We start from the raw sequence: 226,070 nt of genomic DNA, 5'->3' as shown, positions 1-226,070 counted from the left end.
GCTGATGAAGGCGGCGCCGGGGGAGAGCAGGAAGACGATGGCGGCGGCCACTTCCGATTCGCTGCCGATGCGCTTGAGCGGCACGTGTTCGCGCAGGGTGGGAATGACGGCCTTGAAGGCGCCTTCATAGGTGTCCATGCCGCTGGAGGCGATCCAGCCCGGCGCCACCGCGTTGACCCGCACGCCGGCATGGCCCCACTCGACGGCGGCGGTCTTGGTGAAGTTCTCCATTCCGGCGCGGGCGGCGCCGGAGTGGCCCATGCCGGGCATGCCGCCCCACATGTCGGCGAGCATGTTGACGATGCTGCCGCCGGTCTTGCTCATGGCCTGGTTGAACACTTCGCGGGCCACCAGGAAGCCGCCCACCAGGTTGGTGCGCACCACGGTCTCGAAGCCTTTCTGGTTGATCGATGCGAGCGGGGCGGGGTACTGGCCGCCGGCGTTGTTGACCAGGTGGTGGATGGCGCCGCGCTCGGCCAGCACCGCCGTCACCATGGCCTTCACCGCTTCCTCATCGCGGATGTCGCAGGCCTGCCAGCTGGCGCTGCCACCGTCTTCGGTGATCTCGCCGGCGGTCTTCTCGAGCTTCTCCGGCTTGCGCCCGACCAGCACCACATGGGCGCCCAGGGCGGCCAGCTCGTGGGCGGTGCAGCGACCGATGCCGCTGCCGCCGCCGGTGACCAGGATGGTCTGGCCGCTGAACAGGCCGGGCTTGAATACCGAATCGTATGCCATGGGTCGCGTCCTCAAAGGCTGTCGACCAGCGCCTGGGGCACTGGTACCGGGAATTCCAGGAGTTGCTGGGCGAAAGCCTTGCCCTGCGGGTCGATGCGCAGGCTGGCGACACCGCCGCCGCCTAGGGCGTTCTCCAGCAAGAAGTTCAGGCTGTGGGTGCCCGGCAGGTACCAGCGCGCCACGCGTCCCAGCTGCGGGTCGAGCACATGGCCCATCCAGTCGACCACGGCTTCCGGGGTCAGGGCTTCGGCGATCCAGGGCAGGTACTCGGGCTTGCGCGCCATGACGCCGATGTTGCTGTGGTTGCCCTTGTCGCCGGAACGCGCCACCGCGAGTTTCACCAGGGGCACGTTGACGTAGGCCTGGCCTTCGGCGGCGGGCACCGGGACTTCGTCGGCCAGGTCAGCGATGTCGAGGCTGTCCAGCTGCGGCAGCGCACAGGGGCTGCGCTGGCCGTCGATCTCCACCTCCAGCTGGCAGGCGGACTTGTCCGCCAGGAAGGAGAACAGGCGGATCACCGGATACACGGTGGGACGCCCGCCGACTATGCCGGTCAGGCCCGGCGCCATGCCGGTGGCGGCCTGGGCGATCTCGCGGGAGAACAGCACCAGGGCGTCCTTGCGGGCATGGCTGACGGCGATCTTGATCACCACTTCGCGGCTGTCCCCGCGCTGGCCGTGGGGACCGTAGGTGGCCTCGCTGCCGAGCAGCTCGATGTTCACCTCGCGGTAGGGACCCCAGCCACGGGCGGCGAAAATCTCTTCGGTCTTGGCGATGATGGCGCGGCTGACCCGCTGGGCCTTCTTAACCGCGTCGATGCCGGCCAGCAGGCAACTGGCGGTGCAGCGGAAGCCGTCGGGGTAGGTGGCGCTGACCTTGTATTGCGGCGTCGGCGGCAGGCCTCGGGCGCCCAGGACGCGCACGCGGTGCTGCCCGGCCTGTTCCAGGCGGACCCGGGTGAAGTCGCAGACCACATCCGGCAGCAGGTAGGCGCGCGGGTCGCCGATCTCGTAGAGCATCTGCTCGCCGACCGAGAAAGGCGTGACCAGGCCGCCGGAGCCTTCCGGCTTGGTCACGCAGAAACTGCCATCGGCCTCGACTTCGATGATGGGGAAGCCGATGTGCTCGTAGTCCGGCACCGACTCCCAGTCGGTGAAGTTACCGCCGGTGCATTGGGCGCCGCACTCGATCAGGTGGCCGGCGAGGGCGGCCTGGGCCAGCTTGTCGTAGTCGTGCCAGGCCCAGCCGAACTCATGCACCAGGGCGGCGCTGACCACCGCGCTGTCCACCACGCGGCCAGTGATGACGATGTCGGCGCCCTGTTCCAGCGCGGCCACTATGCCCGGCGCGCCGAGGTAGGCGTTGACCGATACGCACATGGGCGGCAGCGGGGCATCGCTGAACATCTCGCGGATGCCGGCCTTGGCCAGCTCGCCCAGCTTCGGCTGCAGGTTGTCGCCATGCAGCACGGCGATCTTCAAGGAGACACCGGCCTTCTCGCAGGCGGCGGCCAGGGCGCTGGCGCAGGCCGCCGGATTGACCCCGCCGGCATTGCTGATCACGCGGACCTTTTTCTCCGCGAGGGCCGGGAGCAGGGGCGCCAGCACTTCGACGAAGTCGGTGGCGTAGCCGGCGCTCGGATCCTTCAGGCGGGCGCCGGCCATGATCGACATGGTGATTTCGGCCAGGTAGTCGAAGACCAGGTAGTCCAGGGTGGCGCCGTGCACCAGTTGGGCGGCGGCGGTGGAGGTGTCGCCCCAGAATGCGGAGGCGCAGCCGATGCGTACGGTTCTTGTCATTGGAGTATTCCGCAGCACTGTTGAGTGATGGAATCAACACTACCAAGCAAGCGCTTGGTTTGAAAGTGCCCAAGCAGTTCTTTTTGCCCAAGCGCTTGCTTGGGCGCTCAGGTCGGCATAGATTTCGTTAATCAAGACAGAGACTTGCGGACCATTCTTATATAGGAGTGGCTAACCGCAGCGGGGATTGCGATGAGCCTTGACGACGAAAAAGCCCAAGCGGTGATGCGGGAACTGGTAGCCAGCGGCCAGATCACCGACCCCGACAGCGCCCGTGGCAAACTGCTGCAGACCGCCGCCCACCTGTTCCGCAGCAAGGGCTACGAGCGCACCACTGTGCGCGACCTTGCCAGCGCCGTGGGTATCCAGTCCGGCAGCATCTTCCATCACTTCAAGAGCAAGGATGAGATCCTCCGCTCGGTGATGGAGGAGACCGTCCTCTACAACACCGCATTGATGCGCGCCGCCCTGGCGGATGCCACCGACCTGCGCGAGCGGGTGCTGGCGCTGATCCGCTGCGAGCTGCAATCGATCATGGGCGGCACCGGCGAGGCCATGGGCGTGCTGGTGTACGAATGGCGTTCGCTGTCGGAGGAAAGCCAGGCCTACATCCTCCAACTGCGCGACAGCTACGAGCAGATCTGGCTGCAGGTGCTGGGTGAGGCGCAAGCCGAGGGCTACTTCAGTGCCGACCCGTTCATCCTGCGGCGCTTCCTCACCGGTGCGTTGAGCTGGACCACCACCTGGTTCCGTCCGGAAGGGCCGATGAGCCTGGATCAGCTGGCCGAACAGGCCTTGTCCCTCGTACTGAAGGACGACAAAAGCGCAGTGTGATCTCCGTCACACTGCGTTTTCGACAACTGTTGAATTGCAGCAATCTTCACGTAGTCTGCGACGTACGACCGGTAATCTGCAGGGAGCAGCGGTAAAAATGGAAGTTGGCAGGGGCCTTTCCCTGAAGGCATTGTGGTGTTCCTTGGTCCTGCTGGTTTCCACGCCGGTGCTGGCGACCCAGACCGTCCAGGTTGCCGGTGCGCATTTCCCACCCTATGTGATCAAGCCCGAGTCCGCCGGTGCCAGCGGCCTGCTGCTGGACATGCTGGCGGCGCTCAACGGGCTGCAGACCGATTACCGCTTCGTCGTGCGGCCCACCGCCATTCCACGGCGCTTCCGGGATTTCCAGGATGGGCGCATCGACCTGGCGGTGTTCGAGAATCCCGACTGGGGCTGGCAGGGCATCCCTGGCGCGCGGATCGACATGGGCCTGGAGGATGCGGAAGTCTTCGTCGCCAAGGCCCAGCCGGGGCGCGACCAGCATTATTTCGGCAATCTGACCGGCAAGCGCCTGGCGCTCTACAACGGCTATCACTACGGTTTCGCCGGCTTCAATCCCGATCCCGAGTTCCTCCAGCGCGAGTTCAACGCCAAGCTCACCTACTCCCACGACAGCAACCTGCGGATGTTGCTGCGTGAGCGGGCGGACATCGCCCTGGTCACCCGTTCCTATTTCAGCGCCTACCTGGAGCTGAACCCGGAGCAGGCCGGCCGCTTCCTGGTCAGCGACCGGCTGGACCAGCGCTACCACCATTACGCCATGCTGCGACCTGCGGCGCCCATCAGCGCCGCGCAGTTCACCCTGCTGCTGGACAAGCTGCGCGCCACCGGCGAATTGCAGCGGATCTTCGGGCGTTACGGGGTGGTGGTCAGGCCAGCCGCAGCGGGTAGCTCAACAACAGCAGATGGCAGAGGTTGACCGCCAGGTGCAGGGCGATGGCCAGGGATATCCGGCCGCTGTAGTGGAAAGCCAGGCCATAGCCCAGGCCGGCCAGCGTGGCCAGCACGGCGAACAGCGGACTGAAGGGCAGGTGCACGGCGCCGAACAGCAGGGCAGTGAGCGGTACGCCGTAGCGCGGGCCCAGCCTGGCGACCAGTAGCGGTTGCAGCAGCCCGCGAAACACCAGTTCTTCGGCCAGCACCACCGCCAGCAGATTGATCGCCAACCATGGCCAGAGGATCTCCGGCCATTTCGGCTGCCAGCCCACCAGGCCCGTTCCCAGCGCCAGCAGTGGTACCAGCAACAGGGTGGCGAGCACCGCCAGCCAGGCCCGCTGCGACGACCATGCCGCCGGTGGGCTCGGGCGTCCCAGCCACCAGGCCAGCAAGGTGGCGCCCACCAGCAATTTGTCCCAGGACAGGCGCAGGGCGTAGGGCGGCGCATCGACGCTCAGCGCCCGGGGCTCCCCCAGCGGCAGCGGGCTGAAGCCCGGCACCAGGTGCGCGGCCAGGGCCACGGAAGCGAGCAGGGTGACGGGCAGCCAGAGTCGCGCGGGCAGTTGGCGCTCGGCGAAGACCCAGCCGGCGTAGGCGACGCCTGCCAGCAGGGCGCTCACCTGCACGCCGCCAAGCCCCTGGCCAAGGGCGAGGACGATCAGCGGGAACAGCAGTTGCAGATGCAGCGGCATCACGCTGGGCTGCGTGGATGCCGCCGTGGGTTGTTCCGAGGATGACACGGGGTCAGCGGTCCTTGGCTTCCTTGGCATCCATTTCCGCATTGCGTTCGCGGACGCGCTTGAGTTGTTCTTCGGTCAGCGGCAGCTTCTTCGCCGTGTCGCGCAACAGCATCAGGCTGCCGACGATGGAACCGAGGGCAACAGCCAGTACCAGCCAGGCATACCAAGGCATGATCTTCTCCTGCGTAAGGGGCCATCACTCTATTCGATTGTGCGCGCCTTTCCACGTTCCCGAGAAATTCCAGTTTGTTCCATTCAGTTGGCGCGACACGCCGCGCGCTTGTCGCCGTCGGCGTGGATCAGGCGCTCGCGCAGCAGGTCGTAGCCCCAGTTGAAGGCCAGGGTGTAGGGCAGGAAGAACAGCAGCAGGCCGATATCCAGCAGGAAGGCCTCCAGCAGTCCGATCGACAGCCACCAGGCAGCCAGCGGCACCAGTACCAGCACCAGGCCCAGCTCGAACAGCGAAGCGTGGGTCACCCGCACCGCCAGGCCGCGCTCGAAGCCCAGGCGCCGCTGGGCGCGATCGAACAGGCTGTTGAACAGCATGTTCCAGAGCATCGCCACGGTGGAGAACATCAGCGTCAGCGCGCCCATGTGCGCCAGGGGCTTGTCCAGCACCAGGGACAACACCGGCGCGGTCAGAAGGACGGCCAGGCCTTCGAAGGCCATGGCGTGGAGGAGCCGCTCCTTGATGGACTTGTCCAGGGCGGTAGTGGTGGTCCGGTTCATGTTGGCCTCCTGGCTCCGAATGATTGGGATGGCCAGTATTCTCATCGGTCAGTAGGCTAAGGTTAAGTTGGCTACCATCGGGAAAACCGATATGAACTACTCACCCGAATCCCTTGAAGCCTTTGCCCAGGCCGTTGCACTGGGCTCTTTCAGCGCCGCCGCACGCAAGCTCGGCAAGAGCCAGTCGACCATCAGCGAAGCCATCGCCCGACTGGAAGCGGACCTCGGCCTGGAACTCTTCGACCGCGGCAGCCGCCAACCGAAGCTGACGGAAGCCGGGAGTCGCCTGCTGGAGCGGGTCGAGGACATCCTGGCCGCCTCCGACCGCCTGCAGCGCGCCGCGACCCAGCTCAGCGGCGGCCTGGAGCCCAGGGTCAGCCTGGCGCTGTCGGATACCTACCAGTCGGCGCAGTACGAGGCGCGCCTGGTCGAGTTGGAGCAGCGCTACCCGGACCTCGAATTCGAATGCCTGATCGCCGAGCACCGCGATGTGATCGAGCTGGTGGCCCAGGGGCGCGCCACCCTCGGCTTGCTGGCCGCCCAGCCAGGCTACCCGCCGGAACTGGGTGCGGCGCGGGTGGCCGAGCGTGCCGATTTCGGCCTGTTCGTGGCACTGGAGCACCCGCTGGCGCAGTTGCCCGATGTGCGCGAGAGCGACCTCGCCGGCTGGCGCCTGCTGCGCCTGAACACCCTGGGCGACGCCCTGGCGGTGGACGACGGCCTACCGCCCAGCGGAGGGCGCTGCTGGTCGGCGCCGAACTACCTGCTGTTGCTGGAGATGGCCACCCACGGTTTCGGCTGGGCCGAGCTGCCGCGCTGGCTGGTCAGCGGCTACGCCAACGGTCGCCTGCATGAATTGCAGGTGCCCGGCTGGCCGCGCAGCCAGGCGGTGGACGTGGTCTGGTCACGGCAACGGCGCCTGGGGCCGGCGGCGAACTGGTTGCTGGAACGCCTGCTGGAGCGCCCCCCGGCCCGCTGACGCCGGTTCTGGTAGCCTGGCCCGTTCAATTCAAGGAGGAAGTCATGCAAATCCCGGTAACTATCCAGGCTGGACTCTGGGGCTGGCTGGCGGCGAGCAGCCTGCTGATCGGCGCCGCCGTCGGCTTTCTGGTCAAGCTGCCGCAGAAGGTGGTGGCGTCGATCATGGCCTACGGCAGCGGGGTACTGGTGGCCGCGCTGTGCTTTGGCCAGATTCCCGAGGCCGAGCGCATCGGCGGGCTCTGGCCGACCCTGGCGGGGTTGCTGGCCGGTGGCGCGGTGTTCGTCCTGGCCAGCCAGTTCATCGACCGCCTGGAGCGGCATCAACGCAACAAGAGCGGCAACGCCGGCGGCGGCATGGTCGCCTTGCTGATCGCGGTGGGCGCCTTTCTCGACGGCATTCCCGAATCCCTGGGCCTGGGGCTTGGCCTGCTCGATGGCGGCCAGGTCAGCCTGCTGATGCTGGTGGCGATCTTCCTCGCCAACCTGCCCGAGGGCCTGGCCAGCGCCGCCGGGCTGCGCGAGGAAAAACGCAGTGGCTGGGTGGTGTTCGGGCTCTGGGGCGGCATTGCGCTGTTGTCCGGGCTGGCTGCCATGGCCGGGCCTGGCCTGTTCGCCGACCTGCCGCCCCACTGGCTGGCCTTCGCCCTGGGCTTCTCGGCGGGGGCGGTGCTCTGCATGCTGGTGGATACGCTGATCCCCGAAGCCTTCGAGAGCACCCATGCCTGGACCGGGCTGATCACCCTCGCAGGTTTTATGACGGCCTTCGCGCTGGACCATATTGTCTGAGCTTCGAAGAGTTGAGGCAGCGGCGCGTGTGGGCTTCCGCTACAATGCGCGCCGTTTCCGATTCGTATGAGATTGCCCCCATGTCCGCCTGTCAGACGCCGATCATTGTCGCCCTCGACTATCCCACCCGCGAAGCCGCCCTGCGGCTGGCCGACCAGCTCGACCCCAAGCTGTGCCGGGTCAAGGTAGGCAAGGAGCTGTTCACCAGCTGCGCGGCGGAAATCGTCTCGACCCTGCGTGACCGTGGCTTCGAGGTATTCCTCGACCTGAAATTCCACGACATCCCCAACACCACCGCCATGGCGGTCAGGGCTGCCGCCGAGATGGGCGTGTGGATGGTCAACGTGCACTGCTCCGGCGGCCTGCGCATGATGGCGGCCTGCCGCGAGACCCTGGACAAGTTCAATGGTCCCAAGCCATTGCTGATCGGCGTGACCGTGCTGACCAGCATGGAGCGCGAGGACCTGGCCGGCATCGGTCTGGACATCGAGCCCAAGGAGCAGGTGCTGCGCCTGGCCGGTCTGGCCGACAAGGCCGGCATGGACGGCCTGGTCTGCTCGGCCCAGGAAGCCGGCGACCTCAAGGCCGCCTACCCGGGCCTGCAGCTGGTGACTCCGGGCATCCGCCCGGCCGGCAGCGCCCAGGACGACCAGCGCCGCATCCTCACCCCGCGCCAGGCCCTGGATGCGGGTTCCGACTACCTGGTGATCGGCCGTCCGATCAGCCAGGCCGCCGATCCGGCCCAGGCGCTGGCCGCCGTCGTCGCCGAACTGGCGTGATGCCCCCCCTGGTGCGCTGCCGGCCTGGCAGCGCACCGTTCCGGCGGCTCAACGCACCTTGAGCACCAGCTTGCCGAAGTTCTCCCCGCTGAACAGCTTGCCCAGGGTTTCCGGGAAGCTTTCCAGTCCCGTCACCACGTCTTCCTTGCTCTTCAGTTCGCCGCTGGCCAGCCAGCCGGCGATGTCTCGAACCGCTTCGCCGAAGCGCGGCGCGTAGTCGAACACCACCATGCCTTCCATGCGCGCGCGGTTCACCAGCAGCGCCAGGTAGTTGGCCGGGCCCTTTACCGCTTCCTTGTTGTTGTACTGGCTGATGGCACCGCAGATGACGATGCGCGCCTTGCGGTTGATGCGGGTGAGCACGGCATCGAGGATCTCGCCGCCGACGTTGTCGAAGTAGACGTCCACACCCTTGGGGCACTCGCGCTTGAGGGCGGCGTGGAGGTTCTCGGCCTTGTAGTCGATGGCGCCGTCGAAGCCCAGCTCCTCAACCAGGTAACGGCACTTGTCGGCGCCACCGGCGATGCCCACCACGCGGCAACCCTTGAGCCGCGCGATCTGCCCGGCGACGCTGCCCACCGCGCCAGCGGCGCCGGAGATCACCACGGTCTCGCCGGCCTTGGGTTGGCCGACGTCGAGCAGGGCGAAATAGGCGGTCATGCCGGTCATGCCCAGGGCGGAGAGATAGAGGGGCAGGGGCGCCTGCTGCGGGTCCACCTTCTGGAAGTCGCGGGGCTCGCCCAGGTAGTAGTCCTGCACGCCGAGCACGCCGCAGACATGCGCGCCCACGGGGTAATCCGGGTGCTGCGACGCCACCACCTTGCCGATGCCCAGGGCGCGCATCACCTCGCCGATGGCCACCGGCGGGATGTAGGAGCGGGCGTCATTCATCCAGCCGCGCATGGCCGGGTCCAGGGACAGGTAGAGGTTCTCCACCAGCACCTGGCCGGGGCCGGGTTCGCCGGCCTGGGTCTCCACATAGGAAAAGGTGTCGCGGGTGGCCGGGCCGACCGGGCGCTGGGCAAGGAGGAACTGGCGGTTGAGCGGGGACATGGCAGGAACTCCAGGGGGGAAAGCCTTGGTGATAGTCCGCCGCTCCGGCGAGGGCAAGGTCGCTGTCCGGAGGGAATGTGATTCCATTAGTCAGGGTGATTTAGATTGCGACGTTTCATCATCTATCTGGATGGCCCGTTCACCAGGCTCCTGATGATGCTTACGTCGCACAGCATCGCCTGGCTAGACTCGGCGCAGTTTCCATTCCCGTCGAGGATGCACAGATGAGCATGAAGTTCTCCGGCCAGGTCGCCCTGGTGACCGGCGCCGCCAACGGTATCGGCCGCGCCACCGCCCAGGCGTTCGCCGCCGAAGGCCTGAAGGTAGTGGTTTCCGACGTGGACGCCGTTGGTGGCGAGGGCACCGTGGAGCTGATCCGCGCCGCCGGTGGCGAAGCGCACTTCATCCGTTGCGACGTGACCCGCGACGCCGATGTCCAGGCGCTGATGGCCGGCACCCTGGCCGCCTATGGCCGCCTCGACTACGCCTTCAACAACGCCGGTATCGAGATCGAGAAGGGCAAGCTGGCCGACGGCACCGAGGCGGAGTACGACGCCATCATGGGCGTCAACGTCAAGGGCGTGTGGCTGTGCATGAAGTACCAGATCCCCCTGCTGCTGGCCCAGGGCGGCGGCGCCATCGTCAACACCGCTTCCGTAGCCGGCCTCGGCGCGGCGCCGAAGATGAGCATCTACGCCGCTTCCAAGCATGCGGTGATCGGCCTGACCAAGTCGGCCGCGGTGGAGTACGCGCGCAAGAAGGTACGGGTGAACGCCGTCTGCCCGGCGGTGATCGACACCGACATGTACCGCCGTGCCCACGAGGCCGACCCGAAGAAGGCCGAGTTCGTCGCCAACATGCATCCGGTAGGGCGCATCGGCAAGGTCGAGGAGATCGCCGCGGCGGTGCTCTACCTCTGCTGCGACGCCGCTGGCTTCACCACCGGCCAGGCCCTGGCGGTGGATGGTGGCTCCACGGCGATCTGATTGCGGAACTCTCGTTCGCTGGTTGTTGGACGCTGTGCGTAGGATGGGTTGAGCTTGCGATACCCATCAGCCCTGTCCGCATGGGTATCGCTCCGCTCAACCCATCCTACGGGGAGAACCAAGGCGCCTTCGGGCGCCTTTTCTCATTTCTGCGGTGCGCTGTTCCAGTTCAGGATCAGCAGGGTGAGTACCCCGGCGATCAGGCCCCAGAAGGCCGAGCCGATGGACAGCAGGGTCATGCCCGAGGCGGTGACCATGAAGGTGATCAGCGCTGCCTCGCGCTCCTTGGGTTCCTGCATGGCGGCGGTGAGGCCGTTGCTGATGGAGCCGAACAGCGCCAGGGCGGCGATGGACAGCACCAGCTCCTTGGGCAGGGCGGCGAAGAGCGCCGCCAGGGTGGCGCCGAAGGTGCCGGCGATGCCATAGAAGATCCCGCACCAGACCGCGGCGGTGTAGCGCTTGCTCTTGTCTTCGTGGGCATGGGGGCCGGTGCAGATGGCCGCGCTGATGGCCGCCAGGTTGATGCCGTGGGAGCCGAAGGGCGCCAGCAGCAGGGAGGCGATGCCGGTGACCGAGATCAGCGGCGAGGCTGGCACCTGGTAGCCGTCGGCGCGCAGCACGGCGATGCCGGGGATGTTCTGCGAGGCCATGGCCACCACGAACAGCGGGATGCCGATGCTGATCACCGCGGTCACCGAGAACTCCGGCGTGGTCCACACGGGTTCGGCCAGGGCGAAGGAGAAACCGCTGAAGTCCAGCTGGCCCAGCACGGCCGCCATCACGCAACCCACCAGCAGCGCCACCAGCACGGCGTAGCGTGGCTGCAGGCGCTTGAACAGCAGGTAGCTGAAGAACATCGACAGCACCAGGGCGGTGCGGTGCTGGGCGGCAATGAAGATCTCGCTGCCGATCTTGAACAGGATGCCGGCCAGCAGGGCGGCGGCCAGGGAGGCCGGCAGGCGCCGCATCAGGCGTTCGAAACCGCCGGTCAGGCCCACCAGGGCGAGGAGGGCGGCGCAGACCACGAATGCACCTATGGCCTCGCCATAGCTCACCCCCGGCAGGCTGGTGATCAGCAGCGCGGCGCCGGGCGTGGACCAGGCCACGACTATGGGGGTGCGGTAGCGCAGCGACAGGCCGACGGTGGTCAGGGCCATGCCGATGGACAGGGCCCAGATCCACGAGGAAATCTGCGCATTGCTCAGCCCCGCGGCCTGGCCGGCCTGGAACATCAGCACCAGGGAGCTGGTGTAGCCGGTGAGCATGGCGATGAAACCCGCCACCACGGCGGAGGGCGAAGAGTCGGCCAGCGGGCGCAGGCGTGGCGGGTTGGCCGGGGTTTCCGAGCTTGGGGTCATCAGATCTTTCCGTGTACGTCGGCCAGGATGGGGTAGAGCGAGGCCACCAGCAGCAGGGCCATGCCGATGTTGAACAGGCGCAGTATGCGCGGTTCGGCCAGCCAGCGGCGCAGCAGGCTGCCGGCCACGGTCCAGAGGCCGACGCTGGGGCAGTTGACCAGGGCGAAGAGGGCGGCGATCAGCACCACGTTCACCACGAAGTTTTCCTGCGGGGTGTAGGTGGTGATGGCGCCGATGGCCATGACCCAGGCCTTGGGGTTGACCCACTGGAAGGCCGCCGCCTGGATGAAGGTGAAGGGTTTCGGGCGCTTCTGCGCCTTGTCCGCGTCCGGTGCGCCGGAGCCGGCGATCTTCCAGGCCAGGTAGAGCAGGTAGGCGGCGCCGAGGTAGCGCAGCGCCGTGTAGAGCACCGGCACTTGCTCGAACACCTGGCTGAGGCCAAGGCCCACGGCCATCACCAGCACCATGAAGCCGACGCTGATGCCGAGCATGTGCGGCACGCTACGGCGCACGCCGAAGTTCACCCCGGAGGCGAGCAGCATCATGTTGTTGGGGCCGGGCGTCACCGAGGTGACGAAGGCGAAGAGGATGAAGGCGAAGATCAGTTCCAGGCTCATGGCGGTCACCGTGTCGTAATGCCCGCAGACTAAGGCCAGGGGCCGGGCAGCGTCGCGATACAGCAACGTGCGGGTTGAGCGATACAGTCCATTGGCACACCCGGGTTCAGCGGCTACTGTGATGCTTTTGCTGCCTGGAGACATGCACATGGACGAGAACCCCTACGCCGCCCCGCAGGTGGACCTGGTGGAGGACGCGGGGCCGCGGCAGATGAACGGCTGGACTGCCGGGCACCTCAGGCTGCTGGCCTGGTTGAGCCTGGTCTGCGCGCTGGGCACGCTGATTTTGCTCGGGGTCGCGGTAGCCGCTGGCGCCACCGAGGACCAGCAACTGATACGGCTGACCGACTGGTTCGGCGTGGCCCTGACCCTGCTGGGCTGCTACCTGCTGATCCGGCTCAAGCTGTTCGCCGAGGCGCGCTTTGGCGCCGAGCACCTGGCGCGGCCGATATGGGCGCTGGTGCTGTTCAGCCTGCTTATCGAGGTGGTGGACTTCGTGCTGGGCGATGCCGCCACCGAGCCGGGCTGGCCGATGCTCTTCTACTTCGGGCTGATCGCCGTGCTTGGCGCTATCACCGCCTGGTACGGCGTGCGCCTGCTCAAGGTGCAGAACGCCTATCCGGTGTTCCGGGTCATGGGCTGGCTGGACCTGGTGGGCGGCATCATGATGGCCACCATCGTGCTGATGCTGATCGGTGTGCTGCCGCTGATCGCCGCCAACGTGGCGTTGATGCTGGTGTTCTTCCGTGGCGCGAAGGAGCTGCGGGACGCCGGCTAGTCGTCGGTATCGTTCTGGCGTGCGGTGCACAGCGCCTGGTTGACTGCCAGCCAGCCTTGCACCGCGTCCGCCCCGGCCTCGCCGAAGGCGCGCCGCAGCAGGCGTGCCTGTTCCCGGCGCAGGGCCTGTTCCAGCTTGGCCCCTTCGGCGGTGAAACCCAGCAGACGCTTACGCTTGTCGTCACTGGCGGCCACGCTTTCCACCAGCTTCATCTCGATCAGCTGCCGCAGCGGCGTGTTCAACGCCTGCTTGGTCACGCCGAGGTAACCCAGCAGCTGCTTGACGCTCAGTCCCGGGTACTTGGCGATGAAGAACAGGATGCGATGGTGGACCCGCGACAGGCCCCGCCGGGCGAGGATTTCGTCCGGCTTGCTGGTGAAGGCCTGGTAGCCGAAGAAGAAGGCTTCCATGGCGGCCTGCTGAATGGCGGAATTTTTCAGGTCAAGCATATTGACGTATCTGCCACGGTCGTCGTAGTTTCGGTCAACCAGTTTGACTTAATTTCCTCGCTTCCGCACCCGGTGACAATCCATGGCCTTCTCCGAACGCATCGCCCGCCTGAAAAGCTCCCTGATCCGCGAAATCCTTGCCGCCGCCCAGCGCCCGGAAGTGATGTCCTTCGCCGGAGGCCTGCCGGCCGAGCCGATGCTGCCGAAGGTGGAGTGGGACGAGATGCCGGCCAGCATGGGCCAGTACGGCATGAGCGAGGGCGAGCCGGCGCTGCGCGAAGCCATCGCCGCCGAGGCGCGCGCCTTGGGCGTGGCCTGCGAGGCGAGCCAGGTGCTGATCGTCAGCGGCTCCCAGCAGACCCTGGACCTGGCCTCCAAGCTGTTCATCGATCCGGGCACCGAAGTGCTGCTGGAAGCGCCCACCTACCTGGCGGCCCTGCAGGCCTTCCAGCTGTTCGGCGCTGATTGCATCGCCGTTCCCCAGGAAGCCGACGGCCCGGAAATCGCCGCCCTGCGCCAGCGCCTGGAGCAGCACAAGCCGTCCTTCGCCTACCTGATCCCGACTTTCCAGAATCCGTCCGGCACCCGCTACAGCGAAGCCAAGCGCGACGCGGTCGCCGCGCTGCTGGACGAATTCGGCGTGACCCTGATCGAAGACGAACCCTACCGTGAGCTGGTGTTCGACGAAGGCAGCGCCACTCCCATCGTCAGCCGCCTGAAGAAGGCCAGCTGGATCTACACCGGCACCGTCTCCAAGACCCTGCTGCCGGGCCTGCGGGTGGGCTTCCTGATCGCCACGCCGGACCTCTTCCCGCACCTGCTGCGGCTGAAGCAGTCCGCCGACCTGCACACCAACCGCATTGGCCAGTGGCAGGCGCTGCAATGGTTCGGTACCGAGCAGTACCGCCAGCACCTGGCCGAGCTGCGTGACTTCTACCGCTTGCGCCGCGACAACATGCAGGCCTCGCTGGAAGAGCACTTCGCTGATCTGGCCACCTGGGAAATCCCCCAGGGTGGGCTGTTCTTCTGGCTGACCCTGAAGCAGCCGCTGGACACCCGCACCCTGCTCAAGCCCGCGCTGGAGCAGAACGTCGCCTTCATGCCGGGCGAGCCGTTCTTCATCGACCCGGACAAGCACCCGGGCCACCTGCGCCTGAACTTCAGCCACGTGGCACCCGAGCGCCTGGGCGAGGGCCTCAAGCGCCTCGCCGGCGTGATCCGTCAGGCTCAGGCTGCCGAAGCCGCCTGATCACAAGAGGAGGAGCGCGATGTACAAGGTTTACGGCGATTACAAGTCCGGCAACTGCTACAAGGTCAAGCTGATCCTCAATCTGCTCGGCGTGCCCTATCAGTGGGTGCCGGTGGATATCCTCAAGGGCGAGACCGAGAGCGCCGAGTTCCTCGAGAAGAACCCCAATGGCAAGATTCCGGTGCTGGAACTGGACGATGGCACGACCCTCTGGGAGTCCAACGCCATCCTCAACTTCCTCGCCGAGGGCAGCGACCTGCTGCCCGCCGAGCCGCGCCTGCGCACCCAGGTGCTGCAGTGGCAGTTCTTCGAGCAATACAGCCATGAGCCCTATGTGGCGGTGGCGCGCTTCATCCAGCTCTACCAGGGCATGCCGGAAGACCGCCTGGAAGAGTACAAGGTCTGCCAGGTGCGCGGACTGAAGGCCCTCAAAGTGATGGAGAAGCAGCTGCAGCGCACGCCGTACCTGGTGGGTGACCGCTATTCCATCGCCGATATCGCCCTCTACGCCTACACCCATGTGGCCCATGAAGGTGGTTTCGACCTCTCCGGCTTCCCGGCGATTCTTGCCTGGCTGGAGCGCGTGGCCAGCCATCCGCGTCATGTGGGCATGTTTGACTGAGTTCGCTCGGGTCTGAGGAGCCCTGCCGCAAGGTGGGGCTTTTTCGTGGTTCCTGAGGGATTGCCGAGGTGGTTTGGTTTTTAGCTCATTTCCGCGTGGCCTGCGGGTTTCTGTTTCGCCCTCCCGGGCGAGTCCCTTTTCCAATCGTTGAAAAGGAACCAAGAAACTTGCCCCTGCATCCGGGTTTGGCTTCGCCAAACTTCCCTCATTCCATCGCTGCTCCAGGGGCCCGGCGCGAGGGGCCATCCATGGCCCCACACGCCTCTCGCGGCATCCATGCCGCTCGTCCCCTTCCACAGCGATTCCGCTCGGCCTCCTGAAGGGGCGCTCCGCGCGGCGTCACCTTCGCTGCCCTTTGTCAGACCCGGCGAGGCATCAGGCGCGAGTCACCCCTCTCCCTCCGGGAGAGGGGCTGGGGAGAGGGAAACATCTGCAAGCTGGGAGCCAATCTAGGCACTCACACAAAATTGCCAATCCAGTGCGTGCAGGTCTTCGTGAAGCCCCCCCTTTTCACAGGCATGAAAAAGCCGGCTTGCGCCGGCTTCTTCAAAGCGCTTGAACTCAGTTGTTGATCAGGCTGAGGAATTCGCTACGGGTGGCGGCGTTCTCGCGGAACTCGCCGAGCATCACCGAGGTGACCATGGAGGAGTTCTGCTTCTCCACGCCGCGCATCATCATGCACATGTGCTGGGCTTCGATGACCACGGCCACACCCAGGGCGCCAGTGACCTTCTGCACGGCCTCGGCGATCTCGCGGCTGAGGTTTTCCTGGATCTGCAGGCGGCGGGCGTACATGTCGACGATGCGCGCGACCTTGGACAGGCCCAGTACCTTGCCGTTGGGGATGTAGGCCACGTGGGCCTTGCCGATGAACGGCAGCAGGTGGTGTTCGCAGAGCGAGTACAGCTCGATGTTCTTCACCAACACCATTTCGCTGTTGTCGGAGCTGAACAGGGCGCCGTTGGTGACTTCTTCCAGCGTCTGCTGGTAGCCGCGGCAGAGGTACTGCATCGCCTTGGCGGCACGCTTCGGGGTGTCGAGCAGGCCTTCACGGGAGACATCTTCGCCGAGCTGGCCGAGGATCGCGGTGTAATGCTGTTCCAGGGACATGGAAATTCCTGTGGGGATTTACGCAAAGGCGAAGGGTAGGGCGCCAAGGGGGCGGCTGGCAAGGGCCGGCTGCACCGGGAGCCCGCCCGAGCGCCGGGTGTGTCACTCGTCGCGGCCTTCCATCATGGTCCGCCGCAGCATCACGTAGACGGCGCCGGTGCCGCCGTGCTTCGGCAGGCAGGAGGTGAAGCCCAGCACTTGCGGGTGCTGGCGCAGCCAGGTGTTGACGTGGCTCTTGATCAGCGGACGCTTGCCGTCCACGCGCGCGGCCTTGCCATGGGTAACGCGTACGCAGCGCACCTCGAAACGGTTGGCCTCGGCAATGAAGTCCCAGAGGGTCTCGCGGGCCTTCTCCACGGTCATGCCATGCAGGTCGAGGCTGCCGTCGAAACCGATCTGGCCCAGCTTGAGCTTGCGCATCTGGCCTTCCTGCACGCCGTCGCGGGCCCAGTGCAGTTCGTCCTCGGCGCCGACGTCGATGACGAACTGGTCGGACAGGCCATCCACCTTCACATTGGCCACACTCTGGGTGGCGTTCTGCCTGCGATTGGCCAGTTGCTTGTGGTCGGTGCGGACCTTGCCGGTGTCGGCGCGATCGTTCTGGATGCGCTTCACACCGCGCATTTCCATGGTGAACAGGGAGCTTTCGTCGTCTTTCTGGGCGTCGTCTTGCATACAGGCCTCCGCGAAGGGCGGCTAGTTTACCCAAATGCTCCGCTCGAGGCTCTCAGTCGCGCTTCTTCATCAGGTGCGGCGACATGTTGAGGTCGTTGCGCCGCCGCGAGCGCCGTCGGCTGAGACGCCAGCCGAGCACACCGACCCAGAGGAAAAGCAGGCCGAACAGCAGGAGCACGATGGCGGCGCCGGTACTGTCGTTCAGGGGGCCAAGGGCCGGGGGGCGGCCGAGCAGGGTGGCCGCGCCGGCCATCGCCAGCAGCACGCCGAAGCCGGCCAGCAGCGCGGCCAGGGCCGCGGCGAAGCGCCAGCGCCAACTGCCTTGGCGCCGAGGGCGCAGGCGGCGGGCATTGAAACCATCGGATAACTTCATCCGGACGTCCTCTTGCTTGATCGGGATATGACCGGCACCAGCTGGCGGTGGTTCCGGTCATGCCCCGCGCGGATGTCGCGGGATGTAACGAGCCCGCTAGATGAGCGCCTTGGCCTGGGGCACCACGCTGGCGAAGTTGTCGGCCAGCGCGATGACCTCGACACGGTGCATGTCCTGCGCACTGATGACGCCACCGTCGACGGTCGGCAGGTCGCGAGTCGCGCAGGCCGCGCTCACCAGCGTGCAGCGATAACCATAGTCCTTGGCGGCGCGGACCGTGGTGCTGATGCTGGAATGGGTCATGAAGCCGCAGACGATCAGGTCGAGGTGGCCGATGTTCTGCAGGTGGTCATGCAGGTCGGTGCCGGCGAAGGCGTTGGGCAGGCGTTTCTCGACCACTATCTCGCCCGGCAGGGGCGCTGCTTCGGGCAGGTGCTCGCCGCGCGCGCCACGGGGGTCGAAGATGCCGCCAGGCACACCCAGGTGCTTCACATGGACGATGGCGCTGCCCATGGCGCGAGCGGCGGCCAGCAGGCTGGCGATCTCGCCGAGGGCGTCGTCCAGGCCGGGCAGGGCGAGGACGCCGCTGCGGTATTCTTCCTGGGCGTCGATGATCACCAAGGTGGCATTGTTCAGGCTGGCGGGCGGGTAGCCACGGCCACTGAGCTGGAACATTGATTTCGGGGCGGACATGCGAATCTCCAGGTACGACATGGCCACTATTGTCCGCCCTGCGGCGGAATAAGTGAACCATGGACCAAGGTCCAGTTGCCCAGTGTAGACGTGCCCACCAACGGCCGCGCGGTCCGAGGGGGTGGTGGGAGGCTTCCGTTCGTCGGCCACTGCGGGCTGCCGCGGCCGGGCAGGGGTGCTAGAATCGGCGGCCCGCTTTCTGAGGTAGTTGCCGTGTCCGAGTCCCGCCTGCGCACCCTGCGTGATCACATCCGCTGGGCTGTCAGCCGTTTCCATGCTGAGAATCTGTTCTTTGGTCATGGCACCGACAACGCCTGGGATGAAGCGCGCCAATTGGTATTGGGCGCGCTGCACCTTCCCTACGAAATTGCCGATGGCTACCTGGATTGCCGCCTGGAGGACGACGAAAGCGCCCGCCTACGCGAGCTGCTGCTCCGGCGCATCGAGGAGCGCGTACCGGTGGCCTACCTGCTGGGCGAGGCCTGGTTCTGCGGCATGCCCTTCATCGTCGACGAGCGTGTGCTGGTGCCGCGTTCGCCCATCGGCGAGCTGATCCAGCAGCGATTCGCCCCCTGGCTACCCCATGAACCGGCGCGGGTGCTCGACCTCTGCACCGGTTCCGGTTGCATCGGCATCGCCTGTGCCCACACCTTCCCGGACGCCGAGGTGGTACTCGGCGACCTGTCCTTCGACGCACTGGAAGTGGCCAACCTGAACATCGAGCGCCACGGCCTGGAAGACCGCGTCTACACCGTGCAGGGCGATGGCTTCGACGGCCTGCCGGGCCAGCGCTTCGACCTGATCGTCTCCAACCCGCCTTATGTGGATGCCGAGGACTTCGCCGACATGCCGGCCGAGTTCCTCCACGAGCCCGAACTGGGCCTGGCGTGCGGCGACGATGGCCTGGACCTGGTACGACGGATGCTCGCCGAAGCGGCCGACCACCTGACCGAAAAGGGCTTGCTGATCGTCGAAGTGGGCAATAGCCAGGTGCACGTCGAGTCGCTCTATCCGGAAGTGGACTTCCTCTGGCTGGACTTCGAACATGGCGGCCACGGCGTATTCATGCTCAGCGCCAGGCAGTGCCGCGAACACCAGGAGCTGTTCCGTTCGCGAGTCAAAGCCTGACCCCAGGGGTCAGTGGGTGGTGATCCAGATCAGCAAGCCTGCCTGGAACACGGCGAAAGCCACCAGGCAGGTAATGGTGAAGCGCAGCCCGCCGTCCTCGCGCTTGTAGACGGCGATGCGCTCTTCCAGCTTGCGGATCTCCACCTCCTGGCGCTGCAGGTTCTGGTCGGCCTGCTCGAGCATCGCGGCGGCGTCCTGCAGGCTGACCGGCTGGACCTTCTCGCGGTGCCAGTCGCCGTGCAGTTCGCTGACCCGGCCGGCGCCATAGTTGGCCTTCAGCTGCAGGTTGTCCTGATACTCCACCGTGAACCCCTGGGCCTTCAGCACATGGTCGCGGCGCAGGCGCAGGTCGTTGTCCAGGGCGTCCCTGGTCGGCAGGGCGCCACCCTCGACGCGATAGTGCGCCCAGCGTTGCTTGGCCCAACCGATGCCCTGGGCCAGCAAAAAGCGTCCCAGCCCCCGGTTCAGCGGCTCCAGGCTGAGGCCGCCGTCAGGGCCGAAACGGACTTCCTTGCTGCGGTGGTCGACCCAGACCTCCAGCAGATTCTGTTCCTTGTGCACCCGCTGCCCGGGCAAGCCGACACTCAGGCGCAGCAGGCTCTGCTCCTTGCTGTGGCGTTCCACCCGACCCAACTCGACGAAACGCAGCGGCCGCGACCCGGTGTGGCGGTCGATGGGCAGCGGGGCGAGACGCAGCAACTCGAACGTCTCGGCCGCCAGGTCCGCCCAGGGATGAGGCTGGGGCTCGGCCTCGTCGGCGCTCTGCGGTTCAGCGGGTGCTGGGCTTTCGGTCATCGGGAAGTACCTGGTGGGAGCCGGCAAAGACGGATCTAGTACGTCCGTTCAGTTTCTGTGTGAAAAGCTACCTTAGTGCGGAGACATTTCGTACAGATTCTGAGGATTTATCGGCTGTGCTTCGCGTTTCTGGAGTCAGGCAGTTCCCGGATGAAGGCGATCAGGCGCTCGCCCAGCTCCCGCGCCAGGGGTAGCTGCGGGTTGCGGTAGGAGTCCAGCTGTTGCGCCATGTCCATGGGGACGATGCGCAGCATGTGGTTCATTCCATCGATGATGGTCAGCTGGGCGTCGGGGCGGACCGCCTTGAGCAGTTTGGCGTCGCCCACGCTGACCTGGATGTCATGGCTGCCTTGCAGGATCAGCGCGGGTATCCGCAGTCGGCCGAAGGCCTCTGCCGGGTCCTGGCGGAACAGGGAGATCAGGTAGGGCTGCACGCTGGGGCGGAACAGTACCTCCAGCTCCTTGGGCACCTGCGCCACCTGCTGGCCCGCCCGCAGGCTGCTCAGCAGGGCTTCGCTCTGGGCCAGCAGCGGAGGCGGCAGGCGATTCTGCAACTGGGCGCTCAGCAGCTGGTCGATGGGCCGTGCGCTGCCGGCGATGCTGACCAGCGCGTCGGCGCCGGCGGCGTCCGCGGCCAGGCCGGCGACCAGCGCACCTTCGCTGTGGCCGATGAGGATCAGTTGGGAGAAACGCGGGTCGTGCTTCAGGCGCTGGCCCCAGGCGGCGGCGTCGGCTGCATAGAGCTCGATGCTGAGCTGGCGCTCGTCCGCGCCGGCGGGGTAGCTGGCGGCGACGCCGCGCTTGTCGTAGCGCACGCTGGCGATGCCGTTGCGGGCGAGCAACTGGGCGAGCTTCTTCAGGCTGTCGTTGCGTCCGCCCTGGGGGTTGTTGCCGTCGCGGTCGGTGGGGCCGGAGCCGGCGATGATCAGCGCCACCGGCACGGCTTGCTCGGTCTTCGGCCGCAGCAGGGTGCCCTGCAGCACACCGTTGCCGGTGTCCAGCTCGATGGGCCGTTGCAACACGCTTTGCGGCGCGGCCTGGGCGAGGCCGGCGAGGAGGGGGAGAAGCAGGAGGAAGATTCGCAGCATGGGAAGTTCGATATCGATGACTTCGGGTTTGACGCGACCGGCGCGACAAGGTTCGAGGGGTGAACTGGCCGGACGCCGCGGGTATACTGCTCGACCTTCGATCGAGGCCCATTTCTGCGGAGCACTGTGCATGTCCGGCAACACCTACGGCAAGCTGTTCACCGTCACCACCGCTGGCGAAAGCCATGGTCCGGCGCTGGTCGCCATAGTCGACGGCTGCCCGCCGGGGCTGGAACTGTCGCTGGAGGACCTGCAGCGTGACCTGGACCGCCGCAAGCCGGGCACCAGCCGCCACACCACCCAGCGCCAGGAAGCCGACGAGGTGGAAATCCTCTCCGGCGTGTTCGAAGGCAAGACCACCGGTTGCGCCATCGGCCTGTTGATCCGCAACACCGACCAGAAGTCCAAGGACTACTCGGCGATCAAGGACCTGTTCCGCCCGGCCCACGCCGACTACACCTACCACCACAAGTACGGCATCCGCGATTACCGTGGCGGCGGCCGTTCCTCGGCGCGGGAAACCGCCATGCGCGTCGCCGCTGGCGCCATCGCCAAGAAGTTCCTGGCCACCCAGGGCATCACCGTGCGTGGCTACATGAGCCAGCTCGGCCCCATCGAGATCCCCTTCAAGACCTGGGATTCGGTGGAGCAGAACGCCTTCTTCAGCCCTGACCCGGACAAGGTGCCGGAGCTGGAGGCCTACATGGACCAGCTGCGTCGCGACCAGGATTCCGTGGGCGCCAAGATCACCGTGGTCGCCGAAGGCGTGCCGCCGGGCCTGGGCGAGCCGATCTTCGACCGCCTGGACGCCGAACTGGCCCATGCGCTGATGAGCATCAACGCGGTGAAGGGCGTGGAGATCGGCGCCGGCTTCGACAGCGTGGCCCAGCGTGGCACCGAGCATCGCGACGAGCTGACCCCGGAAGGCTTCCTGTCCAACAACGCCGGCGGCATTCTTGGCGGCATTTCCTCGGGCCAGCCGATCATCGCCAACCTGGCGCTCAAACCCACTTCCAGCATCACCACCCCGGGCCGCTCCATCGATGTCCAGGGCAATCCGGTGGACGTGATCACCAAGGGCCGCCACGACCCCTGCGTGGGTATCCGCGCCACGCCCATAGCCGAAGCCATGATGGCCATCGTGCTGATGGACCACCTGCTGCGCCATCGCGCGCAGAACGCCGACGTGCGGGTCGATACCCCGGTGCTCGGCCAGCTGTGACCGGAGGCGCGAACGCGCTGCCCTATTGGCGGCTGTCGAGCTTCTACCTCTTCTACTTCTCCCTGTTGGGCGCCACGGCGCCTTTCCTCGGCCTGTACTTCGCGCACCTGGGCTTCTCCAGTGCGCGCATCGGCGAGCTGCTGGCCATTCCCATGCTGATGCGCTGCGTGGCGCCCAACCTCTGGGGCTGGCTGGGGGACCGCAGCGGCCGGCGCCTGGATATCGTGCGCTTCGGCGCCTTCTGCACCCTGGTCACCTTCTCGCTGATCTTCGTCAGCCACAGCTATGCCTGGCTGGCGTTGATCATGGCCCTGCACGCGTTCTTCTGGCATGCGGTGCTGCCGCAGTTCGAGGTGATCACCCTGGCCCACCTCAAGGACCAGGCGGCGCGCTACAGCCAGGTGCGGCTCTGGGGTTCCATCGGTTTCATCCTCACGGTGATCGGCCTGGGCGTGCTGTTCGAGGCGTTCAGCCTGGACCTCTACCCCTGGGCGCTGGTGTTCATCATGGCGGGCATCGTCCTCAGCAGCTTCTGGGTGCCCAACGCCATACCCCAGGCGCGGCCGGACATTTCGGATCAAGGCGGCTTCCTCGCCCAGCTGCGTCAGCCGGGCGTGCTTGCCTTCTATTTGTGCGTGGGGTTGATGCAGTTGTCCCACGGGCCCTACTACAGCTTCCAGACCATCTACCTGGAGTCCCTCGGCTATTCGCGCAGCCTGATCGGCCAACTGTGGGCGCTGGGGGTGGTGGCCGAAGTGCTGCTGTTCCTGGTGATGGCGCGCATCCTGACGCGCTACTCGGTGCGCGTGGTGCTGCTGGCCAGCTTCCTGATCGCCGCGCTGCGCTGGCTGCTGCTGGGCAACTTCGCTGACCAGCTGCCGGTGCTGCTGTTCGCCCAGTTGCTGCACGCGGCGACCTTCGGCAGCTTTCACGCGGCCGCCATCCATTTCGTGCAACGTCGCTTCGGACCCCGCCAGCAGGGCCAGAGCCAGGCGCTCTACGCCGCCCTGGCCGGTACCGGCGGCGCCCTCGGTGCGCTCTACTCCGGTTACAGCTGGAGCACCCTGGGGCCGGTCTGGACCTACGGCATCGCCAGTCTCGCGGCACTCGCCGCAGCCATTATCATTGCCACCCGATTGCAAGAGGAGCGGGCATGAATCGCCAACAACTCGCCCAGGAAATCATCGAAGCAGGACGCTTCCTTTATGGTCGCGGCTGGTCCCCGGCCACCAGCAGCAACTACTCGACGCGCCTGTCGGCCGACCAGGCGCTGCTCACCGTTTCCGGCAAGCACAAGGGCCAGCTCGGCCCGGACGATGTGCTGGCCACCGACCTGGACGGCAACAGCCTGGAGCCGGGCAAGAAGCCCTCGGCGGAAACCCTGCTGCACACCCAGCTGTACCGCTGGAAGCCGGAAATCGGTGCGGTGCTGCACACCCACTCGGTGAACGCCACCGTGCTCTCGCGCCTGACCCTGGCCGATTCCCTGGTGTTCGCCGACTACGAACTGCAGAAGGCCTTCAGCGGTGTCAGCACCCATGAATCCCAGGTGCTGGTGCCGATCTTCGACAACGACCAGGACATCGCCCGCCTGGCCGCCAAGGTGCAACCCTGGCTGGACGAGCACCCCGACTGCGTGGGTTACCTGATCCGTGGCCACGGCCTCTATACTTGGGGGCCGCGCATGAGCGATGCCCTGCGCCAGGTCGAAGCCTTCGAGTTTCTCTTCGAGTGCGAGCTGAAGATGCTCTCGATCACCCAGCGTTGACGCTTCCTTCACACGAAGATGCCTGACTGAATTCCGGCGCCTCCGACCCGCCCCAGAGCCGGGAGGAGGCCTCGCAAGGAGTACCCCGATGAGCAGCCTGACCGTCTACCACGAATCCAGCCCCGACCTGCCGAACAAGGTCCTGACCCACCTGGATGACATCGCCTCCACCCTGGCGTCCGTCGGCGTGCGCTTCGAACGCTGGGAAGCCAGCGCCGCCATTGCACCCGGCGCCAGCCAGGACGAAGTGCTGGCCGCCTACCGCACGCAGATCGACCGGCTGAAGCAGGAGCAGGGCTACGTCACCGTGGACGTGGTCAGCCTCGATAGCGACCACCCGCAGAAGGCCGAATTGCGCGCCAAGTTCCTCGACGAGCATCGCCATGGCGAGGACGAGGTGCGCTTCTTCGTCGCCGGCCGTGGCCTCTTCACCCTGCATATCGACGACTACGTCTACGCCGTGCTGTGCGAGAAGAACGACCTGATTTCGGTGCCGGCCGGCACGCGCCACTGGTTCGACATGGGCGAGCGCCCGCACTTCGTCGCCATCCGCCTGTTCAACAACCCGGAAGGCTGGGTCGCCCAGTTCACCGGCGACGAGATCGCGAAAAGCTTCCCCCGGCTGGAAGACTGAGCCCGCACCACCGCGCGGGGCCCGGGCCCCGCGCATCCGTCTGATTCACCGGAGTTCCCCATGCCCATCAAGGCCATCCTCACCGATATCGAAGGCACCACCAGCGCGGTGAGCTTCGTCTTCGACGTGCTCTTCCCCTTCGCCACCCGCTACCTGCCGGAGTTCGTGCTGACCCGCGCCGACGAGCCTGCGGTGGCGCAGCAGATCGAGGCGGTGCGTGCTGAAAGCGGCGAGGCCGGCGCCAGCGTCGAGCGGGTGGTGGAGATTCTCCTCGGGTGGATCGCCGAAGACCGCAAGGCCACGCCGCTCAAGGCGTTGCAGGGCATGGTCTGGGAGCAGGGCTACAACGCCGGCCAGCTCAAGGGCCATGTCTACCCGGACGCGGTGGAAGCCCTGCGCCGCTGGAGCGAGCAGGGATACCACCTCTACGTCTATTCCTCGGGCTCCATCCAGGCGCAGAAGCTGATTTTCGGTTGCTCCGAGGCCGGTGACCTGACGCCGTTGTTCGCCGGCTACTTCGATACCACCTCCGGCCCCAAGCGCGAGGCGGACTCCTACCGGGGCATCGCCGCCGCCATCGGCCTGCTGGGCGACGAGATCCTGTTCCTCTCGGACGTGGTCCAGGAACTGGACGCCGCGCGCGACGCCGGCATGCAGACCATCGGCCTGGCCCGCGAGGGCGGCGAGTTGGGCGATCACCAGACCGTGGCCAGTTTCGCGGTTATCGATCTGACGCGGATCTGATTCGCGCAGCAATCGTCTGACGGAGCGCGAGGAAGGCTTCTGTCGGCCGATCTATCCTTGGGGTGACTGCAACCATCCGGGAGCGTCCCCATGGGTTCCTGCCTCTGCGTCGTCACGGCCCGTCCGGGTCTGTACAGGGCACCTTGCGGCCGGTCGTCCAGCGCGACTATCCGGCCATGACCCGCTTCATTGTCTTGATGTTGCTCGCGCTGTTGGCGTTGCCGGCGGTAGCCGACCAGAAGTCGGCCTGGCAGGCCCTGCGCGAGGGCAAGGCCTTTCTCCTGCTGCGCCATACCACGGCCCCCGGCACCGGCGACCCGGAAGGTTTTCGCCTGGGCGATTGCAGTACCCAGCGCAACCTCAGCGACAAGGGGCGCCAGGAAGCCAAGCGCTGGGGGCGGCTGCTGACGGGGCGCAAGGTGGAGAAACCGCGTCTCTACACCAGCAACTGGTGCCGGGCCCAGGACACCGCCCAGGAAATGGGCCTGGGGGCGGTGGAAACCCTCTCCGCGCTGGACTCCTTTTTCAGCGACCCCGAAAGCCAGGCCGCGCAGACGGTGGAGTTGCGCAAGGCCATCGACAAGGTGCCCAAGGACCGCCCGGTGGTCATGGTCAGCCACCAGGTCAATATCAAGGCCCTGACGGGAATCTCGCCGAAGAACGGCGAGGGGCTGATCATCGAACTCCCCCTGGCCGATCCGCCGAAGGTCCTTGCTCATATCGCGCCGCCCTGAACGAGCGGGCCTCCTTCAGATCAGCAGCAACTGGTCCTGCACGGGCTGCAGGTTCACCCCTTCGAGCTTCAGCAGCAGTGCCTTGCGCGGCAGTCCGCCGGCATAGCCGGTGAGGCTGCCGTCGCGGCCGATTACCCGGTGACAGGGAATGATGATGGAGATCGGGTTGGCGCCGTTGGCGGTGCCCACGGCGCGGACCGCTTTCGGCTTGCCGATGCTTTCCGCCAGCTCGCTGTAGCTGGTGGTGCGTCCGAAGGGGATTTGCAGCAGGGCCTGCCAGACCTGCTGCTGGAAAGGTGTGCCGTGAGGGGCGAGAAGCAGGTCGAAGCGCTTGAGCTTGCCGGCGAAGTAGCGGTCCAGTTGCCGGCAGGCTTCGTCGAACTGACGGGTTGCCGGCTGCCAGTCGGCGTTCGGGTAGCCGCGTCGCTCGGTGTCCATGTAGAGCATCTGCAGGCCGGCGGCGTCGCCGGCGAGCAACAGCGGGCCGGTGGGGCTGTCATGGAAGCGGAAGTACATGTCAGTTGTCCTCTGCGTAGCTCTGCCACAGGTAGACGGCGGCGTAGGCGCGCCAGGGCCGCCATTGTTCGGCGCGCTTGGCCAGTTCCCGCGCGCTGATGCCGTCCGGCCCCCAGAGCGGTGACTTGAGCAGGCCGAGATCGGCGGTGGGGAAGGCATCCGGCTGGCCGAAGGCGCGCAAGGCGATGTACTCGGCGGTCCAGCGGCCGATGCCGGGCAGGGCGCAGAGACGTTCGATGAGGGCTTCGACGCCGGCCGCCAGGTTCAGTTCCAGACTGCCGTCGGCCACCGCCTGGGCGAAACGGCGCAAGGTGTCGACACGCTTGCCGGGCATGCCGATACCGGGCAGCGGGTCCTCGGCTATGGCCTGCGGGGTAGGGAAGAGCCGCTGTGGGCCGCCCTCCGGGGCGTTCTCCAGAGGGTCGCCGAGTCGTTCCACCAGGCGCCCGGCGATGGTCACGGCCGCCTTCACCGTGACCTGCTGGCCGATGATGGTGCGCACGCCCTGCTCGAAGGGATCGAAGGCCACTGGCAGGCGCAGGCCCGGATAGCGCGCCAGGAGATCCTGCAGCAGCGGGTCGCGGCCCAGGTGCAGGGCGATGGCGGCGGGATCGCTGTCCAGGTCGAACATGCGGCGGATGCGCGGCGCCAGTTGCGCCTCCAGGTCGCGGACCGCGGGGCTCAGCTCCAGCTCCAGGGCGCCGGCCAGCGGGCGCAGGCGGAACCAGCCGTTGCGCTCGCCCAGGCGGAAGCTGCGGCAGTAGCTGTCGGCCGTCAGTTGCTCGACGCCGGGCAGGCGCCGCAGGGCGAAATGTTGTTGGAACTGCTGCCAGCTCCAGGGCTCGAAATACTCAAGGCGCATGGACTTACGTGGGCTCGCGGGAATCAGGTGAAGGGAAGCGATAGCGCTGATGGTGCGACGATATTCTCTCGGCGCGCCGCCGTCTCTGCAAAACTGACTTTCAAATTCTCCGGCCGCGGTTCGACCTGACATCGAAGCCATCGTAGAATGCGCGCCTTTTCATGGGGCGGCCTCCGATCAGGACAGGCACCGTCCGCCACTACAGCCAGCAAGGGAGACAACCCATGAGCGACTATCAGGAAACTCTCTACGACGGTTACGGCCAGCGTTTCCGCATGGACAAGCTGCTGCACGAAGTGCGCACCGAGCACCAGCACCTGGTGATTTTCGAGAACGCGCGCATGGGCCGCGTCATGGCCCTGGACGGCGTGATCCAGACCACCGAGGCGGATGAGTTCATCTACCACGAGATGCTCACCCACGTGCCGATCCTCGCCCACGGCGCGGTGAAGAGCGTGCTGATCATCGGCGGCGGTGACGGCGGCATGCTGCGCGAAGTGTGCAAGCACCGCGATATCGAGCGCATCACCATGGTCGAGATCGACGGCACCGTGGTGGATATGTGCAAGGAATTCCTGCCGAACCACTCCAAGGGCGCCTATGAAGATCCGCGCCTGAACCTGGTGGTCGACGACGGCATGCGCTTCGTCGCCACCACCCTTGATAAGTTCGACGTCATCATCTCCGACTCCACCGACCCCATCGGTCCGGGCGAGGTGCTGTTCTCCGAGAACTTCTACCAGGCCTGCCGCCGCTGCCTGAATGACGGCGGCGTGCTGGTGACCCAGAACGGCACCCCCTTCATGCAGCTGGGCGAGGTGCAGAACACCGCCAGCCGCATGAACGGCCTGTTCGCCGACTGGCACTTCTATCAGGCGGCGGTACCGACCTATATCGGCGGTTCCATGACCTTCGCCTGGGGCGCAACCGACCCCGAGATGCGCAAACTACCGCTGGAAACCCTGCGCCAGCGTTACGCCGGCAGCAGCATCGTGACCCGTTACTACAACCCGGAAGTCCATGTCGGCGCCTTCGCCCTGCCGCAGTACGTGCTGCATGCGGTGAACAAGCCGAGCAACGATTGAGGTTGCGGGTAGCGTTGAGAGAAGGGGCCTGATGGGCCCCTTTTTCATGATGGGTGTTGTCCGTGCGGGCCGGCATACCCTCTCCCCCGGCCCCTCTCCCTTAAGGGCGAGGGGGGGCTCGCGCCGGCAGGCGCGAAGCAGTCCTGATGCCTGTACCGATCTGAAAGCGAGCAGAGGGGATGACGCCGCGCAAAGCGCCCCTTCAGGAGGCCGAGTGGAATCCTTGTGGAGGGGGTTGAGCGGCATGGATGCCGCGAGAGGCGCGCGGGGCCATGGATGGCCCCTCGCGCCGTGCCCCCGGAGCAAGGATGGAAGGAGGGGAGTTTGGCGAAGCCAAACCCGGATGTCGGGGCAAGCCTTTTGCTTCCTTTGGGGTGGGCGGCACTCCGTCGACTGCCAAAGGGAGTCGCCTGGGAAGGCGAAACGAAAAGCTGCAGCCTGCTCGGAAATTAGCTGAGCTTCCGAATCCCATAAAAAAGCCCGGCTCTTGGCCGGGCTTTTTCAACGCAGGGGCGATCAGACTTCCGCCGGCCGAATATGGCCGAAGAGCTCCTGGGCGAATCGCACGCGTTCTTCCGGGGTCTCCTGGATGCCCTTGGCCTTCAGCTCCTCGAGGCGAGCCTCGACGGCGTGGGCGCGATGGGTCAGGCCGCAGTCGTTGGCGATCTGGATGTTCAGGCCGGGGCGGGCGTTGAGCTCGAGGATCAACGGGCCCTTGTCCTGGTCCAGCACCATGTCGACACCGATGTAGCCCAGGCCGCACAGCTCGTAGCAACCGGCCGCCAGCTTCATGAAGCCGTCCCAGTTGGGCAGCTGCACGCCGTCCACCGCGTTGGTGGTGTCCGGGTGCTTGGCGATCTTGTTGTTCAGCCAGGTGCCGCGCAGGGTGACGCCGGTGGCCAGGTCCACACCCACGCCGATGGCGCCCTGGTGCAGGTTGGCCTTGCCGTTGGACTGGCGGGTCGGCAGGCGCAGCATGGCCATCACCGGGTAGCCCATCAGCACGATGATGCGGATGTCCGGTACACCTTCGTAGCTGATGCTCTTGAAGATCTGGTCCGGGGTCACGCGGTACTCGATCAGCGCGCGGTCGCGATGCCCGCCGAGGGAGTAGAGGCCGGTGAGGATCGAGGAAATCTGGTGCTCGATTTCCTCGTGGCTGATGATCTTGCCGGATACCGTCTTGTAGCGGCCTTCGAAACGGTCGGCGATCACCAGGATGCCGTCGCCGCCGGCGCCTTGCGCCGGCTTGATCACGAAGTCGTTACGCTCGCCGATGATCTCGTTGAGCTTCTCGATTTCCTTCTCGGTGGAGATCACGCCGTACATTTCCGGTACGTGGATCCCCGCCTCGATGGCGCGCTGCTTGGTAATGATCTTGTCGTCGACGATCGGGTACAGGTGCCGTTTGTTGTACTTCAGCACGTAGTCCGCGTTGCGTCGGTTGATCCCCATGATGCCTTTGGCTTCCAGGGCTTTCCACGTCTTGATCAGGCCGAACATGGCTCAGTCCTTCAGGAAGGCTTTGAAGCGGAAGAGTTCGGTCAGGCGGTAGCCGCGGTAGCGACCCATCGCCAGCATGAAGCCCACCATGATCAACAGCACTGCCGGGAAGGTGAAGATGAAGTAGGTCAGCTCCGGCACGGTCATCAGCAGGTGCGCCAGGGTAGCCGCGACCAGGGTGCCGATGGCCACCTTGAAGGCATGGCCGCCGCCGCGCTCTTCCCAGGTGATGGACAGGCGTTCGATGGTCATGGTCAGGATCACCATTGGGAACAGGGCGACCGACAGGCCGCGTTCCAGGCCCAGCTTGTGGCTGAGCAGGCTGATCACGGCGATCAGCACCACCACGAACGTCAGCACCACCGATAGCCTTGGCAGCATCTGCAACTTCAGGTGTTCCAGGTAGGAACGTAGTGACAGGCCGAGCGCGGTGATGATGGTGAACAGCACGATGCCAAAGCCCAACTGGGTCTCGCGGAAGGCGAGGGCGATCAGCACCGGGGTGAAGGTACCCAGCGTCTGCAGGCCGCCGAGGTTGCGCAGGATCAGGATCACCAGCACGCCGATCGGGATCATGATCATGATCTGGTAGGTCTGCTGGGTCTGCAGCGGCAGGCCGTAGAGCGAGTACTCGAGGAAGTCGGCGTCGGTGTTCTCGTCAGTCAGCTTGGCCAGGCGGATGGCGTTCATCTCGCTGTTGTTCAGGCTGAAGGTCACCTGGGGTTTCTTGCCGCCGTCGACGGTGATCAGCGGGTCATCGCCCACCCACCAGACCAGACGGTCGGACGGCAGGCCCTGTTCACCGGATTCCGGGTTGAAGTACAGCCAGTTCTCGCCGTTGAAGCTGCGCAGCCAGAGCTCGGGGCTCTGCGGCTGGTCGGCCGCCAGGCGGATGGTGTGCACGCGCTCCATCGGCACATGGGCGATGGACAGCAGCAGCTCGATCACGCGGGCCTTGTTGGGGGTGCTCGGGTCACCGGCCAGCAGCAGCTTGACGTTGTCGTCGTTGAGGTTGTTGACCCGCTTGATGGTCTCGCTGATGAAGGTCTCGACGTCGGCCGAGTGCTGGCGGATGGGGGCCAGCAGGGCTTCGGCGGCGATCTTCTCGGGGCCTTCCACCGCGATGCTGTCGCGGAAGATCGGACCCTTGTCCTTGGCTTTCTCGCCGCTGTAGCGCTTGGTCAGCACCAGGCGGTAGTAGAGGGTCTGGTTGCCGCTGGCGCGACGGGCGGACCAGGTCACCCGGCGGTTGCCGTCGGCGCGGTTGATGCTCACCCCGTAGTTGTTGGAGATGAAGCTCTCATTGAGGCTGACGTAGTCCCGGTTCAGCGGCGGGACGAACATCTGCACCTTGACCGGGTCGCGCGGATTGGCGACGAACTCGACCTTGGCGTCGATGTTCCAGAGGTCGTCGGTCGCATCCTCGGTGATCGGAATGCCCTGGATGAAAATCTGGTAGGCCGTTATCAGAACGCCCAGGCTCACCAACAGGGTGATCAGGACTTTCAGATGCAGGGTAAGAGAGCGCATGTCGGTTACTCGTCAGAGTTTGCGTCGGTGGTGCAATCGGGTTTGCCGGCTGCGTATTTAAGGCTCGGGTCGATCTGTGCATCGAAGCGCTTGAGCGCCTCGGAACCGATCAGAAGCGGGTATTGGAAAGCACTACGGTCGGTGAGGTTCACTTCGATCTGCCGCAGGGCCTTGCCCATGCACACGTCCAGTTCGATGACCGGGCGGGCGGTATAGGTCTTGCCTTCGTCGGGATCGAAGTCTCCGGCGCGGCGCTTGATCTTGCTGATTCGTGCAAGGGGGCGCTCGATCGGGTGTTCGTGAGCGTCGTCGATGGCCAGGTAGAAACGTACCCAGGTCTCGCCGTCCTTCTTGAAGCGCTTGATGTCACGCGCGCTGAGGGAAGCCGTCTTGGCGCCCGTGTCGAGCTTGGCGGCGACGACCAGGTCAAGATCCTTCAGCTTGGCGTATTCATTGAGGCCGTAGACGGTCTTCTCGGTGGCGAAACCGAGGCCGGGGAGGGCGAGCAGGAAGGTAAACAGGGCGAAGGGCTTGAGTGTCATAAGTCCTTTGAGCGTAACGCGGTCATCGGTCCAGGAGCCCGGCCCACGGCCTTCATGGCTGCGGCGCCTGGTCTGGGAGTCTAGCAGGCAAGTCTTTGGCGCCCAGACTGGCGCTGGCGGCGCGCATTCTAACACGCGGATTTTCCGCTGGGACAGCCGCTTATGGCGGCAAGTAGCGGAGCATGATGGTGCTCCCGGTATTTTGGCTATTAGACAGATTGTCGACAATTCGTCGAATGAGGTTTGACACGACCTTCTTGTGGCGATAGTTTTGCCTCACCAAACAAGAATGTGTCGACAATCATGCTGGACGATACTGAAATCACTGCCGCTGAACCGCTGGACTCGGAAACCCTCGCCGAGAGTGTCTTCCGGCGTATCCAGGCGGCCATCGTGCGCGGCGAGATCGCCCCAGGCAGCAAGATCTCCGAGCCTGAGCTTGCGCGTACCTACGGCATCAGCCGCGGTCCGCTGCGCGAAGCGATCCACCGGCTGGAGGGCCAGCGGCTGCTGGTGCGAGTGCCCCATGTCGGTGCGCGGGTCGTCGCCCTCAGTCATGCCGAGCTGATCGAGCTCTACGAAATACGCGAATCCCTCGAAGGCATGGCGTGCCGCCTGGCCGCCGAGCGCATGACCCAGGGCGAGATCGACGAGCTGCGCCGGCTGCTGGATACCCATGAGCGCGACGAGGCCTTCCAGGCCGGCCGCGGCTACTACCAGCAGGAAGGCGACTTCGACTTCCACTACCGGATCATCCAGGGCAGCGGCAACCAGACCCTGACCAAGATGCTCTGCGGCGAGCTCTACCAGCTCGTGCGCATGTACCGCCTGCAGTTTTCCTCCGTGCCGAACCGGCCTCGCCAGGCCTTCAACGAGCACCACCGAATTCTCGATGCCATCGCCGATCGTGACGGCGAACTGGCCGAGTTGCTGATGCGCCGTCACATCGGTGCTTCCAAGCGCAATATCGAGCGCCACTACCAGGGAGCGCTCGCCAACCCGTCCAAGACACGAGGTGAGTCATGAGTCAGAAAACCGCCGGCCAGCGCTTCCGCGACGCCATCGCCGAAGAACATCCGCTGCAGGTGATCGGCGCCATCAACGCCAACCACGCGCTGCTGGCCAAGCGTGCCGGCTTCAAGGCCATCTACCTGTCCGGTGGCGGTGTCGCCGCCGGTTCGCTGGGCCTGCCGGACCTGGGCATCAACACCCTGGACGACGTGCTCACCGACGTGCGCCGCATCACCGACGTCTGCGACCTGCCGCTGCTGGTGGATATCGATACCGGCTTCGGCCCCAGCGCCTTCAACATCGAGCGCACGGTCAAGAACCTGATCAAGGCCGGCGCCGCCGCCGCCCATATCGAAGACCAGGTCGGCGCCAAGCGCTGCGGCCACCGTCCGGGCAAGGAAATCGTCTCCACCGAGGAAATGGTCGACCGCGTCCGCGCCGCCGCCGATGCCAAGACCGATCCGAACTTCTTCCTGATCGCCCGCACCGACGCCATCCAGGCCGAAGGCGTGGATGCCGCCATCGAGCGCTGCCAGCGTTACGTGGAGGCGGGCGCCGACGGCATCTTCGCCGAGGCCGCCTATGACCTGCCCACCTACAAGCGCTTCGTCGAGGCCCTGGACGTGCCGGTGCTGGCCAACATCACCGAGTTCGGCGCCACCCCGCTGTTCTCCCGCGATGAGCTGGCCTCGGTCGGCGTGGCCATCCAGCTGTATCCGCTGTCGGCCTTCCGCGCCGCCAACAAGGCAGCTGAAGCCGTCTATACCGCCATCCGCCGCGACGGCCATCAGAAAGAGGTCATCGACCTCATGCAGACTCGTGCGGAGCTGTACGACCGCATCGGCTACCACGCCTTCGAGCAGAAGCTCGACGCCCTGTTCGCCGCCAAGAAATGACCGGAAGCAGGCCGCTCGCCAAGCGGGCGGCCTGCGCATAAAAAAAGACGCAAGCAACCGGATATAGATGAGGAGATTCAAGCGATGAGCGCCAGCGAAACCACCACTGCCTTCAAACCGAAGAAATCCGTGGCCCTGAGCGGTACCGCCGCCGGCAATACCGCCCTGTGCACCGTCGGCCGTACCGGCAACGACCTGCACTATCGCGGCTATGACATTCTCGACTTCGCCACCTCCTGCGAGTTCGAGGAAATCGCCCACCTGCTGGTCCACGGCAAACTGCCGAACGTTGCCGAACTGGCTGGCTACAAGACCAAGCTGAAGGCCCTGCGCGGCCTGCCGGCTGGCGTCAAGGCCGCCCTCGAGCAACTGCCGCCGTCCGCCCACCCGATGGACGTGATGCGCACCGCGGTGTCTGTGCTGGGCTGCCTGTCGCCGGAGAAGGACGACCACAACCATCCGGGCGCCCGTGATATCGCCGACAAGCTGATGGCTTCCCTCGGCTCCGCGCTGCTCTACTGGTACCACTTCAGCCACAACGGCAAGCGCATCGACGTGGAAACCGACGACGACTCCATCGGCGGCCACTTCCTGCACCTGCTGCATGGCGAGAAGCCGCGCGAATCCTGGGTGCGCGCCATGCACACCTCGCTGATCCTCTACGCCGAGCATGAGTTCAACGCTTCCACCTTCACCTCGCGGGTGATCGCCGGCACCGGTTCTGACATGTTCTCCTGCATCGCCGGCGCCATCGGCGCGCTGCGCGGGCCCAAGCATGGCGGCGCCAACGAAGTGGCCTTCGAGATCCAGAAGCGCTACGACAACCCGGACGAGGCTGAGGCCGATATCCGCGCCCGTGTCGAGAAGAAGGAAGTGGTGATCGGCTTCGGCCACCCGGTCTACACCGTGTCCGACCCGCGCAACAAAGTGATCAAGGAAGTGGCTCGCGAGCTCTCGGCCGAGCAGAGCAACACCAAGATGTTCGACATCGCCGAGCGCCTCGAGTCGACCATGTGGGAAATCAAGAAGATGTTCCCCAACCTCGACTGGTTCAGCGCCGTCAGCTACCACATGATGGGCGTGCCCACCGCCATGTTCACCCCGCTGTTCGTGATCGCCCGTACCTCCGGCTGGTCCTCCCACGTCATCGAGCAGCGCATCGACGGCAAGATCATCCGCCCGAGCGCCAACTACGTCGGCCCGGAAGATCTGAAATTCGTGCCCCTCAAGGACCGTCCCTAATCATGAACAGCATGAACAGCCAATACCGCAAGAGCCTGCCCGGTACGGCGCTGGACTACTTCGATACCCGCGAGGCGGTGGATGCCATCGCCCCGGGCGCCTACGCCGGCCTGCCGTACACCTCCCGGGTGCTGGCCGAGCAACTGGTACGCCGCTGCGATCCGGCCGCGCTGACCGATTCGCTGAAGCAGCTGATCGAGCGCAAGCGTGACCTGGACTTCCCCTGGTACCCGGCCCGCGTGGTCTGCCACGACATCCTCGGCCAGACCGCGCTGGTGGACCTGGCCGGCCTGCGCGACGCCATTGCCGAGCAGGGCGGTGACCCGTCCAAGGTCAACCCGGTGGTGCCGACCCAGCTGATCGTCGACCACTCCCTGGCCGTGGAATTCGGTGGTTCCGACCCGGACGCCTTCGAGAAGAACCGCGCCGTGGAAGAGCGTCGTAACGAGGACCGCTTCCACTTCATCGAGTGGACCAAGACCGCGTTCAAGAACGTCGACGTGATCCCGGCCGGCAACGGCATCATGCACCAGATCAACCTGGAGAAAATGAGCCCGGTGATCCAGGCGCGCGGCGGCGTGGCTTTCCCCGACACCTGCGTCGGCACCGACAGCCACACCCCCCACGTTGACGCCCTGGGCGTGATCGCCGTCGGCGTCGGCGGCCTCGAAGCCGAGACCGTGATGCTCGGCCGCGCCTCGATGATGCGCCTGCCCGACATCGTCGGCGTGCGCCTGGCCGGCAAGCGCCAGCCCGGCATCACCGCCACCGACATCGTCCTGGCCCTGACCGAGTTCCTGCGCAAGGAGAAGGTGGTAGGCGCCTATGTCGAGTTCTTCGGCGAGGGTGCCGACAGCCTGTCCATCGGCGACCGCGCGACCATCTCCAACATGTGCCCGGAATACGGCGCCACGGCTGCGATGTTCTACATCGACCAGCAGACCATCGACTACCTCAAGCTCACCGGCCGCGAGCCCGAGCAGGTAGCGCTGGTGGAGAACTACGCCAAGACCACCGGCCTCTGGGCCGACGCCCTGGTCACCGCCGAGTACGAGCGTGTGCTGGAGTTCGACCTGTCCACCGTGGTGCGCAACATGGCTGGTCCGTCCAACCCGCACCGTCGCCTGCCGACCTCGGCCCTGGCAGAGCGCGGCATCGCCGACGAAGCCAAGCTGGAGTCCGGCAAGGCCGAAGAGGCGGATGGCCTGATGCCCGATGGCGCGGTGATCATCGCCGCCATCACCAGCTGCACCAACACCTCCAACCCGCGCAACGTGGTGGCTGCGGGCCTGCTGGCGAAGAAGGCCAACGACCTCGGCCTGGTGCGCAAGCCCTGGGTGAAGTCCTCCTTCGCGCCAGGCTCCAAGGTGGCCAAGCTGTACCTGGAAGAGTCCGGCCTGCTGCCGGAGCTGGAGAAGCTCGGCTTCGGCATCGTCGCCTACGCCTGCACCACCTGCAACGGCATGTCCGGCGCGCTCGATCCGGTGATCCAGCAGGAAATCATCGACCGTGACCTGTACGCCACGGCGGTACTAAGCGGTAACCGCAACTTCGACGGCCGCATCCACCCCTACGCCAAGCAGGCGTTCCTGGCCTCGCCGCCGCTGGTGGTGGCCTACGCCATCGCCGGTACCGTGCGCTTCGATATCGAGCAGGACGTGCTGGGCCATGACCAGGCCGGCAACCCGATCACCCTGAAGGACCTGTGGCCGAGCGACGAGGAGATCGACGCCATCGTCGCCGCCTCGGTGAAGCCGGAGCAGTTCAAGCAGGTCTACATCCCGATGTTCGACCTGGGTGCCGTGAAGGAAGCCGAGAGCCCGCTCTACGACTGGCGTCCGATGAGTACCTACATCCGCCGTCCGCCGTACTGGGAAGGCGCCTTGGCCGGCGAGCGTACCCTCAAGGGCATGCGCCCGCTGGCGGTGCTGCCGGACAACATCACCACCGACCACCTGTCGCCGTCCAACGCCATCCTGCTGGACTCGGCGGCGGGCGAGTACCTGGCGAAAATGGGCCTGCCGGAGGAGGACTTCAACTCCTATGCCACCCACCGTGGCGACCACCTCACCGCGCAGCGCGCCACCTTCGCCAACCCGCAGCTGGTGAACGAGATGGCCGTGGTCAACGGCGAAGTGAAGAAGGGTTCCCTGGCCCGCGTCGAGCCGGAAGGCAAGGTGATGCGCATGTGGGAAGCCATCGAGACCTACATGGACCGCAAGCAGCCGCTGATCATCATCGCCGGCGCCGACTACGGCCAGGGTTCGTCCCGTGACTGGGCGGCCAAGGGTGTGCGCCTGGCGGGTGTGGAGGCCATCGTCGCCGAAGGCTTCGAGCGCATTCACCGCACCAACCTGATCGGCATGGGCGTGCTGCCGCTGGAGTTCAAGCCGGGCGTGACCCGCAAGTCCTTCGGCATCGACGGTACCGAGACCTTCGACGTGATTGGCGAGCGCAAGCCGCGCGCCGAGCTGACCCTGGTGATCCGCCGCACCAACGGCGAATCCATCAAGGTGCCGGTGACCTGCCGCCTGGATACCGCCGAAGAGGTGTCGATCTACGAGGCCGGCGGCGTGCTGCAGCGCTTCGCCCAGGACTTCCTGGAAGCCTCGGCGGTCTGACGCATCGTCCGTGGGATGGTGTTGGGCGCGGCAGCATGGGTATCGCTGCGCTCAACCCGTCCTGCGCAGGCGTATCGCACGTAGGTTGGTGTAGAGCGCAGCGAAACCCAACGACTCATTCAGGACGTTCAATCCATGTCCCATGTACCCCAAGTGAAAATCCCCGCCACCTATATCCGTGGCGGCACCAGCAAGGGCGTGTTCTTCCGCCTGCAGGACCTGCCCGAGCGCTGCCAGGTGCCGGGGGAGGCGCGTGACAAGCTGTTCATGCGCGTGATCGGCAGCCCCGATCCCTATTCGGCGCACATCGACGGCATGGGCGGCGCCACGTCCAGCACCAGCAAGTGCGTGATCCTGTCGAAAAGCAGCCAGCCGGATCACGATGTGGATTACCTCTACGGCCAGGTCTCCATCGACAAGGCCTTCGTCGACTGGAGTGGCAACTGCGGCAACCTGTCCACCGCCGCCGGCGCTTTCGCCCTGCATGCGGGCCTGGTCGACCCGGCGCGCATTCCGGACAACGGCACCTGCGTGGTTCGTATCTGGCAGGCCAACATCCAGAAAACCATCATCGCCCACGTGCCGGTCACCAATGGCCAGGTCCAGGAGACCGGCGACTTCGAGCTGGACGGCGTGACCTTCCCGGCGGCGGAGATCGTGTTGGAGTTCCTCGATCCGTCCGATGACGGCGAGGAGGGCGGCTCGATGTTCCCTACCGGCAACCTGGTGGACGACCTGGAAGTGCCGGGTATCGGTACGTTCAAGGCCACCATGATCACCGCCGGCATCCCCACGGTGTTCGTCAACGCCGAGGACATCGGCTACACCGGCACCGAGCTGCGCGAGCAGATCAATACCGATCCCGAGGCGCTGGCCCGGTTCGAGAAGATCCGGGTGGCCGGCGCCTTGCGCATGGGCCTGATCAAGACCGCCGAGGAAGCCGCCAAGCGGCAGCACACGCCGAAGATCGCCTTCGTGGCCAAGCCGGTGGACTACAGCGCCTCCAGTGGCAAGACGGTGACGGCCGGTGAGATCGACCTGCTGGTGCGGGCACTGTCCATGGGCAAGCTGCACCACGCCATGATGGGCACCGCCGCCGTGGCCATCGGCACCGCCGCGGCCATTCCGGGCACCCTGGTGAACCTGGCCGCCGGTGGTGGCGAGCGTAGCGCCGTGCGTTTCGGTCATCCGTCGGGAACCCTGCGGGTTGGCGCCGAAGCGGCACAAGTGGATGGCGAGTGGACGGTCACCAAGGCCATCATGAGCCGTAGTGCGCGAGTGCTGATGGAAGGTTGGGTGCGCGTACCTGGCGACGCGTTCTAGGTTCTGTACGAAAAGTGCCTGCGCTCGGTGATGCTGCGTTGAAATCAGCCTCAGAATGCTCATTTACAACACGTAAACTGCGCTTCTTCGGCCGATTTCGCCTTGCCTGACCTTCGCTCGACGACTTTTCGTACGAGAACCAGGGCTGTCGTTCTGCGGCCATGAAAAAGCCCGCCGAGGCGGGCTTTTTCGTCGCTGTTGGTTTTACTTTAGCCGGCGTTCGACGCCTTTCTCCACGAGGATCTTGGCGGAGATTTCTTCCACCGAGAAGTGCGTGGAGTTGATGAAATTGATGTTCTCGCGGCGGAACAGGTTCTCCACCTCGCGCACTTCGAACTCGCATTGGGCGAAGCTGGCGTAGCGGCTGTTGGGCTTGCGCTCGTTGCGGATGGCGGTGAGGCGGTCGGGGTCGATGGTCAGGCCGAACAGCTTGTCCTTGTGCTTCTTGAGGGCGGCCGGCAGTTGCAGGCGCTCCATGTCTTCCTCGGTCAGCGGGTAGTTGGCGGCGCGGATGCCGTACTGCATGGCCATGTACAGGCAGGTGGGCGTCTTGCCGCAGCGGGACACGCCCACCAGGATCAGGTCGGCCTTGTCGTAGTAATGGGTGCGGGCGCCGTCGTCGTTGTCCAGGGCGAAGTTCACCGCCTCGATCCGCTCCATGTAGTTGGAGTGATGACCGATGGAATGGGACTTGCCGACAGAATAGGAAGAGTGCGAAGTAAGTTCCTGTTCCAACGGCGAAAGGAAGGTCGAGAAGATATCGATCATGAAGCCGTTGGAGGTGGCCAGGATGTCACGGATCTCCTGGTTCACGATGGTGTCGAAGATGATCGGGCGGGCGCCGTCCACCTCCGCAGCTTTATTGATTTGCTGTACCATGGCGCGCGCTTTTTCAACGCTGTCGATATATGGCCGCGTGATCTTGTTGAAGGTGATGGTTTCGAACTGCGCGAGCAGGCTCTGGCCAAGGGTTTCGGCAGTGATGCCGGTACCGTCGGAGATGAAGAAAGCGGTTCGTTTCATTTGCGCCAAAAGCCTTAAGTCAGGAACGATTCTTGGCTATGATAGGCCGCGTTTTCGCCAGGCCCGAGCCGGTCGGCATTGTGACGTATTTTTCTGGACCAAAGCCAGAACGCAGCGGACCCGTTCCGTTTGAGCTTTTCCAACAATCAGTGGAGAGATCACCTTGGTAGAGTACGTAGTTTCCCTCGATAAGCTCGGCGTTCACGATGTTGAGCATGTGGGGGGCAAGAACGCATCCCTGGGCGAGATGATCAGCAATCTGGCGGGCGCCGGTGTTTCCGTTCCCGGTGGTTTCGCCACTACTGCCCAGGCCTACCGTGACTTCCTCGAGCAGAGCGGTCTGAACGAGCGTATCCACGCCGCGCTGGACGCACTGGACGTCGACGACGTAGCCGCCCTGGCCAAGACCGGTGCGCAGATCCGCCAGTGGGTCATGGACGCCGAGTTCCCGGAGCGCCTGAACAGCGAGATCCGTACCGCGTTCGCCGCCATGGCCGGCGGTAACGACAACATGGCCGTTGCGGTACGTTCGTCCGCTACCGCCGAGGACCTGCCCGACGCTTCCTTCGCCGGCCAGCAGGAAACCTTCCTCAACATCCGGGGCGTGGACAACGTGATCCGCGCCGCCAAGGAGGTCTTCGCCTCCCTGTTCAACGACCGCGCCATCGCCTACCGCGTGCACCAGGGCTTCGACCACAAGCTGGTCGCCCTGTCCGCCGGCGTCCAGCGCATGGTCCGTTCGGAAACCGGCACTGCCGGCGTGATGTTCACCCTGGATACCGAATCCGGCTTCCGTGACGTGGTGTTCATCACCGCCGCCTACGGCCTCGGCGAGACCGTGGTGCAAGGCGCCGTGAACCCCGACGAGTTCTATGTGCACAAAGCCACCCTGGAAGCCGGCCGTCCCGCCATCCTGCGCCGCAACCTGGGCAGCAAGGCGATCAAGATGATCTACGGCGAGGAAGCCAAGGCCGGCAAGTCGGTGAAGACCGTCGACGTGGATCGTGCCGACCGCGCCCGCTTCGCCCTTTCCGACGCCGAAGTGACCGAACTGGCCAAGCAGGCCCTGATCATCGAGAAGCACTACGGCCGTCCGATGGACATCGAATGGGCCAAGGACGGTGACGACGGCAAGCTGTACATCGTTCAGGCCCGTCCGGAAACCGTGAAGAGCCGCGCCAGCGCCACCGTGATGGAGCGCTACCTGCTGAAGGAAAAGGGCAAGGTCCTGGTGGAAGGCCGTGCCATCGGCCAGCGCATCGGCGCCGGCCCGGTGAAGGTGATCCACGACGTTTCCGAGATGGACAAGGTCCAGCCGGGCGACGTACTGGTCTCCGACATGACCGACCCGGACTGGGAGCCCGTGATGAAGCGCGCCAGCGCCATCGTCACCAACCGCGGCGGCCGTACCTGCCACGCGGCGATCATCGCCCGTGAACTGGGCATCCCGGCGGTAGTGGGCTGCGGCAACGCCACCCAGGTCCTGCAGGATGGCCAGGGCGTGACCGTTTCCTGCGCCGAGGGCGACACCGGCTTCATCTTCGAAGGCCAGCTGGGCTTCGATATCCGCAAGAACTCGGTCGACGCCATGCCCGACCTGCCGTTCAAGATCATGATGAACGTCGGCAACCCTGACCGCGCCTTCGACTTCGCCCAGCTGCCCAACGAGGGTGTGGGGCTGGCGCGCTTGGAGTTCATCATCAACCGCATGATCGGGGTGCACCCGAAGGCGCTGCTGAACTTCGCCAGCCTGCCGCTGGAAATCAAGGAAAGCGTCGAGAAGCGCATCGCCGGCTACAGCGACCCGGTGGGCTTCTACGTCGAGAAGCTGGTTGAAGGCATCAGCACCCTGGCCGCGGCCTTCTGGCCGAAGAAGGTCATCGTGCGCCTGTCGGACTTCAAGTCCAACGAATACGCCAACCTGATCGGCGGCAAGCTCTACGAGCCGGAAGAAGAGAACCCCATGCTCGGCTTCCGTGGCGCCTCGCGCTACATCAGCGAGTCCTTCCGTGACTGCTTCGAGCTGGAGTGCCGCGCACTGAAGAAAGTGCGCAACGAGATGGGCCTGACCAACGTCGAGATCATGGTGCCCTTCGTCCGTACCCTGGGCGAAGCCAGCCAGGTGGTCGAGCTGCTGGCCAGCAACGGCCTGAAGCGCGGCGAGAACGGCCTGAAGGTCATCATGATGTGCGAACTGCCGTCCAACGCCCTGTTGGCCGACGAGTTCCTCGAGTTCTTCGACGGCTTCTCCATCGGCTCCAACGACCTGACCCAGCTGACCCTGGGCCTGGACCGCGACTCCGGTATCGTTGCGCACCTGTTCGACGAGCGTAACCCGGCGGTGAAGAAGCTGCTGGCCAATGCCATTGCCGCCTGCAACAAGGCCGGCAAGTACATCGGCATCTGCGGCCAGGGCCCGTCCGACCATCCGGACCTGGCCAAGTGGCTGATGGAGCAGGGCATCGAAAGCGTGTCCCTGAACCCCGACTCAGTGCTGGACACCTGGTTCTTCCTCGCGGAAGGTCAGGCCTGATCCTTCATCGGTAGTAGCGAAAAGGGCGGGCTCAACCCCGCCCTTTTTTGTGCAAGCAGCAATCATGCAAAGCAGTAGCGAACTCTTTCCCGTTGCGCTGATGAGCGCGGAACTCCGTGGCGACCTGACTGAAGACGTCTATCGCCTGAAACCCGCCAACAGCCCTGACCCCAGCGTCGAACTGGTGCTGACCCGTCTTGGCCGTTTCGGCCAGGAGGGCGGCCGTGGCGTTCCGGTCATCCTGTTGCACGGCAGCTTTTCCAATCGCCGGTTCTGGTATTCGCCCAGGGGGCTGGGCCTTGCGCCCTACCTGGCGCGTGCCGGTTTCGACCCGTGGATAGCCGAGATGCGCGGCCACGGGCTGTCGCCGCGCAACCAGCAGTACCGTCGCAATCGCGTTGCCGACTATGCGCGCTACGACCTGCCGGCCATCGCCGCCTTCGTGCGTGAGCAGAGCGGCCAGGTGCCGCACTGGATCGGCCATTCCCTGGGTGGCACCACCCTGGCCGCGGCCCTGGGCGGCCACTACCTGGGTGAGGAGGACGTGGCGTCGGCCGCGTTGTTCGGTAGTCAGGTCAGCCGCAACTACTGGCCGCTGAAGGTGCCGCCGGTGGAGTGGGGCGGGCGCATGCTGCTCAAGCGCTTCGAGGTGCTTTCCGGTTCCTGGCTCAAGCGTGGGCCGGAGGACGAGCCCATTGGCCTCGCCCTGGAAAGCCTGCGCTGGCACGGCCTGTTCGGGCGCTTCGGCGATGCCGAGCGGGACTGGTGGGCGGGCCTGGCCGAGGTGCGCATGCCGGTGATGGCGGTGGCCGCAGCGGGTGACCTGCAAGACCCGGCCTGGGCTTGCCGCAAGCTGCTGGAACAGGTTCCGGAAGAACACCGGCACTTCCTGCTGCTGGCGAAGGACGAAGGTTTCAGCGACGACTTCGGCCATATCGAAATGCTGGTGAGCAAGGCCGCCGAGCGCGAGGTCTGGCCGCTGGTGGCCCACTGGCTGGAGCACCAGCGGCTTCCGCTCACGACAGCTGCGCTCGAGGCGGTGGCGCTCTAGATCGGAGCTTGCCGGCGCCCGGCGGTTTCGGCGAGCCGGGGGCTGTGCTAAAGATGGCGGGTATCGCGGGGCGGCGGAGGCGAGATGTTCGTAGCGCTGGAACGACTGATCAATCTGCAGGACGGCTACCGTGGCACCTTTCAGGTTCAGGGCCGGCATTTATTGCTGATCGTCGTTGATCAGCAGCCGATCCTCATGGAAAATCGCTGCCCTCATCAAGGTGCGCCCCTGCACACCGGTACGCTGGAGGGCAGCGTGCTACGGTGTTCCAGACATGGCATCGCGTTCGACCTGGGCAATGGCCGCCCGCTCAACGCGCCCTGTCCACCCTTGCAGCGCTTGCCGCTGGCCTACGACGGCGACCGCATCGGTCTCGATCTGTAACTGCTATCAAGGAGATATCCATGCAATACGTTACCCCTGATCTGTGCGATGCCTATCCGGACCTGGTCCAGGTTGTCGAACCCATGTTCAGCAACTTCGGCGGTCGCGACTCCTTCGGCGGCGAGATCGTCACCATCAAATGCTTCGAGGACAACTCCCTGGTCAAGGAGCAGGTCGACCTGCCGGGCAAGGGCAAGATACTGGTCGTGGATGGCGGTGGTTCCCTGCGCCGTGCCCTGCTGGGCGACATGCTGGCCGAAAAGGCCGCGAAGAACGGTTGGGAAGGCATAGTCGTCTACGGCTGCATCCGTGACGTCGACGTGATCGCCCAGACCGACCTGGGTGTCCAGGCCCTGGCCAGCCATCCGATGAAGACCGACAAGCGCGGCATCGGCGACCTGAACGTGGCGGTCACCTTCGGAGGCGTAACCTTCCGCCCGGGCGAGTACCTGTATGCCGACAACAACGGCATCATCATTTCGCCCGAACCCCTGGAAATGCCGGCCTGATCCGAAGAGCCCGGCGAAAGTCGGGCTTTTTCTTCCAAGGAGAACGAATGTTCGAGGAACAGAACGCCCAGTGGGGCCTGGTGCATGCCTTCGTGCTGGACGGGCGCGGCGGTGCGCAACCCGTTGCCCGGGAGGCCCTGGCCGACCTGCAACTGACGCCTGAGCAGAGCCTCTGGCTGCATTGGGATCGCAGCCATCCGCTGGCGCGACGCTGGCTGCGGGAGCAGAGCGGGTTGTCGGAGTTCACCTGCGACCTGCTGCTGGAAGAAAGCACCCGCCCACGCATGCTGGCCTTGCCGGGCGATGAGCTGCTGCTGTTCCTGCGCGGCGTGAACCTCAACCCGGGCGCCGTCCCGGAGGACATGGTCTCGGTGCGCATCTTCGCCTCGGCGCAGCGCATTCTTTCCCTGCGCCTGCGCCCCCTGCACGCCACCGACGAGTTGATCGCCCAGTGGGAGCAGGGCAGCGGGCCGAAGACTTCCTCCGAAGTGCTGCTGTATATGGCCGAACACCTGACCGACAAGGTGGACTCGCTGGTGGCCGACCTGTCCGAGCGGGTCGACGAGCAGGAAGAGCAGCTGGATAACAATGTGCGCTTCCACCCGAACCACGACCTGATGCTGCAGATTCGTCGGCGCGCCGCCGGGCTCAAGCGCTTCCTGGCGCCTCAGCGCGATATCTACGGGCAGCTGGCGCGCAGTCGTGCCCCCTGGTTCGTCGGTGACGACAGCGACTACTGGAACGAACTGAACAACCGCCTCACCCGCTACCTCGAGGAGCTGGAGCTGATTCGCGAGCGCATCGGCCTGGTGCTGGAGAGCGAAAGTCGCCGCCAGGGCGAGCGCACCAGTCGCACCATGTACCTGCTGGGCATCACCACCGGTTTCTTCCTGCCCCTGAGCTTCATCACCGGCCTGCTGGGGATGAACGTCAACGGCATTCCCGGGGACGAAACGCCCTGGGGCTTCCTCCTCGCCTGCCTGGTGATCCTGGGGATCGCGAGCTTCCAGTTATGGCTATTCCGCCGATTGCGCTGGCTCTGATGTGACCCGCCCCGTTCCAGTCACGTCTAGCCGACATACCCACGTGAGGTGCGCATGCACGATCCGTTCGAAGAATCCCTGCGGGACCTGCTGAAAGCGTCCCCGAACTCTGACCATGACGACGACGCTACCCTGGGCCGCGTGCTCAAGACCGCCAATCGCCAGGTGGGTGCGGGGGATCTGTTCAGCCTCGTCGGCCACTGGCTCGAGGCGCTGATGATCGCCCTCAACAATGGTTCGCCCCACTTGGCGCCCGTTTCGCGCCGCAATGCTTCTGACCGTTCCGCAGATAAGGCTGATTGAACATGGAATTCGACCCCTGGACTCAAGGACTCGTCAACGCAATGACCTCGGTGTGGGCACCGGTGGCGGGCTTCATTCCGCGCCTGTTCGGCGCTCTGGTGGTGGTGCTGCTGGGTTTCGTCGTGGCCAAGCTGCTGGATACCTTGCTGTCCAAGCTGCTGGCCAAGGTGGGCCTGGATCGCCTGATGGCGGGTACCGGCCTGACCAAGATGCTTTCCCGCGCCGGTATCCAGGTGCCGGTCTCCACCCTGATAGGCAAGATCGTCTACTGGTTCGTGCTGCTGATCTTCCTGGTTTCGGCTGCCGAATCCCTGGGGCTTGACCGCGTCTCGGCGACCCTCGACGTGCTGGCGCTCTACCTGCCCAAGGTGCTGGGTGCCGCCCTGGTGCTGCTGGCGGGTGTCCTGCTGGCGCAACTGGTCAGCGGCCTGGTGCGCGGCGCCGCCGAAGGCGTGGGCCTGGACTATGCCCATGGCCTGGGCCGCATCGCCCAGGGCCTGGTCATCATCATCAGCATCTCCGTGGCCATCGGCCAGCTGGAGGTCAAGACCGAACTGCTGAACAACGTCATCGCCATCGTGCTGATTTCCATCGGCCTGGCGGCGGCGCTGGCGCTGGGCCTTGGCAGTCGCGAGATCGCCGGGCAGATCCTGGCCGGCATTTATGTGCGTGAGCTCTATCAGGTCGGGCAACAAGTGAAGGTTGGCGATGTCGAAGGGCAGATCGAGGAAATCGGCACGGTGAAGACCCTGCTGCTCACCGATGAGGGTGAGCTGGTATCGGTGTCGAACCGTACCTTGCTCGATCAACGGGTAACCAGCCGCTAACACGACGGCTTTTCCCTGCTAATGTATGCCGCCAGGCGGGGTACGCGGACATCGCGCCCCCGGCGGCTTTTGACCTGACTGTCGGCCCGACCCGTTTTGAACAAGCCCCAATCGCTTTCCTTGCGCTATGACCCACGCGAGCTCTCTGATGAGGAGCTGGTGGAGCGCGCGCATGTCGAGCTTTTCCATGTCACCCGCGCCTATGAAGAATTGATGCGGCGTTATCAGCGCACCTTGTTCAATGTTTGTGCCCGTTACTTGGGTAATGATCGTGACGCTGATGATGTCTGCCAGGAAGTGATGCTCAAGGTGCTCTATGGATTGAAAAGCTTCGAAGGCAAGTCGAAGTTCAAGACATGGCTATATAGCATCACTTACAACGAGTGCATTACCCAGTATCGGAAAGAGCGTCGTAAGCGGCGCTTAATGGATGCGCTGAGTCTGGATCCGCTCGAAGAAGCCTCGGATGAGAAGACCCCAAAGGTCGAGGAACGCGGGGGGCTGGAGCGATGGCTGGTACATGTGAATCCCATCGACCGGGAAATCCTTGTGCTACGTTTTGTCGCAGAGCTGGAGTTTCAGGAGATCGCAGACATCATGCACATGGGGCTGAGTGCAACAAAAATGCGCTACAAACGTGCACTGGATCGTCTGCGAGAAAAATTCTCCGGTCTAACCGAAACTTAGTCCGGGAAAAATTATCTCTTATGGGCTGGCACCTTCTGCTAGAATTGCCACCCAAGTTGTCCGGAGATTTTGCGACAACTTACTGACCACCAAGATGGGGATTTACGGATGAAACTGAAAAACACCTTAGGCGTAGCCGTTGGCTCTCTTGTTGCCGCCTTTTCGCTGAACGCGCTGGCTCAAGGCCAAGGCGCAGTTGAGGTGGAGGCTTTCGGTAAGCGTTACTTCACCGACAGTTCGCGCAATATGGAAGACGGCAACCTGTTCGGCGGCTCGGTAGGCTACTACCTGACCGACGACGTCTCCCTGGCTCTGTCGTACGGCGAATACCGCGACATGAACTCCGATGACCGCTTCCCGCCGGACGGCCACAAGGACGTCAATGGCGCTCTGGCCTCTCTGGATGCCATCTACCACTTCGGTACTCCGGGTGTAGGTCTGCGTCCTTACGTTTCGACCGGCTTTGCCCATCAGAGCATCAGCAACCTCCCGCCCCGCGGCGGCCGCGATCGCAGCACCTTCGCGAACATCGGTACCGGTCTGAAGTACTACTTCACCGAGAACTTCTTCGCCAAGGCTAGCCTGGACGGCATGTACAACATCGACGCCAACGAATCCGAGTGGATGGCTGGTGTTGGCGTTGGCGTCAACTTCGGCGGTTCCACCCGCCAGGCCGAGCCGGCTCCGGCTCCGGTTGCCGAAGTCTGCGCTGACAGCGACAACGACGGCGTGTGCGACAACGTCGACAAGTGCCCGGACACCCCGGCCAACGTCACCGTTGACGCCGATGGCTGCCCGGCCGTTGCCGAAGTGGTACGTGTTGAGCTGGACGTGAAGTTCGACTTCGACAAGTACAAGGTCAAGGAAGAAAGCTACGGCGATATCAAGAACGTTGCTGACTTCATGAACCAGTACCCGTCCACCAGCACCACCGTTGAAGGTCACACCGACTCCGTCGGCACCGACGCCTACAACCAGAAACTGTCCGAGCGTCGTGCCAACGCCGTTCGCGACGTACTGGTCAACCAGTACGGCGTAGGTGGCGAGCGTGTTGAAGCTGTCGGCTACGGCGAGTCCCGCCCGGTTGCTGACAACGCTACCGCTGAAGGCCGCGCTGTTAACCGTCGCGTAGAAGCTGAAGTGGAAGCCCAGTCCAAGTAATTGGTCTGAGCCTCACGAAAAACCCGGCCTCGGCCGGGTTTTTCTTTGCCTGGAGAAAAGCGCTGGGAAACATCCCGAGCGCCGTTGGCCGGTACTGGCACGGTCTGCTTCCTGTAGGAGCGAAGAGAGAGTCAGGCGCTCTGCGCCAGCGCAACCACGGCGGCGGCCGCGGCGACCTCGCCTATGACCAGGATCGCCGGGCTCTTCAGTTCGAAGGCCAGGGCATCCAGTTGCATCCGCCCGAGGCTGCTGCGGCATTCGCGCTGCTGGGGCAGGGAAGCGTTCTCGATCATGGCCACGGGCATGGCGTCGGACATGCCGCCAGCGAGCAGGCCGTCGCGAATGTCCGCCAGCTTGGCCACGCCCATGTAGACCACCAGGGTCGTGCCCGATTGCGCCAGGGCGCTCCAGTTGAGGCTGCTGTCGTCCTGGGTGTGGGCGGTCACCAGGGTCACGCCGCGGCTGATGCCGCGCAGGGTGAGGGATATGCCGCAGTTGGTGGCGCCGGCGAGGCCTGCGGTGATGCCATTGACCAGTTCGCTGTCGACGCCGCGCGCGGCGAGCCATTCGGCTTCCTCACCGCCGCGACCGAAGATGCACGGGTCGCCGCCTTTGAGGCGGACCACGCATTTACCCTGGCGGGCATGGCGCAGCATCAGCCGATGGATGAATTCCTGGGGTGTCGAGCGGCAGCCGCCACGCTTGCCCACACGGATGATCCGGGCGCCGGAGCAGTGTTCCAGCACAGCCGGATTGACCAGGTCGTCGATCATCACCACATCCGCCTGATTCAACGCCTTCACCGCTTTCAGGGTCAGCAGCTCGGGGTCGCCGGGGCCCGCACCTACCAGCCAGACTTTGCCATTCATTGGGATTCTCCGGGGCGCCTCGGGCGCCAGCAATACTTCAGGTCCAGGCCAGTACGTCGTTGGAAGCCAGTTCTATCTGCCAGTCGTGCAGCGGGCAGGCGCCGCGCATGCCGGCGACCTGGCCCGGATGGGGCACGTCGCCGGCACTGAACATCTCGATGCCCGCCACCTTGAGCCGGGTGCCGGTGCTGGAGCCCTGGTAGCGGGCGAAGCCGAGCATGGCCAGGTGATTGGCGCAGACCTTCGCCTGCTCCATCAGTGGCGCCACCAGCCCATAGGAGATCCCCCGATGGTTCGCGCATTCGCCGATGGCGTAGATGCGCGGGTCGTAGGTCTGCAGGGTGTCGTCCACCAGGATGCCGTGCTTGCAGGGCAGGCCCGCACGCTCGGCGAGTTCGGTGTTGGGCGTGATGCCGGCAGCCATCACCACCAGGTCGGCGGTGATGATTTCGCCGCCGGCCAGTTGCACGGCGCAGACGCGACCGGCGCCGTTGTCGATCAGCTCCTCGGTTGCGGTGCCCAGGCGGAAACGGATGCCGCGAGCCTGCAGGGCCCGCAGCAGCTTGTCGCCGGCGCTCTGGTCGAGCTGTTTCTCCAGCAGCCAGTCGGCCAGGTGCACCACGGTCACATCCATGCCGCGCTGCTTGAGGCCATTGGCCGCTTCCAGTCCGAGCAGGCCACCGCCGATCACCACGGCGTGGCTGTGGCTGCGGGTCGTTTCGATCATGGCGCGGGCACCGGCGATATCGCGGTAGCCGATCACCCCCTGCAGGCGGTTGCCCGGGATGGACAGCCGGCTCGGCGTGGAGCCGGTGGCGATCACCAGGCGGTCGTAGTCGGCACAGGTGCCGTCCTCGGCTATCACCTGGCGGCGCCGGCGATCGATCTTCACCACCTTGCGGCCCAGCAGCAGCTCCACGCCGTTCTCCGCGTACCAGGCCAGGTCGTTGAGGATGATCTCCTCGAAGGACTGCTCGCCGGCCAGCACCGGGGAGAGCAGGGTGCGATTATAGTTGGGGTGGGGTTCGGCGCCGAATACGGTGATCTGGTACTGCTCAGGGGCAAGCCGCAGCAGTTCTTCGAGGGTGCGCACTCCGGCCATGCCGTTTCCGATCATTACCAGCTTGGAAGTCTTCATGCCAGGACACTCCTGCATAAATGTCGAGCAAACAAAAAAGGCGTCCCGCTGTTGCCAGCAGGACGCCTTTGTCCAAGTCCCGTTCGATCGGGAAAGTGCCGTCTCGTCGTTGAGGCGGGCGCTTTTTGTAGATTGTCGAGCTAGCTGTTGCAGCCACCGTGCCAACCCTGGAAGCCTCGCATTCCGCGGCCTGCCGCCCTGACTTGCGGGTCGCCGCGCACTGGGCTGGGGCGTGTCGCCCTGATCTGGTGCGTCAGCCCATCGACAGGCCGATCAGCAGCGCCAGGTTCAGCACCAGGGACAGCAACGCGATGCCGCGCCAGACCTTCAGCGGCTCGCGCTCCAGCAGGGGGCGGGGCCTGGCGCTGAGGGCACGGCATTCGCCTTGCTCCAGGGCCAGCAGCCATTCCTCCATCGTCTCGTAGCGCGCGGCGGGGTCGGCGGCGACGGCGCGGGCCAGACATTCGTCCAGCCAGCCGGGCAGGTCGGGTCGGTAGCGGCTGGCCGGGGTGGGCGTGCCGAAGCGTGGATGCTGGAAAGGCTCGATTTCGCCAAAGGGATAGTGCGCGGTGAGCAGTTGGTAGAGGGTCACCCCGGCCGCGTAGAGGTCCTGGCGAGGGGAGGGTGCGGCGCCGCTGAAGGCTTCCGGTGCGATGTAGCTGGGGGTGCCGGGCAGGCTATGGGCTTCGTCCTGGGAGAGGCCGGGGCAATAGGCGAGGCCGAAATCCAGCAGGCGCAGCTCGCCGTCATCACCCCAGTGCAGGTTTTCCGGCTTGATGTCGCGGTGCAGGATGTTGCGTCGATGCAGTTGGCCGAGCGCCTTGAGCAGGCGTGGGGCGATGTCCAGCCACTGCGGCAACGTCAGGGGACCACTCATGCGCAGGTGTTCGGCCAGGGTCTGGCCGGTGTATTCGCGCTGCACGTAATAAAGATGCTGGCGCTGGGGCAGGGGGTGGGCTTCGGGGAAGTGCCGCCCGGCGACACGTCGCAGGAACCACTCTTCCAGCATCAGCGCCGGACCGGCGCCGGGTTCGTCTTGGCGGCTGGCGGGCAGGGTCTTCAGCAGCCAGCGCCGATCCTGGCCATCGCGCACCCGATAGACCATGGACTGGCGGGACTCGGCCACCAGTCGCCCCACCTGCCAGCCTTCGAAGGCCTGGCCTTCCTGCAGGCGCGGCGGCAGGGGCCACTGGTCCAGTTGCGCCAGGGTATCGGCCAGGCCCGCCTGGGGCAGGTTGTCGACGCGAATCAGCAGCGCGCTGGCGTTGTCCTGGCCGCCGGCCAGGTGCGCGGCGCTGACCAGCGCCTGGGCGGCGGCGGGGAGGTCCTGTTCGTCTTCCAGGATGCGCTGAATGCCCTGGTCGCCGAGCACGGCCCAGACGCCATCGCTGACCAGCACGAAGCCCTCGCGTTCCGCCAGTTCGCCGTCGAGGTAGTCCACCACCAGGTGTTGGTCGAGGCCCAGGGCGCGCTTGAGCACATGCTGCATGCCGGGCTGTTCCCAGACATGGTCTTCGCTGAGGCGCAGCAGTTGCTCGCCATCCCAGCGATAGGCGCGGCAGTCGCCGACATGGGCCAGGGTGAAGCGGCGCCCGCGCAGCACCATGGCGGTGAGGGTGGTGAGCAGCGGCTGGCCGCCGCCGTTGGCCTGCAGCCAGCGATTGTGGGCCACCAGCAGGCGATCCAGGGACTGGGCCACGGCCCAGGTTTCCGGCGTGGAGTAGTAGTCCAGCGCCAGGGCCTGAAGGGTGGCGCGGGCGGCCAGGCCGCCGTCGGCGCACTGGCTGACGCCGTCGGCGAGGGCGAAGAGGTAGCCCTTGCTGGCGGCCAGGGCGGGGGCCGGGGTCACGACGCGGATGGCGTCCTGGTTCTCCGCCCGGGGGCCGGTGGCGCTGGCTTCGCCGAAGGCGAGTTGCAGGGTCATGGACGGGTTTTCCTGGCGTGCGAAAGGAGCGCCGGGCGCTCCTTGTCGGTCGGAACCTGGCGCCGCACGGGGCGACGCCAGGACAGGGCTGGTCTCAGACACGGGCCGCAGTCACCGCTGCCGAACCCCAGGTGGTGCGCCAGCGCTGCTTGACGCCGTAGAGGCCGAACCAGGCCACCACGCCCAGGCTGGCGAACAGCCACAGGCCGAGCTGGTAGTCGCCGGTGCCTTGCTTGATGGCGCCCAGGCCCGCGGTCAGGCAGAAGCCGCCGATGCCACCGGCCATGCCGATGAGGCCGGTCATCACGCCGATTTCCTTGTGGAAGCGCTGGGGCACCAGCTGGAACACCGCGCCGTTGCCGGCGCCGAGGCTCAGCATGGCGACCACGAACAATGCCAGGGCGACGTTGGCGCTGGAGATGTGGAAGCCCACGGCGGCGATGCACACCGAGGCCAGGGTATACACCACCAGCAGGGTGCGGATGCCGCCGACGCGGTCGGCGAAGGCGCCGCCCAGGGGGCGCATCAGGCTGCCGGCGAAGACGCAGGCGGCGGTGTAGTAGCCGGCGGTCACCGGCGCCAGGCCGTACTGGTCGTGGAAGTAGCCGGGCAGGGTGCTGGCCAGGCCGAGGAAGCCGCCGAAGGTCACGCTGTAGAACAGCATGAACCACCAGCTGTCGCGGTCACCCAGGGCCTTGAGGTAGTCGCCGAGCGCCTTGGGGGCGGGGCGGTTGGGGGCGTTGCGGGCGGCCACGGCGAAGATCGCCAGGGTGAGCACCAGCGGGATCAGCGCCAGGCCGAAGACATTGTTCCAGCCGTAGAGCGCCGCCAGGCCGGGGGCGAAGAGCGCGGCCAGCACCGTGCCGGAGTTGCCGGCGCCGGCAATGCCCAGGGCCTTGCCCTGGTGCTGCGGCGGATACCACTGGGAGGCGAGCGGCAGGGCCACGGCGAAGGAGGCGCCGGCAAAGCCGAGGAACAGGCCAAGGAGCAGGGCTTGCTCATAGCTGTGGATGCCCGTCTGCCAGGCAACGAAGAGGGCGGCGATAACCACCACCTGGCCGATCAGGCCGGCGGTCTTGGGCGAGGTGCGGTCGGCCAGCATGCCCATCAGGAAGCGCAGGACAGCGCCGGCCAGGATCGGCGTGGCGACCATCATCGCGCGCTGCTGGGTCGTGAGTCCGAGATCGGCGGCGATCTGCACGCCCAGCGGGCCCAGTACGTACCAGACCATGAAGCTCAGGTCGAAGTAGAGGAAGGCGGAGAACAGGGTGGGCGTGTGGCCGGCTTTCCAGAAATTCGTTGTCATCGAACACCTCATCTGCAGTTAGGGGCCGGGAGGCACGCGCATCGTGATCGAAGCCACGGCGGTCGCACCTCCCGGTAAAACGTCGCGCTTGTGGCGCTTCGTCCTGCGGCAACGCCGCAGCGGGATTGAGTGAGCTGCAAGCGAACGTCCGGATCCCGGCCCGTCCACCGCCCCATCGCTGGGGCCGGAACGAAAAAGGCGCCGCACCACTGCCCGCATTGCTGCGGAGTGACGCGACGCCTTTGTCGTGTAGTAGGGCAACCGCCGTTGGCTACCTCTGCATGGTGCAGAGCAAGAGCCGGGCCAATCTGCGAAAGCTACGTGCTAGAGCGGTTTTGCCGGGTTGGATGAGCATCCTGGCTGATTCAAAACGGGGCGATCGAAACCCTGTTGCACCGAGTTGAAGCCGGATCGGCTCAGTCCAGCCAGTTGACCTGCGGGAAGGTGCTGCGGAAACCCTCGGGCATGGGCACTACGCGCCCATCGTGGTAGTTGAAGAAAACGAAGCCGGACTTGGCCATGGCCACCAGCTTGCCGTCGGCCGGGCGGGTGATGCGGAAGGTGATGTCGCCGCCGTACTTGTTGAAGTCCATGACCCCGACCTCGAACAGCAACTGGTCGCGGGCGTGGGCCTCGGCGCGGTAGGTGGTGGCGAGGTCGGTGACGATGATGCCGGTGCCGTCTTCGGCCGTCTCGCTGATGCCGAACTCGAACAGGAAGCGCGCCCGGGCTTCGGAAATCATCGAGATCATCGAGTCGTTGCCCAGGTGGTTGGCGCCGTTGATATCGGTGACGCGTACGGTCAGGTGGGTGGAGTAGCAGTACTGGTCTTCGGGGAAATTCAGGGTCAGGCGGGCCATCGATACCTCGGGCGTGGGAGCGGCAAGGCGCCGATTCTACTCTTGTGCGGTCCGATGGCCCGGCATTCTCGGGCTGAATCTCAGCGGTGCAGGCCGTTGAGCCAGTAGAAGGTGACGCGGCCGCCTTCGTTCTTCGCCCCATGGTTGTCCTGGATATAGGCGCCGGCCTTGAAGTAGAGCTGCTGTTTGCTCCAGTAGCCGCTGAGCTGGCGATAGAGGTTGCCGTTATCGCCCTTGCTGGTGACCGTGATGCCCAGTTTGCCGGTGGGGGTGATGCGCAGGTCGTAGCCGAAGCGCTCGCCGAGGGCGACGTTCTCGGCCAGCAGGATGTTCTCCACTTCGCTGTCGCCTGGGCGCTTGCGCAGCAGCGCCTCGATCCGGCCGTTGCCGCGCAGGTAGTGGTACTGGATCTTGAGCAGTGGGTCGTTCTGGCTGCCGGGCTCGTCCTTGCTGTGGATCTGCCCGATGACGATCTTGTTCTGGCTCGGTACCTGCTCCACCGACAGCACGGCGCTGAGGTAGTTGTCGGCACTGGCGTGGTACCAGTAGCTCAAGGTGCCGTCGGCCTGGGTCTCGCGCAGCTCGGTGCGGGGATAGCTGGCGTCCTCGGTGCGCGCGCCGTTCACCGGCACCCAGAAGCTGATGCTGCCATCCGAATTGCGCCGGAAATACTGGCTCGAATAGCCGTTATTGAGGCGGGCGGTAGTGATGAGGGTATTGGACGTGGTGGCTGGGACCGTCAGGTTCCAGGTGCTGAGATCTATCACTGGATGTCCTTGTGCTGAATATCTGGAAGCAGCAGTTCGTACATGCAGAGGGTGGAAAAGTTCCGGAGGGGATCGCCAGGGAGGGAAGTTTGGACTTTGGTGCCTGGTTCGTTGCAAACCGGCGAGGGGCGGAAATGTTTGATCAGTTGGTTAGAAAGTTGCCGTATCCGGGCAAGTAACTTTATACAAGACGTGTTTTAAACTGGGCATCCCTGCCCAGTTGTCTGTTACGCAGAGGCGAGTGCGGGGCTCACTCGGGAAGGAGTGAGGTTTTCTGCTCTGTTGCTTGCCCACTTCACCAGCAGCGTCATCGCGACGAAGCCAAGGCAGATGAACAGCGGGTAAGCGAACATGATTTCGCCAAGGGAGTATTTCCAGCTAAGCGGGCGGGCGATGCCCAGCATGGCCGCATAGAACCAGGAAACCCCGGAGACGACGCCCGAGAATACCGCGAGGGTACGGGCATTCACTTCCATCTTCACCAGCGTGCCAGCCTTGGTGATGGCGGGCAGTACAACGTGGTGCAGGAGGAAGCCGTTAACGGTCAACAGCGTAACGATCAGGATCTTGGCCTGAAGCTTGGGGTTGAGGAAATACACCGCGCCTTTGACAGAGTAGTCCAGCAGTACGATACCGATCCCTGTAACCCAGAGTGCCGCAAGTGCAAGCAGTACAGTGTTCTTCAGAGTTTCAAGATGGGTTTTGTCGCTGTGGGCAGCGTCGTCTTTCCCAGTGACCAGTGCCTTGATCATGGCGAAATCGCTGGTCAGGACCAGGCCAATTGCCACGCAGCACGCGATCAGGTGGGCATAAACAACACCCATGCGCATTAATTCCATGGTTGCTTCCTGTTTGAACAGGGAAGTAATTAGATGATACAGCTCCATGGTTTACCTCTTGTTTTACAAAGTAAGTTGGTGTGCTGATGCAGTAAGGGCACCGATTTATGTTGTTTTCTTACTATTTGGCCTCTATGGGCCTTTAGCGGTCAGGTTGTTTCGCATATCTGGTTTTATTCATGTCTTCATACGCATCCCTCCTTTTTTGAGACAAAGAATCCACCTGCACGTGAACTTGTGCATTTGGAATCACTCCGGACTCAAGGGGAAAAAGACATGCGCGCCATCAGCCGACCATGGCTCAAAAAGTGGCGCGATGGATTCTGGCTTTCATCAGAGTAGGAAATGTCTGATTTTGTTCAGAAATTGATCTGAAAGCCGACGAGCGGTGGTTAGCGCAGGGGCACTGCAAGCCCCTGAAAAGGTAAGGAAACCTTGCCAGGCGGGCGTTTCAGGAAAGTTCAGCTGAGAGTGCGCCCTCTGTGACCAGAGGGCGCGAACCGGCGTCAGGCCTTGCCGGTTTTGCGGGGCTTGGCCGCGGGCGGCGACTCGATCAGGCCGTCGGCACGGAACATCCCCTTGATACCGCGAACGGCCTGGCGGATGCGGTCCTGGTTCTCGATCAGGGCGAAGCGCACATGGTCGTCGCCGTAGTCGCCGAAGCCCAGGCCGGGGGAGACGCAGACCTTGGCCTCGGCCAGCAGCTTCTTGGAGAACTCCAGGGAGCCGAGGGCGGCGTAGGGCTCGGGAATCTTCGCCCACACATACATCGAGGCCTTGGGGTTCTCCACCATCCAGCCGATCTCGTGCAGGCCTTTCACCAGTACGTTGCGGCGCTGGCGATATTGCTCGGCGATATCCCGTACGCATTGCTGGTCGCCTTCCAGGGCGGCGATGGCAGCTACCTGGAGCGGGGTGAAGGTGCCGTAGTCGTGGTAGCTCTTGATCCGCGCCAGGGCGCTGACCAGCTCCGGGTTACCGACCATGAAGCCGATTCGCCAGCCGGCCATGTTGTAGCTCTTGGACAGGGTGAAGAACTCCACCGCGATGTCCTTGGCGCCGGGTACCTGCATGATGGAGGGCGCCTTCCAGCCGTCATAGACGATGTCGGCGTAGGCCAGGTCGTGCACCACCAGTACGTCGTACTGCTTGGCCAGGGCGACCACGCGCTCGAAGAAGTCCAGCTCCACGCATTGGGCCGTGGGGTTGGAGGGGAAGCCGATGATCATCATCTTCGGCTTCGGGATGCTTTCGCGAATCGCCCGCTCCAGCTCGGCGAAGAAGTCCACGCCGGGCACCAGGGGCACCGAGCGCACCTGGGCGCCGGCGATCACCGCGCCGTAGATGTGGATGGGGTAGCTGGGGTTGGGTACCAGCACCGTGTCGCCATGGTCCAGGGTGGCGAGCATCAGGTGAGCCAGGCCTTCCTTGGAGCCGATGGTGACGATGGCTTCGCTTTCAGGATCGATCTCCACGTCGTAGCGGTCCTTGTACCAGCGCGAGATGGCTCGGCGCAGGCGTGGAATACCGCGAGAGGTGGAGTATCCGTGGGTGTCTTCACGCTGGGCGACCTGCACGAGCTTTTCCACGATATGCGGCGGGGTGGCGCCGTCGGGGTTGCCCATGGAGAGGTCGATGATGTCTTCGCCACGACGGCGCGCGGCCATCTTGAGTTCGGCGGTGATGTTGAAGACGTAGGGGGGGAGACGATCGATGCGCGCGAAACGGCGCGGTGAACGCTGGTCAGCCATGCTTTCCTCGGATACGTAAGCGCCCGGAACCGTCCGAGCGACGTCGGCCACTGCGGTGGCCTGGCGGCGAAGATAAGGGCTGCGGGAGGGCTTGTCGAGCGAAGTTTCGCTGCCCGTTCTTGGTCCGGGTGTCGGCCGCAGCGACCGGCACCCGGGTGGGCTCAGCGACCGCCGCTGGCCTTCAGGCGGACCAGCAGGTCGGCCAGCTGCTGGATATCGGCATCGCTGGTGCGCCAGGAGGAGACGCTCAGGCGAAAGGCCGGCCGCCCCTGCCACAAGGTCGGGCCGAACCAGACTTCGCCCGACGCCTGGGCCGCGTTGCGGATGGCGACGGTTTCCTCGTCGCTGTCAGCGCGCACCAGCACCTGATTGAGCACCACGCGGTTGAGCACCTGGTAGCCGGCCTCGCGCAAGCGCTCGGCGAGGTACCCGGCCTGGTCCAGGTGGCGGTCGATCATCGCCGCGAGCCCGTCGCGGCCGAGGCTCGCCAGCGCCGCCCAAATGGGTACGCCCCGTGCGCGGCGGGAGAATTCCAGGGTCAGGTTCTTCTGCGCGTCCCGCGAGGCGCTGGCGTATGCCGCGTCACTGTTCATCGCCGTGGCCAGGGCGTCGGCGTCACGGCAGATTGCCATGGCGCCGTCGTACGGGGTGTTCAGCCACTTGTGGCCGTCGCAGGTCCAGCTGTCGGCCTGCTCGATTCCGGTGGCCAGGTGGGCTTGGGACGAGGCGCGGACCCAGAGGCCGAAGGCGCCATCGACATGGACCCAGGCATTGGCGGCGCGGGCGCGGGGGATCAGCTCGGCGAAGAGGTCGAATTCGCCGGTATTGACCTCGCCGGCCTGCAGGCAGAGCAGGGTCATGTCGTCCAGCGGCGGCAAGCGCGCGGGGTCGATGCGGCCGTGCGCGTCGGTGGGCGCCACCAGCAGGCGCCTGGTGCCGAAGCCGAGGATGCGCAGGGCCTTCTTCACCGTGATGTGCACGCTGGCGGACACCACCACGCGCACCTCCGGCGCGCCCATCAGGCCATCGCTGTCGAAGTCCCAGCCCTTGCGCGCCAGCAGGGCGCGGCGCGCGGCCGAGAGACAGGCCAGGGTGCAGGCGGTGGCGCTGGTGCCGAAACCCACGGCGCTCTGGGCCGGCAGACCGAGGCTTTCCAGCACCCAGCGGGCGGCGACCTTCTCGATGCGATCGGCGGCGGGGGAGTTGTCGAAGGACGAGGCGCACTGGTCCCAGGCCAGCGCCAGGCGTTCGGCCGCGGCGGCGGCGGGCAGGGTGGCGCCAATGACGAAGCCGAAGTAGCGCCCGCCATTGGAGGCGGTGGTGGCGGGGGAGCCGAGCTCATCCAGCTGGCGCAATACTTCGGCGGGATCGCGGCCCGTTTCCGGCAGAGGGCTGTCGAAGGCGGCCAGGGCGGCGATGGCTTCCGGCGCGGGGAATACCCGCCGTCCGGGGATGCCGTCGAAATAGGCGAGGGCGCGGCGATCGGCGTCCTCGAGGAGCTGGCGTTCGTTGTCCATGGAGGCCTCGCGGGCGGGTAGGAGGGCCTACCTTAGCCCGTCGCGGCCGGCGCCAGCAGATACACCTGACTGCGTACAGTTGTGAGCGTCAGTGACCGAGCATGTCGTGCATGGCGATGATCTGTTCGGCCACCTGCAGCAGCTTCTGCTGGCGGCTCATGGCCTGGCGGCGCATCAGGGTATAGGCCTCTTCTTCGTTGCAGTTCTTCATCTTCATCAGCAGGCCCTTGGCCAGCTCGATGCGCTTGCGCTCGGCCAGTTGCTGGTCCCGAGCGCTGATCTGGGCGCGCAGGGCCTGGTCGCTCTCGAAGCGCGCCATGGCGACGTCGAGGATAGGTTGCAGGCGGTCGGCCTGGATGCCTTCGACTATGTAGGCGCTGACACCGGCCTGGATGGCCTGGCGCATGACCTTGGGGTCGTGCTCGTCGGTGAACATGACGATGGGGCGGGGCTGGTCGCGACTGACCAGCACCACCTGCTCCATCACGTCGCGGCCGGGGGATTCGGTGTCGATCAGCACCACGTCCGGGCGAATGGCTTCGACCCGGGCCGGCAGGTCGATGGTCAGGCCGGATTCGTCGATGACCTCGAAGCCGGCTTCCACCAGGGCGGCCTTGAGGCGGCCGACTTTCCTGGCGGTGTCGTTGATCAGCAGGATGCGCAGCATGGCAGCGGTCTTCCCTAGCGGCTACAGGGCGATGGCGCGGGCATTGCCGGCCAGGGCGTGGATCGGGAAGCTGCGGGCGTAGCCGGCAGGGTCGCTACCGTCCCAGGTGCGACCGTCGATCAGGGTGGCGCTGCGCATCAGCGGCGGCACCTCGATGCCGAGGGCCTCGGCGGCCTGGCGATAGATATCCAGGCGCTGCACGCGCTGGGCGACGGCGAGGTAGTCGGGGTCGTCCCGCAAGAGGCCCCAGCGGCGGAACTGGGTCATGAACCAGATGCCATCGGAGAGGTAGGGCATGTTCACCTGGCCGTCGCCATGGAAGCGCAGCGGATGCCGGTCTTCCCAGGCATTGCCGAGGCCGTCCTGGTAGTGGCCGAGAAAACGCGGCTCCACCGCCGAGAGCGGCACGTCCACGTAGTCGCTGCCGCTGATCAACTGGGCGGTGCTGCGGCGATTCTCCAGGCTGCCATCGATGAAGCGGCTGGCCTCCAGTACGGCCATGGTCAGGGCACGGGCGGTGTTGGGGTAGCGCTCGACGAACTCGCGGGTGACGCCGAGGACCTTCTCCGGGTGGTCCGGCCAGATCATCTGGCTGGTGGCCAGGGTGAAGCCCTGGCCCTGCTCGACGGCCAGGGCGCCCCAGGGGCCGCCGGCGCAGAAACCGTCGATACGGGCGGCCTTGAGGTGGGCGACCATCTGCGAGGGCGGCACTACCACTGTGTCGACGTCGCGCAGCGGGTGGATGCCCTGGGCCGCCAGCCAGTAGTTCAGCCACATGGCGTGGGTGCCGGTGGGGAAGGTCTGGGCGAAGGTCAGGCGCGCACCGTCATGGCGCACGTGGCGGCCCAGTGCCTCGGAACTGGTCACGCCGACGCGCTTGAGCGGTTCGGAGAGGTTGATGGCCTGGCCGTTCTGGCAGAGACCCATGAGGATGGCCATCTCGGCGCTGGGGCCACCGATGCCTAGTTCGATGCCGTAGACCTGGCCGTAGAGCGCTTGCGCGGCGTCCAGTTCGCCGCAGAGCAGCTTGTCGCGCAGGCTGGCCCAGGAGGACTGGCGCTGGAGGTTGAGGGTCAGGCCGTAGGGCTGGGCGAAGCCCTGGGTGGCGGCGACGATCAGCGAGGCCGAGTCGGTCAGGGGCATGAAGCCCAGGTTGAGCATGCACTTCTCCGGTGCGTCGCTGCCGGCGACCCAGGCCAGGTTGTCCGCGCGCGTGGTGTTCTGCGAGTCCGTCATCTTGGTTGCCACCTATCAGCAAAATGGCGCCGATCCGGAGCAGCCGGGGCCGGCCGGAATCGACGCCATTGTCATCAGCCCGCCCCGCCGTTGGAGTGAGCCTCGTTGGGGGCTGATCAAGCAAGCGATATGCCAGCGGCGCATAAAAGGAGCCCCGCGATAGCGGGGCGAAGGATTCGAGGTCGGAGCAACCTCAGCGTTCGATGATCTGCTTCACGTGGCTTTGCGGGATTTGCTGGCTGCGACCTTCATGGTCCTCGAATTCGAGCATGCCGGTGTCGTCGTCCAGTTCGGGTTTTTCGTCCGTGGCGATGAGTTGGCCGTCGGTCGTGGCGATCAGGTATTCGCTCGAGCAGCCGGCCAGGCCGAGGGAGCAGATCAGGATCAATAACCAGGTTTTCATGGCGGCCTCCCCGTCGTGGAACCCGATACCTGGAACATAGCTGCTGGCGGGGAGGGTGCAAGTCGGCCGAGGGTATTTGTTCTGGCCGGCTTCGACGGGCATCCGGAAAAGAAAAAGCCCCGCACGAGGCGGGGCTTATTCCTTACCGGGATACCGATGGGGCCTTAGGCCTGAACCACCGGGATCTTGGCGTTTGCAGCGGCTTCCTTGTACTCGGCGATCTGGTCGAAGGACAGGTAGCGGTAGATATCGGCAGCCATGCTGTCGATGTTCTTCGCGTATTCCATGTACTCCTCGACGGTCGGCAGTTTGCCCATGATGGAGGCAACGGCCGCCAGTTCGGCGGAGGCCAGGTAGACGTTGGTGGCGTCGCCCAGGCGGTTCGGGAAGTTACGGGTGGAGGTGGAGACCACGGTGGCGCCGGTCTGTACGCGGGCCTGGTTGCCCATGCACAGGGAGCAGCCCGGCATTTCCATGCGCGCGCCAGCCTTGCCGTAGATGCCGTAGTAGCCTTCTTCGGTCAGCTGGTGCTGGTCCATCTTGGTCGGCGGAGCCAGCCACAGACGGGTCGGGATACCGCCCTTGACCTTGTCCAGCAACTTGCCGGCGGCGCGGAAGTGACCAATGTTGGTCATGCAGGAGCCGATGAACACTTCGTCGATCTTGTCGCCGGCCACGGTGGACAGCAGGCGGGCATCGTCCGGGTCGTTCGGCGCGCAGAGCACGGGCTCTTTCACGTCAGCCAGGTCGATCTCGATAACGGCGGCGTATTCGGCGTCGGCATCACCTTGCAGCAGCTCCGGCTTGGCCAGCCAGGCTTCCATCGCCTTGGCGCGGCGCTCCAGGGTACGGGCGTCGCCGTAGCCTTCACCGATCATCCAGCGCAGCAGGGTGATGTTGGACTGCAGGTATTCGGCGATGGCCGACTCCGGCAGCTTGATGGTGCAGCCAGCAGCGGAACGCTCGGCCGAGGCGTCGGACAGCTCGAAGGCTTGTTCGACGGTCAGGTCGTTCAGGCCTTCGATCTCGAGGATGCGGCCGGAGAAGATGTTCTTCTTGCCCTTCTTCTCGACGGTCAGCAGGCCAGCCTGGATGGCGTAGTAGGGGATGGCATGCACCAGGTCACGCAGGGTGATACCGGGCTGCATCTTGCCCTTGAAGCGCACCAGAACGGATTCCGGCATGTCCAGCGGCATGACGCCAGTGGCGGCGGCGAAGGCTACCAGGCCGGAACCGGCCGGGAAGGAAATGCCGATCGGGAAGCGGGTGTGGGAGTCGCCACCGGTGCCGACGGTGTCAGGCAGCAGCATGCGGTTCAGCCAGCTGTGGATGATGCCGTCGCCCGGACGCAGGGACACGCCACCGCGGGTCTTGATGAAGTCCGGCAGGGTGTGGTGGGTGTTGACGTCGATGGGCTTCGGATAGGCCGCGGTGTGGCAGAAGGACTGCATCACCAGGTCGGCGGAGAAGCCGAGGCAGGCAAGGTCTTTCAGCTCGTCGCGGGTCATCGGGCCAGTGGTGTCCTGGGAACCGACGGTGGTCATCTTCGGCTCGCAGTAGGTGCCCGGACGTACGCCCTGGCCTTCCGGCAGACCGCAGGCGCGGCCAACCATCTTCTGCGCCAGGGTGAAGCCCTTGCCGCTGTCGACCGGGGATTCCGGCTTCTTGAACAGGTCGGTGGCACCCAGGCCCAGTTCGGCGCGGGCTTTCTCGGTCAGACCACGGCCGATGATCAGCGGGATACGGCCGCCGGCGCGGACTTCGTCCAGCAGGACCGGGGTCTTCAGTTCGAAGGTGGTGACCACTTCGCCGCTGTCGTGGCGAACGACCTTGCCTTCATAGGGATACACGTCGATGACGTCGCCCATGGCCAGGTTGGTGCAGTCGAATTCGATCGGCAGGGCGCCGGCGTCTTCCATGGTGTTGTAGAAGATCGGGGCGATCTTGGTGCCGAAGCAGAAGCCGCCGCCGCGCTTGTTCGGGACGAAGGGGATGTCGTCGCCGAAGAACCACAGCACGGAGTTGGTGGCGGACTTGCGGGAGGAACCGGTACCAACCACGTCACCGACGTAGGCAACCGGGAAGCCCTTGGCCTTGACGGCTTCGATCTGCTTCAGCGGGCCTACGGAACCGGGTTGCTCCGGCTCGATGCCGTCACGGGCCATTTTCAGCATGGCCAGGGCGTGCAGCGGGATGTCGGGGCGCGACCAGGCGTCCGGAGCGGGGGACAGGTCGTCGGTGTTGGTTTCGCCGGGCACCTTGAACACGGTCAGGGTGATTTTCTCGGCGACGGCCGGCTTGGCCTGGAACCACTCGCCTTCGGCCCAGGACTTCAGCACGGCCTGGGCGGAAGCGTTGCCCTTCTTGGCGCGCTCGGAGACGTCGTGGAAGGAGTCGAACATCAGCAGGGTGTGCTTCAGTTGCTCAGCGGCGACGCTGGCCAGTGCGGCATCGTCCAGCAGCTCGACCAGGGTGGCGATGTTGTAGCCGCCCTGCATGGTGCCCAGCAGCTCGGTGGCGCGCTCTTTGGAGATCAGCGGGGAAGTGGCTTCGCCCTTGGCGACAGCGGAGAGGAAACCGGCCTTGACGTAGGCGGCTTCGTCGACGCCCGGCGGCACGCGGTTGGTGATCAGATCGAGGAGGAAAGCCTCTTCGCCGGCCGGCGGGTTCTTCAGCAGCTCTACCAGGCCTGCAGTTTGTTCGGCGTTCAGCGGCTGGGCTACGACACCCTGGGCGGCACGCTCTTCTACATGTTTGCGATAGGCTTCAAGCACAGTATTACCCTCATCAGTGGCCCTGGAGTCGTCCAGGGCGCTCATCCAGGAATCCGCCGAACGCATGCGCCGCACAGCTTTTTGGGCTGTCTGGCCAAGGTTTCGGCGGCCTCCATCGAGAAGCTGTTTTCAAAGTTTTACGCCGGAAGGAATACCTGATGAGGGCTGGCGGCGGACATCCCTGGCGGAATGCCCGGCGCCATTGTTTCCTGCCGGATCGACTGTGCTCGTGACGCTTTGAAAACAGCTTCCAACGGATATCGGCGCCTTAAATGGCGGGCTGATTCTAATGGAAAGGCTCGGCAAAGTTAAGATGAAATCCCTATTTCGCTGAGGGTGACCCTGATTAGACAAAGGGCTAAGATGGCTCGCCCGTTTCACCTGCCGAATCCGCTCTCCATGTCCAACCAGCGCATCAAGACGCCTTGCGTCGGCCTCTGTTCCACCGTCTATGGCGACCACGTGTGCCGGGGCTGCAAGCGTTTCCACCATGAAGTGGTGAACTGGAACCTCTACAACGAGGAAGAGAAGCGCGCGGTCTGGCGGCGCCTGGAGATCCTTCTGGTGCAGGTGATGGCGGCCAAGCTGGAAGTCTTCGACCCGGCCTGCCTGCGCCAGCAGCTCGAGCAGCGCCAGGTGCGCTTCGTCCCCGAACAGTCCCATTACTGCTGGGCCTACCAGTTGATCGCGCGGGGCTCGCGCATGATCAATCGCCTGGATGCCTACGGCGTCGTGCTGCTTCCGGAGTTCCGCGATTGGGCGCTGCCCGACCTGCGCGAAGCCATTGATCGGGAATTCTTCCTGCTCTCCGAGGCCCACTACGAGCGCTACATCGCGCCGCGCTTCCTCATCGAGGGTGTCGAAAGCCGCGTCTGAGCCCAAGAAAAAGCCGCCATCGAGGCGGCTTTTTCCATTGCGGGGCCATCAACGCTGCGCAACCAGCTCCTCCAGGTGGGCGATGATGGCCTCGGGTTTGAGCACCAGCACATCGCTTTCCAGGGCATCGAGCACCACTTCGGCGGTATTGCCGATCAGTGCGCCGGACAGGCCCGAGCGCGCCACCGTGCCGATTACCGTGACCCCGGCCTCCAGCTTGTGGGCGATGTGCGGAATCAGCACGTCGGCCGGGCCTTCCTCGATGTGCAGGCGTTCGTCGCTGATGTCGTACTCGGCCTGGAAGGCGCGGCACTCGTCGCGATAGCGCGCTTCGATGGTTTCCTTGAGCTGGAAGGTGGGGTCGGCCGCCGAGAGCATCGGCGACGGGTGGGCGCTGATCACGTGCAGGGTGCCGTGGGCCAGGCTGGCGATGTCGTAGCCATGGCTGACGATGGTGGCGTGCAGGGTGCGGTGCTCGCCGTCGCTGTTGCCGACGTCCACCGCCGCGAGGATGTTGCCGCCCGTCCAGGTCTTGTCGGTCTTGACCATCAGCACCGGGCCCGGGCAGTAGCGCAACAGCTTCCAGTCGTCGGGGGTGAGCAGGGCCTTCTTCAGTGGGTTGTCCGGCACATGCTGCTTGATGACCAGGCCACAGCCCTCGGACTGCTGGGCGGCGATGATGGTCTGGTGCTGGTTGTCCAGCCAGTTCTGCTGGGTGCTGACGCTATAACCCTCATCCTTGAGCGAGTCAGCCAGATCACTGAGGTAGTCGGCGTGGTTGCCCTTGCGGTCGCAGATCAGCAGGTGCAGGTGCGACTGGGTCACGCCGGCGATCAGTTTTGCCCTTTTCAGGGCAAGGCCCTCCGGCCGGTCCGGTTCCAATACCACCAGGATGCTGCGAATGGCTTGCATGGTCCTCATCTCCCTGTCGATGGCTTATAGCCAAAACAAATGTAGCTCCGATTCTGCTTTAGTGTTCTTGACATATATCAAGCGGTTCGGGCTGGCCGATGCGTCCTGCATTCGTATAATGCTCCGCCTTCGGGGGCCCGGCCAGCGCGGCACCCAGCATGACGAGAGCTATCCGTGAACCTGCCTGAGATCCATGACTTTCTTGGTTGCCGCACCCCTGACGCCTGGGTGGCGGCCGCATTGGCCGATCAGGAGACCCTGCTGATCGACCACAAGAACAACGAGTACAAGGCAGCCTCCACGGCCATGGCGCTGATGGCCAAGTACGCGACCCACCTGGACCTGATCAACTTCATGTCGCGCCTGGCGCGCGAGGAGCTGGTGCATCACGAGCAGGTGCTGCGGATCATGAAGCGCCGCAAGATCGACCTGAAGCCGGTGTCGGCGTCCCGCTACGCCTCGGGCCTGCGCAAGCTGGTGCGTAACCACGAGCCGCAGAAGCTGGCCGACACGCTGGTGGTGGGGGCCTTCATCGAGGCGCGCTCGTGCGAGCGTTTCGAGGCGCTGGTGCCGCACCTGGACGAGGATCTGGGCAAGTTCTACGGCGGCCTGCTCAAGAGCGAGGCGCGTCACTACCAGGGCTACCTGAAGCTGGCCTACCAATACGGTGACGCGCGGGAAGTGGATCACTGCATCGAGAAGGTGAGGGTGGCCGAGCGCGAGCTGATCGAGTCGCCGGACGAGGAGTTTCGCTTCCACAGCGGTGTGCCGGCCTGAATTGGAATGAATGAAAAAAGCGCCCCGCGGGGCGCTTTTTTCATGGGATGGATCAGCTCAGGCTGAACGGCGTCTGCACGAAACCCTGATCGTCCACCTGCAAGGCCCAGCCCTGGCGATCCCAGTCGCCGAGGACGATGCGTCGGGCTGGCTGGCCGTCCAGTTCCAGCTCATGGCTGGCGGGGCGGTGGGTGTGGCCGTGGATCAGGGTCCGGGCGCCGTAATTGCGCAGGATGCGCGGGATCTCGTCCGGGGTGACGTCGGTGATCTCCGCCGCTTTCTCGCGGGTCTGCATGCGGCTTTCCTTTCGCAGCTTGCGTGCCAGCTTGTGGCGGGTGGCCAGCGGCAGGTTGCGCAGGATGAACAGGCTCAGCGGGTTGCGCAGCCAGCGGCGCAGGCGCATGTAGGCCTCGTCCTGGGTGCATAGGCTGTCGCCGTGCATCAGCAGCACCGGCTCGCCGTTCATCCGCACCAGGCTAGGGTCCGCCAGCAAGGTGCAGCCGGCTTCGCGGCAGAACGCCTTGCCGAGCATGAAGTCGCGATTGCCGTGCATCAGGAAGATGCGCGTGCCGCTATCGGCCAGCTTGCGCAGGGCCTGGGCGATGGAGTGCTGGAAGGGGGTCATGGCGTCGTCGCCGATCCAGGCTTCGAAGAAGTCACCCAATATGTAGAGGGCTTCGGCCTGGGGCGCGCGGCTCTGCAGGAAATGAAGAAACGCCCGGGTAATGTCCGGGCGTTCTTCTTCGAGGTGCAGATCGGAGATCAGCAGGATCACTCGGCGATCTCGGCCTTCTCGATGATCACGTCGTCGACCGGGACGTCCTGGTGGCCGGCCTTCATGGTGGTGGCCACGCCCTTGATCTTGTTCACCACGTCCATGCCTTCGACCACTTCAGCGAACACGGCATAGCCCCAGCCCTGGACGGTGGGTGCGCTGTGGTTGAGGAAGCTGTTGTCGGAGACGTTGATGAAGAACTGCGCGGAGGCGGAGTGCGGCTCCATGGTGCGGGCCATGGCGACGGTGCCGACCTTGTTCGACAGGCCGTTGTTGGCCTCGTTCTTGATCGGTGCGCGGGTGGACTTCTGCTTCATGCCCGGCTCGAAGCCGCCGCCCTGGATCATGAAGTTGCCGATCACGCGGTGGAAGATGGTGCCGTCGTAATGGCCGGCCTTCACGTACTCCTTGAAGTTGGCCACGGTTTCCGGGGCTTTGTCTTCGAAGAGTTGCAGGGTGATGACGCCGTGGTTGGTATGCAGCTTGATCATTGGGTTATTCGCTCTATCGAGAAATCCAAGGCCTGTCAGGGGATTGACAGCTTCGGCTATGATAAGCGCTTTGATTTGACCGGCCTACCCTGAGCCGTGCACCAGAAGACCCAAGGATCCCATGAGCAAGCCAGAGACTCCCGCCGCAACCAACTTCCTGCGCCAGATCGTCCAGGCGGACCTGGACGCCGGCAAGCACACCAAGATCGTCACCCGCTTCCCGCCGGAGCCCAACGGCTACCTGCACATCGGCCATGCCAAGTCGATCTGCCTGAACTTCGGCCTGGCCAAGGAATTCGGTGGTGACTGCCACCTTCGCTTCGACGACACCAACCCGGCGAAGGAAGACCAGGAGTACATCGACGCCATCGAGAGCGACGTGAAATGGCTGGGCTTCCAGTGGGCGGGCGAGGTGCGCTACGCCTCCGGCTATTTCGACCAGTTGCACGATTGGGCCGTCGCGCTGATCAAGGCCGGCAAGGCCTTCGTCTGCGACCTGTCCCCCGACCAGGCCCGGGAATACCGTGGCAGCCTCACCGAGCCGGGCAAGAACAGCCCGTTCCGTGATCGCCCGGTGGAGGAGAACCTCGACCTGTTCGCCCGCATGAAGGCTGGCGAGTTCCCCGATGGCGCCCGTTCGCTGCGGGCGAAGATCGACATGACCTCGCCGAACATGAACCTGCGCGACCCGATCCTCTACCGCATCCGCCATGCGCACCATCACCAGACCGGTGACAAGTGGTGCATCTACCCGAGCTATGACTTCACCCATGGCCAGTCGGACGCGATCGAAGGCATCACCCACTCCATCTGCACCCTGGAGTTCGAGGATCATCGCCCGCTCTACGAGTGGTTCCTGGAGAACCTGCCGGTGCCGGCACAGCCGCGCCAGTACGAGTTTTCCCGTCTGAACCTGAACTACACCATCACCAGCAAGCGCAAGCTCAAGCAACTGGTCGACGAAGGCCATGTGCATGGCTGGGACGATCCGCGCATGTCCACCCTGTCGGGCTACCGTCGTCGCGGCTACACGCCGGAATCCATCCGCAACTTCTGCGAGATGATCGGCGTGAACCGTGCCAGTGGCGTGGTGGATATCGGCATGCTGGAGTTCAGCATCCGCGACCACCTGGACGCCACCGCGCCGCGCGCCATGTGCGTGCTGCGCCCGCTCAAGGTGGTGATCACCAACTACCCGCAAGGCCAGGTCGAAAACCTCGAACTGCCGCGCCATCCGAAGGAAGACATGGGCGTGCGCGTCCTGCCGTTCTCCCGTGAGCTGTACATCGACGCCACCGACTTCGAGGAAGTCCCGCCGGCCGGCTACAAGCGCCTGCTCCCGGGTGGCGAAGTGCGCCTGCGCGGCAGCTACGTGATTCGCGCCGACGAAGCCATCAAGGACGCCGACGGCAACATCGTCGAGCTGCGCTGCAGCTATGACCCGGACACCCTGGGCAAGAACCCCGAGGGCCGCAAGGTCAAGGGCGTGATCCACTGGGTGCCGGCCGAAGGCAGCGTGGAATGCGAAGTGCGCCTCTACGACCGCCTGTTCCGTTCGGTCAATCCGGAGAAGTCCCCCGAGGCCCTTGAAGGGCAGGGCGGCAGCTTCCTCGACAACATCAACCCGGATTCCCTGCAGGTGCTGAGCGGCTGCCGTGCCGAGCCGTCCCTGGCCCAGGCCCAGCCGGAAGATCGCTTCCAGTTCGAGCGCGAAGGTTACTTCGTCGCTGACCTGAAGGACTCCCAGCCTGGCAAGCCGGTGTTCAACCGTACCGTGACCCTGCGCGATTCCTGGGGCCAATGATGACGCTGTCGATCTACAACACTCTCAGCAAGGCCAAGGAGCCGCTGAAGCCGCTGGTCGGCAACCAGGTGCGCATGTATGTCTGCGGCATGACGGTCTATGACTTCTGCCACATCGGCCATGCCCGGGTGATGGTGGCGTTCGACGTAGTGGCGCGCTGGTTGCGCCACCGCGGCTACGACCTCACCTATGTGCGCAACATCACCGACATCGACGACAAGATCATCCGCCGCGCCAACGAGAACGGCGAGCCGTTCGAGGCGCTGGTGGAGCGCATGATCGCCGCGATGCACGAGGACGAGGCGCGTCTCTCCGTGCTGCGTCCGGACATCGAACCGCGTGCCACCGGCCATATCGCCGGCATGCACGAGATGATCCAGACCCTGATCGACAAGGGCTTCGCCTACGCCCCGGGTAATGGCGATGTCTATTACCGGGTGGGCAAGTTCGTCGGCTACGGCAAGCTGTCGCGCAAGAAGATCGAAGACCTGCGCATCGGTGCCCGTATCGAAGTGGACGAATCCAAGGAAGATCCCCTGGACTTCGTACTGTGGAAGGGCGCCAAGCCCGGCGAGCCGAGCTGGGAATCGCCCTGGGGCGCAGGCCGTCCGGGCTGGCATATCGAGTGCTCGGTGATGTCCACCTGCTGCCTGGGTGAAACCTTCGATATCCATGGCGGCGGCCCGGACCTGGTGTTCCCGCACCACGAGAACGAGATCGCCCAGAGCGAGGCGGCCACCGGCAAGCTCTACGCCAATGCCTGGATGCACGCCGGCGCGGTGCGCGTGGATGGCGAGAAGATGTCCAAGTCCCTGGGCAACTTCTTCACCATTCGCGAAGTGCTGGAGAAGTACCACCCGGAAGTGGTGCGCTACCTGCTGGTATCCAGCCACTATCGCAGCCCGATCAATTACTCCGAGGACAGCCTCAAGGAAGCCAAGGGCGCCCTGGAGCGCTTCTATCACGCGCTGCGCGGCCTGCCTGAAGCCGCTCCGGCGGGTGGCGAGGCGTTCGTCGAGCGTTTTGCCGCGGCCATGGACGACGACTTCAACAGTCCGGAAGCCTGCGCCGTGCTCTTCGAGATGGTTCGCGAAGTGAACCGCCTGCGTGACAGCGACCTCCCGGCTGCCGCTGCGCTGGCGGCACAGCTCAAGCAGCTGGCGGGACTGCTCGGCGTGCTGCAACTTGAGCCGGATGCATTCCTGCGTGCGGGTGCCGAAGGCAAGGTGAATGCGGCCGAGGTCGAGGGCTTGATCCAGGCGCGCCTGCAAGCGCGTGCGGACAAGAACTGGGCCGAATCCGATCGTATCCGCGACCAGCTGAGCGCCATGGGCGTGGTGCTGGAAGACGGCAAGGGTGGTACCACCTGGCGTCTGGCTGACTGAAACGTCGCCCAATGAAAAAGGCCGCTTCAAGCGGCCTTTTTCTTGTCTCCATTTTGCCTGGCGATCTTGCGAGCTAGAGCCATGCAAGGCAGAAACAGGCGAGGAAGCGGACTGGGCTCGCACGCGAGTTTACAGTTGTAAATGAGCATTCCGAGCCTGTTTCTAACGCCGCAGGGCCGACGCGCAGCAGATCGTGTATTCAAGCGTGCAGCGTTTCGGCGGCGTAGAGGGTGTTCTCGAGCAGACAAGCGCGGGTCATGGGGCCGACACCGCCCGGAACCGGGGTGATCCAGCTGGCGCGCTGGGCGGCCACGTCGTATTCCACGTCGCCTACCAGCTTGCCGTCTTGCTGGCGGTTGATGCCGACGTCGATGACGATGGCGCCGGGCTTGATCCACTCACCCTTGACCAGGCCAGGCTTGCCGGCGGCCACCACCACCAGGTCGGCGTTGGCCACGTGGCCAGCCAGGTCCTTGGTGAAGCGATGGGTCACGGTGACGGTGCAGCCGGCCAGCAACAGTTCCATGGCCATTGGGCGGCCGACGATATTGGATGCGCCCACGATCACCGCGTTCATGCCGTAGAGGTCGGCGCCGGTGCTTTCCAGCAGGGTCATGATGCCCTTGGGGGTGCAGGGGCGGAGCAGAGGGATGCGCTGGGCCAGGCGGCCGACGTTATAAGGGTGGAATCCGTCCACGTCCTTGTCGGGGTTGATGCGTTCCAGCAGCTTGGAAGCATCCAGATGCTCCGGCAGCGGCAGCTGGACCAGGATGCCGTCGATGGCCGGATCTTCATTGAGGCTATCGATCAGTGCCAGCAGTTCGGTCTGGCTGGTGCTGGCAGGCAAGTCATGGGCCTGGGACAGGAAACCGACTTCCTCGCAGTCCTTGCGCTTGTGCGCGACGTAGACCTGGGACGCGGGATCGCTGCCGACCAGGATCACGGCGAGGCCGGGGACGCGCAGTCCTTGCTGGCGACGCTCGGTGACACGTTGGGCTATCTGCTGGCGGAGGCGGGCGGCGATCGTTTTGCCGTCGATCAGTTGTGCGGTCATGACGCTAGATTAACCATCGGGAAGGGCTACAAAGGGCGCGTATTCTCGCATGGAGGGCCGAGCGGGCAAAGGCGGCTGGTCAGCATTTTCCCGTAACTCCTTTATCTTTCTGATTTTTTTCAACTTTCCTGTTGACGAGGGGTAGGTGTATCGATAACATGCGCCCCGCTTGTCGAGCACAGCCAGTCGCTGGGTAAGACGGCAAGGGGAATCTCTCGATTCAACCGAAGCCGAAGCTTTATAGTCTGCTTGCAGATTTAAGCGCCCGTAGCTCAGCTGGATAGAGCATCCGCCTTCTAAGCGGATGGTCGCAGGTTCGAGTCCTGCCGGGCGTGCCACTAGGCAGCTTTGGCACAAGCGGTGCGCAATATGGTGGGCGTAGCTCAGTTGGTAGAGCACAGGATTGTGGCTCCTGGTGTCGTGGGTTCGATTCCCATCGTCCACCCCATATTCGAGAAAGCGCCAGGCTCAGTGCCTGGCGTTTTCGTTTAAAGCGTTGCCCGCTGCGGACGTGGTGGAATTGGTAGACACACTGGATTTAGGTTCCAGCGCCGCAAGGCGTGAGAGTTCGAGTCTCTCCGTCCGCACCATCCTTTCTTGTCCATGAGTGGGTGGTTGCAGGTTCGAGTTGCGGGGCCGCCACTTGGCTCCTCTGATGTATAGCAAGACGTAATATGGTGGGCGTAGCTCAGTTGGTAGAGCACAGGATTGTGGCTCCTGGTGTCGTGGGTTCGATTCCCATCGTCCACCCCATATTCGAGAAAACGCCAGGCCTAGTGCCTGGCGTTTTCGTTTCAAGCGGTGCCTTCCACGGATGTGGTGGAAATGGCCGGCGCGCCGGAATCAGGTTTCGGCGCCGCAAGGTCTGGGGGATCGAGTTTCTCCGTCCGCAGCATCCTTTCTTTCTTTTACTTCTATCCCTTCGTTTTGCCGGCTGTTTCTGCTGGGTGACTTCTTTTAAACGACCCACTAGAATGCATGCCCTTGATTCTGGGGCCGGAACGGCCGGCTAACGTCTGTGCAACGAGGAATATCCATGCAAGTTTCTGTAGAAAGCACCTCCGCTCTTGAGCGCCGCATGACCATCGGTGTGCCGGCCGAGCGCGTCGAGAACGAAGTGACCAAGCGCCTGCAGCAGACTGCGCGCCGTGCCAAGGTTGCGGGCTTCCGTCCGGGCAAGGTCCCGATGAGCGTCATTCGTCAGCGTTACGAAGACTCCGCTCGTCAGGAAGTCCTGGGCGACCTGATCCAGTCTTCCTTCTATGAAGCCGTCGTCGAGCAGAAGCTGAACCCGGCTGGCAACCCTGCCGTCGAGCCGAAAGTGTTCGAGAAGGGCAAGGACCTGGAGTTCATCGCTACCTTCGAAGTGTTCCCCGAGTTCCAGGTTGCCGGTTTCGAAGGCATCGCCATCGAGCGTCTGCAAGCTGAAGTGGGCGACGCCGACGTCGACAACATGCTGGACATCCTGCGCAAGCAGAACACCCGCTTCGAAGCTGTTGAGCGTGCCGCCGAGAATGGCGATCAGCTGAACATCGATTTCGTTGGCAAAATCGACGGCGAAGCCTTCGCTGGCGGTACCGCCAAGGGCACCCTGCTGGTTCTGGGCTCCGGCCGCATGATCCCGGGCTTCGAAGAAGCTCTGGTTGGCGTCAAGGCTGGCGAAGAGCGCGTGATCAACCCGGCCTTCCCGGCTGACTACCAGAACCTGGACCTGGCCGGTAAGACCGCTGAGTTCAGCGTGACCGTGAACAGCGTATCCGCTCCCCAGCTGCCGGAGCTGAACGACGAGTTCTTCGCTCTGTTCGGCATCAAGGAAGGCGGTCTGGAAGGCTTCCGCGCCGAAGTTCGCAAGAACATGGAGCGCGAGCTGCGCCAGGCCACCAAATCCAAGGTGAAGAACCAGGTGATGGACGGTCTGCTGGCCGCCAACCCGGTCGAAGTACCGAAGGCCCTGATCGGCAACGAAGTGAACCGTCTGCGCGTACAGGCCGTTCAACAGTTCGGTGGCAACATCAACCCTGACCAACTGCCGGCTGAGCTGTTCGAAGAGCAGGCCAAGCGTCGCGTAGTCCTGGGGCTGATCGTCGCCGAAGTGGTCAAGCAGTTCGAGCTGAAGCCTGACGAAGCCCGCGTTCGCGAGCTGATCGAAGAGATGGCTTCCGCTTACCAGGAGCCGGAACAAGTCGTGGCCTGGTACTACAAGAACGACCAGCAACTGAACGAAGTCCGTTCTGTTGTGCTGGAAGAACAAGTTGTAGATACTGTCCTGCAGAAGGCCAACGTTACCGACAAGTCGGTATCCTACGAAGAGGCAGTCAAGCCGGCAGAAGCTCCGCAAGCCGACTGATATTTCCACCTCCTTCGAATACACCATAAGCCAGCCTCCGAGCTGGCTTATGCGTCTTTGAGACATGACTATCTAGTTAGGGAGTGATCGCAGGACATGTCCCGCAATTCTTTTATGCAGCAAATGCCTGATATCCAAGCCGCTGGCGGTCTGGTCCCGATGGTGATCGAGCAGTCCGCCCGTGGCGAACGTGCCTACGACATCTACTCGCGCCTGTTGAAGGAGCGCGTGATCTTCCTGGTGGGGCCGGTAGAGGACTACATGGCCAACCTGGTAGTGGCGCAGCTGCTGTTCCTCGAGGCCGAGAACCCCGACAAGGACATCCAGCTCTACATCAACTCCCCGGGTGGTTCGGTAACTGCCGGTATGTCGATCTACGACACCATGCAGTTCATCAAGCCCGACGTGTCGACCCTCTGCATCGGCCAAGCCTGCAGCATGGGTGCGCTGCTGCTGGCCGGCGGCGCCGCGGGCAAGCGTTTCTGCCTGCCGCACTCGCGCATGATGATTCACCAGCCGTTGGGCGGCTTCCAGGGCCAGGCGTCGGATATCGAAATCCATGCCCGGGAAATCCTCACCATCCGTGAGCGCCTGAACAAGATCCTGGCTGACCACTGTGGCCAGCCGATCGACGTGATTGCCCGCGACACCGACCGCGACAACTTCATGAGTGGCGACGAAGCGGTCAAGTACGGCCTCATCGATCAGGTGCTCAGCAAGCGCCAGCTCGTGGGCTAAGCCCATCCGCAGGACCGCGGCCGGAGAGTATCCGGCCGCTTCGCGGGGTTGAAAATGCCCGCATTTGCCTTCATCTTGTGTTTCAAGCCTATCCCGATTGGATCGATCGAATGACTGACACCCGCAACGGCGAGGACAACGGCAAGCTGCTTTATTGCTCCTTCTGCGGCAAAAGCCAGCACGAAGTGCGCAAACTGATTGCAGGTCCCTCCGTATTCATCTGCGACGAGTGCGTCGACCTGTGCAACGACATCATCCGTGAGGAGGTGCAGGAAGCCCAGGCCGAAAGCAGTGCGCACAAACTGCCCGCGCCCAAGGAAATCCGCACGATCCTGGACCAGTACGTGATTGGTCAGGAACGCGCCAAGAAGGTACTCGCGGTAGCGGTGTACAACCACTACAAGCGCCTGAACCAGCGTGACAAGAAAGATGACGTCGAGTTGGGCAAGAGCAACATCCTGCTCATCGGCCCCACCGGCTCGGGCAAGACCCTGCTGGCTGAAACCCTGGCACGTCTGCTCAATGTCCCCTTCACCATCGCTGACGCCACCACCCTCACCGAGGCGGGCTACGTCGGCGAAGATGTCGAGAACATCATCCAGAAGCTGCTGCAGAAGTGCGACTACGATGTCGAGAAGGCCCAGATGGGCATCGTCTACATCGACGAGATCGACAAGATCTCCCGCAAGTCCGACAACCCGTCCATCACCCGTGACGTATCGGGCGAGGGCGTGCAGCAGGCCCTGCTGAAACTGATCGAAGGTACCGTCGCTTCGGTTCCGCCCCAGGGCGGTCGCAAGCATCCGCAACAGGAATTCCTGCAGGTCGACACCCGCAACATCCTGTTCATTTGCGGTGGCGCCTTCGCCGGTCTGGAGAAGGTCATCCAGAACCGTTCCACCCGTGGTGGCATCGGCTTCAACGCCGAAGTGCGTAGCAAGGACCTCGGCAAGAAGGTGGGCGAAGCCCTCCGTGAAGTGGAGCCGGAAGACCTGGTGAAATTCGGTCTGATTCCGGAGTTCGTGGGTCGTCTGCCGGTCATCGCGACCCTCGACGAGCTGGATGAGCCTGCCCTGATGCAGATCCTCACCGAGCCGAAGAACGCGCTGACCAAGCAGTACGCCAAGCTGTTCGAGATGGAAGGCGTGGACCTCGAGTTCCGCCCGGATGCGCTGAAAGCGGTTGCCCATCGTGCGCTTGAGCGCAAGACCGGTGCCCGCGGCCTGCGTTCCATCCTCGAAGGTATCCTGCTCGACACCATGTATGAGATTCCCTCTCAAACAGATGTAAGCAAGGTAGTCATCGACGAAAGTGTCATCGAAGGATCGTCCAAGCCTCTGTTGATCTACGAGAACAACGAGCAGCCTGCCAAGGCGGCGCCTGACGCTTGATGAAACAAAGGGGCCTACGGGCCCCTTTGTATTTCCTGCCTCAACGCTTGTTTTTTCCCGGGCCTAACCCCATCTTAGGTCCAAGGGTTTTCCCATCTGTTTACGGCCTGAGGGCCGCCGTAGAGCTGATACCATGAATACGACTGCTGAATTACCTCTCCTGCCATTGCGCGATGTCGTGGTCTATCCGCACATGGTCATCCCGCTTTTCGTGGGGCGCGAGAAATCCATCGAGGCTCTCGAAGCTGCGATGACCGGGGACAAGCAGATTCTCCTGGTTGCCCAGAAGAACCCCGCCGATGACGATCCGGGCGAAGACGCCCTGTATCGCATGGGCACCGTAGCCACAGTGCTTCAGCTCCTCAAACTGCCGGACGGCACGGTGAAGGTGCTGGTCGAGGGCGAGCAACGCGGCTCCATCGAGCGTTTCATCGAAGTCGACGGTCATTGCCGCGCCGAAGTCAGCATGATCGACGAAGTCGATGCTGGCGAGCGTGAGTCCGAAGTCTTCATTCGCAGCCTGCTCAGCCAGTTCGAGCAGTACGTGCAACTGGGCAAGAAGGTGCCGTCCGAGGTGCTTTCTTCGCTGAACAGCATCGACGAGCCCGGCCGCCTGGTGGACACCATGGCTGCCCACATGGCGCTGAAGATCGAGCAGAAGCAGGAAATCCTGGAGCTGACTGACCTTCCTGAGCGCGTCGAGCACGTCCTCGCGCTGCTGGATGCCGAAATCGACCTGCTGCAGGTCGAGAAGCGCATTCGCGGCCGCGTGAAGAAACAGATGGAGCGCAGCCAGCGCGAGTACTACCTGAATGAGCAGATGAAGGCCATTCAGAAAGAGCTGGGCGACATCGACGAAGGCCATAACGAAGTCGAGGAGTTGAAGAAGCGCATCGACAACGCCGGCCTGACCAAGGAAGCACTGGCCAAGGCCAATGCCGAGCTGAACAAGCTGAAGCAGATGTCGCCGATGTCTGCCGAGGCCACCGTGGTGCGTTCCTACATCGATTGGCTGGTCAACGTACCGTGGAAGGCCGAGAGCAAGGTGCGCCTGGATCTGGCCAAGGCCGAGGACATCCTCGATGCCGATCACTACGGCCTGGACGAGGTCAAGGAGCGCATCCTCGAGTACCTCGCCGTGCAGAAGCGCGTGAAGAAGGTCAAGGGGCCGGTACTCTGCCTGGTCGGCCCGCCCGGCGTCGGCAAGACCTCGCTGGCCGAATCCATTGCCCGTGCCACCAACCGCAAGTTCGTGCGCATGGCCCTGGGCGGCGTGCGTGACGAGGCCGAGATCCGTGGCCACCGCCGTACCTACATCGGTTCCATGCCCGGTCGCCTGATCCAGAAGATGACCAAGGTTGGCGTGCGCAACCCGCTGTTCCTGCTCGACGAGATCGACAAGATGGGCAGCGACATGCGTGGCGACCCCGCGTCGGCGCTGCTGGAAGTGCTCGACCCCGAGCAGAACCACAACTTCAACGACCACTACCTGGAAGTCGACTACGACCTCTCGGACGTGATGTTCCTCTGCACCGCCAACTCCATGAACATTCCGGCACCCTTGCTGGACCGCATGGAGGTGATCCGCCTGCCGGGTTACACCGAGGACGAGAAGGTCAACATCGCCGTCAAATACCTCGCGCCCAAGCAAACCAAGGCCAACGGCCTGAAGAAAGGCGAGCTGGAGTTCGACGAGGCGGCCATTCGCGACATCATTCGTTACTACACCCGGGAAGCCGGCGTGCGTAGCCTGGAGCGTCAGCTCGCCAAGGTCTGCCGCAAGGCAGTGAAGGAGCATGCCCGCGAGAAGCGTTTCGCCGTGCAGGTGACGGCGGAGTCCCTGGAGCACTTCCTGGGCGTGCGCAAGTATCGCTACGGTCTGGCGGAGCAGCAGGACCAGATCGGTCAGGTGACTGGCCTGGCGTGGACCCAGGTGGGCGGCGAACTGCTGACCATCGAGGCTGCTGTGGTTCCCGGCAAGGGCCAGCTGACCAAGACCGGTTCGCTGGGTGACGTGATGGCCGAGTCCATCACCGCCGCGCTGACCGTGGTGCGCAGCCGTGCGAAAAGCCTGGGTATTCCGGCGGACTTCCACGAGAAGCGCGACATCCACATCCACATGCCAGAGGGCGCTACACCGAAGGATGGCCCGAGTGCCGGTATCGGCATGTGCACCGCCCTGGTTTCGGCGATGACGCAGATTCCGGTGCGTGCCGACGTCGCCATGACCGGTGAAATCACCCTGCGTGGCCAGGTCCTCGCGATCGGCGGCCTGAAAGAGAAATTGCTGGCCGCACATCGTGGTGGAATCAAGACCGTGATCATTCCGGAAGAGAATGTGCGCGATCTCAAAGAAATTCCCGAGAATATCAAGCAAGACTTGGCGATTAAACCCGTTAAATGGATTGACGAGGTCCTGCAAATTGCGCTGCAATACGCCCCGGAGCCCTTGCCCGATGCGGCTCCGGAGATGGTTGCAAAGGATGACAAACGCGAGACTGATTCCAAGGAGCGAATCAGCACGCATTAGCCGGGGGGCTTTCTTGACACATTTTTAGAGCCCTTGTTATAAAGCGGCTCTTATGTGTTAGCAGGCCATCCAGCACCCGCTTTGCTTACACCAAACAACTAAGAAACAACTCAACAGAAATAAGGGGACTTAAGAGTGAACAAGTCGGAACTGATTGATGCTATCGCCGCATCTGCTGACATCCCGAAAGCTGTAGCTGGCCGCGCGCTCGACGCAGTTATCGAATCCGTTACTGGCGCTCTGAAGGCTGGTGACTCCGTTGTCCTGGTTGGCTTCGGTACTTTCGCCGTTAAAGAGCGCGCTGCTCGCACCGGCCGCAACCCGCAGACTGGCAAGCCGATCAAGATCGCCGCTGCCAAGATCCCTGGCTTCAAGGCCGGCAAAGCTCTGAAAGACGCCGTCAACTAAGCGTCTTTCGGGCTCTGCCCGACCGGGTCGGATTCAACCCGGCCCGAGAGCGGAGAGGCGGAAGCGAAGGACTCCTTCCAACCGCCTGAGATGTCGAATCTCCGACTCCGCAAGCTACGAGAAGGCGCATCCTAGGATGCGCCTTTCTCATATTCGGATACTCTACCCGCGTTACTCGGCCGCGACTCAATGTGGCCGTTTCTGGGGGACCCATGCTGCAGAACATTCGGGACAATTCACAGGGGTGGATTGCCAAAACCATCATTGGCGTGATCATCATGCTGCTGGCGCTGACCGGCTTCGACGCCATTTTCAATGCCACCAGCAATCGCCAGAACGCGGCTGAGGTCAACGGTGACGAGATCACCCTGGACCAACTGAACGAAGCCGTGAACATGCAGCGTCGCCAGTTGCAGCAGCAGTTGGGCAAGGACTTCGATGCTTCCCTGCTGGACGAGAACCTGCTGCGTGACGCGGCGCTGAAAAGCCTGATCGAACGCAAGCTGCTGCTGCAGGGCGCCGAGAAAGCCGATTTCGCCTTCTCGCAGCCCGCCCTCGACCAGCTCATCCTGCAGACGCCGGAGTTCCAGGTGGACGGCAAGTTCAACGCCGACCGCTTCGACCAGGTCATCCGCCAGATGAACTACAGCCGCCTGCAATTCCGCCAGATGCTCGAGCAGGAAATGCTGATCGGCCAGCTGCGCGCTGGTCTTGCCGGCAGCGGTTTCGTCACCGATGCCGAGGTCCAGACCTTCGCCAACCTCGAGAAGCAGACCCGCGATTTCGCAACCCTGACCCTGAAGGCCGACCCGGCTGCGGTCAGCGTGTCCGACGACGAGATCAAGGCTTACTACGAAGCTCATATCGACCAGTTCATGAGCCCCGAGCAGGTCGTGATCGAGTACGTCGAACTAAAGAAGGCCGCCTTCTTCGATCAGGTCGAGGCCAAGGACGAAGATCTCCAGGCCCTGTACCAGAAAGAGATCGGCAACCTCGCCGAGCAGCGTCAGGCCGCCCACATCCTGGTGGAAGTGAGCGACAAGCTGAACGAGGACCAGGCCAAGGCCAAGATCGAGCAGATCAAGCAGCGCCTGGAAAAGGGTGAAGACTTTGCCGCACTGGCCAAGGAGTTCTCCGACGACTCCGGTTCGGCCAGCAACGGCGGCGATCTGGGCTACGCCGGTCAAGGCGTCTATGAGCCCGCCTTCGAAGAGGCGCTTTACGCGCTGAAGCAGGGCGAGGTTTCGGCTCCGGTGCGTACCCAGTACGGCTGGCACCTGATCAAGCTGCTGGGTGTGCAGGCACCTGAAGTGCCGAGCTTCGAGAGCCTCAAGCCGAAGCTGGTGCATGACATCAAGACCCAGCAGGTCGAGCAGCGCTTCGTCGAGGCGAGCAAGCAACTGGAAGACGCAGCCTTCGAGGCTTCCGACCTGGCCCAGCCGGCCCAGGAACTGGGCCTGGAAGTGCGGACCAGCGCGGCCTTCGGTCGTGAAGGTGGCGAAGGCCTTACCGCCAATCGCCAGGTCATCCAGGCCGCCTTCAGCCAGGAAGTGCTGGAAGATGGCGCCAACAGCTCGGCCATCGAGCTGGACCCGGACACCGTGGTCGTCCTGCGCGTCAAGGAGCACAAGAAGCCTGAGCAACTGGCACTGGAGAAGGTCACCGACAGCATTCGTGAGCATCTGGTCGCCCAGAAAGCCAGCGAAGCCGTCAAGGCCAAGGGCGAAGCCCTGATCGCCAGCCTGCGCGAAGGCAAGACCCCGATCGAGCAAGCCGCCGAAGGCCAGTCCTGGCAAGTGGTGGAAGCCGCCACCCGCAGCCAGGAAGGGATCGAGCCGCTGCTGCTGCAGTCGCTGTTCCGCATGCCCAAGCCGGCTGCCGCGGACAAGCCCGAGTTCACCGGTGTGAAACTGAACAACGGTGACTTCGTGGTGATCCGCCTGAACGGCGTCAACCAGCCCGAGGAGCAGCTCTCCGCAGAGGAAAAAGCGATGTACAGCCGCTTCCTCGCCTCGCGCAGCGGGCAGCAGGATTTCGCTGCCTTCCGCCGCCAGTTGGAAGAGCAGGCGAAGATCGAGCGTTTCTGATCGATCCCCGCCAGATGAGAAAAGGCCGCGCAAGCGGCCTTTTTTCTTTGTGTGGTGATACGTCCACGGCGCCCCATCCGCAGGATCGCAAGATCCACGTGCGCCAACGAGCACCCACAAAAAAGCCCGCACATGTGCGGGCTTTTTCGTCAGGGCGACTATCAGTCTTCGATATTGCCCATGGCGGTGGTATTGAAACCGCCGTCGACGTACATGATCTCGCCGCTGATGCCCGAGGCCAGGTCCGAGCACAGGAAGGCGCCGGCGTTGCCGACTTCTTCGATGGTCACGTTGCGGCGCAGGGGGGTCTGCTTCTCGTTGGCGGCGAGCATCTTGCGGAAGCTCTTGATGCCGGAAGCGGCCAGGGTGCGGATGGGGCCGGCGGAGATGGCGTTGACGCGGGTGCCTTCCGGGCCGAGGCTGCCGGCCAGGTAGCGGACGCCGGCTTCCAGGCTGGCCTTGGCCATGCCCATCACGTTGTAGTTCGGCATGGTGCGCTCGGCGCCCAGGTAGGACAGGGTCAGCAGGCTGCCGTTGCGGCCCTTCATCAGCTCACGGCCGCCCTTGGCCAGGGCTACGAAGCTGTAGGCGCTGATGTCGTGGGCGATGCGAAAGCCCTCACGGGTGGTGACTTCGGTGAAGTCGCCGTCCAGTTGGTCGCCCGGGGCGAAGCCGACGGAGTGGACGATGCAGTCCAGGCCATCCCACTTCTTGCCGAGGGCCTCGAAGACCGCGGTGATCTCTTCGTCATTGGCCACGTCGCAGGGGAAGCAGAGGTCGGCGTTGGAGCCCCAGCTCGCGGCGAACTCTTCCACACGGCCTTTCAGCTTTTCGTTCTGGTAGGTGAAGGCGAGCTCGGCGCCTTCGCGATGCATGGCTGCAGCGATGCCCGATGCGATGGACAGTTTGCTGGCTACGCCAACGATCAGTACGCGCTTACCGGCGAGAAAACCCATGTGCTTCATCCTCTTCTGGTTAATGGGCAGTTTCCGGAGCCAGGAATGCGGCTTCCAGCAACTGCTTCGTATAGCTGTGCTGCGGGGCGGCGAAAATGGCGTCGGCCGGACCCTGTTCGACCACCTGACCGTGCTTGATCACCATCAGCTGGTGGCTCAGAGCCCGGACCACAGCCAGGTCATGGCTGATGAACAGGTAGGTCAGGTCGTACTTGGTCTGTAGCCTGCGCAACAACTCCACCACTTGGCGCTGAACCGTCCGGTCGAGCGCCGAGGTGGGCTCGTCCAGCAGGATCAGTGCCGGTTTCAGCACCAATGCCCGGGCAATGGCAATCCGCTGCCGCTGCCCTCCGGAAAACTCGTGGGGGTAGCGGTTCCGGGTTTCCGGGTCCAGACCTACCTCCAGGAGCGCGTCGATGATGGCCTGCTCCTGCTCCGCCTCGGTGCCCATGCGGTGGATCCGCAGGCCCTCGCCGACAATGTCGCCCACGCACATGCGTGGGCTCAGACTGCCGAAGGGGTCCTGGAAGACCACCTGCATCTCGCGCCGAAACGGCCGCACTTCCTTCTGCGACAGGCCGTCCAGGGCTTGGCCCTGGAAGCGGATGTCGCCCCGGCTGCCGAGCAACCGGAGGATCGCCAGGCCCAGCGTGGACTTGCCGGAGCCGCTTTCGCCCACGATCCCCAGGGTCTGACCCCGGGGCAGGCTGAAATTGACGCCGTCCACGGCCTTGACGTGATCCACGGTGTGCCGCAGCAGCCCCTTCTTGATCGGGAACCACACGCGCAGGTCCTTGACCTCCAGCAGCGGGCCCCCTACGGGGTTGTCCGCCGGCCGGCCCGAAGGCTCTGCGCCGAGCAGTTCCCGGGTGTAGGGATGCTTGGGTGCATGGAACAGCTCATCACACGACGCTTGTTCGACGATACAACCGCGCTGCATGACACATACGCGATGCGCAATTCGCCGAACCAGGTTCAGATCATGGCTGATCAGCAGCAGGGCCATGCCCAGGCGCGCCTGCAGTTCCTTGAGCAGCTCGAGGATTTTCAGCTGGACGGTGACGTCCAGGGCCGTGGTGGGTTCGTCGGCGATCAGCAGTTCCGGCTCGTTGGCCAGGGCCATGGCGATCATCACCCGTTGGCGCTGGCCACCCGAGAGCTCGTGGGGGAAGGCCTTCAGGCGCTTGTGCGGTTCGGGGATGCCCACCAGCTCCAGCAGCTCCAGGGTACGCCGGGTGGCGGCCTTGCCGGTGAGCCCCTTGTGCAGGGCGAGCACCTCGTTGATCTGCTTCTCGATATTGTGCAGCGGGTTGAGCGAGGTCATCGGCTCCTGGAAGACCATGGCGATGCGGTTGCCGCGAATGCCGCGCAGCTTGGCCTCCGGAAGCTTCAAGAGGTCCTTGCCGGCGTAGTGGATGGTGCCGCTGGGATGACGCGCCAGGGGGTAGTGCAACAGGCGCAGGATGGAGTGCGCCGTCACCGATTTGCCGGAGCCGCTTTCGCCCACCAGTGCCAGAGTCTCGCCCTTGCGAATGTCGAAGCTGATGCCTTCGACCACGCGCTGGGTCTTGTCGCCGGTGACGAACTCGACGGCGAGGTCGCGGATTTCGATCAGGTTCTCGCTCATCTCACTTCCTCGGGTCGAAGGCATCGCGCGCGGCTTCGCCGATGAACACCAGCAGGGTCAGCATGGCCGCCAGTACCACGAAGGCGGAGATGCCGAGCCAGGGTGCCTGCAGGTTGGATTTGCCCTGGGCCACCAGCTCGCCCAGGGACGGTGCGCCCGGCGGCAGGCCGAAGCCGAGGAAGTCCAGCGCGGTCAGGGTGCCGATGGCGCCCGTGAGGATGAAGGGCATGTAGGTCATGGTGGAGACCATGGCATTGGGCAGGATGTGGCGGAACATGATGGCGCCGTTCTGCATGCCCAGCGCGCGAGCCGCGCGCACGTACTCCAGGTTGCGGCCACGGAGGAACTCGGCGCGCACCACGTCCACCAGGCTCATCCAGGAGAACAGCAGCATGATGCCCAGCAGCCACCAGAAGTTCGGCTGCACAAAGCTGGCGAGGATGATCAGCAGATAGAGCACCGGCAGGCCCGACCAGATCTCCAGGAAACGCTGGCCGACGAGGTCAACCCAGCCGCCGTAGAAGCCCTGCAGGGCACCTGCGATGACCCCGATGATGGAGCTCAGCAGGGTCAGGGTCAGGGCGAAGAGCACCGACACGCGGAAGCCGTAGATGACCCGCGCCATCACGTCGCGGCCCTGGTCGTCGGTACCCAGCCAGTTTTCCGCCGAGGGTGGCGCGGGTGCCGGCACCTTGAGGTCGTAGTTGATGGTGTCGTAGCTGAAGGGGATCGGCGCCCAGATCATCCGGCCCTTGCCGGACTCGATCAGCTCGCGGATGTAGGGCGTCTTGTAGTTCGCCTCCAGGGGGAACTCGCCACCGAAGGTGGTTTCCGGATAGCGCTTGAGCACCGGGAAGTACCACTGGCCGTCGAAGCTGACGGCCAGTGGCTTGTCGTTGGCGATCAGCTCCGCCCCCAGGCTGAGGATGAACAGCACCAGGAACAGCCAGAGCGACCACCAGCCGCGCTTGTTGGCCTTGAAGCGCTCGAAGCGGCGACGGTTGATAGGGGAGAGGTCCATGCTCAACCCTCCCGGCTTTCGAAGTCGATACGCGGGTCGACCAGGGTGTAGGTGAGATCGCCGATCAGTTTCACGACCAGTCCCAGCAAGGTGAAGATGAAGAGGGTGCCGAACACCACCGGATAGTCGCGGTTGAGGGCGGATTCGAAGCTCATCAGGCCCAGCCCGTCGAGGGAGAAGATCACCTCGATCAGCAAGGAGCCGGTGAAGAAGATGCCGATGAAGGCCGCCGGGAAGCCGGCGATGATCAGCAGCATGGCGTTGCGGAACACGTGGCCGTAGAGGACGCGGTTCTCCGACAGGCCCTTGGCGCGGGCAGTGGTCACGTATTGCTTGTTGATCTCGTCGAGGAAGCTGTTCTTGGTCAGCAGGGTGAGGGTGGCGAAGTTGCCGATCACCAGGGCGGTCACCGGCAGGGCCAGGTGCCAGAAGTAGTCGAGCAGCTTGCCGCCCAGGCTGAGCTCCTCGAAGTTGTTCGAGGTCAGGCCGCGTAGCGGGAACCAGTCGAAATAGCTGCCGCCGGCGAAGAGCACGATCAGCAGGATGGCGAAGAGGAAGGCCGGTACGGCGTAGCCGACGATGATCGCGGTGCTGCTCCAGACGTCGAAGGCGCTGCCGTGGCGCACGGCCTTGGCGATGCCCAGCGGGATGGACACCAGGTACATGATCAGGGTGCTCCAGAGCCCGAGGGAGATGGACACCGGTAGTTTCTCCAGGATCAGGTCGGTGACCTTGGCGTCACGGAAGAAGCTGTTGCCGAAGTCCAGCCTGAGGTAGTTGCTGATCATCAGCCAGAAGCGTTCCGGTGCCGGCTTGTCGAAGCCGTACATCTTCTCGATCTCGGCCACCAGCTCCGGGTCCAGGCCCTGGGCGCCGCGGTAGTTGGAACCTGCCGTGGCGACTTCGGCGCCACCTCCGGAGATGCGTCCGGTGGCCCCGCCGGCGGCGGCATCGAAGCCCTCCAGCTTGGCGATCATCTGCTCCACCGGGCCGCCCGGGGCGGTCTGGATGATGATGAAGTTGATCAGCAGGATGCCGAACAGGGTGGGGATGATCAGCAGCAGTCGACGCAGTATGTAGGCGAGCATTACTGGTTATCCGGCTCGGAAGAGGATTGCTCCGACTGGCTAGCAGTTTCCGCGCCAGGTTTCTGCCACCAGGTCATCAGGCTGTAGTCGTAGAGCGGCGTGTGCTCCGGGCGCTGGAGCTGGTTCCAGTAGGCCACGCGGTAGGTGTCGACGTAGTAGTTGGGCACCACGTAGTGGCCCCAGAGCAGCACGCGGTCCAGGGCACGGGCGTGTTCCACCAGGCTTTGCCGGGAATCGGCGCGGATCAGGCCTTCCACCAGCTTGTCGATGGCCGGGTCGCGCAGGCCGATGAAGTTGCGGCTGCCGGGGCTGTCGGCGCTGCGCGAGTGCCAGAACTCCATCTGCTCGTTGCCCGGCGAGTTGGATTGGCCCCAGGTGGCCGGGATCATGTCGAAGTCCCGCGAGCGCAGGCGGTTGATGTACTGGGAAACGTCCACGCGACGGATCTGCATGTCGATGCCCAGTTCCGCGAGGTTGCGCTTGAACGGCAGGATCACCCGCTCCAGGTTGGCCTGGGCGATCATGATCTCGAAGGCCAGCGGCTTGCCGTCGGGACCAACCATCTTGTCGTTCTCGATCTTGAAGCCGGCGTCCATCAGCAGCTGGTAGGCGCGGCGCTTCTGGTCGCGAATGATGCCGCTGCCGTCGCTGACCGGCGGCTTGAACACCTGGGTGAAGACTTCCGCCGGAACCTGGTCGCGCAACGGTTCCAGAATCTTCAGCTCGTCGGCGTCGGGCATCTCGTGGGAGGCCATTTCGGAGTTCTCGAAATAGCTGCTGGTGCGCTTGTAGGAGCCGAAGAAGAGTTGCTTGTTGGCCCACTCGAAGTCGAACAGCAGGCCGATGGCCTCGCGTACCCGGCGGTCCTGGAACACCGGTCGGCGGATGTTGAAGGCGAAGCCCTGCATGCCGGTCGGGTTATGGTTGGCGAGGGATTCCTTGACGATCTTGCCGCTGCGCAGCGCCGGGCCGTCGTAGCCGGTGGCCCAGTCCTTGGCCGAGTACTCCAGGTTGAAGTCGAACTGGCCGGCCTTGAAGGCTTCCAGGGCTACCGACATGTCGCGGTAGTAGTCCACGGTGATGCCGTCGAAGTTGTAGTAGCCACGGGTGACCGGCAGGTCCTTGGCCCACCAGTCCTTGACGCGCTCGTAGTGGATCGAGCGGCCGGCATCCACCTTGGTGATGCGGTAGGGGCCGCTGCCCACCGGCGCGTCCATGTTGGTCTTGGTGAAGTCGCGGCCTTCCCAGAAGTGTTTAGACAGGATCTGGATCTGGCCGAGGATCAGCGGCAGCTCGCGGTTGCCGGAATGCTTGAAGTCGAAGCGCACGCTCAGCTTGTCCTCGGCTTCCACCTTGGCGACGTCGGCGTAGTAATGGCGGTACATGGGGTCGCCATGTTCGAGCAGGGTGTTGAAGGTGAACACCACGTCCTCGGCCGTGACCGGCTGGCCGTCATGGAAGCGCGCCTTGGGGTTGAGCAGGAAGCGCACGTAACTGTTGTCCGGGGCCTTCTCGATCTTCTCGGCGAGCAGGCCGTACTCGGTGAAGGGCTCGTCGGGGGAGTGGAAGGTCAGGCTGTCGTAGATCAGGCCGAGCTGGTCGGCTGCGTTGCCCTTGGGAATGAACGGGTTGAGGCTATCGAAGCCGCCGACGCCGGAAAGGCGCAGGACGCCGCCCTTGGGGGCGTCCGGGTTGACCCAGGAGAAGTGGGTGAAGTCCGCCGGGTACTTGGCGGGCTCGTCGTAGAGGGTGATGGCGTGCTTGGGCTCGGCCAGTGCCAGACCGGCCAGGGATAGCAACAGTGCACCGCAGCCTTGCAGGCAGAGGGTGCGCAGCGTTTTGCTCATCGGGTGTTCTCCGTGGGCTTCAGCCACCAGGCACGCAGGCCCAGGGTATAGGGCGGCGTGGTGACGAAGGCGAACCGGTTGCGGTACGCCAGGCGGTGATAGTTGATGTACCAGTTGGGGATGCTGTAGTGCTCCCAGAGCAGGGTGCGGTCCAGGGCCCGCGCTGCGGCCAATTGTTCGTCGCGGCTCTGGGCGCCGAGCAGCTTGTCGATCATCTCGTCGACCACCGGGTTGGCCACGCCCGCGTAGTTCTTGCTGCCCTTCACGCCTACCTGGCTGGAATGGAAGTAGAGGTATTGCTCGAGGCCCGGGCTCAGGGTCTGGGGCAGGGTCATCAGGATCATGTCGTAGTCGAAGTGGTCCAGGCGCTGCTTGTACTGGGCGCGGTCCACCGTGCGCAGGCTGACGTCGATGCCGATATCGGCCAGGTTTTCGCGGTAGGGCTGGAGGATGCGTTCAAGGTTCGGGTTGACCAGCAGGATCTCGAAGCGCAGCGGTTCGCCGCGATCATTCACCAGGCGCTGGCCGGACAACTTCCAGCCGGCGTCGGCCAATAGACCCAGGGCGCGGCGAAGGGTTTCCCGGGGAATGCCGCGACCTTCGGTGGTGGGTACCTGGAAGGGTTGGGTGAAGAGGGCGTCCGGCAACGTCTTGCGGTGCGGCGAGAGCAGCAGCCATTCGTGCCCCTCGGGCTTGCCCACGGCGCTGAACTCGCTGTTCGGGTAATAGCTGGAGGCGCGCATGTAGGCGTTGTTGAAGAGGGTCCGGTTGGTCCATTCGAAGTCGAACATCAAGCCCATGGCTTCGCGCACCCGGCGATCCTCGAACACCGCGCGCCGGCCGTTCATGAACAGGGCCTGGGTCTGGGTCGGGATCTGGTGGGGGATTTCGGCGCGTATCACCTCGCCACGGGCGATGGCCGGGAAACGATAGCCATTGGCCCAGTTCTTTGCCTGGTGCTCGATGTAGAAGTCGAACTCGCCGGCCTTGAACGCCTCGAAGGCGACGTTGCTGTCGCGGTAGAACTCCACTTCCACTCGATCGAAGTTGTACTTGCCGCGATTGACCGGCAGCTTCTCGCCCCACCAGTCCTTGACCCGCTCGAACACCAGGCTGCGTCCGGGCTTGACCTGGGTGATGCGGTAGGGGCCGCTGCCCAGCGGCGCTTCGAAGGTGGTGGCCTTGAAGTCACGACCTTTCCAGTAGTGCTGGGGCAGCACCGGCATCTCGCCAAGGCGCAGGATCAGCAGCGGGTTGCCGGCGCGCTTGAGGACGAAGCGGATGCGGTGGCGGTTGAGGATGTCGACCCTTTTGACTTCCTGCAGGCTGGTGCGGTACTGCGGGTGGCCGTTCTTCACCAGGGTACGGTAGGAGAAGGCGACATCGAAGGCGGTGATCGGCTTGCCATCGTGGAAGCGCGCTTCCTCGCGCAGGTTGAATACCACCCAGCTGCGGTCTTCGCTGTATTCCACGCTCTTGGCGATCAGGCCATAGCTCGACGCGGGCTCGTCCCCCGAGGGATCGTACTGGCCGGTGCCCACCATCAGTGGTTCGTTCAGCTCGGTCACGCCGTACTGCAGGAAGTTCGGCGTGGACACCGGGCTGGTGCCCTTGAAGGTGTAGGGGTTGAGTGTGTCGAAGGTGCCGAAGGCCATGACCCGCAGGGTGCCGCCCTTGGGGGCGTTGGCGTTGACCCAGTCGAAATGCTCGAAGTTGGCGGGGTACTTCAGTGCGCCGAACTGTGCGTAACCGTGGCTTTCGATAAGGCTGGCGAAGCAGGGTTGGGCCAGCAGGCCGATAAGCAGGATGGCGAGACGACGCATCAGGCGGGGGTCCGATCCATGGCAATGGTGTCAGGCATCTGGGCGCTGGCCTCGCGGGCGGGAAGGTGCGGGCATCGGGCCGGCGATTTCGTGTCGGGTGTCACGCGCCGCGGGTGTCGGCGGTAACGGCTGGCAAGTACAGTAACAGCTTGTACAGGCAAGAAAAAAGGGCCAGCCTCCCGTGAGCTGGCGAGCCTTTGAACCGCTATCCGGAAAATCCTGCAGAGGTAACGAAAGTGGGTGAACGCAGCCATGGTTTGCAGTCATGGATCGACCGTCTCAGCGAGGCCGAATTACCTGCCCTGGCCGCAGTGGTGCAGGACCTGCAGCAGATGGCGCGCCAGGACGATTCCTCTGTGCAGCAACTGGCGGACGTGCTGCTGCGCGACGCCACCCTGACCTCCAAGGTGCTGAAGGTCGCCAACAGCGTTTACTACAACCCGTCCCAGGAACCGATCCGGACCATCTCCCGCGCCATCGTGCTGATCGGCTTCGAGAACGTGCGCCTGATAGGGCTGTCGGTCAGCCTGATCGACAGCCTGCTGGGCAACGCCCAGCGCGAGCAGTTGCCCGAACTCCTGGCTCGCTCCTTCCACGCCGCGGTGCAGGCGCGCAATGTTGCCGGCTACCTGCTGGCCCGCAGCCAGGAGGAAGTGTTCATCGCCGCGCTGTTGCACAACCTGGGCGAACTGGCCTTCTGGGGCTGCGGTGGCGACCAGGCCGACGAGTTGGCGAGCGTCCTGGCGCAACCCGGAGTGGACGCGGAGCGGGCGGTGCGCGATGTCCTGGGCACCAGTTTCCGCCAGCTGACCCTGGGCCTGGTGCGCAACTGGAACCTGGGCGAACTGGCGAGCCTGGCCCACGCGGGTCCGGCCCAGGGCGACCCGGCGGTGAAGGCGGTGAGCCTCGGCGTGCGCATCAGCGAGGCCGCCCTGAAGGGCTGGGACTCCGCCGACATGAACCTGCTGGTGGGCCAGTTGGCCAACCTGATCGGCCTCAGCACGGAAGAAGCGTTGCAGCAGGTGCTGGCCAGCGCCGACGAGGCGGTGAAGGTGGCGGCGACCTTCGGTGCCAGCAAGCTCTGCCACCTGATTCCGCAAACCGACCCGGAGCAGATCCGCCTGCAGCGTGAACAGCGCCAGGCACGCCTGCTGCAGCCGGACCCGAAGGTGACCCAGCAGGCATTGCAGGAACTGCGCATGCTGGAATCGCGCAAGGCCGACATCAATCTGGTGCTGGACGCCTTGCTGCGGGGGTTGCACCAGGGCGTGGGGCTGGAGCGGGTGATGGTCGCGGTGCTCAGCGACCAACGCAGTCGTTTCAGCGTGCGCCGGGCCGTGGGGGAGGGCACGGAGCGCTGGCTGAACGAGTTCACCCTGCCTGCCAGCCAGCCGGAACAGCCCAACCTCTTCAGCTATGTACTGCGCACCCGCGAAACCATGTGGATGGGTGTGCCCGCCAGCTACAGCCTGAACGACCTGGTTACGCGGCCGATGCGCGAGTGGCTGGGGCAGGGGATGTTCTTCATTGCGCCGTTACTGGTGGGCAAGCGGGAGATCGGGGTGATCTATGCCGATTGCCGGCTTTCAGGCAGGGCGCTCAGGCATGAGCAGTTCGTCGCCTTCCAGTATTTCGCTCAGGCCGCCAGTCGTTGCCTGGAGGCGATGGCACAGAAGTCCTAACGACGTGACTGCCCGCAGGTTGGGTAGAGCGTAGCGAAACCCAACAACTGCCCGTAAGGAGAGGGCTCAGGGCAGATGGACCGTCAGGGTCTGGCCCGGTTTCAGGCCGCGGCCGCTGCTGGGGTTCCAGCGCTGCAGGTGCTTCATCTCGACGTTGAAGCGCTTGGCGATGAGGTAGAGGGAGTCGCCGCTCTTGACCTTGTAGTAGGTCACCGCTTCGCGGCCCTTGCCCTTAGCCGTGGACTTGCTTTTGGCGGTAGTGCCGGCGCTGGCCACCTGGATGGCGCCACCTTGCAGTTTCAGTACCTGGCCGGCCTTGAGGTGGTTGCTCTTGAGGCCGTTCCAGCGCTTGATGTCCTGCACGCTGACCTTGTACTGGCGGGCGATGGTCGACAGGTTGTCGCCGCGCTTCACCTTGTGGTTGCGCGTGGTGGCCGGCGCCTTGGCGCTTGCCACATTCTGGAACAGCGGCTGCTCGGGCTTCATGCCCGGCTCCACCGGAATGCTGAGGCTCTGGCCCACGCGCAGGTGATTGCCGGACAGCCCGTTGATGTCCTTCAACGTCTTGACCGTCACGTGGTAGCGATTGGCTATGCCGTGCAGGCTGTCGCCGTTGCGCACCCGGTATTGCTGCCAGTCCACCAGCTCCTGCGGCTTCATCAGCGCCAGGCTTGCGGTCAGTTGTTCGGCCTTGTCGGTGGGCACCAGCAGGTGCTGCGGGCCGTCCATGGTGATGCGTTTCTTGAAGGCCGGATTGAGCTGGTACATCTCGTCGGCGTCCATGTCGGCCAGTTCGGCGACCTGGGACAGGTCGAGACGCTGCTGCTTGACCTCCACCACCTCGAAGTAGGGTTCGTTGGCGATGGGGCTGAGGTTCACCCCATAGGCTTCCGGCGCCATCACCAGCTGCGACAGGGCCAGCAGCTTGGGGACGTAGTTCTGGGTTTCCTGGGGCAGGGGCAGGTTCCAGTAGTCGGTGGGCAGGCCGAGCTTCTGGTTGCGCTCGATGGCGCGGCTCACGGTGCCTTCGCCGGCGTTGTAAGCGGCCAGGGCCAGCAGCCAGTCGCCGTTGAACATCTCGTGGAGGCGTTCCAGGTAGTTCAGGGCGGCGTTGGTGGAGGCGGTGATGTCGCGGCGGCCGTCGTACCAGTTGGTCTGGCGCAGGTTGTAGTGGCGACCGGTGGCGGGGATGAACTGCCAGATGCCCACGGCATGGCTGCGGGAATAGGCGAAGGGGTTGTAGGCGCTTTCCACCACCGGCAGCAGGGCAAGCTCCAGCGGCATGTTGCGTTCTTCCAGGCGCTCCACCACGTAGTGGATGTAGAGGCTGCCGCGCTCGCTGGCGCTTTCCAGGACGGAGGGCTTGCTGACGTACCAGAGGCGCTGGCGCTCGATGCGCGGGTTGACGCCGATCTCGTCCTGCAGCTTGAAGCCGTTGCGCATGCGCTCCCAGATATCCAGGGGTTCGCGTTCGGTTTCGGCTTCCTCCAGCCACTGGGTCTGCTTGTTCATGCCCAGGGCGCGGTCGGTATCCTGGCCCTGATCATTGTTCATCCGACCGGAGCCAGAGCAGCCGACGAGAGTGGCCGCACACACCACCACAAGCGCTCGCGCGACTCGTGCCAATGTATCCAGGTCGAAGGTTTTGATCGGCGAAGACAACATTGGCTGAGGGGTACTTCCAGCGAAAAAAGTTCGGGGATTCTAGAAATCGACCTATGGCTGGTCAAGTTTTCGCCAGGCAACCACAGCCTGACCGACTGGTTCAGAACTGGTCTTTCCAGGCCCGGAGGGCGGCGAAGACCCCAGCTGGCGTAGGGTTAACGCGACCAGCCCACTCGTCGGCCATTTGTTTAACGGATGTTTCGGTTACCCGCAGGAAGGGGTTGGTGGCCAGTTCCAGGGCGATGGTCGATGGCAGGCTGATGCCACCCTGGTCACGCAAGCGGGTGACGGCGTCGAAGCGCTCGGCGGTCGCCTGGTTGGCCGGTTCCACGGCCTTGGCGAAGCGCAGGTTGCTCAGCGTGTACTCGTGGGTGCAGTACACCTGCGTGGTCGGCGGCAGGGCGGCCAGGCGGCTCAGGGAGTGATGCATCTGTTCCGGGGTGCCCTCGAACAGGCGGCCGCAGCCGGCGGCGAACAGGGTGTCGCCACAGAACAGCAGCGGACGCTCGGCATCCCCGTGGTAGTAGGCGATATGGCCCAGGGTATGGCCGGGGACCTCGAATACCTGGAACTCCAGTCCCAGTACGCTCACCACGTCGCCGTCCACCAGGGCCTGGTCACGGGCGGGGATGTTTTCCCGTTCCGGACCAAGCACCCGGGCGCCGCAGGCCGCCTTCAGCTGGGCGACACCGCCGACATGGTCGCCATGGTGGTGGGTGACCAGGATGTCGGTCAGCGTCCAGTCGGGATGGGCCTCGAGCCAGGCCAGCACCGGCGCGGCGTCACCGGGGTCGACCACCGCGCAGCGGCGGGTTGCGGTGTCCTGCAACAGCCAGAGGTAGTTGTCGGAAAAGGCGGGAAGCGCGTCGATCTGGATCATGAAGGGAGTCGCCAAGCTGAGTGCAATGGAGCATCTTAGGGCTCTATCGCAGGAGATTGCCATGACCGAGAAAGCTTTCGCCCAAGCCGATGCCGACTGGCTGGAGCTGATCAGCAAGGCGCGTTCCTGGTTTTCCGGGCCGCTCGGCGGGTTGATGCTGTTCGAGGAGCAGCGTCTGCTCGAGGACGAACTGGCGCGCTACTTCGGCGGTTACCTGGTGCATTACGGCCCCCGCGCCGAAGTGCCGCCCGGGGCCAAGCAGATCCAGCGCAGCGTGCACCTCGGCGCACCGCTCCCCGGCGTGGAGATCGCCTGCGAAGAAGCCGCCTGGCCGCTCAGCGAGCACGCTGCCGACGTGGTGGTGCTGCAGCACGGCCTGGATTTCTGCCTCTCGCCCCACAGCCTGCTGCGCGAGGCCGCTCGCAGCGTGCGGCCCGGCGGGCACCTGATCATCGTCGGGGTCAATCCCTGGAGCGCCTGGGGCGTGCGGCACTACTTCGCCCGCGACGCCTTGCGCCAGGCCCGCTGCATCTCGCCGGCGCGGGTCAGCGACTGGCTCAACCTGCTGGGCTTCGCGCTGGAGAAACGCCGCTTCGGGTGCTATCGTCCGCCGCTCGCTTCGGCCGCCTGGCAATCCCGTCTGGCCCGCCTGGAGCGTTGGGGCGCCGCCGGGCAAGGGCTCGGCGCCGGCTTCTATCTATTGGTGGCGCGCAAGCTGGTGATCGGCCTGCGGCCACTGCGTCAGGCCCGGCGCGAGCCCATCGGCAAGCTGGTGCCCATGCCGGTGGCCAAGGTCAGCCGGTGCGATTCCAAACATGAGGTTTAAGTGAGCGATCTGGTCGAGATCTATACCGACGGCGCCTGCAAGGGCAATCCCGGCCCTGGCGGCTGGGGCGCATTGCTGGTCTACAAGGGCGCGGAGCGCGAACTCTGGGGTGGCGAACGCGACACCACCAACAACCGCATGGAGCTGATGGCCGCCATCATGGCGCTGGTGGCCCTCAAGCGCTCCTGCGAAGTGAAGATCATCACCGACTCCCAGTACGTGATGCAGGGCATCACCGAATGGATGCCCAACTGGAAGAAGCGTGGCTGGAAGACCGCCGCCAAGCAGCCGGTGAAGAATGCCGATCTCTGGCAGTTGCTCGATGAGCAGGTCAATCGCCACCAGGTACGCTGGCAATGGGTGCGCGGCCATACGGGCCACCCCGGCAACGAGCGCGCCGACCAGTTGGCCAATCGGGGTGTCAGCGAACTCAACGCCCGCTAAAATCCCGCCTTTGCTGCGGTCTTCTTCTTGATAGGTTCCGAACATGCGTTACGTAGTACTCGACACTGAAACCACCGGCATGCCGGTTACCGATTCCCACCGGGTCATCGAGATCGGCTGCGTCGAAATGATCGGCCGGCGCCTGACCGGGCGTCACTTCCACGTCTACCTGCAGCCCGACCGCGAGGTGGATGAAGGTGCCATCGCGGTACACGGCATCACCAACGAATTCCTGGTGGGCAAGCCGCGCTTCAAGGAAATCGCCGACGAATTCTACGAGTTCATCAAGGGCGCCGAGCTGATCATCCACAACGCGGCGTTCGACATCGGCTTCATCAACAACGAGTTCGCCCTGCAGGGCCAGACCGAGCGCAGCGACGTCACCGAATACTGCACGGTGCTCGACACCCTGATGATGGCCCGCGAGCGCCATCCGGGGCAGCGCAACAGCCTGGACGCCCTGTGCAAGCGCTACGACGTCGACAACTCCAACCGCGAACTGCACGGCGCTCTGCTCGACGCCGAGATCCTCGCCGACGTCTACCTGGCGATGACCGGTGGCCAGACCAACCTGTCCCTGGCCGGCGATGGCGCCGAAGGTAGCGGCGGCCGGGTCCAGGCCTCGCCCATCCGGCGCCTGCCGGCGGACCGCGCGCGCAGCCGGGTGATCCGCGCCAACGAAGGCGAGCTGGCGGCCCACGCCTCGCGCCTGGCGGCCATCGAGAAATCCGCAGGCGCCCCGGCCCTCTGGGTGCAGATGGAAACCCCGCCGGCTTCCTGATTGCGACCTATACGTACAGCCTGTGGCCGCGGGGGTACCACCCCCGCGTAGCAGCTTCTACCCTGAGGACATGGGCCGGCAGAGCCCGCCTCCCAGGGAGCCACAATGTACAAAGAGCTCAAGTTCCCCGTCCTCATCGTCCATCGTGACATCAAGGCCGATACCGTCGCCGGCGAGCGGGTCCGCAGCATCGCCCGCGAGCTGGAGCAGGACGGCTTCACCATCCTCCCCACCGCCAGCTCCGCCGAAGGCCGTATCGTCGCCTCCACCCACCATGGCCTCGCCTGCATCCTGGTGGCCGCCGAAGGCGCCGGGGAAAACCAGCGGCTGCTGCAGGACATGGTGGAGCTGATCCGCGTGGCGCGGGTGCGCGCGCCGCAGTTGCCGATCTTCGCCCTGGGGGAACAGGTCACCATCGAGAACGCGCCGGCCGAGGCCATGGCCGACCTCAACCAGTTGCGCGGCCTGCTCTATCTCTACGAAGACACCGTGCCTTTCCTCGCCCGCCAGGTGGCCCGAGCCGCCCGCGGCTACCTGGAAGCCCTGTTGCCGCCATTCTTCCGCGCCCTGGTCGAGCACACCGCGCAGTCCAACTACTCCTGGCACACCCCGGGCCACGGCGGTGGCGTGGCCTACCGCAAGAGTCCGGTGGGGCAGGCCTTCCACCAGTTCTTCGGGGAAAACACCCTGCGCTCGGACCTCTCGGTATCGGTGCCGGAACTGGGCTCGCTGCTGGACCACACCGGGCCCCTGGCCGAAGCCGAGGCGCGTGCGGCGCAGAACTTCGGCGCCGACCACACCTTCTTCGTGATCAATGGCACTTCCACCGCCAACAAGATCGTCTGGCACTCCATGGTCGGCCGCGATGACCTGGTGCTGGTGGACCGCAACTGCCACAAGTCCATCGTCCACTCGATCATCATGACCGGCGCCATCCCCCTGTACCTGACGCCGGAGCGCAACGAACTGGGCATCATCGGACCCATCCCCCTCGCCGAATTCAGCCGTGAGTCGATCCAGGCGAAGATCGACGCCAGCCCCCTGGCCAAGGGGCGAGCCGCCAAGGTCAAGCTGGCGGTGGTGACCAACTCCACCTACGACGGCCTCTGCTACAACGCCGAGCTGATCAAGCAGGCACTGGGCGACTCGGTGGAGGTGCTGCACTTCGACGAGGCCTGGTACGCCTACGCTGCCTTCCACGAGTTCTATGCCGGGCGCTACGGCATGTGCACCCACCGCGAGGCGCACTCGCCGCTGGTCTTCACCACCCATTCCACCCACAAGCTGCTGGCCGCCTTCAGCCAGGCCTCGATGATCCATGTGCAGGACGGCGGCGCGCGCCAGCTCGACCGGCACCGCTTCAACGAAGCCTTCATGATGCACATCTCCACCTCGCCGCAGTACGGCATCATCGCTTCCCTGGACGTGGCCTCGGCCATGATGGAGGGGCCCGCCGGGCGCTCGTTGATCCAGGAGACTTTCGACGAGGCGCTGCGTTTTCGCCGCGCCCTGGCCAACCTGCGGCAGAACCTGGCGGCGGACGACTGGTGGTTCGATATCTGGCAGTCGCACCTGGCGGAAGGCGCCGACACGGTCGCCACCGAGGATTGGCTGTTGCGTCCCGACGCCGACTGGCACGGATTCGGCGATGTGGCCGAGGACTACGTGCTGCTCGATCCGATCAAGGTCACCCTGGTGACGCCGGGCCTGACCGCCGATGGCAAGCTGGGGGAGCGGGGCATTCCCGCGGCGGTGGTCAGCAAGTTCCTCTGGGAGCGTGGGGTGGTGGTGGAGAAGACCGGCCTCTATTCCTTCCTGGTGCTGTTCTCCATGGGTATCACCAAGGGCAAGTGGAGCACCCTGCTCACCGAGTTGCTGGAGTTCAAGCGCGGCTATGACACCAACCTGCCCCTGGCCGAGGCGCTGCCCTCCATCGCCCGGGACCACGGCGCGCGGTACGCCGGCATGGGCCTGCGCGATCTCTGCGACGCCCTGCATGGCTGCTACCGCAACAGCGCCACGCCCAAGGCCCTGCGGCGCATGTACACACAGCTGCCGGAACTGGCGATGAAGCCCGCCGACGCTTACGACAAGCTGGTGCGCGGCGAGGTGGAACCGGTGTCCCTGGACCTGCTGCAAGGGCGGATCGCGGCGGTGATGCTGGTGCCCTATCCACCGGGCATACCGCTGATCATGCCGGGGGAGCGCTTCACCGCCGAGACTCGCGCGATCATCGATTACCTGGAATTCGCCCGCACCTTCGACCTGAGCTTCCCCGGCTTCGATATCGATGTGCATGGCCTCAACTGTCAGGAAAGTCCTACCGGGCGCTGCTATACAGTGGACTGCATCAGGGAATAAATCTGTCAGCGGGGGAGCCATGGCGACAGGAGATGGGGTGAAACCACGGGGTCGCATGGGGTTCTGGACCTGCACCGCGCTGGTGGTGGGCAACATGATCGGCTCGGGGGTGTTCCTGCTGCCGTCCAGCCTCGCGGCCTATGGCGGTCTCAGCCTCTACGGCTGGCTGATCTCCAGCACCGGGGCGGTGATCCTGGCCCTGACCTTCGCCCGCCTGGCGCGGCTCAACCCCTCGGCTGGTGGCCCTTACGCCTATACCCGCGACGGCTTCGGCGCCTTCGCCGGCTACCTCTGCGCCTGGACCTACTGGAAAGCCGCCTGGATCGGCAACGCGGCGATCTCGGTGACCCTGGTGGGCTACCTCCAGGTGTTCATCCCGGCCCTGCGCGACCCGGTGCTCATGGTGGGCACGTCGATCGCCGCGATCTGGTTGTGCACCCTGATCAACCTGCGCGGCATCGGTGCTTTCGGCCTGGTGCAGAACGTCCTCACCGTCCTCAAGCTGGTGCCGTTGCTGCTGGTGGGTGTGCTCGGCTGGTTTTCCTTCAATCCCGAGTACCTGCGGATTCCCGCGGTCAGCGAACTGCCCGGTGGCGGCGGCTACGCCCATGCCATCGCCACCACGGCGGCGCTGACCCTCTGGTCCTTCATCGGCCTGGAGTCGGCCACGGTGCCGGCCGACGACGTCGACAATCCCAAGCGCACCATCCCGCGCGCCACGGTGTTCGGCACTTTGGTTGCCGCCGGGGTGTACATCCTTTCCATCACCGCGGTGCAGGGCCTGCTGCCGCCCGAGGTGCTGATGCGCTCCACCGCACCCTTCGCCGATGCGGCGCGGATGCTGCTGGGCGACTGGGGCTACTACCTGGTGGCCGGTGGCGCGGTGGTGGCCTGCCTCGGCGCGCTCAATGGCTGGGTCCTGCTGCAGGGGCAGATCCCCATGGCCACCGCCCGCGATGGGCTGCTGCCGGAGTCGCTGGCCAAGACCAACAAGTACGGCGTGCCGGCCCAGGGGCTGCTGGTTTCCGGCGTGCTGGTCACCGCGCTGGTGTTGGTGGACGGGCAGGGCGACCTGGTGGACGTGTTCAACGTGATCATCCTGCTGGGCACCATGACCGGCGTGGTGCCCTACGCCTTCTGCACCGCCGCGCTGCTGCAGCAACTGGCGGTCAAGCCCGGCGATTTTTCCCAGGGCGAGCGCGGCCGCCTGGTGGCCATCGGCGTGCTGGGCTTCGTCTATTCCATCTGGGCCCTGTACGGCACGGGCGAACAGGCGATCTTCTGGGGCTTCCTCGTGCTGATGGCTGGCATCCCGCTGTACACCTGGCGCCAGTGGCGCAACCGGGTACAGGCGGACGCCGTCGCCCTCAGAGCACCCGTCTGAGGGCCCATCAGGCTGGGGCGCAGGGCGGTCCGCTCCCGGCAGATCAAGCATTTAGGCTGCACTTTCGATGTGAAGTGGCAATTGCATGGCGTGGTCTGCGTCACAGTGGGCGGCATCGACATTTACCTCGCGCTTGTTATAGTTGCCGGGATTCCTGAACGCCCCTTTTCTTATGGCGCACGCCGAGGACTGACCCGTGCCTGACTACAAAGCCTTCCGCGTAGAGTTGGCAGACAAGATCGCCCATGTGCAGATCAACCGTCCGGAAAAGATCAACGCGATGAACGCGGATTTCTGGCGGGAAATCATCGAGGTCTTCCGCGAAATCGAGGACAACGACGCCGTACGGGTAGTGGTGCTCTCCGGCGCCGGCAAGCATTTCTCCTCCGGTATCGACCTGATGATGCTGGCCTCGGTCGGCGCCAAGCTCGGCCCGGACGCAGGCCGCAACGCGCGCAGCCTGCGGCGCACCATTCTCGAACTCCAGGCGTCCTTCAACGCTGTCGACAATTGCAGCAAGCCGGTGATCGCGGCTATCCAGGGCTACTGCCTGGGTGGGGCCATCGACCTGGTGTCGGCCTGCGACATGCGCTACTCCACGGTCGACGCGCAGTTCTCCATCAAGGAAATCGACATCGGCATGGCTGCCGACGTTGGCACCCTGCAACGTCTGCCGCGCATCATCGGTGACGGCATGATGCGTGAGCTGGCCTACACCGGCCGCACCGTCGATGGCGAAGAGGCCCAGCGCCTCGGGCTGGTCAACCGCACCTACGCCGACCAGGACGCGCTGCTGGAGGGGGTCTTCGAGATCGCCCGGCAGATCGCCGCCAAGTCGCCCATCGCGGTGCAGGGCACCAAGGAAATGATCCGCTACATGCGCGACCACCGGGTCGACGATGGCCTCGAGTACATCGCCACCTGGAACGCGTCCATGCTGCAATCGGCAGACCTGCGGGTGGCCATGACGGCCCACATGAGCAAGCAGAAACCCGAGTTCGCCGACTGATGCGCCGCTGCACACTCGCGCGGGAGGCGCATTGAGGCATGGTCACTGGAGTCACTTCGCTAGGACTGGTGCGCGACGAGCTGTTCGCCACCATGGAGCAGGCTGAACAGAGCCTCGAACACTTCATTGCCGAACGCCAGAACGGCAGTCTGCTGCAGCAGGCCGTGGAGGCCATGCAGCAGGTGCGCGGCACCCTCAACCTGATCGAGTTGGCCGGCGCCGAGCTGCTGGCCCAGGAGCTGCTGGACCAGGCCACCGATATTCCTACCGGGGCCGGCGAGGAGCGCGACGTGCAACTGGCCGCGCTGAGCAACGCGCTGCACGTGTTGCGTCGCTACCTGGAAAACCTCGACCTGCATCGCCAGGAAATGCCCGAGCTGCTGCTGCCGGCGATCAACGACCTGCGCCAGGCCGGCGGCCAGCCGCCCTTGCCGGAGAGCTACTTCTTCAGCGTGCGCCTGGACCAGGCGCGCCAGGCTTCGTCCCCCCCGACGCTGGCCGAGGGCGTCGATACCGATGCCCTGGCCCGACGTTTCCGTCAGGCCTACCAACAGGGGCTCGTGGGCTTCCTGCGCGGGCAGAAGGTGCCGGGCGCCCTGCGCACCATGGAACGCGCCATCGGCGGCCTGGAGCGGCTCTTCGCCGAGCAGCCCCGTGGCCGTCTCTGCTGGATCGGTGCGGCCGCCATCGAGGCGCAGCACGATGGCCAGTTGCTGGTGCGCAAGTCGCGCAAGCAGCTGTTCTCGCGCCTGGACCGTGAACTCAAGCTGATGCTCGCCAACGCGGCCTACGAGGCGCCGCGTAGCCTGCAGAAGGAACTCCTCTACCTGGTGGCCCTGGCCGACAGCCAGGGGCAGCGCTGCCGCGAGCTGCGCGAAGCCTTCGGCATGACCGCGCTGCCCTTCACCGACCATCTGCTGGAGCAGGAATACCAGCGCCTGTCCGGCCCCGGCCAGGCGGTGATGCGCTCGCTGTCTTCGGCGATCTTCGAGGAGCTGAACAGCGTCAAGGACATGATCGACCTGATCGAGCGCGGCACCGCGCCGGCCGAGTCCTTCGGCAGCCTGCACGCGCTGCTGGGCAAGCTGGCCAAGACCCTGGTCATGGTCGGCCTGAACTCCCCGGGCAGCGCCCTGCAAGGTCAGTTGCCGATGGTCGCCGCCTGGCAGGCGGACGCGCCGGTCGACTCGGCCGAGTTGCTCAAGCTGGCCGACGCCGTGCTCTATGTCGAAAGCATGGTGGCCGGCCTCGACAGCGGCGAGCGACGCGGTGCGCGACTGGCGGTGGAGCCGGGTCGCGAGGCGGAATCCTTCGCCAACCACCAACTGGCCGAAGCGCGCATCGTGGTGCTGGACGAAGCCCAGGCGGGCCTCGCCCTGGCCAAGCGCGCGATCACCTCGTACCTGGAATCCAATGGCGATAAACCCCACCTGGCCAACGTGCCGGTGAGCCTGCAGGCGGTTCGCGGCGGGCTCTGGTTCCTCGGCCAGGAGCGCGCGGCTGCATTGGTCGGCGCCTGTGGCGAGTACATCCAGCAGCAGATGCTGGAGTCGTCGCTGATGCCGTCCGAGCAGATGCTGGAAACCCTGGCCGACGCCCTCACCAGCCTCGAGTACTACCTCGAGGGTGGCGCCGGCATGCGTCGCGGTTTCCAGGATGACGTCCTCGACCTGGCGGCCAGCAGCGTGCAGGCCCTCGGTCTGCCGGTGGCGGCCTGAGATGACTGGCCCGCGTTGGCAGTCGGCCCTGCTCGATAGCGCCCAGCCGGGCGGCTGGGCGGTGGCCCATTGTCGCCAGCAGTTCCTCGCCGACGGCAATGGCGTGCTCTTCCCCCGTGAGTGGCTCAAGCGCCAGGAATTGCCGGTACTGGCCGAACACGGCATCGGCCATTTCGATGGCGACCCCATCTACCTGCTGGAGCTGGCCCATCCCGCGGAAGTGGCCGGCTGCTTCTGGCAGGGCTTGCGCCAGGTGATGCTGCAAGGGGACGCCGATGTATTCCGCATGCTCGGTTTCGCCAGCCAGATCGGTACCTGGGCCGACCAGCACCGTTTCTGTGGCAGCTGCGGCCAGCGCATGGAGCAGGTGGTGGGCGAACGCGCGATGCGCTGCCCGAGTTGCGAAGTCCACCACTACCCGCGCCTGTCGCCGAGCATGATCGTGCTGGTCAGCCGGGGCGACGAGGTATTGCTGGCGCGTTCGCCGCGTTTCGTCAGCGGTGTCTACAGCACCCTGGCCGGTTTCGTCGAGCCGGGCGAGTCGGTGGAAACCTGCGTGGCCCGCGAAGTGCGGGAAGAGGTGGGCGTGGAGATCGGCAATATCCAGTACATCGCCAGCCAGAACTGGCCCTTCCCGCACTCGCTGATGCTGGGCTTCCACGCCGAGTACCGCAGTGGGGAGATAGTCCCGCAACCGGGCGAGATCGAAGACGCCCGCTGGTTCCGGGTCGATGGGTTGCCGCCGTTGCCGGCGCAGCGCTCCATCGCCCGTTACCTCATCGACCTCTACGTGGCGCGACGTCTCGGCCTAGCCGATCCAGTGCTGCCAGACTAGGCGCGCGGTCAGCGCCAGCACCACCAGGATGAACACCGGGCGGATGAACTTGGCGCCGCCGCTGATGGCCGTGCGTGCGCCGAGGAAGGCGCCCGCCATCAGCGCGATGCCCATGCTCAGGCCCAGCGCCCAGGCCACCTGTCCACCGATGATGAACACCGCGAGTGCCATGGCGTTGCTGACGAAGTTCATGCTGCGTGCCACGCCGCTGGCGCGTACCAGGTCCAGGGGATAGAGCAGCAGGCTGCTGACGGTCCAGAAGGCGCCCGTGCCCGGCCCGGCGACGCCGTCGTAGAAGCCCAGGCCCAGGCCCTGGGGCCACTGGCGGCCGCGTGGAATCGTGGCGTCCTGGCTGTGCTGGACATCCGGGGTCTTGCCGAACAGCAGGTAGAGACCGCAACCGAAGACCACCACCGGCAGCATCTGGTTGAGCCAGGCGGCCGGCAGCCAGTGGGCGATCACCGCGCCCAGTGCGGCGCCGATGGCGGTGGCGATCAAGGCGTTGCGCCACTTCGCGGGCTCGAACAGCTTGCGCCGGTAGAAGGTGAAACTGGCGGTGGCCGAGCCGAAGGTGGCGCACAGCTTGTTGGTGCCCAGCACCAGGTGCGGTGGCAGGCCGGCGGTGAGCAGGGCAGGGATGGTCAGGAGGCCGCCACCACCGGCGATGGCATCGATGAAACCGGCGAGAAAGGCAACAGCGGCGAGAATCGCCAGGGTGGCGGGATCGACCGCCAGCTCGAAGGGGATTGGCATGGAAAACGAGGTCCGTGTCTACAACTGCCGCGTGGCTTGTGGCTGCGGCGGGGGGAGTTGCGCATAATGCCGGCATTTTCACGCATAAGGAATGGGCTCCATGCAGTATGACGGCCTGGCCTGGGCAGCCGCCCTGCTGGCATTGCTGGTCGCGGTGGTGGCCGGACGCATCCTCTTCGACCGCAGCTGGTTCCTCGGTTGGCTGCGCGGCACCTGTGGCCTGGCGTTCCTCGCCCTGGCCGTGCTGGTGGCGATAGTGGCCAAGGACCTGTGGAGCTACGACGCGCTGCCGCAGGACAAGCCGCTGGTGACCCTGAGCTTCAAGGCCATCGGCCCGCAGAGCTATCAGGTGACCCTGCTGGAAGGTGGCCGCGAGCGCGAGGTGCTGCTCGATGGCGATCTCTGGCAACTGGACGCGCGGCTGTTCAGGTGGAAGGGACTCGGCGACCTGCTCGGGCTGGAACCCGGCTACCGCCTGGAGAAACTCTCGGGGCGCTTCCTGGCCATCGAGCAACAGGCCCTGGCCCAGCATCCGCGCGCCCAACTGGCGACCAGCCCCTATGGCGTCGACCTCTGGCGCTGGCTGCGCCTGGCCCAGCGGGACTTCTTCCTCTTCGCCCCCGAAGCGCAACGGGTGACCTACCTGCCGATGGCCGATGGTGTGGTCTATTCGGTGAGCCTGTCGCCTACCGGGCTGTTGGCGTCGCCCTTGAACCAGGCGGCCAAGGAAGCCCTCAAGAGCTGGCAGTGAGTCGCAACTGGCATTGACGGACCGTAGGATGGGTTGAGCTTGCGATACCCATCAGCTCTGACGGCATGGGTTTCGCTTCGCTCTACCCATCCTACGATTCTGCGATTCGGATGCCCACGTAGGATGGGTAGAGCCTGCGAAACCCATCAACTGTCCCGCGCGGATGCATGATGCGCCCATGAAAAAGGGAGCCCGAAGGCTCCCTTTTTCATGGGCGGGTTTTCCTCAGGAGAGGAAGCCGCCGTCGACGTTCAGCGCGACGCCGGTGGTGTAGCTGGAGGCCTCGCTGGCGAGGTAGAGCACGGTGCCGGCCATCTCGCTCGGGTCGGCCACGCGTTTCAGCGGGATGCGCTGCAGGGCGTGGTTGAGGATGGCGTCGTTCTTCACCAGGGCGGAGGCGAACTTGGTGTCGGTCAGGCCCGGCAGCAGGGCGTTGCAGCGGATGCCGTACTGCGCGCATTCCTTGGCGAAGACCTTGGTCATGCTGATCACGGCGGCCTTGGTCACCGAGTAGATGCCCTGGAACTCGCCCGGGGAAACGCCGTTGATGGAGGCGACGTTGATGATGCTGCCGCCACCGTTCTGCTTCATCAGCTTGCCGCCTTCGATGGACATGAAGTAGTAGCCACGGATGTTCACGTCGACGGTTTTCTGGAAGGCCGACAGGTCGGTATCCAGCACGTTGCAGAACTGCGGGTTGGTGGCGGCGTTGTTGACCAGGATGTCGAGGCGGCCGAATTTCTCGCGGATCTCGGCGAAGACGTTCTGGATCTGCTCCATCTCGCCGATGTGGCAGGCGATCGCGGTAGCCTTGCCGCCCTCTGCGGTGATGGCGTCGGCGACGGCCTGGCAGCCTTCGATCTTGCGGCTGGAGACGATCACGTGGGCGCCTTGCTGGGCCAGCAGCTTGGCGATGGCTTCACCAATACCGCGGCTGGCGCCGGAAACGAAGGCGATCTTGCCGTCGAGGTCGAACAGATGGGTCTTGGACATGGGGTTCCCCTTGTTGTGATCCGGTTACAGCCGAGATTGCTTGATGACCTGCAGGCTCATTTGCTCCAGCAGCTTGTTCATATGGATGAACTGGGCGAAGCGCTTGTCCTGGGTCTGGCCATGGAAGTAGCGGTAGTAGATCTGCTGCACGATGCCGGCCAGGCGGAACAGGCCGTAGGTGTAGTAGAAATCGAGGTTGGTGATCGGCGGCAGGCCGGCACGCTCGGCGTAGTAGTCGGCGAACTCCTGGCGGGTCAGCATGCCCGGCAGGTGGCTCGGCTGGCGGCGCATCAGTTGCACCGGCGCCGGGTCCTTGGCCTCGATCCAGTAGGCGAGGGTGTTGCCCAGGTCCATCAGCGGGTCGCCAATGGTGGTCAGCTCCCAGTCCAGCACCCCGATGATCTTCATCGGGTTGGTCGGGTCGAGGATCACGTTGTCGAAGCGGTAGTCGTTGTGGACGATGGCCGGCTTGTGGTGGTCGGCGGGCATCTTCTCGCGCAGCCAGGCCTTGACCGGTTCCCAGGTCGGCGCATCCGGGGTCATGGCCTTCTCGTAGCGGTCGCTCCAGCCGGCGATCTGGCGCTGCACATAACCTTCCGGCTTGCCCAGGTCGCCCAGGCCGCAGGCGTTGTAGTCGACGTTGTGCAGGTCCACCAGCTTGTCGATGAAGCTCAGGCACAGCTCACGGGTCTGGCCTTCGTCGAGCTGCATGTCGGCCGGTGGGTCGGCGCGCAGGATCACGCCCTTGACCCGCTCCATCACGTAGAACTCGGCACCGATCACCGACTCGTCGGTGCAGTGCACATAGGCCTTCGGGCAGTAGGGGAAGCCGGCGTTGAGCTGGTTGAGGATGCGGAATTCGCGGCCCATGTCATGGGCGGACTTGGCTTTGTGGCCGAACGGCGGCCGGCGCAGGACGAGTTCCTGATTGTCGTATTCGAGCAGGTAGGTCAGGTTGGACGCGCCGCCGGGGAACTGGCTGATGCGCGGGGTGCCCTGCAGGCCAGGGACGTTGGCCTTGAGGTAGGCGTCGATGACGGCGGCGTCGAGCTCTTCGCCTTCGCGGATACGGGTGGATTGATCAGTAAGCGTCATGCCTATCCCTTCTACTTATGATGATGGCCCGAGACTATTCGCTAATCTAATGCCGCCCGGGGGGCGTCACAAGCCAAACGAGCCGTTATAGACAAAGGTGTTGCAGCACAATCAGGCTGCCTGATTCGCCCTCATCACACGCCCTGGGCGAAAAAAAACCGGAGTCCTGGGACTCCGGTTTCGTGTTCATGGTTCGAGCAAGGAAGCTCAAAGCGTGCTCTGGATCGTGCGAGCTAGAGCGAGGCCAGGCAAGAACAGCCGGCGAAGCGCAGTTTACTGTCGTAAATGAGCATTCGTAGGCTGTTCTCAACGACGCATTGCCGACGCGCAGCCGGTCCAGTGCAGGCTTTTTAGACCGGGAACAGTTCGCCGAGCTTCATGGCCAGCATCATGTCGCCTTCGGCGCGCAGCTTGCCGGCCATGAAGGCCTGCATGCCGTCGGTTTCGCCGCTGGTGATGCCCACCAGGGTGGCGGTGTCCATGATCAGGGTGACGTTCGGGTTCGGGGCGTCGCCTTGCTGTACGTCGCAGGTACCGTCCTTGACCACCAGGTAGTGGTTGTCGCCGTCTTCGATGTTGAACTGGAACACCAGGTCCAGGCCAGCGGCGGCACCGGCGTTGAACTTGGAATGCATGGTTTTGACGATGTCAGCAACGTTGGTCATGGTGTTTTCCTTTTTTTCTAGGGTATTTTCCGGCGGCCTTGCGGCCGCAGTGGGCCGGGCTCAGCGATAAGTGATGAGCTCCGGCGCCTTCAACAGTTCCAGATGCACATGACTGTTGAAGGAAGCCAGGGACACCTCGCTACCGCGGAACTTCAGGCGGTTGAGCGATGTGTTGACGATCTGCCAGTTGAGCTCGAAGGCGCTCGCGGCGGGTATTCCGGTCACCAGGTGGAGCAGGGCGGTAATGGTGCCGCCGGAGGTGAACACGGCGATGTTCTGCTTGGACCCGGCCTGGGCGAGGAGGCGTTCCAGCCCGCCGCACACCTGCTCGACGAAGGCCTGCCAGCTTTGCAGCTCGGGCTTGTCGTGTTCGCCGGAAACCCAGCGCAGCACCAGCTTGGAGAACAGGCGCTGGAACTCGGCGCGGTTCTGCGCGCCGTTGCGCAGGATGTGCAGGGCTTCGGGTTCTTCCGGGAGCAGGTCGGGGAGCAGGCTGCGGATTACCGCGTCGGCGTCGAACTCATTGAAGGCCGGGTCGATCTGGATCGCGGGGGCGCCAAGGCCGGCGGCGTCGAGCTGCGCCAGGGCGGCCTGGGCGGTGTGCTGCTGGCGGCGCAGGTCGCCGCTGACGCAACGATCCAGGCGCAGGCCCAACTGGGCGAAGTGGCTGCCCAGTACTTCGGCCTGGCGGATACCGATGGGCGAGAGCACATCGTAATCATCGGCGCCGAACGAAGCCTGGCCATGTCGAATCAGGTAGATGCTGCCCACGTACTGGAGTCCCGCGAGGTTGAAAGTTCCGCGAGGGTATGAGGAAGCCTGGGGCCTGTCAACGAAAAAACATACGCTTGTTTGAATGCATATTTCCACTGTTTATGCAGAGGTTTCCCCTCGCTGGCGAGGTGGCGGTGGCGCCGTTATGCTTGCTCCTTTTGGCGCTGCGGAAAGACCGGCGCCAGTAGGGATGACAAGGGGGATACAAGTGGAGTTCTTTGCCGAGTACGCCGGTTTTCTGGCCAGGATCGTGACCCTGGTGGTGGCCATCCTGGTGGTGCTGGTGGCCATCGCCGCGCTGCGTGGCCGCAATCGCCGCACGGCCAGCGGTCACCTGGATGTACGCAAGCTCAACGATTTCTACAAGGACCTGCGCGAGCGCCTGGAGCACTCGGTGCTGGACAAGGCGCACGTGAAGGCAGCGCGCAAGGCCGAAGCCAAGGCGGCGAAAAAGGCGAAGAAGGCCAAGCAGCCCGCCGAGCAGCGGTCGCGGGTGTTCGTGCTGGACTTCGATGGCGACATCAAGGCATCGGCCACCGACCACCTGCGCCATGAAGTGACGGCGCTGCTGACCATGGCCACGGAGAAGGACGAGGTGGTGGTGCGCCTGGAGAGTGGCGGCGGCATGGTGCACAGCTACGGCCTGGCCTCGTCCCAGCTGGCGCGCATCCGCGACGCCGGGGTGCCGCTGACCGTCTGCGTGGACAAGGTGGCGGCCAGCGGCGGCTACATGATGGCCTGCATCGGCGAGAAGATCCTCGCCGCGCCGTTCTCCATCATCGGCTCGATCGGCGTGGTGGCGCAGCTGCCCAACGTCCATCGGTTGCTGAAGAAACACGACATCGACTTCGAGGTACTCACCGCTGGCGAGTACAAGCGCACCCTGACGGTATTCGGCGAGAACACCGAGAAGGGCCGGCAGAAGTTCCAGGAAGACCTGGAGACCACCCACGAACTGTTCAAGGGCTTCGTCGGTCGCTACCGGCCGAAACTGGACATGGCCGAGATCGCCACCGGCGAAGTCTGGCTGGGCATGGCGGCGCTGGAGAAGCAGCTGGTGGACGAGCTGCGCACCAGTGACGAGTACCTGGCCGAGCGGGCCAAGGACGCCGATCTGTTCCACCTGCACTACGCCGCCCGCAAGAGCCTGCAGGAGCGCGTCGGGCTGGCCACCGCTACGGCCGTCGATCGGGTGCTGCTGAACTGGTGGAGTCGCCTCAGCCAGCAGCGTTTCTGGCAATGAGTCCGGATGAACCGGGCCGGCTCAGGCCAGCTCGGGCAGCAATACCTCCTCCCAGAGCGAGCGCTGGTACTGCGGCTTGAAGAAGCCGAAGTGGCCGATGCTCTTCTCGCCGACGTCCTCCGGGGCGATGCGCCGGAAGGTCTTTTGCGCCTCGCGGTAGAAACCGTGCAGCGAGTCGGTGTTGCGCCCGGACATCATCTCGTCGTCGGTGAAGGAGATGGAGGTGATGGGCGTGCGCACCGCCGAATAGGCCTGGCGCACGGCGTCGCCCTCGGCGCCCACGGCGTATTCCGGGTTCAGGCACCAGCGACGCCACTGGCGGATCACCCCTCGGGGCAGGTCGCCCACCATCCCCAGGCGCTTGCCGGGGAAGTAGCCGGCCAGCGGCGTGATGAGCGGCGTCACCAGGTACCACAGCAACCAGGCCTTGTGCCGCAACGATTCGGTGTTCTCGCGCCAGTAGCCGCTACCGGTGGCGATGGTCAGCACTCGGGTGATGCGCTCGTTGCCCTCGACCAGGGGCAGGATCTGCCCGCCCAGGCTGTGGCCGATCCAGTACAGGGGCTTGTCGCCAGCGGCGTTGGCCACCAGGGAGAGCATGGTGCTGCAGTCGTGGCGGGCCCAGTCGAAGATGTCGATGTCCAGGTCGCGCAGGTGGCCGTTGCGGGACAGACCCATGCCGACGTAGTCGAAGGTGGCGACCAGGTAGCCGCGCTCGGCCAGCCAGGTGGCGAAGGGTGCGTAAAAGCGCTGCGGCACGCCCATGGCGGGTACTATCAGCACCGCGGCTCGTGCCTCGCCTTCGGGGCGGTACCAGGTGGCGCTGAGGGTGTGGCCGTTGCCGTTTTCGATCCGGGTCTCTGTCGAACTGGTCATTGCGTCGGTCCTGGAAAGGGCTATGGAAAAAACGCGAACCCGGGCAGTATACGAAAACCAGAAAAGTATTCTAGAAAAATATTCTAGTTTCATCAGAGGACATTCATGGCTCGTCCCTCCCGCAAAGACGACATCCTCCAGGCCGCCCTGGCCTGCTTCAGCGAGCATGGCGTGGATGCCACCACCATCGAGATGATCCGCGACCGTTCCGGCGCCAGCATCGGCAGCCTCTACCACCACTTCGGCAACAAGGAGCGGATCATCGCCGCCCTCTACCTGGAAGGCGTGAGCGGCTATGCGCGGCTGGTGGAGGAGGGTTTCGCCCGCGCCGACAACGCCGAGGCCTGCATCAAGACGCTGGTGGCCTGCTACATCGACTGGGTGGCGGCGCATCCCGAGTGGGCGCGCTTCATCCTGCACAGCCGGGGACGGGTGGAGGCCAGCGAGATGGGCGAGCAGCTGCGCGAAGCCAATCGCCTGCACCATGGGCGGATCGACGATTTCCTCCGTCCCCATCGCGAGGCGGGTGCCTTCCGCCAGATGCCACGGGATGTCTTCGTCTCCGTCGTCCTCGGCCCGGCCCAGGATTTCTCCCGCCACTGGCTGGCCGGACGCACCCGCAGCGACCTTGCCGATTGCCGCGAGCTGTTCATGGATGTGGCCTGGGAGGCGGTGCGGGCGCAGTAGCGATGGAGCGGTGCTCATTGGCCCGCAGGGGCGAATTCATTCGCCAAGGGCGGCGCAGCTGCCCCAATGGAATGAGTACGCCGAACCTGCGGTCCGGTTGGCGATTGAAATCGCCCCTACAGGTTTGGTTGACGCAGATAAAGAAAAAGCCCCGCAGATGCGGGGCTTTTCGTTGGCGCGTCGATCAGGCCGAACGACGGCGGAACAGCGGTTGGGGCTGGTCGCTGGACGCCTGGTAGACCTCGGAGAATTCTTCGAAGGCCTTGAGGGCATCAATCGGGTCCTTGTCCGCGCGCAGAGCGAAGGCGTCGAAGCCGCAACGCTTGAGGGCGAACAGCTGGTCGCGCAGCACGTCGCCGATGGCGCGCACTTCACCCTGGTAGCCATAGCGCTGGCGCAGCAGGTAGGCGGTGGAGGAGTGGCGTCCGTCGGTGAAGGCCGGGAAGTTCAGCGCGATGACCTGGAAGAACTGCAGGTCGTCGGCGATCTCCTCGATTTCCTCGTCGCTGTCCAGCCAGACGCCCAGGCCGCCATCGCGGGCTTTCAGGGCATGGGCGTGGTCGCGCCAGAGTGCCAGCGGCACGATGATGTCGTCGCAGTTGGGAACGCCATCCAGGGTCGCGTCCTTGGCCAGCAGGTGCCAGGTTTCGTCGATGACCTGGCCGTTCTTAATGATTCGCTGCATAGACGCGCTCCTTGAACGGGTCGATACCGATACGGCGGAAGGTGTCGAGGAATTGCTCGTCTTCGGTGCGCTGTTCCACGTAGACCTTGATGATCTTCTCGACCACGTCGGCCATGTCGTCCTGGGCGAAGGACGGGCCGAGGATCTGCGCCAGGCTGGCGTCACGGCCGGCGCTGCCGCCGAGGGACACCTGGTAGAACTCCTGGCCTTTCTTGTCCACGCCGAGGATGCCGATGTGGCCCACGTGGTGGTGGCCGCAGGCGTTCATGCAGCCGGAGATGTTCAGGTCGAGGTCGCCGATGTCGAACAGGTAGTCCAGGTCATCGAAGCGGCGCTGGATGGCTTCGGCCACCGGGATCGACTTGGCGTTGGCCAGGGAGCAGAAGTCGCCACCCGGGCAGCAGATGATGTCGGTCAGGAGGCCGACGTTCGGCGTGGCGAAGCCCTGTTCGCGCAGCTCGCCCCAGAGGGTGAAGAGCTGGGACTGTTCGACGTCGGCCAGGATGATGTTCTGGTTATGGCTGTTGCGTACTTCGCCGAAGCTGTAGCGGTCGGCCAGGTCGGCGATGGCGTCCAGCTGCTTGTCGGTGACGTCGCCAGGGGCCACGCCGGTGGGTTTCAGCGACAGGGTCACGGCGACGTAGCCGGGCTTCTTGTGGGCCACGACATTGCGGGTGCGCCAGCGGGCGAAACCGGGGTGCTCGGCATCCAGGGCTGCGAGGGCGTCGGCCTGGTCTTCCAGGGCGCGGTAGGCCGGGTCGACGAAGTGCTTGGCGACGCGCTCGACTTCCGCTTCGGTCAGGGTGGTGGGGCCGTCCTTGAGGTGGGCCCACTCGGCGTCGACGCGCTGGGCGAAGACTTCCGGGGTCAGCGCCTTGACCAGGATCTTGATGCGCGCCTTGTACTTGTTATCGCGACGGCCATAGCGGTTGTACACACGCAGGATGGCGTCGAGATAGCTGATCAGGTGCTGCCAGGGCAGGAACTCGTTGATGAAGCTGCCGACCACCGGGGTGCGGCCCAGGCCGCCGCCGACGGAGACGCGGAAGCCCAGCTCACCGGCTGCGTTCTTCACCGCTTCCAGGCCGATGTCATGCACTTCGATGGCGGCACGGTCGCTCACGGCGCCGTTGACGGCGATCTTGAACTTGCGCGGCAGGTGGGAGAATTCCGGGTGGAAGGTGGACCACTGACGGATGATCTCGCACCAGGGACGCGGGTCGACGAGCTCGTCCTGGGCAACGCCGGCGAACTGGTCGGTGGTGGTGTTGCGGATGCAGTTGCCGCTGGTCTGGATGGCGTGCATCTGCACGGTGGCCAGCTCGGCGAGGATTTCCGGTACGTCTTCCAGATCTGGCCAGTTGTACTGGACGTTCTGGCGGGTACTGATGTGGGCATAGCCCTTGTCGTAGTCGCGAGCGATCTGTGCCAGCTTGCGCACCTGGACGGAAGACAGCAGGCCGTAGGGCACGGCGACGCGCAGCATGGGCGCGAAGCGCTGGATGTACAGGCCGTTCTGCAGGCGCAGCGGGCGGAATTCCTCACCCGAAAGCTCGCCTTCCAGATAGCGGCGGGTCTGATCGCGGAACTGCTTGACGCGGTCCTCGACGATCCGTTGATCGTACTCGTCGTATACGTACATAAATGTCCTGTTCTCAGGCTGCTTACAGCTTCTCTGCGCGCACGGCCGCGCACTCCCCGCGGAGCCGGAGGAAGATACCAGTTCGGGGTTATGCGCAAAAGTGATGTTTGAGTATATGTAAAGAACCAAAAGTTCTTGAATTGGGGCGCTGCATAACCCTTCGGCTTGAGGCTCCGCGGGGGCTGGTCTTTACTCGAAGGGCAAGCCGCCTATAACCAGAACAACGGGGGACGCCATGACCGATCATTCTCAAGACAGCAACCACGACAGCAAGGTCGATGCCTGGGCCATTTTCTTCCTGATCCTGATCGTTGTATCCACCGCGGTCTTCTGGGTCAGCCACCAGTAATAGTTGCTGCCGGGGCGGCCGTTTCCGACGGTCGGCCCCGGAATCTCCGACACCTGGCCATATGCCGTTATACTGCGGCGCGGTTTTTTCCTGGGTGATGGAATGAAAGGTCCGAGTCTGTTCCTGCTGTTCTGCCTCTGTCTGCTGTCGAGCCAGTCGCTCCTGGCCGCTTCCGTGGTGTTCCTCAATCCCGGTCGCGCGGCGGAGCCGTTCTGGGCCAGCTACGGGCACTTCATGCAGGCCGCCGCCGACGACCTGGACATGGACCTCACCATCCTCTACGCCGAGCGCGACCTGCGGCGAATGATCGAACAGGCCCGCGATACCTTGCAGGGCAACGCTCGTCCCGACTACCTGGTGTTCGTCAACGAGCAGTACGCCGGCCCGGAAATCCTCCGCCTGGCCCAGGGCAGCGGGGTGAAGCTGTTCACCGTCAACAGCCATCTGACCGCGGACCAGCAGACCCTCACCGGCGCCACGCGGGAGAAGTACCCCGACTGGATCGGCAGCATGGTCACCAACGACGAGGAAGCCGGTTACCTGATGGCGCGCTCGCTGCTGGAGCAGCAGGAGCGCCGGTCCCACGGCGAGCCCTACGACGTGCTGGCGTTCTCCGGGGTCAAGCAGACGCCGGCATCCCAGTACCGCGAGCAGGGGCTCATGCGGGCCCTGGCCGAGTTCCCCGATGCCCGCCTGCGCCAGCTGGTGTACGCCGAGTGGACCCGAGAGCGCGCCTATGTCCAGGCCCAGCAGCTGCTGCAGCGCTACCCGGAGGTGCGGGTGGCCTGGTCTGCCAACGACGAAATGGCCTTCGGTGTGATGAAGGCCGGCGAAGAGCGGGGACTCAAGCCGGGGAGCGACCTGCTGGTCTCGGCCCTGAACAATTCCCCGGAAGTCCTGCGCAGCTACCTTGACGGGGACATCAGCGCCCTGGTCAGCGGCCATTTCACCCTGGGTGGCTGGGCCATGGTGCTGCTGCATGACTACGACGCCGGGGTGGATTTTGCCGAGCACGGCGGCAAGGACCGGGTAGTGCCGCTGTTCATCTCCCTGGACCGCGACAAGGCCAGGCGCCTGCTGCGGCATATCGAGCGGCGCGGCTACGACCTCGACTTCCGCGCCTACAGCCTGGTGGGCAAGCCGAAGGCGCGCGACTACCGCTTCTCCCTCGAGCCTCTGATCGATTGAGGCTCAGACCCCGGCGAGGTGCAGCACCAGTCGCACCAGGCCATAGAGCAGCAGCGCGAAGATCGCGGTGAAGAGCACGCCGAGGATGATGAAGTGGCTGGGTTTGCCACGGCTGAAGTCGCGGCTGCGGTTCTTCCCGCTCTGCACGCCGAAGGCGGCGGCCAGCACACTTTGCAGCATCTCGCGGAAACTCAGGGGTTGGTCTTTGTTGTCGTCCATGGGGCACCTCCTGGGCTGAGCTTAGCTCGTTGGCCAGCAAATGCCCCCGGGCGCTCAGGACGCGGGCTGGCGCGGACGGCGGGTAGCGATGGGTTCCAGGGCGCGGGCGCGCAACTGGCCGCAGCCGCCCTCGACGTCCTGGCCGGCGGAGTTGCGGACCTTGGTGAGCACGCCACGGCTGTGCAGGTAGCGGACCATCTGCACGATGCGCTCGCCATCCGGGCGCTGGTACTCGTCTTCGTCCAGGCTGTTGTAGGGGATCAGGTTGAGCACCGCGTACTTGCCCTTGAGCAGGCGCAGGATGCCGTCCATTTCGTCCGGGCTGTCGTTGATGCCCTTGAGCAGCGTCCACTGATACTGGATGGGGTAGCCGATGTCGCGGGCATAGCGCTCGCCCAGGTCCACCAGCTCATCCGGGGTGATGCGTGGCGCCTTGGGCAGCAGCCGCTCGCGCAGGTCGGCGCGGGTGGTGTGCAGCGACAGCGCCAGTGCCGGCTTGACCCGCTCCCGTGGCAGGCGCTCGAAGACGCGCAGGTCGCCGACGGTGGAGAACACCAGGTTCTTGTGGCCGATACCGCCGTCGGTGCCCAGCAGGTCGATGGCTTCGACCACGTTCTCCAGGTTGTGCGCCGGTTCGCCCATGCCCATGAACACCACCTTCTTCACCGGTCGGAAGCGGCGGGCGAGGGCGACCTGGGCGACGATCTCGGCGCTGCCCACCTGGCGCAGCAGGCCGCTCTTGCCGGTCATGCAGAACAGGCAGCCCACGGCGCAACCGACCTGGGTCGAGACGCAGAGCCCGTCGCGGGGCAGCAGCACGCTTTCCACCATCTGGCCATCACGCAGCTTCACCAGCAGGCGCGCGGAGCCGTCGTTCCCCGGGTGTTCCGCGCTCAGGCGCAGCAGGCCATCCAGCTCCGCGGACAGAGCCGGCAGGCCGTCACGGACGCTCAGCGGCAGGAAGTTCTCGGTGTGCTGGTGGCGGGTGCCGGTGTCCAGGGGCTTGCCTTGCAGCCAGGCGCGTACCACCCGGCCGGCGTGGGCGGGCTTGGCGCCGAGGTCGGCGAGACGCTGGTGAATGTCGGGGATTCGCATGGGGTGCGCATCCTACCACCGTCGCCGGGGTGACGGCAGGCCGGGTGGCCCGCCGGTTGCCGCACCTGCGCGGGGCCCGATCAGGGGGCCTCGACGCTGATGGCCATGGCCGAGGTCAGGCTGATCACCACTTGTTTGTTCAGGTAGGACGGCTTGAGCTCGATATCCGGACGCACGCGCACGACCTTGCTGCTGCCATCGGGGAACTGCAGGGTCGCGGTGTGCTGGGTGGTGTCGATGGCCTTGACCACGGCGGTGATCTCCTTGGTGCCGGCCACCAGCATGCCCGGCCGGCTGCCTTCGGGGGCGGTGGCCACCACGCCGGCGACGCCATCGGTCGATGTCGCGTTGGGCTCGCGCAGTCGCACCACGCGCTCGTGGGTCACCACGGCGTTGACCCGATCACCGACCTTGAGCTGGGAGAAGTTGCGCATCTCCGGCACCGCGTCGAAGGTCTGGCGGTTGCCTTGGTCATCCTGGAGCGTGAATGTCCGGCGCTGCTGATCGATCGCCGTGATAACCGCCGTGACCTGCACCGTCTGGATGTCGACGCCACCGGGTACGCCCGGGGTGAAACTGCTGGCCGAGCTGGCGGTGGCGGTCAGGCCTTCGTCATGGGTAGGGCTGCTGCAGCCGCCGACGGCGGTGAGGGCGATGAACAGTGCGGCGAGAGATTTGGCGTGGTGCATAAGGTGTCCACCTTGTCGAACTGGTTGCGGAGAGAGTGGATGCACGGCCGGAGCGTCCAGGCTCCGCCCACGCATCCTGCCTGGTCGGCTACTTCAGCGTAGGCGAGGCTGGGGCATTCGCCTCCGTGGTATTCTTGCGCGTTGTTCGATCCAGCGATCCGGGAGCGGTCCATGAAGTTCATCCATCAACGCGAGCACCTCAACGAGGGAGACCTGGTGGTCATCCAGTGCTCGCAGACCTGCAACATCCGGCTGATGAGCGATGCGAACTTCCGCAGCTTCAAGAGTGGCGGCCGGCACAGCTATCACGGCGGCGCCTTCGACCGCTTCCCGGCGAAGATCGTGGTGCCCAGCAGCGGCTTCTGGAACGTCACCCTCGACACGGTCACCCGTCGCGCCATCAGCGTGACCCGCAAGCCCAACTTCGAGTGGTCGATCAAGTTCGTGCGCCGCACCAAGAGCTGATCGCCCGCCCATGAAAAAGCCCCGCAATCGCGGGGCTTTTTTGTGGGCGCCTGGTGCGCTTCGTAGGGTGGATGGCGCTTTTTCCATCCACCGGCGGTGCCATGCTGGGGTTTGCATGGTAGACCGGTGAAGCGTGGTCCACCCAACGGGCTCGTCAGCTCTCGTAACCCAGGTTCGGCGACAGCCAGCGCTCGCTCACGGCCTGGTCCTGGCGTTTGCGTTTGCTGTAGCTCTCCACCTGGTCGCGCTCGATCTTGCCGACGGCGAAGTACTGCGCTTCAGGATGGGCGAAGTACCAGCCGCTGACCGCCGCCGCCGGGAACATGGCGTAGTGCTCGGTCAGGGTCACGCCGGAGGTGCTCTGCGGGTCGAGCAGCTGGAACAGGGTGCCTTTCTCGGTGTGGTCCGGGCAGGCCGGGTAGCCGGGAGCGGGGCGGATGCCCTTGTACTGCTCCTTGATCAGCGCTTCGTTGTCCAGTTGCTCGTCGGCGGCGTAGCCCCAGTACTCCTTGCGCACGCGCTCGTGCAGCCACTCGGCGCAGGCCTCGGCCAGGCGGTCGGCCAGGGCCTTGACCATGATGGCGTTGTAGTCGTCGCCCTTGGCTTCGTACTGCTTGGCCAGCTCCTCGGCGCCGATGCCGGCGGTGGTGATGAAGCCACCGACATAGTCGGTGATGCCGCTTTCCTTCGGCGCGACGTAGTCGGCCAGGCAGAAGTTCGGCTTGCTGTCGGGCTTGATGGTCTGCTGGCGCAGGTGGTGCAGGCGGGCGAGGGCCTTGCCGTGGCCGTCGTAGACCTCGATGTCGTCGTGGTCCACCTGGTTCGCCGGCCAGAAGCCGAACACCGCGCGCGCCTTGATCTGCTTGCCGTCGATCAGCTGCTTGAGCATGGCCTGGGCGTCGTTGAACAGCGAGGTGGCGGCTTCGCCCACCACTTCGTCGGTCAGGATGCGCGGGTATTTGCCGGCCAGGTCCCAGGAGATGAAGAAGGGCGTCCAGTCGATGTACTTCGCCAGTACCGCCAGGTCGATGTCTTCCAGCATCTGCACGCCGGTGAAGCTCGGCTTGGCCGCGCGGTAGGTGTTCCAGTCGAACTGCGGCTTGTTCGCCAGGGCGTCGGCGTAGGCCAGGCGCTCGGTGCGCGAGGCGCGGTTGGCGGTGCGTTCGCGCACTTCGACGTACTCGGCGCGGGTCTTCTCGACGAAGCCGGCCTTCAACTCCTTGGACAGCAGCTGGGTGGCCACGCCCACGGCGCGCGAGGCGTCGGTGACGTAGATCACGGCGTCGTTGCTGTACTGCGGGTCGATCTTCACCGCGGTGTGGGCCTTGGAGGTGGTGGCGCCGCCGATCATCAGCGGCAGGTTGAAGCCCTGGCGCTGCATTTCCTTGGCGACGTGGACCATCTCGTCCAGCGACGGGGTGATCAGGCCGGAGAGACCGATGATGTCGCACTTCTCGGCGATGGCGGTCTGCAGGATCTTCTCCGCCGGCACCATCACGCCCAGGTCGACGATGTCATAGCCGTTGCAACCCAGCACCACGCCGACGATGTTCTTGCCGATGTCGTGTACATCGCCCTTGACCGTGGCCATGAGGATCTTGCCCTTGGCTTCCGGTTTGTCGCCTTTTTCCGCTTCGATGAAGGGAATCAGGTGGGCGACCGCCTGTTTCATCACGCGGGCGGATTTCACCACCTGGGGCAGGAACATCTTGCCGGCGCCGAACAGGTCGCCGACCACGTTCATGCCGGACATCAGCGGGCCTTCGATCACTTCGATGGGGCGCGCGCACTGCTGGCGGCATTCCTCGGTGTCTTCGACGATGAAGGTGGTGATGCCCTTGACCAGGGCGTGCTCCAGGCGCTTGCCCACCGGGTAGCTGCGCCACTCCTCGTTCTCCGCTTCCTTCACCGCGCCGCCGCCCTTGAAGTGGTCGGCGATGGCCAGCAGGGCCTCGGTGGAGTCGGGGTGGCGGTTGAGCACCACGTCCTCGACCTTTTCCCGCAGCTCGGCGGGGATCTCGTCGTAGATCTCCAGCTGGCCGGCGTTGACGATGCCCATGGTCAGGCCGTTGCGGATAGCGTGGTAGAGGAAGACCGAGTGGATCGCCTCGCGCACCGGGTTGTTGCCACGGAAGGAGAAGGACACGTTGGACACACCGCCGGACGACAGCGCATGGGGCAGCTCGTCACGGATGTAGGCGCAGGCCTCGATGAAGTCCACCGCGTAGTTGTTGTGTTCCTCGATGCCGGTGGCCACGGCGAAGATGTTCGGGTCGAAGATGATGTCTTCCGGCGGGAAGCCCACCTCGTTGACCAGGATGTCGTAGCTGCGCTGGCAGATTTCCTTCTTGCGCGCGGCGGTGTCGGCCTGGCCCACTTCGTCGAAGGCCATCACCACCACGGCGGCGCCGTAGCGCTTGCACAGGCGGGCGTGGTGCTTGAACTGCTCGACGCCTTCCTTCATGGAGATCGAGTTGACGATGCCCTTGCCCTGGATGCACTTGAGGCCGGCTTCGATCACTTCCCACTTGGAAGAGTCGATCATGATCGGCACGCGGGAGATGTCCGGCTCGCCGGCGATGAGGTTGAGGAACTTCACCATGGCCGCCTGGGAGTCGAGCATGCCCTCGTCCATGTTGATGTCGATCACCTGGGCGCCGGCTTCCACCTGCTGCAGCGCGACTTCCAGGGCCTCGGTGTAGTTTTCTTCGCGGATCAGCCGGGCGAACTTGGCGGAGCCGGTGATGTTGGTGCGCTCGCCGACGTTCACGAACAGCGAGCTGCGGTCGATGGTGAAGGGCTCCAGGCCCGACAGGCGGCAGGCCTTGGGAATCTCCGGGATCACGCGCGGCGGGTACTTGGCCACGGCCTCGGCGATAGCCTGGATGTGCGCCGGGGTGGTGCCGCAGCAGCCGCCGATGATGTTGAGCAGGCCGCTGGCGGCGAACTCTTCCACCACTTCGGCCATCTGCGCCGGGGTTTCGTCGTATTCGCCGAAGGCGTTGGGCAGGCCGGCGTTGGGGTGCGCGGAAACATGGGTGCCGGCCTTGGTCGAAAGCTCGGCCAGGTAGGGACGCAGTTCCTTGGCGCCGAGGGCGCAGTTCAGGCCCACGGAAATCGGCTTGGCGTGGCTCACCGAGTTCCAGAAGGCCTCGGTGGTCTGGCCGGACAGGGTGCGGCCGGAGGCGTCGGTGATGGTGCCGGAAATCATGATCGGCAGCTCAAAGCCCAGCTCCTCGAACACGCCCTGCACGGCGAAGATGGCCGCCTTGGCGTTGAGGGTGTCGAAGATGGTCTCGATCAGGATCAGGTCCGAGCCACCCTCGATCAGGCCACGGGTGGCCTCGGTGTAGTTCTCCACCAGTTCGTCGAAGGTGACGTTGCGGTAGCCGGGGTCGTTGACGTCCGGGGAGATCGAGCAGGTGCGGCTGGTCGGGCCGAGGACGCCAGCGACGAAGCGCGGGCGATCCGGGGTTTCCAGGGACTTGGCGTCGGCGACGCTACGGGCCAGCCGGGCGCCTTCGACGTTGAGTTCGTACACCAGCGATTCCATGCCGTAATCGGCCTGGGACACCTGGGTGGCGTTGAAGGTGTTGGTTTCCAGGATGTCGGCGCCGGCATCCAGGTAGGCTTTCTCGATGGCGCCGATCACGTCGGGGCGGCTGAGGATCAGCAGGTCATTGTTGCCTTTGACGTCCTGCGGCCAGTCGGCGAAGCGCTCGCCACGGTAATCAGCCTCATCCAGCTTGTAGCTCTGGATCATGGTGCCCATGCCGCCGTCGAGGATCAGGATGCGCTCTTTGAGCGCCTGTTGCAGGGCTTGCTGGCGGGCGATGCGGTCGGACATGGGAACTACCTGAGGGCTACGTGAACAAAGGCGGGGATGATACCAAAACCTTAGTAATTTTTAGCTTGTCCGCCATTTCCATGAATTTCGCTCATGTTATTGCCGGGCGCGGGTCGCGGGGTACCGCTGCGAGCCACTAGAATCCACTCATTTGCACTTCAGGGATCGAGTCATGCCGCTGCGTACACTAGCCGCCTTGTTTGTCCTGCTCATGCTGTGGCTGCGTCCGGCGGCGGCAGAAGAGCTGTCGTACAGCCGGGATATCCAGCCGATCTTCACCCAGAAGTGCGTAGCCTGCCACGCCTGCTATGACTCACCCTGCCAGCTCAACCTGGGCAGTGCCGAGGGCGCCGCGCGGGGCGCGAGCAAGCTGCCGGTCTACGACGGCGGTCGCACCCGGGCCCAGGACACCACGCGGCTGTATTTCGACGCCCATGGCGCCGCGGCCTGGCAGCGCAAGGGGTTCCATTCGGTGCTGGATGCCAGCGGCGCCCAGGCCGCGCTGATGGCGCGGATGCTGGAGCTGGGACGGTCCAGCCCGCCACAGGCCAACGCCAAGCTGCCCGCGGACCTGGATATCGACATCAATCGACTGAACCAGTGCGCCTTGCCGACCGAGTTCGACGACTACGCCCGCAAGCACGCCCGGGCCGGCATGCCGTTCGCCGTTACCGGGCTCAGCGAGGCGGAGTACCAGACCCTGCAGCGTTGGCTGGCCGAAGGCGGGAAGGTCCAGGAGCAGGTCGTCCAGCCCAGCGCCGCCGAGGCGCGCCAGGTGGCCGAGTGGGAAACCCTGCTGAACGCGCCCGGTGCCCGCGAGACACTGGTGGGCCGCTGGCTGTTCGAGCACCTGTTCCTGGCGCACCTGTACTTCGATGGCGGTGAAACCGGCCACTTCTTCCAGCTGGTGCGTTCGCGCACGCCCAGCGGCCAGCCCATCGACCCCATCGCCAGCCGCCGGCCCAACGATGACCCGGGCAACACCTTCTATTACCGGCTCTGGCCGATCCAGGGCGTGATCGTGCACAAGACCCACATCACCTATCCGCTTGGCGCGGCGAAGCTGGCGCGGGTCAAGGAGCTGTTCTATTCCGGCGATTGGGCCGTGGACCAGGTGCCGGGCTACGGCGCACAGCGCCGCGCCAATCCCTTCGAGACCTTCCAGGCCATACCGGCGCAGGCGCGCTACCAGTTCATGCTGGATAACGCCGAGTATTTCGTGCGCACCTTCATTCGTGGGCCGGTCTGCCGTGGGCAGATCGCCACCGACGTGATCCGCGACAATTTCTGGGCGCTGTTTCAGGACCCGGCCCACGATCTGTTCATCGCCGATGCGCAGTACCGCGAGCAGGCGACGCCGCTGTTGGCGATGCCCGGCCAGTTCGACGAAATCGGCGACCTGCTCGGCCTCTGGCGCACCTACCGCGACAAGCGCAACGAGTACGAGGCGCTGCGCATGCAAGCCTACGCCGACGCACCGCCGCCGAGTTGGGCGCATATCTGGACCGGCAACGACAACGCGCTGCTGTCGATCTTCCGCCAGTTCGACAGTGCCTCGGTGCGCAAAGGGCTGATCGGCGAGGTGCCGCAGACGATCTGGTGGATGGACTACCCCCTGCTGGAACGCACCTACTACCAACTGGTGGTCAACTTCGACGTGTTCGGCAATGTCTCCCACCAGGCGCAGACGCGGCTCTATTTCGACCTGATCCGCAACGGTGCCGAGGTCAACTTCCTCCGCCTGATGCCGGCTGACTCCCGTGCCGCGCTGCTGGGCGACTGGTACCAGAACAGCGGCAAGATAAAGATGTGGCTGGATTACCAGAGCATCGACAAGGACACCCCGACCGCCCTGCGACTGCCGGAGCAGGACCCCAAGCGCGCCTTCGCCAACGAGCTGTTGACGCGCTATGCGGGGCTGAATGCGCGGCCCGACCCGATCAACCGCTGCAGCGATGGCCGCTGCTACCGCCCGAACGTGGCGCCCGAGTTGCAGAATGCCGAGCAGGTCCTCAGCCGCCTGGTGAGTCGGCCGGCAGCCGGGCTCCGGGTGATCGACCAGCTCCCCGAAGCCACGCTGCTGCGGGTGGAACTGCCCGACGGGCGCCGCGAGGTCTACAGCCTGCTGCGCAACCGCGCCCACAGCAACGTGGCCTTCATGCTCGGCGAAGAACTGCGCTACCAGGCGGGGCTGGACACCCTGACTCTGTATCCCGGCGTACTCAGCAGCTACCCGAACTTCATCTTCAACCTCAAGTCCACCGAGGTTGAGGACTTCGTCAGTGCCATGGAGCGGGCTAAGGATGCCGCGGCGTTCGAGCAGGTGGCGACGCGCTGGGGCATCCGTCGCACCCACCCGCAGTTCTGGTTCTATTTCCACGACCTGGCGGCGCAGATCCGCGAGACCGAACCGGTGGAGGCGGGTGAACTGGATATGAATCGTTATCAGAACCTCTGACCGGTTTCGGCTGTATTGTCGAGAATAATTCCTACCAATTTGGTAGGGCTTTAACCCCTGTTCTTCTTTGGCGTACACTGCGCCCATGTTTGCGAGGAGTTGCCATGAGCGCCATCACCATTACCCAAGCTGCCCAGGATTATCTGGCTGACCTGCTGGAGAAGCAGAACACCCCGGGCATCGGTATCCGTGTCTTCATCACCCAGCCGGGTACCCAGTACGCCGAAACCTGCATCGCCTACTGCAAGCCGGGCGAGGAAAAGCACGAGGACAACGCCGTGGCGCTGGCCTCTTTCACGGCCTGGATCGACGGGGTCAGCGAGCCCTTCCTCGAGGATGCCGTGGTGGACTACGCCACCGACCGCATGGGCGGCCAGCTGACCATCAAGGCGCCTAACGCCAAGGTGCCGATGGTCAATGACGAGAGCCCGCTCAACGAGCGCATCAACTACTACCTGCAGACCGAGATCAACCCCGGTCTGGCCAGCCATGGTGGCCAGGTGAGCCTGGTGGACGTGGTCGACGAAGGCATCGCCGTGCTGAAGTTCGGCGGTGGCTGCCAGGGCTGCGGCATGGTCGACATGACCCTGAAGGATGGTGTCGAGAAGACCCTGATGGAGCGTATCCCGGAACTGAAGGGCGTGCGCGACGTCACCGACCACAGCAACAAGGAAAACGCCTACTACTAAGGCGTGCGAGTCACGAAAAAGGCGACCCGAGGGTCGCCTTTTTCATGTCTGCCTGTGAACTGGCGGGGTGGCGGCGTCCCCGTAGGTTGGCGTAGAGCGAAGCGAAACCCGACGATTCCCGGGCGGGCCTCGCGTTGGGCTTCGCGTAGCTCAGCCATAACCTGCGGGTGTGCTCCTGGCCGGCCAGTAGGTCGCAGTGCGGCCCAACCGTTGAGAGGCTCAGTGCGGGCAGCCGGCGGGTTTCAGCGTCCGCTCGGTGGCGGCGGGGTACCGGGCCAGCTTGCTGGCTGGGCGGATGGGGCGCCGTACCAGCTCCCCGCCGCAGTTCGGGCAGGTGCCGTGCAGGCGCTGCTGCGCACAGTCGCGGCAGAAGGTGCACTCGAAGGAGCAGATCAGCGCCTCGGGGGACTCGGGCGGCAGGTCCTTGTTGCAGCATTCGCAGTTGGGGCGTAGGTCCAGCATGGCGTCATCCTCGTTCGAAGGTGGAGCGTCCGAATCGTTCCGCGTACTCCTGCGGGCTGACGGACAGGTGTTTGTGAAAGATGCGGCGCAGGGTTTCCGGGTGGCCGAGGCCGGTCAGGCGGGCCACCGTGGCGATAGAGGCCTGGGCATCCTGCAGCAGGGCGCGGGCGGCCTCCAGCCGGACCCGCTCGACGTATTTGCCGGGGCCCACGCCCAGTTCCCGGGTGAAGGCGCGCGATAGGCTGCGGGGCGCCATCTTCGCCTGGGCGGCCAGGGCTTCCAGGGACAGGTCGCCACCCAGGTTGGCCGGAATCCATTCCAGCAAGGCGGTTAGCTTCGGCGTGCGGCTGGGGTCCGGCGTGAGCAGGGCGCTGTACTGGGCCTGGCCGCCGGGGCGGCGCAGGAACAGCACCAGGTGCCGCGCCACCGCCAATGCCAGGGGGCGGCCGAGGTCGGTCTCCACCAGGGCCAGCGCCAGGTCTATGCCGGCGGTGACTCCGGCGGAGGTGAAGACATGGGCGTCACCGTTCCGTCCGGTTGGGTCGTAGGTGTGCAGGCGGTCGCCCTGTACCTCCACCGCGCAATGCTCGTTCAGGGCGGCCACATCCGCCCAGTGGGTCGTGGCCAGGCGGCCATCCAGCAGGCCCGCCGCAGCCAGGACCAGGGCGCCCGAGCAGATGGAGCCGAGGCGGCGAACCCGTGGCTCGGCCTGGCGCAGCCACTCCAACAGCGCAGCGTCTTTGCACAGGTTTTCTATCTGCATGCCGCCGGGAACCAGCAGGGTATCCAGGCTGGCCGGGTCGACATCGCGCCAGGCCTGCTCGGCCACCAGGGCGAAGCCGGCGGAGGTCTTTACCGGGCCGGCTTCGGGCCCCAGCACGTGCAGGACATAGGCGGGCGGCAGGCCCTGGCGCTGGCGCTCGACATTCGCGGAGGCGAACACCTGCAACGGGCCGGTGACGTCCAGGCTCATGACCTCGGCGAACGACAGGCAGGCGATGTGGCGAATGGCGTCCATGGTGTTCTCGGCGGCAGGGCTGGAGTCAGTCTGCCGCTAACGGGAGGTGGCAACAATGACAATAAGCCCACAGATATTGCCAGGTCGGTCTCGTCCTTGGTGGCGCGGGGCGTCAGCAGGGGGGGCTTCACCGAGGAAGCCGAAGGGGGAACTCGCCGATCAGGATGGGTTGCCAGTCGAGGGCCGGTACTTCTTGCTGCTTGCAGAGTTGTCGTGGGGTTACGGGATGGGCGGAGGATCGCGACGTCTTGCTTCGCTTGTGGGCCGGACGGCCGGGGAGGGGGATTGGGGTGCAGCGGGGAATTACGGAGAAAAAACTTGCCGGGGCGAGCAGGGGAGGCCTGCCCGCCGCGCATTGGGCACTGGGGCTGGAGGTGTTACTCCGGCATCGTCCAGGGCTCGAGGTCGTAACCCTTGCGGCTGAGCTCCTCGCGGGATTGCTTGAGGATGCTGGCCAGTTGCTCCGGGTCGGAATAGGTGCTGCTGGGGATCTTCGAGCGACCGAGCAGGCGGGTGCTGGTGCGGTCGATCACGCTGATGCTGAGTTCACCGGTGCCGTCTTGCAGGGCCCAGGCAACGCACTGGAAAGGTTTGAACGCACGACCGGCGATGATCAGTGCTTCGTTGAAACGCAGCGGAGTGTTCATGGGAGGGGGTCTCTCCATATTGTGCCCAATGAAGGTGACGATGCGGCCTCAGGCCTTTGTTGCATTGTCGTGAATGTGGATGGCCAGACCCGACCGATAAGTCACAGGACGTCGTGAAAAACTAAGTTTTTGTCGCTGAAATGAATAGGTAAGCGACTTTTGTACCGACATTTGTGCAGCGAAGCCGCGCGCCAGGGTATACAGGGCGGCGTCGGCATTGTCCCGAATCCCCATCCGGCTGGCGTCGCAATGTACCGACGTAGCCGCTGCCAGTATGATCAGCCACCGTTCAAGGTTGCCTACAGCGAGTGTTGCCGTGCCTGTCCTGAGCCGACTGTTCCGCCCTCTGATTGTTGCCGCTTGCGTTGCCGTGCTGGCTGGCTGCGCCGCCGAGCCGTTGTCGCCGAAGCTGCGTGCCGGTCCGGAGCGGGTCGAGCTCAGCGGTGTGCCCTTCTTTGCGCAGAACGCCTACCAGAGCGCACCGGCGTCCATGGCGGCATTGCTGACCCAGCAGGGCGAAGTGGTGACGCCGGGGATGATCGAGAAGGAACTGCAGCTGCCGCAGAAGGAAGACGCATTGCGTGAAGGGCTGGCGGCCAGCGCGCGCCAGCGCGGCCTGTTGGTCTACCCCTTGGGCGATGACCTGGACGAGCTGCTGGAGCAGGTGGCTGCGGGCAACCCGGTGTTGGTGCATCTGCGCGAGGGCATTGGCCTGATGCCATCGTGGCGCTACGCGCTGCTGATCGGCTACGACCGCACCAATCAGCAGGTGCTGCTGCGCAAGGGCCATCAGCGCCGCGCAGCGATGAGCTTCAGCGCGTTCGAGTCGGACTGGGAGGAGGCGGGTAGTTGGGCGGTGCTGGTGCAGGCACCGAACCAGTTGCCGGCGTCGGTCGAGCGGGCGCGCTGGCTGAGGGCGGCCGACGATCTCGATGCGGCCGGGCAAGCCAATGCGGCGAAGATGGCGCGGTTGCAGATGCGCTGACGCACTGCCCGAACAAACGAAAACGGCGCCCTGGGGCGCCGTTTTCGTTGGTGGGACGATTACACGCCCAGTTTGTCGCGCAGGCTGTAGTACCACGCGCCCATCGCGGTGAACGGCACCTGGAAGGTGCGGCCGCCCGGGAAGGGGTAGTGCGGCAGGCTGGCGAAGGCGTCGAAACGCTCGGCCTGGCCACGCAGGGTTTCCGCGATCACTTTGCCGGCAACGTGGGTGTAGGTCACGCCGTGGCCGCTGCAGCCCTGGGAGTAGTAGATGTTGTCGCCGATCCGGCCGACCTGGGGCAGGCGCGACAGGGTCAGCAGGAAGTTGCCGGTCCAGGCGAAGTCGATCTTCACGTTCTTCAGCTGCGGGAAGGTCTTCAGCAGCTTCGGGCGGATGATGGCTTCGATGTTCGCCGGGTCACGGGCGCCATAGACCACGCCGCCGCCATAGATCAGGCGGTTGTCGCCGGAGAGGCGGTAGTAGTCCAGCAGGTAGTTGCAGTCCTCGACACAGTAGTCCTGGGGCAGCAGCGAGCGGGCCACTTCCTCGGACAGCGGCTCGGTGGTGATCACCTGGGTGCCGCACGGCATGGACTTGCCGGCCAGTTCGGGGACCAGGCCGCCCAGGTAGGCGTTACCGGCTACCACCACGAACTTCGCCTTCACGCGGCCTTTCGGGGTGTGCACCACCGGGTTGGCGCCGCGATCGATACGGGTGGCGGGGCTTTGTTCATGGATCACGCCGCCGAGGGATTCGATGGCGGCGGCTTCGCCCAGGGCCAGGTTGAGCGGGTGGATGTGACCGCCGCTCATGTCCAGCATGCCGCCTATATAGTTGTCGGTGGCCGCCACGTTGCGGATGCCCTTGGCATCGAGCAGCTCAAGCTGGGTATGGCCGAAGCGCTCCCACAGCTTCTTCTGGGACTCCAGGTGCGCCATCTGCTTCTTCGTGAAGGCTGCGAAGACGCCGCCGTCCTTCAGGTCGCACTGAATGTTGTACTTCTTGATGCGGTCACGAATGATGCGGCCACCCTCGAACGCCATGTCGCCCATCAGCTTGGCGTTCTTGGCGTTGGTGGAGCGCTCGATCGAGTCGATGTCGCGGCTGTAGCTGTTGACGATCTGGCCGCCGTTGCGACCGGACGCGCCGAAGCCCACCTTGGCGGCTTCGAGCACGGTGACCTTGAAGCCGTTCTCCAGAAGGAAAAGGGCGGTGGAGAGGCCGGTGTAGCCTGCGCCGATAACGCAGACGTCGGTTTCGGTCTCGCCTTGCAGTTCAGGGCGCGCCGGTACCGGGTTGGCCGAGAAAGCATAATAAGACTGGGGGTAGGGAGTGTGCGTCATAATGGAATCTCTGTTTTTTATTTTTTACAGATGTGCTGATGCTACCTGAGTTGAAACAGGCCGGCTAGCCTCTGTGCAAAATATTCAACGAGGCGGTGAACAGTAAAAAATCCACTTTTTCAGAGAGTTAGCGAAAAAAGGTGTTGACAGAAAAAAGCTAGTCCGTAGAATGCGCACCCATCGAAGGCACATAGCTCAGTTGGTTAGAGCACCACCTTGACATGGTGGGGGTCGTTGGTTCGAATCCAATTGTGCCTACCAAATTCGATAAAAAGGGTCACTCAGGTGGCCCTTTTTTATTGGGCGCTTGTCGGGGCTCCGGCTTTCTGCAAGCATCCCGCTCTTCATTACCTCCAGTGACTCTGGTTCGGCTCTGGTTGGCCTGAGGGCTCCTGCCACCGTATGGCGGGCATACCACCGAATCGCGTACTGGCTCATCCCAACCCATGTGGCCTTTGGTAGAGGTCACCACTAGGAGAGGAGGCGCCATGCCCATCATCACTCTTCCTGACGGCAGTCAGCGTACTTTCGACAAACCCGTATCCGTGCTCGAGGTGGCTCAGTCCATCGGCGCGGGGCTGGCCAAGGCAACCCTGGCTGGCAAGGTCAATGGCAGGCTGGTAGATGCCTGTGACCTGATCGAAGACGATGCCTCGCTGCAGATAGTGACTCCCAAGGACGACGATGGCCTGGAGATTATTCGCCACTCCTGCGCTCACCTGGTCGGTCATGCCGTCAAGCAGCTGTATCCGACCGCCAAGATGGTGATCGGTCCGGTCATCGAAGAAGGCTTCTATTACGACATCGCCTTCGAGCGCCCCTTCACGCCTGAAGACATGGCGGCGATCGAGAAGCGCATGGCCGAGCTGATCGAGAAGGACTACGACGTCATCAAGAAGATGACTCCGCGTGCTGAAGTGATCGAGCTGTTCAAGGCCCGTGGCGAGGAATACAAGCTGCGCCTGGTCGACGACATGCCGGACGAGAAGGCCATGGGCCTGTACTTCCATGAGGAGTACGTGGACATGTGCCGCGGCCCGCACGTGCCGAACACGCGCTTCCTGAAAGCCTTCAAGCTGACCAAGATTTCCGGTGCCTACTGGCGCGGAGACTCGAAGAACGAGCAGCTGCAGCGTGTCTATGGCACCGCCTGGGCCGACAAGAAGCAGCTGGCCGCCTACATCCAGCGCATCGAAGAGGCCGAAAAACGCGACCACCGTCGTATCGGCAAGCAGCTCGACCTGTTCCACCTTCAGGAAGAAGCGCCTGGCATGGTGTTCTGGCATCCGGACGGCTGGACCGTCTACCAGGTGCTGGAGCAGTACATGCGCAAGGTGCAGCGCGACCACGGTTACGTGGAGGTGCGTACTCCGCAGGTGGTCGACCGTATCCTCTGGGAGCGCTCGGGCCACTGGTCAAACTACGCCGAGAACATGTTCACCACGTCGTCGGAGAGCCGTGATTACGCGGTCAAACCGATGAACTGCCCGTGCCACGTGCAGATCTTCAACCAGGGCCTGAAGTCCTACCGCGACCTGCCCCTGCGTCTGGCCGAGTTCGGCGCTTGCCACCGCAACGAGCCGTCCGGCGCGCTGCACGGCATCATGCGCGTGCGCGGCTTCACCCAGGACGACGCCCACATCTTCTGCACCGAGGATCAGGTGAAGAAGGAAGCGGCCGACTTCATCAAGCTGACCCTGCAGGTCTATGCCGACTTCGGTTTCAGCGATATCTCGATGAAACTCTCCACTCGTCCGGTCAAGCGTGTGGGATCCGACGAGCTGTGGGATCGCGCCGAGGGTGCCCTGGCCGATGCGCTCAACGAGTCGGGTCTGAGCTGGGAATACCAGCCGGGCGAGGGCGCTTTCTACGGTCCGAAGATCGAATTCACCCTGAAAGACTGCCTTGGTCGTAACTGGCAGTGCGGCACCCTGCAGTACGATCCGAACCTTCCGGAGCGTCTGGATGCCAGCTATATCGCCGAAGATAACAACCGCAAGCGCCCGGTGATGCTGCACCGCGCCATCCTCGGCTCCTTCGAGCGCTTCATCGGCATGCTGATCGAGCACTACGCTGGTGCGTTCCCGGCCTGGCTTGCTCCGACCCAGGCGGTGATCATGAATATCACCGACAAGCAGGCCGATTTCGCCCTCGAGGTGGAGAAAACACTGAACGAAAGCGGTTTCCGTGCCAAGTCCGACTTGAGAAACGAAAAAATCGGCTTTAAAATCCGCGAGCATACCTTGCTCAAGGTTCCCTATCTCTTGGTTATTGGAGATCGGGAGGTTGAGACACGATCCGTTGCAGTGCGTACCCGCGAGGGTGTCGATCTGGGTTCCATGCCCTTCGAAAGCTTCTCTGAACTGCTCGCACAAACGGTTTCCCGGCGTGGTCGCCAAGAATTGGAGTAATCACTATTAAGCGTGAAATGAGACAAGACAAGCGGACTCAACCGAAGGCCCCGATCAACGAGAATATCTCGGCTCGTGAGGTGCGGTTGATTGGTGCTGACGGCCAACAGATTGGCGTCGTCTCGATCGATGAAGCGCTGCGCGCTGCTGAAGAAGCAAAGCTGGATCTGGTAGAGATTTCTGCCGATGCGGTGCCGCCTGTCTGCCGGATCATGGATTACGGCAAGCACCTCTTCGAGAAGAAGAAGCAGGCCGCTGCAGCCAAGAAGAACCAGCACCAGCAGCAGATTAAAGAAATCAAGTTTCGTCCAGGGACGGAAGAAGGGGATTACCAGGTAAAACTACGCAACCTGGTACGTTTCCTAAATGAAGGGGACAAGGCCAAGGTATCCTTGCGATTCCGCGGCCGTGAGATGGCTCACCAGGAACTGGGCATGGAGCTGCTGAAGCGGGTCGAAGCCGACCTCGCCGAAATCGGCACCGTTGAACAGCATCCTAAGCTGGAAGGACGCCAGCTGATGATGGTCATCGCTCCCAAAAAGCGAAAATAACCCCCAGGGCACTGGCAGGCCTTGCGGTTATATGTATTGATTGAATGCGGAGTATCCGAACATGCCAAAGATGAAAACCAAGAGCGGTGCTGCGAAGCGTTTCAAGAAAACTGCTTCCGGCTTCAAGCACAAGCACGCTTTCAAGAGCCACATCCTGACCAAGATGACTACCAAGCGTAAGCGTCAGCTGCGCGGCTGCACCCTGGTGCACCCGTCTGACGTACGTAAAGTAGAGCGCATGCTGCGCGTTCGTTAATCGGTCAAGATTCTAGAGGAAATTACTCATGGCTCGTGTTAAGCGTGGCGTCATCGCTCGTAAGCGTCACAAGAAAATTCTGAAACTCGCCAAAGGTTACTACGGTGCACGTTCGCGCGTGTTCCGCGTTGCCAAGCAGGCGGTAATCAAGGCTGGCCAATACGCCTACCGTGACCGCCGTCAGCGCAAGCGTCAGTTCCGCGCTCTGTGGATCGCTCGTATCAACGCTGGTGCTCGTCAGAACGGTCTGTCCTACAGCCGCCTGATCGCTGGCCTGAAAAAAGCGGCCATCGAGATCGACCGTAAGGTTCTGGCCGATCTGGCAGTGAACGAAAAAGCGGCGTTTGCTGCGATTGTCGAGAAAGCTAAGGCCGTTCTGGCTTAAGTCCCCGACAATCACCGGGTTCGCCCGGTGCTGAACGTCATCGATAGGGGAAGGGCCTTGTGCTCTTCCCCTATTTCGTATCTGGAGTCTGTACATGGAAAATCTGGATGCGCTGGTCTCGCAAGCGCTTGAGGCCGTGCAACAAACCGAAGACGTGAACGCCCTGGAGCAGATTCGCGTTCACTACCTTGGCAAGAAGGGCGAGTTGACCCAGGTGATGAAGACCCTGGGCGATCTGCCGGCCGAGGAGCGTCCCAAGGTCGGCGCCCTGATCAACGCTGCCAAGGAGCGCGTTCAGGAAGCCCTGAACACCCGCAAAGAGTCGCTTGAGCAGGCTGCCCTGTCCGCCAAGCTCGCGGCCGAGCGTATCGACGTGACCCTGCCGGGTCGCGGCCAGGCCTCCGGTGGTCTGCATCCGGTTACCCGCACGCTCGAGCGTGTCGAGCAGTTCTTCACCCGCATCGGCTACGGCATCGCCGAAGGCCCCGAGGTCGAAGACGACTACCACAACTTCGAAGCACTCAACATCCCCGGCCACCACCCGGCCCGGGCGATGCACGATACCTTCTATTTCAACGCGAACATGCTGCTGCGTACCCACACCTCTCCGGTACAGGTGCGCACCATGGAGTCGCAGCAGCCGCCGATCCGCATCGTCTGCCCCGGCCGCGTCTACCGCTGTGACTCGGATATCACCCACTCGCCGATGTTCCACCAGGTCGAAGGCCTGCTGGTAGACGAAGGCATCAGCTTCGCCGACCTCAAGGGCACCATCGAAGAGTTCCTGCGGGTGTTCTTCGAGAAGGACCTCGGCGTGCGCTTCCGTCCCTCCTTCTTCCCCTTCACCGAGCCGTCCGCCGAAGTCGACATGCAGTGCGTGATGTGCTCCGGCAAGGGCTGCCGCGTGTGCAAGCAGACCGGCTGGCTGGAAGTGATGGGCTGCGGCATGGTTCACCCCAACGTGCTGCGCATGTCCGGCATCGATCCGGAGAAATACCAGGGCTTCGCCTTCGGGATGGGTGTCGAGCGTTTGGCCATGCTGCGCTATGGCGTCAACGACTTGCGCCTGTTCTTCGACAACGACCTGCGCTTCCTCGCGCAATTCCGCTAGGTCGTCACGTCAGAAACGAATCCCCCAGGAGAGCAGGATGAAATTCAGTGAACAATGGCTGCGGAGCTGGGTAAGCCCGCAGGTATCCCGTGACGAGCTGGTCGCTCGTCTGTCCATGGCCGGCCTCGAAGTCGACAGCGTCACCCCCGTGGCGGGCGCCTTCAGTGGCGTGGTCGTTGGCGAAGTGCTCAGCACCGAACAACACCCGGATGCCGACAAGCTGCGCGTCTGCCAGGTGAGCAGTGGCACCGAGACCTTCCAGGTAGTGTGTGGCGCGCCCAACGTGCGCCCTGGCCTGAAGATCCCCTTCGCCATGATCGGCGCCGAACTGCCGGGCGACTTCAAGATCAAGAAGGCCAAGCTGCGTGGCGTCGAGTCCAACGGCATGCTCTGCTCGGCCTCCGAATTGCAGATCAGCGACGACCACGACGGCCTGATGGAACTGGCCGCCGATGCGCCGGTTGGTCAAGACATCCGCGCCTACCTCGGCCTGGATGACGTGATCATCGAACTGGGCCTGACCCCCAACCGCGGCGACTGCCTGAGCCTGTCGGGCCTCGCCCGCGAAGTGGGCGCGCTCTACGCCGCACCGGTTACGCGCCTGCAGGTTGCCGCCGTTGCGCCGGCCCACGACGAAGTGCGCCCGGTTGAAGTGACCGCGCCGGCCGCCTGCCCGCGCTACCTCGGCCGTGTGATCCGCAACGTCGACCTGTCCCGCCCGACCCCGCTGTGGATGGTCGAGCGCCTGCGCCGCGCCGAAGTGCGCAGCATCGATGCCGCCGTCGACATCACCAACTACGTGATGCTTGAACTCGGTCAGCCGATGCACGCCTTCGACCTCGCCGAAATCAACGGCGGCATTCGCGTGCGTATGGCAGAGGAGGGCGAGAAGCTCGTTCTGCTGGACGGCCAGGAAGTCACCCTGCGCCCCGACACCCTGGTGATCGCCGACCACAACCGCGCCCTGGCCATCGCCGGCGTGATGGGTGGCGAGCACAGCGGCGTCAGCGGCAAGACCCGCGACCTGTTCCTGGAAAGCGCCTTCTTCGACACCATCGCGGTGGCCGGCAAGGCCCGTTCCTATGGCCTGCACACCGACTCGTCCCACCGCTTCGAGCGTGGCGTGGACTTCCAGCTCGCCCGCGAAGCCATGGAGCGCGCTACCGGCCTGCTGCTCGAGATCGTCGGCGGCGAAGCCGGCCCCATCATCGAAGCCGTCAATGAAGCCCACCTGCCCAAGGTCGCCCCGGTGACCCTGCGCGCCGAGCGCATCACCCAGATGCTCGGCATGGAAATGGACGTCGCCGAAGTCGAGCGCCTGCTAACCGCCCTGGACCTGAAGATCAGCGCCGACGGTGCTGGCCAGTGGCGCGTCGAGGTGCCGAGCCACCGCTTCGACATCAGCCTGGAAGTGGACCTGATCGAAGAGCTGGGCCGCCTCTATGGCTACAACCGCCTGCCGGTTCGCTACCCGCAAGCCCGCCTGGCGCCGACCGCGCGCTCCGAGGCTCGCGTTGAACTGCCGGCACTGCGTCGCCTGCTGGTGGCCCGTGGTTTCCACGAAGCCATCACCTACAGCTTCATCGATCCCAAGCTGTTCGAGCTGTTCAGTCCGGGCGTGAAGCCGCTGATGCTGGCCAACCCCATCTCCGCCGACATGGCCGCCATGCGTTCCTCGCTGTGGCCGGGCCTGGTCAGCGCTCTGCAACACAACCTCAACCGCCAGCAGTCCCGCGTGCGTCTGTTCGAAGGCGGCCTGCGCTTCGTTGGCCAGCTCGAAGGCCTGAAGCAGGAGCCGATGCTCGCCGGCGTGCTCTGCGGCTCCCGCCTGCCGGAAGCCTGGGCCCACGGCCGTGACGCCGTGGACTTCTACGACGCCAAGGCCGATGTAGAAGCCGTGCTCGGCGCCGCCGGCGACCTGGCTGCCTTCAGCTTCGTGCCGGGCGAACACCCCGCGCTGCATCCGGGACAGACCGCGCGCATTGAAAGGGAAGGGCGCCTGGTGGGCTTCCTCGGTGCCCTGCACCCGGAACTGGCCAAGACCCTGGACCTGGATCAGCCGGTGTACATGTTCGAGCTGGTACTGGCCGAAGTGATGCAAGGCAAGCTGCCGACGTTCAGCGAGCTGTCGCGCTTCCCCGAAGTGCGCCGCGACCTGGCCGTGCTGGTGGATCGCGAGGTTCCCGCCGAGTCGGTACTGGCCACCATCCGCGAAGCGGCTGGCGAATCGCTGACTGACCTCAGGCTATTTGACGTGTATCACGGTAAAGGCATTGATCCGCTTAGAAAAAGCCTGGCCGTCGGCTTGACCTGGCAGCATCCATCGCGCACTCTTACTGACGATGAGGTGAACAACACAATGCAAAACATCGTCACCTCGCTGGAAGACAGGTTCAATGCCACGTTAAGGAAGTAGCGTATGGGGGCTCTGACGAAAGCTGAGATGGCTGAACGTCTTTACGAAGAGCTTGGCCTGAATAAACGGGAAGCCAAGGAACTGGTGGAGCTGTTCTTCGAGGAGATCCGTCAGGCGCTGGAGCACAACGAACAGGTGAAGTTGTCCGGGTTCGGCAATTTCGACTTGCGCGACAAGCGCCAGCGGCCTGGCCGAAACCCGAAGACCGGAGAGGAAATCCCGATCACGGCTCGCCGTGTCGTCACTTTCCGTCCAGGGCAGAAACTCAAAGCCAGGGTCGAAGCTTATGCTGGAACCAAGTCATAACGACGAGCTACCGCCCATTCCAGGCAAGCGGTACTTCACTATTGGCGAAGTTAGTGAACTCTGCGCAGTCAAGCCCCACGTGCTGCGTTACTGGGAGCAGGAATTTCCCCAGCTCAACCCAGTAAAGCGGCGCGGGAACCGGCGCTACTACCAACGCCAGGATGTGCTGATGATTCGGCAGATCCGGGCACTGTTGTACGACCAAGGCTTCACCATCGGCGGGGCGCGCCAGCGCCTCTCCGGAGACGAAGCCAAGGAAGACACCACGCAGTACAAGCAGCTCATCCGCCAGATGATCGCTGAGCTCGAGGATGTCCTCCACGTTTTGCGAAAGTGAAGATATTTAAAAAAAACCTTCCACTTTTCAAAAGCTTAAAGTATAGTTCGCTCCGTTCCGGTAACACGGAGCGAGCAACAAACGTCGGGGCGTAGCGCAGCCTGGTAGCGCACTTGCATGGGGTGCAAGGGGTCGAGTGTTCGAATCACTCCGTCCCGACCAAATAACTCCACGATCTAGGCCAGTTCAGAAATGAACTGGCCTTTTTCGTTTTGGGCATGGGACACATTGGGGACTCATCACGTAGGGACGTGTCGCCGAAAAGAGCGTATGGCCAGTTGCCTCTATCCGCCTCGGAACCGTTACTATGGAGGCCTTGCCACGGCTTCATGCTAACAGCGGCCAAGGAGAGGCATGATGTGGGTCGATAACGAAACAGATACGGATTTCCTCAATTTTTCCGGGGTTGCCGACACCGTTGCAGAGATTGTTTATCAGGCCAATGGGCGTCCCATTTCCATTGGGGTTTCTGGTGCTTGGGGGGCTGGCAAGTCCTCGATGATCAAGCTCATTCAGGCGTCGCTGCGCAACCCTCCGGAGTCGGGGAAAAAGCCTGAAAAAGATTTTGTTTTTGTCGAGTTCAATGCCTGGCTGTACCAAGGGTATGACGATGCCCGTGCGGCGTTGATGGACGTCATCGCGTCCCGTCTACAGGAAGAGGCCGAGGCGCGTCAGACAGCTCTAGACAAGGTTTACGAGCTGGGGGAGCGCGTAAATTGGCTACGGGTGGCCAAGATTATGGGGGGGGCGGCAGTTTCTGTCGCCGCCGGTGTGCCGATGCCTGGCCTGCTCGGTGATGCGTGGGGCCTTGCCAAGCAATGGTGGTCTGGCGACGTTGATCAGGCGACGATTGACGCAACCCATGAAAAAGCTGGGAAGGCGGCGGATGAGGCCAATCAGCTCATCAAAGCTAAACCCAAGAAGCCTTCGCCGCCCAAGGAGATCCAAGCACTTCGAGAGAATTTCGAGGCGGTGTTGGATGAGCTGGGCGTCACGCTCGTTGTGCTGATTGACGATCTGGATCGCTGTCTGCCCGAAACGACCATCTCGACCCTTGAGGCCATCAGGCTGTTCCTGTTCCTGCGCAACACGGCCTTCGTCATCGCGGCAGACAACGAGATGATCAAGCATGCGGTGCGCCGACATTTCAGCGGCGTTCCGGATGACGTGCTGGTCACCAGCTACTTCGACAAGCTAATCCAGGTTCCAATTCGGGTACCACCTCTGGGGACGCAGGAAGTCCGGGCGTACATGATGATGCTGTTCACCGAGAACAGTGGATTGCCCAAGGAGGAGGTCGAATCCATTCGCGTCAAAGTTCGCGATCAGCTTCGGACAACATGGCAAGGTGGTAGGGTCGACCGGGCCTTCATGCAGTCCCTGTCCAAGAAATACCCTGCGGAGCTGATCGGTAAATTCGACACCGCAGAGCGTCTTGCTGCGGTGATGACCTCGGCGTCAGGTATTCACGGCAATCCCCGGCTCATCAAGCGTTTTCTGAACGCCCTGGCGATCCGGATGAGCATCTCACGTGCCCACGGCGTGGGTGTCGATGAAGCGGCGCTGGTCAAGTTGATGTTGTTTGAGCGCAGCGGCAATCCGAAGGCCTTTGAAGAACTGATGAAAGCGGTTGCGTCGGATAAGCACGGCAAGCCCGAAATGCTCGCCGGTTGGGAAGCTGATGTGAAACAGGGTAAGGATTTCACCTTGAATCAGCCTTGGGATCACCCGTTTGTGAAGGAGTGGCTAGCCTTGCCACCTGCACTGGCGGACAAGGATTTGCGAGGTGCCATCTACGTCAGCCGCGAGCATGCACCGATCATCACGGACGAAGATCGTCTTTCTTCGAACGCTGTCGAGCTGCTGACCGCGCTGCTCGATTCGCCCGATATGGCACCTCAACTCAAGGGGGCGCTTGGGCAGATTGCCCCCCTAGAACTCAGCGTCATCATGGATCGACTGCTCGACAAGGCGGGCAACGAGCAGGAATGGGGCGTACCGCCCGTTCTGGACGCGATGCTGGTTATTGCTGGCATCGATGGATTGCAGGGCCCACGCCTCGCTGCGTTTTTGAAAGAGCGCCCGCCCGCACAGATCCAAGCTGGGATCGTTCCGAAGCTCAAAGATGAGAGTTGGGCGAAGTCTGTATTCGATTACTGGCAAAGCCTTGATGTCAGTACTCCTGTTAAGGCCGCGATAAGGAAGTTGAATGGGAACGTCACAAAATAGCGACGGGCCAGGCAAGGGGGTGCCGATGGTGCCTCCGTGGACGCCTCCGTTGCCGCCGATGCCACCGGCACCACTACCTGTCCCACCTCAGCCTCCAGAGCCTCCAGAGCCACCGGCTCAGCTAGCCCCTGAGCCGCCAGATCCTGGAGAGGATCAGGTTGATCAGGATGGGCAGTCTGATGAATTCCCTGACGGTGATAACGAGCCCAAGACTGCACCGTCGTCGCCACCTCCATTAGCGCCGCCAGGCCGCTTTGGGGGTGCGCGCAAGGGATTAGGTGACTACGCCAGGAGCGGTGATCGCAGCGGCCTTCAACGCAGCCTAAAGCACTACGTCAAACATGGGTACGGGGGTGCCAAGACCACTACGGCTCGATTTGGTGGTACGGCGGCTGTTGCCGCGATGCTGGGCGGTACCCTTCAGTCGGTGGCGGAAGGAACCAGTCAGGCCAATGCGAATCCCGTTGACCCCGTCCTGCTGAACGGTCGATCTGCTTCGGAAGTCATGGACGCGCTAGTCGAGGCCGTACGGCCTGTCGATGGGACTCAAGATGCAGAGGCAGAGCGGGCATCGATTCGGGGTTCGCTGTCCGATGTCCTCGTGAAGTATCCCAACGCCGATCTGCTTAACCTGGCTCCTGAAGAGCGGGCCTACGCTATCGAGCGCTTCACCGCGATGGATGTGTTTCACCGGTACGAGCTTGATTTGGGGAAAACCGTCCAGGAGAAGGCATCATCGGCCCTGGTTGCAGTGCGTCGGCTGAAGGAGATCAAGGAGTACATCAAGGAATGTGTATCGGCCTCTTTTCGCACCATTGCTGCCAATGGCGCACGGTTGACGACAGGGCGCATTTCCCAAGTCGTGACCCAGGCACTACAGGAGACGTTTGAGGTCTTTGAGGGGTATGTCGAATGAAGTTCGTATGTGGCCCTGCTGGATTTCAGGTGCGATCTGTCGAGCAGGCAATGCCGGTGGTGATCTATGGCCAGGCGGAAAAGGGACAAGTCAGTGTTGGAGGGTACACCCGTCACCTGCTTGAGAAGGCCCACTTGGAAATCTCACCTCAGGCATGGGATTTTCTGAGCATTGCTCTTTCCGTCGTCGCGGCAGATTTTACCGATCTGCGCGCCAGAAGCGCGGATGGCTGGACGCGTACGCTCGAACTTCACATCGCGGTTCAGGATCCTGTGTTCTGGAATGCCCAGGCACGAGCACTGGAAGCTGCGTTGGGTTTTCTGACGACCGATGTGTGGACGTTCGTTTTTCATCCGGGCGGCTATAGGCCACCTCCACAGTTGCAAGCATTGCATCCCCGAGAAGAGTCGGTTGCCTTGCTATCTGGGGGAATGGATAGCTTGATTGGCGCAATTGACCTGGTCACCCAGGGGGTGAAGCCTTACGCCGTCAGCCAGGTGGTCCGGGGTGACGGCAAGAAACAGAGCGATTTCGCTCAGAGTCTTGGATTGTCCAGGATCGGCCTCAATCACGTTGCCAGATCTCCGGGGCCTCAGGAGCCCTCTCAGCGGGCGCGATCCATCGTTTTCCTAGCATTTGGATTGGCCGTTGCGACGTCTCTTGATCGGTACCATCAGGGTGGTCGGGTGCCTCTCTACATTTGCGAGAATGGCTTCATCGCAATCAACCCGCCGTTGACCGTGACTCGACTTGGTAGCTTGAGCACCCGAACCGCACATCCTGAATACCTTGGTCGCTTACAGCAGATCTTCGATGCTGCTGGTATCAATGTTCAGATTCAGAACCCATACGCGCTGAAGACCAAGGGCGAGATGATGGCGGGATGTCTGAACCAATATCTGCTCAAGCAGCATGCTGTGACATCAACCAGCTGTGGGCGTTTTCAACGGTTTGGGTACAAGCATTGCGGACGATGTGTTCCGTGCCAGGTCAGAAGAGCCTCGTTCATTCGATGGGGCGAGCTGCGAGACAGCACACCATACGTCTATGGAGACCTGAGTATCGACAACCCTCAGTATGGGCGCTTCGAAGACGTTCGTTCTGTGGGGATGGCGGTGGCGAGCGTTACGCAGGACGGCTTTGATCAGTGGTTAGGGCACAGCCTTTTCTCTCCTTTCATTACTGACAGGGCTGGATATAGGCGAATGCTCGGTCGAGGCCTCGATGAGCTGGCGAAGTTGCACGCGTTCTATGGGCTTGGCTGAATGAAACTGCACTGGCAGTGCGGGCAGCAGTCTCGTCTCGGTCATAGTGATGGGCTGACCCTCTCAGCCCTCAAGTTCATAGGCTGGTAGGATTGAAGAGCCCCACGTAGCCTAGATAAATCGCGAGTGTCTGATTATGGCCGACTCTGTTGAAAAACTCGGTGCGCGACAGGGCTGCTTGTTCATAGCCTGAAAAATGTCCGAATCGAGCGTTGCTACGTGAAATCTAGTGCAGCTCGATCACAGCAATGAGTCAGCTTTCAGCCTTAACTACGTACTTTCGGCGAAGGATATTGTCGAGGGAGTTTTCAACAGAATCTGCCGGCAGCAGCCTTTTGTGGATGTCCGCTACAAGAGCTGCTATAGCAATGACTCTGATGAGCTCTATCGAGGATGGGGGCTGATTCAGCCAGATTTATGCTAGCCTGCAAACGCTTCGGGTGAATCGCCCCGGCTTTCCTAGACACTCTCCAAGCTCTGGAAATAACGCTTTTCAAACTCCACTGGCGATAGCTGCATAGCGCTGCTGTGCCGGCGTTTGGGGTTATAAAACATCTCGATGTAATCGAACACATCACTCCGGGCTTCTTCGCGGGTGCCGTAGGTTTTTCGTCGGATGCGTTCCCGCTTCAGCAACTGGAAAAAGCTTTCCGCCACCGCGTTGTCGTGGCAGTTACCGCGTCGACTCATGCTGCTGATCAGGTTGTTGGCCTTGAGGAAGCTCTGCCAGTCCGAGCTGCTGAACTGGCTGCCCTGGTCGGAGTGGATCATCACTTCCTGCTTGGGCTTGCGCCGCCACACCGCCATCAACAGGGCATCGATAGCCAGGTCGCTGCACATCCGTGGCTTCATCGACCAGCCGATCACCTGGCGTGAAAACAGATCCAGCACCACCGCCAAATACAGCCAGCCTTCATAGGTGCGGATGTAGGTGATGTCGGTGACCCAGACCTTGTTCGGTTCACTAACGTTGAATTGCCGCTCCAGGCGATTGGGCGAAGCCACCGTTGGCCGGCCGCCGTAATAGCCGGGGCGCCGCCGATAGCCGGTCTGTGAGCGCAGCCCTTCTCCTCGCATCAGGCGAGCCACGCGGTGCCGGCCACAGGACTCCCCCAGCTCACGCAGGTCGTCGTGAATCTTGCGATAGCCGTAGACCCCACCGCTTTCCAGCCAGGCATGTTTGATCAACCCGAGTAGGCGCTGATCTTCCTTGGCGCGTACGGATTTCGGCTCGGTCAGCCAGGCGTAGTAACCGCTGGGATGCACTTTCAGGGTCTGGCAGAGACGTCGAACCGGGTACTCCACCGACAGCTTGCTGATGAAGGCGTACTTCAGCCGGACTCCTTGGCAAAGTACGCGGCGGCCTTTTTTAGGATGTCTCGCTCTTCGGTCACTCGCTTGAGTTCGGCGCGCAGACGACGCAGTTCGGCCTGCTGATCGTCGTCTTGCTGCCGCTGCGCCTGGGGCTTGCCGTAGCGCTTGATCCAGGCATACAGGCTATGCACCGACATGCCTAACCGCGCTGCCACCTCGGCTACGGGGAGGCCGCGCTCGGTCACTTGTTTGACCGCTTCGATTTTGAATTCTTCGGGGTAACGCTGGTTGCTCATGGCACCTCCTAATGGGCCTCATTATGAGGCTTGGAGGTGTCTACGAAACTAGGGGCGATTCATTTATCGCAACTGGCGCTGCGACAGGCGCGGATGGCGTGGCAGTTGCGGTTGCGGTTTTGTTTGGCGGACCGATCTCGCCGACCAGGCTCTTGGTGAGTGCGCGGACCTGCACATTGCTCAGTTCTGAGGAAATCTCTTCCCAGGCGGGGGATGTCGTGTTGTAGCTGCGCTCTCCGTACCCCTTGAGTGTTTGCGCATCTAGGTAGATGGCCCTCGCTTCTATTAATGGCTCATCGTCGCCAGCGGCCTCCGTGGCATAGCGGAAGTCGTCCACGATGATTATTAGGAGCAAGCCCGGATCGGTGGAGGCCAGAATGGGGCCGTCTTGCTCACTTACCCTGTATCCCAAGGCCGACGCTTCACGCTGGATCGCCGCCCGCCAGGAGGCTACGAATTCATCCCAGTGGGCATTCCCGAGTACCCGGCCGTCGGCCTTGAAGTTGACGATCAGTTGCGTCCGGGAATCAGCGGGGACCACAAGTGGCGCGGCAGGCGTTTCCTTGACTGGGTTGTCGGCGCAGCCCGCCATCAGCAGTGCAGCGAAAAGCAGGAGTGCATTGCGCATCGCGAGTTCCTTGTCGTTGTTGGCTCAGACCTTCCGAACGCTCCAGATCAGCAGCACCTTGGCGTGGAAGACCACGTCTTCGATCCCGGCCTTCTGGTTCTCGTACTTCGCGTTGTCCGAAATCAGCTTGTAGTAGTCGGCATCCTCCATCTGCACCCGCTTGATGTAAAGATGGTTACGCCAGCTGACCACATACAGGCCTTCTCCGCCGAATTCATTCACACCGCAATCGACAATGACCGGGTCCCGATCATTAATCGTGCCTTCCATGCCCTGTCCCCACTGGGTGACGACGGCAAGCTGGTCGGCACTGGTGTAGCGCAAGCCTTGTTCCCGCAGGAATGATTCGCTGACAGTGAGGCTGCGCACGGCCTCGCTGTAGTCGGCGGGCAGTTTGCCGTGGGGTTCCAGGGCCTTGAGGTCGAGATGGGGAATGCAGATATCGCCTTCTCGAACCTCGAGTTGAGCGGCAGCGGACTCGGCGGATTCACGGACCTTGTACAGGCTGGTTTCCAGGCTTTCGGCCACGGCCTCGGCGACGCGTAGTTTGGCGGCGGCGTTCAGGCTCTTGCCCGCGTGCTTCTTCAGCAGCTCCAGGATAATGGCTGTGGTGGCTTCCCGGGATTCGCCAGCAATGGAGGCCTGGCCATAGGTGCTGATTGCCGTGGTGGGGGTGGGGTGGCCTTCGCCTGTGGCGAGCCAGGCGGCGTCGCATTCCAGGGCTTTGGCGAGGGCAATCAGGCGTTCGCCACCCGTCTTGTTCGCGCCGCTGGTCCAATGGCTGACGGAGCCTTTGCTTACGCCCACCTTGAGGGAGAGCACCTTTGAGCTCAGCTTCAGCGCTTTCATGCGCAATCTGACACGATCAGAAAATTCCATGGTTCAGGATGCTAAACGGGGTATGGTTTAGATTCCTTGTCGGTTGTTGTTTAGATTTCTAAATAGACGGCTATCAGGAGTTCCAGCTCTCTGGAGTTCAACCATGCACGGACAGCTCACCCAATGGACCCGCGACATCGCCGCCGTCCTGGCGCAACCGCCGGGTCATCCTCAGCTACGGGCGCTCGCCGATTGGCTGCAACGCCTGGGCCTTGCCGATCACGTCCTGTTCTTCGTCCACGAAGGGCGTTCCCCTCCCTTGGCGATGTTCGACAGCCTGCCACCCGGTCTGCGGCCGCACCTGGTGGGCGAGTACCGGGCGGGGCTGTATGGGATGGACCCCTTCCATGTCGCCTGCCGCTCCGCTGTGGCGGATGGGCTGTACAGCCTTGGGCAGCTGGCGGAGGAGGGGTTCGGGGAAGGGGAGTTGTTCCGGCGTTGCCATCGTCAGTTGGGGTTGGGGAAAGCGCTCGGCTTTATCGTCAGTCTCGAGGGGCGGGGCAGGGCGGTGCTGCTCTTGTTGCACGGCGGGGAATCCGGCGCGGAGGAGTTGCGTTTGCTGGGTAGTGCGGCGCCAGTGGTGGAGCCGGTGCTGCGTTCGGCCTGGGCGGTGTATCGGCGCGAGGGGGGTGATGGGCTCGACCGGGTGGGGGCGGTGATCGCGCGCTTCGGCCGGGGTGTGCTGACGGAGCGCGAGTGCGAGGTGGCGCGGCTGCTGCTGGAGGGGCATACCAATGCCTCGGCGTCGCAGCGGCTGTGCATCAGCAAGGGGACGGTGAAGGTGCACCGGCGCAATCTCTACGAGAAGCTGGCCATCGGCAGCCAGTCGGAGTTGCTGGCGCTGTTCGTTGAGGCGTTGAGGCGCTCTTGAGGGCGGTGAGTGACGGAGACGGAGGACACCGGCTCACGCGGCAGTCGTACCCCTTTCAGCATATGGGGCATGGGCGGGGCGCTGGATAGCCTGGGCCGCTCCACAACGTCGCGCGAGGAAAACCACCATGAGCGAGGCCACGCTCTACATCGATGGGCGCTGGGGGACGCCGAAGCAGGGGCACCAGTTCAGCAGTATCGATCCGGCTACCGAGGTTTGCATCGCTCATCTCGCGGCGGCTGGCGAGGAGGATGTGGACCAGGCGGTGACGGCCGCGCGCCGGGCTTTCGATCGCGAGTGGCGGCATACGCGGGGTCAGGAGCGGGCGCTCTACCTCGAAGCCCTGGCCAATAACCTGGAGCAGCGCAATGACGACCTGGCGGCACTGGAGGTGTGCGACAACGGCAAGCCGCTGGCGCGGGCGGCCTGGGATGTGGCCGAGGCCATCGGTTGCTTCCGCTACTACGCCGAGCTGGCGCGGGAGCTGGATGGGCGGCAGGACCAGTTGCGGGATATGGAGGATGCGTCTTTCAGTTGTCGCGTCCGCCATGGGCCGGTGGGGGTGGTGGGGCAGGTCATCCCCTGGAGCTACCCCTTGCTGATGGCGGCCTGGACGGTGGCTCCCGCACTGGCGGCGGGGGCCACCTGTGTGCTGCTGTCGTCCGAGCTCACGCCGCTGAGCGCTCTCGAGCTGGGGCTGGCGGCCAGCCGGGTCGAGTTGCCGCCGGGGGTGCTGAATGTGTTGTCGGGGTATCGGGCCCAGGCCGGTCGCATCCTGGCCCGGCATTCCGGCGTGGACAGGCTGGCCTTCGACGGCGTGCTGCCCAACGAGGTGCGGAGCCTTTCGGCGGCCGCTGCCGATATCCGCAATATCAGCCTGGAGCTGGGCGGCAAGTCCACGCTGATCCTGTTCGACGATGTGGATATCGAGGTGGCGGTGGAGTGGATCGTCTCCGGCTGCCTCTGGAACCAGGGGCAGGTGGGCAGCGCGCTTTCCCGCGTACTGGTGCAGGAGCGCATCGCGCCGCGCCTGCTGGAGCGTCTGGTGCAGGCCGCCCAGGAGGTAAAGCTGGGGCCCGGGATGGTGGAAGGGGTGCAACTGGGGCCGCTGATCAACTCCTGGCATCACCGGCAGGTGATGATGGCCATCGAGCAAGGCCGGCAGGATGGGCGGCTGCTGATCGGCGGCAGGCGTCCCCGGTATTTGCCGACCGGCTATTTCATCGAGCCGGCGCTCTTCTACGAACCCGATATCAGGTCGCCGCTCTGGCGCGGGGAGATCCTTGGCCCGGTGCTCTGCCTGAAGTGCTTCCGTACCGAGGCGGAAGCCCTGGCACTGGCCAGCCATGGTCGCCCAGGGCTCGCCGCTGCGGTGATGTCCGCCGATACCGCGCGCGCCGATCGCGTCGCCAACGGCCTGCGCGCCGATATCGTCTGGCTCAACGGCTCGCCCGCCAGTGTTCCGCCGACTCCCTGGAGTGGCAGGCAGCCGAGCGGTATCGCCGGCGAGCTGGGTCGCTGGGGGCTGGAGAGCTACCTGGATTTCAAGCAGGTGACCCGCTACCACCGGGATGAACCCGAAGACGTTTGAATCAGGCACTCGAGGCGCTGGCCGGTTTCGATAACAACAATAAGCGAGGCAACGCAATGGAAGGCACCACGCTGCGCCGTGGCCTGAACGCCCGGCATATCCGCTTCATGGCCCTGGGCTCGGCCATTGGCACCGGGCTCTTCTACGGTTCGGCGGCGGCGATCCAGCGCGCCGGGCCGTCGGTGCTGCTGGCCTATGTGATCGGCGGGCTGGCGGTGTACCTGGTGATGCGCGCCCTGGGGGAGATGGCGGTGCGCACGCCGCTGGCCGGCTCTTTCGGCCACTACGCCAGCCAGCACCTGGGACGTTGGGCGGGCTTTCTCACCGGCTGGACCTACGCCTTCTCGATGATGATGGTGTGCCTGGCGGATGTAACCGCCTTCGGCGTCTACATGGGCCTGTGGTTCCCCGACACGCCGCGCTGGATCTGGGTGCTGGGCATCGTGCTGTGCATCGCTGCGCTCAACCTGTGCAGCGTGCGGGTGTTCGGCGAGCTGGAGTTCTGGCTGTCGCTGGTGAAGGTGCTGGCCATAGTCGCCATGATCGTCGCCGGGTTGGGGGTGTTGCTGCTGGGCATCCAACTGGGCGACGGCTCGGCGGCGGCATCGGGGTTTTCCAACCTCTGGGCGCATGGTGGCTTCTTCCCCAACGGCATCGAGGGCATGCTGGCGTCCTTCACTATCGTGATGTTCGCTTTCGGCGGCATCGAGGTGATCGGCCTCACGGCGGGGGAGGCCAAGGACCCGAGGCGGATGATCCCAAAGGCGATCAACTCGGTGCCGCTGCGCATCCTGCTGTTCTATGTGCTCACCCTGCTGGTGCTGATGGCCCTCTATCCCTGGCAGAAGATCGGCAGCCAGGGCAGCCCCTTCGTGCAGATCTTCAGCGGCCTGGGCATCGCCTCGGCGGCCAGCCTGCTCAACGTGGTGGTGATCTCGGCGGCGGTGTCGGCCATCAACAGCGACATCTTCTGCACCGGGCGGATGCTCTACGGCATGGCGCAGAATGGCCAGGCGCCGGCTGGGTTCGCGCGCCTGTCGCGCCACGGGGTTCCCTGGATGACGGTGCTGGTGATGTCCATCGCGTTGCTCGTGGGTGTGTTGCTCAACTACCTGCTGCCCAATGAGCTGTTCCTGGTGTTCGCCTCCCTGGTGACCTTCGCGGTGGTCTGGGTCTGGCTGATGATCCTGCTCTCCCAGGTGGCGATGCGCCGTGGGCTGGGGCCAGAGGAGGTCGTGGGCCTGGACTTCCCGGTGCCGTTCTGGCCTTGGGGGCAGTACTTCGCGATTGTCTTCATGCTGTTCATTCTCGGGGTGCTGGCGGTCTTCCCCGATACGCGGCTGGCCCTCTATGTCGGTGTCGGCTGGCTGGTGCTGCTGTCGCTGGCCTACTGGCGCTGGGTGCGGCCGAAGGAGGACGGCCAGGAGGCATTGGAGTTGTCCTGATGAGAAAGGAGCATCTTATGTACGAATTCCCGCTGTCCCCTGCCACGGTCGAAGCCTTCCAGCGCGACGGCGCGGTGTGCATCCGCCAGCTGTTCACCCTTGATGAGGTGGCGCTGCTGGAACGGGGTATCGAACGCAACCTGGCCGCGCCCAGCGAGCGGGCCAAGGTGGCCAGCAGCCCGGACGACCCCGGCTGGTTCTTCGAGGACTTCTGCAACTGGCGGCAGTTCGAGGAGTACCACCGCTTCATCGTCGACAGCCGGGTGGGTTCCGTGGCCGCGCAGTTGATGCAGTGCGAGCGGGCGCGCCTGTATCACGACCACCTGCTGGTAAAGGAGCCCAACACCCGCCAGCGCACGCCCTGGCACCAGGACCAGCCCTACTACAACGTCGAGGGCTGGCAGAACTGCAGCATGTGGATGCCGGTGGACCCGGTGGCGCGGGAGTCCACCCTGGAGTTCGTCGCCGGCTCGCACCTGGGGCCCTGGCTGATGCCCAGGACCTTTCTCGACAACCAGGCGCGCTGGTTCCCGGAAGGCAGCCTGGCGGACCTGCCGGATATCGAGGCGGACCGCTCGCGCTGGAACATCCTCGGCTGGGCCCTGGAGCCGGGGGATGCGGTGTTCTTCCATATGCTCACATTGCACGCCGCCGGCGGCGTGGGTGGGCAGCGCCGGCGGCGGGCCTTTTCCCTGCGCTTTTTGGGCGAGGACATGCGCCACGCCCCCCGGCCCTGGAACACCTCGCCCGAGTTCCCGGGGCTGGCGGAGCAACTACCGGCCGGCGCGCCCCTGACGCATCCGCTGTTCCCGGTGATCTGGCCCAGGAACTGAGGCGCGGCGGCGCATCTTGCTGATTCCAGCGGTGGGCGTATGGTGAAAGAGCTCACTTCCCATGGAGGTAAGGCTATGTTCCAGGTAATGCGCAATGGCGCGAACCGCGTCGACGTCGACTTCGCCGGCAAGCTCGACAGCAACGAGATGCGAACCGGCCTCGCCGAGCTGGCGAGCCAGTCCGAGGGCATCGCCCACGGTCGCATGCTCTACCGGGTGGGCAGCTTCGAAATGCCGACCCTGGGCGCGATGGCGGTGGAAGTCTCGCAACTGCCCCAGCTGTTCAAGGTGGTGCGGCGCTTCGATCGCATGGCGGTGGTGGCCGACAAGGGCTGGGTCCGTAAGGCCAGCGAGCTGGAAGGCGCGCTGATCCCGGGGCTCGAGATCAAGGCCTTCGGTTCGGCTCAATCGGCGGAGGCGGAGGCCTGGCTGCAGCGTTAACAGCAGGTTTCGTTTCCCTGGCCTACATGGCCAGAAAGGGCGGCCTTGTGGTCGCCCTTTAGTTTGTCGAGCCTTGCCAATTCCCGGACTTCATCCGGGCTACGACCCAGTTCCGTAGGGTGCGCCGTGCGCACCGAGAATTTCGGCGCGGTGCGCGCGGCGCATCCTACTGCGTGATTCGGTCCCACATCGCGATTGAAATCGTTCCTGTGCCCGTGTATTCCGTCCGTTCGCCACGTTGTACGAAGGGACTGATTCCGCTCATGCACACGCTTTCGAGTAGCGCGCCACTGTTCATCGGCTGGGATGTCGGCGGCTGGAACTGCGACAAGAACCCCGCCAGCCGCGATGCCCTGGTGGTCCTGGATGAGCAACGGCAAATCCTGGGCCGGCCCTTGGCGCGGCAATCTGCGGCGGCCGATCAACCAGGCGGTGGATTCGACGGATTTCGTCGCCCGCCTGCTGAGCGTGTGCGAAGTCGACCCCGAGTCTGTCGCGACAGCGCCCGTGGTGCTGGCCATCGACACTCCCCTGGCCTTCTCCAGCGCCTTCATCGAGCTGCTGGTGCAGGGGCGGGCGGTGACGTCCATCGAGGGTTCCGCCAGCAATCCCTACCTGTTCCGTCATACCGAGCGCTTCCTGTTCGAACGCGGCATCAGCCCGCTGTCGGCGGTGAAGGACATGATCGGCAGCCAGGCCACCAAGGGCATCCATGTGCTGGCCCGCTTCGCGCCGCACATCGAAGCCTGTGGTATCTGGTCCGACCTAGGCCGTCTGCGGGCCATCGAGGCCTACCCCTCTGCCTGCAAGAAGTCGTCGACCATGGCGACGCTGCAGCGGGAATACCCCGAGATCGGGGCGTTGGAACACGCCGACCAGCGAGATGCGCTGACCTGTGCGCTGCTCGCCTGGCTGTTCCACTATCGGCCGGGCGACCTGGCGCAGCCCGGGCCGGAGGCCCCGCTGCGCGAGGGCTGGATCTTCGTGCCGGCGGACGCCTTGCCCTGAGCGCCCCCGGTGACCGGGGCTAGTGGCAGAGGCGCTGCCGCAAGCGGTTGCGGGTGATGGCGTGGACCTGGTCCAGCGCGCAGTCCAACTCCGTTGCCGTATCGCGGCCCAGGCGGTTGCGCAGCTCGAAGAAGAGACCGGCGCGGGTGTAGTGACGCACGCAGATGATGAAGGGGAAGCCGTGCCGGGCCCGGTATTGCCGGTTCAGTTGCTCCAACTGTCTTTCGTCTTCCGGTGTCAGGTCGTGCAGACCTGCGCTGGCCTGTTCGTCGGCAGAGGCGGGGGTGAGCGCGCCACCCCGTAGTGCGGCCGCGGAGAGTTCCGGATGGCGGCCGAGGAAGGTTTTGCGCGCTTCGACGTTGCGGCTGCGGATGCTCACCATCATCGTTTCGTGCAGGTGCTCGATGGACTGGAAGGGGCGGGCGCACCAGGCTATTTCGGCCACCTCGGGCGAGTGCTCGAAGATGTCGCCGAGCAGTTTGACGAAGTCCGCCTTCTCCAACGCATTGAGCGCATCCAGGCGGTGTGCGGGGGTGTTCGGCTGGGTCATGGGGTGGTCTCGGGCCGTGGAAGGAGCCGCGAGTGTAGGGATCGTCTGCGAGACGACCGCAGTGGGCATGCGCTATCGGCCCCATAACGGTCGGGGTATTGCAGGGAGACTCAGAACGTTCTTGCCGTGCTGGCGATGGCCCTGAGGGCCTGGGCGCTCTCCATCAGCAACCCCCTCAGCCAGATGTGCGCGGCAGAGCGGTGCCGAGTGGGATGCCAGAGCAGGTAGAAGCGCATCAGTGGGAAGTCGAACGGCGCCGGCTGGATCGTCAGGGGCATGCGCCGCGCGTAGTAGGCCGCGAAATGCCGCGCCGTGGTGAGGATCAGATCGGACTCGCTCACCAGGTATGGGGCCAGGGCGAAATAGGGGCAGGACACCCGTTTGGCGCGCTGCATGCGCCGGGACGCCAGGCTGCTGTCGACAACGCCGCGCTGGGACCCGGAGTAAGGCAGCGGCACCAGGTGGGAGGCGTTGAGGTAGCGCTCCGCCGTCAGCTTGCCGGGCCGAGCGAGGGGGTTGTCCCTGGCCATCAGGCAGACCACTTCGTCTTCCAGCAGCACCGCCAGGTGCAGGTGCTCGGGTGGGGCGGGCCAGTTGCCTATGACGATATCCACTTCGCCCTCGGCCAGGGCCCGTTCGAAGTCGAAGCCCTCGCTCATCGGCAGGGTCACCAGCCTGGCCTTGGGCGATTGCACGCGGAAGCGCCGAACCATATCGGCGAAGAAGGGTGGGGCGAGGTAGTCCGGCACGGCGAGGGTGAAGGTGCGATCGCAACATTCGGCGTTGAACGGCTCGTCAGTGGTCAGCAGATGGTCGAGGGCATCGAGGGCGGCCTGGGCATCCTGGGCGAGCTGCAGGCCACGCTCGGTGGGCACCATGCTGTTCTTCTCGCGGATCACCAGGGGGTCGCCAAAGATATGCCGCAGGCGCTTGAGGGCTCCACTGATGGCCGGCTGTGACTGATTCAGGCGAATTGCGGTACGCGACACGCTGCGCTCGGCAACCAGCAGGCACAGCACGCGCAGCAGGTAGGTATCGAACGGGTCGTCACTTCTCATCGTTGGGTGTCTTCCCGGAGGCCAAACCTAACGATCCCGTCGCGCCAGGATAGCGTCAACGTGGTCCGGTCCGGCTTGGTTGTGCGACGCCGCCGCGTCGCATCGACGAAGTTGCCTGTCGGGGCCGGCAGCGGTCGGATTCGCAATTCGCTATGGGCTCTATAAGACGACGACGCTGTCTGGGCGGATGGCCCCTGACTTATGGTCGCGGCACACAACAACAAGCCGACCGTCCAGCGCTTACCTGAAGCGCCGTGAAAGGTCGAAGCCCGCCGGGGAACGCTAATGTCCGCCACCGAACAAGCCGCATCACCCGATTCCACTGCCGCACCGTCGCTCGAGGATAGGGTCTACCGCAAGGTCACCTGGCGACTGTTGCCCTTCCTCTGCATCCTCTGGGTCCTGGCCTGGCTGGACCGCGTCAACATCGGTTTCGCCAAGTTGCAGATGCTCGATGCGCTGCGGTTCAGCGAGGCGGTCTATGGCCTGGGGGCGGGCATCTTCTTCCTCGGCTACTTCCTCTTCGAGGTGCCCTCCAACGCCTTGCTGCAGAGGATCGGTGCCAAGAAGACCGTCATGCGCATCGCCATTGGCTGGGGCACCATCTGCATGCTCCAGGCGTTGGTCACCACGCCGACCCAGTTCTACATCCTGCGCTTCCTGCTCGGTGCCTTCGAAGCGGGTTTCTACCCCGGCGTCATCCTCTACCTCACCTACTGGTACCCGACCTCACGGCGCGCCAAGGCGTTCGGCACGTTCATGTCCGCCTCGGCCGTCGCCGGGATTCTGGGCGGGCCGCTGGCGGGCATGATCATGACGTCCCTGGACGGCGCCAGCGGCTTCCACGGCTGGCAGTGGCTGTTCGTGCTGGAGGGGTTCCCCTCGGTAGTGGCCGGCGTGGTCGCCTTCTTCTATATGACCGATCGCCCCGACCAGGCCAGGTGGCTGAGTGTGGCGGAGCAGCGAGTCATCCATCACGCCCTGGAACGGGATGCCCGCGAACTGGGCGAGCGCGGCAGCGACTGGCGGACACTGTTCCGTAACGCGAGGGTCTGGTTGCTGATCGCCATCTTCTTCTGCCTGCTCTGCGCCAACTCCGCGCTGACTTTCTGGATCCCCACCATCATCCGCGACTCCGGATTCGGCGCGCCCCTGGTCATCGGCTGGATTGCCGCACTGGGCTACCTGTTCGGGGCGGCGGGGATGATTCTCAACGGCGCCCATTCGGACCGCCGCCAGGAGGTGCGTTGGCACTTCGCGCTGCCGGCGGCTTGCGGGGCACTGGCGATGGCGGTGATGGCCATGCTGCTCGGGCAGCAGACCCTGGCGCCCGTCTTCACCCTGGTGGCCATGATCGTCGCACTCACCGGGACCATGAGTGCCATACCGGTGTTCTGGCAATTGCCCAACCTCTATCTCGCCGGAGGCGCCGCGGCCATCGGTGTTGCATTCATCAACTCGGTGGCCAACCTCGCGGGCTTCGGTGCGCCTTATGTGCTCGGCCTGGTCAAGGACGCCACCGGCAGCCTGGCACCGGGGCTTTACCTGGTGGCGGCCATCGAACTGATGGCGGCAGTGCTGGTGATTGTCGGTATCGCCCACGCCAAGCATCGCAAGGAGGGTTAGACATGGGAGATGCACTGAATCGGCAGCGTCGGCGCTTCTTGTTCGGCACTGCGGCCCTGGCTGGTGGCGCGTTGCTTGCCTCGCGGGCTTTTTCGGCAGCGCCTGCAGGCTTGCCTGATCAAGCTCGGGGGCCGATCGTGCTGCACGGTGTCAGCCCGAGGCTGACGATCCATCTACTGGACACTTTCCACGGCGCCCCTGCGGTGGGGCTGCGTGGCGACTTCTCCAGGCTGGAGAGCGGCCAGACGATTGCGCTGCAGTCCTTCAGCGTCAACGCCAACGGGCGTACCGACGAGCCGCTACTGATGGGTGGCAGCTACCGGGTAGGCGATTACGAGTTGCTGCTGCACATCGACGACTACTTCCGCATGAAAGGTGCGCGGCTGCCATCGCCGGCCTTTCTCTCCAAGGTGCCCATCCGCGTGCGTATCACCAGTGCGGACGAGCGCCTGCACCTGCCCGTTCAGTTCGGTCCCTGGAGTTACACCTACTATCGCGGCAGTTGATGGCCAGCCGCGCACTCTTCGACAGACCTGGAGCACGCTCATGGCCGGAATCACCACTCACGTGCTGGACCTCGCAAATGGCAGGCCGATGGCGGGCGTGCGGATCGAACTCTTCGATCTCGGCACCACGCCGCCGACATTGCTCGCCCAGGCGCTCAGCAATGCCGATGGCCGCACCGACGAGCCCATGCTGGCCGCGCAGGCGGCGCGGCCCGGCGATTTCGAGCTGCGCTTCGCCGTTGGAGAGCATTTCAAGGACTCAAACGCCTTGGCGGAGGTGGTTCCCGTGCGGTTCACGGTGTTCGACCCGACACAGCACTACCACGTGCCACTGCTGTGTTCGCCCTGGTGCTTTTCGACTTATCGCGGCAGCTGACCGATTCAGCACTCTATAAAGGAGGGACTGCATGTCCAGCATTGAGGCTTATCTGATTGATTCCATCCGTCTCGCCATGGATAACGTGCGCGAGCGCAAGACCTGGCCCTTTGGCGCCGTGCTCGTGAGAAATGGCGAAATCCTGGCTCGTTCGGTCAACGAAGTGGATGCCACCTGCGACCCCAGTGCCCACGCTGAAATGCAGGCGGTGCGCGCGGCTTGCAAGGCCCAGGGCTCGACCGACCTCAGCGGCAGTGTTGTCTATGCCAGCGGCTACCCGTGCTCCATGTGCCTGTCCGCGATGCACTTGGCGGGGGTAAGCAAGGTCTATTACGCGTACTCCAATGAAGATGGCGAACCCTACGACCTCTCTGCGGAGCGCGGGTATGTGGAGCTGGCGCGGCCACTCGAGCAGCGAGAGCTGAGCCTGACCTATGTCCGTGCCCGCGACGAGGGGCCTGACCTGTACGAAGCCTGGCGGCAGCTGCAGGGTGGCTAGCGAACAGCTGTAGCGGGAGCCCCTCTCTATATATAGGAAGGAGGGGGGAGGAGGCGTCCGACGGGTATTACAGGAATATTTCAAATAAGTGTTGACGGCAGATTCTGCGCGCCTATAATGCGCACCTCTTCCAGTGACGAAGCAGCGAAAGAGCTTGAAAATCAAGCACTTAGCAAGGCGGAAAAGCGGGAAGAGGTGATCGGCGAGCGGTGGTAGAGCTGGCCGCTTCGGTCTTCCGAAAGGCAGAAAGAAGAAGGTCACGGAGGCGTTGACAGCGAGTTTGAACGCTGTAGAATGCGCCTCCCGCTGACGAGAAGAGTGATCGGATCGAAAGCGCAAGCGGTTGAGTAGAAAGAGAAATTCTTCGAAAAACAGCTTGACAGCAAGAAAGGCTGCTGTAGAATGCGCGGCCTCGGTTGAGGCGAAAGACTTGATCGAAACGCTCTTTAACAACTGAATCAAGCAATTCGTGTGGGTGCTTGTGAAGTAAGACTGATAGTCGACTGATTATCAGCAACACAAGTAACTCTTCGTGAATTCAAAGAGTTTATTTGCGATTGCTGAGCCAAGTTTAGGGTTTTCTCAAAACCCAAGCAGTATTGAACTGAAGAGTTTGATCATGGCTCAGATTGAACGCTGGCGGCAGGCCTAACACATGCAAGTCGAGCGGCAGCGGGTCCTTCGGGATGCCGGCGAGCGGCGGACGGGTGAGTAATGCCTAGGAATCTGCCTGGTAGTGGGGGATAACGTTCGGAAACGGACGCTAATACCGCATACGTCCTACGGGAGAAAGTGGGGGATCTTCGGACCTCACGCTATCAGATGAGCCTAGGTCGGATTAGCTAGTTGGTGGGGTAAAGGCTCACCAAGGCGACGATCCGTAACTGGTCTGAGAGGATGATCAGTCACACTGGAACTGAGACACGGTCCAGACTCCTACGGGAGGCAGCAGTGGGGAATATTGGACAATGGGCGAAAGCCTGATCCAGCCATGCCGCGTGTGTGAAGAAGGTCTTCGGATTGTAAAGCACTTTAAGTTGGGAGGAAGGGCAGTAAGTTAATACCTTGCTGTTTTGACGTTACCAACAGAATAAGCACCGGCTAACTTCGTGCCAGCAGCCGCGGTAATACGAAGGGTGCAAGCGTTAATCGGAATTACTGGGCGTAAAGCGCGCGTAGGTGGTTCAGCAAGTTGGAGGTGAAATCCCCGGGCTCAACCTGGGAACTGCCTCCAAAACTACTGAGCTAGAGTACGGTAGAGGGTAGTGGAATTTCCTGTGTAGCGGTGAAATGCGTAGATATAGGAAGGAACACCAGTGGCGAAGGCGACTACCTGGACTGATACTGACACTGAGGTGCGAAAGCGTGGGGAGCAAACAGGATTAGATACCCTGGTAGTCCACGCCGTAAACGATGTCGACTAGCCGTTGGGATCCTTGAGATCTTAGTGGCGCAGCTAACGCGATAAGTCGACCGCCTGGGGAGTACGGCCGCAAGGTTAAAACTCAAATGAATTGACGGGGGCCCGCACAAGCGGTGGAGCATGTGGTTTAATTCGAAGCAACGCGAAGAACCTTACCTGGCCTTGACATGCTGAGAACTTTCCAGAGATGGATTGGTGCCTTCGGGAACTCAGACACAGGTGCTGCATGGCTGTCGTCAGCTCGTGTCGTGAGATGTTGGGTTAAGTCCCGTAACGAGCGCAACCCTTGTCCTTAGTTACCAGCACGTTATGGTGGGCACTCTAAGGAGACTGCCGGTGACAAACCGGAGGAAGGTGGGGATGACGTCAAGTCATCATGGCCCTTACGGCCAGGGCTACACACGTGCTACAATGGTCGGTACAAAGGGTTGCCAAGCCGCGAGGTGGAGCTAATCCCATAAAACCGATCGTAGTCCGGATCGCAGTCTGCAACTCGACTGCGTGAAGTCGGAATCGCTAGTAATCGTGAATCAGAATGTCACGGTGAATACGTTCCCGGGCCTTGTACACACCGCCCGTCACACCATGGGAGTGGGTTGCTCCAGAAGTAGCTAGTCTAACCGCAAGGGGGACGGTTACCACGGAGTGATTCATGACTGGGGTGAAGTCGTAACAAGGTAGCCGTAGGGGAACCTGCGGCTGGATCACCTCCTTAATCGAAGACTTCAGCTTCTTCATAAGTTCCCACACGAATTGCTTGATTCAATTGCGAAGGCGATTGGGTCTGTAGCTCAGTTGGTTAGAGCGCACCCCTGATAAGGGTGAGGTCGGCAGTTCGAATCTGCCCAGACCCACCAATTGTCGCGGGGTCGTATGACCGGTTGACATTGGGGCCATAGCTCAGCTGGGAGAGCGCCTGCTTTGCACGCAGGAGGTCAGGAGTTCGATCCTCCTTGGCTCCACCATCTCCAGGCTGATCAAGAGTCCAGAATTGAATATCTCGAGTGGGATATTGAATTCTGAACTTTGCTTCAGAATCGTTCTTTAAAAATTCGGGTATGTGATAGAAGTGACTTGTTGAGTGTTTCACTGCACTCAATGAATCAAGGTAAAATTTGCGAGTTCAAGCGCGAATTTTCGGCGAATGTCGTCTTCACCCCTATGATCACGAGCAGATTGCTTGGGGTTATATGGTCAAGTGAAGAAGCGCATACGGTGGATGCCTTGGCAGTCAGAGGCGATGAAAGACGTGGTAGCCTGCGATAAGCTTCGGGGAGTCGGCAAACAGACTTTGATCCGGAGATCTCTGAATGGGGGAACCCACCTAGGATAACCTAGGTATCTTGTACTGAATCCATAGGTGCAAGAGGCGAACCAGGGGAACTGAAACATCTAAGTACCCTGAGGAATAGAAATCAACCGAGATTCCCTTAGTAGTGGCGAGCGAACGGGGATTAGCCCTTAAGCTTCTTGGATTTTAGCGGAACGCTCTGGAAAGTGCGGCCATAGTGGGTGATAGCCCCGTACGCGAAAGGGTCCAGGAAGTGAAATCGAGTAGGACGGAGCACGAGAAACTTTGTCTGAATATGGGGGGACCATCCTCCAAGGCTAAATACTACTGACTGACCGATAGTGAACCAGTACCGTGAGGGAAAGGCGAAAAGAACCCCGGAGAGGGGAGTGAAATAGAACCTGAAACCGTATGCGTACAAGCAGTGGGAGCCTACTTTGTTAGGTGACTGCGTACCTTTTGTATAATGGGTCAGCGACTTATATTCAGTGGCGAGCTTAACCGAATAGGGGAGGCGTAGCGAAAGCGAGTCTTAATAGGGCGTTTAGTCGCTGGGTATAGACCCGAAACCGGGCGATCTATCCATGGGCAGGTTGAAGGTTAGGTAACACTGACTGGAGGACCGAACCGACTACCGTTGAAAAGTTAGCGGATGACCTGTGGATCGGAGTGAAAGGCTAATCAAGCTCGGAGATAGCTGGTTCTCCTCGAAAGCTATTTAGGTAGCGCCTCACGTATCACTCCAGGGGGTAGAGCACTGTTTCGGCTAGGGGGTCATCCCGACTTACCAAACCGATGCAAACTCCGAATACCTGGAAGTGTCAGCGTGGGAGACACACGGCGGGTGCTAACGTCCGTCGTGAAAAGGGAAACAACCCAGACCGTCAGCTAAGGTCCCAAAGTTATGGTTAAGTGGGAAACGATGTGGGAAGGCTTAGACAGCTAGGAGGTTGGCTTAGAAGCAGCCACCCTTTAAAGAAAGCGTAATAGCTCACTAGTCGAGTCGGCCTGCGCGGAAGATGTAACGGGGCTCAAACCATACACCGAAGCTACGGGTTCGTCGTAAGACGAGCGGTAGAGGAGCGTTCTGTAAGCCTGTGAAGGTGAGTTGAGAAGCTTGCTGGAGGTATCAGAAGTGCGAATGCTGACATGAGTAACGACAATGCGAGTGAAAAACTCGCACGCCGAAAGACCAAGGGTTCCTGCGCAACGTTAATCGACGCAGGGTGAGTCGGCTCCTAAGGCGAGGCAGAAATGCGTAGTCGATGGGAAACGGGTTAATATTCCCGTACTTCTAATTACTGCGATGGGGGGACGGAGAAGGCTAGGCCAGCTTGGCGTTGGTTGTCCAAGTTTAAGGTGGTAGGCCGAACACTTAGGCAAATCCGGGTGTTCAAGGCCGAGAGCTGATGACGAGTGTTCTTTTAGAACATGAAGTGGTTGATGCCATGCTTCCAGGAAAAGCCTCTAAGCTTCAGGTAATTAGGAACCGTACCCCAAACCGACACAGGTGGTTGGGTAGAGAATACCAAGGCGCTTGAGAGAACTCGGGTGAAGGAACTAGGCAAAATGGCACCGTAACTTCGGGAGAAGGTGCGCCGGTGAGGGTGAAGCATTTACTGCGTAAGCTCATGCCGGTCGAAGATACCAGGCCGCTGCGACTGTTTATTAAAAACACAGCACTCTGCAAACACGAAAGTGGACGTATAGGGTGTGACGCCTGCCCGGTGCCGGAAGGTTAATTGATGGGGTTAGCGCAAGCGAAGCTCTTGATCGAAGCCCCGGTAAACGGCGGCCGTAACTATAACGGTCCTAAGGTAGCGAAATTCCTTGTCGGGTAAGTTCCGACCTGCACGAATGGCGTAACGATGGCGGCGCTGTCTCCACCCGAGACTCAGTGAAATTGAAATCGCTGTGAAGATGCAGTGTATCCGCGGCTAGACGGAAAGACCCCGTGAACCTTTACTGTAGCTTTGCACTGGACTTTGAGCCTGCTTGTGTAGGATAGGTGGGAGGCTTTGAAGCGAGGACGCCAGTTCTCGTGGAGCCATCCTTGAAATACCACCCTGGCATGCTTGAGGTTCTAACTCTGGTCCGTCATCCGGATCGAGGACAGTGTATGGTGGGCAGTTTGACTGGGGCGGTCTCCTCCTAAAGAGTAACGGAGGAGTACGAAGGTGCGCTCAGACCGGTCGGAAATCGGTCGTAGAGTATAAAGGCAAAAGCGCGCTTGACTGCGAGACAGACACGTCGAGCAGGTACGAAAGTAGGTCTTAGTGATCCGGTGGTTCTGTATGGAAGGGCCATCGCTCAACGGATAAAAGGTACTCCGGGGATAACAGGCTGATACCGCCCAAGAGTTCATATCGACGGCGGTGTTTGGCACCTCGATGTCGGCTCATCACATCCTGGGGCTGAAGCCGGTCCCAAGGGTATGGCTGTTCGCCATTTAAAGTGGTACGCGAGCTGGGTTTAGAACGTCGTGAGACAGTTCGGTCCCTATCTGCCGTGGACGTTTGAGATTTGAGAGGGGCTGCTCCTAGTACGAGAGGACCGGAGTGGACGAACCTCTGGTGTTCCGGTTGTCACGCCAGTGGCATCGCCGGGTAGCTATGTTCGGAAGAGATAACCGCTGAAAGCATCTAAGCGGGAAACTCGCCTCAAGATGAGATCTCACTGGGATCTTGAATCCCCTAAAGGGCCGTCGAAGACTACGACGTTGATAGGTTGGGTGTGTAAGCGCTGTGAGGCGTTGAGCTAACCAATACTAATTGCCCGTGAGGCTTGACCATATAACACCCAAACAATCTGGTGATTGTGGGTGCGACTGGTTGAAGTCGATAGAAACCGAAAGTTCGCAAGAACCGCAAATACCTAGACTGTCACATACCTGATTCGGGATCGCGCCTTACCGCGAGATCCCAACCGAATTGCTTGACGACCATAGAGCGTTGGAACCACCTGATCCCATCCCGAACTCAGTAGTGAAACGACGCATCGCCGATGGTAGTGTGGAGCTTCTCCATGTGAGAGTAGGTCATCGTCAAGCTTCTATCCCAAACCCCCGATACGCCTCGCGTATCGGGGGTTTGTCTTTAAGTGAGAGCAGTGCGAAAGCACGTGCCCCAAGAGCTTCAGAGCTCACCCTGATTCGGAGTAGCGCCTCACGGCGAGACCCCAACCGAATTGCTTGACGACCATAGAGCGTTGGAACCACCTGATCCCATCCCGAACTCAGTAGTGAAACGACGCATCGCCGATGGTAGTGTGGAGCTTCTCCATGTGAGAGTAGGTCATCGTCAAGCTTCTATTCCAAACCCCCGATCCGCTCATGCGGGTCGGGGGTTTGTCTTTGCGCGCGAGAAAGTAGGCTGCGCTGCGCGCATCGAGGATACGGCGGCACGCACGGCGCGTCCTACAGAGATTGCAACCAACAAAAAGGCCACCCGGAGGTGGCCTTTTGCATTTCTGCGTCCTGGAAGCTGTCAGTCGCCGCGGTATTCGCAGCCACTGGTGCAGGTTTCGTGGATGCGGATGCGGGAAAGCTCCGGGAGCAGGGGCTTGAGCTGCTGCCAGATCCACTTGGCGAGTACTTCGCTGGTGGGGTTTTCCAGGCCGGGGATCTCGTTGAGGTAATTGTGATCGAGCTGCTCGTAGAGCGGCTTGAAGATCGCCTTGAGCTCGGAGAAGTCGCGAATCCAGCCGGTATGGGGATCGGGCTCACCCTCGATGTAGATGGCCACACGGAAGGAGTGACCGTGCAGGCGACCGCATTTGTGGCCGGCCGGCACGTGGGGGAGCTGGTGTGCAGCTTCGAAGATGAACTCTTTGAAAATTTCCACTTGAGTAACGCTCTTGAGATGACGGCCAGGTAACCGGCCAAAGCAGGAAAGCCCCGATTTTACCAGCTCTCCGGCTGCCTGGCGGAAAAGACGGATGCGGTCGGACGAAGCTCCCGCATCACTTGATGCCCAGACGCTTGGCCAGGCGCAGCAGGTTGGCACGATCCAGGCCCAGCTCGCGTGCCGATGCGGCCCAGTTGTCTTGCTGACGTTCCAGGCTGGCCATGATCAGTTGGCGCTGGTACTGGTCCACCGCGTCCCGCAGGTCTCCGACCACGGTGGCGACAGGCGCATCCAGTGGGCTGCAGGGGGTCATGGGCTGGTTGCCCGGCAGGGCGAGATCCTGGGCGGTGAGCGTGAGGATGCGTGGCCGCTCTGGGCATGCCGCTAGTGCCTTGAGGGCCGCGCGGCCGATCAGGTGTTCCAGCTCGCGCACGTTGCCAGGCCAGTCATAGCCGAGCAGGGCGGCCTGGGCATCCTGGCTGAGTCGCAGGCTGCGCAGGCCGAGTCGGGGGCGGTTCTCCTCGAGGAAGAAACCGGTCAGCAGCAGTACATCGCGGCCCCGTTCGCGCAGGGGAGGGACGCGCAACGGATAGACGCTCAGGCGATGGTAGAGGTCGGCGCGAAAACGCCCGGCACGTACTTCCTCCGCCAGGTCGCGGTTGGTGGCCGCGATGACCCTGACGTTGACCCGGTGCTCGCGATCCGACCCGACCCGTTGCAGCTGCCCGCTCTGCAGGACACGCAGCAGCTTGGCCTGGATGGCCAAAGGCAACTCGCCCACCTCGTCGAGGAACAGCGTGCCCTCATCGGCCAGCTCGAACTTGCCCTTGCGATCATTCACCGCGCCGGAGAAGGCGCCGCGCACATGGCCGAACAGCTCGCTCTCCACCAGTGTGTCGGGCAGGGCTGCGCAGTTGAGGCTGATCAGCGGGTGTCGGGAGCGTAGCGAGCCGCCATGGATCGATTGCGCCACCAACTCCTTGCCTACCCCGGTTTCCCCGCTGATCAGCACCGTCAGTTCGCTGCCGCCGACCAGTTTGATCTCCTCCACCAGCGCCTTGTGCGCCGCACTCTGGCCGATCAGCTCCTGGGGTCGGGCCTGGCCGGCCGCCTGACGGTAGACCTCTGCCAGTTGCTGTTCATCCTGGGCGCGGCGGGTCAGGCTGTCCATGCGGTCCACAGCCTTCACCGTAGCGGCCGCCAGGCTGGCGAAGCCATCCAGCACTTCCAGGTCCTGGCCGTCGAAGCGCGAAGGGTCCATGGCATCCAGCGTCAGCACGCCCCAGGGACGGTCATCCAGGTAGATCGGGCAACCCATACAGTCGTGGACCTCCAGATGGTCCTGGTGGCCTTCCACCAGGCCGTCATAGGGATCGGGCAATCCACAATCGGCGGCGAAGCGGGTGACGCCGCGATGCTCCATCAGGGCCTGTAGCCGCGGGTGCTCGGCGACCTTGAAGCGTCGGCCCAGGGTGTCCTGGCTGAGGCCGTCCACCGCCATGGGCACCAACTGGTCACCGTCCAGGCGCAGCAGCGCGGTGGCATCGCAGGGCAGCAGGCCGCGCAGGGCTTCCAGCAGGCGACGGTAGCGCTCGCGCTCGGGCAGTTCGCGGGAGAGATCGCTGACCAGGGGGATCAGCGTCTGCAGTAGAGGGTGGGATGTCATTATGACTCCGGTATGTCGTTATGACTCGCTTGCTAGTGTAGTCAAAAGAACGCGTAAGAATATAAAGCATTGATTTATAAAGAATAAATAGTTGGCATGAAAGCTGGATTAGTACAGGCAGAAAGAACCAACCCAGATATCGGAGTCATTATGCTTTCCAGCCAAGTTCGTGCCATCGTCAAATCCACCGTGCCCCTGCTGGAAACCGGTGGTGAAGCCCTGACCACCCACTTCTACAAGATGATGCTTTCCGAGTACCCGGAGGTGCGTCCGCTGTTCAACCAGGCCCACCAGGCCAGCGGCGACCAGGCCCGCGCCCTCGCCAACGGCGTGTTGATGTATGCCCGTCACATCGACCAGCTGGAAGTGCTGGGCCCGCTGGTGAACCGCATCGTTGCCAAGCACGTTGCCTTGCAGATCCTGCCGGAGCACTACCCGATCGTCGGCACCTGCCTGCTGCGCGCCATCCGTGAAGTGCTGGGCGAAGAGATCGCCACCGACGAAGTCATCAACGCCTGGGGCGAGGCCTACAACCTGCTGGCCGGCCTGCTGATGGGCGCCGAGGAAGAAGTCTACGCCGCCAGCGCCGAAGCCGAAGGCGGCTGGCGCGGTGGCCGCAGCTTCCGCGTCGAGCGCAAGGTTGCGGAAAGCGCGGAAATCACCTCCTTCTACTTCGTACCGGCGGACGGCGGCGCCGTGATGGACTTCACGCCCGGCCAGTTCATCGGCCTGCGCCTGGATATCGACGGCGAGGAAGCGCGCCGCAACTACTCGCTGTCCGCAGCCCCCAATGGCCGCGACTACCGCATCAGCGTCAAGCGCGAGGCGGGCGGCAAGGTGTCCAACTTCCTCCACGACCGTGTCCAGGAAGGGGACCTGCTGGAACTCTTCGCGCCGGCCGGCGACTTCATCCTGCGGCCGAGCAAGAAGCCCCTGGTGCTGATCACCGCCGGTGTCGGCATCACCCCGGCCCTGGCCATGCTGGAAGCGGCCCAGGACAGCGGCCGGCGGATCCACTTCATCCACTGTGCGCGCAACGGTTCGGTCCATGCCTTCCGCGACTGGGTCGAGGCGAAGGCCGCGGCCGTGCCCCAGCTCAACCACTTCTTCTGCTACAGCGAGCCCCATGGGGATGACGAGCCCCACGCCACCGGCTTCCTGAGCCGCGAACGGCTGGCCCAATGGCTGCCCGTCGAGCGTGACCTGGATGCCTACTTCCTGGGCCCGAAAGGCTTCATGGCCCAGGTCAAGAAGCACCTGCGCGAGCTCGGCGTACCGGAAGCCCAGAGCCACTACGAGTTCTTCGGACCGGCCGCCGCCCTGGAGGCCTGACCCAAACCGCCCGGCGCCAAGGGGCGCCGGGCAACCCATCGAGGAGTGCGCGATCATGACCAGTCTGTTCGGAAACCCCCAACGCCTGCTGCAGCTCTCTCACCTGTTTCTCTGGACCGGCCTGGTGCAGTTGCTGCTGGGCGTGGTCGGAGCCTACTACCTGGAAGCCCACCTGGGGCTGATGCTGCTGGTTGGCGCCCATGGCCTGTCGATCCTCGGGCCGACCCTGATCAAGCTGGGCTACGTGATGCGTCTGACCGCCCAGTACCAGATGCGCAAGGAACAACGGGAGCTGGCCTGTGCAATTGCTTGATGCTTCGCGGGAGCTGGCGATCCGGCCGATCTGGCGCCTGGGCTTCCGCCCCTTCTTTCTCTTCGGCACGGCCTTCGCTCTATTGGCCGTGCCGCTCTGGCTGATGGCCCTCCATGGCCGCCTCGGCCCCTGGCAGCCGGCGGGCGGCTGGCTCGCCTGGCACCGCCACGAGATGGTGTTCGGCTTCGGCGGCGCGATCATTGCCGGCTTTCTCCTCACCGCCGTCCAGAACTGGACCGGCACTCCCGGCCTGCGCGGTCGCGCCCTGGCCAGCCTGGCACTGCTCTGGCTGGCCGCACGGCTTGCCTGGGTACTGGGCGCGCCCCTGGCGCTGCTGATTCCCCTGGAGCTGGCCTTCCTGCCCTGGGTGGCCCTGGTACTGGGGCGCAGCCTGTGGCGCGTGCGCCAGCGCAACAACTACCCCGTGGTGCTGGTCCTGAGCCTGCTGGCGGCGGCCGATGCCCTGGTGCTCTGGGGGTTGGCCGTTGGCAACGATGCCCTGCAGCGCCAAGGTGTGCTGGCGGCGCTCTGGCTGGTGGCGGCATTGATGGGGCTGATCGGCGGAAGGGTGATTCCGTTCTTCACCCAGCGCGGCCTGGGCCGCACGCAACAGATCAAGGCCTGGCCCTGGCTGGACTGGACCTGCCTGGCGGGCAGCGTCCTGCTGGCCGCCAGCTTCGCGGCGGGCCCCGGCCTGCAACAATCGCCCTGGCTGGCGATCCTCTGCCTGCTGCCGGGCCTCGGCAACCTGCTGCGCCTGGCGCGCTGGTACGACGCCGGCATCTGGCGGGTGACGCTGCTCTGGCCGCTGCACCTGGCGTTCGCCTGGTTGGCCCTGGCGCCCCTGGGCCTGGCCGCCTGGCACCTGGGCTGGCTGGCCAATCCGAGCCTGGCCCAGCACGCGCTGGGTGTCGGCGCCATGGCCGGGCTGATCCTGGCGATGATCGCCCGCGTCAGCCTGGGGCACAGCGGTCGGCCGCTGGAGGCTCCGCGTGCCATGGGGCTGGCCTTTGCGCTGCTGAACCTGGGCGCTGTCGCACGGGTACTGCTGATGCCGTTGCTGGGAACCCTGGCGTTCTGGCTGGCGGCTTTCTGCTGGATGGCGGCCTTCGCGCTGTTCCTGCGCTACTACGCGGTGCTGCTGTGCACGCCGAGGTTGGACGGCAGGCCGGGCTGAGCCTCGACCGCCGCAAGGGAGCGACCGCCACAGGCGCGCAGCAGTTCGCGCAGGTGGCGGGCCAGGTAATCCTGGAAACCCGAATCGTGCCAGTACTCCAGGTGGCTCAGGGGCGTGTGCCGTCTGAACCAGGAGCCCACTGCCATGGGGCGGTCCTCGTGAACCACCGAGGCGTAGCCCTGCACGGGGCGCAGCGGGTAGCCGAGCAGGTCGGCCGGGGCGTAGACATTCAACCAGCGCGCCGCCTGGCTCATGCGCTCATCCAGGCAATGGCCGGGAAAGCGGATCGGCTGCACCGGGTCATAGGCGAAGGTGAAGAGCGGGATATTGCAGCCGAAGGTGACCAGCCCCACCAGGGTCTCCATGGCCAGGAAAGGATCGAGCGGACAGCTCGGTGTGGCGTTGAGCTTCTGCTGGTCCCAGACGTAGTTGGAGATGATGTGCCCACCCAGGGAGTGGGCCAGTACCACCAGCGGCGTGTCCGGCCCGACCTTGGCGCGCAAGGCGTTGAGGCCGTGGCGCACGCTCTGGTGCACCTGCTCGTAGGTGGTGTCGTAGGCCTGGCTCACCTTGCGGTAGCCGCTGGCGTCGCCGAGGAAGAGGGTGACCAGCCGACGCATCCAGCGCCAGCGCACCGGTTCCCGTTCGAGTCGCTCCAGGTAGGCCAGCTCACGCTTGTCCAGCACACTGGCCCAGTACAGTGACTGGAAGGCGATATTCTCCGCTTCGACGCCGAGGCGCCGCCGCAGCCCATGGATCAGGCCCTGGGCGAAGGCGTGCTGGCCCTCCGCATCCTGCGCGTCCTGCTGGTTGCCGATGCCATGAATGATGGCTACCGCGAGTTTCATCCCTGTACTCCATTTGGCGCATCGCGCCATCCATCAGAGGTGTCGCAGGCGTTCGCCGAGCTTGCCGCTGTCCACCAGTTCGAGGAATTCGTCGCCCAGGCGCTGGCTCTCGGCCATGGCCTTGCGCCAATAGCGTTCGCGCCCGGCATCGTCGCCGATGTAACGCTTGAAGTCCTTGCGGTCCGGCAGTTTGCCATGGGGCAGGGTGGCCAGGTATTCACGGGAAGGGGAGAGCAGCAGCACGTCCTGCAGGCGTTCGGCGTCACCCTTGCGCCAGGGCAGGCCCTTGTCGAACCAGCCGGGCACCACCTTGTCGGTGAAGTGCGGGTAAAGCACCACGCCGCCGGGGTGGTAGGGCAGGTCCAGGTGGTAGTCCAGCAGGCCGCCGTCGCGGTAGGTGCCGGGCCCGGCGCCGGGGATGTCACGCACGCCTTCCATCACCATGGGGATCGAGCCGGAGGCGAGCAGGGCGTGGCGCAGGTTGCCCTGGTCCAGCGCGTGGTAGTGCGAGGGGAAGTCGGACAGCGGCGCCAGCGGCGGGGCCTGGCGGGCGTCATGCAGGATGACCCGCTCGAAGTGCCGGGCCAGGCGCGGACGCCCCAGCAGGTTGCTGCCGATCACCGACGACAGGCCAAGGCCCAGGGCGCCGCGATGGTCCCCGGCGAGCAGGCCGTGGCTTTTGACCACCACCACGTTGAGGCGGTAGTGCGGGTTGCCCAGCACCTGCGCGTCCTGGCCCCGGAGCAGCTCATCGAGCATCAGGCCGCAAAGGCGGCTGACCTCCGCCATGCTCACGCCCTTGGGGAAGCGCTGGCTGGTGTAGAGCTCGCCCAGTCGGCGGATGCCCTCGGCGGCGTCCGGCAGGCAGGCACTGGCGAAGCGCCAGGAACCGATGGAAGCACCGATCAGTGCGCGCTCGCGCGGCGCCCGTGGCAGCCAGTCGCCGAACAGCGCCAGGTCCAGGCCCTGAATGCCCAGTGCCTTGGGGCCACCGGCGGCGCCAGGCAGGATGCCCACGTCGGCCGGTTGCAGGCCCTGCTCACGGATGCGCGTGAGGGCGCGGCGTCCGGCGCGCAGGGTCAGGGCGGGAAACTTGATCTGGATGGCGCTCATGCCGGTCTCCTGAAAGCGAGGCAGCGATTATAGTGGCGCTCCCGCATAGGCCAAGCCGCTTCAGCAGCTGAATGATGCGTCCCAAGCCTTTGGCCAAATTCAGCTTGAATTAAGTCGTCCCCGGTATCTTGGTTCCATCGAAAGCACACAAGCTCCCAAGGAGATGACCCATGAAGAAATTCGCAGCCCTGTTCGCCATCGCTACCCTCGCCGCCACCGCCGGTATCGCCCAGGCCCGTGACCTCGGTCCGGACGAAGCCCTGAAACTGCGTGACGCCGGCACCATCCAGTCGTTCGAGAAGCTCAATGCCGCGGCCCTGGCCAAGCACCCCGGCGGCACCATCAACGAAACCGAACTGGAAGAGGAATATGGCCGCTACATCTACCAGGTCGAACTGCGTGACGCCAAAGGCGTGCAATGGGACCTGGAGCTCGACGCCACCAGCGGCGAAATTCTGAAGAATCACCAGGACGACTGATGCGCTGGGTCCTTCGCTACAGCGGGATCATCGCCCTGATCCTGGCCATCTTCGCCCTTGAAGCGATGGCCAGGGACCTGGATCAGGACGAGGCCCTGAAGCTCCGTGAAGAGGGCGTCATCATGCCCCTCGAGCAACTGCTCCACCGTGCCCTGGGGCTCTACCCCGGGGCGCGGCTGCTGGAGGCCGAGCTGGAGGAGGAAGATGACGTCTACATTTACGAGGTGGAGCTGGTCACCGCCGATGGTACGGTGCGCGAGCTGGAACTGGATGCCCGCGACGGGCGCATTCTGAAGGACGAGGAAGACGACTGATGCGGTTGTTGCTGGTAGAGGACCATGTACCCCTGGCCGATGAGCTGAGCAGCAGCCTCGGCCGCCAAGGCTACGCCGTGGACTGGCTGGCCGATGGCCGAGACGCCCTGCACCAGGGGGCCAGCGAGCCCTACGACCTGATCATCCTGGACCTCGGCCTGCCGGGTAAGCCGGGCCTCGAAGTGCTGCAGCAGTGGCGTGCCGGCGGTCTCTCGACGCCGGTGCTGATCCTCACCGCGCGCGGTTCGTGGGCCGAGCGTATCGACGGCCTCAAGGCCGGCGCCGACGACTACCTGACCAAGCCCTTCCATCCCGAGGAACTGGCCCTGCGCATCCAGGCCTTGCTGCGTCGCGCCCACGGCCTGGCGAACCAGCCGCAACTGGAGGCGGCTGGTCTGCAGCTGGATGAAGGGCGCCAGTGCGTCAGCCGCAATGGCGAGGAAGTCCAGCTGACCGCGGCCGAGTTCCGCCTGCTGCGTTACTTCATGCTGCACCCCGGCCAGCTGCTCTCCAAGAGCCACCTGGCCGAGCACCTCTACGATGGCGAGTCCGAGCGGGACTCCAACGTTATCGAGGTCCACGTCAACCACCTGCGCCGCAAGCTCGGTCGCGACGTGATAGAGACCCGGCGCGGCCAGGGTTACCGTTTCACCGGTGAGGGCCGATGAGGTCCATTCAGCGCCGACTCAGCCTGGAGCTGGTCGGCGTGTTGCTGCTGGTGGGACTGGTCCTGGTGCAGACCAGCCTCTGGCTGTTCGACCTGGGATTGCGACGCTACCTGGTCGAAAGCCTGCGCAACGAGGCCGAGCTGCTGTTGAGCGCCCTGGTGCGTGGCCCCAACGGCCTGGAACTGGACGAAAAGCGCCTCAACCCCGCCCATCAGCAACCTTATTCGGGTCGCTATTTCGTCATCGATCTCGGCGATGAGTCCTGGCGCTCCCGCTCCCTATGGGACGCCAAACTGCCCATGCCGGAGCAGAAGGGATTGGCCGAGGGGCTTCTGCCCGGCCCCGACAATCAGGAATTGCTGACCTGGCGCGGCGACTACCGACGCTTCGGCCGCCAGGTGCGGATTGCCGTGGCGCAGGACTACACGCCGGTGCTGGAAAGCATTCGTCGCGTGCAATGGACCGGCCTGGCCCTGGGCGTGGCCGGCCTGTTGCTGCTCCTGGTCCTGCAGCGCTTCAGCGTGCGCCGGGCGCTGCGTCCGCTGGAGCAGGTGCGCCAGCAGATCGCCCAGTTGCAGCAGGGCCAGCGCAGCGAGCTGGACAGCCGCGTCCCCGAGGAACTGGAACCTCTGGTGGCGCAGATCAACCATCTGCTCAGTCACACCGAGGACACCTTGCGGCGTTCGCGCAATGCCCTGGGCAACCTGGGGCATGCGCTGAAGACTCCCCTGGCGGTACTGGTCAGCCTGGCCGACCGCGAGGAGCTGCGCGGCTATCCGGAGCTTCAAACGACCCTGCGCGAACAGCTGGCGCAGATCGAGCAACGCCTGGGCCGCGAGCTGGGCCGTGCGCGATTGGCCGGTGAGGCGCTGCCGGGGGCGCATTTCGACTGCGCCGAGGAGCTGCCGGGCCTGTTCTCGACCCTGGCGCTGATCCACGACCGCGGCCTGGACCTGGACTGGGACGCCCCCGAAGGACTGCGCCTGCCCTGGGATCGGGAAGACCTCCTGGAGCTGCTGGGCAACCTCCTGGACAACGCCTGCAAATGGGCGGAAACCCAGGTCAACCTGAGCATTCGCAGCGGCGAGGGCGGTTACAGCCTGACGGTGGACGACGATGGTCCGGGCATTGCCGAAGACCAGCGCGAGGCGGTCATCGGCCGTGGCGCGCGCCTCGACGAGCAGGTGGCCGGGCACGGCCTGGGCCTCGGCATCGTGCGTGACATCGTCGAATCCTGGAACGGCCGCCTGAGCCTGACGGAAAGCCCCCTGGGCGGCCTGCGGGTGCGCATCGAGCTACCGGCCGGGGGCGCTGCGTAGCCATCCCGGTACCCAGCGACGGGGATCGATGGGTATCGCAGGCTCAACCCATCCTGCAGGCTCATCCTGGTGCGGCCGTAGGATGGGTTGAGCGAAGCGATACCCATGCCGCCACGACTCGATGGGCTACGCGGACCTCACACCCGGAACTGCCCCAGCAGCTGATTGAGCTGCACGGCCAACTGGCCCAGGCGCTGGCTGGCGCCGGTGGTCTGTTCGGCCGCGCTGGCGCTGTCGTGGGCCAGGCCGGCGGCCTGGGTGACGTTCTGGTTGATGTCTTCCACCACATGGGACTGCTGCAGGGTCGCGCTGGCGATGGAGGCGTTCAGCCCGGTCAGGGTGCGCAGCACCTGGGCGATCTGCGCCAGGCTTTCGCCGGCCTGGCTGGCCTGCTCCACGGTGGCGCGGGAGGCACGGCTGCTTTCGTTGATCACCTGCACGGCCGCAGCGGAGTTCTCCTGCAGGCGCTCGATCATGTCGTGGATTTCCGCCGTGGACTTCTGCGTGCGCTGGGCCAGCAGGCGGACCTCGTCCGCCACCACGGCGAAACCGCGGCCCTGCTCGCCGGCGCGGGCGGCCTCGATGGCGGCGTTGAGTGCCAGCAGGTTGGTCTGTTCGGCGATGGAGCGGATCACTTCCAGCACGCCGCTGATCTGCGCGCTGTCCTGCGCCAGGGTCTGGATCACGTCCACCGCCTTGGCGATGGTGGCGGAGAGCTGGTCGATCTGCCGCAGGCTGCTGTCGATGTTGTCGTGGCCCTGGCGCGCCTGTTCCTCGGCGTGGCGCACTTCGCTGGCGGCGTGCTCGGCGTTCTTCGCCACGTCCTGTACGCCATAGGTGACTTCGTTGATGGCGGTGGCCACCTGTTCCATCTGCAGTGACTGCTGTTCGCTCTGGCGCAGTCCCTGGCTGGCGATGCCGTCCAGTCTGCCGGCCGCCTGGTCGAGGGCGCCGGCGGCGTCCAGGGACTGGCGGATCACGCCGCGCAACTTGCCGGTGAAGGCGTTGAAGTGTCCGCCCAGGGCGGTGATTTCGTCGCGGCCGTGGGTATCCAGGCTGCTGGTGAGGTCGCCTTCGCCGCTGGCGATATTGGCCATGGCACAGACCACTTCATCCAGCGGCCGGGTGATGCTGCGGGCGATGAGGATCACCAGCAGCGCCATCACCAGGGCGATGGCCAGGCCCACCGCCGAGGCCTGGATGGCCTGCTCGCGGAACTCGACCTGCATGTCGTCGATATAGATCCCCGAACCGATCACCCAGCCCCAGGGGGCGAACAGCTGCACGTAGGAAACCTTCGGCAGCGGGTCGCTGGCGCCCGGTTTCGGCCAGCGATACTCGACGAAGCCCGCGCCTTCGGCCTTGGCCACCCGCGCCATCTCGTTGAATAGCGCCTTGCCGTCCGGGTCCTTGTAGCCGGAGAGGTCCTGGCCCTCGAGCTTGGCGTTGGTGGGGTGCATGATCATGCGCGGGGTCAGATCGTTGATCCAGAAATAGTCGCCCTTGTCGTAGCGCAGCGCGCGGACTGCCTGCATCGCCTGCTTCTGCGCCTCTTCACGGGACAGGGTGCCGGCCGCTTCCTGGCCCTGGTAGAACTGCAGCAGGCCGGCGGCGGTCTCGACCACGTGGCGGGTTTTCTGCTCCTTGCCCTGGTAGAGGTCGTCGTAGATCTGCCACAGCATCAGTACGCCGAGGGTGACCAGCATGAAGACCGCGACGATCAGGATCAGCCAGAGACGGCGGCTGATCGGCAGGTTGCGCAAGCTGTGCATGGGGCGGGAACTCCTGGATTCTTGTTATGGGTGCGTCGCGCAGCAGAGCAGGCGGCGTGTCCTTGATCAATAAGCCTTTAGCCGCGATTTCCAAATGGCTCTCTGTTAGCATTTCGGCGCTCCGGGACAAAGCTGAAGGCTCGTTCGTCCCCGGAACCCGCTCGCTGGTACCCGGTCTGATCGCCATTCGGCACGTTTGCCGTGCCAGCAACCTGCACATTCGTACGTAAAGGCCGCCAGAGAGCGCGCCTCGGGGGAGATTTTCGATGGATTTGTGGACGGCCATGCAGGCCATCATTCTGGGGATTGTCGAAGGCCTGACGGAGTTCCTGCCGATCTCCAGCACCGGCCACCAGATCGTGGTCGCGGACCTGCTCGACTTCACCGGTGAACGGGCCATCGCCTTCAACATCATCATCCAGCTGGCGGCCATCCTCGCGGTGGTCTGGGAATACCGGCGCAAGATCCTCGACGTGGTCGTCGGCCTGCCCACCCAGCGCAACGCCCAGCGCTTCACGATCAACCTGCTGGTGGCGTTCTTCCCGGCGGTGATCCTCGGGGTGGCCTTCTCCGACCTGATCCACCATTACCTGTTCAACCCGATCACCGTGGCCAGCGCCCTGGTGGTGGGTGGCGTGGTGATCCTCTGGGCCGAACGCCGCGCGCACCTGGTGCAGGCCGACAGCGTCGATGAAATGACCTGGAAGCACGCCCTCAAGGTCGGTTGCTGCCAATGCCTGGCGCTGGTGCCGGGGACCTCGCGTTCCGGCGCCACCATCATCGGCGGCCTGGTCTTCGGCCTGTCGCGCAAGGCGGCCACCGAGTTCTCGTTCTTCCTCGCCATGCCCACCATGGTCGGCGCGGCGGTCTACTCGGGCTACAAGTACCGTGACCTGTTCCAGCCGAGCGACCTGCCGGTGTTCGCCCTGGGTTCGGTGGTGTCCTTCCTCTTCGCGATGATCGCCGTGCGCAGCCTGCTGAAGTTCATCGGCAGCCACAGCTACGCCGCGTTCGCCTGGTACCGCATCGGCTTCGGCCTGCTGATCCTGGCGACCTGGCAGCTCGGCGTGATCGACTGGTCCACCGCCCAGGGCTGATGTTCCCTGAGTTGCGAGAAGGCGCGCCTTCTGCGTTTCTGGGGGACACTCGTAGGTTGGGCTGAGCAACGCGAAGCCCAACGATGCCCGGTCACCAATGTCATGTTGGGCTTCGCTTCGCTCTGCGCCAACCTACGGGTTCTGGGCTAGCGCCCCGAATGGGGAAACTCGAGGATGAAGCGGGTCCAGCCGCCCGCCGACTCGCAGCGGATCTCGCCGCCGTGGGCGAGCACGATGGAGCGGCTGATGGCCAGGCCCAGGCCGGCGTGCTCGCGGCCTTCGCGGCGGGCGGGGTCGGCACGGAAGAAACGATCGAACAGCCTGGGCAGCAGCTCGGCGGGAATCTCCGCGCCGTTGTTGACGACCGTCAGGCGCACCCCATGGGTGCCGCTGTCGAGGCCGAGTTCGATGCGCCCGCCCTCGGGCGTGAAGCGCAGGGCGTTGTCCAGCAGGTTGAACAGGGCGCGGCGTAGCATGTCGCGGTCGGCGTTCAGGCGCGCGTCACCCGTGCGGCGCATGTCTACCCGGCGATCCTCGGCCAGGGGACTGAAGTAGTCGATCAGGCTGTCGAGCTCGCCGGCCAGTTCCAGGGGCTCGCGCCGGGTGGCCAGGAGCCCGTGTTCGGCCTTGGCCAGGAACAGCATGTCACCGACCATCTGCGCCAGGCGCTGGAGCTCTTCCAGGTTGGAGTGCAGGGTTTCCCGGTACTCGTCGAGGGCTCGGTCCTGACTGAGGATCACCTGGGTCTGGGTCAGCAGGTTGGACAGCGGCGTACGCAGTTCGTGGGCGATGTCGGTGGAGAAGGCCGAGAGCCGCTGGAAGGCGTCGTCCAGCCGCCCCAGCATGGCGTTGAAGGCCTGTACCAGCGGCACCAGCTCCTGGGGCACCTGGTCGTCCGCCAGGCGCGTGGTGAGGGAGCTGGCGGAAACCCCGGCGGCCACCTCGGCCATGCGTTGCAGCGGGTGCAGGCCACTGCGCGCCGCCCAGGCACCGAGCAGCGCGGTGGCCAGGGCGGAGAGCCCCACCGTGAGCCAGATCAGCCGCTGCATGCGTTCGAGGAAGTGCTGGTGGTGGGTGATGTCCAGGGCCAGGGAGAGGCGTGGCGAGCCGGGTTCTCCGGGGCGCAGGGGGGTGCTGTAGACCCGGTAGTCGGTGCCATCCTGCTGCCAGTCGTGGAGGCCGTCCCGGCCCGGTGCGCGCAGGCCCTCGGCGCTGTTGAACCAGTAGCGACCGTCGCGGCCTTCCAGGCGCAGGGCCAGGTCCGGATGCAGGCGCAACTGGGCCTGCAGGGCATCCAGCCGGGAGGGCAGGGCGCTTGGGTCGTCCACCTCGCTGATCAGCGCGCGGAAGGAGTCCATGCGGGTTTCCAGCAACTGCTGGTCGAGTTCGATGAAGTGCGCTTCGCTGGCGCGGTTGAACAGCACCCCGGCGATCAGCGAGACGCAGGCCGTGCAGGCGGCGAACAGCAGGCCCAGGCGAGCCGTGAGGGAGAGTCTGCCCATCAGCCTTCCCGGGCCTCCAGCACGTAGCCCATGCCGCGCACGGTATGGATCAGCTTGGTGGGGAAGTCGTCGTCCAGCTTGGCCCGCAGGCGGCGCACGGCGACTTCGATGATGTTGGTCTCACTGTCGAAGTGCATGTCCCAGACCTGCGCGGCGATCAGCGTCTTGGGCAGCACTTCGCCCTGGCGGCGCAGGAGGAACTCCAGCAGGGCGAACTCCTTGGCGGTGAGGTCGATGCGCCGGCCGCCACGCTCCACCTTGCGGCTCAGCAGGTCGAGGTGCAGGTCGGCGAGCTCCAGGCTGGTTTCCTGGGCCGTCGTGGCACCGCGCCGCAGCAGCGTGCGCACTCGGGCGAGGAGTTCGGCGAAGGCGAAGGGCTTGATCAGGTAGTCGTCGGCACCCAGTTCCAGGCCGTGGACGCGTTCTTCCACGGCATCCCGCGCGGTGAGGAACAGCACCGGGACCTGCAGACCGGCCTGGCGCAGGCTGCGCAGCACCTGCCAGCCGTCGAGGTCGGGCAGCATCACATCGAGGATGATCAGGTCGTAGCCACCGGCCAGCGCCAGGTCACGGCCCTCCACGCCGTTGGTGGCGAGGTCGGCGGCCAGGCCGGCTTCGCTCATGCCCTGGCGCAGGAACTGCCCGGTCTTGGGCTCGTCTTCGACTATCAGCAGTTTCATGTGGGCAGTAATTTCATGCTGGCAGTGGCTTCATGGTGGGCGCGTCGCTCGAACTGCTGCCTTATACCGCACCGGTGGGCCGCGCGGGTCAAGCTGACAAAGTTGTAATACGTTTGCGCCGTTGGTGCCGTGGATTTTTCAGGGGGCGCCCGACTGTATACAATTGCCGGATTTCCGCATCTTCAGGTCCACCCGCTCATGCAGCACCCCGCCGAACATTCACCGCTGGGCAAGTCCAGCGAGTACGTCAGCAGCTACAGCCCGGAACTGCTGTTTCCCATCTCCCGCGTCACCAAGTGGAACGAGCTGGGCCTGACCGCCGCGACCCTGCCGTACCAGGGCGTGGATTTCTGGAACTGCTATGAGCTGTCCTGGCTGACACCGTCCGGCAAGCCGGTGGTGGCCATCGGCGAGTTCGCCATTCCGGCCGAGTCGCCGAACATCATCGAGTCCAAGTCCTTCAAGCTGTACCTCAACTCGCTGAACCAGTCGGTCTTCGCCAACGCCGCCGAGCTGGAGCAGGTGCTGGCGCGGGACCTTGGCGCGGCGGCGGGTGCGCAGGTGCAGGTGCGGGTGCGCAGCCTGTCGGACGTGGCGGACGAAGGTGTCGCTAGCCTGCCGGGGGCCTGCATCGACGAGCTGGACGTGGTCATCGACCGTTACGAGCATCCGCAACCCGAGCTGCTGCGCGCCGAAGCCGGGCAACCGGTGGAAGATGCGCTGCACAGCCATTTGCTGAAGTCCAACTGCCCGGTCACCGGCCAGCCGGACTGGGGCTCGGTGGTGGTTGAATACCGTGGGGCGAAGCGCCTGGACCACGCCAGTTTCCTCGCCTACCTGGTGAGCTTCCGCCAGCATGCCGATTTCCATGAGCAGTGCGTGGAGCGCATCTTCCTCGACCTCAAGCGCCTGCTCGAGCCGGAATCGCTGACCGTATTCGCACGCTATGTGCGCCGTGGCGGGCTGGATATCAACCCGTACCGCAGCACCCACAAGGTGCAGACCGACAATCGCCGGCTGGTACGGCAGTAACGCAAACCCCGACTCGATGTCGGGGTTTTGTTTTCTGGCTGGGCTAGATGCCCATGTTCGCCAGGCTTTGCATGATATTGCGCAGGGTGCCGGCGAGGGTGGGGTGGCGTGTTTCGAAGCGCTCGATGGCCAGGTTGACGCCATCCACCAGGGTGGCGTCCGGCGCCATGGCGGCCTCGCGGGCAAGGCGCAGTTCGATTTCCTGCATCAACTCGATCAGCGATGCGCGTTCCTCCGCATCCAGCGGCGGATCCTCGGCCAACTGGTCGCGCAGTTGTTGCAGTTGCTGCTGCAGGCGTTCAGGCATGTCTTTCTCCCTCTGCGATTGTCTCAGGAGTGGACCCTGGCGGTGAGGCAAAGGTCCCTCATGTCCTAGAGATTAATCCAGGCGGCGGCTGCCTGCCTGATCGGGATCAAGGCGTTGACCAATCAGGGCTTCTCGCCCTTCTCGCGGCGGCTGGCGAGGTCCGCCAGGCAGGGGGCGAGTTCTCCCAGGTGATCGATCACCGAATGCGCGCCCAGGCGGTACAGCTCCAGGGTGGCATCGGCGCGCAGGCGGTCGCGCTGTGCGCTGGGCAGGGCCCGCCAGTCTGCCGGCGCGAGGCCGCATAGGGGGCCGCTGGCCGCCAGGCCAATGGTCCAGAGCCCGGCGTTGAGCCCGGCCTGCAGCAGGCGCGGATTTGCGCTGATCAGCACGCAGCCTTGCAGGTGCGCGACACCGAGTCCGGCCAGGGCTTGCCAGCAGCTGTCCGGCGCCGGCCAGGGGCGCGCACCGTTCGTTTCGCTGCCACCCAACCAGGCGGGCAGGGCCGAGGCCAGGCGCCAGCCGGCGGGAACGGGCAGTTCATCGAGCCAGGCGCAGGGCACCTTGCCGCCCGAGAACAGGCCGGCCAGCTCGTCGAAGTCGGCGACGGCCTCGGCGTGCTCGTCGGCGGCATCCAGCAACTGCTGTTGGAAGGCCTGGAACTGTTCGTCGCTGGCGCAGGCGTCCAGGGCATGGTCGAGGGCTGCGCGCGGGGGCAGGGTGGCGGCTTCGGCCAGGCGCGGCGCCGGGCAGTCCGGCAGCATGCGGCCAAGTGCGAGGGGCAGGGTGCGTGCGCCGAAATCCACCAGGCAGCCGGAAAGGCCGAAGAGGACGGCAGTGAAGGCGGGCGGTTGGTTGTGGGGCATCTGCGTCATCCTGACGAGGTCCGACGCAGACTAACGGCGGGGCATGACAGCCAGGTTACGAGCGCTTGCCGGCACCCATGGCCAGGCGCAGGTCGTCGGGCACCGGGACGGACTTGTCGGTGCCGTGGTCGATCCAGACCAGTTTGCAGTGGCCTTCCCCGTAGAGGGTGCGTGGGTCTTCCAGGGTGCTCAGGCGGTGTTCCACCACCAGGCTGCTGTTGCCGACGGCGCCGGCGTGGAGTTCGATGACCACGGTGGCCGGATGCACGACGGGCTTGAGGTAGGTATGCAGGGTCTGCAGCACAACCGGCCCCTGGGGCACGTTGTTCATGGCGATGCCGAGCCGCTCGAACCAGGCGACCCGCGCCTCTTCCAGGTACTGGATGTAGAGGGTGTTGTTGACGTGGCCGTAGCTGTCCATATCACCCCAGCGCACGGGGATGTGGGCAACATGTAGCAAGGTATTTTTCGTCATTCCGACTGTCCGCTATGCTCCCCGGAAGGGGCGATGGCCTTATACTCCGCGCCTTCGACGGCGGCGGGCCGCCACACTACGTTTCTCAAGGAGAGTCTGCAATGCAACTGATCGGTGCGCGATGGATCGATCGTCTGGGCCTCGTTCTGGCCTGCCTTACCCTGGCGGTAGTCCCCGTCGCTGCGAACGCCGCGGACGAGGACCCATGGGAGGGCTTCAACCGTGCGATCTTCCGCTTCAACGACACCCTCGATACCTGGGCCCTGAAGCCCATCGCCCAGGGCTACCAGGCGGTGACCCCGCAGATCGTCGAGGACGGCGTCCACAACGTGTTCAACAACGTAGGTGACGTGCGCAACCTGGCCAACGACCTGCTCCAGGCCAAGTTCCACGATGCCGGCGTCGACACCGGTCGCCTGATCTTCAACACCACCTTCGGCCTGCTCGGCTTCTTCGATGTGGCGACCCCCATGGGGCTGTCGCGCAACGACGAGGACTTCGGCCAGACCCTGGGTGCCTGGGGTGTGAGCAGCGGTCCCTATCTGGTGCTGCCGTTCTTCGGCCCGAGCACCGTGCGCGATGCCCCCGCGAAGTTCCCGGACAGCTTCGTCGGCCCGTACCGCTACATCGATCACGTGCCGACCCGCAACGTGACCTTCGCGGTGGATGTGATACAAACCCGCGCCAGCCTGCTCTCGGCCGAGAAGCTGATCACCGGTGACCGGTACATCTTCATCCGCAACGCCTTCCTGCAGAACCGCGAGTTCCGCGTGAGGGACGGTGAGGTCGAAGACGACTTCTAGGCCCTGGCGGCAGAAAAAAGGCGACCTCGAGGGTCGCCTTTTTCGTTACCAGACCTTGCCGCTAGCGCAGGTCGATGATGGCCAGTCCAAGGCTATGGACGCCCTCGGCGTTCCGGCCGATCCGAACCACCTCGGCCTCGGCTTCCAGGCCCGACAGGGCGCTGTGTTCGGAGGGAATCAGCACACGGACACGGTCGCCAACCGCCAGCGCGACCTCCACTTCGAGCTGCATGCCGCTGCTGGAGAGGTCCAGGCAAAGGGCGGGGTATTGCCGGCCGGCGTGCTCCAGGATGGCCCGGGTTTGCAACTGCATCCTGATGAAATCACGCTTCTCGCTGTAGTTGCGGTCGTCCAGGCTCACGCGCAAATCCTCTTGTGGTCGTGGAGTGGGAGCGAACCCCTTATAACTTCCGGCGATTTCTGGTGTAAAGACAACGCCCAACTCGCGGCGCGAGCTTGAATCGCCCTGCGGATGGGAGTACCGTCTGCGCCGTAACGCGAACCCCCGTACTCGTGCTCGGGCCTTAGGTCGGGTGCTACAACAACCCATCCCTGGCGCCGTTTGCCTGGATACTCCATGCACAATCCCAGTGCCAAGCTGCTGATAATTGATGACGACGAGGTAGTACGCGCAAGCCTCGCGGCCTATCTGGAAGACAGTGGATTCAGCGTTCGGCAGGCCAGCAACGGCCTGCAAGGGCTGCAGGTTTTCGAGCAGGACCGTCCGGATCTGGTGATCTGCGACCTGCGCATGCCTCAGGTCGATGGCCTGGAACTGATCCGCCGCATCTCCGAGCTGGAAGCAGAAACCCCGGTAATAGTGGTCTCCGGCGCCGGCGTCATGAACGACGCGGTCGAAGCCCTGCGCCTGGGCGCCGCGGATTACCTGATCAAACCGCTGGAAGACCTTGCCGTTCTCGAGCACTCGGTGCGCCGTGCCCTCGATCGCGCCGCCCTGCGTGTCGAGAACCGCCGCTACCGCGAGAAGCTCGAGGCCGCCAATCGCGAGCTGCAAGCCAGCCTGCACCTGCTGCAGGAGGACCAGAACGCCGGGCGCCAGGTGCAGATGAACATGCTGCCGGTGACGCCCTGGGAAGTGGACGGCTTGCGTTTCGCCCACCAGATCATCCCGTCGCTGTACCTCTCGGGTGACTTCGTCGACTACTTCCGTGTGGACGAGCGTCGAGTCGCCTTCTACCTGGCCGACGTTTCCGGCCATGGCGCGTCTTCGGCCTTCGTCACCGTGCTGCTCAAGTTCATGACCACGCGGCTGCTCTACGAGTCCCGGCGAAACGGCCTGCTCCCCGAGTTCAAGCCTTCCGAGGTGCTGGGGCACATCAACCGGGGCCTGATCAACTGCAAGCTGGGCAAGCACGTGACCATGCTGGGCGGGGTGATAGACGAGGAAAGCGGCAAGCTGACCTACAGCATCGGCGGGCATCTGCCCTTGCCGGTGCTCTATAGCGAGGGCAAAGCCTCCTACCTGACCGGCAAGGGCCTGCCGGTGGGGTTGTTCGAAGAGGCGAGCTATGATGACCGCATGATCGATCTGCCGTCGTCATTCAGCCTCACCTTGCTCTCCGACGGTATCCTGGACCTTTTGCCCGGCGATACCCTCAAAGATAAGGAAGCCGCGCTGCCGGAAATGGTGTGCGAGGCGGGTGGCAGTCTGGATGGCTTGCGACGAGTATTTGGACTGGCCAGCCTGGGCGAGATGCCGGATGATATCGCCTTGCTGGTGTTGAGCAGGAACCTTGCATGAGTACCGGTAAAATCCAGTTTGCCGAGCAGGATGGGACATTCGTCCTGAAGTTCGTCGGAGAAATTCGTCTGACCCTGTGTTCGGCCCTGGATGCGACCATTGAAAAGATCTTCTCGGCGCTTAATTTCTCGGCGATCGTGATAGACCTGACCGAAACCCAGAGCATCGACAGCACCACCCTCGGCCTGCTGGCCAAGCTGTCGATCCTCTCGCGGCAGAAAATCGGCCTGTTGCCCACCGTAGTGACCACCCATCCCGATATCACGCGACTGCTGCAGTCGATGGGATTCGACCAGGTGTTCAACATCGTCGGGACGCCGGTGCCTTGCCCTGAGTGCCTGGAAGACCTGCCGCCGCAGGACCAGACGGAGGACGTGGTCCGCACCAAGGTGCTGGAAGCCCACCGCATCCTCATGGGGCTCAACGAGTCCAACCGCGAAGCCTTCCACGACCTGGTCAGCGCCCTCGAGCGCAGCTGATCCGCCGTTTCTTCCCGCCAATAAAAAACGCGTGCAACCCGAAGGGCTGCACGCGTTGTCGTTTTCAGCGGCGAGAGGCGAGCAGGGCTTCCAGCTTCTCCTGGTCACGGGCGAACAGGCGGATGCCTTCGGCCAGCTTCTCGGTGGCCATGGGGTCTTCGTTCAGCTGCCAGCGGAAGGCTGTCTCGTCCAGCACCGTACGGGCTTCGGCTTCATTGCCGGGAGCCAGGTTGCGTTGCAGTGGCGCCTGGTCGTCCGCCAGCTTCTGCAGCAGCTCGGGGCTGATGGTCAGGCGGTCGCAGCCGGCGAGCGCCTCGATCTGGCCGAGGTTGCGGAAGCTCGCGCCCATCACCACGGTCCGGTAGCCATTGGCCTTGTAGTAGCGGTAGATGCGCGAGACGGATTGCACGCCCGGATCTTCGCTACCGGTGAAGTCACGGCCTTCTGCTTTCTTGTACCAGTCGTAGATGCGCCCGACGAAGGGGGAGATCAGGAACACTCCGGCATCGGCGCAGGCAGCTGCCTGGGCGAAGTTGAACAACAGCGTCAGGTTGGTCTGGATACCCATGCGCTCCAGCTTCTCGGCGGCGCGGATGCCTTCCCAGGTGGAGGCGATCTTGATCAGCACGCGTTCACGGCCGATGCCGGCCTCCTCGTAGAGCCCCATGAGGCGTTCGGCGCGGCGCAGGGTGCTGTCGGTATCGAAGGACAGGCGCGCATCCACCTCGGTGGAGATGCGGCCTGGGATCACCTTGAGGATCTCCTGGCCAACGGCCACCCCGAAACGGTCACAAGCCAGCCCCAGGTCGCCGCCCGCGCCGGCCACGGCGCTGTCCAGCAGCTCGGCGTAACGCGGCATCGCGGCTGCCTTGAGCAGCAGGGAAGGGTTGGTGGTGGCGTCGACCGGTTTCAGGCGGGCTATCGCGTCCAGGTCACCGGTGTCGGCGACGACGGTGGTGTACTGCTTGAGTTGGTCCAGCTTGGAGGTCATGGCGAAACCTTGTCGTTGCGGATGAACTGACCTTACCCGAGCAGCAGGAGCCGCTCAACGGGCGCGTAAGGGCTTTTTCGCAGGCCATCGACCTGCCCATCACAACAGACCCGGAAAAGGGGGCGCCGGGTTCCGCAGCGGAAAAAAATTCACACTTTTATTGCGGTTTTCTCGGGCTCGTACGTCTATTCCTATAAGAACCCGAATGATCGGGGAACAGGCCGCCAGGAGATGCGGCTGAAGGCTTGCCCGCCGCGAGCCGGTGATCAACAAGGAGACCCTGATGCGAGTACATGTCATGCCCCGGGCCAAACGGGTCATCCCGCAGCCCATTGGCCTGAAGGTCGAACAGGGCGTGCCGACGCTGGAGCATCGCCTGCTGCGGCAGATGCTGCAGCAAGCCGGCTTGAAGACCAGCATGCCGCGCCTGAAGGTGCTGGAGATACTCTGCCAGTCTTCCCTGGAAGGCTGCGACATCCCCAGCCGCACGCTCCACGAGCGCCTGGTGGAAGCGGGCGAGCCGCTGTCGCTGGTCAGCGTGCGCCAGGTACTGGGACGAATGGTTGACAGTGGTCTGGTGGTCGCCCTGGGCGGCAGCCGCTATTGCCTGGCGCCGTCCTGGGAAGCGTCCATTCGCGATCAGCGGCCGCGCAGCAACTCGGCGGCCTGATCCAGCAGTGCCAGTGGGTCGGCGGTCTTGTGCACGTCGACCGACAACAACTGGCGGAAGCGCCTTGCGCCCGGGAATCCCTGGGCCAGGCCGAGGACATGGCGGGTAATGTGATGCATCTGCCCGCCGTTCCGAATATGCCGCTCAATGTAGGGCCGCATGGCAGCCAGGGCCTCGGTGCGGCTGATCTGCGGGCCAGTGCCGGCAAACAGCGCGGCATCCACTTCGGCCAGCAGGTAGGGGTTGTGATAGGCCTCGCGGCCCAGCATCACGCCATCGAAGGTCTCGAGGTGCAGCCGGCACTCGTCTAGGGTCTTGATACCCCCGTTGAGGATGATTTCCAGCTCCGGGAAGTCGCGCTTGAGCTGCGCCGCCACCTCATAGCGCAGCGGCGGGACTTCGCGGTTCTCCTTGGGTGACAGGCCTTCGAGGATGGCGATGCGCGCATGCACAGTGAAGCTGCGGCAGCCGGCGTCACGGACCTGCCCGACGAAATCGCAGAGCTCCTCGTAGCTGTCCCGACCGTTGATGCCGATCCGATGCTTCACCGTCACCGGGATATCCACCGCATCCAGCATCGCCTTGACGCAATCGGCCACCAGCGCCGGATGGCCCATCAGGCAGGCGCCGATCATGTTGTTCTGCACCCGGTCGCTGGGGCAGCCGACGTTCAGGTTCACCTCGTCGTAGCCCGCGTCCTCGGCCATCCTCGCGCAGGCCGCCAGATCCGCCGGCACACTCCCGCCCAACTGCAGCGCCAACGGATATTCCGCCTCGTCGTGACGCAGGAAGCGCTCGTGGTCGCCATTCAACAGCGCCCCGGTGGTCACCATCTCCGTGTACAACAAGGCATGGCGCGAGAGCTGGCGCAGGAAGAAGCGGCAGTGGCGATCGGTCCAATCCATCATCGGCGCCACGGAGAAGCGGCGGGACAGGGCTGGGCGCGTGGTTGCTGGCGTTGAGGCGTGTAAGGCGGTCATTCGGAAACGTCTGATTTTTGCTACTTCGGGGCCGTTTTCGATTATTTCTGCAGGTCCGTTGCTACGCTGTAGCAACTGGTTTGGGCCATGTAGCAAATCGAAATGGGGACGATTACTTCTCGCCGACGCAAGGACGGCTCCATCGGGTATACCGCGCAGATCCGGATCATGCGCGATGGCGCGAAATTGTATCAGGAAAGCCAAACCTTCGACCGGAAGCAGACGGCCCGTGCCTGGTTGCGGCGACGAGAGACGGAGCTGGCTGAGCCTGGTGCTATCGAGCGGACCAAGCGCAAGGGCGTGACGATCAGGAAGATCATCGAGCAGTACCTGGACGAGTACGAGCGGGTCCGGCCACTGGGCAAGACCAAGCGTGCGACCCTAAAGGCCATCAGCGAGACCTGGCTTGGCGAGATTGCCGATAGCGACCTGAACAGCCAGCGGCTGGTCGAGTACGCGCAATGGCGTATGAGCGAGGAGGGCGGCAAGGTTCAGGCGCAGACGATCGGCAACGACCTGTCCCACCTTGGCGCCGTGCTCTCCATCGCCAGGCCGGCCTGGGGCTACGAGATCGACCCGTCCGCGATGCCTGATGCGCGGATAGTGCTCAAGAAACTGGGGCTGATCAGCAAGAGCAAGGAACGCGATCGCCGGCCGGTCATGGCCGAGCTCGACAAGCTCCTCGAACACTTCTTCGAGATGCAGCAGCGCCGGCCAAGCTTCATCAACATGCCCAAGGTCGTCGCGTTCGCCATCTTTTCCACCCGCCGGCAGGAAGAGATCACGCGGATTCGCTGGGATGACCTGGACGAGCAGCGCCAGGCGGTGCTGGTGCGGGACATGAAGAACCCGGGGCAGAAGATCGGCAACGACATCTGGTGTCATTTGCCGGATGAGGCCTGGGCCATTCTGCAGAGCATGCCCAGGAGCCGCCCGGAGATTTTCCCGTACAACGCCGAATCCATCTCGGCGTCCTTCACCAAGGCCTGCAAGTTTCTGGAAATCGCGGACCTGCGCTTTCATGACCTTCGCCATGAGGGGGTCAGTCGACTGTTCGAAATGGACTGGGATATTCCGAGGGTGGCTAGTGTGTCTGGGCATCGAGATTGGAACTCGATGCGGAGGTACACTCATCTTAGGGGAAGAGGAGATCGATACTCCAACTGGGTTTGGTTGGATAAAGCTACTAAATAAGGTGCTGCCTATGCATGAGATTCGTATGCATAGGCAGTTGTCGATCAGAATAGCTATTAGCCATTTATATCTAACCATGTTTGACCAAGCTTGAATGCATCTATCATGGCTTTGAACTCGGTCCTAGGGTCGAGTTGATATGCCTCTGTTTCGATCGCTATCGCTTCTTCGAATTCACCATGTTCTGCCAGCACACATGCAAGCGTGTCCAGGTTGTCGGCTGACCTGAAAATAGAGCAAGCTTTTCGAGAGAGTTCTAGCGCTTGGTTAGGTGTGATTATCTGCTGAGCTCTGCGTGAGCTAACAAATTTCCAGGCTAAAACATTCCCGGGGACGGGTGATTGGGGATAGTTCTCTAGTCCGAAATAGTATTCACTGATAGCTTCGTCAATTTTTCCTTGGCTATCCAGAGTTCCTCCTCTGCATAGTCCAAAGTAGCCAAGTACATTGGCTTTCGTCATATTTGAGAGGTACGTTCCATTGTCTATCTGCTCCTTCTGGGCTCCATACATTCTCGCGTATTCATCGTCCGTGAAGCGGTTGTATCCAAAGTTGGTGTCCCAGTTGATATATTTGCCGTTTGTGAAATTCCAGCGAATAAAATTGTGGCCGGGCACTTCAACAAAGCAAATCGGTAGTCCGATTGTTTCAGAGATTGATAGATAGACTAAGCTACTCAGGTCACAGTCGACATGTGAAAAATCTTGGTTGATATTTTTTTCGATGTGTGCTCGACGGTATCGATTTTCTCCGGCGAAGATTAATTGTTGGTTCTGAAGTGGCTTGAGTTCTAAGCCTTGCGCTAGCGATGGAACCAGAAACCATGGGATGGAACAGACGAAATTGTTGGTGGTGAGTGTATGCTCTATAGAGTAAAGTTTGTTTAATGCTATTTCCGGGTCTTCATTGTCTCCGGGTGGAAGGTTGTTTGATGCTTGCTCAATTATAAGGCTGAGCCTTTCAATTGTTGCGTCTGGTACGGTTTCGGCGCGTCGGTCTTCAAGAAGAACCTCGTGCCCCGATGTGTTTCCGCTCGATGCGAGGGGTGATGATATAAGTTGGTGGAGTTCGACTCTGAATGGACTCAATGCGCGCAAATTTGAATATGCCATATAGCCTCCTCTGCTAAGTGCTTCCACAACGCTGTGATAGTGATTTTCAGTCAAACAGATCAGATGGATTAGCTGAGAGTCAGCGCAACTACTTGTTATGGCGGATGATTGGTTGCATCAGGCAGATAAGTGGCGAGCATTTACGAGGTTTTGATACGCCCCATCAACTTATCCTGTTCCACCACCGCCTTGCGGTGCCGCGCATCCAGGTACGCGGCTAAATCCCTCACATGCACCCCACGGGCCGTTTTCTGGCTCCCCTCCATGCGCACGATCGGCAGATCAATCTCGCCCGACAACACCTTGCGCTGGAACTTCTCCGGCGTCAGGTGGCTGAAGTAGTCCTGGCAGAGCCGGTCCAGTGGAACGATGGCGGTGGCGCCGTACTGGGCCATGAGCAGAAACATCGTGTTCATCGTCGTTCTCCAATTCCTTGTTATGCCCTGAACATCCAACACTTCATCGTTCCGGGCCGCGCCATCATCGGGTTGCGCTGCGCCTGATAGCTGCGCACTGCACTATCCACTGCTCTGCTGGGCTCTATGAACTTGCGGGAGCGGCTGTTGCGCAGCACCTCGCGCAGGGTGGCCACGTCGGCCAGTTGCTGGCGGTGTTCGCTGGCGCGCTGGACGAACTCGTTGAGGTGGATGGCGATCAGCTCCGGGTTCTTGCTGTGGTTCGCCACCGGGCCGTCGTCCAGGCTCTCCAGGTACTCGAACACTTCCCAGAACTCCGCCACGGCCGGGTGGTCGGCGCTGATGGCGGCCTGGCGCTCCAGGGCCATGCTCACGATGCAGCGTTGTGTTTCGCTGACCTGGTGATCGCTGAGCTGCACGGCTAGCCGTAGGCCGTCCAGGCCGGCCAGGAGTTGTGCGTGGTTCTTGATGATCCGCTCCACGCGGATCTGCCCGCGCAGCGTGTTGCCGCAGTGGCTGCAGGCTTCCTGGTCCTTGCCGGTGGCGTAGGGCTGGTCGCAGGCCACGCAGTGGGTGTGCAGGCGGCGCAGTCGGGCCTCGTGCTCGGGGATTCGCTCCTTGATGCGCTCGAGCACGGCGGCTTCCTGCTTCACCGCGTGCAGGAGGAAGTGGCTCAGTTGGTCGCCGTCCAGGGCGTTGAGCGCATCGGCCGCCGCGCGGCTCTCGTCGGTGGGGTTGAAACGCACAAAATGCAGCTTGGCGATGCGGGTGAGGATGGCCTCGGAGGCGCTCACGGGGGCGTTCTGGCTGATGGCGATGGTGCCGCGGAAGGGCGGCTCGTAGGTTTCGTTGCCGCTGGTTTTCATGCCCCGGGTACGTAGTGTGCCGCCGCCGAAGAAGTCCTTGAGCTCGTCCCAGTCGAAGGATTTCAGGTGCAGGCGGTCTGGCTCGTTGCGGTCGCCCTCGATCAGCACGACCGGCATGCCGGCCACTTGGCCCATCAGGCGGGAACGGCCTGCGGTGGACGACTTGGACGGGTCGAAACCCTCTGCGCAGCAATACCGCCGCGGTTTGCTTTTGTCGCCAAGCGCGAACTGGCTAGCCAGTGGCTCGCCGGCCTGTTCCTGCGCAAGCTCGGCGCCCGCTTCGTCGAGCGCTTCGACCTGCTGCGCAGCGTCGCGGACAGTGAGGCCCTGGCCGAGGCGCTGCGGGATAGGCAGTCCCTGGCGTTCTTCCCGGAAGGGACTTTCGGCCGCGCGCCGGGGCTGCGCCCCTTCCACATGGGCGCCTTCGTGCTTGCTGCGAACGCCGGTGTTCCGCTGGTGCCGGTCGCCATACTTGGCACGCGCACGGTACTACGCGATGGGCAGTGGTTTCCGCTATGGCAGGCGATCCACGTCAGCCTGTGTGCACCCTTGCTGGCGCAAGGGCCGGGTTGGTCAGAGGCGATCAGACTGCGGGATGCAGCAAGGGCGGTATTGCTGGAGCACCTCGATGAGTCGGAGCGTGCTCTGAGCTCCGCATGAGCGGGCAGGTGATGACCGGCATAGTTGCGCTGCGCGCAGTTCGGTGACGGTGTCCAAGGTTTCGGAGATACGCTTTGCCGTGCGCTCGTCGTTGGTGGCGAAGGTCTCCCGCACTTGGCAGTTGTCGAGGATCGAGTGGTTCTGGGCGTAGGCCTTGTCGATCTGGTTGAGCGACTGCGAGATGAGGAAGGCGCGCAACCCGCAGCGTAGAGCGGAGCGGTGCTCCTAGTCTTACACCGTTACTGACTGCCCGAATCAAACCCTGCGCTGCCCACCGAATCGCTCGGGGGCAGCGCAGGCGCCGAGCTCACTGCTTGATGGCCTGAAGGTAGTCCTTCAGGGTTTTCTCGTCGGCAGTCTTGACGGTCATGCCCTCCGGGCCAGTGCCCACATCGATGAACTGCTTGGCTGGCTCACCATTCTCTTTGAAGGCCTTCAGTTCCGGGGAGCCTTCGCGAAACACCCAGAGGCGACCATCTTTCACTTCGGTGACGAAACCAGGCTTGTCGAATTGGCTGGCAAAGGCGGTGGCGGCGAACAGGCTGGTCAGCAGCAGTGCATCCAAGGTCAGTTTTTTCTTCGTACAGCTCCCGTGTGGGTTGCGGTGCGACTGAAACTAAGGCGACTGTCATGACAAGTTCATGATGATATTCGAATATGCGAGTAGCCGGATGTTTCAGGTCGGCGTCGGTGGGGCGGTGTCTCTAAATTAAGGATAACAGGCATTACTGGTACCTTTCACAAGCTGATTTCCCGTGCGGTTCGTCCAGCCGTCTTTACCTGATATGCGAGAAATCATATATTTGATAAACCATATCTACCCAAGAGCATGGCCATGACCGTCAAGACCCGCGTGCTGTTCGTTTGCACCGCCAACGCCGCCCGATCCCAGTTCGCTGAAGCGCTGCTTCGGCACATCGATTCCGAGCACTTCGATGCTTTCAGCGCGGGCACCGCCCCAGGGGAGGTCGATCCACGTAGCTTGGCCGAGCTAGAGCACCTGGGTATCCGCACCGAGGGCCTGCGCAGCAAGTCCGTCGACGAGTTTGCCGGTGAGCGCTTCGACTACGTGATCACACTCTGTGACAAGGCGGCGTTGGAGTGCCACGCGCTGCCCGGGGCCGGCGCGGTGCTGGCCTGGCACTTCGAAGACCCGGTCATCAGCACTAAGCCTGATGCCTTCCGCCATGCCGCCCAGGAAATTGCCGAGCGCATCAAGATCTTTGTTCTGGTGAAAACCAAACGTTGAGAGCCCTATGACCGACCATCTGACCCCGACCACCGTTTTCAAATGCCTGGCCGACGAAACCCGCGTTCGCCTGATGCTGCTCATTACCCGCGAGGAGGAGTTGTGCGTCTGCGAACTCACCTGCGCCCTGGATGAAAGCCAGCCGAAGATCTCCCGCCACCTGGCGCAGCTGCGCACCTGTGGCTTGTTGGCGGATCGCCGCCAGGGGCAATGGGTGTACTACCGCCTGCATCCCAACCTGCCGGGCTGGGTACACAGCGTGCTGACGACGGCGCTGGAGGCCAACAAGTATTGGCTGAGCCCCGATTCGAAGCGGCTCGATGGAATGGGCGACCGCCCCGAGCGCGCCGCTGCCTGCTGCTGAGCGCAGCCCCGAAGAGATCGAAGTCGCGTCCAGGCCTTCCTGACGCTGCCGTTGAAGCAACTGAGCAGCGAGCAGCTCAAGGCGGAACTGGCCTTGATCGGCACCCTCTGACAGCGGAGACATGACCATGCGCAACAGTCGCCTCGCCTTTCTGGATCGCTATCTGACGGTCTGGATTTTTCTCGCCATGGCCATTGGCGTAGGGCTTGGCAGCCTGTTCGACGGGCTGCCAGTCTGGCTGAACAGCCTGTCGGTAGGCTCGACCAATATCCCCATCGCCATCGGCTTGATCGTGATGATGTACCCGCCGTTGGCCAAAGTGCGCTACGAAGAGCTGCCGGAGGTGTTCAAGGACAAACGCATCCTCGCCCTGTCCCTGGTGCAGAACTGGGTCATCGGGCCGGTGTTGATGTTTGGGCTGGCGGTCGTGTTCCTGGCAGATATGCCCGAATACATGACCGGCCTGATCCTGATCGGCCTGGCCCGTTGCATCGCCATGGTGCTGGTATGGAACCAGATCGCCGGTGGCAACAACCAGTATGTCGCCGGGCTGGTGGCCTTCAACAGCATCTTCCAGATCCTGTTCTTCAGCCTGTATGCCTGGATCTTCCTGGGCCTGTTACCACCGCTGTTCGGGCTGGAGGGCAGCGTCATCCAGATCAGTTTCGTCGACATCGCCGAATCGGTACTGATCTACCTGGGCATCCCGTTCCTGGCCGGTTTCCTGACCCGCAAGCTGCTGATCGCTCGCAAAGGCGAGAACTGGTACCGCGAGCGCTTCATCCCCCGGATCAGCCCGCTGACCCTGGTGGCCTTGCTGCTGACCATCGTCGCGATGTTCAGCCTCAAAGGCGACATGGTGCTGCAACTGCCGCTGGACGTGCTGCGTATCGCCATCCCGCTGACCATCTACTTCGTGGTGATGTTCTTCATCAGCTTCTGGATGGGCAAGCTGCTGGAGGCCGACTATCCGCGCACTACCGCGCTAGCCTTCACTGCCGCCAGCAACAATTTCGAACTGGCCATTGCGGTGGCCATCGCGACCTTCGGCCTCGCGTCCCCGGTGGCCTTCGCCACCGTCATCGGGCCGCTGGTGGAAGTTCCCGTACTGATCTCGCTGGTGGGCGTGGCCTGGTGGCTGAAACGCCGCTGGTTCGATCAGCCGAAGGGCGCGCTTACTGAGGAGTAGAACCATGACCGACGACCACATTCCCAATCTCGATGCCGGCCTGGTTGACCTGCCCACGCTGGACAAGCTGGGCAGTCCGCTGACGGCCATCCACAAGCCGCGCATCCTGCTGCTCTACGGCTCGACCCGCGAGCGTTCGTTCAGCCGTCTGCTGACCCACGAAGCAGCCCGGCTGCTGGAGCATTTCGGCGCCGAGACACGGATCTTCGATCCTTCCGGGATGCCGCTACCGGATGACGTTCCTGAAAGTCACCCCAAGGTGCGGGAGCTGCGCGAACTGGTGCTCTGGTCGGAAGGCCAGGTGTGGTGCTCGCCCGAGCGCCACGGCTCGATGAGCGCGGTGTTCAAGGCGCAGATCGACTGGATTCCGCTGGCCATGGGCGCGGTACGCCCGACCCAGGGCAAGACCCTGGCAGTGATGCAGGTTTGCGGTGGTTCGCAGTCGTTCAACGTGGTTAATCAGCTGCGGGTGCTGGGCCGCTGGATGCGCATGTTCACCATCCCCAACCAGTCCTCGGTGCCCAAGGCCTACCTGGAGTTCGATGAAGCCGGGCGGATGAAGCCGTCCTCCTTCTACGACCGCGTGGTGGACGTCATGGAGGAACTGGTGAAGTTCACGCTGCTGTTGCGCGAGCGTTCGGACTACCTGGTCGACCGCTACTCCGAACGCAAGGAATCGGCGGAAGAACTCTCCAAACGCGTCAATCAACGTTCCATCTGATTCAGACAGTCATACGAGAACACGAGCATGAGCATCAAAGTCGGTATCAACGGTTTCGGTCGTATCGGTCGCCTGGCGCTGCGCGCCGCCTGGGATTGGCCTGAGCTGGAATTCGTCCGCATCAACGACCCGGCGGGTGACGCCGCCACCCACGCCCACCTGCTGAACTTCGATTCGGTGCACGGTCGCTGGCAACACGAAGCGGGCAGTGATGGCGATTGCGTGGTGATCGGCGGCAAGCGCATCCAGGTGACGGCCAACAAGGCCATCGCCGATACCGATTGGAGCGGTTGCGACCTGGTGATCGAGGCCAGCGGCAAGATGAAGACGGTCGCCGTGCTCCAGGCCTACCTGGATCAGGGCGTGAAGCGCGTGGTGGTCTGTGCGCCAGTCAAGGAAAAGGGCGCGCTGAATGTCGTCATGGGCGTCAACCAGCACCTGTTCGACCCGGCGCAGCACCGCATCGTCACCGCCGCGTCCTGCACCACCAACTGCCTGGCCCCGGTGGTCAAGGTGATCCACGAAAGCCTTGGCATTCGCCATGGTTCGATCACCACCATCCACGACCTGACCAACACCCAGAGCATCCTCGATACGCCGCACAAGGACCTGCGTCGTGCCCGCGCCTCGGGCATGAGCCTGATCCCCACCACCACCGGTTCGGCCACCGCCATTGCCGAGATCTTCCCCGAGCTGCGCGGCAAGCTGAACGGCCACTCCGTGCGCGTGCCACTGGCCAACGCCTCGCTCACCGACTGCGTGTTCGAGGTGGAGCGCGCCACCACCGCCGAAGAGGTGAATGCCCTGCTCAAGGCCGCAGCCGAAGGCCCGCTGAAGAACATCCTGGGTTACGAAGAACGCCCGCTGGTGTCCATCGACTACCGCACCGACCCGCGCTCCTCGATCATCGATGCGCTATCGACCCTCGTGGTCAACGGCACCCAGGTGAAGGTCTACGCCTGGTACGACAACGAATGGGGCTACGCCAATCGTGCGGCGGAGCTGGCTCGAATGGTCGGCGCGGCGGAGTAACTGGCGATCATGAAGGCGTTGTCAGCCCTGCCCACGGAAGTGCGCCAGTATCTGCTGGTCACCGGTAACTACTGGGCATTCACCCTCACCGACGGCGCGCTGCGCATGCTGGTGGTGCTGCACTTCCACACCCTGGGCTACACGCCGCTGCAGATTGCCGCGCTGTTCCTCTTCTACGAAATCTTCGGCGTGGTCACCAATCTGGTGGGCGGCTACCTCGGCGCTCGCCTGGGGTTGAACCGCACCATGAACATCGGCCTCGGCCTGCAAGTGCTGGCCTTGCTGATGCTCACCGTGCCGACCGCCTGGCTGACGGTGCCCTGGGTGATGGGCACCCAGGCACTCTCCGGCATCGCCAAAGACCTGAACAAGATGAGCGCCAAGAGCTCCATCAAACTTCTGGTGCCAGACAGCCAGCAGGGCACGCTGTACCAGTGGGTGGCCCTCCTCACAGGCTCGAAGAATGCGCTCAAGGGCGTGGGCTTCTTCCTCGGTGGTGCGCTGCTGGCCTTGCTTGGTTTCACGGGCGCCGTGCTGGCGATGGCGGCGGTGCTGGCGCTGATCTGGCTGGGCAGCCTGGTGCTGCTGAAGAAGGACCTGGGCAAGGCCAAGGCCAAGCCGAAGTTCCGTGACATGCTCTCCAAGAGCCGGGCGATCAACATCCTTTCGGCCGCGCGGTTGTTCCTCTTTGGCGCCCGTGATGTCTGGTTTGTGGTGGCCCTGCCGGTGTACCTGAGTACGGTATTCGGCTGGGACTTCTGGCTGGTCGGCGGTTTCCTCGCCGCCTGGATCATCGGCTACGGCATCGTGCAGTCCTTCGCCCCGTACCTCACCGGCAAGAAGAACGGGCATGTACCGGACGGCCGCGCCGCTTTCACCTGGGCCCTGGCCCTGGCCGGATTGCCCGCGCTGATCGCCCTGGGGCTCACCGCCGGTTGGTCGGCACAAGCGGTATTGCTCGGTGGGTTGATGCTGTTCGGCGTGCTGTTCGCGGTGAACTCCTCGCTGCACAGCTACCTGATCGTCAGCTATGCCAAGGAAGACGGGGTGTCCCTGGACGTGGGCTTCTACTACATGTCCAACGCTCTGGGCCGCCTGCTCGGCACGCTGCTCTCGGGCTGGGTGTTCCAGCAGTACGGACTGGAGGCCTGCCTGTGGGTTTCCAGCGGATTCGTGCTGCTGGCGGCGCTGATTTCCATCGCGCTGCCTCGGCACCAGACGCCAACAGTGTAAGGCTGGCGTCTCGGTAGGTTAGTTGTAGTCGCTGCCTGGTTTTCTCGATCGACAGAAGGGCCACCACAGCTGGGCACACCAAGGGTCGCCGGGATCATTGGGAATGCCGTAGCGCTTCGGATAGCGGTCGCGGGTGAAGTTGGCCGTACCAAACAACGTGTCCCAGATGTACAGCAGTTGGCCGAAATTGTGGTGCGGTGGATTGCCGTGTTCGTCCAGCTCAGCGTGGTGGGCACGGTGGGTGCTGGGAAGCTGGACGAAGCGCTCCAGCAGCCATGCCAAGGGCGAAAGCCAGCGTATCCGATATAGGTCTTTGTCCCAGGCGAAGGCGCTGTGCACCAGCACGTTGGCAGAGCCGAAGATCAGATGGCTGATCAGCACCGCCTCACCCAGGCCCAGGTAGACCATCACGCCGGCGTACCAGATGTCCGGCATGAACATGAACCATCGCCAGTTCTCCCGGTAGGCCACGCTGATGCTCATCGCGGTCGCCGTGTGGTGGGTGCGGTGCATGTGCCACATGAAAGGCAGCGTGTGGCCCAGGCGGTGATACCAGTAGTGGAGAAAGTCCGCCGGAATGACCACCAGCAGGACGGCCTGCCAAAGTGGTAGCGGGGATAGGCTACCCGCCCAGCCAGGCGCCCATTGGGTGAGGGCTATCGCGGCAAGGGCGATGATCGCCGGTTTGATCAGCAAGGCGAACTGAGCAAGGCTGATGGCATCGACCGCGAGTTCATCAGGTTGCCGCCGATTCAGCAGGCGTCCAGCGAGAAGCTCCATGCTTCCCAGCACAATCAACAGGGTGCTGACGACCCAGGTATCGAGATGCGACATGACACTTTCCTCAAATGCGAGGAGCGCAGTGTCAGTAATCCGGGAAGCGGTTTACTTGAAGGATTTTGTGGTCGTTGGCCTGCGACGGTCGAAGACCAAAAGTGCGCAGGCAAATGCGAGACAGGTGGGCGGAGTCAGCGAAACCGGCAGAATGGGCCACTTCGGTTGCACCATGGGCACCACTCAACGCCTCCAGGGCGCGGCGCAGCTTCTGCCACAACAGCAATTTTCGCAGCGGGATACCGATGCTGTCCTGCAGCCAATGCGAGCAGTGGGCTTGGGTGCTCGGATAGCGCAGGCGAAAGGACTGCCAGAGCTGTTCTGCCGAAGTTTCGATGTCGGCGTCCTTCACCAGAGCCAACAGGTGCTCCAGGCGCGGATTCGGGGCTGCTGATGGTTGGTGGTTCTGAGTCAGCAAGCGATCCAGCCAAGTATCGAACGCCTGCTGTGTTGCTACTTCGACAAGAAGGGCCCGACCTGCACGAGCCACTTCGAAGCGATGCGCCGCGCCTGGACTCAGGCGGGCCCAATGCAGAAGCCGCGCATAGGCAGGGTGGCTCGGTTCAACCGTGATGCTGACGTGCGGCTGCGGGCGGACGAATCGCCGCCGAATCTCAGGGGCCAGCAGCCAGGCATCTGCTGCAAGAGCGGACTGACCATCGATTTCCAGCTCAAGCGGTTCACCGTCGGCGAGCAGCAGGGTCATCCCCGGACGTTGGTTGTAGCCGTTCGGCAGTGACCCGGCCCTGACAATGAAGCAGGCTCTGCCGATCAGAAGCTGGTTTACTGCCATGGATGCTCGTTGCGAATTCAGTTAGTGATCAACATCAGGAAAGCGGGTGGATTCGTTCAGGATCCCCCTCCAACTCACCCCGACATAGGCTAGAGACTCTTCCAGAGGTAACTAGCAGAGGATGGACAGAGTGATTTGAATTGCAGCGTGCTTGCAATGTCGGCCGGCGCCAACTGACGTTGCGTAAGCACGTAGCCGATCCGTTCAAAGAACGGTGCCTGATCCGTGGTCAGAAGATGTAAACGCTCGATCCCGGCTCGGTGTGCGAGCTTTTCCACTTCGCTGACCACCTGGCTACCGAGCCCGCGCTTTCGCTGCTGAGGAACAATCAGAACAGAGCGCAGAAGGGCATCCGGCCCATATATTTCCAGGCCTGCATAGCCGATGTGCTGCCCATCGAACTGGAAGGCAAAGAAGACCCGACCAGGAAGGGCGACGTCATCGTCCGGTAGGTGCGCTTCTTGAAGTGCCTGCACGAGAGTCGGCAGATCTGTCGGTGAGACAATTGCGAACTGGAGTGAGTTGGTTGTCACGTTCTTCAACCTTCGTGAACTGGGCAGATGATCGCTCATCTCTCAAGCTCCGTAGCTAATCAAACTGAATCGCCCTGGCTTTCCTGGACACTCTCCAAGCAACACCAGGGGGTGGATAATCTCTGGCGCTAACCGAGGCGTTTGCGGATCTCGTTGAAGGCTCGCTGAATCACTTTCTTCTGCTCGGGGTCGATCTCCAGTTCACGACATAGGGGCTGCCACCCGGAAAGGGCATCGAGGGTTTGCTCGATGTAGAGATTCGGGTTCAGGTAGCGAAAGGGAGCGCAAACCTGCTTCAGCTTCTCGCGAGTGGCCAAACCCGCACCGTTGAAAGAGGTTGTGTGCTCATCCGCGTATCCCCGTACAGGGGCATAGGTCAGGTCGTAGGCCGGGGCCAGTACCCATCGCCCCTGATCGTGCAGGAATGCGAAGTTCTTAGCGTGATCGTCATGGTTGTGGGTCAGAGCGTTGAACACCATGAGCCTCGCCATGCGCTCGACCTCTGCCGCATGGTTGGTGATAGCGTTGGTCGCTTTCAGTAGATCTGAATAATCCAGCGATGGAGCACTGTAATCGGCATAGAGAATGCCGCTAGCGGTCATCATGTGGACTTTGTCATTGCCATTCCGATCGAAGCGTTTGGCTGAAAAGAAACGCTCGGTTCCAGTTGAATGCGTGACTGTGAGCAGATTGCTCGCGGCCATCTTCACCCCGGCACGTTCTGCCAATACCGAGTAGGCGTACTCGATGGCTCCCGTGTCACGATGTTCGGTTGGTGCCCGGAATTTCACTAGCCAATGCTGGTAGCCGGCCGGAAGCTGCTTGAAGGATGTACTGCACTGCCTTCCATCTGGGGATAGGGCGACAACAACCTTGGGCCGGGCACCGGCAGGGGAGCCGCCAGCCAAGCGCAGAGCATCAAGGGTGGACGAGGTTTCTCCTTCGTAGACAGCCTGCGACTCCTGATAAAGCTGGGCCAGGTCAATACCATCAACGTCGGCGGTGTGCTCGAAGACTGGGCGAAACTCCAATGCCCCCATGCCTCTGTCGGCCATGTAAGCCAGCCGATCGAGCGGAGAAATCTCTCTACGGTCCTTCCCATGCTTGGCAAGGAAGTAACGATCCATGAGCAGCATGCCCCAGCCGTCCGGCAGGGAGTCGGCAAGCGCTCCTGGTAGGCCAGCGAAAAGGACTGGATCTGCTGCTTTCTGTGGTTGGGTGGTGAATTCCATGTTCAGGGGGGACAGGTTGAAGCCTTGCGTCACCCAATGCGGGTGATAGGCAAAGTAGATGCCCTGTCGACTGGCGACTAGCTCCCCGACAGGTTTGCCCGCGAGCAATACCTCGACGGTTTTGAAGGGTCTCATTGGCGTCCTCGGGTGCGTCCTGCCTGTTTGATTTCTTCAAGCGAAATGGGGCGCTCATGCTTGAACAGCTCGGCGAGTTGGCGCGTGGCACCAAGTGCAGTGGCGATGAGCACTAGTGCATCGAGGGTGATCTGTCCACTGGACTCGAACCGCTTGATAGTCGACTCGGAAACACCCGCCATCTGCGCCAAGGACTTGCGGGAGAGGTTTTGTGCGAGACGCGCCTCCCGGGCGTTGGCACCGATCTTCTGGGTCAGTTCGCCGGGGGCGAGCAGGGAGTGGGTCAGGGCCAAGATTTTCTCTAAAATAACGGTTCAATTATGAACCATTATACACGTAAATCATTGATAATGGTTCAAATGTGATCCGTTGAATGTGTAGCTATGGTTGGCGCTAGGGCCAGAGTAATGTGAGCAGTCTTCGATAGGGGCTGATCTCGTGCCAAGTGGTCGAGTTGTCCTCCACGTTGGGGGACAGACCAGGCTTCATGGATGCTCGCCTTCAAACAGCCCCAGGCTTCGAGATGGCGCATGGATGCCGACGTCGTTTGGTGTGCGATGGTGGAGCACTCGGGAACCGAACCCGCGTCCGCCTTATGAGCTAGATAAGTCGCTTGACTTCTAGCCTGCCAGGCGCAGACTTTGTCAAGTATTGCAACAATCCCCTCGGGCTTGGCTGGATTTGGTTTCCGGCGCTTGCGTGCCGCAGTTGTCGTTCGACTGGCGAGGCATGCTGAAGCTGGCGCTGGATATTCAGGAAACCGACAAGCAGTACAGGATTTCCTTCGACGTTCCCGGTGTCGAGGAAAAGGACATCCAGATAACGCCCGACAACGACGTGCTGATGGTGCGAGGTGAACAGCGTCAGGAGCATGAGAAGAGGGAAGGCGGCTTCCCTCGTGTCGAACGCTCCTACGGCAGTTTCCGGCGTGCACTGAACCTGCCTGACGATGCCAACCAGGACTCGATCAAGGCCTCATTTAAGAATGAGGTGCTCACGATCACCATGGACAAGCGCAAAGCGAGTGCACCGAAGCACGGCCGTTCGATTCCGATTGAAAGCTGACTCGGAAATCCCGTTGCGGTCGCCACGAAATCCAACCAGGAGATGAGGTGCCGCGGCATGCTGCACCTCGTCATCTGAATGTCTCTAGGAGCGTCCGCATGGCCAGGAAACAATGCCAAATCTGCGGCCAACCCGCCACGACTCGGGTGGAAGCTAATCTCAATGGTCGCCGCACCACCATGCTGTTGTGTGACGACCACTACCGCCAATTGGTGCGCCAGCAAAAACGCGCCATTTCCCCGCTGGAAGCCCTTTTCGGCTCGCGCAGCGGCTTGTTCGAAGACTTTCTCGGCAGTGATTTCTTCCGCATCGGCGAAGACTCGGCACCAGTTGCGGCTGATGCCGATGAAGTGGTCGATGCGTCGTTTGGCGAACCAGCCGCCACAGGGGCTGGCACCCCGCGCCGTCGCGGCAGCGGGCTGGCCAGCCGCATCAGCGAACACTCCGAGGCACTGTTGCAGGAAGCTGCGAAGCATGCTGCGGAGTTCGGTCGCTCCGAAGTCGATACGGAACACCTGCTGCTGGCGCTGGCCGACAGCGATGTGGTTAAGACCATCCTGAGCCAGTTTAAGATCAAGGTCGATGATCTAAAGCGCCAGATTGAAGCCGAAGCCAAGCGCGGCGACACGCCGTTTGAAGGCGAGATCGGCGTGTCGCCACGCGTGAAGGATGCGCTTAGTCGCGCCTTCGTCGTATCCAATGAACTAGGACACTCATACGTCGGGCCCGAGCACTTCCTGATCGGTCTGGCCGAAGAGGGCGAAGGGCTGGCCGCCAACTTGTTGCGTCGCTATGGCCTTACGCCACAGGTCCTGCGCCAGCAAGTAAACAAGGTGGTCGGCAAAGGCGCGGAGGATGGTCGCGCCGAGACGCCGACCAATACGCCGGAGCTCGACAAGTACTCGCGCGATCTCACCAAAATGGCGCGTGAGGGCAAGCTGGATCCGGTCATCGGACGCGCGCAGGAAATCGAAACCACCATAGAGGTTCTGGCGCGGCGCAAGAAGAACAACCCCGTATTGATCGGCGAGCCTGGCGTGGGCAAGACCGCCATCGTCGAGGGGTTGGCACAGCGCATGGTGGCCGGCGAGGTGCCCGAGACGCTGCGCGACAAGCGCCTGGTCGAGCTGAACATCAATTCCATGGTGGCCGGGGCGAAGTACCGTGGCGAGTTCGAGGACCGCGTGCAGAAGGTGCTGAAGGAGATCTCCGAGCACCAGGGCGAGATGATTCTATTCATCGACGAGGTGCACACCATTGTTGGTGCCGGCCAGGGCGGTGGCGAAGGCGGGTTGGACGTGGCCAACGTCTTCAAGCCGATGATGGCGCGCGGAGAGCTTAACCTGATCGGCGCGACGACGCTCAACGAGTACCAGAAGTATATCGAGAAGGACGCCGCGCTGGAGCGGCGCTTCCAGCCGGTCATGGTGCCCGAGCCAACCTTGGCGCAGACCATCATGATCCTGCGCGGCCTGCGCGATACCTTCGAAGCGCACCACAAGGTCAGCATCACCGAGGACGCGATCATCGCGGCCGCCGAGCTGTCCGACCGCTATGTCACCGCGCGCTTCCTGCCGGACAAGGCCATCGATCTGCTCGATCAGGCTGCCGCACGCGTGAAGCTATCGGCGACGGCCCGCCCCGTTGCGGTGCAGGAGTTGGAGTCCGAACTGCACCAGTTGCGCCGGGAGCAGGACTACGCGGCTTCCCGCAAGCAATACGACAATGCAGCGGAGATCGGCAAGCGCATTGAAGCAAAGCAGGCCGAACTCAAGAAGCTGGTCGAGGACTGGGAGCGCGAGCGCGGCTCGGGCAGCGCCGAAGTCAAGGCGGAACACGTGGCGCAGATCGTCTCGCGCCTGACCGGCATCCCCGTCAATGAGCTGACGGTGGAAGAGCGCGAGAAGCTGCTGCACCTGGAGCAGCGGCTGCACGAGCGCCTGGTGGGGCAGGACGAGGCGGTGCGGGCTGTGGCGGATGCGGTGCGGTTGTCGCGCGCGGGTCTGCGCGAAGGCAGCAAGCCCGTGGCCACGTTCCTGTTCCTGGGCCCCACCGGCGTCGGCAAGACCGAGCTCGCCAAGGCGCTGGCCGAATCCATCTACGGCGACGAGGGCGCCCTGTTGCGCATCGACATGTCGGAGTACGGCGAGCGCCATACCGTGGCACGGCTGGTGGGCGCCCCCCCGGGCTACGTCGGCTACGATGAAGGCGGCCAGCTCACGGAGAAGGTCCGCCGCAAGCCCTACAGCGTGCTGCTGCTCGACGAGATCGAGAAGGCCCACCCCGACGTCTACAACATCCTGCTGCAGGTGTTCGACGACGGGCGGCTCACCGACGGCAAGGGGCGCGTGGTGGACTTCACCAACACCATTATCATCGCCACCTCCAATCTGGGATCCGACATTATTCAGCGCCGGTTGAAGACGCGCGGAGCGGCCGGCGAGGAGTACGAGAAGACCAAGACAGAGGTGATGGACGTGCTGCGCGGACACTTCCGCCCCGAGTTCCTCAACCGCATCGACGAGATCATCGTCTTCCATGCGCTGGGCAAGGAGGAGATTCGCCACATTGTCGGCCTGCAACTCGATCGCGTGGCCCGCAATGCCGCGAGCCAGGGCGTGATGCTGACGTTCGATGGGGCGTTGGTCGATCACTTCGCCGAAGAAGGCTACAAGCCCGAATTCGGTGCCCGCGAGCTCAAACGGCTGATCCGCAGCGAGCTGGAAACGGCACTGGCGCGCGAGATGCTCGGCGGCGGCATCGGCAAGGGTGATCATGCCTGTGCACGTTGGGACGACAAGGCGGAGCGGGTCGAGTTCGACCGAAAGCAACCCGCGCCGGCCAGCGACGAAGCGTCCGCCGAATCTGCGCAACCGCCGGGTTCGTCCAAGGAGACGAACAAGGGGACGCGCAAGAGGAAGTCCGAAAGTAGCAAAGCCTGAAGCGCGGGGCTGCCCCGATCCTGAACATTCGAGACGGGCAGCCCGTGCTTTCTCTTTGAGGCGGCCGGGCACCTCCTCATGCACGGGCGTGACCTGTGGCTTGATTCGGCTGATGGACCATCGCCTTCTGTTGCTGCTGATGCTGCAGAACTCCTGGCAAGCGCTCCACCAGCGCCGCAGACGACCTTGCGCGGGCTACATGGCGTACGAGGCGCAGCGACCGTGATTTTTCGTTGGAATGGCCTGTTTCTGCAGGAGTGGCGCATGAATAACAGCACTCAGACCGGGACGACACTCGAACGACTCCGTCGTGAATGGGCGGTTATGACGTTTTACGAACGCTTCGAGCAGACCGTCGCCCTCATCCTTTCAGTGGTGATCGCGGTGATTATTGTGGTGTCGTTGGTGCAGCTGATTCAAATTGTCTTCAGCCTGCTGATCATCGATGCATTCAATCCGCTCGACCACAAGATCTTCCAGAGTGTGTTCGGCATGATCATGACGCTGCTGATCGCGATGGAGTTCAAGCATTCCATCGTGCGCGTGGTCTTGCGCCGTGACAGCATCATTCAGGTCAAGACGGTCATCCTGATCGGGTTGATCGCGCTGTCCCGCAAGTTCGTGATCCTCGATCCCGATGTCAGCCCGGCCAAAGTCGCGGCGCTGGCTGGCGCCACCCTGGCCCTGGGGCTGACCTATTGGCTGTTGCGTGAGCGCGATGACCGAATTGCCTAGCAAGTTGGTCAACCGGGGCTTACCGGCCGTGCCGATTTCACGCTATGCGCCCAGCACCGTCGTCAACGCCTTTGCAACCGGTTCGAAGCGCCATTCAGCCATTGCGCTGATCGCCACCGGCAAACCCCGACTGACCAGGAACTCAATCGCCCGGGCGGCTTGCCGGGCTGGGCGCGAAGCGGAAAACTCGTCGAGGAATCCGGTGGGGCCAGGGCAAAGATTCAACGTGAAAAAGAGTGGGAATATCAAATTCCATATTCGTTTAAGCCGGGACTTGAAAACCTCGAAACCGCTTACATATTTCCCGTCGTCAGGGGCCGGATATTGGAGCTCCGAGCCTCCTGTTCGAGATCATGTCAGTCAACCGGAGGAGGATTGTCATGTACGAGTCCCTTCTTAATCTGTCGAGCGATCCCATTGCCGAGTTCGAGAGGCTGCAGCGCGAACTGCAGCAAGTCCTGGGGCCGGGTCTCGGGCGTCCGGGCAGCATTCGCGCCTTGGCCAGCGGCGCTTTCCCTGCCATCAACGTAGGAAGCACGCCGTCCAGCATGGAGATCTACGCCTTCGTTCCCGGCGTCGACCCGAACGACCTCGATCTGCAGATTCACCGAGGGTTGCTATCGATATCCGGCGAGCGCCGGCCGGTACGCAGCGCGGAAGAGGGTAATTGCTCCGTATACGCCAACGAGCGTTATTCCGGACGCTTCAAGCGTACCGTGAGCCTCAATGATGAGGTCGATACCGACAAGGTAGAGGCTCACTGTTGCGACGGCGTTCTGCGCATCTCTCTGCCCCGGCGAGAGGCTGCTCAACCCAGGCGCATATCCATTCAGTAACAGCATCGGTTTGAAGGAGGAATCACCATGAACGACAAGCAAGCGGTCGTGCGCGGCGAGACTGAAACCCAAACACTGCTGCCGCGTGTCGATGTATTCGAAGACGACAACGGAATCCAATTGATTGCCGACCTTCCGGGGGTGCCCAAGGAGCGTCTCGTGGTCAATGTGGAAGGTGACACGCTTGTGCTGGAAGGGGAGATCATGCCGGAGATGTCCGAACAGCTGGAGGCCGTCTACGCTGAGGTCCAGCTGTCGCGATTCCGGCGAGCCTTCACCTTGAGCTCCGAGCTGGATACGACCCGGATCGACGCTGAGCTACGGGACGGCGTGTTGAACTTGCGCGTTCCCAAGCATGCGCATGCCCAGCCGCGCAAGATCGTCGTGAAAAGTGAGTAGGACCTTGAGTGTGTGGAGGTCGACCCCATGGACAAACTAGCTGAACTCAAGCATGGCCTGGAGGAAACCTGGCATTCGCTAGGCGAGGGCTGGCGTCAGCTTCGCAATCGTACCAGCGAGGCCCTGACGCGCTTCACGCCCGACAACCGGAGCAGGAACTCGTCGGAGGATGCTGCCTCGTCACCGGCACTTGCCTCGAACTGGGGATTGCTGGCCGGCGATCTTTACGAGGATGGCGACCAGGTCGTCGTTCGCCTCGAGGTGCCGGGAATGGTGAAGGAGGATCTGAATCTGGAAGTGCGGGGAGATGTCCTGATCATTTGCGGTGAAAAGCGCATCGAGCAGGAGCAGGGCAATGGGCGTTATCGCGTCCGACAGTGCACCTTCGGCAGTTTCCGACGCACCTTCCAGCTCCCCGCTCCAGTGATTGCCGAGAAGGCCAGGGCCAAGTGCAGCAATGGTGTGCCGCGTATCGAACTGCCCAAGGAAGCGCGCGCGTGGCCGGCGCATCGAGGTTCGCCAGGGCTGACACTGCGACGCCTGGCGATCATCCTGCCGGTTACAGGCAAGGGAAATTGCCTCGTCACCGCGGTAGCCCGCCCGCGACAAACTCGCGGGCGGGCTGTTCTTCAACCGAGGAAGTAGAAGGCGCCAGAACTCACCACTCCGGATTACAGCAATGTGATGAGGCGGTAGCCCGCGTCAGCGGGGTGACTTCACTGAGGCGAGGATTGCCCTCGTTCAACGTATGCTTCAATGCGGCGTAACCTGTCGTCGGGTGAAGTGTCGATTCACTTTAGTCGTCACCTCTCCGCTCGCATGTCACCTCTTCCTTGTACTCGTCTCGCTTGGCCTCAATCTTGACCTGGCACGGACCATCCCGGAACTCGCGTTTCCACTCGCCGTGCTTCCAGGTCCTTCCCCTGCCATCCGGACATTTGATTTCCTTCTTGTACTGGTTGCCATCGGAGACTTCCTTGACCCGGCAGGGACCATCCCGGTACTCATCTTCCCAATCTTCATCGCCATCCCAACGATGATCCGCAATGACGCTCCCGGACCCGCCGATTGCCGCGATCAGCATCAACGGCCCAATGAGTGAACCTGCCTTCATGCCATAACCTCGGCTGACATTGTCTTTGAATATGCACCAAGCCGTTTCATTTCAGCGGGGCTGGCCAGGTACAAACTCAGACACGGAAGTCGCACTTTTGCTCTCTCTCCTCCTGAAAATATTTGAGGGTTGCAAGTCGGGATCCTGCTTCGCCATAAAATTGACTTGGTCGTTTCTTTGGCGGCAAAGGCGCTATAAGCAATTGAGTTATTACCTAATGTTTCGGCATGGCATTTTGCCAGATGGGCGGTCTGCTGCGCGCCAGAAAACCTGCTTTTACTGAAAGATGCGACATCATTCGCTCAACAAGAAGCGATCTTGCAGTACTGAGATTCGGCGCAGGGGAGAGGACATTCGACAAACCGTGGCTAGGGCGGTGTGAGAGGGCATGCGTTGAGAATGGGGTGATGGAACAACCAGATGCGAACCAGCAAGCGGAACAACAAGGGGATTTTTTCGGAACAACAGATCAAAAGCGACACTAATCGGCGAACGTTTCTACGGCTTTCGGCTGCTGTCCTGGCGGCACCGTGGCTCCCTGCGAGCCGGCCCGGCCATGCCGTCGAATGGGTCACCACGCCGCAGCCGATTTTTCCACCCAGTCCGGTGACCCGGCCATGGATGGAAGAGCTTCCACCGATCATCGTTCCGGTGGCACATGCCGAAGCATTTGATCCCGCGCCGACAAGTGAACCCAATATCGGGGCGGGTGAGGCGGGACGTGATGCGCACCAGCGCTATGAAGAATTGACCGGTGTGCTGGGAACTCCCGAGCTATACGAGCTGCGCGTGGTGCAGAATTCGGAATGGATCACCCACCCTGATTTGCCTAAGCAAAAAGTCTGGGCATACCGTGGAAGCAATCCTGATGCGACCGTTCCGGCGACCATTTTTGCTACATACGGGCATCCGGTGCTCTGCCGTATCTATAACGACCTGCCGCAGAATCACGTCGGCTTCGGCACGCCGGAGATTTCCACGCACCTGCACAATGCGCACACGCCCTCGGAGAGCGATGGCTTCCCTGGGGATTATTACAGCGGAAAAAAGGCGGGGCCGACGCTGAGCAAGTCAGGCCCTGAGCAGGGACGAGGGCAGTTCAAGGATCACTTCTACCCCAATATCTACGCTGGGTACGATGAGTTGCAAAATGGCATCGGCGACTATCGGGAGGCCCTGGGGACGCTCTTCTATCACGACCACACTCTGGACTACACCGCCCCCAACGTCTATCGCGGGCTGATCGGCTTCTACCTGCTGTTCGACCATATCGATTCAGGCGACGAGCGCGATCCCCGGCCCAGCGCGCTGCGCCTGCCCAGCCATCCGTACGACTACCCGCTGGCCTTCGGCGACCGCCGCTTCACGCCAATGCCTGACGGGCAGCTGTTCTACGACCAACTCCACGCCGAAGGCGTACTGGGCGACAAGGTCGTGATCAATGGCAAGATCGAGCCGGTTCTACGGGTGGCGGCGCGTAAGTACCGATTGCGCCTGCTGAACAGCGGGCCCAGTCGGTTCTACGATCTCTACTTGGTGAATTCGCGCAATGTCGTGCAGCGGTTCACCTACATCGCCAACGACGGCAACCTGCTTCCCGAAGCGCTGTTCAACTTCACCCATGTCAGGCTGGGGGTCGCCGAGCGGGCCGACATCATCGTCGACTTCTCCCAATACCCGATCGGCACTGAACTGTTCCTGACTAACCGCTTGCGCCAGGACAGCACGCGTAAGCCGCGGGACTCCAAAGCGCCCGGTACTCGCGTGATGAAGTTCATTGTTGACCGCCATCCGCCTGAGCAGGACCTGAGCCAAGTGCCCCGGTTCTTGCGCCCGTTGCCCGATCTTCCATCAGCCGAAGAGTTGAAGAAACTGCCCGTGCGGCGCTGGGAGTTCGATCGGCGCAACGGGCTGTGGCAGGTCAATCGGCAACTAGTGGACGTCAATCGGCCAAGGGCGCGGGTGCGCCAGGGCAGCGCGGAGATCTGGGAGTTCGCCAGTACGGGGGGCGGCTGGTCGCACCCGATTCACTCGCACTTCGAGGAAGGGATCATGCTCAAGAAGCTGGTCGATGGCGTCGAAGTGCCGATTCCGCTGCATGAGCGTGGACGCAAGGATTCTTTCGTGCTCGACCAGACCATGACCATGGTCGTGCTCTTTCGCTTCCGGGATTTCAAGGGCAAGTACGCGATGCACTGCCATAACGTGATCCATGAGGACCACGCCATGATGGTGCGCTGGGACCTTGAAGACGACCAAGACGACGAAGAACCGAATGCCTAGGAGTGCCAACTCATGAACACGAGAAGAAATCTGCTGGTAGGTGCCGGCCTCCTGGGTGTGGTTGGAGTCGGGGGCGCGCTCGGGCTGGGCGCCTCCGTTGGCGGTCGGTCGGATCGCCCCAACCGTACCGCCAGCCAACTGCCCAACGTGATACTCACCAACCAGTACGGCAGGTCGGTGCGCTTCTACGATGACCTGATCCGCGGCAAGGTCGTTGCGATCAACATGATGTACACCTCGTGCGCCGGCACCTGCCCAACCGCCACTGCCAACCTGCTGAGGGTGCAGCGGCTGCTGGGGGCGCGCCTGGGGCGACAGGTTCATCTGTACTCCATCACCCTGGCGCCCGAACTGGACACCCCCCACGTTCTTCGGGAGTACGCCAAGCGCCAAGGCGTGGGGCCAGGCTGGTGGTTCCTGACGGGCGCAGCGGCGGACATCGAGCAGGTGCGTGTCAGTCTTGGATTCTATGATCCCGAGCCGGACGTGGATCGGGACAAGAACTCGCACTCCGGCATGTTGCGCATCGGCAATGACCGGGTCGAGCGCTGGACCATGGCGCCAGTGCTGGGTACAGCCGAGCAGATCCTGGACACGATCGATCACGTGGATGATGTGTGAAACAGGTGGCGACGAGCGTTGCCGCGCATCATGGCCAGGGCCGATACCCAGCGCACTCTGCCAGCGCGCTGCTTGAGCCAATTCAAGAACGGCCTTGAGCTCTTTCGATCCACCCAACATGGCCGAGCCGGCAAAGGACGTCGGCACAGGCCGTGCAATGCGCGGCGTATCGGCAACTCCTGGGGTTAGTTCTCCGGCTTCCGGCGCGCTCTGGATTTGCGCGTCTGGTCCCGGGGCACGTGCAGGTAGGACATGACGCTCTCGGTGAGTTCGGCCGCCAGCTTCACGGCTTCCTTGTTGCGTGTCATCACGGCGGCAACCAGGCTTTCGATCACGGCCAGCACGGCGGCGTTCGAGCTGATCAGAACGGGGTGTTCGGCAGGCGCGAACAGCACATGCTCGGCGAGCTGCACCAGCGGGGAGGCCGGAGAGTCGGTGATGGCCAGCACGCCGGCTCCACGTTCGTTGGCGAAGCGCGCGAGCTGGATGGTGTCGAGGGAGTAACGTGGAAGGGAGATCGCCAGCAACACATCGTGCTGGGTGATGGCCGCCAGTCTGTAGGCGGCATTCTCGTTGCCACCCTCCATGCTGATGGCTGTTGCATCGGGGCAGTAGGGCATCAGGTTGGCCGCTGCAATGCCGGCCATGTAAGCGCTGTTGCCGAAACCCAGGATAAAGATGCGGCGCGCCTTGCCGAGTCGCTCGACGAAGGCGTCGAACGCCGCCGGGCTGTTGCTGCTGACGGCCGCCCGCAGGTTGCCCTCCGCGGCCTGCATCTGCTCATGCAGGCCAAACGCGCCGTCTGGGCGCTGGGCCATTTCCTGGCGGAGCTTGTCCACCGGCGATACCAGGTCTTGCAGCGTGCCGACCAGGGCCGTCTTGAGTGCGCTGTAGCCACTGAGCTTCAAGGCGCGCGCCAGTCGGTTGACCGCCGCCGATGATGTGGCGGTTTCCTGCGCAAGCTCTTCGATGGTGAGGGTTGCGGCCTTGAGCGGATGACGCAGGATGAAGTCGGCGACCTTTCGCAGTGAGGGCGGCAGATCGGGGGAGGCTGACGCCAGCTTGCGCATGACGGGTGAGGTATAGACAGACAGGTCTCGCGGCGCTCGGGTCATGACTCTGAGGGGGTCCTTGTGGCCAGGAGCGTCAGTTTATGTGATCGCCGCATGGGGATGGAAATCGCTCTGTGGCGATCAGGAGTGCCCGCCGCGTGAGCCGCAAGTCATGCGGCGGGAAGGTACCCGGGCGAGGCGGGTACCCCGACCTGCAACTACTGACCGTAGATGTCGTAGCTGAAGTACTTGCTCTGGATTTCCTGATACTTGCCGTTGGCGCGCAAGGTTGCGATGGCATCGCTGAACTTCTCGGCGGTGGCCGTATCGCCCTTGCGCACGGCGATTCCCGCACCATTACCGAAGTACTTGGGATCGTTGAAATCCGGACCGACCAGTGCGAACCCCTTGCCGCTGTCGGTCTTGAGGAAGCTCTCGCTGATGTTCACGACATCCGCCAGGGTTGCGTCGATGCGGCCCGAGACCAGATCGAGGAAGGCCTCGTTCTGCGAGCCGTAGCGCACTACCTCGATCCCGGCCGCAGCAAACTTGTCGCTGGCGTAGCGGTCGTAAGTCGATGCGCGCTGCACCCCGACGCGCTTGCCCTTCAGGTCCTTGAGCGGGTCACTGACGCTGGATCCCTCCTTCATCACCAGCTTGCCCGGCGTGTGGTAGTACTTCTTGGTGAAATCGACCGATTTCAGGCGGTCTGGGGTGATCGACATCGACGACAGCACGGCATCCACCTTTCGAACCTTCAGAGAAGGGATCAGGCCATCGAAGGACTGTTCGATCCAGTCGCATTTCACCTGCATCTCCGCACACAAGGCATTGCCAATGTCGTAATCGAAACCGCTCAGGCGCCCGTCCTCGGTCTTGTAGGCGAAGGGGGGGTACGCGGCTTCGATCCCTATCCGCAGGGAGTCCTGTGCCTGGGAGAGCGTGGCCCAGGCAGAGAGCGCCAAAGCGCCCAGTAGAGCGATCTTGTTCAATTTATTACTCCAGTTCATGCGGTGGTGGCCTGGACCGAGTCCCTTGCATGCCGGCCAGGACGTGATGGCGCGCGTCCGGTGTTTTCCGTTACCCGGTGGCAGGTTCGAGATGAAACCACGCGCATCAATCAAGCTACATAGCGACACTATATGTGTCAATTCGCACGAAAGATGATCGTTCTATTTGCACTCCTGCTCAGACCTGAATTCATATCGATCTGCACTTAGCTGAATGTGATCGCGCGATCTCAAGAGGGCTCGAGGGAGCGATGTTGGTCGGTGAAATGATGCACATAAATTCATTATGATATTTACATGACACGTTTTTCGTCATAGAGTTTTCAACGGGACCTGCTCCCTGGCTATCCATCAGAACAAGAGCAAGAAGAGATGAGAACACAGACCCAAGCCGCCACCGTGATCGCTGTGCTCCTGCTTTCCGGGCAGTGCGCATCAGCCCTTGCCGAGGGCCTGACTGCAACTCGGGAAGAGGCCGCCCTCACCCTTGCCCGCCTGATCGGTCCCGAGCAGGTTCGCTAGCCCCAAAACCCGGCAATCACCTCCGCCTGCAGCGACAGGGCGGGGCAGGTGTTATGTGCTTTCTGGAAAGTGAGTGGAGATCATGGCCATGCAACTGACGCCTCTCGAACTGTTTGCCCTGGACAAGCTTCTGGATGGTCAAGAGTCGATCGTGCTCGCGCTCCAGTGTGCCCAGGCCAAGGTCCTGGAGCGGGTTGAAACACGGGACGGATTCTATTCGGTGATCGAGTTGGAGCAGCCACCGAGCGACCTGGGTCGATTGGCAGAGCGGGAGTGGCGCTTCCGCATCAGGAACAAGAGTGTCGGGGGGTACTTCGTCTGTTGGCCGGATGGCGAGTCCAGCCTGTGTCTGGAGGCCGTCCTTGGCCGGGAAATGCCCGTGGCGATGCTTGTGCCTGAGCTTCTGGTCTAGCGAGCCCCGCAGGCGGCTCAGGGCGCGAGTCCCCACGCCAGTATCACCCGCACTTCATTCACCCATCAGTACCTTGCGAGCGGTCCTCCGGGCTCCGCAAGGCACGAGCGATACCTGCGCACCTGTCGCTCAATCACTGCCGTTTCCGCGTATTCCCAACAACGCTGCGCCCAGCAGCACGGAGAACCGAAGATGAGACTGAGCCTGCTTTGCCGCTATGCATGCCTGCTTGCCGTCCTGCTTCCCGGACTGGCTCAGGCCGCCGGTGCACTGCTCCTGGTAGGGGGTGGACTGAAAGACGACAACGCCGCGATCTACCAGCGCTTGGTTCAACTGGCGGGCGGCAGCGGCCAAGCCAGGATCGGCGTGATCACCGCCGCCTCCATTCCCGAAAGCCAGGATCCGGATGCAGGCACCGCGAGCGCGGCCAACTCCCGGGCCAACGGCGAGTACTACGCCAATCTTCTGCGTAGCTACGGCGCCGCGGACGCCCAATGGATCCCCATCGATCTGGACCATATCGCCAACAACAGCAACCCGCAGGTGATCGCGCAGATCAATGGCATGACCGGCTTCTTCTTCGGCGGTGGAGATCAGTCACGACTGGTTCAGACGTTGCAGAACGTCAGCCGGGGCGATACTCCGGCGTTGGCCGCGATCCGCAACCGGCATGCCGCCGGTGCCGTGCTGTCGGGAACCAGCGCCGGGACGGCGATCATGGTTGCCGGGCCGATGGTGAGCGGCGGCGAAAGCTACGAAGCGCTGCGTTACGGACCGTACACCACGCCATCGGGCGATGACCTGTCTTACGACCCGAGCGGCGGCTTTGGCTTCTTCACCCATGGGCTGCTGGATACGCATTTCAGCGAACGTGGGCGCCAGGGACGCATTGTGCGTCTGGCGGACTACACCGGTGTTCCCTTCGCGTTTGGCGTCGATGAAAACACCGGGCTGCTGGTAAAGGACAACCCCAGCCTGGGCCAGGTCGAAATGGAGGTGATTGGCACGGGCGGCGTGTTCGTGTTCGACCTGCGCAATGCCGAACTCGGCGGCGGCAGCAACTGGGCGCTCTACGATGTGCTGGCGAGCTATCTGACTAACGGCGACCTCTACCGACCGCAGAGCGGGCAGTTCGTCATCGCCAACAGCAAGACCAGCCTGCGCAATCGCGAGCAGTACAGCAGCGCGATGAGTACCACGGGAGATATCTTCAGCAGTCCCAACAACAGTGGGGCCAATGGTCGAAAGAAACCACGCGAGTTTGTTCTCGTCAGCACGGACCTGTTCAACAGTCGCTCCACCAGTACCCTCGGTCGCACTTATGAGCTCAATCCGCGCTATCGGGTGGACCTGATCAAAAGCACCCAGTTCGATAGCCACGGTTACAAGGGGACGGTAGGCGGGCAAACCCTGATCAGCTACCTGCGTCTGCTGATGGATGTGCGCCCGAACTGAGCGGAAGTCGAATCGGAAGGCGTTGGGATGGGCGCGGCCCAGGTTTCGCGGGCGTCCTGCGATGCAGCACGGCCCTGATGGGTCCCCCGGAATCCGAGCCACATGGCGAAAATAGTTGTACAAGAATCATTTTTGCACAACTATTTTGGAGGTCGCCATTTCAGGCAGGGGAGTCGCACGGTGGCACTTGGCTGGTTGCTCAAACGCGGGATTGGCAAGGTCGGTTCCCTGGCCCTGGCGCTCTCGCTGGGCACGACGGCGGCGCTGGCGGACTGGCGCGATGACCTGCCTGGCGCACGCGCCGTTGGTGCCGGCCAATTCAAATGGTTCGGCTTTTCGATCTACCAGGCGAGGCTCTGGAGTCCAAGCGCACGGCCGACCCTGGATAACCCCTTCGCCCTGGAACTGACCTACCGGCGGGAGATCAAGCGTGCCGACCTGGTGGAGGTCAGCCTGCAGGAAATGCGCAGGCTGGGTGGTGAAGGCCTTGACCAGGATCGCTTGGCACGCTGGGGCCAGGAAATGCACGAAGCCTTTGTCGATGTGACCCCCGGCCAGAGCATCACGGGCCTGTACTTGCCTGGCCGGGGGTGTCGTTTCTATGTGGATGGGCGCTTGAGCCGGGAGGTGGTCGATCCGGACTTCGCCCGGGCCTTCTTTGCCATCTGGCTGGACCCGCGCACGCGCAATCCCGAACTACGACGCCAGCTGCTGGGTCTCGAGGTCGCCGCCGAATGAGTCGCTCGCCCGCTGCATGGCAGAGTCACTGCCGCCTGAGCATGGCGCTGGGCAGCGTGACCTCGCTGGCTTGCCAACAGGCAGGAGGGCAGGGCGGATGAGAGCAACACTCAGCCTGCATTCGATGGATCTGGGATACCGCTCCCTGGTGGTCGGCGCGAGTGGGGCGCTGGGTAGCGCCTTCTGCGAGCTGCTGCGCGAGGACCCGCGCTGCGCCGCCGTGCGTGAGCTGGGGCGTGGAAGCTCGCCCGCGCTTGACCTGGAGAACCCTTCGAGTATCGCCCAGGCTGCGGCCACGCTTGCAGCGGAAGGGCCCTATCAACTGATCCTGCATTCAGCGGGCCTGCTGCACCGTCCGGGCTTGCAGCCGGAAAAGTCCCTGGCCGCCCTCGACGCGCAGGCCCTGCAGGCCGTGTTCCAGGTCAATGCGCTGGGACCTGCGCTGGTGCTGCGGCATTTCCTGCCATTGCTGCACGCCCGGGGAAAGATGGCCATGCTTTCGGCGAAGGTGGGAAGCATCGGCGACAACCGCCTGGGCGGCTGGTACGCCTACCGCGCATCAAAGGCGGCATTGAACATGCTGGTGAAGACCGCCGCCATCGAGTTGGCTCGCAGCCGGCCACAGTCCTGCCTGTTCAGCCTCCATCCGGGTACCGTCGCTTCCGGCCTGTCCGCGCCGTTTCGAGGCGCGGCGCTGGCACGCCCCGCGCATCAGGCGGCAGCGGATCTGCTGAGCCTTGTCGACCGTCTTGGGCCCGCCGAGAGCGGCGGATTCTTTGCCTACGACGGCGAGCGTCTGCCCTGGTAAGGATGGAGCACGCATGAACCCGGAAGCGCTGGAGGGCACCGCCGACCGCCTGTTGCAGCCTGATCCCGCAACAGGCCGTGCGCCCGCGCCAGCTCGCCGGATCGGTCTCGTGCTGGGTGACCAGCTGTCGTTCGACCTGAGCCTGTTCGACGCCCTGGACCCCGGCCAGGACGCGGTACTGATGGCCGAGGTGGAAGCCGAGGCGCGTTACGTGGCTCACCATCCGCAGAAGATCGCGCTGATCTTCAGCGCCATGCGGCACTTCGCCGACGCGCTGCGCCAGCGTGGCTGGCGGGTGATCTACGTACGCCTGGACGACGCCGGCAACAGCGGCAGCCTGCCCGGCGAGCTGCAGCGCTGGATGGCGATTCTGGCGGCCAGGGAGGCACACATCACCGAGTGCGGTGAGTGGCGTCTGGAACAGGCGCTCAAGGATTGCGGCCTGTCGCTGACCTGGCACCCCGACCGCCGCTTCCTGTGCTCGCGGGAGGCGTTCGCGCGTTGGGCGGGGGACCGCGCTCATTTGCGGATGGAGCATTTCTACCGCGGGATGCGCAAGCGTACCGGACTCCTGCTGGAAGCGGACGGCAGCCCGCTGGGAGGCACCTGGAACCTTGATGCGGAGAATCGCAAGACACTGCCGCGCGGCCTGCGTGGCCCATTCCCGCCGCGCTTCGACATCGATGCCACCACCCGTGAGGTGCTGGCGCTGGTCCGTAGCAGATTCAGCGACCACTATGGCCGCCTGGACGCCTTCGACTATCCGGTGACCCATGTTGCTGCGCAGCAGCTGTGGCAACACTTCCTCGACTTCTCCCTGGCCGCCTTCGGCGATTACCAGGACGCCATGGCCAGTGGCGAGCCTTTTCTTTTCCATGCCAGGATCAGCGCGGCGCTGAACATCGGCTTGCTCGATGTGCGCCAACTGTGTGCGGATGTGGCGGCAGCGTATCGCCGCAAGCGGGTGCCGCTGAATGCCGCGGAGGGGTTCATCCGCCAACTGATCGGCTGGCGCGAGTATGTGCGCGGCATCTACTGGCTGCGTATGCCGGAATATGCCGAACTCAATGCATTCGGCAACCAACGCCCATTGCCGGAGTTCTACTGGACGGGCGCCACGGATATGCGCTGCATGGCCCAGACGATCGGCCAGACCCTCGAGCTGGGCTACGCCCATCACATACAGCGGCTCATGGTGACCGGCAACTTCGCGCTGCTCGCCGGTATCGCCCCGAAGGCCATCTGCGAGTGGTACCTGGCGGTCTACCTGGACGCCTTCGACTGGGTGGAGCTGCCGAACACCCTGGGTATGGTCATGCACGCCGACGGAGGCTACCTGGGCTCCAAACCCTATTGCGCCAGCGGTCGCTACATCCAGCGCATGTCCGACTACTGCGCGCAATGCCGCTACAGGGTGGGGGAAGCGACGGGGCTGCAGGCCTGCCCGTTCAATGCGCTGTACTGGCACTTCCTCATGCGCCACCGCGAGCGCTTGGGGGGTAATCCGCGCCTGGCCCTGGTCTACCGCAACCTGCTGAACATGGATGAGGCACGCCGCCAGGCTCTCTGGTTGCGTGGAGAGGAGCTGTTGGCGCGGCTGGACGCGGGAGAGGCCCTGTGAGGAAAACCGACTTGCCGAGCAAGCTGTGCCCGGCCTGCGGGCGGCCATTCCTCTGGCGGCGACGCTGGAAGCGCTGCTGGGATGAAGTTCGCTACTGTTCGGAGCGCTGCCGTCGCTCAACGCGTCCCCGCCAGGCGAAAGGCCAGGGGCATCCACAGCGCCCATAGCGGCGCCAGAACCAGGGCCGTGCCCGCGACGCCCATCGGCAGTGAAATCTCAGCCAATGGCGCGCCTGCGCAGTAGGCCAGTGGTCCGCCAATCCCCCCGAGCAGCATTGCTCGCCAGGCTGGTCGCGCTGCCCAGGCGAGGCTGTGGCGCAGGCCGCAGGCAAATACCAGCCAGAGCAGTACTAGCCAGATCGGAATGGGGGCGTGGTCGAAGTCGAACACACCCGATGCGCCAAGCGCGCTGTCCATGGCACAGCCAGCCACCGCCACCCGCAGCAATGCACCGGCCTCCGCCCGGGGGAGGGGGCAGAGCGCCACGTGCACGAGCAGCCCGGTGGCGACCGCGAGCAGCATCCAGGTTGACTGGGCGCCGAGCACGCAACCCCACCAGCCCAGTTGCAGCCACAGCGCGTTGCCTAGCAGCCAGGCCCGCCCCATGACCCGGCCTACAGCCGCTCCGCCAGGGGGGCGCCTCGATGGGCCGGGCCAGCCCAGAGCAAGTGCGCAACGCCAATGGCGCGCTCTTCGAAGCCGCCTTCGCAGTAGCAGAGGTAGAACTCCCAGAGGCGCTGGAAGGCCTCGTCATAGCCGAGCTCCAGCAGCGCCTGGCGCGATTGCCGCAGGTTGTCGTGCCAGAGTCTCAGGGTCCGTGCGTAGTGCGCGCCGAAGTCTTCCATATGCAACAGGTTGAGCTGGGTCACGGCGCTGGCCGTCTGCAGCATGCTGGTCAGCGAGGGCAGGGCGCCGCCGGGGAAAATGTAGTGCTGGATGAAATCCACCGAGCGGCGAGCCTGTTCGTAGCGCTGGTCGCGTATGGTGATGGCTTGCAGCAGCATCAGCCCGTCGTCCTTGAGCAGCTCGGCACAACGACGGAAGTAGTGCGGTAGGTAGCGGTGGCCGACGGCTTCGATCATCTCGATGGACACCAGCTTGTCGTAGCGCCCTTCGAGATCGCGGTAGTCCTTGCGCAACACGCGGATGCGCTGTTGAAGACCCTGGGTCTCGACGCGCTGCATCGTGTGCGCGTACTGCTCCTCCGACAGGGTGGTGGTAGTCACCCGACAGCCATGGTGGGTGGCCGCATACAGTGCCAGGCTGCCCCAGCCGCTGCCGATCTCCAGCAAGTGGTCGCCCGGACGCAGGTCGAGCTTGCGGCAGATGCGTGCGAGCTTGTTCAACTGAGCTTCTTCCAGGCTCTGCTCATGGCTTTCGAACAGGGCTGCGGAGTACATCATGGTCGGATCGAGCAGGCGTTCGAACAACGAGTTGCCCAGATCGTAGTGCGCCATGATGTTGCGACGCGAACCTCTGCGGCTGTTTCGATTGAGCCAGTGCATCAGGCGCAGCATCGGGCGGCCCAGTCGCGCCAGCCCGCCTTCCATGGCGTCCAGCACAGCCAGGTTGGCGACGAACAGGCGGGTTACTGCCGCCAGATCGGGGCTGCGCCAGTAACCCAGGATGTAAGCCTCGCCGGCGCCTATCGAGCCGTTGCTGGCAACCAGGCCCCAGACCGCCTCATCCAGCACCTCGACCTGGGCTTGCAGCGAACTGGCCGGATCGCCGAAACCCAGTTGCCCACCGCGAAACCGAATACGCAGGTGGCCATGTCGCAGGCGACGCAACTGGGCGAGCACGAGCTGCCTGAAAAGGCCGCCTGCGAACGGGCCCAGGTTGCCGGCTTTGCTAGCGCTTAGAATCGGATCGGACATTCGTAGAATCCTCGGTAGCGGGTTGGCCGACGCTCAGGTGGCGCTCACTGGACTGATGAGCGTGCAAGGGAATGCCTTTGAGCAGCAGCAGCAGGGCCTGCCAGTAGATGGCGGTCAGGGTACGCAGCGACATCCACGGGAACGCCAGCACGTGGCGGCGCAGACCCGCGGCGTCGAGTGTCTGGCGCTGCAAGCTGAGGCGGGCCTCGAACAGCTTTTCGCCATCGCGCCAGTTCTCCATGTGCACGCGAATGCCCGGCCCCGTGACGCGGAAACGCATGCGGTAATCCATGTCTCGCGGCAGGAAGGGCGAGACGTGGAAGGACTTGGCCACCCCAATCGCCTGGGTCTCTCCAGGTTGAACGGGCAGCACGTAATGATGGCGTTCGCGCCAGGGCGTATTGCGTACCTCGCAGACGATCACCGCCAGGCGGCCGATGTCGTCGTGGCAGAAGTAGAAGCTCACCGGATTGAATGACAGGCCCCAGCTACGTGGCTGCGTCAGCAGATGGATGGGGCCCCGCGGGGCATCGCCCAGGGCGTCGCGCAGCACTGACCGCACGGCCTCGGACAGGGGAATGCCCGTGCGAGTCCAGGCGGGTAGGTAGTCGCTCTCGCGCCAGCAGAGCGGCGCCAGGCGCTGCGGGCGCAGGAGGCGAGAGATGCCCAATACCCGTTCTTGCTCTGCCAGGTCCAGGTAGAGCATGCCGATGGGATATCGGAAACTGTGCGGGCGGGGCGCAAGGCGCCGATGACTGACCCAACCACGGTAGAGGCCGCTGTTCACAGTTCTTCACCGAAATGAGCGGCGACCTTCAGCGCGCTGACCACGCCATCCTCGTGGAAGCCATTGCCCCAGTACGCGCCGCAGAAATAGCTGTGCTGGTGGCCTTGCAGGCTCTGCTGCCAGGCTTGAGCGGCGATCGCCGCCCGGGTGTACTGCGGGTGCGCATACTCGAAACGAGCCAGCACCCGTGACGGGTCGACCGCAGCGCCCTGGTTGAGGCTCACGCAGTAGGTCACCGGCGCGTCCAGGCCTTGCAGGATGTTCATGTTGTAGGTCAGCGTCGCCGGCGAATCAGCTGGACCACCAAGTCGATAGTTCCAGCTGGCCCAGGCTTTGCGCCGCCGAGGCAGCAGACGTTCGTCGGTGTGCAGGAGCACCTCGTTGCTGGCGTAGGTCAGGGCACCCAGGACCTTGCGCTCAGGCTGGCTTGGGGTCTCCAGGAGCGACAGGGCCTGATCGCTGTGGCAGGCGAACACCACCTTGTCGAAGCGCTCCCAGCCCGTTGCACTGAGCAACCGCACGCCCTCGGCGTCCCGGCACACTCGCTGCACCGCGCAACCCACCCGCAGTCCCGCGCGAAAACCGGCACACAGCGGCTCGATATAGCTGCGCGATCCGCCTTCGATCACCCTCCATTGCGGACGGTCGCCGATGGAAAGCAAACCGTGGTTGTGGAAGAAGCGCACAAAGAACTGCAGCGGGAATTCCAGCATCTGCGTCCGTGACATCGACCAGATGGCCGAGCCCATGGGAATGATGTAGTGCTCGATGAACCGCTGCCCGTAGCCACCCATTCGCAGGTACTCGCCAAGCGGCGTCTCGGGGGCGATGCGGCTTTCGTGCAGGCAGCCGGGAGCCCGCTGGTTGAAGCGCAGGATGTCGTACAGCATCCCCCAGAAACCCGGCGAAAGCAGATTGCGGCGTTGCACGAAGAGGCTGGGCAGGTCGCGGCCGTTGTACTCAAGGCCACCGGCAGGGTCATGCACCGAGAAGCTCATCTCGGTAGGCCGCGAGGCCACTCCCAATTGCTCCAGCAGGCGGATGAAGTTGGGGTACGTCCAGTCGTTGAACACGATGAACCCGGTGTCCACCGCGTAGCTGCGGCCCTGGCATTGGACATCCACCGTGTGGGTGTGGCCGCCGACCCAGTCGCTGGCCTCGAACACGCTCACGTGATTGCGGCGCGCCAGCAAGTACGCGCAGGTAAGTCCGGATATGCCGCTGCCAATGATCGCGATGCGCACGTTTCAGTCCATTCGTTGTGGGCGTGCCAGACGTCGCCCCAGGGCCAGGCGCCAGCGCGCCGGAAGGCCGCCGAGCAGGCGGATGGCAAGAATGAAGGGGAGGGGAAAGGAGATCTCCAGGGGCCGTTTGCGCAGGAGATCGGCAATGCGCCTGGCGGCACGCTGCGCTGGCCAGCACATGGGCATGGGGAAGTCGTTGCGTCGGGTCAGCGGAGTGTCGACGAAACCGGGGCTGATCAGGGTCACGTCGATGCCTTCTGCGGCAAGGTCAATGCGCAGGGACTCGACCAGATAGCGCAGCGCCGCCTTGGAGGCGCCATAGGCACCGGCGCGCGGAAGCGCCAACCAGGTTACCGCGCTGCAGACGACCGCGAGATGCGGACGCTCGCCGCAACGAAGCAGCGGCAACGCCGCCTGTATGCAGTGGCCGGTGCCCAACAGGTTGGTGCGAACCACGCGCTCGAGCAGGTCTGCATCGAAGCGCCCGGGCTCAAGATACTCGCAGGTGCCGGCATTCAGGATCACCAGGTCGAGGCCGCCCCAGGCGTCCTCGATGCGCCGGCCGATCTCCATCACCTGCTGCCGCTCGTTGATATCGCCAGTGACGAGCAGGACCTGGTTGGGAAAGCGCGTCGCCAGCCCCTGCAGGGGCTCGACCTGGCGGGCACTCAGGGCCAGTCGGTGGCCTTCCTCCAGCAGGATTTCCGCCAGTGCCGCGCCGATGCCGCTGCTGCCGCCCGTCAGCCAGACGCGGCTCATGCGAGCCTCCGTTTGAGCCAGGCGATCAGCCTCCCCAGCAGTGGCAAATGCTCATAGAGCAGTGCCCCGGCGTCGAAGTAGTCGTGGTGCAGGTAAACCCGCTCCCGCCATTGCAGGTAGCTGCAGCCTTCCAGTCGGATGATTTCGCCTCCGCCCAGGCGTGGATGGCGAAAGCGCAGGGTCCAGCGAAGGTAGCCTCGACCGGGGCCGACCTCATCGAATCCGTGGAACTCGTAATGCAGCTCCTCGACGTCGGCGTACATCTGCCCGAAGTAGCGTCGAAGCGCGGGAAGGCCATTCAGGCTGTGCAACGGATCGCGGAACTGCACATCCGGGGTGTACAGCTCGTCGAGAGCGCCCAGGCTACTGGCGTTCAACGTGGAGAACGATTGCGCGAAGCATTGCAAGAAGTCAGGCATCCTGGCGCCCCGAATACTTGTACAACATTTGTTTTTGTACAGCTTTTCCGGGAGCCTAACGCGAAAATTGTACAAGTCAACGGGGTTTGTAGAAGTCTTGTGTTGCAATTCCCCTCTGTAAGCCTGTTGATGAGGTACGGTGCATGGAATGACAGCACCTTTCGCATTACCTACTAGTGTGCGCGTGGCTCGGTGCGTCATTACGATGGCGGGACTTCAAACGCGCTCCTAATCGATGCCTTGGTTCATTAGGCAATCTCTTCTGCTCGGGACTGATCGGATAGCACTCCTCGATTCTCTGTCGGACTTACCCGGTCGAAAAACCTAGCCAGTTGCTCGGCTGGTTCGCCTTTGCGTCGTATCGGGTAGGTGGTTAGCATCGCGGGGCAGCCGGCCAGCGGTCGGGCAACGACCTCCGGGTTGTTGAGTTCGGTGATACGCGCCAGGCTGGAGAAGCCCAGACCATACCCGGCAGCCACCAGCGCCATCATCAGGTCCAGGGTAGGGACTCGGTCAGCGATGGTCAGCCGTGCATCCACTGTTCCTAGCACACGCTGCAGTTGTCTCCAGAAGCCTTCGCAGACTTGCGGATCGCAGAGCACCAGGGGATAGCGGATCACCTCGTCGAGCGGCACGTGCCGGTAGGTCAGCAGGGGATGGCGGGCAGGTATTGTCACTACCAATGGGTCGAACCAGATCGGTTTGGCCACCAGATCCTCGCCGACCTCCGCCGACTGACCAAGCCCGATATCGTCCTTGCCGTGCAGGACGATGTGCGTGTGGGGGTTGTCGGTGTTCCAATGATCGACCGCCACCCAGTCGAGGCGGGTGCCCAAGTCAGCCTCCATCCGACTCATCAGATGGCGAGTGTCGGTCCGCAGGTCATCGAGCTGCTCGGCATCCTCGGGCGAGACGATGAAACGGAACTGGTGTCGGTCTTCCCGGCCGCGCGCCTCGAAGGCTTCCACGTCGGCCTGGTCGGTCAGTGGACCATAGGCCTTGCCGGGATTGCCCTCGCGACTCACGCCGTCGCGCTCGATGTAGCGCAGATGGCTGAGGGTCGAGCGCTTGCCGGCCCGGCGCAGGTTCACCAGGCGCGTTTTGATGGTGACCCGACGAGCATTGTGCGACTGCTGATGCGTACTGAAGCGCGTGGCAACATGGCCGCGACCGAGGCCGGAGCCGGGCTGCTAGACTGCCTTCCCGACCTTCCCACTACCAGCCTTGTTGGCCTGTCGCAGCACCTGGTTGATGAAGGCCTGTCCGCGTTGCTTCGGTTTCCCAGGTTTGGGGCGAAAGCGTTGACGGCTTTCTGCAAAACCGGAAAGCCGCATCGGCGGATTTCCGTAAATCCGTAAAAGCGTACATCCGCTTCCCCACACATCCGTACATCCGTAAATACGGATCGGCGGATTTGGGCAAAGACTTAAGTCCATAACGGTCTGAATCAGCCACCCCACAGGGCGACTGCTTCGGGCGGGCCGCCTGGTGCCGGAACCGGTGCCCACAGCTCACACTACTTGTTCCAGAACACATGCACCTGCCCGAAGCCTGTCTCCAGGCTGAACAGGTCGCCGCCGATCTCCATGGGTGGTAGTCGGCATCCAGTGGTGATCTGGATCTACTCGGCGAGGCGAAATGCCGAGGCCATTCTTTCCTGTTCTTTCGCGCTGATGCCCAACTTTTTGGCCGCAGGTCGCCAGAGCAGTCGGACCTTCGCGCGAAAGTCTTCGATGATTTCCAGGGCTTCCTGCTGCTTGAGCCGGAAGTAGCCGGCAACAGAAAAAGCCAAGTCCAGGTCGAGAGCGTTGTCGGACTCCGAGACGTTCAGCTTTAGCCCGTCGGAGTAGGGCACCGGATTCATATCGTAGGCGGCGGAGAGCTGCCATCCCTTGCCCGGGACGAGGATAAAACCATGGTTGCGCAAGTGGTCATCCGTGTTGCTGACCAGCATGTTGAAAACGATGCGCTTCCATAGCTCCTGAAGATCAGCCCCTGGCGTGGCTCCGTGCCGTATCAGCACTTCGGCGATTTCCAGGTAGCTGGCGCCGGTTGAGTGGTCATCGCCATCCACGTGTTCCGTCATGGTCATGGCGGAGGCGAAGTGCAACCGCTCGCCTGTGGTGGTGCGGTCGAAGCGCTTGACCATGAAGCAGTGATGGTTGCTGGCATATTTCCCTGCGGTGGCTTCCGCCACGCGCAAGCCGCAGGCGTTGGCCAGGATATTGACCACCATTTCCCAGGCGCCGACATCGTGTTCGTCGTTGTTGCTGGGGAACTTGGCGATCCACAAGCTGTTGTCCGAATCTACCACGCTGGCTTTGGGCCGGGCGCCACCCAGTGAGCCGCCCGGGGCTATCAGCATCTTCAACCAGTCTCTGCCGTCGCTCATGTCCTCGCCCTGTTCGAAGCGCCTGGAGGCCTCCTCAAGCTCGCGCATACTGGTCATGGGCGGTGCCGCCATGTCGTGGTGGTCATCCAGGAAAGGTCCATCCACATCCGTCTTGAAGCGTATGGCTCCTGCTCGGAAGCTATCGTGGACACCCAGCAGATAGTCGGACTCGAATAGCTTCGAGCCCTCTGCTGCAGCTCCAGCTCGTGCATCCCGTTCATGTCTACGCCGCATCAGCAAACGCCCCCAGCGGTCAGGCGAGGCGTCGGCGAAGATACCGAAGGTGACGGCGCCCTGGGCGGAGAACTGGCGCCCTGCGAATGGCTGGAGCCGTGGATCAAGCAGCGCTTGTTGCGCCAGGCCAGCCAATGCCGCGTCGGCGAATTCGAACTCGAACCGCTCAGTACCGCGTGTGCGCTGGCAATGCAGGGTACCCAGACTCTGCGGGCCATCGAGTCCCGCCCAATCCGCGAAGACCAGGATCTGGCTAGCCATTGAGTTCCTCCATCAGCTGAGCTGCCAGGTCGGCGCCGGTAACGACTTTTTTCCGGGCTGATTTGGCATGGGAGGGGGCTTGCTCAACGGTCTTGGAACGTTTCGTGGCAGGACGCTGGGGCTCACTGGCTGTCGACTTGATCAGCTCTCCCGCAGCCGGTTTTGAGGCGCTTCGTTGAGAAGTGGGCTGGCGTGGCGGGGCCAGCTTGTTCTTGCTGGCAGTCGTCCTCGACGGTGACAGGGCTGCATCCTGCAGGTGGCGGCCAAGCTCGTCATGCGAAGCTACCTGAGCAATGTCTTTTTCCAGCCCCAGGACCTGCAGCACGGCCATGTAGGCACCAAGGGTCACACCGGCGCTGCCTTGCTCAAGAGACCTGAGGGTCGGCAGAGACATGCCGGCCCGCTCGGCCATTTGCTTGGCAGTGATCTTGCGACGCTTGCGCGCAAGTATCAGACGCTCGCCAAGCTCTGCGAGCAGTCGATCAGATCCGGGCAGCAGTGGGGCGGTGCGCTTTGCCATTGGGAAATTATTCTTTCAGAAAAAGTCTGATGATGAAGGAATAATAGCACCTGCCCTCTCATTTTTCTCTCGGACAGGGTTCTAGGGTAAAATTATTACTTAACTTTTGCCAAAAAGATGAAGCAATATTTTCAATCTTTTGAAGGGTGAGAGGTCCCGGTGAATCGCCCCTAGTTTCGTAGACACCTCCAAGCCTCATAATGAGGCCCATTAGGAGGTGCCATGAGCAACCAGCGTTACCCCGAAGAATTCAAAATCGAAGCGGTCAAACAAGTGACCGAGCGCGGCCTCCCCGTAGCCGAGGTGGCAGCGCGGTTAGGCATGTCGGTGCATAGCCTGTATGCCTGGATCAAGCGCTACGGCAAGCCCCAGGCGCAGCGGCAGCAAGACGACGATCAGCAGGCCGAACTGCGTCGTCTGCGCGCCGAACTCAAGCGAGTGACCGAAGAGCGAGACATCCTAAAAAAGGCCGCCGCGTACTTTGCCAAGGAGTCCGGCTGAAGTACGCCTTCATCAGCAAGCTGTCGGTGGAGTACCCGGTTCGACGTCTCTGCCAGACCCTGAAAGTGCATCCCAGCGGTTACTACGCCTGGCTGACCGAGCCGAAATCCGTACGCGCCAAGGAAGATCAGCGCCTACTCGGGTTGATCAAACATGCCTGGCTGGAAAGCGGTGGGGTCTACGGCTATCGCAAGATTCACGACGACCTGCGTGAGCTGGGGGAGTCCTGTGGCCGGCACCGCGTGGCTCGCCTGATGCGAGGAGAAGGGCTGCGCTCACAGACCGGCTATCGGCGGCGCCCCGGCTATTACGGCGGCCGGCCAACGGTGGCTTCGCCCAATCGCCTGGAGCGGCAATT

General features: G+C 63.7%; 215 protein-coding genes, 8 tRNA genes, 4 rRNA genes and 4 pseudogenes (2 of these 231 cut by a window edge). 128 read left to right on the top strand and 103 right to left on the bottom strand.

All coding sequences use genetic code 11. The features are described from left to right. Positions 1-735, bottom strand: partial view of an SDR family oxidoreductase gene (locus PCA10_RS18705; RefSeq protein WP_016493631.1) — the 5' portion only. It extends 141 nt beyond the left edge of the window; the window shows 735 of its 876 coding nt (coding positions 1-735); the start codon lies at positions 733-735; its stop codon lies off the left edge, out of view. Between the two features lie 11 nt (positions 736-746). Next, a complete protein-coding gene (locus PCA10_RS18700) occupies positions 747-2,534 on the bottom strand; it encodes an acyclic terpene utilization AtuA family protein (protein ID WP_016493630.1) in 1,788 nt (595 codons plus the stop codon). Positions 2,535-2,726: 192 nt separating this feature from the next. On the opposite strand from PCA10_RS18700, the gene PCA10_RS18695 reads away from it, so the two are divergent. Next, positions 2,727-3,368: a TetR/AcrR family transcriptional regulator gene (locus tag PCA10_RS18695; RefSeq protein WP_016493629.1), complete on the top strand. Its 642-nt coding sequence runs from the start codon at positions 2,727-2,729 to the stop codon at positions 3,366-3,368. A gap of 97 nt (positions 3,369-3,465) precedes the next feature. Beyond that, positions 3,466-4,287 carry a substrate-binding periplasmic protein gene (locus tag PCA10_RS18690; RefSeq protein ID WP_016493628.1) on the top strand — a complete coding sequence of 274 codons (822 nt, stop codon included), beginning with the start codon at positions 3,466-3,468 and terminating at the stop codon, positions 4,285-4,287. On the opposite strand, the gene PCA10_RS18685 is transcribed toward PCA10_RS18690, so the two are convergent. From PCA10_RS18685 to PCA10_RS18680, 3 genes are all read right to left on the bottom strand, one after another. Further along, complete coding sequence (locus PCA10_RS18685) at positions 4,238-4,996, bottom strand: CPBP family intramembrane glutamic endopeptidase (protein WP_016493627.1); 759 nt, start codon at positions 4,994-4,996, stop codon at positions 4,238-4,240. The two genes, PCA10_RS18690 and PCA10_RS18685, sit on opposite strands and share 50 nt — an antisense overlap. A 52-nt stretch (positions 4,997-5,048) precedes the next feature. Then, positions 5,049-5,216, bottom strand: a complete 168-nt coding sequence (locus PCA10_RS29385; RefSeq protein WP_016493626.1) for a DUF2897 family protein — start codon at positions 5,214-5,216, stop codon at positions 5,049-5,051. Between the two features lie 83 nt (positions 5,217-5,299). After that, positions 5,300-5,773 (bottom strand): multidrug/biocide efflux PACE transporter, encoded by a 474-nt coding sequence (locus PCA10_RS18680; protein WP_016493625.1) that lies wholly within the window; start codon positions 5,771-5,773, stop codon positions 5,300-5,302. Between the two features lie 91 nt (positions 5,774-5,864). Here PCA10_RS18680 and PCA10_RS18675 point away from each other — a divergent pair, with 91 nt between their 5' ends. The 3 genes from PCA10_RS18675 (at position 5,865) to pyrF (ending at position 8,319) form a co-directional block, all read left to right on the top strand. Further along, positions 5,865-6,752 (top strand): LysR family transcriptional regulator, encoded by an 888-nt coding sequence (locus tag PCA10_RS18675; protein ID WP_016493624.1) that lies wholly within the window; start codon positions 5,865-5,867, stop codon positions 6,750-6,752. Positions 6,753-6,796: 44 nt separating this feature from the next. Then, positions 6,797-7,540, top strand: coding sequence for a ZIP family metal transporter (locus tag PCA10_RS18670; RefSeq protein WP_016493623.1), 744 nt, complete (start codon positions 6,797-6,799; stop codon positions 7,538-7,540). A gap of 80 nt (positions 7,541-7,620) precedes the next feature. Further along, complete coding sequence (pyrF, locus tag PCA10_RS18665; protein WP_016493622.1) at positions 7,621-8,319, top strand: orotidine-5'-phosphate decarboxylase; 699 nt, start codon at positions 7,621-7,623, stop codon at positions 8,317-8,319. A 48-nt stretch (positions 8,320-8,367) separates the two neighbouring features. Here pyrF and PCA10_RS18660 read toward each other — a convergent pair whose 3' ends face one another. Continuing rightward, positions 8,368-9,372 carry an NADP-dependent oxidoreductase gene (locus tag PCA10_RS18660; RefSeq protein WP_016493621.1) on the bottom strand — a complete coding sequence of 335 codons (1,005 nt, stop codon included), beginning with the start codon at positions 9,370-9,372 and terminating at the stop codon, positions 8,368-8,370. A gap of 224 nt (positions 9,373-9,596) precedes the next feature. On the opposite strand from PCA10_RS18660, the gene PCA10_RS18655 reads away from it, so the two are divergent. Then, entirely contained in the window at positions 9,597-10,358 is a 762-nt protein-coding gene (locus PCA10_RS18655; RefSeq protein WP_016493620.1) for an SDR family oxidoreductase, read from the top strand. 143 nt (positions 10,359-10,501) lie between these two features. On the opposite strand, the gene PCA10_RS18650 is transcribed toward PCA10_RS18655, so the two are convergent. Further along, complete coding sequence (locus PCA10_RS18650; protein ID WP_016493619.1) at positions 10,502-11,716, bottom strand: benzoate/H(+) symporter BenE family transporter; 1,215 nt, start codon at positions 11,714-11,716, stop codon at positions 10,502-10,504. Then, positions 11,716-12,333: a LysE family translocator gene (locus PCA10_RS18645; RefSeq protein ID WP_041770349.1), complete on the bottom strand. Its 618-nt coding sequence runs from the start codon at positions 12,331-12,333 to the stop codon at positions 11,716-11,718. Before PCA10_RS18645 ends, PCA10_RS18650 begins: the two co-directional genes overlap by 1 nt. 148 nt (positions 12,334-12,481) lie before the next feature. Here PCA10_RS18645 and PCA10_RS18640 point away from each other — a divergent pair, with 148 nt between their 5' ends. After that, a complete protein-coding gene (locus tag PCA10_RS18640) occupies positions 12,482-13,111 on the top strand; it encodes a hypothetical protein (RefSeq protein WP_016493617.1) in 630 nt (209 codons plus the stop codon). On the opposite strand, the gene PCA10_RS18635 is transcribed toward PCA10_RS18640, so the two are convergent. Then, positions 13,108-13,560, bottom strand: a complete 453-nt coding sequence (locus PCA10_RS18635; protein ID WP_041770348.1) for a MarR family winged helix-turn-helix transcriptional regulator — start codon at positions 13,558-13,560, stop codon at positions 13,108-13,110. The genes PCA10_RS18640 and PCA10_RS18635 overlap by 4 nt on opposite strands. An 82-nt stretch (positions 13,561-13,642) precedes the next feature. Between PCA10_RS18635 and PCA10_RS18630 the strand changes: the two genes are divergently transcribed. Together PCA10_RS18630 and PCA10_RS18625 are read left to right on the top strand one after the other, a co-directional pair. Continuing rightward, positions 13,643-14,809, top strand: a complete 1,167-nt coding sequence (locus PCA10_RS18630) for an aminotransferase-like domain-containing protein (RefSeq protein WP_016493615.1) — start codon at positions 13,643-13,645, stop codon at positions 14,807-14,809. 19 nt (positions 14,810-14,828) lie between these two features. Beyond that, on the top strand, positions 14,829-15,431 hold the full coding sequence (locus PCA10_RS18625; RefSeq protein ID WP_016493614.1) for a glutathione S-transferase family protein: 603 nt from the start codon (positions 14,829-14,831) through the stop codon (positions 15,429-15,431). A 561-nt stretch (positions 15,432-15,992) separates the two neighbouring features. Here PCA10_RS18625 and folE read toward each other — a convergent pair. The 4 genes from folE to PCA10_RS18605 all read right to left on the bottom strand — a co-directional run bounded on the left by folE (position 15,993) and on the right by PCA10_RS18605 (position 18,282). Continuing rightward, positions 15,993-16,541: a GTP cyclohydrolase I FolE gene (gene folE, locus PCA10_RS18620; protein ID WP_016493613.1), complete on the bottom strand. Its 549-nt coding sequence runs from the start codon at positions 16,539-16,541 to the stop codon at positions 15,993-15,995. A gap of 102 nt (positions 16,542-16,643) precedes the next feature. Then, a complete protein-coding gene (locus PCA10_RS18615; RefSeq protein ID WP_016493612.1) occupies positions 16,644-17,216 on the bottom strand; it encodes a Smr/MutS family protein in 573 nt (190 codons plus the stop codon). Between the two features lie 52 nt (positions 17,217-17,268). Further along, positions 17,269-17,589, bottom strand: coding sequence for a hypothetical protein (locus PCA10_RS18610; RefSeq protein ID WP_016493611.1), 321 nt, complete (start codon positions 17,587-17,589; stop codon positions 17,269-17,271). A gap of 96 nt (positions 17,590-17,685) precedes the next feature. Beyond that, a complete protein-coding gene (locus PCA10_RS18605) occupies positions 17,686-18,282 on the bottom strand; it encodes a cysteine hydrolase family protein (protein ID WP_041770347.1) in 597 nt (198 codons plus the stop codon). Between the two features lie 213 nt (positions 18,283-18,495). Here PCA10_RS18605 and prmB point away from each other — a divergent pair, with 213 nt between their 5' ends. Next, the gene (gene prmB, locus PCA10_RS18600) at positions 18,496-19,410 is read left to right on the top strand and encodes a 50S ribosomal protein L3 N(5)-glutamine methyltransferase (protein WP_016493609.1); all 915 of its coding nucleotides are present in this window, start codon (positions 18,496-18,498) and stop codon (positions 19,408-19,410) included. A gap of 9 nt (positions 19,411-19,419) precedes the next feature. Here the strand turns inward: prmB and PCA10_RS18595 are convergent, their stop codons facing one another. Beyond that, complete coding sequence (locus PCA10_RS18595; RefSeq protein WP_016493608.1) at positions 19,420-20,205, bottom strand: hypothetical protein; 786 nt, start codon at positions 20,203-20,205, stop codon at positions 19,420-19,422. 107 nt (positions 20,206-20,312) lie between these two features. After that, entirely contained in the window at positions 20,313-21,293 is a 981-nt protein-coding gene (locus PCA10_RS18590) for an alpha/beta hydrolase (RefSeq protein ID WP_016493607.1), read from the bottom strand. 130 nt (positions 21,294-21,423) lie between these two features. Between PCA10_RS18590 and aroC the strand changes: the two genes are divergently transcribed. The 6 genes from aroC (at position 21,424) to PCA10_RS18560 (ending at position 26,395) form a co-directional block, all read left to right on the top strand. Further along, on the top strand, positions 21,424-22,515 hold the full coding sequence (gene aroC, locus PCA10_RS18585; protein WP_016493606.1) for a chorismate synthase: 1,092 nt from the start codon (positions 21,424-21,426) through the stop codon (positions 22,513-22,515). Beyond that, a complete protein-coding gene (locus PCA10_RS18580) occupies positions 22,512-23,672 on the top strand; it encodes an MFS transporter (protein ID WP_016493605.1) in 1,161 nt (386 codons plus the stop codon). Before aroC ends, PCA10_RS18580 begins: the two co-directional genes overlap by 4 nt. Continuing rightward, on the top strand, positions 23,669-24,283 hold the full coding sequence (locus tag PCA10_RS18575; RefSeq protein ID WP_016493604.1) for a methylthioribulose 1-phosphate dehydratase: 615 nt from the start codon (positions 23,669-23,671) through the stop codon (positions 24,281-24,283). The genes PCA10_RS18580 and PCA10_RS18575 overlap by 4 nt, the downstream gene beginning before the upstream one ends. Positions 24,284-24,371: 88 nt before the next feature. Continuing rightward, a complete protein-coding gene (locus PCA10_RS18570; RefSeq protein WP_016493603.1) occupies positions 24,372-24,917 on the top strand; it encodes a 1,2-dihydroxy-3-keto-5-methylthiopentene dioxygenase in 546 nt (181 codons plus the stop codon). A gap of 60 nt (positions 24,918-24,977) precedes the next feature. Next, entirely contained in the window at positions 24,978-25,661 is a 684-nt protein-coding gene (gene mtnC / locus PCA10_RS18565; protein ID WP_016493602.1) for an acireductone synthase, read from the top strand. 176 nt (positions 25,662-25,837) lie between these two features. Beyond that, on the top strand, positions 25,838-26,395 hold the full coding sequence (locus PCA10_RS18560; RefSeq protein WP_016493601.1) for a histidine phosphatase family protein: 558 nt from the start codon (positions 25,838-25,840) through the stop codon (positions 26,393-26,395). 15 nt (positions 26,396-26,410) lie between these two features. Here PCA10_RS18560 and PCA10_RS18555 read toward each other — a convergent pair whose 3' ends face one another. Both PCA10_RS18555 and PCA10_RS18550 read right to left on the bottom strand, forming a co-directional pair. Continuing rightward, positions 26,411-26,911: a methylated-DNA--[protein]-cysteine S-methyltransferase gene (locus PCA10_RS18555; RefSeq protein ID WP_016493600.1), complete on the bottom strand. Its 501-nt coding sequence runs from the start codon at positions 26,909-26,911 to the stop codon at positions 26,411-26,413. A gap of 1 nt (position 26,912) precedes the next feature. Then, positions 26,913-27,773: a DNA-3-methyladenine glycosylase family protein gene (locus PCA10_RS18550; RefSeq protein WP_016493599.1), complete on the bottom strand. Its 861-nt coding sequence runs from the start codon at positions 27,771-27,773 to the stop codon at positions 26,913-26,915. Between the two features lie 224 nt (positions 27,774-27,997). On the opposite strand from PCA10_RS18550, the gene speE reads away from it, so the two are divergent. Beyond that, positions 27,998-28,858, top strand: a complete 861-nt coding sequence (gene speE, locus PCA10_RS18545; protein ID WP_016493598.1) for a polyamine aminopropyltransferase — start codon at positions 27,998-28,000, stop codon at positions 28,856-28,858. Between the two features lie 516 nt (positions 28,859-29,374). Here the strand turns inward: speE and PCA10_RS18540 are convergent. Genes PCA10_RS18540 through rloA form a run of 3 tightly spaced genes read right to left on the bottom strand, consistent with a single transcriptional unit; the run spans position 29,375 to position 32,433 of the window. Then, entirely contained in the window at positions 29,375-30,361 is a 987-nt protein-coding gene (locus tag PCA10_RS18540; protein ID WP_016493597.1) for an alpha-L-glutamate ligase-like protein, read from the bottom strand. A gap of 3 nt (positions 30,362-30,364) precedes the next feature. Next, a complete protein-coding gene (gene rloB, locus PCA10_RS18535; RefSeq protein WP_016493596.1) occupies positions 30,365-31,891 on the bottom strand; it encodes an osmotic stress tolerance membrane protein RloB in 1,527 nt (508 codons plus the stop codon). 5 nt (positions 31,892-31,896) lie between these two features. Then, positions 31,897-32,433, bottom strand: coding sequence for a retropepsin-like aspartic peptidase RloA (rloA, locus tag PCA10_RS18530; RefSeq protein WP_016493595.1), 537 nt, complete (start codon positions 32,431-32,433; stop codon positions 31,897-31,899). Positions 32,434-32,736: 303 nt separating this feature from the next. Here rloA and PCA10_RS18525 point away from each other — a divergent pair, with 303 nt between their 5' ends. The 5 genes from PCA10_RS18525 (at position 32,737) to prpF (ending at position 39,526) form a co-directional block, all read left to right on the top strand. After that, positions 32,737-33,459, top strand: a complete 723-nt coding sequence (locus PCA10_RS18525; RefSeq protein ID WP_016493594.1) for a GntR family transcriptional regulator — start codon at positions 32,737-32,739, stop codon at positions 33,457-33,459. Beyond that, positions 33,456-34,340, top strand: a complete 885-nt coding sequence (gene prpB, locus PCA10_RS18520; RefSeq protein ID WP_016493593.1) for a methylisocitrate lyase — start codon at positions 33,456-33,458, stop codon at positions 34,338-34,340. Before PCA10_RS18525 ends, prpB begins: the two co-directional genes overlap by 4 nt. 84 nt (positions 34,341-34,424) lie before the next feature. Continuing rightward, positions 34,425-35,582 carry a bifunctional 2-methylcitrate synthase/citrate synthase gene (gene prpC / locus PCA10_RS18515; RefSeq protein ID WP_016493592.1) on the top strand — a complete coding sequence of 386 codons (1,158 nt, stop codon included), beginning with the start codon at positions 34,425-34,427 and terminating at the stop codon, positions 35,580-35,582. An 11-nt stretch (positions 35,583-35,593) separates the two neighbouring features. Continuing rightward, positions 35,594-38,203, top strand: a complete 2,610-nt coding sequence (acnD, locus tag PCA10_RS18510) for a Fe/S-dependent 2-methylisocitrate dehydratase AcnD (protein WP_041770847.1) — start codon at positions 35,594-35,596, stop codon at positions 38,201-38,203. A gap of 135 nt (positions 38,204-38,338) precedes the next feature. Continuing rightward, positions 38,339-39,526, top strand: a complete 1,188-nt coding sequence (gene prpF, locus PCA10_RS18505) for a 2-methylaconitate cis-trans isomerase PrpF (protein WP_016493590.1) — start codon at positions 38,339-38,341, stop codon at positions 39,524-39,526. Positions 39,527-39,730: 204 nt separating this feature from the next. Here prpF and ppsR read toward each other — a convergent pair whose 3' ends face one another. Beyond that, positions 39,731-40,549, bottom strand: coding sequence for a posphoenolpyruvate synthetase regulatory kinase/phosphorylase PpsR (gene ppsR, locus PCA10_RS18500; RefSeq protein WP_016493589.1), 819 nt, complete (start codon positions 40,547-40,549; stop codon positions 39,731-39,733). Positions 40,550-40,568: 19 nt separating this feature from the next. Beyond that, on the bottom strand, positions 40,569-40,766 hold the full coding sequence (locus PCA10_RS31310) for a hypothetical protein (RefSeq protein ID WP_394296605.1): 198 nt from the start codon (positions 40,764-40,766) through the stop codon (positions 40,569-40,571). Between PCA10_RS31310 and ppsA the strand changes: the two genes are divergently transcribed. From ppsA to PCA10_RS18455, 9 genes are all read left to right on the top strand, one after another. Continuing rightward, on the top strand, positions 40,713-43,082 hold the full coding sequence (gene ppsA / locus PCA10_RS18495) for a phosphoenolpyruvate synthase (RefSeq protein WP_016493588.1): 2,370 nt from the start codon (positions 40,713-40,715) through the stop codon (positions 43,080-43,082). The two genes, PCA10_RS31310 and ppsA, sit on opposite strands and share 54 nt — an antisense overlap. A gap of 64 nt (positions 43,083-43,146) precedes the next feature. Further along, complete coding sequence (locus PCA10_RS18490; RefSeq protein ID WP_016493587.1) at positions 43,147-44,133, top strand: alpha/beta fold hydrolase; 987 nt, start codon at positions 43,147-43,149, stop codon at positions 44,131-44,133. 84 nt (positions 44,134-44,217) lie between these two features. After that, positions 44,218-44,517: a Rieske (2Fe-2S) protein gene (locus tag PCA10_RS18485; RefSeq protein ID WP_016493586.1), complete on the top strand. Its 300-nt coding sequence runs from the start codon at positions 44,218-44,220 to the stop codon at positions 44,515-44,517. A 20-nt stretch (positions 44,518-44,537) separates the two neighbouring features. Beyond that, positions 44,538-45,026 carry a ribonuclease E activity regulator RraA gene (rraA, locus tag PCA10_RS18480; protein ID WP_016493585.1) on the top strand — a complete coding sequence of 163 codons (489 nt, stop codon included), beginning with the start codon at positions 44,538-44,540 and terminating at the stop codon, positions 45,024-45,026. A gap of 47 nt (positions 45,027-45,073) precedes the next feature. Continuing rightward, positions 45,074-46,069, top strand: coding sequence for a zinc transporter ZntB (locus tag PCA10_RS18475; protein WP_016493584.1), 996 nt, complete (start codon positions 45,074-45,076; stop codon positions 46,067-46,069). 48 nt (positions 46,070-46,117) lie between these two features. Next, a complete protein-coding gene (locus tag PCA10_RS18470; protein WP_197539856.1) occupies positions 46,118-46,372 on the top strand; it encodes a CrfX protein in 255 nt (84 codons plus the stop codon). A 2-nt stretch (positions 46,373-46,374) separates the two neighbouring features. After that, positions 46,375-47,199 (top strand): mechanosensitive ion channel family protein, encoded by an 825-nt coding sequence (locus tag PCA10_RS18465; RefSeq protein ID WP_041770346.1) that lies wholly within the window; start codon positions 46,375-46,377, stop codon positions 47,197-47,199. Between the two features lie 96 nt (positions 47,200-47,295). Continuing rightward, entirely contained in the window at positions 47,296-47,886 is a 591-nt protein-coding gene (gene sigX, locus PCA10_RS18460) for an RNA polymerase sigma factor SigX (RefSeq protein WP_081663978.1), read from the top strand. A 108-nt stretch (positions 47,887-47,994) separates the two neighbouring features. Continuing rightward, positions 47,995-49,047 carry an OmpA family protein gene (locus tag PCA10_RS18455; RefSeq protein ID WP_041770344.1) on the top strand — a complete coding sequence of 351 codons (1,053 nt, stop codon included), beginning with the start codon at positions 47,995-47,997 and terminating at the stop codon, positions 49,045-49,047. A 131-nt stretch (positions 49,048-49,178) separates the two neighbouring features. Here the strand turns inward: PCA10_RS18455 and cobA are convergent, their stop codons facing one another. The 13 genes and pseudogenes from cobA to acnB all read right to left on the bottom strand — a co-directional run bounded on the left by cobA (position 49,179) and on the right by acnB (position 65,098). Then, a complete protein-coding gene (gene cobA, locus PCA10_RS18450) occupies positions 49,179-49,916 on the bottom strand; it encodes a uroporphyrinogen-III C-methyltransferase (RefSeq protein ID WP_016493579.1) in 738 nt (245 codons plus the stop codon). Positions 49,917-50,052: 136 nt separating this feature from the next. After that, positions 50,053-51,054 (bottom strand): annotated as a pseudogene (locus PCA10_RS18445) (NAD(P)/FAD-dependent oxidoreductase); the annotation flags it as partial. Positions 51,055-51,307: 253 nt separating this feature from the next. Next, positions 51,308-52,978 carry a bifunctional protein-serine/threonine kinase/phosphatase gene (locus tag PCA10_RS18440; RefSeq protein WP_016493577.1) on the bottom strand — a complete coding sequence of 557 codons (1,671 nt, stop codon included), beginning with the start codon at positions 52,976-52,978 and terminating at the stop codon, positions 51,308-51,310. A 94-nt stretch (positions 52,979-53,072) separates the two neighbouring features. Then, positions 53,073-54,284, bottom strand: coding sequence for a NarK family nitrate/nitrite MFS transporter (locus PCA10_RS18435; protein WP_016493576.1), 1,212 nt, complete (start codon positions 54,282-54,284; stop codon positions 53,073-53,075). 416 nt (positions 54,285-54,700) lie between these two features. After that, positions 54,701-55,144, bottom strand: a complete 444-nt coding sequence (locus PCA10_RS18430) for a thioesterase family protein (protein WP_016493575.1) — start codon at positions 55,142-55,144, stop codon at positions 54,701-54,703. Positions 55,145-55,224: 80 nt separating this feature from the next. Next, positions 55,225-55,911, bottom strand: a complete 687-nt coding sequence (locus tag PCA10_RS18425) for a polysaccharide lyase family 7 protein (RefSeq protein ID WP_016493574.1) — start codon at positions 55,909-55,911, stop codon at positions 55,225-55,227. 227 nt (positions 55,912-56,138) lie between these two features. Then, positions 56,139-56,798, bottom strand: a complete 660-nt coding sequence (locus PCA10_RS18420; protein ID WP_016493573.1) for a hypothetical protein — start codon at positions 56,796-56,798, stop codon at positions 56,139-56,141. A gap of 458 nt (positions 56,799-57,256) precedes the next feature. Next, on the bottom strand, positions 57,257-58,501 hold the full coding sequence (gene alaC, locus PCA10_RS18415) for an alanine transaminase (protein ID WP_016493572.1): 1,245 nt from the start codon (positions 58,499-58,501) through the stop codon (positions 57,257-57,259). 161 nt (positions 58,502-58,662) lie between these two features. Then, positions 58,663-60,018, bottom strand: a complete 1,356-nt coding sequence (locus PCA10_RS18410; RefSeq protein ID WP_016493571.1) for a pyridoxal phosphate-dependent decarboxylase family protein — start codon at positions 60,016-60,018, stop codon at positions 58,663-58,665. An 88-nt stretch (positions 60,019-60,106) separates the two neighbouring features. After that, positions 60,107-60,685 carry an ANTAR domain-containing response regulator gene (locus tag PCA10_RS18405; RefSeq protein ID WP_016493570.1) on the bottom strand — a complete coding sequence of 193 codons (579 nt, stop codon included), beginning with the start codon at positions 60,683-60,685 and terminating at the stop codon, positions 60,107-60,109. A gap of 21 nt (positions 60,686-60,706) precedes the next feature. Beyond that, on the bottom strand, positions 60,707-61,921 hold the full coding sequence (locus PCA10_RS18400; RefSeq protein WP_016493569.1) for an ABC transporter substrate-binding protein: 1,215 nt from the start codon (positions 61,919-61,921) through the stop codon (positions 60,707-60,709). 193 nt (positions 61,922-62,114) lie between these two features. Next, a complete protein-coding gene (locus PCA10_RS18395) occupies positions 62,115-62,324 on the bottom strand; it encodes a YgdI/YgdR family lipoprotein (RefSeq protein WP_016493567.1) in 210 nt (69 codons plus the stop codon). A 164-nt stretch (positions 62,325-62,488) separates the two neighbouring features. Continuing rightward, entirely contained in the window at positions 62,489-65,098 is a 2,610-nt protein-coding gene (gene acnB / locus PCA10_RS18390; RefSeq protein WP_016493566.1) for a bifunctional aconitate hydratase 2/2-methylisocitrate dehydratase, read from the bottom strand. A 399-nt stretch (positions 65,099-65,497) separates the two neighbouring features. Here acnB and PCA10_RS18385 point away from each other — a divergent pair, with 399 nt between their 5' ends. Continuing rightward, on the top strand, positions 65,498-65,974 hold the full coding sequence (locus tag PCA10_RS18385; RefSeq protein ID WP_041770343.1) for a DUF1289 domain-containing protein: 477 nt from the start codon (positions 65,498-65,500) through the stop codon (positions 65,972-65,974). Between the two features lie 48 nt (positions 65,975-66,022). Here the strand turns inward: PCA10_RS18385 and PCA10_RS18380 are convergent, their stop codons facing one another. Next, entirely contained in the window at positions 66,023-66,886 is an 864-nt protein-coding gene (locus PCA10_RS18380; RefSeq protein ID WP_016493564.1) for a universal stress protein, read from the bottom strand. A gap of 174 nt (positions 66,887-67,060) precedes the next feature. On the opposite strand from PCA10_RS18380, the gene PCA10_RS18370 reads away from it, so the two are divergent. After that, positions 67,061-67,663 (top strand): MiaE family protein, encoded by a 603-nt coding sequence (locus PCA10_RS18370; RefSeq protein ID WP_016493563.1) that lies wholly within the window; start codon positions 67,061-67,063, stop codon positions 67,661-67,663. A gap of 52 nt (positions 67,664-67,715) precedes the next feature. Here the strand turns inward: PCA10_RS18370 and lpxH are convergent, their stop codons facing one another. Both lpxH and PCA10_RS18360 read right to left on the bottom strand, forming a co-directional pair. Next, positions 67,716-68,438, bottom strand: a complete 723-nt coding sequence (gene lpxH, locus PCA10_RS18365; protein WP_016493562.1) for a UDP-2,3-diacylglucosamine diphosphatase — start codon at positions 68,436-68,438, stop codon at positions 67,716-67,718. Then, positions 68,435-68,929 carry a peptidylprolyl isomerase gene (locus PCA10_RS18360; protein WP_016493561.1) on the bottom strand — a complete coding sequence of 165 codons (495 nt, stop codon included), beginning with the start codon at positions 68,927-68,929 and terminating at the stop codon, positions 68,435-68,437. Before PCA10_RS18360 ends, lpxH begins: the two co-directional genes overlap by 4 nt. A gap of 121 nt (positions 68,930-69,050) precedes the next feature. Between PCA10_RS18360 and PCA10_RS18355 the strand changes: the two genes are divergently transcribed. Then, positions 69,051-70,733 (top strand): glutamine--tRNA ligase/YqeY domain fusion protein, encoded by a 1,683-nt coding sequence (locus PCA10_RS18355; protein WP_016493560.1) that lies wholly within the window; start codon positions 69,051-69,053, stop codon positions 70,731-70,733. Further along, positions 70,733-72,118: a cysteine--tRNA ligase gene (gene cysS, locus PCA10_RS18350; RefSeq protein WP_041770341.1), complete on the top strand. Its 1,386-nt coding sequence runs from the start codon at positions 70,733-70,735 to the stop codon at positions 72,116-72,118. The genes PCA10_RS18355 and cysS overlap by 1 nt, the downstream gene beginning before the upstream one ends. Positions 72,119-72,317: 199 nt before the next feature. On the opposite strand, the gene folD is transcribed toward cysS, so the two are convergent. Then, a complete protein-coding gene (gene folD, locus PCA10_RS18345; protein WP_016493558.1) occupies positions 72,318-73,172 on the bottom strand; it encodes a bifunctional methylenetetrahydrofolate dehydrogenase/methenyltetrahydrofolate cyclohydrolase FolD in 855 nt (284 codons plus the stop codon). Positions 73,173-73,433: 261 nt separating this feature from the next. On the opposite strand from folD, the gene PCA10_RS18340 reads away from it, so the two are divergent. From PCA10_RS18340 to PCA10_RS18295, 10 genes are all read left to right on the top strand, one after another. Then, positions 73,434-73,510 (top strand) — tRNA-Arg (locus tag PCA10_RS18340). 34 nt (positions 73,511-73,544) lie between these two features. After that, positions 73,545-73,620 (top strand) — tRNA-His (locus PCA10_RS18335). Between the two features lie 57 nt (positions 73,621-73,677). Beyond that, positions 73,678-73,762, top strand: a tRNA-Leu gene (locus PCA10_RS18330). 87 nt (positions 73,763-73,849) lie between these two features. After that, a tRNA-His gene (locus tag PCA10_RS18325) sits at positions 73,850-73,925 on the top strand. Positions 73,926-74,208: 283 nt separating this feature from the next. Next, positions 74,209-75,519, top strand: a complete 1,311-nt coding sequence (gene tig, locus PCA10_RS18320) for a trigger factor (protein WP_016493557.1) — start codon at positions 74,209-74,211, stop codon at positions 75,517-75,519. 96 nt (positions 75,520-75,615) lie between these two features. Further along, positions 75,616-76,257 carry an ATP-dependent Clp endopeptidase proteolytic subunit ClpP gene (gene clpP, locus PCA10_RS18315; protein WP_041770340.1) on the top strand — a complete coding sequence of 214 codons (642 nt, stop codon included), beginning with the start codon at positions 75,616-75,618 and terminating at the stop codon, positions 76,255-76,257. Positions 76,258-76,367: 110 nt separating this feature from the next. Further along, on the top strand, positions 76,368-77,648 hold the full coding sequence (gene clpX / locus PCA10_RS18310) for an ATP-dependent Clp protease ATP-binding subunit ClpX (RefSeq protein WP_016493555.1): 1,281 nt from the start codon (positions 76,368-76,370) through the stop codon (positions 77,646-77,648). A 133-nt stretch (positions 77,649-77,781) separates the two neighbouring features. Continuing rightward, on the top strand, positions 77,782-80,178 hold the full coding sequence (lon, locus tag PCA10_RS18305; RefSeq protein ID WP_041770339.1) for an endopeptidase La: 2,397 nt from the start codon (positions 77,782-77,784) through the stop codon (positions 80,176-80,178). 135 nt (positions 80,179-80,313) lie between these two features. Then, positions 80,314-80,586 (top strand): nucleoid-associated protein HU-beta, encoded by a 273-nt coding sequence (hupB, locus tag PCA10_RS18300; RefSeq protein ID WP_003087931.1) that lies wholly within the window; start codon positions 80,314-80,316, stop codon positions 80,584-80,586. Positions 80,587-80,798: 212 nt separating this feature from the next. Further along, a complete protein-coding gene (locus PCA10_RS18295; protein WP_016493553.1) occupies positions 80,799-82,673 on the top strand; it encodes a SurA N-terminal domain-containing protein in 1,875 nt (624 codons plus the stop codon). 161 nt (positions 82,674-82,834) lie between these two features. Here PCA10_RS18295 and fabI read toward each other — a convergent pair whose 3' ends face one another. The 6 genes from fabI to PCA10_RS18265 are packed head-to-tail and all read right to left on the bottom strand — an operon-like array spanning position 82,835 to position 91,035. Next, on the bottom strand, positions 82,835-83,629 hold the full coding sequence (fabI, locus tag PCA10_RS18290) for an enoyl-ACP reductase FabI (RefSeq protein WP_041770338.1): 795 nt from the start codon (positions 83,627-83,629) through the stop codon (positions 82,835-82,837). A 19-nt stretch (positions 83,630-83,648) separates the two neighbouring features. Continuing rightward, entirely contained in the window at positions 83,649-85,256 is a 1,608-nt protein-coding gene (locus PCA10_RS18285; protein ID WP_016493551.1) for an ABC transporter ATP-binding protein, read from the bottom strand. 1 nt (position 85,257) lies between these two features. Continuing rightward, on the bottom strand, positions 85,258-86,277 hold the full coding sequence (locus PCA10_RS18280) for an ABC transporter permease (RefSeq protein ID WP_016493550.1): 1,020 nt from the start codon (positions 86,275-86,277) through the stop codon (positions 85,258-85,260). A 2-nt stretch (positions 86,278-86,279) separates the two neighbouring features. Continuing rightward, on the bottom strand, positions 86,280-87,365 hold the full coding sequence (locus PCA10_RS18275; protein ID WP_016493549.1) for a microcin C ABC transporter permease YejB: 1,086 nt from the start codon (positions 87,363-87,365) through the stop codon (positions 86,280-86,282). Next, a complete protein-coding gene (locus PCA10_RS18270; protein ID WP_016493548.1) occupies positions 87,365-89,212 on the bottom strand; it encodes an extracellular solute-binding protein in 1,848 nt (615 codons plus the stop codon). The genes PCA10_RS18275 and PCA10_RS18270 overlap by 1 nt, the downstream gene beginning before the upstream one ends. Next, the gene (locus PCA10_RS18265) at positions 89,209-91,035 is read right to left on the bottom strand and encodes an extracellular solute-binding protein (RefSeq protein WP_016493547.1); all 1,827 of its coding nucleotides are present in this window, start codon (positions 91,033-91,035) and stop codon (positions 89,209-89,211) included. The genes PCA10_RS18270 and PCA10_RS18265 overlap by 4 nt, the downstream gene beginning before the upstream one ends. 236 nt (positions 91,036-91,271) lie before the next feature. Between PCA10_RS18265 and PCA10_RS18260 the strand changes: the two genes are divergently transcribed. Beyond that, positions 91,272-92,717, top strand: coding sequence for an HDOD domain-containing protein (locus PCA10_RS18260; protein WP_016493546.1), 1,446 nt, complete (start codon positions 91,272-91,274; stop codon positions 92,715-92,717). Between the two features lie 66 nt (positions 92,718-92,783). Here PCA10_RS18260 and PCA10_RS18255 read toward each other — a convergent pair whose 3' ends face one another. Next, complete coding sequence (locus PCA10_RS18255) at positions 92,784-94,382, bottom strand: LysM peptidoglycan-binding domain-containing protein (RefSeq protein WP_041770337.1); 1,599 nt, start codon at positions 94,380-94,382, stop codon at positions 92,784-92,786. A gap of 100 nt (positions 94,383-94,482) precedes the next feature. Further along, positions 94,483-95,262, bottom strand: coding sequence for a hydroxyacylglutathione hydrolase (gene gloB / locus PCA10_RS18250; RefSeq protein ID WP_016493544.1), 780 nt, complete (start codon positions 95,260-95,262; stop codon positions 94,483-94,485). Between the two features lie 61 nt (positions 95,263-95,323). Here gloB and PCA10_RS18245 point away from each other — a divergent pair, with 61 nt between their 5' ends. From PCA10_RS18245 to nudC, 8 genes are all read left to right on the top strand, one after another. Beyond that, positions 95,324-96,088, top strand: coding sequence for a methyltransferase domain-containing protein (locus tag PCA10_RS18245; RefSeq protein WP_016493543.1), 765 nt, complete (start codon positions 95,324-95,326; stop codon positions 96,086-96,088). After that, on the top strand, positions 96,089-96,532 hold the full coding sequence (rnhA, locus tag PCA10_RS18240) for a ribonuclease HI (RefSeq protein WP_016493542.1): 444 nt from the start codon (positions 96,089-96,091) through the stop codon (positions 96,530-96,532). Positions 96,533-96,575: 43 nt separating this feature from the next. Next, positions 96,576-97,313, top strand: coding sequence for a DNA polymerase III subunit epsilon (gene dnaQ / locus PCA10_RS18235; protein WP_016493541.1), 738 nt, complete (start codon positions 96,576-96,578; stop codon positions 97,311-97,313). Between the two features lie 105 nt (positions 97,314-97,418). After that, positions 97,419-99,674: an Orn/Lys/Arg family decarboxylase gene (locus PCA10_RS18230; RefSeq protein WP_016493540.1), complete on the top strand. Its 2,256-nt coding sequence runs from the start codon at positions 97,419-97,421 to the stop codon at positions 99,672-99,674. A 55-nt stretch (positions 99,675-99,729) separates the two neighbouring features. Beyond that, on the top strand, positions 99,730-101,058 hold the full coding sequence (locus tag PCA10_RS18225; protein ID WP_394296604.1) for an amino acid permease: 1,329 nt from the start codon (positions 99,730-99,732) through the stop codon (positions 101,056-101,058). 196 nt (positions 101,059-101,254) lie between these two features. Then, positions 101,255-102,067, top strand: a complete 813-nt coding sequence (locus tag PCA10_RS18220; protein WP_016493538.1) for a crotonase/enoyl-CoA hydratase family protein — start codon at positions 101,255-101,257, stop codon at positions 102,065-102,067. Between the two features lie 38 nt (positions 102,068-102,105). Continuing rightward, a complete protein-coding gene (locus PCA10_RS18215; RefSeq protein WP_016493537.1) occupies positions 102,106-103,785 on the top strand; it encodes a hypothetical protein in 1,680 nt (559 codons plus the stop codon). A gap of 1 nt (position 103,786) precedes the next feature. Next, a complete protein-coding gene (gene nudC / locus PCA10_RS18210; protein WP_016493536.1) occupies positions 103,787-104,620 on the top strand; it encodes an NAD(+) diphosphatase in 834 nt (277 codons plus the stop codon). Here the strand turns inward: nudC and PCA10_RS18205 are convergent. Beyond that, positions 104,594-105,373: a TSUP family transporter gene (locus PCA10_RS18205; RefSeq protein ID WP_016493535.1), complete on the bottom strand. Its 780-nt coding sequence runs from the start codon at positions 105,371-105,373 to the stop codon at positions 104,594-104,596. The two genes, nudC and PCA10_RS18205, sit on opposite strands and share 27 nt — an antisense overlap. 100 nt (positions 105,374-105,473) lie before the next feature. Here PCA10_RS18205 and PCA10_RS18200 point away from each other — a divergent pair, with 100 nt between their 5' ends. Then, on the top strand, positions 105,474-106,124 hold the full coding sequence (locus tag PCA10_RS18200; RefSeq protein WP_016493534.1) for a hypothetical protein: 651 nt from the start codon (positions 105,474-105,476) through the stop codon (positions 106,122-106,124). Positions 106,125-106,349: 225 nt separating this feature from the next. Here PCA10_RS18200 and PCA10_RS18195 read toward each other — a convergent pair whose 3' ends face one another. The 4 genes from PCA10_RS18195 to PCA10_RS18180 all read right to left on the bottom strand — a co-directional run bounded on the left by PCA10_RS18195 (position 106,350) and on the right by PCA10_RS18180 (position 109,648). Continuing rightward, positions 106,350-107,117, bottom strand: a complete 768-nt coding sequence (locus PCA10_RS18195; protein ID WP_016493533.1) for an SDR family oxidoreductase — start codon at positions 107,115-107,117, stop codon at positions 106,350-106,352. 24 nt (positions 107,118-107,141) lie between these two features. Continuing rightward, entirely contained in the window at positions 107,142-108,212 is a 1,071-nt protein-coding gene (locus tag PCA10_RS18190) for a phosphotransferase family protein (RefSeq protein ID WP_016493532.1), read from the bottom strand. A gap of 350 nt (positions 108,213-108,562) precedes the next feature. After that, positions 108,563-108,877: an SCP2 sterol-binding domain-containing protein gene (locus PCA10_RS18185; protein ID WP_016493531.1), complete on the bottom strand. Its 315-nt coding sequence runs from the start codon at positions 108,875-108,877 to the stop codon at positions 108,563-108,565. A 60-nt stretch (positions 108,878-108,937) separates the two neighbouring features. Continuing rightward, entirely contained in the window at positions 108,938-109,648 is a 711-nt protein-coding gene (locus tag PCA10_RS18180; RefSeq protein ID WP_016493530.1) for a histidine phosphatase family protein, read from the bottom strand. 211 nt (positions 109,649-109,859) lie between these two features. On the opposite strand from PCA10_RS18180, the gene sohB reads away from it, so the two are divergent. Further along, positions 109,860-110,894: a protease SohB gene (gene sohB / locus PCA10_RS18175; protein WP_016493529.1), complete on the top strand. Its 1,035-nt coding sequence runs from the start codon at positions 109,860-109,862 to the stop codon at positions 110,892-110,894. A 21-nt stretch (positions 110,895-110,915) separates the two neighbouring features. On the opposite strand, the gene PCA10_RS18170 is transcribed toward sohB, so the two are convergent. Beyond that, the gene (locus PCA10_RS18170; protein WP_016493528.1) at positions 110,916-111,770 is read right to left on the bottom strand and encodes an alpha/beta hydrolase family protein; all 855 of its coding nucleotides are present in this window, start codon (positions 111,768-111,770) and stop codon (positions 110,916-110,918) included. A gap of 105 nt (positions 111,771-111,875) precedes the next feature. Between PCA10_RS18170 and PCA10_RS18165 the strand changes: the two genes are divergently transcribed. Then, a complete protein-coding gene (locus tag PCA10_RS18165) occupies positions 111,876-112,457 on the top strand; it encodes a TetR/AcrR family transcriptional regulator (RefSeq protein ID WP_016493527.1) in 582 nt (193 codons plus the stop codon). A 184-nt stretch (positions 112,458-112,641) separates the two neighbouring features. On the opposite strand, the gene PCA10_RS18160 is transcribed toward PCA10_RS18165, so the two are convergent. Then, positions 112,642-113,142 (bottom strand): DUF934 domain-containing protein, encoded by a 501-nt coding sequence (locus PCA10_RS18160; RefSeq protein WP_016493526.1) that lies wholly within the window; start codon positions 113,140-113,142, stop codon positions 112,642-112,644. Then, a complete protein-coding gene (locus PCA10_RS18155; protein ID WP_016493525.1) occupies positions 113,126-114,784 on the bottom strand; it encodes a nitrite/sulfite reductase in 1,659 nt (552 codons plus the stop codon). Before PCA10_RS18155 ends, PCA10_RS18160 begins: the two co-directional genes overlap by 17 nt. A gap of 451 nt (positions 114,785-115,235) precedes the next feature. Here PCA10_RS18155 and PCA10_RS18150 point away from each other — a divergent pair, with 451 nt between their 5' ends. Next, positions 115,236-116,321, top strand: coding sequence for an ABC transporter substrate-binding protein (locus tag PCA10_RS18150; protein ID WP_016493524.1), 1,086 nt, complete (start codon positions 115,236-115,238; stop codon positions 116,319-116,321). 3 nt (positions 116,322-116,324) lie between these two features. Here the strand turns inward: PCA10_RS18150 and PCA10_RS18145 are convergent, their stop codons facing one another. From PCA10_RS18145 to PCA10_RS18135, 3 genes are all read right to left on the bottom strand, one after another. After that, positions 116,325-116,540: a DUF2970 domain-containing protein gene (locus PCA10_RS18145; RefSeq protein WP_016493523.1), complete on the bottom strand. Its 216-nt coding sequence runs from the start codon at positions 116,538-116,540 to the stop codon at positions 116,325-116,327. Between the two features lie 54 nt (positions 116,541-116,594). Continuing rightward, positions 116,595-117,635: an RNA methyltransferase gene (locus tag PCA10_RS18140; RefSeq protein ID WP_016493522.1), complete on the bottom strand. Its 1,041-nt coding sequence runs from the start codon at positions 117,633-117,635 to the stop codon at positions 116,595-116,597. 80 nt (positions 117,636-117,715) lie between these two features. Beyond that, positions 117,716-118,324 carry a hypothetical protein gene (locus tag PCA10_RS18135; protein ID WP_016493521.1) on the bottom strand — a complete coding sequence of 203 codons (609 nt, stop codon included), beginning with the start codon at positions 118,322-118,324 and terminating at the stop codon, positions 117,716-117,718. A gap of 171 nt (positions 118,325-118,495) precedes the next feature. Here PCA10_RS18135 and PCA10_RS18130 point away from each other — a divergent pair, with 171 nt between their 5' ends. After that, positions 118,496-118,789: a DUF1883 domain-containing protein gene (locus PCA10_RS18130; RefSeq protein ID WP_016493520.1), complete on the top strand. Its 294-nt coding sequence runs from the start codon at positions 118,496-118,498 to the stop codon at positions 118,787-118,789. 154 nt (positions 118,790-118,943) lie between these two features. Here PCA10_RS18130 and metH read toward each other — a convergent pair whose 3' ends face one another. Further along, on the bottom strand, positions 118,944-122,636 hold the full coding sequence (gene metH, locus PCA10_RS18125) for a methionine synthase (protein ID WP_016493519.1): 3,693 nt from the start codon (positions 122,634-122,636) through the stop codon (positions 118,944-118,946). A gap of 172 nt (positions 122,637-122,808) precedes the next feature. Between metH and PCA10_RS18120 the strand changes: the two genes are divergently transcribed. Next, a complete protein-coding gene (locus PCA10_RS18120) occupies positions 122,809-125,094 on the top strand; it encodes a fatty acid cis/trans isomerase (protein ID WP_016493518.1) in 2,286 nt (761 codons plus the stop codon). 104 nt (positions 125,095-125,198) lie between these two features. Beyond that, positions 125,199-125,783: a Fe-S biogenesis protein NfuA gene (gene nfuA / locus PCA10_RS18115; RefSeq protein WP_016493517.1), complete on the top strand. Its 585-nt coding sequence runs from the start codon at positions 125,199-125,201 to the stop codon at positions 125,781-125,783. Between the two features lie 219 nt (positions 125,784-126,002). Here the strand turns inward: nfuA and PCA10_RS18110 are convergent, their stop codons facing one another. The 3 genes from PCA10_RS18110 to PCA10_RS18100 form a co-directional block, all read right to left on the bottom strand. Further along, positions 126,003-126,245: a DUF1272 domain-containing protein gene (locus tag PCA10_RS18110; protein ID WP_016493516.1), complete on the bottom strand. Its 243-nt coding sequence runs from the start codon at positions 126,243-126,245 to the stop codon at positions 126,003-126,005. Between the two features lie 4 nt (positions 126,246-126,249). Next, positions 126,250-127,263, bottom strand: a complete 1,014-nt coding sequence (locus tag PCA10_RS18105; RefSeq protein WP_016493515.1) for a GlxA family transcriptional regulator — start codon at positions 127,261-127,263, stop codon at positions 126,250-126,252. A 377-nt stretch (positions 127,264-127,640) separates the two neighbouring features. Further along, positions 127,641-127,910 carry a hypothetical protein gene (locus PCA10_RS18100; RefSeq protein WP_016493514.1) on the bottom strand — a complete coding sequence of 90 codons (270 nt, stop codon included), beginning with the start codon at positions 127,908-127,910 and terminating at the stop codon, positions 127,641-127,643. Positions 127,911-128,226: 316 nt separating this feature from the next. Between PCA10_RS18100 and PCA10_RS18095 the strand changes: the two genes are divergently transcribed. Further along, positions 128,227-128,895: a PA2778 family cysteine peptidase gene (locus PCA10_RS18095; protein ID WP_016493513.1), complete on the top strand. Its 669-nt coding sequence runs from the start codon at positions 128,227-128,229 to the stop codon at positions 128,893-128,895. Positions 128,896-128,954: 59 nt separating this feature from the next. Here the strand turns inward: PCA10_RS18095 and PCA10_RS18090 are convergent, their stop codons facing one another. Further along, complete coding sequence (locus PCA10_RS18090; RefSeq protein ID WP_016493512.1) at positions 128,955-130,238, bottom strand: NAD(P)/FAD-dependent oxidoreductase; 1,284 nt, start codon at positions 130,236-130,238, stop codon at positions 128,955-128,957. A 184-nt stretch (positions 130,239-130,422) separates the two neighbouring features. Here PCA10_RS18090 and PCA10_RS18085 point away from each other — a divergent pair. From PCA10_RS18085 to qatC, 13 genes are all read left to right on the top strand, one after another. Further along, positions 130,423-130,499 (top strand) — tRNA-Val (locus tag PCA10_RS18085). A 227-nt stretch (positions 130,500-130,726) separates the two neighbouring features. Next, positions 130,727-132,649 carry a threonine--tRNA ligase gene (gene thrS / locus PCA10_RS18080; protein WP_016493511.1) on the top strand — a complete coding sequence of 641 codons (1,923 nt, stop codon included), beginning with the start codon at positions 130,727-130,729 and terminating at the stop codon, positions 132,647-132,649. Further along, entirely contained in the window at positions 132,649-133,200 is a 552-nt protein-coding gene (gene infC, locus PCA10_RS18075) for a translation initiation factor IF-3 (RefSeq protein ID WP_197539885.1), read from the top strand. The genes thrS and infC overlap by 1 nt, the downstream gene beginning before the upstream one ends. Positions 133,201-133,261: 61 nt before the next feature. Beyond that, complete coding sequence (gene rpmI, locus PCA10_RS18070) at positions 133,262-133,456, top strand: 50S ribosomal protein L35 (RefSeq protein WP_016493509.1); 195 nt, start codon at positions 133,262-133,264, stop codon at positions 133,454-133,456. Between the two features lie 28 nt (positions 133,457-133,484). After that, complete coding sequence (rplT, locus tag PCA10_RS18065; RefSeq protein WP_016493508.1) at positions 133,485-133,841, top strand: 50S ribosomal protein L20; 357 nt, start codon at positions 133,485-133,487, stop codon at positions 133,839-133,841. 94 nt (positions 133,842-133,935) lie between these two features. Then, positions 133,936-134,952, top strand: coding sequence for a phenylalanine--tRNA ligase subunit alpha (gene pheS, locus PCA10_RS18060; RefSeq protein WP_016493507.1), 1,017 nt, complete (start codon positions 133,936-133,938; stop codon positions 134,950-134,952). Between the two features lie 37 nt (positions 134,953-134,989). After that, positions 134,990-137,368, top strand: a complete 2,379-nt coding sequence (gene pheT, locus PCA10_RS18055; RefSeq protein WP_016493506.1) for a phenylalanine--tRNA ligase subunit beta — start codon at positions 134,990-134,992, stop codon at positions 137,366-137,368. 3 nt (positions 137,369-137,371) lie between these two features. Further along, the gene (ihfA, locus tag PCA10_RS18050; RefSeq protein WP_003282572.1) at positions 137,372-137,674 is read left to right on the top strand and encodes an integration host factor subunit alpha; all 303 of its coding nucleotides are present in this window, start codon (positions 137,372-137,374) and stop codon (positions 137,672-137,674) included. Further along, positions 137,655-138,011, top strand: a complete 357-nt coding sequence (locus PCA10_RS18045) for a MerR family transcriptional regulator (protein WP_016493505.1) — start codon at positions 137,655-137,657, stop codon at positions 138,009-138,011. Before ihfA ends, PCA10_RS18045 begins: the two co-directional genes overlap by 20 nt. Positions 138,012-138,096: 85 nt before the next feature. Beyond that, positions 138,097-138,173 (top strand) — tRNA-Pro (locus PCA10_RS18040). A gap of 195 nt (positions 138,174-138,368) precedes the next feature. Then, positions 138,369-140,240, top strand: a complete 1,872-nt coding sequence (locus PCA10_RS18035) for a KAP family P-loop NTPase fold protein (RefSeq protein WP_016493504.1) — start codon at positions 138,369-138,371, stop codon at positions 140,238-140,240. Further along, positions 140,221-141,156 (top strand): Qat anti-phage system associated protein QatB, encoded by a 936-nt coding sequence (gene qatB / locus PCA10_RS31265; RefSeq protein ID WP_016493503.1) that lies wholly within the window; start codon positions 140,221-140,223, stop codon positions 141,154-141,156. The genes PCA10_RS18035 and qatB overlap by 20 nt, the downstream gene beginning before the upstream one ends. Next, the gene (gene qatC / locus PCA10_RS18025) at positions 141,153-142,421 is read left to right on the top strand and encodes a Qat anti-phage system QueC-like protein QatC (RefSeq protein ID WP_016493502.1); all 1,269 of its coding nucleotides are present in this window, start codon (positions 141,153-141,155) and stop codon (positions 142,419-142,421) included. The genes qatB and qatC overlap by 4 nt, the downstream gene beginning before the upstream one ends. Positions 142,422-142,880: 459 nt before the next feature. On the opposite strand, the gene PCA10_RS18020 is transcribed toward qatC, so the two are convergent. The 3 genes from PCA10_RS18020 to PCA10_RS18005 form a co-directional block, all read right to left on the bottom strand. Continuing rightward, positions 142,881-144,031, bottom strand: a protein-coding gene (locus PCA10_RS18020; protein WP_144276949.1) for an IS3 family transposase whose coding sequence is annotated in 2 segments (ribosomal slippage) — positions 142,881-143,794 and positions 143,794-144,031 — 1,152 coding nt in all. Because the reading frame shifts where the segments join, the coding sequence is not laid out codon by codon here. A gap of 40 nt (positions 144,032-144,071) precedes the next feature. Then, complete coding sequence (locus PCA10_RS18010) at positions 144,072-144,659, bottom strand: hypothetical protein (RefSeq protein ID WP_016493501.1); 588 nt, start codon at positions 144,657-144,659, stop codon at positions 144,072-144,074. A 24-nt stretch (positions 144,660-144,683) separates the two neighbouring features. Next, positions 144,684-145,508, bottom strand: a complete 825-nt coding sequence (locus tag PCA10_RS18005) for a S24 family peptidase (RefSeq protein ID WP_231866596.1) — start codon at positions 145,506-145,508, stop codon at positions 144,684-144,686. Positions 145,509-145,641: 133 nt separating this feature from the next. On the opposite strand from PCA10_RS18005, the gene PCA10_RS18000 reads away from it, so the two are divergent. The 6 genes from PCA10_RS18000 (at position 145,642) to PCA10_RS17975 (ending at position 151,727) form a co-directional block, all read left to right on the top strand. Continuing rightward, the gene (locus PCA10_RS18000) at positions 145,642-146,409 is read left to right on the top strand and encodes a helix-turn-helix transcriptional regulator (RefSeq protein ID WP_016493499.1); all 768 of its coding nucleotides are present in this window, start codon (positions 145,642-145,644) and stop codon (positions 146,407-146,409) included. 127 nt (positions 146,410-146,536) lie between these two features. After that, on the top strand, positions 146,537-148,000 hold the full coding sequence (locus tag PCA10_RS17995) for an aldehyde dehydrogenase family protein (RefSeq protein WP_016493498.1): 1,464 nt from the start codon (positions 146,537-146,539) through the stop codon (positions 147,998-148,000). A 56-nt stretch (positions 148,001-148,056) separates the two neighbouring features. Then, complete coding sequence (locus PCA10_RS17990) at positions 148,057-149,445, top strand: amino acid permease (protein ID WP_041770335.1); 1,389 nt, start codon at positions 148,057-148,059, stop codon at positions 149,443-149,445. Between the two features lie 17 nt (positions 149,446-149,462). Continuing rightward, complete coding sequence (locus PCA10_RS17985) at positions 149,463-150,278, top strand: phytanoyl-CoA dioxygenase family protein (protein WP_016493496.1); 816 nt, start codon at positions 149,463-149,465, stop codon at positions 150,276-150,278. 75 nt (positions 150,279-150,353) lie between these two features. After that, positions 150,354-150,719: a SpoIIAA family protein gene (locus PCA10_RS17980; RefSeq protein ID WP_016493495.1), complete on the top strand. Its 366-nt coding sequence runs from the start codon at positions 150,354-150,356 to the stop codon at positions 150,717-150,719. A 366-nt stretch (positions 150,720-151,085) separates the two neighbouring features. After that, complete coding sequence (locus PCA10_RS17975; RefSeq protein ID WP_016493494.1) at positions 151,086-151,727, top strand: hypothetical protein; 642 nt, start codon at positions 151,086-151,088, stop codon at positions 151,725-151,727. Between the two features lie 19 nt (positions 151,728-151,746). Here PCA10_RS17975 and uraD read toward each other — a convergent pair whose 3' ends face one another. Both uraD and PCA10_RS17965 read right to left on the bottom strand, forming a co-directional pair. Further along, entirely contained in the window at positions 151,747-152,277 is a 531-nt protein-coding gene (uraD, locus tag PCA10_RS17970) for a 2-oxo-4-hydroxy-4-carboxy-5-ureidoimidazoline decarboxylase (RefSeq protein WP_016493493.1), read from the bottom strand. A 110-nt stretch (positions 152,278-152,387) separates the two neighbouring features. Beyond that, positions 152,388-153,335 carry a LysR family transcriptional regulator gene (locus tag PCA10_RS17965; RefSeq protein ID WP_016493492.1) on the bottom strand — a complete coding sequence of 316 codons (948 nt, stop codon included), beginning with the start codon at positions 153,333-153,335 and terminating at the stop codon, positions 152,388-152,390. Between the two features lie 285 nt (positions 153,336-153,620). On the opposite strand from PCA10_RS17965, the gene PCA10_RS17960 reads away from it, so the two are divergent. The 10 genes from PCA10_RS17960 to rrf (PCA10_RS17915) all read left to right on the top strand — a co-directional run bounded on the left by PCA10_RS17960 (position 153,621) and on the right by rrf (PCA10_RS17915) (position 162,361). Further along, positions 153,621-154,961: an MFS transporter gene (locus PCA10_RS17960; RefSeq protein WP_016493491.1), complete on the top strand. Its 1,341-nt coding sequence runs from the start codon at positions 153,621-153,623 to the stop codon at positions 154,959-154,961. Positions 154,962-155,098: 137 nt separating this feature from the next. Further along, positions 155,099-155,467, top strand: a complete 369-nt coding sequence (locus PCA10_RS17955) for a hydroxyisourate hydrolase (RefSeq protein ID WP_197539854.1) — start codon at positions 155,099-155,101, stop codon at positions 155,465-155,467. 40 nt (positions 155,468-155,507) lie between these two features. Next, positions 155,508-155,843: a hydroxyisourate hydrolase gene (gene uraH, locus PCA10_RS17950; RefSeq protein WP_016493489.1), complete on the top strand. Its 336-nt coding sequence runs from the start codon at positions 155,508-155,510 to the stop codon at positions 155,841-155,843. 31 nt (positions 155,844-155,874) lie between these two features. Continuing rightward, entirely contained in the window at positions 155,875-156,342 is a 468-nt protein-coding gene (locus tag PCA10_RS17945) for a nucleoside deaminase (protein WP_016493488.1), read from the top strand. Between the two features lie 601 nt (positions 156,343-156,943). After that, positions 156,944-158,480, top strand: a 16S ribosomal RNA gene (locus PCA10_RS17940). Between the two features lie 65 nt (positions 158,481-158,545). Continuing rightward, positions 158,546-158,622 (top strand) — tRNA-Ile (locus PCA10_RS17935). Positions 158,623-158,654: 32 nt separating this feature from the next. After that, positions 158,655-158,730 (top strand) — tRNA-Ala (locus PCA10_RS17930). A gap of 227 nt (positions 158,731-158,957) precedes the next feature. After that, positions 158,958-161,848, top strand: a 23S ribosomal RNA gene (locus tag PCA10_RS17925). 141 nt (positions 161,849-161,989) lie between these two features. Next, positions 161,990-162,105 (top strand): 5S ribosomal RNA (rrf, locus tag PCA10_RS17920). 140 nt (positions 162,106-162,245) lie between these two features. After that, positions 162,246-162,361, top strand: a 5S ribosomal RNA gene (gene rrf, locus PCA10_RS17915). Together the 16S, 23S and 5S rRNA genes with 2 tRNA genes alongside form the textbook arrangement of a ribosomal RNA operon. Before the next feature lie 180 nt (positions 162,362-162,541). On the opposite strand, the gene queD is transcribed toward rrf (PCA10_RS17915), so the two are convergent. Further along, positions 162,542-162,898, bottom strand: coding sequence for a 6-carboxytetrahydropterin synthase QueD (queD, locus tag PCA10_RS17910; RefSeq protein ID WP_016493487.1), 357 nt, complete (start codon positions 162,896-162,898; stop codon positions 162,542-162,544). Between the two features lie 118 nt (positions 162,899-163,016). Continuing rightward, a complete protein-coding gene (gene norR / locus PCA10_RS17905; protein WP_016493486.1) occupies positions 163,017-164,567 on the bottom strand; it encodes a nitric oxide reductase transcriptional regulator NorR in 1,551 nt (516 codons plus the stop codon). A gap of 150 nt (positions 164,568-164,717) precedes the next feature. On the opposite strand from norR, the gene hmpA reads away from it, so the two are divergent. Genes hmpA through PCA10_RS17890 form a run of 3 tightly spaced genes read left to right on the top strand, consistent with a single transcriptional unit; the run spans position 164,718 to position 167,389 of the window. Continuing rightward, entirely contained in the window at positions 164,718-165,899 is a 1,182-nt protein-coding gene (gene hmpA, locus PCA10_RS17900; RefSeq protein ID WP_016493485.1) for an NO-inducible flavohemoprotein, read from the top strand. 55 nt (positions 165,900-165,954) lie between these two features. After that, the gene (locus PCA10_RS17895) at positions 165,955-166,212 is read left to right on the top strand and encodes a hypothetical protein (RefSeq protein ID WP_016493484.1); all 258 of its coding nucleotides are present in this window, start codon (positions 165,955-165,957) and stop codon (positions 166,210-166,212) included. Then, complete coding sequence (locus PCA10_RS17890; protein WP_016493483.1) at positions 166,199-167,389, top strand: NnrS family protein; 1,191 nt, start codon at positions 166,199-166,201, stop codon at positions 167,387-167,389. Before PCA10_RS17895 ends, PCA10_RS17890 begins: the two co-directional genes overlap by 14 nt. Here the strand turns inward: PCA10_RS17890 and PCA10_RS17885 are convergent. Together PCA10_RS17885 and PCA10_RS17880 are read right to left on the bottom strand one after the other, a co-directional pair. Beyond that, complete coding sequence (locus PCA10_RS17885) at positions 167,341-168,237, bottom strand: hypothetical protein (RefSeq protein ID WP_016493482.1); 897 nt, start codon at positions 168,235-168,237, stop codon at positions 167,341-167,343. The genes PCA10_RS17890 and PCA10_RS17885 overlap by 49 nt on opposite strands. Before the next feature lie 33 nt (positions 168,238-168,270). Further along, positions 168,271-169,350: a patatin-like phospholipase domain-containing protein gene (locus PCA10_RS17880; RefSeq protein ID WP_016493481.1), complete on the bottom strand. Its 1,080-nt coding sequence runs from the start codon at positions 169,348-169,350 to the stop codon at positions 168,271-168,273. Between the two features lie 170 nt (positions 169,351-169,520). Here PCA10_RS17880 and PCA10_RS17875 point away from each other — a divergent pair, with 170 nt between their 5' ends. The 4 genes from PCA10_RS17875 to PCA10_RS17860 are packed head-to-tail and all read left to right on the top strand — an operon-like array spanning position 169,521 to position 172,130. Next, positions 169,521-169,829, top strand: coding sequence for a PepSY domain-containing protein (locus PCA10_RS17875; RefSeq protein ID WP_016493480.1), 309 nt, complete (start codon positions 169,521-169,523; stop codon positions 169,827-169,829). Then, entirely contained in the window at positions 169,829-170,143 is a 315-nt protein-coding gene (locus tag PCA10_RS17870; RefSeq protein ID WP_016493479.1) for a PepSY domain-containing protein, read from the top strand. The genes PCA10_RS17875 and PCA10_RS17870 overlap by 1 nt, the downstream gene beginning before the upstream one ends. Further along, positions 170,143-170,811 carry a response regulator transcription factor gene (locus PCA10_RS17865; RefSeq protein ID WP_016493478.1) on the top strand — a complete coding sequence of 223 codons (669 nt, stop codon included), beginning with the start codon at positions 170,143-170,145 and terminating at the stop codon, positions 170,809-170,811. Before PCA10_RS17870 ends, PCA10_RS17865 begins: the two co-directional genes overlap by 1 nt. Then, positions 170,808-172,130, top strand: a complete 1,323-nt coding sequence (locus PCA10_RS17860) for a sensor histidine kinase (RefSeq protein ID WP_016493477.1) — start codon at positions 170,808-170,810, stop codon at positions 172,128-172,130. The genes PCA10_RS17865 and PCA10_RS17860 overlap by 4 nt, the downstream gene beginning before the upstream one ends. Positions 172,131-172,267: 137 nt before the next feature. Here the strand turns inward: PCA10_RS17860 and PCA10_RS17855 are convergent, their stop codons facing one another. After that, on the bottom strand, positions 172,268-173,902 hold the full coding sequence (locus tag PCA10_RS17855) for a methyl-accepting chemotaxis protein (protein ID WP_016493476.1): 1,635 nt from the start codon (positions 173,900-173,902) through the stop codon (positions 172,268-172,270). 266 nt (positions 173,903-174,168) lie between these two features. Here PCA10_RS17855 and PCA10_RS17850 point away from each other — a divergent pair, with 266 nt between their 5' ends. Then, entirely contained in the window at positions 174,169-174,999 is an 831-nt protein-coding gene (locus PCA10_RS17850; protein ID WP_016493475.1) for an undecaprenyl-diphosphate phosphatase, read from the top strand. A 146-nt stretch (positions 175,000-175,145) separates the two neighbouring features. On the opposite strand, the gene PCA10_RS17845 is transcribed toward PCA10_RS17850, so the two are convergent. Further along, positions 175,146-176,501: a heavy metal sensor histidine kinase gene (locus PCA10_RS17845; RefSeq protein ID WP_016493474.1), complete on the bottom strand. Its 1,356-nt coding sequence runs from the start codon at positions 176,499-176,501 to the stop codon at positions 175,146-175,148. Then, positions 176,501-177,181 carry a heavy metal response regulator transcription factor gene (locus PCA10_RS17840; protein WP_016493473.1) on the bottom strand — a complete coding sequence of 227 codons (681 nt, stop codon included), beginning with the start codon at positions 177,179-177,181 and terminating at the stop codon, positions 176,501-176,503. The genes PCA10_RS17845 and PCA10_RS17840 overlap by 1 nt, the downstream gene beginning before the upstream one ends. Positions 177,182-177,379: 198 nt before the next feature. Here PCA10_RS17840 and queF point away from each other — a divergent pair, with 198 nt between their 5' ends. Continuing rightward, the gene (gene queF / locus PCA10_RS17835) at positions 177,380-178,213 is read left to right on the top strand and encodes an NADPH-dependent 7-cyano-7-deazaguanine reductase QueF (RefSeq protein WP_016493472.1); all 834 of its coding nucleotides are present in this window, start codon (positions 177,380-177,382) and stop codon (positions 178,211-178,213) included. A gap of 43 nt (positions 178,214-178,256) precedes the next feature. On the opposite strand, the gene PCA10_RS17830 is transcribed toward queF, so the two are convergent. From PCA10_RS17830 to PCA10_RS17820, 3 genes are all read right to left on the bottom strand, one after another. Further along, on the bottom strand, positions 178,257-178,520 hold the full coding sequence (locus tag PCA10_RS17830; RefSeq protein WP_016493471.1) for a DUF4404 family protein: 264 nt from the start codon (positions 178,518-178,520) through the stop codon (positions 178,257-178,259). Between the two features lie 122 nt (positions 178,521-178,642). Further along, positions 178,643-179,383 (bottom strand): hypothetical protein, encoded by a 741-nt coding sequence (locus PCA10_RS17825; RefSeq protein WP_016493470.1) that lies wholly within the window; start codon positions 179,381-179,383, stop codon positions 178,643-178,645. A gap of 55 nt (positions 179,384-179,438) precedes the next feature. Further along, on the bottom strand, positions 179,439-179,858 hold the full coding sequence (locus PCA10_RS17820) for an acyl-CoA thioesterase (protein WP_041770333.1): 420 nt from the start codon (positions 179,856-179,858) through the stop codon (positions 179,439-179,441). A gap of 101 nt (positions 179,859-179,959) precedes the next feature. On the opposite strand from PCA10_RS17820, the gene PCA10_RS17815 reads away from it, so the two are divergent. After that, complete coding sequence (locus tag PCA10_RS17815) at positions 179,960-180,661, top strand: MlaA family lipoprotein (RefSeq protein WP_016493468.1); 702 nt, start codon at positions 179,960-179,962, stop codon at positions 180,659-180,661. 61 nt (positions 180,662-180,722) lie between these two features. Here the strand turns inward: PCA10_RS17815 and PCA10_RS17810 are convergent, their stop codons facing one another. Then, positions 180,723-181,022 carry a PilZ domain-containing protein gene (locus tag PCA10_RS17810; protein WP_041770332.1) on the bottom strand — a complete coding sequence of 100 codons (300 nt, stop codon included), beginning with the start codon at positions 181,020-181,022 and terminating at the stop codon, positions 180,723-180,725. A 216-nt stretch (positions 181,023-181,238) separates the two neighbouring features. Here PCA10_RS17810 and rssB point away from each other — a divergent pair, with 216 nt between their 5' ends. Together rssB and rssC are read left to right on the top strand one after the other, a co-directional pair. Then, entirely contained in the window at positions 181,239-182,423 is a 1,185-nt protein-coding gene (gene rssB / locus PCA10_RS17805) for a two-component system response regulator RssB (RefSeq protein WP_016493466.1), read from the top strand. After that, on the top strand, positions 182,420-182,902 hold the full coding sequence (gene rssC / locus PCA10_RS17800) for an anti-sigma factor antagonist RssC (RefSeq protein WP_016493465.1): 483 nt from the start codon (positions 182,420-182,422) through the stop codon (positions 182,900-182,902). Before rssB ends, rssC begins: the two co-directional genes overlap by 4 nt. A gap of 64 nt (positions 182,903-182,966) precedes the next feature. On the opposite strand, the gene tal is transcribed toward rssC, so the two are convergent. Beyond that, positions 182,967-183,893, bottom strand: a complete 927-nt coding sequence (tal, locus tag PCA10_RS17795; protein WP_016493464.1) for a transaldolase — start codon at positions 183,891-183,893, stop codon at positions 182,967-182,969. A gap of 283 nt (positions 183,894-184,176) precedes the next feature. Between tal and PCA10_RS17790 the strand changes: the two genes are divergently transcribed. Then, entirely contained in the window at positions 184,177-184,563 is a 387-nt protein-coding gene (locus PCA10_RS17790; protein WP_016493463.1) for a hypothetical protein, read from the top strand. On the opposite strand, the gene dusA is transcribed toward PCA10_RS17790, so the two are convergent. After that, on the bottom strand, positions 184,533-185,468 hold the full coding sequence (gene dusA / locus PCA10_RS17785) for a tRNA dihydrouridine(20/20a) synthase DusA (RefSeq protein WP_016493462.1): 936 nt from the start codon (positions 185,466-185,468) through the stop codon (positions 184,533-184,535). The two genes, PCA10_RS17790 and dusA, sit on opposite strands and share 31 nt — an antisense overlap. 177 nt (positions 185,469-185,645) lie before the next feature. On the opposite strand from dusA, the gene PCA10_RS17780 reads away from it, so the two are divergent. Further along, a complete protein-coding gene (locus PCA10_RS17780) occupies positions 185,646-186,737 on the top strand; it encodes a site-specific integrase (protein WP_016493461.1) in 1,092 nt (363 codons plus the stop codon). 56 nt (positions 186,738-186,793) lie between these two features. On the opposite strand, the gene PCA10_RS30415 is transcribed toward PCA10_RS17780, so the two are convergent. The 3 genes and pseudogenes from PCA10_RS30415 to PCA10_RS17770 form a co-directional block, all read right to left on the bottom strand. After that, positions 186,794-187,849 carry a hypothetical protein gene (locus tag PCA10_RS30415; RefSeq protein WP_016493460.1) on the bottom strand — a complete coding sequence of 352 codons (1,056 nt, stop codon included), beginning with the start codon at positions 187,847-187,849 and terminating at the stop codon, positions 186,794-186,796. Between the two features lie 140 nt (positions 187,850-187,989). Continuing rightward, entirely contained in the window at positions 187,990-188,265 is a 276-nt protein-coding gene (locus PCA10_RS17775) for a pyocin activator PrtN family protein (RefSeq protein WP_016493459.1), read from the bottom strand. A 20-nt stretch (positions 188,266-188,285) separates the two neighbouring features. Continuing rightward, positions 188,286-189,314: pseudogene (locus PCA10_RS17770) on the bottom strand (bifunctional DNA primase/helicase); the annotation flags it as partial. Between PCA10_RS17770 and PCA10_RS29715 the strand changes: the two are divergent. Beyond that, complete coding sequence (locus tag PCA10_RS29715) at positions 189,198-189,791, top strand: lysophospholipid acyltransferase family protein (RefSeq protein ID WP_016493457.1); 594 nt, start codon at positions 189,198-189,200, stop codon at positions 189,789-189,791. The pseudogene PCA10_RS17770 and the gene PCA10_RS29715 sit on opposite strands and share 117 nt — an antisense overlap. Positions 189,792-189,796: 5 nt before the next feature. On the opposite strand, the pseudogene PCA10_RS17765 reads toward PCA10_RS29715, so the two are convergent. Both PCA10_RS17765 and PCA10_RS17760 read right to left on the bottom strand, forming a co-directional pair. After that, positions 189,797-189,992 (bottom strand): annotated as a pseudogene (locus PCA10_RS17765) (TraM recognition domain-containing protein); the annotation flags it as partial. Positions 189,993-190,098: 106 nt separating this feature from the next. After that, the gene (locus PCA10_RS17760; RefSeq protein ID WP_016493455.1) at positions 190,099-190,356 is read right to left on the bottom strand and encodes a hypothetical protein; all 258 of its coding nucleotides are present in this window, start codon (positions 190,354-190,356) and stop codon (positions 190,099-190,101) included. 270 nt (positions 190,357-190,626) lie between these two features. Here PCA10_RS17760 and PCA10_RS17755 point away from each other — a divergent pair, with 270 nt between their 5' ends. From PCA10_RS17755 to arsJ, 6 genes are all read left to right on the top strand, one after another. Beyond that, positions 190,627-191,040: an arsenate reductase ArsC gene (locus tag PCA10_RS17755; protein ID WP_016493454.1), complete on the top strand. Its 414-nt coding sequence runs from the start codon at positions 190,627-190,629 to the stop codon at positions 191,038-191,040. Between the two features lie 7 nt (positions 191,041-191,047). Beyond that, positions 191,048-191,404, top strand: coding sequence for a metalloregulator ArsR/SmtB family transcription factor (locus PCA10_RS17750; RefSeq protein WP_016493453.1), 357 nt, complete (start codon positions 191,048-191,050; stop codon positions 191,402-191,404). A 127-nt stretch (positions 191,405-191,531) separates the two neighbouring features. Then, complete coding sequence (gene arsB / locus PCA10_RS17745; RefSeq protein WP_016493452.1) at positions 191,532-192,593, top strand: ACR3 family arsenite efflux transporter; 1,062 nt, start codon at positions 191,532-191,534, stop codon at positions 192,591-192,593. A 4-nt stretch (positions 192,594-192,597) separates the two neighbouring features. Then, positions 192,598-193,314, top strand: coding sequence for an arsenical resistance protein ArsH (arsH, locus tag PCA10_RS17740; protein ID WP_016493451.1), 717 nt, complete (start codon positions 192,598-192,600; stop codon positions 193,312-193,314). A 27-nt stretch (positions 193,315-193,341) separates the two neighbouring features. Further along, positions 193,342-194,346 (top strand): ArsJ-associated glyceraldehyde-3-phosphate dehydrogenase, encoded by a 1,005-nt coding sequence (locus PCA10_RS17735; protein WP_016493450.1) that lies wholly within the window; start codon positions 193,342-193,344, stop codon positions 194,344-194,346. 9 nt (positions 194,347-194,355) lie between these two features. After that, positions 194,356-195,579 (top strand): organoarsenical effux MFS transporter ArsJ, encoded by a 1,224-nt coding sequence (arsJ, locus tag PCA10_RS17730; protein ID WP_016493449.1) that lies wholly within the window; start codon positions 194,356-194,358, stop codon positions 195,577-195,579. 18 nt (positions 195,580-195,597) lie between these two features. Here the strand turns inward: arsJ and PCA10_RS17725 are convergent, their stop codons facing one another. The 5 genes from PCA10_RS17725 to PCA10_RS17705 form a co-directional block, all read right to left on the bottom strand. Then, a complete protein-coding gene (locus tag PCA10_RS17725; RefSeq protein ID WP_016493448.1) occupies positions 195,598-196,413 on the bottom strand; it encodes a sterol desaturase family protein in 816 nt (271 codons plus the stop codon). 31 nt (positions 196,414-196,444) lie between these two features. Further along, complete coding sequence (locus PCA10_RS17720; protein ID WP_016493447.1) at positions 196,445-197,206, bottom strand: helix-turn-helix transcriptional regulator; 762 nt, start codon at positions 197,204-197,206, stop codon at positions 196,445-196,447. 89 nt (positions 197,207-197,295) lie between these two features. After that, positions 197,296-197,778 carry an arsenic resistance N-acetyltransferase ArsN2 gene (arsN2, locus tag PCA10_RS17715; protein ID WP_016493446.1) on the bottom strand — a complete coding sequence of 161 codons (483 nt, stop codon included), beginning with the start codon at positions 197,776-197,778 and terminating at the stop codon, positions 197,296-197,298. 89 nt (positions 197,779-197,867) lie between these two features. Beyond that, positions 197,868-199,106 carry a type II toxin-antitoxin system HipA family toxin gene (locus tag PCA10_RS17710; RefSeq protein ID WP_016493445.1) on the bottom strand — a complete coding sequence of 413 codons (1,239 nt, stop codon included), beginning with the start codon at positions 199,104-199,106 and terminating at the stop codon, positions 197,868-197,870. Then, positions 199,103-199,399, bottom strand: a complete 297-nt coding sequence (locus PCA10_RS17705; protein ID WP_016493444.1) for a helix-turn-helix domain-containing protein — start codon at positions 199,397-199,399, stop codon at positions 199,103-199,105. The genes PCA10_RS17710 and PCA10_RS17705 overlap by 4 nt, the downstream gene beginning before the upstream one ends. Before the next feature lie 384 nt (positions 199,400-199,783). On the opposite strand from PCA10_RS17705, the pseudogene PCA10_RS17700 reads away from it, so the two are divergent. From PCA10_RS17700 to PCA10_RS29705, 6 genes and pseudogenes are all read left to right on the top strand, one after another. Next, a pseudogene (locus PCA10_RS17700) lies at positions 199,784-200,171 on the top strand (Hsp20/alpha crystallin family protein); the annotation flags it as partial. Positions 200,172-200,269: 98 nt separating this feature from the next. Continuing rightward, positions 200,270-203,113: a heat shock survival AAA family ATPase ClpK gene (gene clpK / locus PCA10_RS17695; protein ID WP_016493442.1), complete on the top strand. Its 2,844-nt coding sequence runs from the start codon at positions 200,270-200,272 to the stop codon at positions 203,111-203,113. A 264-nt stretch (positions 203,114-203,377) separates the two neighbouring features. After that, positions 203,378-203,848 (top strand): phosphate-starvation-inducible PsiE family protein, encoded by a 471-nt coding sequence (locus PCA10_RS17690; protein WP_016493441.1) that lies wholly within the window; start codon positions 203,378-203,380, stop codon positions 203,846-203,848. Positions 203,849-204,228: 380 nt separating this feature from the next. Beyond that, positions 204,229-204,684, top strand: coding sequence for an Hsp20/alpha crystallin family protein (locus PCA10_RS17685; protein ID WP_016493440.1), 456 nt, complete (start codon positions 204,229-204,231; stop codon positions 204,682-204,684). 27 nt (positions 204,685-204,711) lie between these two features. After that, a complete protein-coding gene (locus PCA10_RS17680; protein ID WP_016493439.1) occupies positions 204,712-205,083 on the top strand; it encodes an Hsp20/alpha crystallin family protein in 372 nt (123 codons plus the stop codon). A gap of 27 nt (positions 205,084-205,110) precedes the next feature. Continuing rightward, a complete protein-coding gene (locus tag PCA10_RS29705; protein WP_231866595.1) occupies positions 205,111-205,728 on the top strand; it encodes an Hsp20/alpha crystallin family protein in 618 nt (205 codons plus the stop codon). 151 nt (positions 205,729-205,879) lie between these two features. On the opposite strand, the gene PCA10_RS17670 is transcribed toward PCA10_RS29705, so the two are convergent. Then, the gene (locus PCA10_RS17670; RefSeq protein WP_016493437.1) at positions 205,880-206,197 is read right to left on the bottom strand and encodes a hypothetical protein; all 318 of its coding nucleotides are present in this window, start codon (positions 206,195-206,197) and stop codon (positions 205,880-205,882) included. A 420-nt stretch (positions 206,198-206,617) separates the two neighbouring features. Here PCA10_RS17670 and PCA10_RS17665 point away from each other — a divergent pair, with 420 nt between their 5' ends. Then, complete coding sequence (locus PCA10_RS17665; RefSeq protein ID WP_016493436.1) at positions 206,618-208,480, top strand: multicopper oxidase family protein; 1,863 nt, start codon at positions 206,618-206,620, stop codon at positions 208,478-208,480. A gap of 12 nt (positions 208,481-208,492) precedes the next feature. Beyond that, a complete protein-coding gene (locus tag PCA10_RS17660; protein ID WP_016493435.1) occupies positions 208,493-209,101 on the top strand; it encodes an SCO family protein in 609 nt (202 codons plus the stop codon). Between the two features lie 185 nt (positions 209,102-209,286). Here PCA10_RS17660 and PCA10_RS17655 read toward each other — a convergent pair whose 3' ends face one another. Further along, positions 209,287-210,216: a MurR/RpiR family transcriptional regulator gene (locus tag PCA10_RS17655; RefSeq protein WP_016493434.1), complete on the bottom strand. Its 930-nt coding sequence runs from the start codon at positions 210,214-210,216 to the stop codon at positions 209,287-209,289. A 155-nt stretch (positions 210,217-210,371) separates the two neighbouring features. After that, positions 210,372-211,145 (bottom strand): ABC transporter substrate-binding protein, encoded by a 774-nt coding sequence (locus PCA10_RS17650; RefSeq protein ID WP_016493433.1) that lies wholly within the window; start codon positions 211,143-211,145, stop codon positions 210,372-210,374. A gap of 390 nt (positions 211,146-211,535) precedes the next feature. On the opposite strand from PCA10_RS17650, the gene PCA10_RS30650 reads away from it, so the two are divergent. From PCA10_RS30650 to PCA10_RS29700, 7 genes are all read left to right on the top strand, one after another. Then, on the top strand, positions 211,536-211,685 hold the full coding sequence (locus PCA10_RS30650) for a hypothetical protein (protein ID WP_016493432.1): 150 nt from the start codon (positions 211,536-211,538) through the stop codon (positions 211,683-211,685). A 73-nt stretch (positions 211,686-211,758) separates the two neighbouring features. Continuing rightward, a complete protein-coding gene (locus PCA10_RS17645) occupies positions 211,759-212,097 on the top strand; it encodes a hypothetical protein (RefSeq protein ID WP_016493431.1) in 339 nt (112 codons plus the stop codon). Between the two features lie 192 nt (positions 212,098-212,289). Continuing rightward, on the top strand, positions 212,290-213,552 hold the full coding sequence (locus PCA10_RS17640) for a cyanophycinase (protein WP_016493430.1): 1,263 nt from the start codon (positions 212,290-212,292) through the stop codon (positions 213,550-213,552). Between the two features lie 180 nt (positions 213,553-213,732). Beyond that, positions 213,733-214,290, top strand: coding sequence for a chalcone isomerase family protein (locus tag PCA10_RS17635; protein WP_016493429.1), 558 nt, complete (start codon positions 213,733-213,735; stop codon positions 214,288-214,290). 97 nt (positions 214,291-214,387) lie between these two features. Next, positions 214,388-215,098, top strand: coding sequence for an SDR family oxidoreductase (locus tag PCA10_RS17630; RefSeq protein WP_016493428.1), 711 nt, complete (start codon positions 214,388-214,390; stop codon positions 215,096-215,098). 13 nt (positions 215,099-215,111) lie between these two features. Then, complete coding sequence (locus tag PCA10_RS17625) at positions 215,112-216,719, top strand: cryptochrome/photolyase family protein (RefSeq protein ID WP_016493427.1); 1,608 nt, start codon at positions 215,112-215,114, stop codon at positions 216,717-216,719. Continuing rightward, positions 216,716-216,886, top strand: coding sequence for a DUF2256 domain-containing protein (locus PCA10_RS29700; protein ID WP_081663968.1), 171 nt, complete (start codon positions 216,716-216,718; stop codon positions 216,884-216,886). Before PCA10_RS17625 ends, PCA10_RS29700 begins: the two co-directional genes overlap by 4 nt. Here the strand turns inward: PCA10_RS29700 and PCA10_RS17620 are convergent. From PCA10_RS17620 to PCA10_RS17575, 9 genes are all read right to left on the bottom strand, one after another. Then, complete coding sequence (locus PCA10_RS17620; protein ID WP_016493426.1) at positions 216,836-217,324, bottom strand: DUF2878 domain-containing protein; 489 nt, start codon at positions 217,322-217,324, stop codon at positions 216,836-216,838. The two genes, PCA10_RS29700 and PCA10_RS17620, sit on opposite strands and share 51 nt — an antisense overlap. A gap of 8 nt (positions 217,325-217,332) precedes the next feature. Beyond that, positions 217,333-218,595 (bottom strand): SAM-dependent methyltransferase, encoded by a 1,263-nt coding sequence (locus PCA10_RS17615; protein WP_016493425.1) that lies wholly within the window; start codon positions 218,593-218,595, stop codon positions 217,333-217,335. Further along, positions 218,570-219,382, bottom strand: coding sequence for a DUF1365 domain-containing protein (locus PCA10_RS17610; RefSeq protein ID WP_016493424.1), 813 nt, complete (start codon positions 219,380-219,382; stop codon positions 218,570-218,572). The genes PCA10_RS17615 and PCA10_RS17610 overlap by 26 nt, the downstream gene beginning before the upstream one ends. After that, positions 219,379-220,626, bottom strand: a complete 1,248-nt coding sequence (locus PCA10_RS17605) for an NAD(P)/FAD-dependent oxidoreductase (RefSeq protein ID WP_016493423.1) — start codon at positions 220,624-220,626, stop codon at positions 219,379-219,381. Before PCA10_RS17605 ends, PCA10_RS17610 begins: the two co-directional genes overlap by 4 nt. A 3-nt stretch (positions 220,627-220,629) precedes the next feature. Beyond that, positions 220,630-221,385: an SDR family NAD(P)-dependent oxidoreductase gene (locus tag PCA10_RS17600; protein WP_016493422.1), complete on the bottom strand. Its 756-nt coding sequence runs from the start codon at positions 221,383-221,385 to the stop codon at positions 220,630-220,632. Further along, positions 221,382-221,804, bottom strand: a complete 423-nt coding sequence (locus PCA10_RS17595) for a nuclear transport factor 2 family protein (protein ID WP_041770330.1) — start codon at positions 221,802-221,804, stop codon at positions 221,382-221,384. Before PCA10_RS17595 ends, PCA10_RS17600 begins: the two co-directional genes overlap by 4 nt. A gap of 248 nt (positions 221,805-222,052) precedes the next feature. Next, complete coding sequence (locus PCA10_RS31180; protein ID WP_016493420.1) at positions 222,053-222,895, bottom strand: LysR family substrate-binding domain-containing protein; 843 nt, start codon at positions 222,893-222,895, stop codon at positions 222,053-222,055. Between the two features lie 530 nt (positions 222,896-223,425). Next, positions 223,426-224,691 (bottom strand): type II toxin-antitoxin system HipA family toxin, encoded by a 1,266-nt coding sequence (locus tag PCA10_RS17580; RefSeq protein WP_016493418.1) that lies wholly within the window; start codon positions 224,689-224,691, stop codon positions 223,426-223,428. Next, positions 224,684-225,211 carry a helix-turn-helix domain-containing protein gene (locus PCA10_RS17575; RefSeq protein ID WP_016493417.1) on the bottom strand — a complete coding sequence of 176 codons (528 nt, stop codon included), beginning with the start codon at positions 225,209-225,211 and terminating at the stop codon, positions 224,684-224,686. Before PCA10_RS17575 ends, PCA10_RS17580 begins: the two co-directional genes overlap by 8 nt. A gap of 222 nt (positions 225,212-225,433) precedes the next feature. On the opposite strand from PCA10_RS17575, the gene PCA10_RS17565 reads away from it, so the two are divergent. Then, a protein-coding gene (locus PCA10_RS17565; RefSeq protein ID WP_144276949.1) for an IS3 family transposase occupies positions 225,434-226,070 on the top strand; the annotation gives its coding sequence in 2 pieces (ribosomal slippage) (positions 225,434-225,671 and positions 225,671-226,070; 1,152 coding nt in all) (it continues 514 nt past the right edge of the window).

Source organism: Pseudomonas resinovorans NBRC 106553 (genome assembly GCF_000412695.1).
In the GTDB taxonomy this organism is placed as follows: domain Bacteria; phylum Pseudomonadota; class Gammaproteobacteria; order Pseudomonadales; family Pseudomonadaceae; genus Metapseudomonas; species Metapseudomonas resinovorans_A.
This window is presented reverse-complemented; position numbering and strand designations above follow the sequence as displayed.

Coding starts and splice junctions, on each gene's coding strand:
- lon (WP_041770339.1), top strand. CDS start 77,782: ATGAATACGACTGCTGAATTACCTCTCCTGCCATTGCGCGATGTCGTG.
- PCA10_RS18280 (WP_016493550.1), bottom strand. CDS start 86,277: ATGGACCTCTCCCCTATCAACCGTCGCCGCTTCGAGCGCTTCAAGGCC.
- PCA10_RS18245 (WP_016493543.1), top strand. CDS start 95,324: ATGACCGAGAAAGCTTTCGCCCAAGCCGATGCCGACTGGCTGGAGCTG.
- fabI (WP_041770338.1), bottom strand. CDS start 83,629: ATGGGTTTTCTCGCCGGTAAGCGCGTACTGATCGTTGGCGTAGCCAGC.
- rloB (WP_016493596.1), bottom strand. CDS start 31,891: ATGCGCTCTCTTACCCTGCATCTGAAAGTCCTGATCACCCTGTTGGTG.
- PCA10_RS18455 (WP_041770344.1), top strand. CDS start 47,995: ATGAAACTGAAAAACACCTTAGGCGTAGCCGTTGGCTCTCTTGTTGCC.
- PCA10_RS17640 (WP_016493430.1), top strand. CDS start 212,290: ATGAGACTGAGCCTGCTTTGCCGCTATGCATGCCTGCTTGCCGTCCTG.
- prpC (WP_016493592.1), top strand. CDS start 34,425: ATGAGCGCCAGCGAAACCACCACTGCCTTCAAACCGAAGAAATCCGTG.
- PCA10_RS18405 (WP_016493570.1), bottom strand. CDS start 60,685: ATGCTGCGCATCCTGCTGATCAACGACACCGCCAGGAAAGTCGGCCGC.
- PCA10_RS17825 (WP_016493470.1), bottom strand. CDS start 179,383: ATGCCCCACAACCAACCGCCCGCCTTCACTGCCGTCCTCTTCGGCCTT.
- arsN2 (WP_016493446.1), bottom strand. CDS start 197,778: ATGAGCGATCATCTGCCCAGTTCACGAAGGTTGAAGAACGTGACAACC.
- PCA10_RS18630 (WP_016493615.1), top strand. CDS start 13,643: ATGGCCTTCTCCGAACGCATCGCCCGCCTGAAAAGCTCCCTGATCCGC.
- PCA10_RS18215 (WP_016493537.1), top strand. CDS start 102,106: ATGGTCACTGGAGTCACTTCGCTAGGACTGGTGCGCGACGAGCTGTTC.
- PCA10_RS18475 (WP_016493584.1), top strand. CDS start 45,074: ATGTTCGAGGAACAGAACGCCCAGTGGGGCCTGGTGCATGCCTTCGTG.
- acnD (WP_041770847.1), top strand. CDS start 35,594: ATGAACAGCCAATACCGCAAGAGCCTGCCCGGTACGGCGCTGGACTAC.
- nfuA (WP_016493517.1), top strand. CDS start 125,199: ATGAGCGCCATCACCATTACCCAAGCTGCCCAGGATTATCTGGCTGAC.
- PCA10_RS17685 (WP_016493440.1), top strand. CDS start 204,229: ATGTACGAGTCCCTTCTTAATCTGTCGAGCGATCCCATTGCCGAGTTC.
- PCA10_RS18185 (WP_016493531.1), bottom strand. CDS start 108,877: ATGACCAACGTTGCTGACATCGTCAAAACCATGCATTCCAAGTTCAAC.
- PCA10_RS18695 (WP_016493629.1), top strand. CDS start 2,727: ATGAGCCTTGACGACGAAAAAGCCCAAGCGGTGATGCGGGAACTGGTA.
- PCA10_RS17960 (WP_016493491.1), top strand. CDS start 153,621: ATGTCCGCCACCGAACAAGCCGCATCACCCGATTCCACTGCCGCACCG.
- PCA10_RS18435 (WP_016493576.1), bottom strand. CDS start 54,284: ATGACAACGAATTTCTGGAAAGCCGGCCACACGCCCACCCTGTTCTCC.
- PCA10_RS18430 (WP_016493575.1), bottom strand. CDS start 55,144: ATGGCCCGCCTGACCCTGAATTTCCCCGAAGACCAGTACTGCTACTCC.
- PCA10_RS18690 (WP_016493628.1), top strand. CDS start 3,466: ATGGAAGTTGGCAGGGGCCTTTCCCTGAAGGCATTGTGGTGTTCCTTG.
- PCA10_RS18595 (WP_016493608.1), bottom strand. CDS start 20,205: ATGACCGAAAGCCCAGCACCCGCTGAACCGCAGAGCGCCGACGAGGCC.
- PCA10_RS18395 (WP_016493567.1), bottom strand. CDS start 62,324: ATGAAAACCTGGTTATTGATCCTGATCTGCTCCCTCGGCCTGGCCGGC.
- PCA10_RS18635 (WP_041770348.1), bottom strand. CDS start 13,560: ATGCTTGACCTGAAAAATTCCGCCATTCAGCAGGCCGCCATGGAAGCC.
- PCA10_RS18265 (WP_016493547.1), bottom strand. CDS start 91,035: ATGCGTCGTCTCGCCATCCTGCTTATCGGCCTGCTGGCCCAACCCTGC.
- PCA10_RS17880 (WP_016493481.1), bottom strand. CDS start 169,350: ATGAGCGCCATCCAGATCAAGTTTCCCGCCCTGACCCTGCGCGCCGGA.
- PCA10_RS17600 (WP_016493422.1), bottom strand. CDS start 221,385: ATGAGCCGCGTCTGGCTGACGGGCGGCAGCAGCGGCATCGGCGCGGCA.
- PCA10_RS18485 (WP_016493586.1), top strand. CDS start 44,218: ATGTTCGTAGCGCTGGAACGACTGATCAATCTGCAGGACGGCTACCGT.
- PCA10_RS30650 (WP_016493432.1), top strand. CDS start 211,536: ATGAGAACACAGACCCAAGCCGCCACCGTGATCGCTGTGCTCCTGCTT.
- PCA10_RS18165 (WP_016493527.1), top strand. CDS start 111,876: ATGGCTCGTCCCTCCCGCAAAGACGACATCCTCCAGGCCGCCCTGGCC.
- uraD (WP_016493493.1), bottom strand. CDS start 152,277: ATGACCCAGCCGAACACCCCCGCACACCGCCTGGATGCGCTCAATGCG.
- PCA10_RS17820 (WP_041770333.1), bottom strand. CDS start 179,858: ATGACGAAAAATACCTTGCTACATGTTGCCCACATCCCCGTGCGCTGG.
- PCA10_RS18610 (WP_016493611.1), bottom strand. CDS start 17,589: ATGAAGTTATCCGATGGTTTCAATGCCCGCCGCCTGCGCCCTCGGCGC.
- PCA10_RS18130 (WP_016493520.1), top strand. CDS start 118,496: ATGAAGTTCATCCATCAACGCGAGCACCTCAACGAGGGAGACCTGGTG.
- rssB (WP_016493466.1), top strand. CDS start 181,239: ATGCACAATCCCAGTGCCAAGCTGCTGATAATTGATGACGACGAGGTA.
- PCA10_RS17670 (WP_016493437.1), bottom strand. CDS start 206,197: ATGAAGGCAGGTTCACTCATTGGGCCGTTGATGCTGATCGCGGCAATC.
- clpX (WP_016493555.1), top strand. CDS start 76,368: ATGACTGACACCCGCAACGGCGAGGACAACGGCAAGCTGCTTTATTGC.
- cysS (WP_041770341.1), top strand. CDS start 70,733: ATGACGCTGTCGATCTACAACACTCTCAGCAAGGCCAAGGAGCCGCTG.
- PCA10_RS17965 (WP_016493492.1), bottom strand. CDS start 153,335: ATGAGAAGTGACGACCCGTTCGATACCTACCTGCTGCGCGTGCTGTGC.
- PCA10_RS17845 (WP_016493474.1), bottom strand. CDS start 176,501: ATGGGCAGACTCTCCCTCACGGCTCGCCTGGGCCTGCTGTTCGCCGCC.
- PCA10_RS18285 (WP_016493551.1), bottom strand. CDS start 85,256: ATGAGCGAGAACCTGATCGAAATCCGCGACCTCGCCGTCGAGTTCGTC.
- PCA10_RS18685 (WP_016493627.1), bottom strand. CDS start 4,996: ATGCCGCTGCATCTGCAACTGCTGTTCCCGCTGATCGTCCTCGCCCTT.
- PCA10_RS18540 (WP_016493597.1), bottom strand. CDS start 30,361: ATGTTCGGCCTGATCAAGACGTGGAAAGCCCTGGAAGCCAAAGGCATC.
- PCA10_RS17990 (WP_041770335.1), top strand. CDS start 148,057: ATGGAAGGCACCACGCTGCGCCGTGGCCTGAACGCCCGGCATATCCGC.
- queF (WP_016493472.1), top strand. CDS start 177,380: ATGCAGCACCCCGCCGAACATTCACCGCTGGGCAAGTCCAGCGAGTAC.
- qatB (WP_016493503.1), top strand. CDS start 140,221: ATGGGAACGTCACAAAATAGCGACGGGCCAGGCAAGGGGGTGCCGATG.
- gloB (WP_016493544.1), bottom strand. CDS start 95,262: ATGATCCAGATCGACGCGCTTCCCGCCTTTTCCGACAACTACCTCTGG.
- PCA10_RS17790 (WP_016493463.1), top strand. CDS start 184,177: ATGCGAGTACATGTCATGCCCCGGGCCAAACGGGTCATCCCGCAGCCC.
- PCA10_RS17985 (WP_016493496.1), top strand. CDS start 149,463: ATGTACGAATTCCCGCTGTCCCCTGCCACGGTCGAAGCCTTCCAGCGC.
- PCA10_RS17625 (WP_016493427.1), top strand. CDS start 215,112: ATGAACCCGGAAGCGCTGGAGGGCACCGCCGACCGCCTGTTGCAGCCT.
- PCA10_RS18170 (WP_016493528.1), bottom strand. CDS start 111,770: ATGACCAGTTCGACAGAGACCCGGATCGAAAACGGCAACGGCCACACC.
- alaC (WP_016493572.1), bottom strand. CDS start 58,501: ATGGCTGACCAGCGTTCACCGCGCCGTTTCGCGCGCATCGATCGTCTC.
- rssC (WP_016493465.1), top strand. CDS start 182,420: ATGAGTACCGGTAAAATCCAGTTTGCCGAGCAGGATGGGACATTCGTC.
- PCA10_RS18615 (WP_016493612.1), bottom strand. CDS start 17,216: ATGCAAGACGACGCCCAGAAAGACGACGAAAGCTCCCTGTTCACCATG.
- PCA10_RS17580 (WP_016493418.1), bottom strand. CDS start 224,691: ATGGCTAGCCAGATCCTGGTCTTCGCGGATTGGGCGGGACTCGATGGC.
- PCA10_RS17665 (WP_016493436.1), top strand. CDS start 206,618: ATGCGAACCAGCAAGCGGAACAACAAGGGGATTTTTTCGGAACAACAG.
- PCA10_RS18110 (WP_016493516.1), bottom strand. CDS start 126,245: ATGCTGGACCTACGCCCCAACTGCGAATGCTGCAACAAGGACCTGCCG.
- PCA10_RS18560 (WP_016493601.1), top strand. CDS start 25,838: ATGACCCGCTTCATTGTCTTGATGTTGCTCGCGCTGTTGGCGTTGCCG.
- PCA10_RS18675 (WP_016493624.1), top strand. CDS start 5,865: ATGAACTACTCACCCGAATCCCTTGAAGCCTTTGCCCAGGCCGTTGCA.
- thrS (WP_016493511.1), top strand. CDS start 130,727: ATGCCCATCATCACTCTTCCTGACGGCAGTCAGCGTACTTTCGACAAA.
- PCA10_RS17995 (WP_016493498.1), top strand. CDS start 146,537: ATGAGCGAGGCCACGCTCTACATCGATGGGCGCTGGGGGACGCCGAAG.
- folE (WP_016493613.1), bottom strand. CDS start 16,541: ATGTCCCTGGAACAGCATTACACCGCGATCCTCGGCCAGCTCGGCGAA.
- rraA (WP_016493585.1), top strand. CDS start 44,538: ATGCAATACGTTACCCCTGATCTGTGCGATGCCTATCCGGACCTGGTC.
- PCA10_RS18550 (WP_016493599.1), bottom strand. CDS start 27,773: ATGCGCCTTGAGTATTTCGAGCCCTGGAGCTGGCAGCAGTTCCAACAA.
- PCA10_RS17780 (WP_016493461.1), top strand. CDS start 185,646: ATGGGGACGATTACTTCTCGCCGACGCAAGGACGGCTCCATCGGGTAT.
- PCA10_RS17720 (WP_016493447.1), bottom strand. CDS start 197,206: ATGGCAGTAAACCAGCTTCTGATCGGCAGAGCCTGCTTCATTGTCAGG.
- PCA10_RS29385 (WP_016493626.1), bottom strand. CDS start 5,216: ATGCCTTGGTATGCCTGGCTGGTACTGGCTGTTGCCCTCGGTTCCATC.
- PCA10_RS18205 (WP_016493535.1), bottom strand. CDS start 105,373: ATGCCAATCCCCTTCGAGCTGGCGGTCGATCCCGCCACCCTGGCGATT.
- PCA10_RS18145 (WP_016493523.1), bottom strand. CDS start 116,540: ATGGACGACAACAAAGACCAACCCCTGAGTTTCCGCGAGATGCTGCAA.
- pheT (WP_016493506.1), top strand. CDS start 134,990: ATGAAATTCAGTGAACAATGGCTGCGGAGCTGGGTAAGCCCGCAGGTA.
- dusA (WP_016493462.1), bottom strand. CDS start 185,468: ATGGATTGGACCGATCGCCACTGCCGCTTCTTCCTGCGCCAGCTCTCG.
- PCA10_RS17680 (WP_016493439.1), top strand. CDS start 204,712: ATGAACGACAAGCAAGCGGTCGTGCGCGGCGAGACTGAAACCCAAACA.
- nudC (WP_016493536.1), top strand. CDS start 103,787: ATGACTGGCCCGCGTTGGCAGTCGGCCCTGCTCGATAGCGCCCAGCCG.
- PCA10_RS18625 (WP_016493614.1), top strand. CDS start 14,829: ATGTACAAGGTTTACGGCGATTACAAGTCCGGCAACTGCTACAAGGTC.
- rpmI (WP_016493509.1), top strand. CDS start 133,262: ATGCCAAAGATGAAAACCAAGAGCGGTGCTGCGAAGCGTTTCAAGAAA.
- PCA10_RS18010 (WP_016493501.1), bottom strand. CDS start 144,659: ATGCGCAATGCACTCCTGCTTTTCGCTGCACTGCTGATGGCGGGCTGC.
- PCA10_RS17885 (WP_016493482.1), bottom strand. CDS start 168,237: ATGAAACTCGCGGTAGCCATCATTCATGGCATCGGCAACCAGCAGGAC.
- PCA10_RS17595 (WP_041770330.1), bottom strand. CDS start 221,804: ATGCCTGACTTCTTGCAATGCTTCGCGCAATCGTTCTCCACGTTGAAC.
- PCA10_RS17630 (WP_016493428.1), top strand. CDS start 214,388: ATGAGAGCAACACTCAGCCTGCATTCGATGGATCTGGGATACCGCTCC.
- PCA10_RS17655 (WP_016493434.1), bottom strand. CDS start 210,216: ATGACCCGAGCGCCGCGAGACCTGTCTGTCTATACCTCACCCGTCATG.
- prpB (WP_016493593.1), top strand. CDS start 33,456: ATGAGTCAGAAAACCGCCGGCCAGCGCTTCCGCGACGCCATCGCCGAA.
- PCA10_RS18035 (WP_016493504.1), top strand. CDS start 138,369: ATGTGGGTCGATAACGAAACAGATACGGATTTCCTCAATTTTTCCGGG.
- clpP (WP_041770340.1), top strand. CDS start 75,616: ATGTCCCGCAATTCTTTTATGCAGCAAATGCCTGATATCCAAGCCGCT.
- PCA10_RS18120 (WP_016493518.1), top strand. CDS start 122,809: ATGCCGCTGCGTACACTAGCCGCCTTGTTTGTCCTGCTCATGCTGTGG.
- PCA10_RS18645 (WP_041770349.1), bottom strand. CDS start 12,333: ATGAGCCTGGAACTGATCTTCGCCTTCATCCTCTTCGCCTTCGTCACC.
- PCA10_RS18605 (WP_041770347.1), bottom strand. CDS start 18,282: ATGTCCGCCCCGAAATCAATGTTCCAGCTCAGTGGCCGTGGCTACCCG.
- PCA10_RS30415 (WP_016493460.1), bottom strand. CDS start 187,849: ATGGCATATTCAAATTTGCGCGCATTGAGTCCATTCAGAGTCGAACTC.
- PCA10_RS17875 (WP_016493480.1), top strand. CDS start 169,521: ATGAAGAAATTCGCAGCCCTGTTCGCCATCGCTACCCTCGCCGCCACC.
- PCA10_RS18045 (WP_016493505.1), top strand. CDS start 137,655: ATGCTGGAACCAAGTCATAACGACGAGCTACCGCCCATTCCAGGCAAG.
- PCA10_RS18385 (WP_041770343.1), top strand. CDS start 65,498: ATGTCCAACCAGCGCATCAAGACGCCTTGCGTCGGCCTCTGTTCCACC.
- clpK (WP_016493442.1), top strand. CDS start 200,270: ATGGCCAGGAAACAATGCCAAATCTGCGGCCAACCCGCCACGACTCGG.
- dnaQ (WP_016493541.1), top strand. CDS start 96,576: ATGCGTTACGTAGTACTCGACACTGAAACCACCGGCATGCCGGTTACC.
- rplT (WP_016493508.1), top strand. CDS start 133,485: ATGGCTCGTGTTAAGCGTGGCGTCATCGCTCGTAAGCGTCACAAGAAA.
- PCA10_RS18135 (WP_016493521.1), bottom strand. CDS start 118,324: ATGCACCACGCCAAATCTCTCGCCGCACTGTTCATCGCCCTCACCGCC.
- PCA10_RS17895 (WP_016493484.1), top strand. CDS start 165,955: ATGACCAGTCTGTTCGGAAACCCCCAACGCCTGCTGCAGCTCTCTCAC.
- PCA10_RS18090 (WP_016493512.1), bottom strand. CDS start 130,238: ATGACGCACACTCCCTACCCCCAGTCTTATTATGCTTTCTCGGCCAAC.
- PCA10_RS18155 (WP_016493525.1), bottom strand. CDS start 114,784: ATGTACGTATACGACGAGTACGATCAACGGATCGTCGAGGACCGCGTC.
- rloA (WP_016493595.1), bottom strand. CDS start 32,433: ATGACACTCAAGCCCTTCGCCCTGTTTACCTTCCTGCTCGCCCTCCCC.
- PCA10_RS18000 (WP_016493499.1), top strand. CDS start 145,642: ATGCACGGACAGCTCACCCAATGGACCCGCGACATCGCCGCCGTCCTG.
- PCA10_RS18700 (WP_016493630.1), bottom strand. CDS start 2,534: ATGACAAGAACCGTACGCATCGGCTGCGCCTCCGCATTCTGGGGCGAC.
- PCA10_RS18100 (WP_016493514.1), bottom strand. CDS start 127,910: ATGAACACTCCGCTGCGTTTCAACGAAGCACTGATCATCGCCGGTCGT.
- PCA10_RS18660 (WP_016493621.1), bottom strand. CDS start 9,372: ATGTCCCCGCTCAACCGCCAGTTCCTCCTTGCCCAGCGCCCGGTCGGC.
- PCA10_RS18400 (WP_016493569.1), bottom strand. CDS start 61,921: ATGACGGACTCGCAGAACACCACGCGCGCGGACAACCTGGCCTGGGTC.
- PCA10_RS31310 (WP_394296605.1), bottom strand. CDS start 40,766: ATGCTCAACATCGTGAACGCCGAGCTTATCGAGGGAAACTACGTACTC.
- PCA10_RS18555 (WP_016493600.1), bottom strand. CDS start 26,911: ATGTACTTCCGCTTCCATGACAGCCCCACCGGCCCGCTGTTGCTCGCC.
- PCA10_RS18160 (WP_016493526.1), bottom strand. CDS start 113,142: ATGCAGCGAATCATTAAGAACGGCCAGGTCATCGACGAAACCTGGCAC.
- PCA10_RS17750 (WP_016493453.1), top strand. CDS start 191,048: ATGACCGACCATCTGACCCCGACCACCGTTTTCAAATGCCTGGCCGAC.
- PCA10_RS17735 (WP_016493450.1), top strand. CDS start 193,342: ATGAGCATCAAAGTCGGTATCAACGGTTTCGGTCGTATCGGTCGCCTG.
- uraH (WP_016493489.1), top strand. CDS start 155,508: ATGGCCGGAATCACCACTCACGTGCTGGACCTCGCAAATGGCAGGCCG.
- PCA10_RS17815 (WP_016493468.1), top strand. CDS start 179,960: ATGCAACTGATCGGTGCGCGATGGATCGATCGTCTGGGCCTCGTTCTG.
- PCA10_RS18420 (WP_016493573.1), bottom strand. CDS start 56,798: ATGGAGCTGTATCATCTAATTACTTCCCTGTTCAAACAGGAAGCAACC.
- PCA10_RS18490 (WP_016493587.1), top strand. CDS start 43,147: ATGCAAAGCAGTAGCGAACTCTTTCCCGTTGCGCTGATGAGCGCGGAA.
- PCA10_RS17615 (WP_016493425.1), bottom strand. CDS start 218,595: ATGTCCGATCCGATTCTAAGCGCTAGCAAAGCCGGCAACCTGGGCCCG.
- PCA10_RS18410 (WP_016493571.1), bottom strand. CDS start 60,018: ATGGACAACGAACGCCAGCTCCTCGAGGACGCCGATCGCCGCGCCCTC.
- PCA10_RS18570 (WP_016493603.1), top strand. CDS start 24,372: ATGAGCAGCCTGACCGTCTACCACGAATCCAGCCCCGACCTGCCGAAC.
- PCA10_RS17870 (WP_016493479.1), top strand. CDS start 169,829: ATGCGCTGGGTCCTTCGCTACAGCGGGATCATCGCCCTGATCCTGGCC.
- PCA10_RS18575 (WP_016493604.1), top strand. CDS start 23,669: ATGAATCGCCAACAACTCGCCCAGGAAATCATCGAAGCAGGACGCTTC.
- PCA10_RS18105 (WP_016493515.1), bottom strand. CDS start 127,263: ATGGACGCCATTCGCCACATCGCCTGCCTGTCGTTCGCCGAGGTCATG.
- PCA10_RS18275 (WP_016493549.1), bottom strand. CDS start 87,365: ATGCTCGCCTACATACTGCGTCGACTGCTGCTGATCATCCCCACCCTG.
- PCA10_RS17860 (WP_016493477.1), top strand. CDS start 170,808: ATGAGGTCCATTCAGCGCCGACTCAGCCTGGAGCTGGTCGGCGTGTTG.
- PCA10_RS17710 (WP_016493445.1), bottom strand. CDS start 199,106: ATGAGACCCTTCAAAACCGTCGAGGTATTGCTCGCGGGCAAACCTGTC.
- PCA10_RS17725 (WP_016493448.1), bottom strand. CDS start 196,413: ATGTCGCATCTCGATACCTGGGTCGTCAGCACCCTGTTGATTGTGCTG.
- PCA10_RS18255 (WP_041770337.1), bottom strand. CDS start 94,382: ATGTTGTCTTCGCCGATCAAAACCTTCGACCTGGATACATTGGCACGA.
- PCA10_RS18190 (WP_016493532.1), bottom strand. CDS start 108,212: ATGACGCTTACTGATCAATCCACCCGTATCCGCGAAGGCGAAGAGCTC.
- PCA10_RS18225 (WP_394296604.1), top strand. CDS start 99,730: ATGGGGTTCTGGACCTGCACCGCGCTGGTGGTGGGCAACATGATCGGC.
- cobA (WP_016493579.1), bottom strand. CDS start 49,916: ATGAATGGCAAAGTCTGGCTGGTAGGTGCGGGCCCCGGCGACCCCGAG.
- PCA10_RS17660 (WP_016493435.1), top strand. CDS start 208,493: ATGAACACGAGAAGAAATCTGCTGGTAGGTGCCGGCCTCCTGGGTGTG.
- PCA10_RS17620 (WP_016493426.1), bottom strand. CDS start 217,324: ATGGGGCGGGCCTGGCTGCTAGGCAACGCGCTGTGGCTGCAACTGGGC.
- PCA10_RS18440 (WP_016493577.1), bottom strand. CDS start 52,978: ATGACCCTGCAACTCGCCTTCGGCGAAGCCAGCGCCACCGGCCCCCGG.
- PCA10_RS18465 (WP_041770346.1), top strand. CDS start 46,375: ATGGAATTCGACCCCTGGACTCAAGGACTCGTCAACGCAATGACCTCG.
- metH (WP_016493519.1), bottom strand. CDS start 122,636: ATGTCCGACCGCATCGCCCGCCAGCAAGCCCTGCAACAGGCGCTCAAA.
- PCA10_RS17690 (WP_016493441.1), top strand. CDS start 203,378: ATGAATAACAGCACTCAGACCGGGACGACACTCGAACGACTCCGTCGT.
- PCA10_RS18270 (WP_016493548.1), bottom strand. CDS start 89,212: ATGAGCAAAACGCTGCGCACCCTCTGCCTGCAAGGCTGCGGTGCACTG.
- PCA10_RS18355 (WP_016493560.1), top strand. CDS start 69,051: ATGAGCAAGCCAGAGACTCCCGCCGCAACCAACTTCCTGCGCCAGATC.
- PCA10_RS18525 (WP_016493594.1), top strand. CDS start 32,737: ATGCTGGACGATACTGAAATCACTGCCGCTGAACCGCTGGACTCGGAA.
- PCA10_RS18200 (WP_016493534.1), top strand. CDS start 105,474: ATGCAGTATGACGGCCTGGCCTGGGCAGCCGCCCTGCTGGCATTGCTG.
- PCA10_RS18005 (WP_231866596.1), bottom strand. CDS start 145,508: ATGAAAGCGCTGAAGCTGAGCTCAAAGGTGCTCTCCCTCAAGGTGGGC.
- PCA10_RS18230 (WP_016493540.1), top strand. CDS start 97,419: ATGTACAAAGAGCTCAAGTTCCCCGTCCTCATCGTCCATCGTGACATC.
- PCA10_RS17775 (WP_016493459.1), bottom strand. CDS start 188,265: ATGAACACGATGTTTCTGCTCATGGCCCAGTACGGCGCCACCGCCATC.
- tig (WP_016493557.1), top strand. CDS start 74,209: ATGCAAGTTTCTGTAGAAAGCACCTCCGCTCTTGAGCGCCGCATGACC.
- PCA10_RS18680 (WP_016493625.1), bottom strand. CDS start 5,773: ATGAACCGGACCACCACTACCGCCCTGGACAAGTCCATCAAGGAGCGG.
- PCA10_RS18360 (WP_016493561.1), bottom strand. CDS start 68,929: ATGATCAAGCTGCATACCAACCACGGCGTCATCACCCTGCAACTCTTC.
- tal (WP_016493464.1), bottom strand. CDS start 183,893: ATGACCTCCAAGCTGGACCAACTCAAGCAGTACACCACCGTCGTCGCC.
- qatC (WP_016493502.1), top strand. CDS start 141,153: ATGAAGTTCGTATGTGGCCCTGCTGGATTTCAGGTGCGATCTGTCGAG.
- PCA10_RS18640 (WP_016493617.1), top strand. CDS start 12,482: ATGGACGAGAACCCCTACGCCGCCCCGCAGGTGGACCTGGTGGAGGAC.
- pyrF (WP_016493622.1), top strand. CDS start 7,621: ATGTCCGCCTGTCAGACGCCGATCATTGTCGCCCTCGACTATCCCACC.
- PCA10_RS17945 (WP_016493488.1), top strand. CDS start 155,875: ATGTCCAGCATTGAGGCTTATCTGATTGATTCCATCCGTCTCGCCATG.
- PCA10_RS29705 (WP_231866595.1), top strand. CDS start 205,111: ATGGACAAACTAGCTGAACTCAAGCATGGCCTGGAGGAAACCTGGCAT.
- PCA10_RS18140 (WP_016493522.1), bottom strand. CDS start 117,635: ATGCGAATCCCCGACATTCACCAGCGTCTCGCCGACCTCGGCGCCAAG.
- PCA10_RS18150 (WP_016493524.1), top strand. CDS start 115,236: ATGAAAGGTCCGAGTCTGTTCCTGCTGTTCTGCCTCTGTCTGCTGTCG.
- PCA10_RS17850 (WP_016493475.1), top strand. CDS start 174,169: ATGGATTTGTGGACGGCCATGCAGGCCATCATTCTGGGGATTGTCGAA.
- prpF (WP_016493590.1), top strand. CDS start 38,339: ATGTCCCATGTACCCCAAGTGAAAATCCCCGCCACCTATATCCGTGGC.
- PCA10_RS17855 (WP_016493476.1), bottom strand. CDS start 173,902: ATGCACAGCTTGCGCAACCTGCCGATCAGCCGCCGTCTCTGGCTGATC.
- PCA10_RS18590 (WP_016493607.1), bottom strand. CDS start 21,293: ATGCTGCGAATCTTCCTCCTGCTTCTCCCCCTCCTCGCCGGCCTCGCC.
- PCA10_RS17865 (WP_016493478.1), top strand. CDS start 170,143: ATGCGGTTGTTGCTGGTAGAGGACCATGTACCCCTGGCCGATGAGCTG.
- ihfA (WP_003282572.1), top strand. CDS start 137,372: ATGGGGGCTCTGACGAAAGCTGAGATGGCTGAACGTCTTTACGAAGAG.
- folD (WP_016493558.1), bottom strand. CDS start 73,172: ATGACCGCACAACTGATCGACGGCAAAACGATCGCCGCCCGCCTCCGC.
- PCA10_RS18295 (WP_016493553.1), top strand. CDS start 80,799: ATGCTGCAGAACATTCGGGACAATTCACAGGGGTGGATTGCCAAAACC.
- PCA10_RS17840 (WP_016493473.1), bottom strand. CDS start 177,181: ATGAAACTGCTGATAGTCGAAGACGAGCCCAAGACCGGGCAGTTCCTG.
- speE (WP_016493598.1), top strand. CDS start 27,998: ATGAGCGACTATCAGGAAACTCTCTACGACGGTTACGGCCAGCGTTTC.
- arsH (WP_016493451.1), top strand. CDS start 192,598: ATGACCGACGACCACATTCCCAATCTCGATGCCGGCCTGGTTGACCTG.
- PCA10_RS17575 (WP_016493417.1), bottom strand. CDS start 225,211: ATGGCAAAGCGCACCGCCCCACTGCTGCCCGGATCTGATCGACTGCTC.
- arsB (WP_016493452.1), top strand. CDS start 191,532: ATGCGCAACAGTCGCCTCGCCTTTCTGGATCGCTATCTGACGGTCTGG.
- PCA10_RS18655 (WP_016493620.1), top strand. CDS start 9,597: ATGAGCATGAAGTTCTCCGGCCAGGTCGCCCTGGTGACCGGCGCCGCC.
- ppsR (WP_016493589.1), bottom strand. CDS start 40,549: ATGAAACGAACCGCTTTCTTCATCTCCGACGGTACCGGCATCACTGCC.
- arsJ (WP_016493449.1), top strand. CDS start 194,356: ATGAAGGCGTTGTCAGCCCTGCCCACGGAAGTGCGCCAGTATCTGCTG.
- PCA10_RS18195 (WP_016493533.1), bottom strand. CDS start 107,117: ATGTCCAAGACCCATCTGTTCGACCTCGACGGCAAGATCGCCTTCGTT.
- PCA10_RS17755 (WP_016493454.1), top strand. CDS start 190,627: ATGACCGTCAAGACCCGCGTGCTGTTCGTTTGCACCGCCAACGCCGCC.
- norR (WP_016493486.1), bottom strand. CDS start 164,567: ATGACATCCCACCCTCTACTGCAGACGCTGATCCCCCTGGTCAGCGAT.
- hmpA (WP_016493485.1), top strand. CDS start 164,718: ATGCTTTCCAGCCAAGTTCGTGCCATCGTCAAATCCACCGTGCCCCTG.
- PCA10_RS18380 (WP_016493564.1), bottom strand. CDS start 66,886: ATGCAAGCCATTCGCAGCATCCTGGTGGTATTGGAACCGGACCGGCCG.
- PCA10_RS17975 (WP_016493494.1), top strand. CDS start 151,086: ATGAGCAACGGCAAATCCTGGGCCGGCCCTTGGCGCGGCAATCTGCGG.
- PCA10_RS18650 (WP_016493619.1), bottom strand. CDS start 11,716: ATGACCCCAAGCTCGGAAACCCCGGCCAACCCGCCACGCCTGCGCCCG.
- PCA10_RS18670 (WP_016493623.1), top strand. CDS start 6,797: ATGCAAATCCCGGTAACTATCCAGGCTGGACTCTGGGGCTGGCTGGCG.
- PCA10_RS17830 (WP_016493471.1), bottom strand. CDS start 178,520: ATGCCTGAACGCCTGCAGCAGCAACTGCAACAACTGCGCGACCAGTTG.
- mtnC (WP_016493602.1), top strand. CDS start 24,978: ATGCCCATCAAGGCCATCCTCACCGATATCGAAGGCACCACCAGCGCG.
- PCA10_RS17980 (WP_016493495.1), top strand. CDS start 150,354: ATGTTCCAGGTAATGCGCAATGGCGCGAACCGCGTCGACGTCGACTTC.
- aroC (WP_016493606.1), top strand. CDS start 21,424: ATGTCCGGCAACACCTACGGCAAGCTGTTCACCGTCACCACCGCTGGC.
- pheS (WP_016493507.1), top strand. CDS start 133,936: ATGGAAAATCTGGATGCGCTGGTCTCGCAAGCGCTTGAGGCCGTGCAA.